Below are 230,686 nucleotides of genomic sequence, written 5' to 3'. Positions count from 1 at the left end.
TCACCTGGGAACATTACGCTACCAATCGAACAAGCTAATCGTTTACTAAAATGGTGAAGATCAAAAGGTTGATTTATAAGAGAAATGATTTTTTCAGCGAGAGACTCTGTCACTCGGTTATGTTCCGGTTCTGGTAAAACAATGCCGAACTCATCGCCACCTAGATGCCCTAATATAGCTTGTGAAGGGAGCAACCTCTGTAGTCTCGAAGATACCTCTTTGATAACTTTATCACCAATGTGGTGACCCAAAGAATCATTGATGTTTTTGAAATTATCGATATCAAGGTAGAGCATAACCAGTGGAATATCGTTATCAATAAAATGTTCGAGACGTCTTGTAAAGCCGTAGCGATTGTAGAGTTTAGTCAGCGAATCATAATGAGAGTCGTGTCGGTCGTCTGTTGAACCTGAATGATTAGCTTCTCCATCTTCAACAACAATTATTATCGATTCACTACCTAAGATTGTAGTTTCTGCTGCACTCAAGCGAACTTTTCGTTCCACACCACATCGTGCACTAGTCAAACACACAATGGGTTCGTTAAGTAATTGTGTTGTGAAGGTATCACTAAATACGGTCTTAGCGTTTTCATCTAAGAATAAGCGGCTTATTTGTTCGCCCAATAAATCATCAACTTCCGAAAAACCTAACAAACGTAAGGCGATAGAGTTAGTCGAGATAATTGTGTTGCCTTCAACCAGAATTAAGCCGTCTGGTAATAAGTCAGATAACGTAGAGAATTTAAGCTCTGACTCAGCTAAAGAGCGTGCAAGGATTTGCTTTTCTGAGGTATCACTGGCATGGAACGAAATAAAATCAACGTTACCTTCGATAACAATCGGTGAAACACTAAAGTGCAGGCTAGTATCGTGATCTTCGTCATTTAATGTAATTTCGGTTTCTATGCTTTCGCCGTCAAACGCACGGTCATAAAAAGGTTTAAGTGTTTGGTAAAATCGATCACCTAACACCTTAGTGTCATCCAACCCCTCAAGTTCTGTTTTTGATAGGCCTGCAATCTCACAATAGCGTTCATTGACGCTAACGTAGTGATGCTCCTTATCCAAAATAGCAAAGAGAAATGGACTGGCATCAGTGAGTTTTGAAAACCAGTGCTGTAACTGCTTTGTTGGCATTAATTTTCTACCGCTCTATATTAAGCAATTGAATGAATATGATTCATTATGTTTAAGATTATTATTTACTATAACCGTGAAACACCTGATATAAAAGGGAACTGGACATCAGGTGTGATTTTTATGATACATAACAGGAATTCTCATTCGATATCCACTATTATGGCAAGAATGATTATTTAAAGTATCGGAATTCTGTAGTGTTAAACAAGCTTCGAACTCAATTAGTGCAAAACGCAGCGCAAATTTTGAGATCTCCAGTCCAAGTTTTCCCTAAACATTTACAAAACAAAATCTTAATCGAAGGGTTAAAACAAGTTTTTCATGAAGCCTTGGAAGACGGTGATTTTGAATTTCTCGAAGATAAATGGTTGAAAGTGACTATTTTGGATTTGAACCTGCAATGGTTTATTAGCTATCGAAATGATGAATTAGTTATAGCAAAGGAATCGGTCACTGAAGATGTGAGCTTTGCTGGTCAACTTAATGATTTGGTGTTAATTGTTGGTCGTAAAGAAGATCCTGATACCCTGTTTTTTCAAAGGCGTTTAAGAATTGAAGGCGATACAGAACTCGGCTTAGAGGTCAAGAATTTAATGGATAGCGTTGATCTTGATGCGCTGCCAAAACCCCTTCAAATATTTATTAATGAGTTAGCAGACTTTGTATACAAAGGGTTGCACAGCGAAAAAAATCAAGATGGAATGGCCAATGCTTATTAGAACCGAAGCTCCAGCAGACATATTACCTATTAACACTTTGCTTAAATCTGCGTTTGAAACAAACGCAGAAGCTGAACTTGTTATGAGTTTAAGAGAAAATAGCCGATTTACGCTCTCACTGGTAGCGTGTACCGATGATGGAGAATTGATTGGATATGCTCTTTTTACTCCAGTATCGTTGAATGGCGAACAACTGGGGTGGCAAGGTTTAGCACCCGTAGCCGTGAAACGAGAGTTTCGTCATCAAGGTATCGCGGGCAACATGATTAAAGAAGGGTTAGATTCTCTTTATGAATTTGGCTATTTAGGTTGTGTCGTTCTGGGGAATCCAGAATTTTATAGTCGATTTGGTTTTGTCGACGCGACCCTATTTGATATGCGCTCGACATGGGAAGTGCCTGAAGGCGTATTTCGTGTTAAAGAGTTAGCTGAGAATGAATTCTTCGGTAAACAGGGCTTGATAGAATATAGTCCTGAATTCTCATTACTCTAATATGATTAATAACAATACTAGTATGCAATATCTTGAAGAAATGGATATTCAGAATTGGGTATTACTTCACCCTTCAAGGCTTTCTGGTTGCCCAATTGAGAACGTTGATATACCTGAGTCTTGCCGATTATTGTTGGTGTCACCCGAGAAACCGGAAGGTGATATTGTCGTCATGCTTGAAAAGGTGCTGAAAAGCATGAAATTAGAATTATCGCAAGCGATGCACATTTTCCCTGAACAGTTTAATTATCTAGGTTCCCACCATTTAAAATGGGTCTGGTTTGCTGGCTGTGATAAAACAGGGATACCCAATTTAAATACGCTAGTCTCTCCCGTGTTAACGAAGATAGATGGCAACAATCAAGAGCGACGAAACTTGTGGCAGAACATCTGTTCTTATGACAAATAAATTAGAGCCTTTAGCAGAAGGTTTTCTGCAAGATGTGTGGCGGATTGAACAAGACGCACATAGCCACCCTTGGGCACAGTCTATGATAAGCGATGTGACTAGCCGAGGGGCTTGTCATCATGTACTTCTGTGTGACGAGGAAGTCGTGGGTTACTTTTATGCCCAGAATATCGTCGGCGAAGTGACATTGCTCAATATTGCTATCGATCCGCAAAGGCAAGGGCAAGGACTGGGTAAAGTGCTTCTCGAATACTTTTTAACGATGTGTGAAGACGCAAAGGCTGAAAGTGTTTGGCTAGAGGTTCGAGAAAGTAATCAGAAGGCTCGTTCTTTGTATGAGGCTTTAGGGTTTAATGAAGTTGATAGACGCTATAATTATTATCCTAGTAAAAAAGGGAAAGAGGATGCTGTTATCATGAGTTATCTGTTTTTTTAAAGCCAAGTAATTAACGGTTTCAACCGGACCTCCACTGTAAGCCTGAATTTATGTCATTGATTTTGTCCATCCCTCTAGCATATGACAAAATTTCGTCCGCTATATGCACACTTTTATTGTCTAAAGGGGCAAGATCGGACAAAATAGGCGCCAATTTCGATTAACTACTCAAAGTTAGCTTTTTACATTTTGTTTTAAGCGGTTTTGTATTGCAATTTAGAAGACCCGTATCCATGTCAAATAGCCCTTTTATAGGTGAAGTGTCTAAACGTAGAACCTTCGCGATCATCTCTCACCCAGATGCAGGTAAAACAACCATCACCGAAAAAGTGTTACTTTTCGGGCGCGCTATTCAATCTGCTGGTACTGTGAAAGGTCGAGGCTCAAACCAGCACGCTAAGTCAGACTGGATGGAGATGGAAAAAGAACGTGGTATTTCAGTGACAACTTCTGTAATGCAATTTCCATTTAATGGTAGCTTAGTTAACCTGCTTGATACCCCAGGGCACGAAGACTTCTCTGAAGATACTTATCGGACGCTAACGGCTGTCGATTCTTGTTTAATGGTTATAGATTCAGCAAAGGGTGTTGAAGCCCGCACACGTAAGCTGATGGAAGTTACGCGTTTGCGTGACACTCCTATTGTTACCTTTATGAATAAACTCGACCGAGAAATTCGTGACCCTATGGAGCTTCTAGATGAAGTCGAAAGCGAATTAAAGATAGCGTGTGCTCCAATTTCTTGGCCGATAGGCTGTGGTAAAGAGTTTAAAGGTGTTTACCACATCCATAGGGACGAGACGTATCTCTATTCAACGGGACAAGGCCATACTATTCAAGAAGAAAAGATTATTAAAGGGTTAGGTAATCCTGAACTTGAAGCAGCTATTGGCGATGAACTTGCAGAACAGCTTAGAGATGAACTGGAATTGGTTATTGGTGCGTCGCATGAATTTGATCAAGAGTTGTTTCTTGCTGGAGAATTGACACCGGTGTTCTTTGGTACGGCTCTTGGTAATTTTGGCGTAGACCATATGCTAGAAGGGTTAACCAGTTGGGCTCCTCAGCCATTATCTCGCCAAGCCAATGAACGTGAAGTAAAAGCAACAGAAGAGAAGTTTTCCGGGTTCATATTTAAAATTCAAGCTAATATGGATCCAAAGCACCGAGACCGCATTGCGTTTATGCGTATAGTTTCCGGAACATACTCTCAGGGTATGAAGATGAATCATGTACGTCTAGGCAAACAGATAAATATCTCTGATGCTGTTACGTTTATGGCGGGTGATCGTTCTCGTGCAGAGCAGGCTTATGCGGGTGATATTATTGGCCTACATAATCATGGAACCATTCAAATTGGCGATACCTTTACTCAAGGAGAAGCGCTTAAGTTCTCCGGTATCCCTAACTTTGCACCAGAATTATTTCGCCGTATTCGCTTAAGAGATCCGTTAAAGCAGAAGCAACTGCTCAAAGGATTGGTCCAACTTTCTGAAGAGGGTGCAGTACAGGTGTTCCGTCCTCTACAAAATAACGATCTTATCGTCGGTGCGGTAGGTGTGCTTCAGTTCGATGTCGTCGTCGCACGTTTGAAATCAGAGTACAACGTAGAAGCGATTTACGAGAGTGTGAATGTGGCAACGGCTCGTTGGATTGAATGTGATGACGAGAAAACACTGGATGAGTTTAGACGTAAAGGGCAAGCGAACTTGGCGCTTGATGGTGGTAATAATCTCTCTTATATTGCGCCAACTATGGTAAATCTAAATCTAGCTCAAGAGCGTTTCCCTGATATTCAATTCAGAGCAACACGCGAGCACTAATAGCATTGTTTAAATAATGTATAAAAAAACGGAGCCAAATGGCTCCGTTTTTTTATCGCTGTAAAGCGGTTATTCACGCTCTTTGGTGTATGGAACACCAACCGCTTTTGGTCCAATGGCTTTGCCAATGAAACCCGCAAGCAGGAATACGGTGAGAATATACGGAATGGCTTCTATTGCTTGAACCGGAATTGGGAAATCACCAATGGTTACCCCTTGCAAACGAATAGCCAGCGCATCAAGGAAGCCAAACAACAGACAAGCCGCCATTGCGGTAATAGGTTTCCACTTGCCAAAGATCAATGCGGCAAGCGCCATATAGCCCTTGCCTGCACTCATGTTTGGAATAAACTGTGCTGTCTGCCCAACAGAAAGGTACACACCACCAATCCCAACTAAAGTTCCGCAAAGGACCATCGCAAGATAGCGCATTTTAACCACAGAGATACCAGCTGTATCAACAGCACTGGGTGATTCGCCTACAGCACGTAGTCTTAGACCAAAACGGGTTTTATACATGATAAACCACGTTAAGGGCACAATAAGAATAACAAGGTACTCTAGTGCTGAGTGGCCGCTTAATAGCTCTGAATAGAGAAGGCCAATTATAGGGGTGTCCGCTAATGAATCGGCGCCAGGTAAGTGGATTGGTGCAAAGCGTGCATCTCCGGATAACGCTGGAGTTTGACCACCTTGATGGAACCAGTGGCGCCCTAACGTAACCGTAAGGCCAGCAGCAAGAATATTTATTGCCATACCGCTCACAACCTGATCACCCCTATGGGTTATTGAAGCAAAACCGTGTAATAGGGCAAGCAATATTGAGACAGAAATACCAGCAAATAAACCAAGCCATGCAGACCCAGTTACATGGGCTGCCGCCGCACCTGCAAACGCAGAAGCTAGCAACTTACCTTCTAAAGCGATATTAACAATACCGGAACGTTCACTTATCATACCCGCAAGTGCTGCTAATATGAGTGGAGTAGCAACTCGTATGGTTGCATCAAGCATCAATATAATCGTTTCAAACATGATTAAGCTACCCCAACTTTAGATTTAGCGAACACTCTAAGATAAGTACGCTCTAGGGATGGTCGGAACATATGTTCTAATGCGCCCGAGAAAAGAATAACCAATCCTTGCAATACCACAACGATATTTCGGTCTACACCGTATTCGAAGCTCAATTCTGCTCCGCCTTGATAGAGAAAGCCAAATAACAAGCTAGCTAATAATACCCCTACAGGGTGATTACGTCCCATTAAGGCAACAGCAATACCGGTAAAACCAAATCCTTCGACAAAGTTCAGTTTTATCTGATGCAGCTCTCCTTGAAGAACATTGAGACCAAAAAAGCCCGCTAACATACCAGATATCAACATGGTGATAATCACGACTCGTACGTAATTTATGCCAGCGTATCCAGATGCAGATGGGTTTGCACCAACCGCTCTTAGTTCATAGCCCCAACGTGTATGCCAGATAAACAACCAGACAAAAACACAGCAAAGTAGAGCAAATACAAAACTCAAGTTTAGTGGACTAGGCGCAATGTCGAAGCCAAACACCGCAACCATTTCGTGCATTTTTGGTAGCCAACTGCTAACGGCAAAAACCCTACTTTCTGTGGCCATGGTGTTTTCAGGTTTTAAAACATCGACTAAAAGGTAAGCCATCAATGAGGCGGCAATAAAGTTAAACATAATCGTGGTAATCACGATATGTGAACCTCTTTTCGCCTGTAGGTAAGCCGGAATGAAAGCCCAAGCGGCACCAAACAGCCCACCGACGATAATCGCGACAGGGAAGGTGATATACCAAGGTGCATATTCGCCTAAGGTAAGGCAAACTAAGCCAACACCTAAGCCACCAATATAGGCTTGTCCTTCTCCACCGATATTGAAAAGGCTGGCATTAAATGCCACTGAAACTGCAAGTCCAGTGAAAATAAAACCAGTGGCGTAATATAGGGTATAACCAAAACCTTCAGCGTAGCCAAATGCACCGGTCCACATAACTTTGGCGGCGTCGATAGGGCTAATGTCTATATAAATAAACAATAATGCTGAAACTAAAAATGCCACCATTACATTTATGGCAGGCAGTAACGCAACGGTTACCCAAGCAGGGATTTTAGCCTGACTCATAATGCTTCTCCTTGGGATTCGTTGTTGTTTTTAAGATGTTCAGGCATGATGTTCGCCATCATTAATCCTAGTGTTTTTTCATCGGCTTGGTCTGCTTGTACTTCACCAACAATGTTGCCGTCAAACACCACGATAATACGATCGGCAAGACTTAATATTTCATCTAGTTCGACGGAAACGAGCAATACAGCTTTTCCCGCGTCGCGGCTCATTATTATCTGTTGGTGGATATATTCGATGGCGCCGATATCAACACCACGAGTGGGTTGACCAACAAGTAGAACGTTAGGGTTCTCTTCCATCTCTCTCGCAATAACGAGTTTCTGTTGATTACCTCCAGAGAAATTTGCTGTCTTGAGTGTGACATCATTTGGACGAACATCCCACTTGTCCATGCTCGACTGACAAAGCGTTTTAATCGATTCTTTATCTTGGAGTAAACCTTTGTTGTATTTTGGTAGATTGTGATAACCAAGAATGTAAGCTTCTTGCGCTTCAAATCTGTTAATTAAACCTTGTTTATGCCTATCTTCCGGAATATGACCAACTCCCATGGCACGGACCTGTTGAGGGTCGCTAGGTTTTTCAGACGTTAGGATATTGCCATTGAGTTCAATGCTACCTGATGCGGGCTTTAGGATGCCAGAAAGCAGACCGAGGATTTCAGATTGACCGTTGCCAGACACACCTGCAATACCGACAATCTCACCCTCACGAACGGAAAAGCTAATCTCTTTAATTCTTTGCACTTTGCTGTTATCAAAGTAACTGAGTTTATTGACTTTGATTCTAGCCTTTTTTGGTTGTGCTGGTTGTTTTTCTACTTTAAGTCGAACTTTACGTCCAACCATGAGTTCAGCAAGTTGATCTTGATTGGTATCTGCAGTTACAACATGGTCAACCATCGTACCCTGACGCATTACAGATATGTTATCTGTGATGGCGAGGACCTCACGCAATTTATGCGTAATAATCATAACGGTGGTGCCTTGTGCACGAAGCTTGTCAAGGATAGTGAAAAGGTGGTCGGCTTCTTGTGGTGTTAGTACACCTGTAGGCTCATCAAGTATAAGTATTTTGGCATCACGATATAATGCTTTTAGAATTTCCACGCGTTGTTGTAAACCTACCGGTAAATCTCCCACAATCGCGTCAAGAGGAACATCTAAGCCATAATCTTTTTCAATTTGAACGAGCTTTTTACGAGCAGATTTCAAGCTCTCTTCTAACTTCCAGCCATTCTCAGCGCCTAAAATAATGTTTTCCAAAACGGTGAAAGTCTCCACCAACATGAAATGTTGATGAACCATACCAATGCCGGAACTAATGGCTTCTTGAGAATTGGATGGTTTGTAGTTTTTATTATTAACGAGCATAGAGCCGGTATCGGCATGGTAAAAACCGTAAATGATGCTCATTAACGTGGATTTACCCGCACCATTTTCACCAATAATGCCGTGAATGGTGCCCGCGGGAACTTTAAGATCAATATCACGGTTGGCGTGTACTGCGCCAAAACGCTTATTTATCTGATTTAGTTCAATGGCAAAGTTTTGAACTTGAGTCACGTGAAATTCCTGAACTGCAAAATAAAAATGAGTACGCCGTTGCCTAAAGTTTTTGAACTAAAAGCAACGGCGTAAAGATCATCTAACAACTGATAACTTTATGATTAGTAGTTACAAGTATTGTCTGACATGTAGTCATGTACAGCGATCTTTCCGGAGATGATGTCTGCTTCGATACCTTCTACATATGCTTTCATTTCTGGCGTAATTAGGGCTTCGTTGTTTGAATCTAGAGCCCAAGCAACACCACCTTCCTTAAGACCAAGAACTTTAATTCCTGGTTTCCATTTTCCATCCATGTCTGCAATCCAAGCATCTTTGGCTGCAATACCAACACGTTTAACCATAGACGTTAGCATGGTGCCTGGTTGAAGATGGTTTTGGTTAGCATCAACACCGATAGCGAATTTACCCGCATCTTTTGCTGCTTGATAAACACCAAGGCCAGTACCACCAGCGGCCGCGTAAATTACGTCAGCGCCTTTAGAGAACTGTGATTTAGCAAGTTCAGAACCTTTTGCTGGGTCAGCGAAAGCAGAAGGAGTTGAACCAGTCATGTTTTGAAGCACTGTTGCTTCAGAGTTAGCGTATTTTGCACCTTGCTCATAACCACAGGCAAACTTACGAATTAGTGGAATGTCCATACCACCAATAAAGCCAACGGTTGCTGTTTTAGATTGCTTTGCAGCTAAAGCACCAACAAGGAAAGAACCTTCATGCTCTTTAAACACAATAGATTGAACGTTTGGCTTATCAACGACCATATCAATGATGGTGAATTTGATTTCAGGGAACTCAGTAGCGACTTTCTCTACTGCTGATGCCATGTTGAATCCAACCGCTACGATTGGGCTAAAACCGCGACTTGCTAGACGTCGAAGACCTTGTTCACGTTGAGCTTCGTTTTGTGGCTCAAATTCGCGAACTTTAATGCCTTTTTCAGTTTCTAATACTTTCACACCATTTTGATAAACAGCTTCGTTAAAAGACTTGTCAAATTTGCCTGCTGTATCGTAAATAACGGCTGGTTTTGGTGCTGCGAACACGCTAAAAGAAGATACTGCTAGTGCTAATGCAGATAGCTTAAGAGTAGTTTTTTTCACTGTAAGAATCCCTATGTTTTTATCCCAAACTCAAACGAACAAATGAGTGCCATTTATATTTATATGCAACTGCGTTGATGGTCTTGTGCAATTATGTACACATAAACAGTTATCGCCCGTAAGTTTATCGTTTGCTTGGCAAAAAAAAAAGCGTTTCGCTCACAGGTAAACTAGGTAATAGAACATCGTAGTACGATAATTCTTGGTCTGGATCACGTTTTCGTGGGGTAGGGTGTCTTGGTTGCATCCCAGCTCTGCATTCTAGCTCTCACAAATTAGGCGATTTCTAGAAGAAAAGGTAAGAATAAAGGCGAAAGGGATATAGGGTTATTGAAAGAGTGTGTTGATTTTTAGGAGATATGATTATGATCAGGAATTTTAAAAAGGCCATTAAGCGCTATGATGAATGGTGTAAATCGCTTGGTTTAACACCAGAACAAAAACGTTGTTGTGTACCAATAAAAAAAGAAGATATTTTTGAATCAAAAGAGAGGAAAAATGAGTGAGAATCATATAAAGCTTTTCGATACACACTGCCATTTGGATAGAGAGGATTTCTCAGAAAATATAGAAGAAGAGATCGCTCTAGCAAGGCAATTTGGGGTTGTTAAGTTTCTTATTCCCGGTTGTGGTGCTTTTAATTGGAAAAGAGTAGAGAAGCTTTGCAATACTAATAGGGGGGTGTTTTTCTCTCTGGGGTTGCATCCTTATTTTATCGACCAGCATTTAAATGAACATGTTGAATTATTGGATACATTATTATCAAGCAGAAGTAGTCGATGTGTTGCTGTAGGAGAATGTGGGCTAGATTTTTTTCACTCTCGTAAGTCTGAGGAGGTTCAAAAGCAGTTTTTTACAGAACAGATTAAGTTAGCCAATAAATACCATCTTCCATTGATTCTCCATTCTAGAAAGGCACATCAAGATATAATCAAGTTACTGAAACAAAATAAAGCTCGCCATGGTGGAGTGATTCATGCATTTACTGGGAGTTATCAGCAGGCAATGGATTATATTAACCTAGGGTTTCATATTGGTGTTGGCGGGTCGATTACATACCCTAGAGCCAAAAGGACACGTGACGCCATTTCTCAGTTACCTCTTCGTTCGTTGGTGTTAGAAACAGATTCACCTGACATGCCGGTTTTGGGCCGCCAAGGTAAAAAAAATCACCCCAAAAATTTAAAAATCATACTAAATGAACTGAACGTGCTCCGAAGTGAATCCGAGCAAACGATTGCAGATCAGGTGTTTGAAAATAGCAAGTCGATGTATGCAATTTGTGAACGAGAATGTAGTTAAATGTTTCATTGCTGAACGTTTTCTGATGTAAATGCGATTGCGTTCACACTTTGGTATGAATTACAGGTGAGTGCAGTACAAAAGTGTGACTTTGCCATTACTTTATATCTTGGGGTCTGTTTATAATCGCCTCGCTTTTTAGCACCAATTTTATCACACGCCATTTAACTAAATAAGGAAGCCATAAACCATGAGCCTGTTTATGAGCCTAATCGGCATGGTAGTACTCATTGCAATCGCAGTACTTCTATCCGACAACCGCAAAGCAATAAATGTAAGAACTGTGGGTGGAGCATTCGCTATCCAATTTATTCTAGGTGCATTCGTACTATACGTGCCTTGGGGTAAAGATTTACTCGGTGGTTTCTCTAGCGGTGTCGCTAGCGTGATCGATTTCGGCAAAAGCGGTACTAGTTTCCTTTTCGGTAACCTAGTGAGCTTTTCAGTAGATGGTCTTGGTTTTATTTTCGCATTCCAAGTGCTGCCTACACTAATCTTCTTCTCTTCACTAATATCTGTGCTTTACTACATCGGCGCAATGCAGTGGGTAATCAAAATTCTTGGTGGTGCATTAGAAAAAGCTTTGGGTACGTCTCAAGCTGAATCTATGTCCGCAGCAGCTAACATTTTCGTAGGTCAAACTGAAGCGCCTTTAGTGGTTCGTCCGTTTGTTCCTAAAATGACTCAATCTGAGCTGTTTGCAGTAATGTGTGGTGGTTTAGCGTCAGTAGCGGGTGGTGTACTTGCTGGGTATGCTTCAATGGGTGTTCCTCTAGAATACCTTGTAGCAGCCTCTTTCATGGCCGCCCCTGGTGGTTTACTGTTTGCTAAGATAATCAAACCTGAAACAGAAGAATTTGCTAGTGATGTTGCAGATGCTCTTGACGGTGGCGACGATAAACCTGCTAACGTTATTGATGCGGCAGCTGGCGGTGCGTCTGCTGGTTTGCAACTTGCACTTAACGTAGGTGCAATGCTTATCGCATTCATCGGTCTAATTGCATTAGTCAACGGTATCCTTGGTGGCATCGGTGGTTGGTTCGGTATGGAATCATTAAGCCTAGAACTTCTTCTTGGTTGGATCTTTGCTCCTCTTGCATTCCTTATCGGTGTGCCTTGGGAAGAAGCGACACTGGCGGGTTCTTTCATCGGTCAGAAAACTATCGTTAACGAATTCGTTGCTTACTTGAACTTTGTACCGTACGTGGGTGAAAATGCTCAAGTAGTCGCGGCAACAGGTCTAGTGATGACTGAGAAAACGACGGCAATCATCTCGTTCGCACTATGTGGTTTTGCAAACTTGTCATCTATCGCCATTCTACTAGGTGGTTTGGGTGGTATTGCACCAGGTCGTCGCCATGATATCGCACGTATGGGTATTAAAGCGGTTGTTGCTGGTACATTGTCTAACCTAATGGCTGCAACTATTGCTGGTTTCTGTATCTCTCTTGCTGCATTCTAAGTTTGCCGCAATATAGAGAACAAAACAGATAATGCTGAATCGAAACCGTAGCAAGAAATTGCTGCGGTTTTTTGTTGTCTTAAGCTAAACAAAATTGGAAAACAGTTACGCTACAGCGTTTATTTGAATTTTTTTGAGATACAAAACGTTTGCGTTAAGTGATACCCCTATCACATTCTGTTGTAATGGCTATAATATATACATCTGGAAAACGTATTAGTTTGTGGTCTAGAGATAGATAGTAAAACTAGAACGCAAGTGAGTAAGTTATATTTTTCCAGTCGGTAATACACGACGTATTACCTTAGATAAACACCGCAATCACAGATTGTTGTGCCATTAGACAAATTGGTACTGTGCGGTGACAGGGATAGCAATTAGTAGGTGGATTCGACGGAATCTTTACTAAGTCTTCAAGGAACCAAGTCCGTTCATTTCGTAACCTGAAAGCGATTCATACACGACCATCTATACTAGATTGGACTGAGTATGCTTTTCGGTAAACAAATTGAATATTTTGATCGGAGATAGAAATGAGCGAATTAAAAGCTGCAGCTCTACGTGCACTAAAACTTATGGATTTAACGACGCTAAATGATGACGACACTGATGAAAAAGTGATTGCGCTTTGTCATGATGCGAAAACAGCGGTAGGTAATACGGCTGCAATATGTATATACCCTCGTTTTATACCAATTGCTAAGAAAACACTTCGTGAACAAGGTACGCCTGACGTTCGCATTGCAACGGTTACAAACTTTCCTCATGGCAATGACGACATTGCTATCGCAGTAGCAGAGACAAAAGCGGCTATCGCTTATGGCGCTGATGAAGTTGACGTTGTATTCCCTTACCGTACGCTTATTGCTGGGGATGAGAAAACAGGCTTTGAATTGGTAAAACAATGTAAAGAAGCGTGTGGTGATACTTTACTAAAAGTAATCATAGAAACGGGTGAACTTAAAACAGAAGCACTCATTAAACGCGCGTCAGAGCTTTCTATTGACGCTGGTGCAAATTTCATTAAAACATCGACAGGTAAAGTGCCAGTTAATGCGACACCAGAAGCAGCAGAAATAATGTTGAAAGTTATTCGTGATATGGGTGTAGCTGAAAAGGTTGGCTTCAAGCCCGCTGGTGGTGTACGAACAGCTGAAGATGCAGCGGCCTTCCTTGCAATGGCAGACGATATTCTTGGTGCTGAATGGGCGGATAATATGCATTATCGATTTGGTGCATCAAGCTTATTAACCAGCTTACTCAATACATTAGAAGTAACGAAAGAAGTTGCGGATCCAAGCGCTTACTAAATAGAAGAAAACGCCCCTAGGGATGGATAGGTTCTCGCAAACTATCGCGTCTTTAGGGGAATGACTCCTTTTTTTAATTTTAAAGCAGGGCAATTCTAATGTATTTACCACAAGAAATTATCCGTAAAAAGCGCGATGGCGAAGTATTAACCAATGAAGAAATTGATTTTTTCATTCAAGGCGTCGCTAAAAACACAGTATCTGAAGGTCAAATAGCCGCTTTTGCAATGGCTATATTTTTTAATGAAATGACGATGCCTGAACGTATTGCCTTAACGTGTGCAATGCGAGATTCTGGCATGGTCATCGATTGGGACCATATGAATTTTGGTGGCCCAATAGTAGACAAACATTCTACTGGTGGTGTCGGTGACGTAACCTCTCTAATGCTTGGCCCTATGGTGGCAGCATGTGGCGGTTTTGTCCCCATGATATCGGGTCGAGGCCTTGGTCACACTGGTGGTACTTTAGATAAGCTTGAATCTATACCTGGTTACAATATAACGCCAACCAATGAAGTATTTGGCCAAGTGACGAAAGAAGCTGGTGTTGCCATTATTGGTCAAACAGGTGACTTAGCACCAGCGGACAAACGTGTGTATGCAACTCGTGATATCACTGCGACCGTTGACAATATCTCTCTAATTACGGCTTCTATTCTTTCTAAGAAGCTAGCCGCAGGATTAGAATCTCTAGTGATGGATGTGAAAGTAGGTTCGGGCGCATTTATGCCGACCTATGAAGCATCTGAAGAGTTAGCAAGGTCAATTGTTGCCGTTGCTAATGGCGCTGGAACGAAGACAACAGCAATTTTAACCGATATGAACCAAGTACTGGCGTCTTCCGCAGGAAATGCCGTTGAAGTTCGCGAAGCAGTGCAGTTCTTAACGGGCGAGTATAGAAATCCACGCCTATTTGAAGTGACAATGGCATCATGTGTTGAAATGTTAGTATTAGCTAAATTGGCAACCGATGAAGATGATGCGCGCAATAAGCTACAAGCCGTATTAGATAACGGTAGCGCAGCACATTGCTTTGGTAAAATGGTGGCGGGCCTAGGTGGTCCAATCGATTTTGTTGAAAACTACGATAACTATCTTGATAAAGCTGAAATTATCAAACCTGTTTATGCAAAAGAGAGTGGTGTTGTATCCGCTATGGATACTCGAGCAATCGGTATGGCCGTTGTTGGTATGGGTGGAGGCCGTCGTGTTGCAACCGACACGATCGACTATGCTGTAGGTTTTGATAGCTTTATTCGTTTAGGTGAAACGGCTAATGAGGACAAACCTTTGGCCATCATTCATGCACGCAATGAAGTACAGTGGCAAGAAGCAGCAACGGCGTTACAGAACGCCATTGTTGTAGGTAATGACCCATATATTTCAACCCCAAATGTGTACCGCCAAATACGCGCGGAAGATGTGTGATTTTGCCCATTATACAGGTGACCACATTGACTATTTCTTCTGACGGAGAGCAAAAATGAAAAGATCAATTATTTTAGTTTTAGATTCCTTTGGTATTGGCGCGACAGCTGATGCGGACAAATTTGGCGATGTTGGCTCAGATACTCTTGGACACATTGCAGAACACTGTGCAAAAGGATTGGCTGACAACGAAAACCGTAAAGGGCCACTTACGTTACCAAATCTTTCTAAGATGGGGCTTGGCCTAGCATCTCAAGAGTCAACAGGCCATTTTCCTGAGGGCTTAGATGAAAATGCTGAGATTATCGGCGCATATGGCCATGCTGCTGAGATGTCTTCAGGTAAAGACACGCCATCTGGTCACTGGGAAATCGCTGGTGTTCCGGTGTTATTTGATTGGGGTTATTTCTCTGATAAAACCAACAGCTTTCCAGATGTGCTTTTAGATAAAATTGTAAAACGTGCAAATTTACCCGGTTACCTAGGAAACTGTCATTCATCCGGTACGGTTGTTCTTGATGAACTAGGTGAAGAGCATATGGCTTCAGGTAAGCCGATTTTTTATACCTCTGCAGATTCAGTATTCCAGATCGCGTGTCATGAAGAGACATATGGCCTAGATAACTTGTTAGATCTTTGCCACATCGTTCGCGAAGAGCTTGAAGATTACAATATTGGCCGCGTAATTGCTCGTCCATTTATTGGTGCGAAAGCGGGCGAATTTGCACGTACGGGAAACCGTCGTGACTTATCTTTAGAGCCACCAGCCACGACTGTACTGCAAAAGCTTGTAGAAGAGAAAGGTGGAGAAGTGGTATCGATAGGCAAGATAGCCGATATTTATGCGGGCTGCGGCATCACGAAGAAAGTGAAGAAAACGGGTCTAGAAGAGCTATTTGATGCATCTCTAGAGCAAGTTAAAGAAGCCGGTGATAATACTCTTGTATTCACCAACTTTGTTGATTTCGACTCGTCTTACGGCCATCGTCGTGATGTAGCCGGTTACGCTGCCGCGTTAGAATATTTTGATAAGAGACTGCCAGAGATGATCGAGATTCTTGAGGAAGATGACGTCTTGATTCTGACTGCTGATCATGGTTGTGATCCAACCTGGCCGGGAAGTGACCATACTCGTGAACATATCCCTGTTCTTGTATATGGTAAAAAGATTCCAGCAGGTTCATTAGGTCGCCGTGAGACGTTTGCGGACATTGGCCAGAGCCTAGCAGAGTACTTCGGTACCTCTGATATGGATTACGGAAAAAGCTTTTTGTGATAGAGCGTTGCTGGGTTGCCTCAGGTCACTCAGTAACAGTTTATGATTGTTAGTTCCTGCACAATACGTGCTTCTCTTAAGGCAAAGAACCTTAGAGATAGGAGCTATTTAAAACCTACAAAGGAATAAATTAATGGCAACTCCACATATTAACGCTGAAATGGGTGCTTTTGCTGATGTCGTTTTAATGCCAGGTGATCCACTGCGTGCCAAATACATTGCGGAAACATTTTTGGATGACGTTGTCCAAGTGTGTGATGTTCGTAATATGTTTGGTTACACTGGTACATATAAAGGACGTAAGATCTCAGTTATGGGCCATGGAATGGGGATCCCATCATGTTCTATCTATGTTACTGAGCTAATCAAAGATTTTGGTGTTAAGAAAATCATTCGTGTAGGCAGTTGTGGCGCGGTAAGCGAAGACATCAAGGTTCGCGATGTTGTTATTGGTATGGGGGCAAGTACGGACTCTAAAGTTAACCGTATTCGTTTCAAAGGCCATGACTTTGCAGCTATTGCAGACTATAAAATGGTCAAAGCAGCTGAAGAAGCGGCAAAAGCTCGTGGTATCGACGTGAAAGTGGGTAACTTATTCTCAGCTGAACTTTTTTATACACCGGATCCGAGCATGTTCGACGTAATGGACAAGTACGGTATCGTCGGCGTTGAAATGGAAGCCGCAGGTATCTATGGCGTTGCAGCGGAATATGGTGCCAAAGCATTAGCGATTTGTACCGTATCGGATCATATTAAGACCGGTGAGCAAACCACGTCTGAAGAGCGTGCTACCACGTTTAATGAGATGATGCTAATAGCACTAGATTCAGTATTGCTGGGTGATAAAGACTAAAGTATCGATAGTCTTCAAACTCAAAAGCTCTGATTTTAAGTCAGAGCTTTTTTTATGCAATCGTAGTAACAAAAATGGCTTAACGGTTTTGGAGTAGAGAGTCTGTTACATGTAAGAACTGGCGTTTCCCCAACCGATTAGTCTCGTTCCTTTACTAATAGGTTTTCCTGCTTATTTTTCGGTTTTCTAATCAAGATTAATGTAATTAACATTCCACTTAAAAAACTAATTATTATCATGACATACATATAGCGATCACTATTACGATAATGATGATCTGAAATAGCCGTGACCATCCCTTTCTCGAACGTTATACGAACGTATCCAATCAGATTCTTATCGTGAAAAATAGGTTCTACAAGTTGTAGACGACCGATGCTTGCTGTCTCTAATGGCGTATCTAACCCTAATATCTCTCTGGTTGATTTTGCATCTTCACTTGCAGCAAGTTTTATACCTTCTGAATCGTAGATAGTGGCATCAAAAACGAGTCGTTCTCTGGCTAATTGATTCGTTAGCTTCAGAAGCCGCTCTTGGTCACTGTTTGTGATCATATCACTGGCAGAAAGAGAAGCTTGGGAGACAAGTACCTTCGTTAGCGTTTCTAGCTGGCGAGACTGAATCTGCTCGTTGCCTTTACTTATCACAACACTGTTTTGTGCGATGTAGCCAAATATTAAAAGTAGAAAAATAATGGCGATACTTTTTAGAAATAGACCTATAGAGAAAAGTGAACGTTTCATTTTTGACCATTATTCTTTGTTTTTCAATGTAATCACATATTGGCGCTTGCCTTTTGAAATTGCAATAGGTTAACGTTTAGCTTAAGTGAATTTAGTGGGCATGGACGCAATGAAAACTTTACCGATAAAAAAACAGACAGAACTTATTCAACGGTTACCTGAAACCCGACTTTCAAACCAATTGGATAGAAAAAATGCAAGCTGGATAGTATTTTCGACTTATCTTTCACCTCAACTCTTTGAGGATATTGATTTTCATACGCAGACCTATAATTCTGTGTTGGATGTGTGGAGCGTTGGACACTACGAAGTGGCTTTGATGTCGGGTGAACTAACAAATGAACATGAGAAAGTACTCAAAGCCTTGAAGGTTGACTACGCCTCTCTATCTGATGTGCCAGACCTAACTCAACCAGGTCTTATTGTTTTTGATATGGATTCAACTGCGATACAAATAGAGTGTATCGACGAGATCGCAAAATTGGCTGGTGTTGGTGAACAGGTATCAGAAGTAACAGAAAGAGCCATGCAAGGTGAGTTAGATTTTGAGCAAAGCCTGAGGCAGCGAGTATTGGCATTAAAAGGTGCTGACGAAGATATCTTAGGTCAAGTGAGAACAACGCTGCCATTTATGCCAGATTTGAGAGAACTCATAAGTAGTCTACAGGGATTTGGATGGAAGACGGCCATTGCTTCTGGTGGTTTTACTTACTTTTCAGATTACTTGAAGCAAGAGTTAAAGCTTGATCATGCACAGTCGAATACGCTTGAAATTATTGATGGGAAGCTTACCGGTGCGGTTATTGGAGGAGTGGTGTCCGCGCAGACTAAGGCTGATATTCTTCAACAACTTGCCGAAGAATATGGCGTTACTCAACAGAATACTGTGGCGGTAGGAGATGGCGCAAATGATTTAGTAATGATGGAGGTAGCCGGTTTAGGTATTGCCTACCATGCCAAACCCAAAGTTGAGCAACAAGCTCAAACGTCGGTAAGATACGCGGGGCTAGGTGGGGTAATGTGTATACTATCGGGTCTGTTAGCTAAGCATCGGAAGATCAGTTTTTGATGTGCTAGCGCGTGAATAAAATTACCCTAGATCGTCGTATTTAGGGTGATTTAGTGACGCTTAAGTTAGCTCTAATCGGATTAATATTTCTTCCGTTATGTCTATGATTTCACCAAAGCCAACTATTGAGCTGAATTCTTTGTCGAGCGCTCTTGCATGATGCATGCTTGAAGAAGCAAGTTCATTTAATTTTTTTATTAAAATCTTAGTTGATGTATTTGCGACGGGTACACCATTAATCCGTAATACGTAAAACTCACCCAGTTGTTTTGATTTCTTAATAAATCGCAACCTTTCTTGAAGTGTCGGAAATTCATCATAAAGCTTGGTGTAGATAGCTTCTATCTCGTCGTCCTTCTTGATTACGGCAATATAAACGTCATGGTATACCGGTTTTGCTCCGGGAACAGGACGAATAGGGTCTTTTAGTAGTCTTGCACTTCTGTTCTTAAATATAGGCTCTAAAGAGAAATCTTTTTGATGCCCTAGTTTTTCTAATATTTTTAAGTGCGGTTCTAATGGATAATTAACGCCAATCGCGATGGGTTGCAACACGCTATCTTTTTTAGATATATAAAATGGTGTACTGGCTAATCTGGGTAATACTATGTCATACATAGTATGCAGAAGATCGATTTCAGGCCGTTCTTCGTCAGTGAGTGGTAGCTTATTCTTGTTGTGGGTAATGAGTTTTTTTAGGAAATTCATTGCTCGGTTTGTGAGGCTGTTCTCCTCCAGAGACAAATGAATATTCAACCCATTTGGGCTAATGCGCACAACGGTATAGGGGATGTGTGTTAATGGTGCTGATTGATCATACTGCTGCAGTTCATTCAGACTAACCTTTATCGTGGTTCCAATCCTACACTGCAAAGGTTGAGATAAAGAAACAAACAGGCCGCGAGATGAAAAATTAATGGTTTCTCCCGCAATAGGCACGTTTCTGTCGATAGCAATTTCAATAGGGGAGCGAAATTTATAACGTTGCTCCTTTCGGCGAGATACATCGTCGTAATAGACACCTTTCGGGCTGCCAACGATTTTTCTAGAATGTCTAAATTTATTCAATATGCTTGAATTCAAAGGAGGCTTTTCAGTTAGCTGATAGTCCCTTACAGATTCCACGTTTGATATCTCTTGCAACAGGCCGAAATGGGTTATGTTATCTTCTCCTGCCTTAGCATATACACCGGCTATGCTACTTTTCTCTTCAGGGCTAAGTTCGTGCATATGAATGCGATAAACTTTCCAGCTATTTCTACGTGCGCCTGTATGCCAAAAAAGTTGTCGCTCAGCTCTGGTCGCTTCTGGAAGCATCAGTGAATAGTGCAACTCTTTATCTTGGTGTTCATGGACAAACGTATAGATAACGTTACTTGAATGTTTGGCACCGAATTTAGTCAGTTCATTCATTCGTGAAGCATCAAATAGAGAACCTAGTGTTTGTTGATATCGTTCGTCATGCCAGTAATCCCAGACCTCTTTATTGAAATCATTGAGAAGAGCGTATTTTAACTCTGTGCCTGAGAAAAAGAGAGGTAGGTTACGTGTGTACTTGATGTAGGTGTGTTCATAACCATGGGCTCTTGACTGCAATATTTTATCTTGATTATCATGATTGACTTTTTTAATGCTGCTGTTTAACATGACGTTGATGGCTCGACCAATGATATTGGTATCGGTGAGTCTAATTGCACGTAACCATCGGATGCTATCGTTCTCATAGCACTCTTCTATACCGATGACGCGATAATCAAGTGATGTGCCTAATTCATTAATTTTGCTCTGTTTCTCTAACTGAAAAAAATGCATTTCAACCATTTCGCCAAGGTTATAGTCGAACGCACTTGGCACTTTGAGCTTTACACCTGAATTGGATAAATCAACGCTGGAGGCATGAATCTTTTGACCATTTTTCAATGTAATATCTACTTGTGTAGACATTTTTAGCCGTTTTTCTTGTCTGTTCAGAACCAAACCTAGTGTGATAGGTTCGACTTCAAACGGGCTTTCTGGGTTGGTCAAACCCGAACTAGAATTAGATGTTGTATTTTGGTGCATAACACGAAAATTATTTCTCGTGTTGACCATTGCTTCGTATACCCCTTCGGTATAGCTACCAAATCGTTTTATTTTTTTATGATATGAGTTGATCGCAACGTCATCTAACCAATGTGTTCGGCCATCTAATTTGTATTCTCTACACTCACCCTGAACCCTCCCTCTCAAGTCTATAGACCTAGTGCATGGGTTCATCAGTCGATTTAATTCCATTTTTGCAATCACTTTTGCTGACGCAGGTTCACCATACGTTAGCTGCTCTAACACTATATTGAAGTCAGGAGAGCCATAAACAGGAATTAATCTTTCTACTAAAGAGAGTATTTCAGATTGTTGCATTTTTTCTGGTAGAGTGAGCTCAGTTAGGTTTATTGAGTATATATCGGCTTATTAACGATTTACTTTAATATTTCGTTTCGATTCAAATGTGCGTAATATTTCGATTAATTGATTTAGATAACATTTATTGAGGATCCATGGCAAAAGTTAAACGAGCTTACGTTTGTAACGATTGTGGGGCTGATTATCCTAGATGGCAAGGGCAATGTAATGCATGTGGGGCTTGGAACACTATTACTGAGATACGTCTCGCGGCGTCTCCCCAAGTGGCAAGAAATGAAAGGTTGGTGGGCTATGCTGGCGCTGTAGAGTCTACCGTTCAAGTGTTGTCCGAGATTGACCTACAAGAAGTGCCTCGTTTTACTAGTGGATTCAAAGAATTAGATCGGGTTTTAGGCGGCGGAATAGTGCCAGGAGCGGCTATTTTGATCGGAGGTAATCCGGGTGCTGGTAAATCTACTTTGCTTTTGCAAACTATGTGTATGCTTTCCTCTCAGATGCCTGCGCTTTATGTGACAGGAGAAGAATCTCTCCAACAAGTTGCCATGCGAGCGTCTAGGTTAGGGCTACCGAAAGAGCATCTAAAAATGCTCTCTGAGACAAATGTAGATAAAATTGTCCAGATTGCGGAGAAAGAGCAGCCTCGCATTATGGTGATAGACTCGATTCAAGTTATGCATGTTTCAGATGTCCAATCTTCACCCGGCAGTGTTGCTCAGGTACGAGAGTCTGCAACGACGCTTACTCGATATGCAAAACAAAATAATGTGGCTGTGTTTATGGTTGGTCATGTTACCAAAGATGGGACTCTCGCGGGGCCGAAGGTGCTGGAGCATATAATAGATTGCTCAGTACTATTTGATGGTGGTTCAGATAGTCGCTTCCGAACACTGAGGAGCAACAAAAACCGATTCGGTGCTATCAATGAACTCGGTGTCTTTGCAATGACCGAACAGGGGCTCAGAGAAGTCAGCAATCCTTCGGCTATCTTTCTTTCTCGTGGAGAAGAAGAGACATCCGGTAGTTCTGTGATGGTGGTTTGGGAAGGGACGCGTCCGCTTCTCGTTGAGATACAGGCGCTAGTTGATTATTCACAGCAAGCCAATCCACGAAGAGTGGCCGTTGGTTTAGATCAAAACCGTTTATCGTTATTGCTTGCGGTGCTCCATAAACATGGTGGCTTGCAGATGGCAGATCAAGATGTGTTTGTTAATGTTGTCGGTGGCGTAAAGGTGACAGAAACAGGTGCAGATCTAGCGCTAATAATGTCGCTACTGTCCAGTTTTCGAGACAGGCCGTTACCTAAGGATGTCGTCGTCTTCGGTGAAGTGGGGCTCGCGGGTGAAATACGCCCAGTGCCTAGCGGCCAAGAGAGATTGATGGAAGCTTTTAAGCACGGATTCAAAAAGGCGATTATCCCATCGGCCAATATGCCTAAAGGGGGAATAGCCGGAATGGAAATACATGGCGTTAGAAAGTTATCGGAGGCAATTGATGCTTTTGATGAGGTCTAATCGGTTAATGAGATCTCTTTAAAAGTAGTCTATGAATGTCTTAATAATAAATTCTCTACTTGATGACAAATAATGTCTAACTACAATTAAATCTACGTGGTAAGATAAGCCACTTTTTTATAGAATCAACGCACGTTAGGGTATCAGTCTCGAGAGATTGTGGTATACTCTGCGCGCATTTTTATACCTTATTAACAGAGTAAGACAATGACTGATTTATCAAAATACAGAAATATTGGTATTTTCGCGCACGTTGATGCGGGTAAAACTACTACAACTGAACGTATCCTTAAACTGACTGGTCAAATTCATAAGACTGGTGAAGTTCATGATGGCGAATCTACAACTGATTTCATGGATCAGGAAGCTGAGCGTGGTATTACCATTCAGTCAGCAGCAGTGAGCTGTTTCTGGAAAGATCACCGTTTAAATGTTATCGATACTCCTGGACACGTTGACTTTACAGTAGAAGTTTACCGTTCACTTAAAGTACTCGACGGCGGTGTTGGTGTATTCTGTGGTTCTGGTGGTGTTGAACCACAATCAGAAACTAACTGGCGTTATGCTAACGAATCTGAAGTATCTCGTTTGATCTTCGTGAACAAACTGGACCGTATGGGTGCAGATTTCTTTAGCGTTGTTGATCAAGTTAAGAAAGTTCTAGGCGCGACGCCACTTGTTATGGTTCTACCTATCGGCCGCGAAGATGATTTCGTTGGTGTTGTAGACCTATTAACTCGTAAAGCCTACGTTTGGGATGACACTGGTCTTCCTGAAAACTACGAAATTCTGGACGTTCCAGCTGATATGGTTGATGACGTTGAAACGTACCGTGAAGAGCTAATCGAAACTGCTGTAGAGCAAGACGATGATCTAATGGAAGCGTACATGGAAGGTGAAGAGCCTTCTGTTGAAGACCTTAAGCGTTGTATCCGTAAAGGTACTCGTGATCTAGCATTCTTCCCAACATTCTGTGGTTCAGCATTTAAGAACAAGGGCGTTCAAATCGTTCTTGACGCTGTTGTTGACTACCTGCCTGCTCCAACTGAAGTTGATCCTCAACCTCTTATGGATGACGAAGGCGAAGAAAATGGCGAGTACGCTATCGTTTCTCCAGACGAAACATTTAAAGCACTTGCATTTAAAATAATGGATGACCGCTTTGGTGCCCTAACTTTCGTTCGTATTTACTCAGGTAAATTGAACAAGGGTGACACCATTATGAACTCATTCACTGGTAAAACAGAGCGTGTTGGCCGTATGGTTGAGATGCAAGCCGATGACCGTAATGAACTTACTAGCGCTCAAGCTGGTGATATCATAGCTATCGTTGGTATGAAGAATGTGCAGACTGGTCACACTCTTTGTGATCCTAAGCATCAAGTAACGCTTGAACCAATGGTTTTCCCAACGCCAGTAATCTCGATTGCTGTATCACCGAAAGATAAAGGTGGTTCTGAGAAGATGGGTATCGCAATTGGTAAAATGGTTGCGGAAGATCCTTCATTCCAAGTTGAAACAGATGAAGAGACTGGCGAAACTATCCTTAAAGGTATGGGTGAACTTCACCTAGACATTAAGGTAGACATTCTTAAGCGTACTTACGGTGTTGACCTAACAGTTGGTGCTCCTCAAGTTGCTTACCGTGAAACTATTACTCAAGCAATTGAAGATAGCTACACGCATAAGAAGCAGTCTGGTGGTTCTGGTCAGTTTGGTAAAATCGACTACCGTATCAAACCAGGTGAACCAGGTTCAGGTTTCTCGTTTAAATCAGTTGTTGTTGGTGGTAACGTACCTAAAGAATTCTGGCCTGCAATCGAGAAAGGCTTTGGCGGCATGATGGAAAACGGTGTTCTTGCTGGTTTCCCAACGCTAGACGTTGAAGTTGAGCTATTCGATGGTGGTTTCCACGCAGTCGATTCATCTGCAATCGCATTTGAAATCGCAGCGAAAGGTGCATTCCGTCAGTCTATGCCTAAAGCTGGTGCGCAACTTCTTGAGCCAATCATGAACGTTGACGTATTTACGCCAGACGATCACGTTGGTGATGTTATCGGTGACCTTAACCGTCGTCGTGGCATGATCAAAGATCAGCAAGCTGGTCTTACTGGTGCTCGTATTAAAGCAGACGTTCCTCTTTCAGAAATGTTTGGCTATATCGGTCACCTACGTACAATGACTTCTGGTCGTGGTCAATTCTCAATGGAATTTGCTAACTACTCTCCGTGTCCGAACAGCGTTGCTGAAGCAGTAATTGCTAAAGTTAAAGAAGACAAAGAAAGAGAAAGAAAAGAGAAGAAATAACTTCTTTATTCTGAGTTAAAAAAACCCGAAAGTGTATGCTTTCGGGTTTTTTATTGGATGAAATTTGTTAATGCCACAATTAGTGGTGGGTTATTTTATTGCATATTAAGCCATAGGCTTTCAACTTTCGTTCTCGCCCATTCCGTTTTACGCAAAAATTTTAAGCTCGATTTGATGCTTGGATCTTTCTTAAAGCAATTGATGTTGACCATATTGCTTAATTCCTCCCAGCCATAATGTTCGACGAGATCCGTGAGTAGTTTTTCAAGTTTAACCCCATGAAGTGGGTTATTGAGTTGAGTCATAATGTGCCTACAGATAGTTTTGCCGTTATTATACGTTATATCTACTGATGATAGATAATCTGTAAAAAAATAAGGTTAGCCAATATGAATGCAGAACATCAATCTTACTTAGAACAATATTTTCAGACACTGCCACAGGATCAATGTACAGGCAGTATCCCAGTCATTGCTGAGTATTTTTGTGGTGATGAATGGAATGCAAATGAGTGTGCTCGTCTTGTGTTGGAAGGCGTTAAAACAGCAACCTGTAGCTTGAAGGCTGCTTACAAGCTCGAAGGTGAAGCGCTTCCTCAAGTTGGTCAGTTGATGATCGTGCTGAATTGGGATCAAGTTCCTGTCTGTATCATAGAAACAACGTCTATAAAGCAAATACCATTCAATCAAGTTTCAGAAAACTTTGCATTCGCCGAAGGTGAAGGGGATAGAAGCTATCGGGGATGGCATTTCACTCATACCAATTTTTTTAAGTCGGTGTGTAATGAGTTAAGCATTAAATGGTCAGAAGATATGGAGCTTGTTTGCGAACGATTTAAAGTGGTCTATCGCAGCGGTAAGTAAGCGAAATTAAGCTTCTGAAGACCTATACCGAAAGGTAGTTGGTCTTCATATTATGGACTTAGGCTAGAGAAGTCGGTTTTATATATGCTATAAAGTTAAAACGCGGATTACTCTTCCCAAATAACCACTTTATCTTTTGGCCAGTTAGCGCCAACGTCGTGATATTTTTTCTCTAGAATATGCCGCTTAATCTTTAAGGTTGGAGTCAAAATATCATTTTCGATACTCCACGGTTCTTTTACCATCAAAACCCCCTTAATTTTTTCATGAGATTCTAAATCCTGGTTCATGCGTTTAATAACGCGTTCTGCTCGCCTCTGATAGCGCTCTTTGTCAAAGTTAGGGAACTGATGAGGGACAGCTAAAAGAATGGGTGCAGGCATACCTAGACCTATTAAACACATCATTTCTACCCGGCTGTATTCATAGAGTTTTTTCTCAATAGGTACAGGCGCGACAAATTTGCCTTTTGCCGTCTTAAATGTATCTTTTTTACGCCCTTGTATGGAGAGATAACCTTCGTCATCTAACGACCCAATATCACCGGTATGCAGCCAACCATCATCATCGAAGGAAGCTTTGGTTGCTTGTTCATTCTTATAATATCCAGAGAACATACCTTTACTACGGACCATGATTTCTTCGTCGGCGGCTATCTTAAGTTCTATACCTGGGCCGCCATTACCTACTGTCCCTATTTTTTCAGATCTGAAAGGGTAGTTGAGTGTGCTGTAAGCAAACGACTCCGTCATCCCCCACGCTTCGGTGATATTTATGCCCACACTGTGATACCAATTGAGAAGTGCCGGTGATACGGGTGCAGAACCACAACCTAAGACTCGGCTTTGATCAAGTCCTAATCCTTCAATAATTTTCTTTTTAACGATTGAATTCACAAATGGTATTTTTAGCAGAAAGTTGAGCTTCTTTTGAGGCATTTTGTCTTGGATACGTTGTTGAAAGAGAGCCCATAGACGAGGTACAGAAATAAACAATGTGGGCCTCTGCATTTTGACGTCGTCAATAAATGTGTCCAACGATTCAGGAAAGGCAACCTGAACACCACCAACGATAGACGAACCAAAGATATATACACGTTCTGTAATATGCGCCAACGGCAAATAAGAGAATGCACGATCATCTTTTTGAACACCAAGGATCTCAACTAGGCGCTCAGCTGACCAACTAAAGGCGCCATAAGTGAGCATTGCACCCTTCGGTGTTCCAGATGTACCTGAGGTATAAACCAATGACATTAGTTTGTCGTCGAAGTGCTGAGGACGTTCGTCCGTTGGCCGTGAAGCTTCTATCATGGCATTAAATTCGAGGTCACATTTTGGTGCCGTGTCGTAAGGCAAAGATATCGTTAAAAGCTCAGGATGAGCATTTATTACGGATTCAACAGCAGCGGCGTTATCTAGCTTGCCAATGATGGCTGCTTTACTTTCGCTGTGATTAATACAGTAATCAATGGTGTCTGCACCTGCGGTAGGGAAAATAGGGACACTAACAAAGTCACCCATCATCAATGCTAGGTCGGTGATAAACCATTCCGCGCAGTTTTTAGATATCAACGCAATCTTATCGCCGGGCTGTAGTCCTTTATCTCTCAGGGCGGTAACTAATTTTAGGGCCATCTGTGCAACCTGAGAATAGGTATAGGTAACGAACTGACGGTCAATAATCTGTTTAAGATAAACCTCTTGGGGTCGAGAGTCCGCCCATTTAAGCAGCAGCTCATTGGGTGGTGGCAATGAACAAGATTGCGAGGCCACTTCTTGGTTAAGTTCTACTTCTGCATGTATTGGTCGACTCATGATTACCCGTTCCATTGTTAGTATTTTATTACTTTATTGTAACATACTAGCAACATATTGGTAGTTTTTAAACGAGCGTTTGAATATCACTATGGTCGTATATGCGACCATAGTGGAGAAGAAATATATAAGCTCTATTTGAATGCTTCTTGTTAATAATGACCACGTCCAATTTTATGAGGTTAATTCCATTTCTGATAATTATATCAAATAGAAAAAATAACCGATTTTTTCTATAAGTAGAAAATTGACAGACCAATCCTATGAGCTACATTTTAAATACAAGGAATTATTAGTGATCTTAGTTCAATAATGTAGGGGAATAATTGTCTCGATTTTGAGAAATAGAACATTTTCTTTAATTGTGATGTAGTTCTCAAATAGTGTGGTTAGGTGTCCCGTATATGAGACAGCCATAACATAAATCTCGTGATGGGCAAATATAGTAAAAGGCTGTTGGTTTAAATTATTTATAAGGACATTTGTCATTGTAAGTAATTGTAATTTAAGCTTATTGTTGTTATTTGTGAATTCCTCATAGTTTGGTTTTCTATTTTTTAGAGTAAAGGTTCTTTTAGGTTCGATGAGTTATTGTTCTCAATAAAAACTTTAGAATTTCATAGGGTTTAAATGACAACATCATCATTTGGGCTATAGTTAGAAATAGCTTTGCAGCATTTTACGGTTGAGGTGTGGTTTTTCTGCTAGCTCAACTTAAGTATGGCAAATAGGCTAAATTCCTTATTAACTAATAAGGTAACGAGCAGTATGTTTGAATTTTTTAGGGTGTCATTTTTAAACGGTATGATATTCTAAATCTCGTTCTTAAAGTGTTCTCTACCTGGTTTGGGTAGGTGCTTTATAAACAATGAATATTAATAATACAGATGCTTACTTTGGTTGTTGGTGATTAAAGTTGAGTAATAATCAATTAGATACAATGTGGAGTCTATTATGTTTCTTTCAACTTATGTTAAAACAAAACTTTTTCTAGAAGAATTCAAAAATGATGAACGCGGTGTAACAGCGATTGAATACTCGATCGTTGCAGTTGCGGTTGCGACTGTTGTTGCAGTTGCTTTTGGTACAGATGAAAAAGGTGCTCTTGGCTCTGTAATTACAACCTTACTTGCTAAAGTCAAAACTATAATCAGTTAAAGGGTATTGTTGTGACAGTTATTAGCATTATTATTTTTGTTACAACTACGACTCTTATTTATGTAATACAAAGCGATTTTCGTAAGAAAAAAATTCCTAATACAGCGTCAGTTTTGTTGCTGATAAATTCGACGCTGTATTGTGGATTTAATGGATATTGGATGCAGTGGTTGATTGTTGTGCCCGTTTTTCTTTTTGGCCTTCTACTGTGGCGATTGAGTATCTGGGGAGCAGGGGACGCAAAGTTGCTTGCTGGAGTTTCACCAATGATATCCCTTGATCATTTTGTAGCAACTCTGTTGCTGATCGCTTTTCTTGGTGGAGCACTTTCAGTTGTTATTTTTGTAAGCTCTCGGCTTAAGAAAAACAGAGTGTATATACATATCCCATATGGCATTCCAATCTCTATCGGATGTTGGTTAGGGATAATTGCCTCAATCCCTTAGGGGTATATAGATGAATTTTAGAATATTAATACCTGTTGCACTTATCGCTATTGGCGCAGGGCTATACGGTTTATCGGGCAATCTGATCAACCAAGATGCAGAACAGACTGTGGTCGATGTGGTTGAAGAAGTCAAAATGATCACTGTCTGGAAGGCAAAGGAAGATATAAAACAGGGTCAAATGGTAACACGTGCACAGTTTTATGTAGCCAAAGTTACCGAACCTGAAGCGAATGACAACGGCATTACAGAGGATGTCGAAATAGAATTTGTTCGTGGTGAGGTCTCGTCTAAAGATATAAGCTCCGGTGAACTGGTTACTGAATTAGATCTTGTTCAACCAGATCAAGATGGGTACATAGACCTCATCATTGGCGACAATATGGTGCCCTACGGCGTAAAGGTTAATTCTGACACTATCATTGGTGGTGTTATTACTCATGGCAGCTTAATCGATGTTGTTGCGCTTTCTTCACTCAATCAGAACCTAGCGTCTAGCGATAAAGTTCAGCCAATTCAAACCGTTTTCTTCTCCCCTATTCTTATCGCGGTCAAAGTCTTAAAAGTAGAGCAAAATGTGCTAGAAGACGACACCGAGGTCAGCTTGGTGTTGGAACTGACGCGAAAGCAACTTGCCAAGTTGGTGATTGCAAAAAAAATAGCACAATTAGAATTTCATAAATCAGTTGGTGCCGAACAGGCCGAATTACTCCAAGCCAATTCCGGTGATATCTTACCCACCTATCGAGCGATCAAAGAGTTTCGCGCGGGTGATGTAAATATAAAATAATAAAGGTTAAGTGGTATGGATACTCGTAGTTTATATCAGTGGTTAGTAATTATAGCGTGTCTGTTTAGCGTCTCTGCATTTGGCGCGCGTATAGTAAATTTGTCCGAAGGTGATGCGGAAACAATAACGGTAACGGAAGAAATTGGCTCTGTATTCATCTCTAACCCAGACATCGCTGACTATCAGGTTATAGACAAGAATAAAGTCGTGTTTTTTGGCAAAAAAATTGGCAATGCTTCTTTGATTATTTTCGATGAAGAAGGGCAAACACTGGCATCGAGAAAGCTAGTCGTGAATAAGAGCATGGTTCATATCCAGCAACAGATACAACTCCGGTATCCCGACGTAGATGTCAACATCTACAATCTGGGCGATCAAGCGGTTCTCAGTGGCTTAGTGTCAAGTGATCAAGAGAAAGAAGACATCTATCATTTGGTAGGCGAACTACTGGCCAAAGACGCTGAGATCACGATTGTCGAATGGGATTTAGGTGATACCCAATACGAAATGGATTTTATGCGCAAGTATCGTTTCCCTGGCTTGGTTAACAACATCGAGGTGGCAACAACAAAGCAAGTGAACGTTAAGCTATCTATTGCCGAAGTATCTCACTCATTTATGGAACAGTTTGGTATTCAACTAGGCAGTAGCGGACAGACTGCTGGCGTTTTTGTTGATTATCTAACCAACTTTAGTGCTGATGATATTATTTCGGTCATCACTGCGATAGGCGATGATAGTGTCGGTCAGATACTTGCAGAACCTAATCTGTCGGTTATTTCCGGTGAGACTGCAAGTTTTTTGGCTGGCGGTGAGTTGCCCGTTGTTACTTATGTCGATGGTGCAACAAACGTGGAATACAAAGAGTATGGTGTGCGTCTTGAACTGATGGCGAAGGTACTTAGAGATGACAAAATTAAGCTCTCACTAATGCCGGAAGTGAGTGCGTTAGATGATGTGTTTTATAGCGATGATACCTACAACGTACCAGCGCTCAGAACTCGCCGAGCAAGAACGACTGTCGAGCTAGGGGATGGTCAAAGCTTTGTGCTTGCTGGATTATTGAGTTCGGAAGATACTGAATCACTGAGACGAATCCCTTATATTGGCGATATCCCTATTCTGGGCGCGCTATTTAGGCATACTGAGACAACCCGAACTAAGACAGAACTACTCATTATTGCTACTGTTAATCTGGTACAGCCTATTCGTGCCAATCAAATACAGTTACCGACGATGGAAAAAACCTCCAATTTGCACCGCTTTTTTGGTATCGAAGGGTCATATAAAAAAGCAGATGAAAAATGGGCCAATGAGGTGCTTGCTTCTGGAGGGTTCAAACAATGAGAAAAGTGAATTTATTGAAGGCTGTAATTATAACGCTTTGCGCAATAAGTTTAAACGCATGCGTGGATGTCATCTCTGAAAGGAGAGGCGCGGAGCTACAGGTCGTACCTATTACTTACACGTTGAATCTGAGCGTTAAGAAAAATAAAGAGAAAGCCGCTTGGCGTGAGCTCGACCAATATGTAGAAAATAATTGGGATAGGATTGCGACTCAACAACTGATTTTCACATGGTATACCTCTACTGGAAATAAGTTAGCCGAAGACTACCAGAAACACCTGCTTTCAAAAGGCCTAAATAGGAATCAGATAACGATATCTAAGGGTGTTATCCAAGAGGAGCTCGCAAAAGATCTGACATTTGAAACCGTCGTTAATAAGGTGTTCTCAAGTATTTGTAGTTACGAAAAAGTGGGTACATTTGGCAAAACAGAAAGTGGCTGTTATGCGGAGAGTGCAAGATGGAAATCTATGGTCAATCCTGAAAAAATGCTAGCTGAAACTAATAATAAATAGGATGTGCAGGGATGTTTGATTTAGTTGATATTCTTAAAAAAGATAGTGCACATGGAGATGATGGGCCAAAAGATGAAATCACATCGGTACTATTCTATCAAACCGAAAAATGTCAGTCTCTGGTTAAAGAGGCTTATCGTTTCGAAGGGCTAGTAACTCCGGCTATCGTTCAAAATAACGATGAGAATATTAAAGAGCATGTCAGAAACGAGAGTATCGAGATTGTAATCGTTGAGCTCAACGAAAGTAACAATGTAAGCCAAGATGCGGAAAGAATCAGTCACTTATTGCCGAATGATGCATCTGTGATAGTGATTGGCAGTGAAGATGCAATTTCTACGATAAGAAACCTGAAAGGAATGGGCTTCTACTATCTATTTTGGCCGATTACCAAACATGAGCTTATTGAGTTCGTGGTCAGTGTTCACGAGAATAGAAATAGAAATAAAGGACTTGGCAAGAAGCGCAAAGCAAAACAGATCAGTGTCATCGGTTCAAAAGGCGGTGTCGGGACTACATTGATATGCTCAGAAATAGCGCATCTCTTGTCTGAGGACAAGAAGTCGTCGTGTGTTCTGGTAGACAACGACTATCAAGGTGGCAACATCGATATAATGCTCGGTATGGAGAAGTTTGAAAAACGTCAAATCAGACCTGGCGCGTTTGCGACCACATTAGATAATACCTCCGCTCAAGGTATGTTAATCAAACATAATAAACTACTATCGGTACTTTCACTGACATCAGACTCGCTCGCCAATGCAGAGATAAAAGAATACACAAAAACGGTCGTGGAACATATTGCTGCGGACTGTAACTTTATTATCGATGACCTCTCTTCCATTGCCAGACAAAATTTCAACAAAGAGGAAGTGGTTGAGTTGTCTGATAGTGTCATTCTTGTTTTGGAACCGACGGTTTCTTCGTTACGAGATGCGGCAAGAATCAAGCAACAACTAGAAGGCCAAAATCAAGAGAGCAATATGCGAATGTTTGTCGTACTAAACTATTGCTTACCTACCTCTTCAGGCACGATCACTCTAAAAGAAGTCGAAAAATACCTGCGAAGAGAAGTCGATGTGATCATACCTTTTGTAAAACAGCTAGATGCATTTGTTTTGGAACGCAAAAGAATTTCTAAGATCGGTGGGAAGGCAGAGAAAGGATTGCGTAGGTTGGTATCACTCATCGTGGGTGAAGATGAAAAAAAAGGTTTTTCACTATTTTCTCGTAGGAAGTAACGGATGAGTGAAACAAAAGAAATTTACGTAAATATTAGAAGGCAGATTTATGATGCTTTAGACCCAGAGGCTATAAATCGACTGTCGGATAGTCAACTAGCACAACAGCTCTCTAAAGCCGTCGATATGCTTGTTGAAAAAGACACGCTCCAAGTTCCCGTTGTATTACGCAATGAATTTGTTCAAAGCTTGGTTGATGAATTGCATGGTCTAGGGCCATTACAGCCATTAATGGAAGACGATTCCATTACAGATATTATGATCAATGGGCACGAGCACGTGTTTATTGAGCGGGGTGGACTCGTTGAAAAAGTGCCTGTTAACTTTGTCGATGAAGCCCAAGTGTTAGAGATTGCGAAGCGTATTGCTGGAAGGGTTGGCCGACGTGTCGATGACTCGTCTCCCTTATGTGATGCCAGACTTGCAGACGGAAGTCGCGTGAATATTGTTATTCCTCCCATTGCTTTAGATGGAACCTCTATCTCTATCCGTAAGTTTAAAAAGCAAGCGATCGATTTTTCTCAACTGGTTGGTTTTGGTGCGATGAGTCCTGAAATGGCTCAAATTTTGATGATAGCGGCGAGGTGCCGGCTTAATATTTTGATCTCTGGTGGTACCGGTTCTGGTAAAACCACTATGCTTAATGCCTTATCTCAGTTTATCTCTGAGAAAGAACGTATTGTCACGATAGAAGATGCCGCAGAACTGAGACTACAGCAGCCTCACGTCGTCCGATTGGAAACCCGTACCGCTGGTATTGAAAATACCGGTGTGATCCACCAAAGAGATCTGGTGATAAATGCATTGCGTATGAGACCCGACAGGATCATCGTCGGCGAGTGTCGTGGTAGTGAAGCATTCGAAATGCTACAGGCGATGAATACCGGGCATGATGGTTCAATGTCGACTTTGCACGCCAATACACCAAGAGATGCCATCGCGCGTGTTGAATCCATGGTAATGATGGCAACAGCCAACCTACCATTAGAAGCTATCCGGAGAACCATTGTAAGTGCAGTTGATATTATTATCCAGATAAGCCGACTTCATGACGGTAGTCGAAAAGTGATGAGCATTACTGAGGTTGTCGGGCTTGAAGGTTCTAGTGTGGTACTGGAAGAAATATTTCAGTTTAGACCCGAGCACGGGGATGCTAACGCTGAGAAAGTGCAGGGAAATTTTGTAACCGCGGGTTTAATGAAACGCTCAATATTAGTGGAAAAGGCACGCTTCTTTGGACTAGATGAACAGCTAGATACTCTGTTCCAGAATAAACGAGGACGGTCATGATATATCTATTTTTGGTTATTTTGGGTGTTGTCCTCATCGTTTTCTCTCTTGCTACAGATAGAAAAAAAAATAACTATTTAGAAGAATACAATAAAACGATCCACGTTTATTCTCTAAGTGGAGATGATGATGCGGTCGATTTTAATACCCTATCGGACAGAACTCTTTGGCAGAGGGTTCAGGATAGAGTAAGTAATCTTAAGAAGCAAATAGGTGCACTCGCATCCATTAAAATAATCTTATTCGTGGCTGTATTACTCTTTGCAGGTAATGAGATTAATCAACGTTTTTTACGCGGTAACCTTATTCTAATAGAGGTTATTACCGTCATTATTGGTTTGCTATTTGCCTATTCATGGCTACAGAAACGAGAGCGAACACAGTTTGAAGAAGCTTTTCCAGATGCATTGAATATATTGGCAAGTGCCGTCTCCTCTGGTGAAAGTATTATGCATGCCATTATGTATGTTGGCAAAAATCTAGACGGAGATGTAGGTGCCGAGTTTAAGGTCATGGGTGATCGCTTACAGATGGGGGAAGCTCCGGACGAAGTGTTCAGGAAATCATGTAAACGCTTTCCATATCCTTCCTTCTATTTTTTTGTAATAACACTTAGAGCAAATATGCATCGTGGAGGGCAGCTGAAAGATGTTATCACGCGACTAAATAGACTCATGTTTGATGCCAGAGCCATCGATAAGAAAAAATCCGCCCTTACCTCAGAAGCTCGAATTTCAGCTAAAATTGTCGCATCGATACCATTTCTGTTCTTGTTACTTATGCAGTATGTCAGTCCGTTGAACTACGAATTCGTTATGTTTAGTGAGGAAGGAAGGCCGATTTTATACTACGTCCTAATTAGTGAAGCGATTGGTATGACAATTATTGCCGCTTTGCTCAAAGGAGTAAGATGATATGGAGCTACTAGAGAACAAACAATTCTATCTAGTCCTGTCGATCTGGTTTCTGGCGGTCGGCATTGCCACTATCGCTTATGTGCTATACGAGCAAGTAAAGAGAAGCAATCAACTTAGTAAAATTGGCCTATCTGAAAAAGAACATAAAACAGAAAAAAGAAAAAAAGGGTTAGAGTCATTAGGTAAAAAAATATCTAATCTCGTTGCCGCCTCTGACACTGAAATAGAGAATAAATTTATAGCTGCGGGGGTCTATAATACGAGACTTGCTTACTTATTTGTCCCTATTAAATACCTGTTACTAGTGGTTGGTGTAGCATTGGCAATTACTCTGGGGCTACATTTTCAACTTGAACCGTCCCGGTATCTAGTATGGTCGCTTATATGGGGAGTAGTTGCCATTATAGTTCCTGATGGATATTTAGCGATTCGAACAAACAACATAAAAAGAAAGCTCTCCAGTCAGCTCCCTTATCTTCTGGATATGATGGGTGTCTGTGTTCAAACGGGCATGACAATAGAGTCTTCAATGACTTACCTTGCTAAAGAAATGGTTGGCTTCGATATAGATATGGCGCATATGCTGAAACGAACCAATGAGAGGGCTCAGATAGTCGGCCTGGAGAAGGCAATAGAGGAGCTTTACATTCGAATACCTACGGCGGAGTTTCGTAGTTTTGTGATGACGTTAAGCCAAAGCCTCCGATACGGTTCATCTATCTATGAAGTTTTAACACGATTGGCTACGGATATTCGTGAGATACAGATGCTGGGCCTCGAAGAAAAAATAGGCAAATTGTCTGCAAAAATGTCCGTGCCATTGATACTTTTTATCATGTTTCCTATTGTAATTTTAACGGCTGCACCTGGCGTGATGAGGATGATGTAATTGAAGAGTTTATTTCTTAAACCACTGCTCTTTGTATTTCTTCTTAACGGATGTGCCGTAAATGGCGACCTGTCCAAGGAAGAGATGGCGGAACAGGCAACGTTTGAATCTAGAGAGCAGATGCTCATTAGCGCTCGAAATCAGGAACGATTGGTCGAGTTTTATAAAGAGGCACTGGCTAAAGAAGAGAGCAGTGAGAATAAGATAAAACTGATAAACGCTTATATTCAAAGTGGTAATACGGAATTGGCCGCGTTTCATTTAGGGACAATAAAGGTCAATGATTCCAATGTCGCGGAAGTGGTTTTTTTAAGAGCAAAGGTCTATTTAGAAGAAGGCTTGATTGATAAGGCTTATAGCAACTGCCAAACCGCGTTATCACAAAGAGATAAGTACCCAGAAGCTGAAAACCTGATGGGTTTGATATTGGCGGAAAAAGGTGAGTTTGAAAAAGCGCGAGACTATTTTCTTTTAGCCAGAGGCCACTATCATGACGACCTAACTATCAGTAATAATCTGGCAGTACTTGATCTCATACAGGAAGAATATGATGCAGTGGTAAAACGTTTGCAGCCAATCTATGCAGCAGGAAATGCAGACATAAAAATCAAATCGAATCTCGTTTTTGCACTCACAAAAAAAGGGCAGTATAAGCAAGTAGAAACTATACTAAAAGAGCAGGGCTATAAAGAGCAGCAGATACAAACTATTTTCATCACATTGAGAGAAGCGAATAGTCAACTTGCTCGTGTGACAACCTCAGAAAGCCTTGCGACTGATCTTGATCCGGCAGCGAAAAAACGGATTAAGGTGGTGAAGGGGGAAGCATATGATTCGGAGAATTAGAAGAAAACAAAATGGTGTTGTTGCAATAGAGTTTGCTATAGGGTTCGGTGCTTTTTTGTTGATGATGGCCGCATGGATGGAGATCAGCTATATGGGTTATATATCTGCTATGGGTGATTTGGCGGTATCTGAAGCGGCTAGAGCATCTAAAAAAGAAACGGAAGATTATATAGACACCTTTAAAGCTACTTTGACAAAAAGTGATAGTGTTTGGAGCAAGTTTGTTGATACATCTAAAATTCGAGCGAGTGTTCAATACGCAAAGAGTTTGGATGACCTATATGACATAGAAGACACGTGCTTGCCTGCCTCTAATGGTGGTATTACAACGTGCGGCTCTGAAACAGATAGTGCCGTTGCCATCTATTACGTTGATTATGAATTCGACGGTATTTTTACTGTGTTTTTTGATCAAAAAACGATATTTAGCCGTGAGATTATTGTGATACAAGAATATGAAAGAACTGCATTCCAAATTTAGAGCCAAGCAGAAGGGCACCTTTGCCATAGAACTTGCTATGGTTTCTCTGGTCTTTGTCATGATGTTGATGTTTGCTGGTGACGTAGTAACAAAAATATCAATGAAAGGTAAGCTTGACCGACTCTCGTTTTCAGCAGCAAGTGTGGCTAAAGAGCGTACTCAGCTGTACAGCGAAGATTACACGATGTCTAATCAACAGATTAACGATATCTATAAGATTATGGCTAAATCCCTTAAGCGAACATATACCAATTATAAAGAAGCAGATTTCGGCATGTTGTATGAGGAGCAAACATATTCTGAGTCGGGGGCTAAGAATGCCCTTGTAACTTGGAATACAATAGGTGGAATTACGTGCAGTGTGCCTGAGAGTTTGTCCCAAATTGAAAATAAACTTGCCGTCACTACTTCTTGGGGACGTAAGAGTACTATGTATCGGGTAACTTTATGCTATGAAACAGAGAATTGGCTCATTGGTTTCGCATTGGGAAGTGGATTTACTCGAGTAAACTCTAGCTCAGTGATATTAGGTAGGTAATATTATGCGTCCTATACAAAAACAAAAAGGTGCCGCTGCTCTAATGTTCATACTGGTATTGGTCCCAATGTTGGGATTCTTTACCATAGGAACGGATGGCGCTTTAATGATGCAGAATGATGCGCGCCTTAACGATGCGTTGGAGGCCGCGAGCCTAGCCGTCTCCGCCGCCAATGATCCGAACGATGATGATGATGATGGTGTCGATGATGGAAAGTTCGGAATAGGCAGTAGTTTTAACCAAACTTTAGCCAAAGCCTATATTTCGGAGTACATGAATAAGGATCTGAAAAGTATTTCATCGGTGAAAATTGCCAAATTGACCTGTGAGGATATTCCAGAATGTGTCGCTGGGATAGAAAAAGGCGAACCTAGATTTTTTGAATACCAAGTTACTGCAACAACCAATCACGATGTGGTCTTTGGTACCGAGTATAGCAATGTAGATAGCTATAAAATTACATCTAATGGGAAATCACGTAAATATCAAAATCATGCTGTTGATATCGTTTTTGTATCCGATTTTTCAGGTTCTATGCGTAGTTCTTGGAATGGTGGTTCAAGGAAAAAATATTTGGATCTGGTAGATGTTATTGATGAAGTAACCGTTGAGCTTGCAAAATTCAATGGTCTGGTCAACATGGACGATAATACTGTCGGTTATGTTGGGTTCAATCGTTATACTCGAAGGTTTGTGTCATCTACAAAACTTTCAAGAAGTAAATATATATGGTTTGGTAACAGAGAACGCTGGATAACTCGTGGAACCACTGTTATTGAGTTGTGTGTATACAATCAACTTTATGGAAGTAACTGGACTAAGGCTGTCAATAACATATTTGTTGAAAAATCATGTCGTTCTACAAGGAAACGTTTGGTTTTGGGGAAAGAATATAACAGTGATGGCGATGATGCCTATTTTTATGATGTTGAATTGACCTCTGATTTTTCAGCATTTAATAACACGATTTCTTCGTTTTCTCCAGATTCTGGCACCTCATCATATCAAGGCTTGATACGAGGTGCTCAGATCGTGGCAAAAGGCGATAATCCTCGTAGATTGATCATAGTGTTGTCAGATGGTGATGATAATAGTTCATCGACAACCTCAAGCTTAGTTAACGCAGGAATGTGCAGTACTATCCGGGACACGCTCGATGCGAAAGTAACGTCCAGCGGAGATGATGTGACATCTAAAATCGCCGTCATTGGTTTTGATTATAATGTAAGTGGTAATACTGCGCTTCAGACGTGTGCTGGGACGGACAATGTATTTAAAGCGCAAAATACGAATGATATTTTAAACAAAATATTAGAGTTAATTAGTGAAGAAATCGGACATCTAAAATAATTAGGGTTAACTGGATAAATAAATGGAAATGCATATGAGCAAAAATAATAAAAATACCACCCTAGCTTTTCTTGTTATGGTATCGAGCGCATTAATTACAAGTACTGTCTACGCGAATGAGCAAGTGAATAATGAGATAAAGTATTTTTGTTCTAAATTAGATATAAATACAGAACAAACAGTCTCTATTGGTAAAATCCGCCAAGTTAACTTAAATAGGGGATCATTTTCTCTCGTTGAATCCCAAAGTGATTTTCAAGTGACTTTAGAAATGATTTCTAGTGAATTAACCAACATGGGTGTTGATCCAGAATGCGCCGAATACCTAATGACACACAGCCGCTTGCAGGGTTACGAGCAGGGCAACGTGATGGCACGTGTCTATTTTGACTTTGATAAGTTTAACCTTACTGATGAGTCGAAATACATACTTGGTGCCGTGGCGAATGTGGTCAAGCAAAACCCATCTGAACTTATTTTAGAAGGACATACCGATAATACGGGCTCGAAGGACTATAATTTTGCCTTAGGTTTGAAACGTTCAGAAGCGACTCAAAATTATCTGCTTAGTCGTGGAGCTGAAGGTGATAACTTTGTTATTGCTTCGAAAGGTGAGGGCGAACCTATCGCTGATAATAAAACGTCAGATGGTCGTAAGAAGAATAGACGTGTCGATATTGTCGATGAGTCGCCGGTAAACTAAGAATTTGTGAAAATAGGAAAAACGCAGCCTAAGTGCTGCGTTTTTTTATCGCTGGTTTTAGTGTGTACTTTGGTAAAAAAGACGAACCAAAAGGGTTCGCCTAATCAATGCATAAAGAAAATACCATAGAGTGACTTCTAGTTACTCGTGATACAAATTTCGTCAGCGTCAAATAAGTGCACATCAGATGCTGCACAGCTTAATGCAATCTGTTGGAAACTTTTCACTTCTTGATCGCCAGGCAGATGAACCTTGAATCCGTCCATACCAGAAGATTGACCAAACATATAAGTACTGTTGCCTAAACGTTCTACCACTTCACTTTGGAAGGTCAACTTAATATCTGCCTCTTCGTTAATGAGTAGGTGCTCTGGGCGAATACCAAAGATGATGGCATCACCAACGGTCAGCGGCTTCTTGGTGAAAGGCACAACAAACTCAGTATCATCATTTGCTTTTAGCGTTATGTTTTCCGCTGTTACTTCGGTTACTGTTGTTGGTACGAAGTTCATTCTAGGGGAGCCGATGAATCCCGCAACAAAGAGGTTACCTGGGCGGTGATACAGGTCTAGTGGTGAACCTACTTGCTCGATACGACCATCCCTTAACACAACAATCTTGTCTGCTAGTGTCATTGCTTCTATCTGGTCATGTGTCACATAGACCATGGTATTTTCGAGTTCTTGGTGAAGTTTTGCTATCTGTAGACGCATCTCTACACGCAACTCAGCATCAAGGTTAGACAGGGGTTCATCGAATAGGAAGACTTTAGGATCTCGTACTATTGCTCGACCAATCGCAACACGTTGACGTTGGCCTCCAGACAGCTCTTTAGGTTTACGCTTACGTAGGTGATCGAGTTGAAGCGTTTTCGCCGCAATATTAACTTGCTTCTCGATCTGTTCCTTCGGCACACCATTCATCTTCAAACCGAAACCCATGTTGTCTTCAACGGTCATATGAGGATAAAGAGCGTATGATTGGAACACCATTGCTACGCCACGATCTGCAGGATCCACATCGTTAACGAGAATATTATCGATGCTAATTTCACCCTCAGTTATTTCTTCCAAACCAGCGATAAGGCGTAGTAGCGTTGACTTGCCACAACCTGATGGCCCAACAAATACAACAAACTCGCCACTTTCTATTTCTAAATCAATACCGTGGATAGTTTGTACGTCACCAAAACGTTTAATGACTTTTTTTAGCGTAATGTTTGCCATTACTGACTCCTTTGTTACTGCTTGGCTGAGTGTCTATTTGCATGAATTCTGCAATTCGTACTTTAATTAGTATAAAACATACCCGTTCTGACAGGATTTGTTAGTAATGAAATTTGAATTGTTGATCTCAGTCATATTTATTACATGAATTTAAGTTAATTTTGTGGAAACGTTTACAAAAAGACATCTTGGTTGTGCAAATTTTTGGCCTAAGTTCTATGATTAACTGGTAAGCGGTCGTGAATAATAGCTATTAACCCTATTTGAAGATTTTTAATTAGGCCTTCGAACATAGTCATTACGCGACATAATTAGTGGGAGTGTCGGACAAATGGAGCCTTCAGTGAAAACGATCTACCCAGAGAACCGAATGCCTTCGGTAAGTAAGAAAAGGCGCATCAGTTCAAAATTGTCACCATGGCTGTTTCTCGCACCAGGTTTGATAGTTTTCTTGATATATGTGGTTTACCCGATCCTTAGCAGTATTTGGTTAAGTTTCTACGAATGGGATGGACTTGGTGAAAAGGTTTGGGTTGGTTTCGCTAACTACCAAGAGCTTTTTAATTCTGAAGCATTTTATACTGCGCTAAAGAATAACGTATTGTGGTTAGTCTTCTTTATGTTGGCCCCACCAATCGGTTTAGCTATAGCACTGTTTTTGAATCAGCAAGTGAGAGGTATCCGTGTTGTTAAATCACTTTTCTTCTTCCCATTTGTAATCTCACAGGTTGTTGTGGGTCTGGTTTTCTCTTGGTTCTATGATCCAAACTTCGGTTTGTTGAATATTGCTTTTGGTTGGTTTGGTATGGAGCCAATCTCCATTCTAGCGGATGAAGACTTAGTCACCTACGGTATTATTGCTGCTGGGTTATGGCCTCAAATCTCTTATTGCATGATTCTTTACCTCACTGGTTTAAATAATTTAGATCCAGAGCAATTAGAAGCTGCACGCCTTGATGGCGCGAAAAGATTTAAGATGCTTTGGTACGTCGTTATTCCACAACTGAGGCCAGCGACCTTTATCGCTATTGTTGTAACGGTTATTGGTGCACTTCGCTCGTTTGACCTTGTTGCAGTAATGACGACAGGTGGTCCATGGGGCAGCTCTACGGTTCTGGCTTACTTAATGTATGAGGAATCTATCTTTAACTACCGCATGGGTTACGGTGCATCCGTTGCTGTAATGCTGTTCTTAATCATGGATATTTATATCGCTTACTTCTTGTGGCGTATGTTGAGGAGTGAAAAATAATGTTTCCAAAACCGATTGAAAAGTCTGGGCGCTTTGTCAATATAAGCTATCGAATAGCACTGCCTATCTCTTTAATGCTGTGGCTACTACCGCTAGCAGCGGTAATGATGACATCAATTCGTTCACTTGAAGATATAAACACAGGTAACTATTGGGGAATGCCAACAGATATCCAGTTTATCGCAAACTATTCTCAGGTTTTTACTCAAACTCCTATGGGGCAATATCTAATTAATAGCTTATTAATTACATTGCCTGCTGTTGCAGGGGCAGTAGCGCTATCGACGCTCGCTGGATTCGCATTGGCCAAATATAAATTTAAAGCAAGCATTTGGATATTTGCTCTATTTATCGCGGGTAACTTTGTACCATTTCAGATCCTTATGATTCCTGTGCGTGATATCACTATTGCGTTCGGGATCTATGATACTCACTGGGCGTTGATATTCTTCCATATCGCCTTCCAGTCGGGTTTCTGTACTCTGTTTATGCGTAATTTCATCGTTGGTATCCCGGATGCCTTGATTGAAGCGGCGCGCGTTGAAGGTGTGAGTGAGTGGAAGATTTTCTGGCACATTGTATTGCCACTCGTTCGACCGGCTTTGGCTGCGCTTGCTGTACTTGTATTTACCTTTATTTGGAATGACTTTTTCTGGGCATTGGTACTCGTACAAAGTGATGAAGTTCGTCCTGTAACCGCAGGCCTTAGTGCCTTGAAAGGGCAGTGGACAGCATCATGGCAATTCGTGTCTGCCGGAGCGGTTGTCGCGGCAATACCTCCAGTTATATTATTCTTTACTATGCAACGCCATTTTATCGCCGGATTAACTTTAGGTGCTACTAAAGGGTAACGAATAACAGCGACTTAGTAAGCAAAATGACTAAGCCGCTGTTTTGGTTAAAGCACTTAATAGAGATTGAGTTTAATGAACCACTGTTCTAGAAAACATAATCGACATTAACCCCTTAACAAAATTGAGAAATAAACTAAAACTATAATTAGTCATCGGACCAACCTAAGCTACGGCTTAATTAAAAAGGACCTCAATAATGAAATACGTGAAACATATTGCTACCTCTGCAATGCTGACGGCCTCATTATCAGCAACAGCTTTTGCAGGCGAACTCGTCATTAACTCTGATCAAGCCGACCCTGCACCTAAAGCGGCGTGGGCAGAAATCATCAAGCTTTTTGAAGCTGAAAACCCTGACATCACAGTCAAATACAATCTATACGATAAAGAAGCGTATAAAACGACCATTCGTAACTGGTTGGTAACGTCACCACCAGATGTCGTTTATTGGTACGCGGGTAACCGTATGAAAACTTTTGTTGACCGTGGCTTGATCGAAGATGTCAGTGATATCTGGCAAGAGCAAGGCATGATGCAGGATTTCAAATCGGCTGCACCAGCAATGACAGTAAATGGTAAGCAATACGGTGTTCCTTACACATACTACCAATGGGGTGTTTACTACCGTAAAGATCTTTTTGAAAAGTTCGGTATCTCTGAGCCAAAAACCTATGACGAGTTAAAAGCAGCAGCGGCGACACTGAAGAAAAACGACATCGCCCCTTTTGCTATCGGTACAAAGTATCTATGGACTGCAGCGGGTTGGTTTGATTATCTCAACTTGCGTACTAATGGCCTAGACTTCCACATTCAGTTGATGGACGGAAAAGTAGCGTATACGGATGAGCGAGTTAAGAAAACATTTGAAAATTGGAAAGAGCTTGTAGAGCCAGGTTATTACCTAAAAAACCATGCATCTTACTCTTGGCAGGAAGCACAACCATTCCTTTATAATGGTCAAGCGGCAATGTACCTCATTGGTAACTTTATTGCGCCTAACTTCCCAGCTGACGTGAAAGACAAAATGGGCTTCTTCCAATTCCCAGTGATCGATCCTGCTGTTCCAATGGCAGAAGACGCACCGATGGATACTATCCATATTCCATCGAAAGCGAAGAACAAAGTAGACGCACGTAAATTCCTTAAGTTTGTGTCTCAACCTGAAATCCAAAAGCTTGTTAACGACACCATGCTTCAGATCCCTACCAACAGTAAAGCAACGACGGTTGATAACGAGTTCTTGAATATTGGTGTGAAGATGCTTGCTGAAGCTGAAGGTACCGCACAATTTTATGACCGCGATACAAGTCCAGCGATGGCTAAAGAAGGCATGAAAGGCTTCCAAGAGTTCATGGTTAAACCTGAGCGTCTAGATGCAATTCTTAAGCGTCTTGAAAAAGTACGTCAAAGAGAATTTAAATAGTCTCTTGCTAGAATAATGTAATGGAAGAACAAGCCGCAGCTAGCATAGCTGCGGTTTTTCTCTTCGTTCTATATTCATTGGACTAGTCAATTAAAGCGGGTATCTAGCTTAAGTTGCTTATTCCAATTGATATAACTATTAGGCGATTGAATATGAACACTATTCATCTATTTAGTGCGAACACTAGCGTTGTTATCCTCTCGACACCGGCGCCTCAAATCCTATATTGGGGACAGAGACTCAACCACCTTGACGAAACCCTTTCCCTGTTAACTGAACGCGCTGTCTCTCAGGCGCGTCTTGATATCGATATTCCCATTACATTGTGCCCAGAAAGCGGTCGTGGCCTTTTTAGTTCGGCAGGATTAGAAGGGTTTAGAACCAGTACGGATGGTAGAAACCTAGATTGGGCTCCCGTATTCGAAACAACAGAGGTTGAGTCGAACAATAGCAGCGCACGTTTTGTTTGTGTTGATGATATTGCTAAGTTAGAACTGTCCGTTGTTTTACAACTGGATAAATCCGGTGTGTTACGTAAATCCTTATCAATTAAAAATCTAGCTCCAGACCCTTACCATTTGAACCGCTTGGTTAATACCTTGCCGCTACCGCATAGAGCAAATGAAGTCATGAGTTTTCATGGTCGATGGAGTCGAGAGTTTCAAACACAACGAGTGTCAATCGATCATGGCGCTTTTAGTCAAGATAATCGGCGTGGTCGAACTTCCCATGAATATTTTCCAGGGATGATGGTCGGAAACAAAGGTTTCTCAGAACAAACGGGCGAGGTGTGGGGTTTCCACTTGGCTTGGAGTGGTAATAACCACCTGAGGTGTGAGACGAAGAGCGATGGTCGGCGTTTTGCGCAATTGGGTGAATTGCTTATCGCTGGCGAGGTATCTCTTGGCAAAGATGAACGTTATAGCACTCCTGAATTGTATGCCTGTTATAGCGATATGGGGCTAAACGGCATTCGCAGTCAATTTCATGATGTTGTGCGAAGTAAAATATTAGCGTTCCCTAATAAGACGCTAAGACCTGTTCACCTTAATACGTGGGAAGGGATCTATTTCGAACACGATCCTGACTACATTAAGCAGATGGCAACAGAAGCAGCGAAAATCGGTGTTGAACGTTTTATTATTGATGATGGTTGGTTCATTGGTCGTGATGGTGAAAGAGCCGCGCTTGGGGACTGGTTTTTAGACAAGAAAAAATACCCAAATGGATTGGAACCCGTTATCGAGCACGTGAATCAACTTGGTATGGAGTTTGGCCTTTGGGTTGAACCAGAAATGGTGAATCCAGATTCTAATTTATTCCGTAAACACCCAGATTGGATGTTAGGTATTGATGGTTATGATCAACCAAGTGGTCGATATCAATACTTGCTAGACCTGCAAAATAACGATTGTTTTACCTACCTATTTAACTGTTTAGACGCACTGTTGACGGACTACAACATCGGTTATTTCAAGTGGGATATGAATAGAGAATTGGTTCAGCCTGCCCATGAAGGTGTTCCCGCGGCCAGCGGACAAACGAAAGCTTTTTATCGTCTAATCGATGAACTAAGTAAAAGGCACCCGACAGTTGAGATTGAATCTTGTTCATCTGGAGGTGGTCGAATTGATTTTGAGGTATTGAAAAGAACGCATCGATTCTGGACCTCGGACTGTAATGATGCGCTGGAAAGACAAACCATTCAAAAAGGGATGAGTTACTTTTTCCCACCAGAAGTGATGGGTGCACATATTGGTCCTTATGAAAGCCATACTACACGACGTCGACATGATATTAATCTGCGTGGCATAACAGCACTCGGCGGCCATATGGGCGTCGAATTAGACCCTGTTAAAGAAAGCGAAGAAGAAAAGTCGCTTTTTGCGCATTATATTGAGTTGCATAAACGTTTTCGCTCATTGTTGCACTCAGGCGAGGTCTTCTATCTAGATTCTGTTGATACGACTCGTAATGTATATGGTGTGAAAAATACCGATGAAATGTTGCTAACGGTTTGTCAGCTTACTATGCCAGATTACGCAAACGCAGAACCAATTCGCTTTGCTTATCTAGAGACAGAAAAACAGTATTTAGTCGAGGTAGTTGATTTTCCACAAGCGAGTAAAAAGCTTAATAAGGTAATGCCATCATGGATGGATAAACCTTTAGTGTTGAGCGGCGAATTACTCAATAAGATTGGTTTAACGATGCCAATTCAAGATCCAGAAACAGCAATGCTTATTAGTATCAAGGCTGTATAGAGGAGCAGAATTATGGTTACATTTGAAGCGCTAATTGCTCGCCGTGATTGGGAGAACCCCCAGTCTTTTCAGGCCAATCAGTTAGAGGCACATAGCCCACTTAACCACTTTATTAGTGTGGAAGATGCGCTCGTGAAACAAAACCAATCCAAAGTCAGTTTGAATGGTGATTGGAGGTTCAAGTTATTTGCCAAACCAGAATTAGTAGCGGCCAATTTTATTGACGAAAACTATGACGATGCGTCGTGGAATCGAATAAAAGTACCGAGCAATTGGCAATTGCAAGGTGACGAGTTAAACACAATGGAAGGCTCAAAAGATGGGAGGCGAGACAATCCCATCTACCTTAATATTAAATATCCATTTGAAGTAAACCCGCCATTTGTTCCTCAGGATAATCCGACAGGCTGTTATCGTACTCAATTCGAAGTGAGCGCGGCGGATTTGGAGATGCAGACCAGAATCATCTTTGATGGTGTGAATTCAGCCTTTCATTTGTGGTGTAACGGTGTTTGGATTGGTTACTCTCAGGACAGCCGCTTGCCAGCAGAGTTTGATCTTTCTGACTATCTTAAAGGCGGTTTGAATACGTTATCGGTCATGGTCATTCGATGGAGTGATGGTAGTTATTTGGAAGATCAGGACATGTGGTGGTTAAGCGGCATTTTCCGTGATGTGACGCTCTTGTCTAAACCTAAAACCCATATAGCCGATGTATTTGTCACGCCGAAACTTGATGCTTGTTTTAGAGATGGTTTGATAGAGACAGAGATTAGCTTAGCAAATCCAAGTAAAAATCAGGTACGAATACAGCTGTTTGATGGGTCGAAAGCGGTATCAGAACAAGTCGTTGGTACGATACAAAATCGTATCGTCGACGAGAAAGGTGGATGGGATGACAAAGTCTTCTTATCTGTTGGTGTTAAAGAACCAAGACATTGGACTGCCGAGACACCGAACCTGTATCGATTTGTTGTTACATTACTAGACGTACACGGCAATATTGTTGATGTAGAAGCCTATGACATTGGCTTTAGAAATATCGAAATTAAAGATGGTCAGTTGTTGGTTAACGGTAAAGCACTGCTTATAAAAGGAGTGAACCGACACGAGCACGAACAAGACAACGGTCATGCTATCGGCGAAGAAAGTATGATTGCCGATATCAAACTGCTTAAGCAATCTAACTTTAATGCGGTTCGTACAGCGCACTATCCAAATCACCCTCGGTGGTATGAGTTGTGTGATGAGTACGGGCTGTATTTAGTGGACGAAGCCAACATTGAAACCCACGGTATGTTTCCGATGGAACGTTTGTCGGCGAATCCACTCTGGAGCGCAGCCTATATGATGCGCTTTACTAAACTTATTGAGCGTGACAAAAACCATCCGAGCATTATTATTTGGTCATTAGGGAATGAGTCTGGCCATGGTGGTAGTCATAATGCTATGTATGCTTGGGCCAAAGATAGAGACCCATCTCGTCCAGTACAATATGAAGGTGGTGGTGCCGATACCACTGCGACTGATATTATCTGTCCAATGTATGCACGTGTTGATCAAGATCAGCCATTTCCAGTGGTACCAAAATGGGCCATTAAGAAATGGATTGGTTTGCCGGGTGAGAATAGGCCTTTGATTCTGTGTGAGTATGCACACGCAATGGGTAACAGTATCGGCAGCTTCAATAAATATTGGGAAGCGTTCCGTCAATACCCTCGTCTTCAAGGTGGCTTTATTTGGGATTGGGTTGATCAAGGGATCACGAAAATAGACGAAGACGGTAATGAATACTGGGGCTATGGCGGGGATTTTGAAGATAAAAGCAATGATCGTCAATTCTGTATCAATGGTCTAATCTTCCCAGATAGAACACCACACCCGACGCTTTTTGAAGTGAAGTATTGCCAGCAACCTTATCAAATTGAATGGCTATCGAGTGAAGAGAAAGGGCTGTCTATTATATGGAAACTTAACGTGACCAATGAGCAGCTTTTCCAATCAAGTAGTGATGATGCCTTTATGTGGACGCTTTTAGAAGACGGAATGCCTGTCTCTTTAGATGCGTCTACACTAGATATTCCAGCGGATTCAAGCCAAGAGTGGCAAATCAAATGCGACTACACATTAAAATCAGGGTGCGATTACTACCTTAATATCGATGTAAAACTAAGCTCTGATAAGCCTTGGGCCGACTCGGGTCATGTTATTGCAACAGAGCAGTTTAAAGTTGCTAACAAGAATAGTTTAACTATTGCTGAAGCTCCTAATTGTACAACTGAATTATTGTTAACTGATGAACCTACCTCTTGGAAAGCTCAAGTGGCAACAAGTGAGTACGTTTGGAACAAGCAAACAGGCGAACTTGATGGCTGGTCAAAAGGTGGCATTTCATTTTTAGCTGGTTCGGTTAGAGACAACTTCTACCGTGCGCCGTTAGACAATGATATTGGCACAAGTGAAGCTGATTTTGTCGACCCTAATGCACCCGTTACGCGTTGGGGAGAAGTGGGCGTAGGATGTTGGGAGAAAACCTGTTTATCTGCTCACCTAGAAAAAATAGGGTCTACCGTACAGGTAACGAGTCGATTTGCTTATCGATTCCAAGATCAGCTAATGGCGATAACGAAATGGGTATTTACGCTGAACCCATCGGATGAGTTGACGCTGGATATTGAAGTCGATGTTAGCGAGCATCTGCCGCCGTTACCACGAATTGGTATTGAAATTGCGCTGAATCCAGCGATTGTAGACCCTGATGTGACTTGGTATGGCTATGGTCCGTTTGAGAACTACCCAGATCGCCTTTCTGCAGCGCGTGTAGGTTACTATAAAGCACCAATTGATAAGATGTTTACTCCTTATGTTTTCCCTTCTGAAAGTGGTTTACGGTGTAATACAAGCCACATTGAATTGGGTAAACTTAAAGTCACGGGTAAGTTTAATTTTACTGTGAATCAGTATGACCAGTTTAAGATCGCCGCTGCAAAGCATCCGAATGAACTAGAAAAGGAAGACGCGGTATATCTTCGTATCGATCATAAGCATATGGGGGTGGGCGGTGATGATTCATGGAGCCCTAGCGTCCATAAAGAATTCTTGATTGAAAATAAGCATTTTCGATACCAAGTTACTTTTTTTTAGATGTTGAATGGTCTTATTAGAACCCTCCATAATGGAGTAATGCTGTTCACTTAAGACATCAAACTCCGTCATCCTAACGAAAACTTACCTGTTTTCACGAAAATCGACGTCATCCCCATGAAAATGGGGATCTAACATCACCAAGATTCCCGTTTTCACGGAATGCTGTTCGGTTAAGATTATTTAAACCTGTCGTCCTGACGAAAATTGACCTATTTTACGAAAACCAACGTCATCCCCATGGAAATGGGGATCTAATACCACCAAGATTCCCGTTTGCACGGGAATGACGATGACTACTTTGTCTTAAATTACTCCCTAGTGGAGCGCTTTTTATTGTCTAATGTATTGGTAAGGGTTGTGGAATTGAATAGTACTGTTTATAAAACAAAAAAATCCCGAGCAATTGCTCGGGATTTTAATTTAAAGGAGAAAGGATTAAATTAGTGCTTCCATTTGACCTTTAATGATTTCAGAGTGCGTACCAAATACCGCTTGGAAGTTATCACCTCGAGTGAATACACCTGCAGCACCTAGTGCTTTCAGCTTATCAGTGTCAACAAGTTCAGCATTGTTAACAGTAACACGTAGACGAGTGATACAAGCTTCTAAGTCTTTAATGTTTTCTTTTCCGCCGAATGCTACGGTGATGTCTTTTGCTAAGTCATCGTTACTTGTATTCGCTTTAACTTTCGCTTCACTTTCATCTTCACGACCTGGTGTTTGCAGGTTAAACGCTTTGATTAGGAATACGAAGACAGTAAAGTAGATTGCCGCGTATACAAGCCCTACAAGTGGTAGCATCCAACCGTTTGTTGAGTGACCAAACAATAACGTGAAGTCAAACAAGCCATGGCTAAACGTTGTACCGTGTTTGATGCCAAGTAAAATCATTACAACAAATGCAGAACCAGCTAACAGTGCGTGAACAACATACAGTAATGGTGCAACGAATAAGAAAGCAAATTCGATTGGTTCAGTAATACCTGTTAGGAATGAAGTCAATGCAGCAGAACCAAGGATTGAAGCAACAACCTTTTGCTTATCGCTTTTAGCCGTTACATACATGGCTAGACATGCTGCAGGTAGACCAAACATTTTAAACATGTAGCCACCAGCTAGGTTACCAGCTGTTGGGTCACCTGCTAGGTAACGAGGGATCTCACCACGAACGACTTCGCCAGCAGCTGTTGTGAACTCACCAACTTCGTAGAAGAAAGGTGCATTCCAGATGTGGTGCAGACCGAAAGGAATAAGAGAACGCTCAACGATACCGTAAATACCGAATGCAACTTCAGGAGACTGGTATGCAGCCCACTCTGAGAATGTCGCAATGCCAGCACCGATTGGTTGCCAAACAACCGCAAGGATTGCTGCAACAATACAAGCTGCTAGAGAGGTTACGATTGGTACAAAACGTTTACCACCGAAGAAACCAAGGTAAGTAGGGAGTTTGATAGTGTGGTAACGGTTAAACAGCTCAGCTGCCACCAGACCCATAATAACACCACCAAATACACCAGTATCGGTGCCATCTGCAACAACACCAAGTACGCGAGTCATTGTTAGGTAACCTAATGTTGCTGCAAGTGCTGCAACACCATCATTTTTTGTAAAGCCTAAAGCAACACCAATAGCGAATAGAAGCGCCATGTTTGCAAACACACCCAGACCAGCCTCGGTCATGACTTGTGCTACGATATCAGGTAAGAATTTTGCTACTTCTGAGTTACCACCAATACCGAGTAAAATACCAGCTGCTGGCATACAGGCAACAGGAAGCATTAAGCTGCGACCCATCTTTTGCATTGTACTAAAAAAGTCCATTAGAACCCCCGTTCAATTTTATAATAGAATATTAATTTCATGACTAGATATGAGTAAAATTAATATAGTTATTTATTCAAATGTATTAATAAAAGGGAGCGAATATATATCGCATAAATTTAAATTAATTAATCACATTTGAATAAGAAATATGTTTTCTGTTTACGGGGAGTATATTAATTGGTCGCGACTATTATTAAAGAGGTTACTGTCACGCCCAACGTAACAAAACGTAACAGAGTGCAAGGGTTAGTAATGCCGAGGTAAAAATGTGCTAAATTCAAGTTACAAACATGAAAATGGCACTTTCCTATAGAGAGTGTTTAGTTATTGCTTTAAAAATTTATTACGATTATATAGAGATACGTTGTGATAACCCTACAGCACACAATAATAGAAGGATGAGATTTATGTATGCAAACAAACGAATACTTGTTGTTGATGATGATGAGGAAATTCGTGACCTTCTTGAAGAATATTTAACAAGAGCTGGATACAGCGTCATTTTGGCATCCGAAGGAGAAGAGATGAAGCGCCGATTGCTTGAAATCGAGCCGGACCTAATCTTGTTAGATGTCATGATGCCAGGTGATGATGGCTTCACATTGTGTCAATACGTTCGTAAATCTTCTAATGTCCCTATTATTATGCTGACAGCGGTCTCTGATGAAACGGATCAAATCGTCGGGTTAGAAATTGGTGCTGATGATTACGTCGCAAAACCGTTCAGCCCACGCCAACTTACGGCGAGAATCAAGGCGATGTTACGTCGGACTCAAACGATGGAAGTGGCAACTGAAAAGCATAAACCAAAATCTATCCAATTCGCTCGTTGGAAACTCCATGTTCAGTCTCACACGCTAACAAACCTTGAAACCAATGATGAGTTTGAATTATCAGGTAAGGACTTTACTCTATTGATGTTATTTCTGGAGAATCCCAATCAGATATTAGATAGGGACACTATCTCTCAAGTCATCAAAGGTCGAAACGCCTTACCGACGGAGAGAGGACTTGATGTTCAATTATCTCGCCTGCGCCAACAACTTGGGGATAGTGGCAAAAAACCAAAGTTAATTAAAACGATGCGCGGCGACGGGTATATACTTTCTGCCGATGTGATATATGAAGATTAACCTGTCTAAGCGTAGTCGGAATATAAGTAAACTCGTTGGTGTATACGAAATTATACTCGAAAAGTGTGCACCCATTGTGCCTCGTTCACTAGTTTCTCGAACCTTATGGTTAACCTTATTGTCGGTAATACTTGCCCAACTTATTGCAACGACTATCTGGTATACCCAATCAAAAGATAGAGAGATAGAAGGGCTGACATCGACCGCGACCAGCATGGCAAATAACTTTGCTTCAACCGCAAATTTTTTCCAGTCGTTGCCTTTAGAATATCGGCATATGGTATTGAACCAGCTAAGAAATATAGGTGGAACTCGATTTTTCGTTTCGTTCAATGAAGAAGAAATAATCATTGATCCTGCACGTCGGGGTGAAATGAAAAACGTCACCGTCAACGTGGTGAAAGACGTACTGGCAAAGAAACTAGAAAAACTCAGTGATGTGAATGATGTGAAAGTGGAGTTCTCTAGGCCAGAAAATCTGCATGTATTAACCAATGATACACTACTTGGTGATCTGCCTAAATCTTGGGCTCATTACACACTCATACTGGAACCGCTTAACCCGCCTATTTTAGTAGTGCAGATACGATTGGCTGAAAATGAATGGCTTTATATCGCCGCCTTGCTTCCTGCTCCATATGCTTTACTTGAAGATGAAGTCATCTCCAATCAACAGATGTTTTTCATCTTCTTTATTACGGCGTTGCTGATGACGTTTACCTACACTATGGTTCGTAGACAGGTTAAGCCTTTGAAGAACCTCGCCAAAGCGGCGAACGCTTTAAGCACCGATATAAACCAACCCCCTTTAATTGAAGAGGGGGCAAGTGAGTTAGTGACGGCGACACGAGCATTTAACCGTATGCAGGAAAGCCTTAAAAAACACATTGATGATAGAGAGCGACTATTTACCGCTATTTCCCATGATCTAAAGACACCGATTACTCGACTGAGAATTCGTTCCGAACTTATTGAAGACGATCAGAGAGGATTAAAATTTAACAGAGACTTGGATGAATTAGAGCTTATGGTGAAAGGGGCTCTACAGACGGTAAAAGATACTGATATACATGAGAACTTAGTGCAAGTTGACGTCGTCGACATGCTAGAAAGTATTGCTGAGCAGTATAATACTCACGAGCAGCGTGTTGTCTTTACCTCATTAAATATAGAACCACTAGTATGCAAACCACTGGCTTTAAAAAGATGTCTTTCCAACCTTATCGGCAATGGTGTGAAGTACGGAGATAAGGTGACTGTTTCCGTGAGCGATGAAACGGACTTACTACGAATCATTATTATTGATAAAGGTCCAGGGATTCCTGAATCAAGAATGGAAGACGTATTTAAACCCTACTTCCGTTTAGCAAAAGACAGTGAAGGACATGGATTAGGCCTTGGGATATCCAGAAGCATTATTAATTCACTTGGTGGCCAATTGGTCATGTGTAACCGAGAGGAAGGCGGTTTACAAGTACAGGTAGACTTACAAAGAGCAACATTAAGATGACAAAAATTCTAGATTTATTCAACGTACGACAGATCGTCAAAAAAATGGTGTTCTCATTTTTGTCGCTTATTTTCGCGATGTTATCCGCCTCATTAACCAATGCGAGTGAGATCGAGGTTTTGCATTGGTGGACGTCAGGAGGTGAAGCACGCTCGGCTGAATTGCTAAAACAGGGTGTTGAAGAGAGAGGTCACGTTTGGAAAGATTTCTCCGTTGCTGGAGGTGGTGGGCAGAGTGCGATGATGGTATTAAAAGCACGAGCGGTATCCGGAAATCCACCTACATCGGCGCAGATAAAGGGATTTGATATCCAAGAGTGGACAAAATTAGGCTTTCTTACCAGCTTAGATGAAGTGGCTAAAGAAGATCAGTGGGACTCTCTATTACCTAAATTGGTTTCTGACACCATGAAATACAAAGGGCGGTATGTGGCCGCACCGGTGAATATTCATAGGGTGAACTGGTTATGGATAAATCCAAAAGTGATGGAAAAAGTCGGCGTTCCTATCCCACGTACACTTGATGAATTTTTTGTTGTGGCTGATGCTATAAAAGCCGCAGGATATATTCCTTTAGCCCACGGTCGACAGCCTTGGCAGGACGCAACAGTATTCGAATCAATTGCTATTGCTATCTTAGGACCTGACGATTATTACAAGGCATTTGTAGAGTTGGACTTAGGTGTATTGTCGAGTAAAAAAATGGAGCAAGTATTTACGGCATTTAAAAAGATGCGCACCTATATCGATGATAAAGCGTTAGGTCGAGATTGGAATGCCGCCACACAGATGCTGATGAATGGTGAGGCTGCAATGCAGCTTATGGGGGATTGGGTAAAAGGAGAGTTGACGGTAGCCGGAAAGGTCGCTGGTAAGGATTACCTTTGCATTCCTGCGCCGGGAACCGAAGGGATTTTTAGTTACAATATAGATAGCTTTGTGTTCTTTAAATCGCATGACCCGTCTCGAGGGCAAGGGCAAAAAGAGCTAGCAAAAACGATCATGTCCAAATCCTTTCAAGAAGCGTTTAACTTCAGTAAGGGGTCGTTACCGGCAAGAACGGATGTGTCTATGCAAAGGTTTGATGATTGCTCATTTAAATCCAAGACGGCCTTTACTATGGCGGAAGGGAGCAAAAATTTATTGCCAAGCTTTTCAGCGGATATGTCCACAACCAGCTACATTCGAGATGCCATGATAGATGTGATCAGTGAGTTTTTTAACGATGAATCAGCCGACCCCAAAAAGGCACCAGAAAGGTTAGCACGAGCAGTGAAAGCCGCTATGTAATTTGTATAGCGTTATTAAGTCCTCGATCTACCGCTATTTGGCCAATAGTTTGAAAATCTGAATTGCGATAAGATTATTTAAGTCTAAGTATGTTGCTTGGACTTTTACATTTTTTGTGGAAACGTTTACACACTTTGATTTTGATCACAGCAAGGGAGGCAGATTGCCTCTACACTGCATACATATTCTATATATAGGCTCATTTTTAAAAGAGCACTTATTAGAGTTTAATTTTATTCGCGAAATAGTGAAGATAGAGAGGCTAATGTGAAAGTTTTAGTTACTGGTGGCATGGGTTACATAGGAAGTCATACGTGTGTTCAAATGTTGGAAGCAGGCATTGAGCCAATTATTCTTGATAATCTTTGTAATAGTAAAACAACAGTCCTTAACCGAATTGAAGCTCTTACCAATGTACGCCCTATGTTTTATGAAGGTGACATTCGCGATGAAGCATTTTTAAATAAAGTTTTTTCTGAACACAAGTTTGATTCTGTCATTCATTTTGCAGGATTGAAAGCCGTTGGTGAGTCCGTAGCAAAACCGCTTGAATATTATGACAATAATGTAAATGGTTCACTTGTATTGGCTAGAGCCATGCGAACTGCCGGTGTGAAAAGCATTGTGTTCAGTTCTTCTGCAACCGTATATGGCGACCCTGAAGTGGTGCCAATTACAGAGGATTCTCCTGTTGGGGCGACAACAAATCCTTATGGTAGTAGCAAATACATGGTAGAGGGAGTGCTAACTGACTTCTTCAACTCGCAACCTGATTGGAGTATTACGTTACTTCGCTATTTTAATCCAGTTGGTGCACATCCGTCGGGAACCATGGGGGAAGACCCTCAAGGGATTCCTAACAATTTGATGCCTTTCATCGCTCAAGTTGCTGTTGGCCGTCGTGAAAAATTGTCTGTTTTTGGTGCTGACTATGCCACACCGGATGGTACGGGTGTCCGTGATTATATCCATGTGATGGATTTAGCCGATGGTCATATCGCAGCGCTTAATTCAGTGGGTAAGAAATCAGGTTTGCACATATACAACCTAGGTACAGGCAAAGGTTCTAGTGTGCTGGAAATGGTAGCCGCGTTTGCTCAAGCGAGTGAAAAATCCGTACCTTACGAACTGTGTCCTCGCCGTCCCGGTGATATCGCTGAATGCTGGGCGAGTACCGCTAAGGCAGAAAAAGACCTTGGTTGGAAGGCGACTCGTACTGTAACGGAGATGACTGCTGATACGTGGAATTGGCAATCGAAGAACCCACAAGGTTACTAATAAAATCTAAAACTAGGTGCTCTAACGAGTGCCTAGCTGCCAACAAATTATCGAGAACGTGTATGTCTGAAATAAAATTCAATCCAATTGATCACCCTCATCGCCGTTACAATCCTCTCACTGGCCAGTGGATTTTGGTTTCTCCACATCGAGCAAAGCGCCCTTGGAGTGGTCAAGATGAAAAGCCCGATACAGCGGAACTCGCTCATTACGATGAAGATTGTTTTCTTTGTGCAGGCAATACTCGTATCTCTGGCGATAAGAATCCAAATTATGAAGGTACGTACGTATTCAGCAATGATTTCGCCGCATTAATGATAGATTCACCCGATGCACCTGAATCCGAAAATCCGTTGTTTAAAACACAAGGTGTACGTGGTCTTAGCCGAGTGATCTGCTTTTCACCTGATCACAGTAAAACACTGCCAGAACTTCCAGTGAACGAAATTCGTGGCGTAATTGATACGTGGAACGAACAAATTGAAGCGTTAGGTAAAGAGTATCTTTGGGTTCAAGCTTTCGAAAACAAGGGCGAAGCAATGGGGTGTTCTCAGCCGCATCCACATGGTCAAATATGGGCAAACAGCTTTCTACCTAATGAAATTGAACGTAAAGAGAAGAATCTTAAAGCGTATTACGAAGATCAAGGAACCAATCTTCTGGTTGATTATGTTCAAGCAGAAATGAAAGACGGTGAACGAACCGTTGTTGAAACAGAACACTGGATTGCCGTTGTTCCTTATTGGGCAGCATGGCCATTTGAGACAATGTTGCTTCCCAAAACACACATTCGTCGTATGAGTGAATTGAGCGACGAACAACGTGATGACCTGGCATTGGCAATTAAAAAACTTACTAGCCGATATGACAACCTATTTGAGTGTTCATTCCCCTACTCAATGGGGTGGCATTACGCCCCTTTCTTTGAAGAGGGAACGGATATAGAACATTGGCAACTTCATGCACTGTTTTATCCTCCTTTGTTGCGTAGCGCATCAGTGCGTAAATTTATGGTTGGCTATGAAATGCTGGCGGAGTCTCAACGTGACCTTACCGCAGAGCAAGCAGCTCAAAGACTGCGAGATTTAAGTGACGTGCATTTTAAAGAGCAGAAGTAATCGATCTGTTCTATTAAAACGAAAGATCAAAAACGAACGGTAAAGAATTATGGTTCTCAACTTTCTGCGAAAGTTGGTGCGTTGAGAGTCAACCCAAAATGAAAAGAGAAAATACTATGACGACATTATCTAACAGTGTGAAAGCTTCATTTAGCCGAGTGCTAGGTTATGAAGCCACACACCTCATTCAGGCACCAGGGCGAGTAAACCTTATTGGTGAGCACACAGATTATAATGATGGTTTTGTGCTTCCTTGCGCAATTAATTATCAAACGGTTGTCGCCGCAGCAACGCGAGATGACAACATTATTCGTGTCGTTTCTGTTGATTATGATAATGAAATCGATGAGTTTGATCTCACTGAAGAGATCCTATTTCAAGAAAACCGTATGTGGGCAAACTACATTCGTGGTGTAGTAAAGTGCTTGAGAGGGCGTGGATATGAGTTCAAAGGTGCCGATATTTCTGTCAGCGGTAACGTCCCTCAAGGCGCTGGATTGAGTTCTTCTGCTGCACTAGAAGTTGTTATTGGTCAAACATTTAAAGAATTATACAAATTAGATATTAGCCAAGCTGAGGTCGCACTAAACGGTCAGCAAGCAGAGAATGAGTTTGTAGGCTGTAATTGCGGCATTATGGACCAACTTATTTCAGCCGAAGGTAAAGAGCACCATGCACTGCTCATCGATTGTCGTTCACTTGAAACGCAAGCCGTTTCGATGCCAACGGACATGTCTGTGGTTATTATTAATTCAAACAAGAAACGTGGTTTAGTCGATAGTGAATACAATACTCGTCGTGAACAGTGTGAAGAGGCAGCCCGCGTATTCAATGTGAAAGCATTGCGAGATGTCACTATCGAACAATTTGAAGCTCGTGAGACAGAGTTAACCCCAGTAGTGGCTGATCGGGCTAGACATGTTATCACTGAAAACGATCGCACTGTAGAAGCCGCTAAGGCTCTTAAATTGGGTGACATGAAGCGTATGGGAGAGCTAATGGCCCAATCTCACGCTTCTATGCGAGACGACTTCGAAATTACTGTTAAAGAGATTGATACTCTGGTAGATATGGTTAAAGAGGTTATCGGCGATAAAGGTGGTGTTCGTATGACTGGCGGAGGTTTCGGTGGTTGTATCGTAGCACTTATACCACCCGCTCTTGTTGATAACGTTAAAGAAACAATACAAGAAAAATATGAAGCAGCAACGGGTCTCAAAGCGTCTATCTATGTGTGCCAAGCAAAAGATGGCGCAGGACTAGTTTAGCCGCAATACTAAGAATAAAGGTAATCAATAGTCATGGCTGACACACTAATTGAAACAATGACGAAAGAGGCTGCCTTTGATGGGCACCCAGCGTCGTTAATCAAAATTGAAAACAAATCTGGAATGACCATTACCTTGATGGACATTGGCGCAACATGGCTTAGTTGCGTTTTGCCTATTGGTAATAAAGGTCGAGAGGTGCTTTTAGGTACCTCAAATATGGAAGACTTTAAAAAAATGTCTTCTTATATGGGCGTAACCGCGGGCCGATTTGCCAATCGTATCGCGCTAGGTCAGTTTGAGATCGACAATAAAAAATATCAAGTTCTGACTAATCAAGCTGGAAACGCCCTTCATGGCGGTCCAAATGGGTTCAATGCAAGGCGTTGGAACGTGGCTTCTCAGGGATCCAATTATGTTCAGTTTAACTTAGTATCACCAGACGGAGACCAAGGTTTTCCAGGTAATCTGGATGTCTTTGTTACCTATCAGTTGACCGATGACAATCAGGTTGTCATCAGCTTTAAAGCGTCAACAGATAAAGCGACGCCTATCAATCTTACTAACCATGCTTATTTTAATCTGCAAGGTGAGTCTTCAGGTAAGGATTGTAAATCATACGCTTTGCAAATAAACGCAGATCGCTATTTGCCAACCAATGATGTTGGTATTCCGCTTGGTGCATTAGCGCCAGTCATCGGTACGGGTTTTGATTTCAGAGCAGCGAAAACGATAGAGCAAGATTTGTTAGCAGACGAGCAACAACAACCTGCTAACGGATATGATCACTCTTTCTTTTTAAATCCAGAGTGTCGTACTGGTGCGTGTGCAGCAACCGTCACTACAGTCGATAAGAAAGTAGAGATGAGAGTATATACGAACAAGCCCGCTATTCAGCTATACACAGGGAACTGGCTTGCCGGAGAGAAAGGACGTACAGGTAAAGCGTATCCTGCCTACGCTGGTGTCGCATTAGAAACTCAGTTTTTACCTGACTCACCAAATCACCCTGAGTGGGAGCAAGAGAGTTCGATCTTACGTCCCGGAGATGAATACAGTTATCAAACTCGATATGGATTTGAGTTTGGGGCACAATTAAAACGCAGTAATTAATTTAGAATCCCACGAAAGTGGGATTCTTTTTTGTCATTAGTCGTAAAATTGGGTCTGTGCGGGTAAGTGTTTATGATTTCGACAGTGTAAATCGACATTACTCTTTTGGTTGAGGGAGCATTTCTATTTCGCGAAATTCTCTTGCTGTGACATATTCTGAATTCTGTTTGTCTATTTTGTGTATGTGTTTTTCGGTTAACTCAGCGGCTTTACTAACAAAACCACGACAACCACATTCGGATTTCTTAATGTCGCTACATAGTGTAGAGCCAACAACACCTAAGAATTCTTGTGACAGCTGGTTAGAATGTTCACCTTCGCCAAGTAAAATGATGGCTGAGTAAAGTGCGCCACATGTCCCTTCTCTAGCTCGCCCACCCCCAGCCACAACAGCTGAACGAATAACCTGTTCAGACATACCTGATTCTGGTTGAAAGGCTTTCAAGACGGCCTGTGCGCAATTGTAACCTTCTTCTCCGTGAAAATAATCTGATGCCCGTTTGCTTTTCATCGTTATCCCTCCGCTAGGCCAATTAACCGGAACTAAATTTTTACCACTGACTCTCTACGGACGATCGTAGGGGAGAAGCGATTCGCTTCCGGTTCGATATTCTCTTTTTTTGCAAGAGAGAGAGAAAGTCGAGCCGCTTTTTCCGCCATTAACTTAATAGGATAGCGTATCGTTGTAAGTTTTGGGTGAATATAGCGAGCGATTAACCCATCATCGAAGCCTACAATAGACATCTCTTGTGGCACTTTCATTCCGTTTTCTTCAAATATCGAGATAGCACCTGCAGCCATGTAGTCGTTGTAAGCGACAACGGCCGTAAAATGGACTGATTTAGTTAACAAGTTTGTTGCTGCATACTCGCCACCTTCACTATTAGGCTCACCGTATTCAATGTGGCTTTTGGTTGCCACCAAACCATTATCTTTCATCGCGGCTAGATAGCCTTCGACTCGTTCCTCGACATCTTCGATTGCATGTGATGAGGTGATACAGGCAATTTTAGTATGACCATGACGAATTAAAAACTCAGTGGCTAAATAGGACCCTTTACGGTTATCTAAAGAGATACATCTATCAGCTAGTTCGGGAATATGTCGATTGATAATGACCATTCCGGGAACTTCATTAGCAAAGTCGATCAGTTCTTTATCGGTTAAACTTTTAGCATGGATGATTAAAGATTCGCAACGGCTATTGATCAAAAGCTCAATAGATTCTCTTTCAAGTTTTGGGTCGTGGTAACCGTTACAAATAAGGATATGTTTACCATGATCCTGAGCAACGTTATCAATGGCTTTTACTGCCGTGCCAAAAAAAGGATCGGATACGTCAGAAACGAGTACACCAACCGTGTTTGTAGTCTGATTGACAAGCGCTCTTGCGTTAGCATTGGGTCGATAGCCTAACTTGCTCATTGCTGCTTTTACGCACTCTACAGAGGCTGCACTCGCTTTAGGAGATTTGTTTATTACCCTTGATACTGTCGCAACAGAAACACCTGATTCTCTTGCTACATCTTTGATTGTTGACATACGTCACCTCGATTGCATCCGTTTATAATTAAACAATGATAGTGGAACTAACGCAATGCGGAGTGTCGCATAATCAAAAAGTAGTAGGTAACATGTTGTTTTTTAGGTTAATGTTTTCGTGTAAACGTTACACTTCTATGATTCTATATGATTGATGTAGAAGACAAAATAGTGAAATACCGCCCAAATAGGCGGTATTTTTTAGTGAATGCATTCAGCAAAAGCTATAGCAATATAAAAATGTAATTGCTCACAAAGCTACTTCGCTTAATATTACTTCGTTATATTCCACGTTCTAGCCACGTTTTCAGCTAGATTTGCCAGATTGACTTTTGCTTCTATGAAGGCAGTGGCTAAGTCAAAAGGCCTTGGGATGGCGACAAATACAGCATCAATACCGTAGTCGTACACCGCTTGATAGTCTTTGCCGACACAGCCCGCTATTGCGATCACGGGGATATTGGTTTTTTTCGCTTCTTGTGCAACTCCCATCGGGGTTTTTCCGTGTATGGTTTGCCAGTCAATGCGACCTTCGCCAGTAATGACTAAATCTGCACCCAGTACCTGCTTTCCTAGTTCAACGGTTTCCATCACAATATCAATCCCTGGTTTTAGTTTTGCAAAGGTAAAACCTAGCAAGGCGCCCCCCATCCCACCAGCAGCACCTGCGCCAGCGACATCGATGATGCTTTTGCCTAGTTGTTGCTGAACTTTTTCACCAAAGTTGCGCATTCCCGCATCGAGAAGCACCATATCTTGCTCCGTTGCCCCTTTTTGTGGACCAAATGTTGCCGTAGCACCGTGTTCTCCACAAAGAGGGTTGTCTACATCACACGCAACTAACACCTCGCAATTTATAAAGCGAGGATCTAACTCCGAGTTATCGATAGTGGCAATTGAACCTAACCCAGCACCGTTAGGCTCAATACGCTGACCTTTGCTGTCAAAGAACTTAACACCGAGCGCATCCAACATACCGATACCACCATCATTAGTTGCGCTGCCGCCTAAACCAATAATAAGTTTCGTTGCACCGTTATCTAATGCGTGAAGAATTACCTCACCGGTACCATAACTAGAGGTGAGCTTCGGGTCACGCAAGGCGCTTTCAACATGGTGTAGGCCGCTAGCGGCTGCCATTTCAATAGCAGCGGTCTTACCGTCGCCCAAAATGCCATAGAAAGCGTCTACTTTTTTCTGTAATGGCCCCGTGGCAGTAAGCTCAACTATTTTTCCTTGAGTCGCATCCACCAGAGACTGTACGGTTCCTTCGCCACCGTCGGCAACAGGCACATGTATGATTTCAGCTTCTTTCCAGACGCGACGTAGGCCATTCTCAATAGCTTGACAAACTTCTTTTGCAGTTAGGCTTTCTTTGAATGAATCTGGTGCGATAACGATTTTCATTTTATTTCCTAGATGATGGTTTAGAGCAGCACTAAGCTAAGGATATAAACGAGCGTCATAGCGGTTATACCTTGTACTAACGTTGCCATTGTTTGTGCTCTATAAGCTAACCCGACACTCATGCGACTAAACTGAGATACGACCCAGAAGAAGCTATCATTAGCATGAGAAACGGTCATTGCTCCAGCACCAATTGCCATTACCGTCAATACTCGTCCCATTTCAGAGTCTAAGCCAAGTTGAGACAACATTGGTGCAACTAGTGCTGAAGTTGTTACAAGCGCTACGGTAGAGGAACCTTGAGCCGATTTGAGCGCTGCTGCGACTATAAATGGCATGAATATACCGACACCTAATGCAGAAAGCGTTGCACCTAAGTACTCACCTAACGGCGTTGCTTTAAGAACTGCGCCAAAAGCGCCACCTGCACCTGTAATTAACAGTATCGGTGCTGCTGCGGTAATACCTTGGCTAATACGTTCACTAAATTCAGCAATTTTGTTTTCCGTTTTTAGTAAGCGTACAGATAAGAACAGACCAATAACTAATGCAGTAAGTGGTTGCCCGAAAAATGCGAATGTTTCAAATACAAATCCGTTGCCTAAAGGGCTGCTCGGAAATTTTGCAATTGAACCAAAACAGATAAGTAAAATCGGAACAAAAATTGGAGCGAAGGCTTGATTAGCGGTTGGTAGTTCACCATAGGAAGCTTTTAGTGCTTTCCAGTCCTGCTGTTCTTCATACTGTTCATCAACAAGATCGGGTTCTACATCCTTAAAACGGTTTGCCCAAAGCATTCCTGCGATTGCAGCTGTAGCAGCGACAAAAATACCAATACCGATGACTAGGCCAAGGTTCGATTCTAAGCCGAGATTACCTGCTGCTGCGATAGGTCCGGGTGTTGGCGGGACGAAAGTATGCGTAGCATATAAACCAGTGGCAAGAGCAACACTCATCGCTACGCTTGAGGTTTTAAGGCGTTTTGATAACGACTCTTTTAGTGAGTTCAATATAACAAAACCTGAATCACAAAATACAGGCACAGAGACAATGTACCCGATGATGCTCATCGTAAGCGTAGGATAACGTTCGCCAAGTACCTTTATTACTGAGTCTGCCATGGTAATCGCAGCGCCACTTTTTTCTAAAATAATACCAATGATAGTACCTAATACGATGACTAAACCGATATATCCTAGTATTCCTCCAAAACCACCTGCGATCGTTTTAGCGATGCTATTAGCGGGAAGGCCATAAGCAAAAGCAGCAAGGAAAGCGGCGACGATTAAGGCCAAAAAGGGGTGTAGTTTAAATTTGGTGGTGGCTAAAACAATAAATGTGATGACACCGAGTAGGATAAGAATTAGACCCATGTTTAACTCCGTTTATTTAGTAATTATTATTTATTGATGCCAGAAATGATTTCTGGTTAGAGAGTATTATCAACAGTTAGGGTAGGAAATACTTTAGGCGATAAACCAAAATAAGAGAGAGTTTTAGGTAGCTTATTGTGCATCCGAACAATTATGTCTGGTTTTTAGAGATCTGGTTCGCAATGTATAACTCGACGAGACCTGAAAACTTATGCGGGGAAATAGTCGTGATTTTTTCTATTTTGTCTAAGCGGTAGCGTAGAGTATTTCTGTGGATGAACAGAGATTCAGCGCACTCTTTTAGGTTGCCTTGGTGTTCAAAAAGAGCATGCAACGTTTTGGTCAATTGACCAGACTTATCTTCTTTTAGTAATCGGTAATAGGGTTCGCATAATTGCTTACCTTGCCAAGAATCACTTAATGGCGAGAGCAGTACGGGCAACCGTGCATCTTCAAATAGATATTTATTATTGTTAGGCAGGTGCAATTGTCCATACGCCATTACTTGTAAGGCGCTTTTGAATGAAGTGAACAAGTTTTCGGGGCCAGGAAAATATTTACCTAAGGCGATGTTTATGTTGAAGATACCATTTTGTTCTAATCGTTCAATAAGTTGATCAATTCTGTGGCTTTCCTTTTTACTGAATACCTGCCCACTACCATCAACATAAGGTTTAAGAACCACAACTTCATTGAGTGATAATACCGCAACGAGGTTGTCTCGCTCTGGGTATTCAAGTAATTCAACAACTTGACGAATAGTGCTTTGACTGACGGAGGTGTTAGATCGATTAAAGCAAATGACAGCGGCGACTCTAGGCTTAGATAAATCAATATCAAGTCGAGATGCCCAGTTTTGAAGTTCAACGATCGACAGTTTATTGTTTATCCACGCGGTTATAAACTCTTCTTTATGTCTTCTGTCCCATTGCAGTTGTTCAATTAACCTTGCTTGTTCGACAATCATTTCTGCCGTCATTTTTACCAATGCAGCGTAGTTACGAATGGTGTCAGGATCACCGGTTATGCCAACCACGCCGATGATTTCTCCTTCCGCTACCAACAGTAGGTTAATACCTGGTTTCACACCTTTTAAGCTGGAGGCATCTGAGAGACTCACTTCCACGGTATCGCCATGCTTAATTGCGAGCAACGCACCATCATGCAGTTTGCCTAAACGTTTGGTATCACCGCTTGCGATAATCGTCCCGGCATGGTTCATCACATTGATATTATTACCAATAATATCCATGGTTCGATTTACAATCTGTTGCGCTAGCTGGTGGTCGAGAAACATGACGATGAGACACTTAAAAATCTAATGATGATGGCAATGATAGTAGCGCGTAAAACAGAAAAGAAAAAGGGCTGGTAGTTCAGCCCTTTAAGTCATTTAGTATTCCAAATAATCATGGATGATTAGTTATTGCTGTGTAGTTCGCTGTTTAGTTCAACGGCTGATTTGTTTGTGAGGCACTCAATCTGGCCCGTTACAGAGTTGCGGCGGAACAATAGATCAGACTTACCTGCTAGTTCTCTGGCTTTCACTACTTCGACTTCTTGACCTTGTGAGTCAAGCATAAGAACCTTAGAGCCAGCCGTAACGTAAAGGCCAGATTCTACTGTGCAACGGGAGCCTAGAGGGAAACCAAGGCCAGAGTTAGCACCTAGTAAGCTACTTTCGCCAATAGAAACGACCACTGAACCACCGCCAGAAAGAGTCCCCATAATAGACGCACCACCACCAATGTCAGAACCATTACCGACCAAAACACCCGCCGAAATACGACCCTCAACCATGCTTACGCCACTGGTACCCGCATTAAAGTTAATGAAACCTTCATGCATAACCGTTGTGCCTTCGCCAACGTGAGCACCAAGGCGTACTCGTGAAGTATCCGCGATTCGGATACCTGCAGGAACAACGTAATCCACCATTTTAGGGAATTTGTCTACGCAATCGACACTGATAACCTCGCCTGCTAGGCGAGCGTCTATTTGACGTTCAGTTAACTCAGGTAGATCGATAGGGCCTTTGTTCGTCCACGCAATGTTATGCAGAAGACCAAAGATACCGTCCAATATTGTGCCATGAGGTTTTACAAGACGGTTAGAGATAAGTTGAAGCTTTAAGAAACCTTCCGCGACCGATTGCGGTTTCTCATCTGACGCTAGGATAACGAGAACAAGCGGCTGCTCTGAGTTTACGGCTTTCTCTGCAAATGAGGCGTTTTCTACATCAGCGTTTGCTGCAAATGCTGTTGCAATCTCACCGCTTAGTTGATTAGAAATTTCGATGGATTGGTTGCCACCCTGATAACCACTCACCTGACCCAAAGCAGAAACCAGAGCGTCGCTTGGATTTAAGATAGGGTTAGGGAAGAATGCTTCAATTATTTTACCGTCACGGTTTTTTGTCGCGGTACCAAATGCGAGAGAAAAGTTAGCCATTTGTGCGTATCTCCAAAAATGTATTGTCTGATTGTAATGAATGAGAAAGAGTTCACTTAAATAGAAACCAATTTTTCTCGTGATGCGTTAAGCAGAATAGAATTATCGTTCACTATGGGGTCATCATAATGAGAGCGAACAATAGATGAAAGGGGAAAACAGGAGAAAGTCTGTAAATTGATACGCCTTGTCTTTTTGGCGATATATTTCTTTAAAAAGAAAACTAGAGAACAAAAAAAAGCGCAGTTTAATTACTACGCTTAGATGCTTTTACGCCGCGTCTTCTTGCGGGTCTTCAACAGCTTCTACTTTTTTTGGCTTTTTAGGGACGGGTTTGCGTTTCGCACCTAAAGCATAAAGCAGTTCTTCTTTGTTTTGAGCCAAAAATAGTGATAGCTCTTCTTGCTTCGATTCATCTTCAAGAAGCTTACTCTTACCAATAAGCTCAAAGAGCTCATCAGCCGTATCTAACATTTTGTCGTAAGCGTCAGCTTCAGCCTTAGAGGTAAAAGTCATCTTTTCTTCTCCGTTGCGCTCCACCACGTACTTGACGATTACAGCCATGGTTATTCCTCAAACATCGTTAAAATATCTACTGTGTGTTTATACAGTTTATTGTTAGGTAAGTCCACTGTGATCTCTGTTTATGAGAAGTGAAAATAACAAAATAATTGGATGACACTAAACCTAATGATGTGGGATTTCGAGTTTTTTCTCAAGTATTCTAACGCCTTGAGAGACAATTAATATTAAGACAAGATATTCGATGACTAAGACGCTGTATATTTCTAGGGGTAAATATTCGTTGACGACAAGTTCGTTCGCTTTTCTTGTCAGGTCATTTAGACCGATGACGCTCACTAATGATGACATCTTCAAAATATACACAAACTGATTACCCAATGGCGGTAGCATTTGTCGGATAGCTTGAGGAAGGATCACTAATCGCATTTTTTGCCAATAAGTAAGCCCTAAAGATTCTGCTGATTCATGCTGACCTAACGATACGGATTGAATACCGCCACGAAATACTTCCGCAAGGAATGCACTTTCTGCGATAGAGAGTGCGATAACTCCAGCCCAAAAGTGATTGAGGCTAACATCTAATAGTGTCGGCATTCCGTAATAGACCCAAAGCAGTAGCACCAATACGGGTATGGAACGAATAATCTCGACGTAGACTCTGTTAATAATACGGAGTAAACGAGAATCTGATAGCGAAAGAAAAGCAATGAGCAGCCCTATAATCATTGCTAAGCCCATGCTGATCAAGGATATATTGATCGTCTCGTAAAATCCTGACACTAAAAATCCAAGGTTAGCCGCCCCTTGTTCGGTATTTGGGTTGAGTACATACCAACCCCATTCATAATCACTGCATCCAGTGAGTAAAGATAGGGACAAAATAAGAATTAGATATGGCTTATGAAAAAACGGCATGGTCACTTTTCTAGAAATTCTTCTCGTAAGTGCTATGTTAACAAGTACTGCACGGTTATGGACAAATTAAATAGGAATAACAATGAATAAATGGATCTTACTAATTCTCACCACAATGCTAAGTATTGGCAACGCATCGGCAGAGACAAGCCGTCTGAAAGAAATTTTGAATTCTGGAGTGCTTAAAGTAGGAACGACAGGCGACTGGAACCCTATGACAGTCAAAGATCCAGCAACGAATAGCTACAAAGGATTTGATATTGATATCACCACAGAACTGGCGAAGGATCTGGGCGTAAAAGTGGAATATGTCGCGGCAGATTGGAAAACGCTGGTTAATGGTATCACTGCAAACAAATATGATATTACGGGCAGTGCGTCATTAAACATGTCTCGGGCGAAAGTCGCGGGGTATAGTCAGCCCTATTTTTATTTGGCTTTTGTTCCCGTTGTTCAAAAGAAATCGTTAGACAAATTTAATGACTGGAGTGATATAAATAAAGCGGGTGTTAAGGTAGCCGCGACCCTAGGCACCGTTCAGGAAAAAATGGTTAAAGATTTTTTTCCGAATGCAGAACATATTGTCATTGAAGCACCAGCTCGCGACTTTCAAGAATTACTTGCTCGCCGTGCAGACGTATCAGTAACGTCAAACGTTGAAGCAGCAACATTGGTAAAACGCTTTAAGCAATTGGCTATTGTTCCTGTCAAAGATGCGCGAAAACCGACCCCTATTTCGATGCTTTTACCTCAAGATGACCAGGTGTGGATTAACTATATTAATCACTGGGTAGAGCTTAAGAAAACCCAAGGCTTCTTCGATGAGACAGCCAAAAAGTGGGGGTTGAAAAGTTTGTAGTTTTATAAATAAAAAATCCCCGGCTTAAACCGGGGAGTTTTATTAGATACTATAAAAATAGTAAACCTGTGACTTCATTCTAATGATGATTCCACGAATAATATCTAGAAAAGAAAGGAAGGTAATTGGCTTTTCAGCACTTACCCATGCCAATCCTACCGAACCAACTGGAATATCATAACCTTCTGGTTCTTCAATCTTTAGCCTTACAAAGTGATGCTTATTTTGTAGGTTTTTCCCCGTTGTTGCGCGAACCGAGTCGTCAAAACCGGTTAGTGAGCCTTGTGATTCTCCGGTCGCTTCTACAATGCCTTCCACTTCAGCTGAAAATACTTTCCCCGGGTAGACGGCTGATGCAAACTCTGCAGTTTGCCCTGCTTTTACATTGCGAATAGCTTGGTGGTTCACTCGCATAAGCACATATTTTTCATCGGTATACATTTGTAAACGAGGCATGGTTGAGACGCGTTGCCCTTCACGTAGAATAAAGTTTGTTACAAAGCCGTCTGTTGGCGCTTTCACAATCGTACTATCTAGATCCCATTGAGCCTTGGCCACCGCTTGTTTTGCTGAAGAGATATCATTCTGGCGACTTGTCACGTTGAGCTCAGCTTTGTCAATGTTGAGTTTTGCCTTCTCGACATCAAGTCTTATAGAAACGAGTTGTGACTTCTGAGTTGAAACCTTCTGTTTTGATAGCTCTAAAGCGGTCGCCTGTTTATCGATGTCACTTTCTGTAATCGTGTGATTCACCGCTTTGTTTTGTTCCACATATCGCTTAAGTGTTTTCTCTTGAAGTTTCTGGTCGGCCTGCGCTGCTGCAATCTGAGACAGCGCCGTTTCAATTTCTTGTAGGCTCGCAGTGTGATTTGCTTCGGCAATGACGACCTCTTGTAGCGCGGTATTCAATGCTGACTCTGTGGTGGTTTGTTGAACCTCTGCTTGATTCAGTGCAATGATAAAAGAGGTGTCATCGATCTCATAAATTAGCTGATCTTTTTCAATCTTCTGATTAGGACTAATGTGAATCTTGGTGGTCTTGCCCTTTACATTAAGCGAATCAGGACGTAGTTGAATATGGGGTGCCTGCACCACAGAACCGCCGGATAGGTCCATTGGAGCGTAATTAATAAGCCCGACCCAGACAAACATTAACCACATCACACCGCCAAGATAGGAGAATACTTTTGAATAGCTATTCCACGGCATACCCACCAATCTGAGTAGGTAAATAAAGAGTGCCCAAATGGCTAAACCTTCAATCATGATTCAATTTCCTCTTTATCTGTGTGAGCGGGAGAGTGTTTCCATGTGTCTCTTAAATTTATGACTGCTTTTTCGATATCAACAAAAGCGATGATTACGGCAATAACCCATACCCAATGCCAGATAAATCCAATCCAAGTGAGTGCGGTAATCAGTCCAATTTGTTGGTGGTTTCGGCTATGAGCTTTATTAATCGGCATCTCGTGGAAGCGCCAAAAACCATATATAGCCGCAGCCACGCTAGCGATTAGCACTATCCCTGCAACAACATGTAGTGCGGTATCGGCTCCCGTACCCACAAAGGGGACACTTAATAAACTCATCTCGATTCCTCATTAAAAACTGATGGTTCCATAATGAATGACATCAGAGTCATTAGTTTGGAAAATAACAAATTTGTTTAATATTGAGCTATTATTGATTAGATCTGTTATTCGTGTTTTGGGGTGATACAAGTGCAAAATCGTTATTTTTCGCGGGTTATGATGCAATTAGGTTTGTACCGCAAAGCAATTGAAACCTATGGGCAATCTGTCAATGAGTTGAATCTACCAGATAAAGTATTTGCTGAACCAATGAATCTAATTCCAGTTGCAGAAGTGAGTCTATGGTATTTGGAACTAGAAAAATTAACCAATGACCCTGATTTTGTTATAAAAATGATTAAGAATGAAAAGATCGACAAAATGGGGCCGATCAGCCATTGGATCTTTTCTGGCAGCGATTTGGCTACGACTATTCGTAGAATAAATACGGGAATAAGCTGTTTGCAATCAGGTGCCTTTTTGGCGGGGGAAAAGGTGGGTCCGCTGTTAAAGTGGGTTTATGAAAACCCTTCGATAGACGCAAAGGCAAAAACCCATGACAGTGTGCGGATTGCCGTCTTTATGACAAAGGTTCTGCGCCGTTATTTAGGCACAGGTTTTAATCCTATACGAGTTATGCTTCCGGGATCCGGTCGAAACCTCGGTATATATCAAGACTTCTTTCAATGTGATATTGGTTGGAATCATAGCAAGGCGGAGATTTGGTTTAATGATAATGAGAGGTTTACGCGTTCTCACGTTAATGTATCGGCTAAGGTGCCCTTAGCGATGAGTTTTGCAGACTTGGATGATCTTCTGAACATGCCTGATCCTGCCGATGAGATAAAGGTTATTTACGAGACAATTAATTACTCCCGTCATTTAGGGGTACCTAGTGTCGATAATGTGTCTAGATTAATGGGCTTGTCGAAGCAGCAGTTCAGTCGACGATTGCATTCTTTAGGTATTAATTTCACCACAATATCCAGTTATGTGCTGAGTAATCTAGCGGTTAATTTATTTATTCGAGGGTATTCGATCGAGCAGGTCTCAGCGAGCCTCGGCTATACTCATGTTGCGAGTTTTAGCCGTATGTTTAAAAATAACAGAGGCCTTACCCCCATTCAATTTTTAGATAGGCAGCATTAGTTAGACCTCACCACGCTTTTAGGCTTAAAAATGGCAACGATTCTTGATTAAAACAGGGGTAAGCATATAACCTTTGATAAGAAGTCGGTGGAAGGAGAACGCATGAAGCTAAAGAAGTGTCATGGGAACAAAAATCAAAATATTGTAAGTCATTGTCTACTTGATGACCTTGCGGATGCTATCTACCTTATCGAACCTGAAACCTCCAATGTACTGTACGTAAATCAAACGGGTTGTGATTCTCATGGAATGACTCGTGATGAAGTGCTTTATCAATCCGTAATGAGCTTGCAAGAAGATGTCATTAATCAACCACAATGGACAGAAATCGCGGAAGTTATATCTCAGTCTGAAGACCCCTATTTATTTCTTGGTCGTCATAAACGCAAGGATGGCAGTGTCTTTCCAGTTGAAGTAAGAACGAGCAATATTCACCGTGATGGTAAACATCTTTTTCTTTCTATCGCACGCGATATCACTACTCGAGTAATGATAGATGAAGAACTAAAAGGCCATCAGCACAGTTTATGGTATGCATTGAATGACGCGACTGATGGGATTTGGGAATGGAATATTCAAACCGATGAGATATACGTTAGCCCAAAGTTAAAACAGATGAGAGGGTATGGCCCTCAAGAGCCTATTTCTGATGTGAACTTCTGGAAGGAAGGGATACACCCCGATGACCTTGAGCAGGTATTTGCTTTATTGAATGAACACCTTAAAGGTAACTTGGATAAGTTTGAAGCTAGGTACCGTCTGAAAACTCGAGCTGGACACTATATTTGGGTGCAGGATAAAGGGAAAGTGAGTGAGTATGGACAGAACGGTGAACCATTGGTCGCTGTGGGTATGGTGCAGAACATAACGGAACAGGTAAAATTGCAACAACGTCTGGAAAATCAAGCCTCTACAGATGAATTGACAGGTGCTTTTAATCGTCGAGTCTGCAGAGAAAATATTGAAAATAGAATTATTGAATCAAAGAAGAAGTGCAGCGAATTCTCTATTGCTCTGTTAGATATTGATCACTTTAAATTGATTAATGATGAGTTTGGACACTCAGCTGGCGATATGGTGTTGAAAGCATTGGTAGAAAGGATAGACCGATTTTTGGGTAAAAAAGGTATTCTATACCGTTGGGGAGGGGAAGAATTTCTAATATTTTTCCCATCGCTAGATAGCCTTGAAGCACTAAATAAGCTTGAATTCTTGAGAGAAGAAATAGCGAAATCTACAGGTGTTCTACCACTTAGTGTGGATAATGAGCTAACGGTCAGTGTCGGTATCGCCAGTTATCCCCACCATGGGACTACGTTAGGGAAATTAGTACAAAGTGCCGACATAGCAATGTATACGGCAAAGGCAAAAGGACGGAATCGAATAGAAATATCAACGAAGGATGGATCTCGCTAGTCTATTTTTATTCCCTGATAGTGTAGGCAAAACGCTATAAACTTCTGAACCAAAGGGCTTTGGTATTTATCGTTGTGTACGATAAGCCAATAGTCTCGCTTTGTGGTTAAAGGAAAGTCTAAACAGACGACTCGACCATCTTTAATGGCTGATTGAATGGAAAGCTGAGAAAGACATGCTAAACCAAGATTTGCTGATGCTGCATTGATTATCGCTTCGGTAGTATTGAGTTCAAAAGATTCCTTCCAATGCGTTAAATTTGTGGCTAAATGTTTGATGAAATACTCTCGGGTACCAGACCCCGGCTCTCGAAGTAACCAGGCCTGTTTCTCCAGTTCTTGCAGTGTAATGCCTCGATGCTTTGCCAAAGGGTGTGTGGGGGATGCAACCACCACCATATTGTCAAAAAACCACGGGGTAGCCTTAATGTTGCTTTGCTTTAACTCGCCTTCAATTAATCCGATGTCCAATTCGAAATCGATAAGTTTCTGACCGACCTGTTCCGTATTGGCAATGACGAGTGTTTGATTAAAGTGATTGTACTTTTCTCTGAAACGACTGAGTAACAAAGGAACCACTTGATTCCCAACGGTGTTACTTGCGCCAATGTGTAAGTGACCGATTAGCGTATTATTCGAGACAAAAAGCTGCTCTATATCGTTGGCTCGACTGATAAGTTCGTCAGCTAAAGGTAGCAATAACTGACCTTGTTGATTGAGAACCAAACGGTTATTCACTCGATCAAACAGAGTATGGCCTAGCTGTCTTTCTAACTCGCCTAAAGAGAGACTTACCGCAGCTTTCGATAAACAAAGCGACCCTGAGGCAGCAGAGAGAGTCTTATGCTGGGTTATCGCAATAAACACATTGAGTTGCTTTAGAGATATGTTCATAATTTCTTAAATAGAAAGGGTAAAAGGTTAAGAATTTTTAAACTATAATATGCGTGTGGATAATTCGCTATCTATTAATCTATCTTATTGATTGCCAATGACAAGGCTTTGACTTGAAGTGTTATCTTGAGGTTACTTGGCAATGGTAGTTATGCTAATCTGATTCAAGCGTTATCTAACTGCCTTAATGGATAGAGGACCTTCCTTGTTTACCGTTTATCACTCTAATCAAATCGATGTGCTTAAGTCTCTCCTTGCGGAGCTAATACGAGCGAACCCGTTGGACACCCCGTTCGATACGGAGCAGATCTTGGTGCAGAGCCCTGGGATGTCTCAGTGGCTCAAGATCGAATTAGCAAAAGAGCTTGGCGTCGCAGCAAATATTGAATTCCCATTGCCTGCAACGTTTATCTGGAACATGTTTGTTCAGGTGTTAGATGACGTTCCGGTTAAGAGTGCGTTTAATAAAGAGTCGATGACTTGGAAGTTGATGCATATATTACCCAAGTTGTTGGACAGCCCTGATTTCATTCAGTTGAGAAGTTATTTGGTTAACGATGATGATCAGTCCAAACTCTACCAGTTAGCGGAAAAAATCGCCGATATCTTTGACGGCTATTTGGTTTACCGACCCGAATGGATAGCGATGTGGGAACAAGATAAAGAGGTGCTGGAACTGAATGGTGAACAGCCATGGCAGAAAATTTTGTGGCAAGCACTGTATGATCATACCGTCGTCTTGGATCAATCTCCCTACCACAGAGCCAACCTTTATGAGCATTTCATAGAGACACTAGAGCAGTATACGGGCCGCTTGGCGTCTATGCCCAAGCGCTTATTTGTCTTTGGTATCTCTTCTATTCCACCACGTTATATGGATGCATTGGCCGCATTGGGCCAACATATGGATGTACACCTGATGTTTACTAACCCCAGTCGTTACTATTGGGGAGAGGTAAGAGATCGTAAATATCTAGCAAGGTTAGCGATGAAAAATCGTCAACATATCGAGTGGAAAGACAGTCCCGAATCGCCAAATTCTTATGAGCTTTCAGGAGAGTCAGCACAACTGAAGCAACCGATTGATGACGATGAACTCGATACGCTTCACACCGAGGTTATCGGAAACGGTTTACTGGCATCATTGGGTAAACTGGGTCGAGACAATATGTTTCTGCTGTCTCAACTTTCGTCCAATGAAATAGAAGCCTTTGTTGAGGTTAATCGAGATAATCTACTGCATCAAATTCAGGCGGATATCTTAAACCTTGAAGAGAGACAAGATGATCAAAACCTCTATTCTAGTCACCATAAAAACCAGATAAATAACACGGATAACTCTGTATCACTGCATGCTTGTCATAGTCCAATGCGAGAAGTGGAAGTGCTGCACGATCGATTGCTTGAGATGTTTGAAGAAAATCCGGAACTGAAACCACGAGATATTATCGTTATGGTGGCGGATATTAATGCTTATAGTGCGGCAATTCAGGCTGTTTTTGGTAATGCACCGGGCAAACGCTACATCCCATTTTCAATTTCTGATAGGAGTGCCTCTCAAGAGAGCCCAATCCTGAATGCTTTTATCCGTTTGTTAACACTACCAGATAGCCGGTGCAGTGCGTCTGAGGTTCTTGAATTACTCGAGACACCAGAAATTCTTTGTCGATTCTCTTTAAGTGATAATGAATTTGAGAAAGGTAAACGTTGGGTAGAGGAAACCGGTATTCGATGGGGGCTTGATAGTACGACTGGATCCGAGTTTAACCTCCCAGATACCAAGCAAAATACCTGGTTGTTTGGCATTCAACGTATGCTACTGGGCTACGCGATGCATGAAAGCATCAATGTTTATGAAACCTCAACTCAATCTATTGCGCCATATAATGAAGTACAAGGAATGGACGCGGAAATAGCCGGAAAATTCGCCCATTTTATTGATCGTATTACCTCCTACCGTTGTGAACTCGCTCAGGCTCAATCAATAGGGGATTGGCAAGCACTGCTTTACCGTCTAATCGATGATTTTTTCTTAGTAGAATTAGAAGGCGAGGTAGCACTAAAATCTATTCGTGATGCGTTGCAACAACTGGCGACACAACTCTCCGACGCCAACTATTTGCAATCCCTTTCACCCACTATTTTGGTGGATTATTTACAATCCAAACTCTCGGCTTCACGTGTCAGCCAGCGCTTCCTTGCTGGGCAAGTTAATTTTTGCACGTTGATGCCTATGCGTTCCATTCCATTCGAAGTCGTTTGCCTTCTAGGTATGAATGATGGTGTTTATCCTCGTGCAATGCCACAGGACGGGTTAGATTTGATGAATAAACGGGCGAAGGCGGGTGACCGATCTCGGCGTGATGATGATAGGTATCTGTTTTTGGAAGCATTGTTGTCGGCACAAAGTAAGCTCTATATAAGCTATGTTGGACGTTCAATTCAGGATAATAGTGAGCGTTCTCCTTCAATCCTTGTTTCTGAACTTCTAGATTATTGCGGACAAAACTTCTGTTTAGTTGGAGAAGAAAAGACAAACAGCGATGACTCTGCCCACTCGTTAATAAGTAACTTAACGGTACATTACCCTATGGTTCCTTTTAATGAGAAAGCATTTGGTATTGAATATCAAAGCTATGCTAGCGAATGGCTTGCTTCGGCCAAAAGAGACGGGCATAAGGCGGAACCATTCATACAACCTTTACCCGACTACCGTGATATTGCCGAACAACCAGAGCACCTTCCATTGGCTGAGTTGCAACGTTTTTGGCGGTTACCTGTTCAGTACTTTTTTAATCGTCGACTCAAGGTGTTCTTTGAAGAGTTTGGCCGAGCCACAGAAGATGACGAACCTTTTCTGCTTAATAACCTGCAGAGCTTCAACTTGAGAGATGAACTCTTACATTCATTGCTTAAAGCAAAACTAGACAATCAAGATGAAAATACGGTTTATCAGAACTTTGTTCAACAACAGCGGGCGAAAGGTGGCCTGCCAGTTGGTGCATTTGGTGAATTGGAACTGAGTGTTAATCGAGAAAAGACAGACAAATTGGTGGATGAATTATTGTTCCTTTGCCAAGCACCACTCGGTGATATAGAAGTCGATCTGCAGATAGAACTGGATGACTGGAAGGAACCTATCAACCTTAACGGTTGGATATCGGGTAACTATCAATCCGGGTTAGTTCGTTATCGGAGCGGTAGAATTCGTAGTCAGGATCTACTTCTAGCTTGGATAGATCACCTCTGTTTGGCAGTAGTAGGAGAGCATAAAAAAACACACCTAATTGGTTTTAATGACAAATCGGGGCTAGAACATAAAGTCATTCTTCCTGTCGACAAACAGCAAGCTAAATTATGGCTAGTTGAACTGGTGCAATACTATTTTAATGGCCTAAATCAACCGTTAGCGTATTTTCCTAAAACAGCGTTAATCGGTATGGAAAGGCTGGTTTTAGGGAAAGAAGACGGTGATGTCAAAATGGCGAACACGTTTAACGATGGTTATCAGTTTAGTGGTGAAGGCAGCAACCGATATATTAATCGAGTATGGCCAGAATGGAGTGAATCACTGTACCAACAGGTTTCTGTACTTGCCAGTGATGTGTTATTAAGTGTACTGAAACAGACACAAGATAGTGAAAATGTAGATGTATAAAAATCATGAAAGGGAAAAGAATGTAGGGTGGCCGTCCGCAAATCATTATTATTTGTAGGGCGTTTACAGTACGGCCACAATGGCCAGAGGGACCATAAATTCTTTGAACAGATATTAACCGTAAACCATACGCTTAACCGTGATTGTGATCGCGCTAATTGTAACTGATAACCGAGAAATCGAACTATGCCGCAAACCTTAAACACGATGAGCTTCCCATTACATGGAGCAAGGTTAATTGAAGCCTCTGCAGGTACAGGTAAAACCTTTACCATCTCCGGTTTGTACCTGCGATTGCTTTTAGGGCATGGTGATCAGGAGAGCCGTCATACTTCGCCATTAACCGTGGACCAAATATTAGTGGTTACTTTTACGGAAGCGGCGACGGCAGAGTTGAGAGAACGCATTCGAAGTAAGATTCATGACGCAAGAATTGCATTCCTAAGAGGCGAGAGTAACGATCCGGTCATAAAGTTATTGCTCGAGCAACTCACTGATACTAAACAGGTGATATCGGTATTACTCAATGCCGAGCGTCAAATGGACGAAGCGGCAATTTTCACTATTCATGGATTTTGTCAACGAATGTTAACGCAAAATGCATTTGAATCTGGCAGTCGTTTCAACAATGAATTCATCACGGATGAAAGTAAACTAAAAGCCCAAGTGGTTGCTGATTATTGGCGCCGAAATTTTTATTCTCTTTCGCTGAATCTCGCTAATGAAGTGCGCACCATTTGGCGCGAACCAGAGTTACTTCTTAAGGATATTTCTACCCAATTAACTGGCGTTCCTGTCACTCTTACTGTGGAAGCGATGGAAGATACGTTGGAAGCGCTTCACCTTAAAAACCTTGCTCTGATAGAGTCGCTTAAAGCGTTCTGGAAAGAAAGTGTTGAAGATATTCCTCAAATAATAACTGACTCTGATGTAAGTAAGCGCTCATTCACTAAAAAGAATTTGCCTGCCTGGATTAACGAGATTTCTCAATGGGCAGAAAACCCAACAGAAGGGTATCAGTACCCAGATAAGCTAGAGAAATTCACTCAGGAATTTTTGATAGAAAAAACACCGGATAATAAAGTCATTCCAGATCATCCTCTTTTTGCTCACGTGAGTCGGTTTATTGCGAACAAACCCAGTATTAAAGAACCGCTTTTGGCGCACGCAATTCAGGTGTGTAGAGGCAACTTGCAACAGATAAAGCAAGAGAGGCACTGGCTCTCATTTGATGATCTCTTAACCAACCTTTCTGCTGCCATTGACTCGGATGAACAAGGAAGTCTTATAGCAAGGATACGTTCTCTTTTTCCCGTCGCGATGATTGATGAATTCCAAGATACCGACCCATTGCAGTACAGTATTTTCAGCCGTATCTACCTTTCTAATCCAGAATCTGGCTTACTAATGATAGGGGACCCCAAACAAGCGATTTATGGCTTTCGGGGTGCAGATATTTTTACCTATATTCGAGCAAGAAATGAGGTGGTGGATCACTACACGTTGGATATCAATTGGCGCTCTAGTGCGGATATGGTTAATGCGACTAATGGGGTCTTTACCCAAGCTGCTTCGCCCTTTGTGTATGATAATGACATCCCTTTCCACCGTGTTAACCCAAGCCCAGATGCAGAAAATCGTAGCTGGTGGTTAGATGGGGTTAAACAGAAAGCACTGACCTATTGGTTACAAGAAACAGACGAACCAATGGCAAAAACCGACTACACAAACAGCATGGCCGTGGGAACCGCAGAAAAAATTAGTCAGATATTGCAAAGCAGTGATGAGGCCTATTTTGTGGACTCAAAAGGGCAGAGAAAGCCAATACAAGCCGGTAATATTGCGGTTTTGGTAAGAACGGGAGGAGAAGGTCAACTCGTTCGACAAGAGTTAGCGAAAAAAGGAGTGGCGAGTGTCTATCTCTCTAATAGAGATAGCGTATTTAAGAGTGCGATGGCGAGCGCCATACTGCGTTTACTACAAGCAGTGCTTTACCCAGAGGATGAGCGAATTTTACGAGCGGCATTGGCTTCTGATGTACTCATGAAAAGCAGCCGAGCACTTGATAATCTAAATGAAAATGAGATCGAGTTAGAAGCGAAAATTAACGCATTCAAAGCATTTCGAGTCGTTTGGCAGCAACGAGGTGTTATGCCGATGCTTCGAGCGATAATGTCGGCAGAAGGGATTGGTGAAAATCTATTAGCGCAGGAGTTTGGAGAGCGATTAATTACCGATTTTCTGCATCTAGCGGAGTTATTGCAGCAAGCAAGTTTAACGTTAGATAGTGATCATGCTTTGGTTCGTTGGTTTGCTGAGTCAATTCAAGACACTCAGCAGGGTGGTTCAGCGGGTGATGAACAGATTCAAAGGTTAGAGTCGGAAAGAAATCTAGTACAGATTGTTACTATCCATAAATCGAAAGGGTTGGAATATGATTTGGTCTTTTTGCCGTTTGCTTCAGCGTATAGAGAATCGAAAAACGGTCAATATTACGATGAAGAGCTCGAAACCACCTTCCTAGATATTACACTGCAGTCCACGTCAGTTGCCTTATCAGATAAAGAACGTTTAGCGGAAGATTTACGTCTTTTATATGTGGCGATTACTCGCGCCGTTTATGGCTGTTTTGTTGGTATTGCCCCGTTGAGGAAAGGTCGTTCTAGAAAAGATCCAACTGGTGCACACTTAAGTGCCGTTGGGTACCTTCTTCAGAATGGAGAGGAGAGTTCCACTGCTGAGTTTGAAAGTACCGCTCACGGCCAAGTAGCAAAGCATCAAGATCTCATGGCTATCAGCCACATTCCAGAAATGATGGACAATAAAACACAGGTAAATTTAGCAGAACAGATAGAGCTTTTTGATCATAGCGACCTAAAAGAACACAATGATCTAAATGCTCGTGTTATGTATAGAGATATCGACAAAAGTTGGCGAGTCACTAGTTACTCTGGGCTCGTTAAACAAGGGCACAGCAAAATCGATACTAGTGCCCAATTTGAGATCGAGACTCAATCGACGGGTCTCGATATTGATTCAGCGGAAGATAAAGATGAGTTGCCGTTAGATGAGCCCGAAGCCACGATTTTTAGCTTTCCGCGAGGCGCCAGACCTGGGACATTCTTACACACCATTTTTGAAGAAATTGATTTTACATTACCTGCGACCAGTGATGAGACCAGTAAGATAGTATCTGAACTGTTGCAAGTAGAGCAGTATGAAGAGAAATGGTTACCTATCTTACAAGGCATGATAGACACAGTATTGTCGGCCCGGTTAGACGGTATGGCGCTACAACTTTGCGATAAAGACAGCTCAGAAAAGCTCGTTGAAATGGAATTTTTATTGCCAATTCAACACCTTTCTTCAGTGTTGTTTAATGACTTAAGTAAACAATATGATCAACTATCCCAGAAAACGGACGAGTTAGGGTTTAGTGATGTGCAGGGGATGTTGAAAGGGTTTATCGATCTCGTGTTTGTTCACGAAGGTAAATACTATATTTTAGATTGGAAGTCTAATCATCTTGGGGATGAAACCGCGTCTTATCAAGAAGAAGCACTGCAACAAGCGATGATCGATCATCGATATGATTTCCAGTATCAAATCTATGCACTCGCCCTGCACCGATTTTTGCGTAATCGAATTGCCGATTACCAGTATGAGAAACACTTTGGTGGGGTTTACTACCTATTTCTGAGAGGCGTTGATGACAGCGGAAATGGTATTTTCTATAGCAAACCAGACGCTGAGTTTCTAGACCGGTTTGACAGCTTGATCGATGGTAAGCAAGTAGAGGTTGAAAATGCTAAGTAATCTGGAGTTATTAAGCGCAAAAAACAGTATTAGACAGCTGGATGTTCAGTTTGCACGGTTTATCCATTCGATAGAGACGCAATACGCTGATGAAGTGGCTTTTATATCCGGTATTGTTAGCCATGAACTGTCTAAAGGCCATATATGTATCAAGATAAGTGAACTAGATTTTATAGAGATGTTAGGGCTTTATGGTCACGCTTCAGAGTCATTCATGTCAAATGTCGACGAGGTAGACTGGCAAGCAGTTTTAACCGATGCGTCTTGTGTCGGTGATGATATTAACAATAAAAATCAACCGCTTATATTTGATGGTCAGAGACTCTACTTACAGCGATATTGGTACTATGAACAGTTTATTGCGACCAAGCTAAATGCCTTGGCAGAGCCAATATCATTTTCAGATCAGGAGAGCGATACCCTATCTAAAAAACTCATTGAACTTTTCCCGGATGCCGAATTGCAGTCCAATGAAATTAACTGGCAAAAAGTGGCGGTTGCGGTCGCTTTAAGCCGTCGGCTTTCCGTTATTTCTGGGGGACCGGGAACGGGAAAAACGACAACAGTGGTGAAATTACTTTCGGCTCTGATTGAACACGGTATTCAAAAAGACAATATCCCGAAGATAAAATTAGTGGCTCCAACGGGTAAAGCGGCCGCACGCTTAACTGAATCGATAAGTGGTGCCATTAAAACGTTAGCAATTAATAGTGAAACCAAATTACTGATACCGAACAACGCGAGTACCATTCATCGGTTATTAGGTGCGATACCGAATCGAGCTGAGTTTAGACACAATAAGAGCAATCCATTGCATCTCGATCTTCTGGTTGTGGATGAAGCATCCATGGTCGACCTTCCATTGATGGCGAAGCTTCTCGAAGCATTGCCAGAGCATGCACGACTCGTATTACTAGGTGACAAAGACCAACTTGCTTCTGTAGAGGCCGGTGCGGTACTCGGGGACATCTGTTCGTTTCTAGATTACGGCTATAGCGATGTACAAGCTAAGTTACTCTCGCGATTAACGGGTATCGAGGAAAGCGAACTGTCACCACATAAACAAAGAACAGAATCTGTTCGTATTTCAGATAGCTTATGTATGCTCAAAAAAAGCTATCGGTTTGATGAAAGTTCGGGTATTGGTGTCTTGGCCAAAGCGATAAATACGGCGGATGTTCCAAAGGTAAAGGCGACATTACAGCACGGATATCAAGACATAAAATATGATCCGTTAACGACAGAAAGCTATCAGGAAATGATCGCTTTTCTCGTAGAGGAATATACCGACTATCTTAATTGTGTTCAAAACGCGGCGGGAATTGAATCTGATTTAATAGAATCATACGCCCTCGAGGCGCTTTCTCTGTTCTCAAACTGTCGACTGCTCTGCGCTATTCGAGAAGGGGATTTTGGGCTATCGGGATTAAATCAACACATAGAGAAAGCATTGAATAGCGCTCGAATTATCCAAAGTCGTCATGATCTTTGGTATATGGGACGTCCTGTGATGATCACTCGGAATGACCATGCCCTGGGGTTGTTCAACGGTGATATAGGTATCACAATGCTGGTTTCTGAAAAAGATGAATCCGGAGAATTGCATCGCTATTTAAAGGTTTACTTTGAGCTGCCCGATGGGCGCGTAAAAGCCGTGTTACCGAGTAGGATACCAGAACACGATACCGCTTATGCGATGACAATTCATAAATCACAAGGCAGTGAGTTCCCTACGACCGTGATGATCTTACCCAGAACGTATTCACCAATATTAACAAAAGAGCTTATCTATACTGGTGTAACGCGGGCAAAAAATAGGTTATTTATTGTTGCAGATAATGCGGTGTTATTAAAAGGGATAAGGAGAAAAACGCAAAGGTTAAGCGGGTTGCAGCAAAGACTTAAATTCTTTGAGTTTAGGTAAAAATAAAGACTAAGTATGAACTTAGCCTTTATTTTTTAGAGAGATGTAAAACTTCTTGTCTAAACTCTCTCAGAAACGGTTTCCGAAAAGGAGACATGTTGAATGCTGTGTCGTCTCTGACAATGCATAATCATTGTCTTAACACTATCGTTCGCAGGGAAAACGCAGTGTACATTTAGTCCGTTCAGAAAATTATTTTCGGCCATGTCTAAAAAACTCTGAACCGAATTACAAATGATAGTTTTCATAAAAAGTGCTCATCAGAATGATCCTTCAATTTTCAAATATTTATATTAGTCTAGAAAACTGAATCCTTGAGCCAACTGGACCCGCGCATATTAACAGTCAAACAATCAAATGCAAGCGGTTATCGATGGTCTGTTTTGAGCTTATTAATAAACTATTGATTTGTAAATACATTCAATAGACGTCCAAAATTAATATTTTTGATTTTCTTTGGAAGTTATAAAGATTCTGCTTACCCATTGGAAGTTCCGATACTTCCACCTCTTGAAAACCTTGCTCTCTAAACCAATGAAGACTGTGCGTAGTGAGTACGAATATTTTTTCTATACCAACATTACGTGAGTATTGTTTCATCTGGTTCAGTAGATCGAGTCCGCGGTTGCCATCTCTATAATCTGGATGTATTGCAACACAAGCCATTTCGGCCATTTCCTCTTCTAGATATGGATAAAGAGCGGCACAACCAATGACCAATCCATCTTTTTCAATCAATGTAAATTGATGTATCTCTTGTTCCAACTGCTCTCTAGAGCGACGGACAAGGATACCCTGTTCTTCTAATGGCCTGATTAGCCCAAGAATACCACCGATATCGTCGATATTCGCTCTTCTCACCTGTTCTGCACTGGCCATAACAACCTGTGTACCGATACCATCGAGCGAGAAAAGCTCCTGAATAAGTGCTCCGTCTACGTTGTAGCTAATTAAGTGGCTTCTTCTAACGCCAGCTCGGCATGCCGAAATTGAGCCCCTAAGAAAACGAAGTGTTCCCGAGCTATTGTCGGTCGTAAGATCGCTATCTGATTCTAAAGTATGCAGAATACTTTCAGCGTGGTTTGGAAAGAGCTCTGCAATGACGTCGCCATTATTATCGACAATGCCTTGTTCAGAACAAAAACCGATAAGTTTATCCGCTCTGAGTCGTATCGCAACCTGAGTAGCGACCTCTTCCGAAAGTAAATTGAAACACTCTCCAGTGACGGAACTCGCGACGGGACCAACTAATACAATCGACCCTTGATCCAGCACTTGATTGATCGCTTCAGTATCGACACGACGAACCTTACCACTATGGCTATAGTCAACCCCATCATCGATGCCGAGTGGTTGGGCGATGACGAAATTTCCGCTCACGACATTGAGTTGTGTACCGGCCATTGGTGTATTATTTAGGCTCATCGACAATCTAGCGGTGATCGTAAGTTGTAATTGCCCCGAGGCCTGCATAACTAAGTTTAGCGTGGAAGAATCAGTAACCCGAACTCCTTTGTGGTAAGGGGTCACCCCTTTTTGCGACTCAAGTATTCTGTTTATTTGAGGCCTTGCTCCATGGACGAGAACAATCTTCACGCCAAGGCTATGAAGTAGAGCAATATCGCTGATAATATTAGTGAAATTGGGTGCATCAACAGCCTCTCCACCGAGCATGATGACCATTGTTTTGCCTCTGTGGGCATTCACATAAGGAGTTGATTGTCTAAATCCTTTAACTAATGCGGTGTTGCGAATCTTCATAGTGGAATACTGTTGAATTATTATATGATTATAATGAATTAAAATTCATGACTGGGCAAATGTTTTTTCTGACTAAAGTGAAATTGGGTTTATCTGTTCTCCCTTTAGCAGCTCTTATAGTTTAGTATTTGGTATCGGATAGAGTATGAAACGAAAAGTATGGCAAATTCAGCAAGCAGTAAATTGATCAAAAAACAGATCAGGGTGAAACGAGCCGTTATTATCGTTGTTTCGCTTTTATTGATTTTTATCATTGGGTTATCAAGTGTTTTAGTTGCGCATTATCTTGATGATACGCGTTCAAAAACACTAATTTATGGAGTATGGGAAGAACAGAATGTACCTTCATTTGCCCAAGATAGGTTCGAAGTTCGTGAGGAAGCGATTTATATTGAAGAACGCATTGTGGATACGCATTTTACCTTTGATGGTTCAACGCTTGTTTATGAGTTTGAAGGCAAGAAATTTGAATATATTGTGCTAGACGACAATGTCACCGAACTTCAAAGAATCGCCCCTCTTCATTACGAGTCCGTTTTTCACGTGCGTGGGAAATACAAACCAAACGAAGAAGAGTCTAGCTATGACTAGATTTTCTTACAATATGGATATTATCAGTGTTATCAAGCTATAAAATATTAAAAAATAAGAGGATATTCGTCCCTCTTACTTGTCTTTCAGTTTTGGTTGGCTGCAGTCAGTCCACGAGTTTGGCACAGCAATATAACGGTGATAGTTTTGATACGGACCTGAATCAGGTTGCCACTATTGATTCGAATAAACCGAGAGATTTTTCCAAGTTTTCGATGCAGGCTGAACAAGTTATCGATAACTCACCATCTATGGCGAAACGCTATCAAGCACTTTATGAGCAATTGAATACATGGGTAGTACAAAGTGGTGAACCGACTGAACTCGCCAGTTTTGGGATTCAAACTGCGCAGTTAGGTGGTGGTGACAAAAAAGGAAATGTGTTGTTTACAGGCTATTTCTCTCCCGTAATGGAGCTCCGACATCAAATCGATGAGACCTATAAATACCCTGTTTATGGCCTACCTGATTGTAGTGAAGATTGTCCGACACGAACTCAGATTTATAACGGTGCGCTAGAAGGCCTCGGATTAGAGTTGGGGTATGCCGCCAATATGATTGATCCATTCATAATGGAGGTGCAAGGCAGTGGTTTTGTTCATTATGAAGACGATGGGAGCCTGCAGTACTTCGGCTATGCTGGGAAAAATAATAAAGAATATGTGAGTATTGGCCGTCTTTTGATTGAATCGGGTGATGTTGCTAGAGAAGATATGTCTTTGAAAGCGATAAAGGATTGGGTGTTGAGTAATGATGAGCAAGCCGTTCAACAATTGCTTGAACAGAATCCATCCTTTGTTTTCTTTTCACCACGCAATGATTCTTCGGTAAGAGGGTCAGCAGGCATTCCATTATTACCAATGGCATCGGTTGCGGGTGATAGAACGTTATTTCCTATGGGGACGCCTATTTTAGCTGAGGTTCCTCTATTGAATGCAGATGGGACTTGGAGTGGGGCGCATGCGTTGCGGCTACTTATTGTTTTGGATACCGGTGGAGCCGTTAAACAAAATCACCTCGACCTTTACCATGGTATGGGACCAAGAGCAGGAACCGATGCTGGTCAATACAAACACTTTGGTCGGGTATGGAAATTAGGGCTAGCAGAGACCTCTACATCGTCACCTTGGATCTCATCAAGTGATTTGGAGTTAAGCTTCCCGAAAGAATAGTGAAACAGTCAGGTTTATTCAGTAAACTTCGATCTAGACATTTCTAATAAGAGTGCGTATAAAACGCACTCTTTCTTTTTCAATCTCGCTCTGGAATACAAATTATGCGCGACCTCAATACGCCTGCTTCTGACCGTTATGACCAACGATTTGGTGGCACTCGCCGTTTATACGGAAACCAAGAAGTGGATATTTTGAGGGCAGCACATGTCTGTGTCGTTGGAATTGGTGGCGTGGGTTCTTGGGCGGTAGAAGCTCTCGCAAGAACAGGGGTCGGTGAATTGACTCTGATCGATATGGACGATGTTTGTGTAACAAACATTAATCGACAGATCCATGCAGTATCTACTACTGTCGGTCAAAGCAAAATAGAAGTTATGGGACAACGTGTTGAGTTGATTAATCCTGACTGTAAAGTGAATCTTATCGATGACTTTATTACCGTTGATAATGTGTCACAGCATATCTCAAAAGACTATGATTATGTTCTTGATGCTATTGATAGTGTAAAACCAAAAACAGCTCTGCTTGCCTATTGTAAGAGTAATAAGATCAAGGTTATTACGACAGGTGGCGCTGGTGGACAAACCGATCCAACTCAAATCCAAGTAGCGGATCTCGCCAGAACGATTCAAGATCCATTGGCTAAAAAGATAAAAGAAAACTTACGTAGATTTTACAATTACAGCAAAAATCCACAGCGAAAGTTTGGTATCGACTGCGTATTTTCAACTGAGCAGCTAAAATACCCTCAAGTTGATGGCACGGTCTGCTCTACTAAATCAACGGCGGAAGGACCAAAACGAATGGACTGCGCGACTGGGTTCGGTGCCGCTACCGTGGTTACGGCAACGTTTGGATTTGTTGCGGTGTCAAAGATTGTAGAAAAATTGTTAGCGAAACACATGAAGTAGCGTTATTTTTAATAAAAAATCTGAGTAGAGAACGGTATGAACTTCCCTTTGTCTCCATTTACAAATGATATAACACCATGTGAAATTATTGCCACCATGCAAGGCTGTAAAGGTTGGGAAGAAAAATATCGTCAGGTTATCCTATGGGGTAAGATATTGCCCAAAATGCCGGATGAGTTGAAATCTGAGAAAATTATGGTTGCGGGATGCGAAAGTCTTGTTTGGCTGCTCGGAGAACAACGAGATGAGAAATGGTTTTTCTGTGCGGATTCTGACGCGCGTATCGTTCGTGGTTTGATTGCCTTAGTGATGGCTGCATTTGATGGCAGCACGACAGAAGATGTTTTGGCATTTGATGTTGAAGGGTACTTCCAAGATCTGGGTCTTATTCAACACTTGAGCCCCTCAAGAGGCAATGGCCTAAAAGCGATCGTGGATAGTATACAAGAACAGGTTAATCAGTCACTAATGCCGAACATTTAAGTAAAACTAGTCATCGTCATTCCCGTGAGAATGTAATGCTGTTCGGTTAGTGCTAAATACTTCGTCATTCCCGTGAAAACGGGAATCTTGGTGATTTTAGATCCCCCATTTTCATGGGGATGGCGTTGGTTTTCATGGGGATGACGTTGGTTTTCGTGGAAATAGATCAATTTTCGTCGGGATGATAGGTTTAAATAACCTTAACCGAACAGAATTACTAATCACTCACTGTTTCTTTAAAGTATATCAACGGCTTTTCTCACCGCTTTAATCAGTTTATCTACATCCTCTAACGTGTTGTAGATACCAAATGAAATACGCACCGTTCCTTTTACATCGAGCGCGTCCATCAATGGATGAGCACAATGATGACCTGCACGAACGGCTATGCCTTGTTGGTCGAGTAACGTTGCGATGTCTTGGTGGTGAACACCTTCCATAATGAAGCTAATGAGCGAGCTTTGTGGTTGAAAACCGATCACGCGAATATCTTCTATTTTACATAACGCGTTGTATGTCTTTTCTTGAAGTTGATGAATATGATGTTCTACCTCGATTCGTGAAAAACCGTTTAACCAACGTATCGCGGCAGCTAGCGCAATAGCGCCTGCAATGTTTGGTGTTCCAGCCTCAAATTTCCCCGGTAATGCAGAGTAAGTCGTACCCGAAAATGAAACCCTATCGACCATCTTTCCGCCACCATGCCAAGGCGGCATCATGGTGAGTAATTCTAGTTTTCCGTATAGTACGCCGATGCCGGTTGGTGCGTAAAGTTTGTGACCTGAGAACAGATAAAAATCGGCGTCTAACTGAGCGACATCCACGTCTTCATGAACTATGCCCTGAGCACCATCAATAACAGCAATAGCGCCTACATCATGGGTCAATGAGATAATTTCTTCGATTGGATTTCGAGTAGCAGTGACGTTACTTATATGTGCAACAGTGACTATTTTTGTTCTTGAAGAAAGCAACTGATTAAAGGCTTCCATGTCGAGTGTGCAATCTTTTTGAATCGGAACCTTTACGACTATTGCCCCGGTCTGTTGTGCTACGATTTGCCATGGAACAATATTGGCGTGATGCTCCATTTCGCTGACCAGGATCTCGTCGCCTGGTCTAAGAGTGGTTCTCGCATAGGTTTGAGCAATGAGGTTTATTGCTTCTGTTGCCCCGCGAGTCCAGATTATCTCTTTCTCCGAGTCGGCCTGAATAAATGTTTGAACCGTTTTTCGTGCCGCTTCAAATTCCGATGTCGCGTTTGCCGTTAAACGGTGACTGCCTCTATGTACATTCGCATTTTGCTTTTGGTAATAGTGTCTAATCGCATCAATGACAATCGTAGGTTTTTGTGTTGTTGCCGCGCTATCTAAGTAAATAAGTGAGTCTTGGCTTGCTAATGCGGGGAATTGTTCACGAACCTGACAAGCATCAAACATTATTGCTTACCCAATATATTGTAATGAAGGTTTGGCAAGGTCACCATAGGTTCAGCGATGGACCAAGCGTGAGCTTTACCTGATAGCTGAATAATGATTTCCATTGCAAATTCCAGCGCAGAACCTGGCCCTTGGCTGGTTATAAGCTTATCTGTAATGTCGATTGTTACGCGTTTATCCCGCCACTTTTCCTTCGGAATATGATCTTGAAATGAAGGATGGCAAGTCATGATCGCCTCTGGGTATATCTGGTGGCTTTGCAAGACAAGTGCGGGGGCAGCACAGATTGCCGCCATCCATCGTCCGTCGTACTTTTGCTGCTTGACCATTTCGACGAGCAAAGTGCTGTCTCTAAATATCTCACTGCCATCTACGCCGCCGGGAAGCGCAATTAAGTCAAATTCCTCATCGGCGACATCGACGAGTTTACAATCGGCCGTTAACGTCACGCCACGAGAAGCTTTCATTGAAAGTGAACCTTCAAAATCTGCGCTAGCAACAGTAACTTGGTATCCAGCACGGTTCATTATGTCAATAATAGTGATGGCTTCCATCTCTTCTGTTCCAGGAGCGATAGGAACTAAAATTTTGTGAGTCATATTAACTCCATGACTGTTCGATGGTTCTAATTCTACTATACAAATCTTGATTGGTGGGGACATTAATCCCATGACGCTGCGCAACCTTACATAGATAACCTGTAATGTAGCCAATCTCTGTTGCTCTTTTGTATTGAATGTCTTGTTGCATCGAGGAGTGATTTTTTGCGGTCGCTGAGATAACTTGATGCACGGTATTGAGCAGGGCTTCTGAGCATACTTCTATATTTTCAGCCTTCATCACCGTGCTTACTTCACCGACCAATTGCACTACATTGGTAGAGAATTTTTCTTGTAATAGATCGCCATTAAGACACTGATGTGTAGCGGTCAATGGATTAATTACGCAGCTAATAGCAAGCTTATGCCATAACGCGGTATTGATTGAATCGCTCCAATGAGCACTAGGTAGGGCGTGGTCAAAAACATCGGATAAGAACTGACACTGGTGTCCTAAATGGTTGTAACCACCAAGGGTTGTACTCCCTAACCCCGTATGATGAACATTATGTTTGTCAGGTTTAAAAGCACCGTGTGTTGTTGTTGCAAGTACGACGGGGTGCTTATCAATTGTTGTTGGTAATTCTTCTATCACCCCCATGCCATTATGCATAAATACAATAATCGTTTCCTGCGTCAAATGGCTAAGTAAGGGAGAGATAGATCCCTTTACCTGCCACGCTTTCACAGTGACAAGAATGACGTCTGCACTTTTGAGTTGTAATACACTGTTGGTGATGAATCGATTTGGATTTTTATCATCCAATGTAATAGAGACATCAGATTTTTCTGGCTTATGAGACCATATTGAAACGCTGTGACCAGCGTTGGCTAGATGACATGCCCAAAGTGAACCTATCGCTCCTGCGCCTAGTATAGTGATATTCAAAGCGTTTTAATCCAAAAGAAGAGTTATCTAAGGATAGCGATTGTATGAAGTTATTCCAAATAAAAAAGGCGCTGAATGCGCCTTTTTATATATAAAATCTGAGATTAGAAGTTATATTGTAAACGATAAATAATTAGATCTTGATAATCTTTACGAGCTAGCTTGTTTACAGTGTAACGATAAAGAACACCAGTAGACCAGTTTTCATGGAAGTTCCATAAAGCGTTTACCGCGCCATTTAGGCCCCAGCTTTCAGAACCAACGCCTGAAGCGAAATCTGTACTTTGTGCGTCTGAATAGTCGTCGTTGCGAGCAAATTCGAATTCGCCCCAAGTAGAAAATGTAAAGTTTTGACCGCCAATATCAGTGTTATAATAGCCAACCCAACCTGCCATACCACCATTGCTGCCAGAGTTTGTTGAACCGCCAAAATTAGCATCAGTAAGGTTTAATTGGTGAACACCGATAAATGATGTCACTCCCCACCCATCACCATTTAAGCCTGTGTACCCTAGACCTAATACACGGTTCTGCTCATGGAAACCAGCATCAGTATCAGTATTGTATACTTGACCGTATAAGCTAATGCCAGAATCAGTCAGGTTATAGTGGATAGTACCTTTTGTTGATGCACCGCGATCGTTGCCTGAACGATCCACACCTTCGTAATCGTAGAAACCGTAGATTTGACCCCAGTCAAACCCAGCTCCACCTTCAATACCGATAACAGCTTGATTGCGGTCACCAATATCATTTCCAAAGTTATCATCGTCGTTACCAATACCTTGGTCCCAAACTTGGTAGTCAGCGTACATGCTACCAAAACCGTATAGGTACTCTGCTTGCGCAGGTACGGCTGCTGTTGCAGCTAATAGACCAAGAGCAATAAGTGATTTGCGCATAGGGGAACTCTCTTTAGTTAATTGTTGTATAAGCCGCATCCGTGGCCGCTCATTTCCGTAGTGGTGCGAATCATAGCGATATATTTCACAATTAAAAGTGAGCCAATGTGGAAACTACAACTTTATTCGTGATCAATGTCTGATAAATGATCTAAATTAGGGAGCTTTTATCTGAATATATTTTGTTGCATTATTTTTGCATAAAAATGAGATTGTTATCACGATATTGGTGGTATCGAAAGTTATTCGATTGCCTTCACTCTATCAACAATAATGGTTAGTTAGTTTTTCTTAGGCATTGCATATGCTGGCCTGATGGGTATTTGGCATTCGTATTTGATGTAAATATTAATATTTTTTATTGTCCTTATATTTATCATTGTTGCAATAAATAAGTTAGATTTTTTGATGTTAAGCGTAATTATTTTGAGATTAATAGCTTTAAGTTGTTAATAAAAGACGATTTTTACTTTATATGAATTTTATTCGTACCTATTGTGAGTACACTCATATTACAGAGCCGTCGATCTTTTAGATTGGTATGAAAAAGCAGATTCCAATAAAAAAGGGCAACTGATAATCAGTTGCCCTCAAATACTAAGTGAATAGTTTACTCTTTACGGTATCTTGCTTTTTCCAGTAATTCATTAAAATAATGTCGTAATGAGTAAAGCATTATCAGGCTAGGGATGACCATAAGAGCCGTAATAATAAAGAAGAGTGACCAATCATTAAGGTAGTCCGCAAGCTCTCCACTGAATGAGGCTAATGTTGTCCTACCTAAGTTACCCAGTGACGCTAAAAGTGCGTATTGAGTTGCTGAGAAGGCTTGTCCAGTCAACATGGTTAAGAAGGAGACAAACGCAACAGTAGAGAAAGCCGTTGTAAAGTTGTCTACAATAATTGTAGCCAAGAAAAGGTGTTCGTTTGGACCTACGCTGGCCATCCAAGCAAACATTAAGTTGCTTGAAGCCATGGCGATACCACCAATCATTAATCCGCGAACAATGCCAAATTTAACATTGAACATACTGCCGACCAGTGTAAAGAATATGGTGACCCACCAGCCGATGAGTTTGGAGTATTGTCCAATCTGCTCATTACTAAAGCCAACCTCTTTGTAAAAGGTTATCGACATTCTTCCCAAGAATGCTTCGCCAATTTTAAAGAGAAAAACAAACAAGAGGAGCGTCAATGCCACTTGCACTCCGTTTCGTTTGAAGAAATCTAGGAATGGTTCTACGACGGTCACACTGATCCACGCTGCGACACGGGATTTGACGATTTTGTTGTGTCGTTCAAGAGCAATATTCTGAAGCTCTTCACGTTTCGTTTTAGGTTCGCCAACGAGCAGAGTGAAGACCATTAGGATGGCAATAACGAAAGCCATGCCGTAATACACGCCATTCCATCCAATGCTATCAGCGTTGATGAAGGCGAGATATCCAGGTAATGAGTATCCCGTCCACCAACCGATGACTGCCATTGCGGAAGCCTGCGGCAGCTTACTCTCTTCAGATTTAGGGAACGTGTCAATACGAAATGCATCGATTGCAATATCTTGAGTAGCGGAAGCCGTAGCGATACCTAGAGCGAGCATAGAGGTTAGCATTAAGTCATCGGCAGGGTTTACACCAGCAATAAAGAGTGTGCAGACTAAAATGATGCACTGGCAGAAAAAGACCCAGCTTTTTCGCTGCCCTAAGAGTGAATGTAATACGGGGAGTTTGACTCTGTCTACAATCGGAGCCCACAAGAAGTTAATAGCGTACACAGCAAATACAGAGCCAAAATAGCCGATAGCGGCGCGAGTCAAGCCAGCATCTTTGAGCCAGCCGGACATGTTGGAACCAATCAACACCCACGGAAAACCACTAGAGCAACCTAGCATCATCACCCATAAGAGCCGTTTATCGAGATAGCTTTTAAGTGTTTCAGTCCAAGTCATTTGATTTGTCATCCAACATTCCTTGTTAATGGATAGAATGGAAAAGGGGACATAAAAAAGAGTCGACAATGGTCGACTCTTTTTAGATGAGTTACTTTTGTATAGTTACTTTCGTAATGACGATAGCTTTAACAGGGACATCATGATAGCTACCGATAGACGCGGTTTGTTGCGTTGCCATTTTTTCGATGGTATCAAAACCTTTCGTTACCTTGCCAAATACGGCATAACCAGCACCTTTCTCTGAAGCATCTAGAAAATCGTTGTCAGCATAGTTGATAAAGAATTGGCGAGTAGCAGAGTCAGGATCCGACGTTCTAGCCATAGCAATCGTTGTTTTCTTGTTTTTTAGGCCGTTATTCGCTTCATTCTTAATTGGAGCATAGGTTTTTATTTGTTTCATATCCGTATCAAAACCCCCGCCTTGCGCCATAAATCCGCGAATAATACGGTGGAATACCGTGCCTTCATAACTGCCATCTTCGACATACTTTAGGAAGTTTTCAGTTGTAATAGGTGCGTTTTTCGAGTCAAGTTCGATGGTAAAGTTACCGACAGACGTTTCCACGTTAACATTTGGAGCCGCCATTACAGAGGCACTAAAAAGACAGAGTAGAGAGATAAACAGATTACGCATTAAAAGCGCTCCTTCATATAGTTATTAAGTTCAGTATCATTTGCTATTTCGGCTAACACCAAGCTCGTGACATCATTTACAATCTGTTCAATTTGAGAATCAGAGGCGCTAAAAGTTCCCGTTTTGCTTGCAGAACCATTAAATATTTTTTCTAACTTTCCAGCCGGTGTTTCTGCAGTTATTTGCAGCGTGATTTTGGCATCCATTTCATTGGACATAATGCTGTGTTGTACATTTACTAACAGTTGCTGAATTTCAAGTGTAACGCTGTTTTCACTGTTAACTGACGTTCGGAAACCTTGAGATTGAAGTTGGTCTTGAAGGGCCGATTCTAATGTGATTCTGATGTTCTGTTTTGCGTGAACAGGTTGGATGTTATTGCGGCCACTATCGATAAGCGCAACATATTGAGCTGAACGCACATCTTTGCTATCTAGCGAAAACATCAGATTATCAACGGTTTTATTTTGGCTTGTTGTCGTTTGCGGAATAAAATTAACTTGAGGCTCCTTCGGGGAAGAGGAACAAGCAGCCAATAATAATATGGATGCTGCAACTAACAGTTTTTTCATGAATAATGTCCTTTTAATGTCTACGCAATAAAAATTGAATTTTACAATCATAAGTAATTACTTAGTCGCTTGTAAAATAACAAATTTATTATTGCCTGCTATTTGTTTGACTTGTGACCGAGTAAACAGTCTCACTAGTTTATCATCGTAGCCTAGGTGGCGGTTACCAATAACTATTAGTTTTCCATTGCTACCTAGAACTTGCTTTGCATCACAGAACATCTGCCAAGCAATGTGATCAGTTATTGCGTTGTTTTGATGGAATGGCGGATTACAGACAACCAAATCGGCGCTTTCTGAGCGAAACCCATCCAGACAATTATTAGCAATAAATTGAAACCGATCCGATTGCTCAATTATGCTCTTTACATTGAGTTTTGCCGATGCCAAAGCCATATAACTTTCATCCACGCAGGTTATTTTGGCCTGTGGATTTAGTTGAGCGGCTTTAACCGACAGCACGCCATTACCGCAACCAAGGTCAATAATATGCTTCAATGTTGGGTCACTTGGTAGATGCTTAAGCATCAATCGAGCACCGAGATCTAGGTTTTCACCAGAATAGGTGTTTGGGTAGTTCTTAAGTGAAAATGTTTCATCGTCAACGGGCCACTCAGTAATTGACTCGACGAGTTGAATTTGTTGGCTGTTTGGCTGACTAAATACCAACCTATGTTTTTTCTTTGCAAGTGATGTTGTCGTTATACCAAGATACTTCTCAAACAACTTAAGCGTTGAGGAATGAATATCTTTGGCTCTATTCACGGCAATAACGGGGCAATTTTTCGTTAACTGAGTCCTAAGTTGGTACAACTGCCAGGTAAGTAAGCGGTTGTTTTTCGGTATTTGTAACAAAACTAAGTCAATGTTTTTTGGAATGTTATTTAGAGCCTCAATGCATTGAATAGGCGGGTTTTTATTGACGTCAATATTTCGTAAAGCACCTTGATGAGCAATATAAGAGTCGCTCATCATCGTGACATTGTGTTTTTCTGAAAACCAGCACGAAAGCGCACCAAAATTATCATTTAAGATGAGGACGTTGAGACCATCGGTTAAATTTAACCCTTCAACATGATTGATTAAGTATTCATCCCCCGCATCCCAAGCTTGTAATGGCTCGTTTGATCGTTTGGGAAAACGGAAAAGAGACAGATCTCTTTGCAATATAGAAAGGTGAGTATTCGCTTCGCTCATAGTGTTGCAGGCTGTCTGACTGAATGAAAAGGATGAAGATTATCGCAGATGGTTGAGTAAGTTGCTATTGTTAGCGTTCGCCATTAAGGTTATTCGTTTTTTTGTGATGTTAATGCCATGATATAACCCCTATTAGGTATTAATGTCTATCCTGGAGACAAGTATCATATTCGCCCTTGCAGGGCGGTTAATCCAATAAAAATTAGAGACCAGATTATGCGTCAAGAAATTATCGAAAAAAAATTGCATAACGCCTTTTCCCCCAAACATCTGCAAGTCGTCAATGAAAGTTATATGCATAATGTTCCCGCTGGGTCCGAAAGTCATTTTAAAGTCATTGTGGTTAGTGATGAGTTTGATGGGCTACGTCTGATAGCAAGGCATCGTAAGATAAACCAACTTCTTGCCGAAGAGTTGCAAGATGGTTTACATGCGTTATCTATTCACACCTATACAGAATCTGAATGGCTGATAGAAAGTGGATTGATTCCAAAAACGCCAGACTGTTTAGGCGGAAATAAAAAATAATTTAATGCTAAGACTAAGACAGTGCACGTTATTAAGATAGACGACCTAAGGTTTAGACAGACAGATTAGAGCTTTAATCAAGTGCAGAGCGCTTACTCATGTCAAATGTTAAGAGAATGGATCAGAATCAAACATTGACTCCATGATCTGTTGCTGAAATTTTTAACAATCGTGCTTAAGTTCAAACTTATTGATATTTGATCGATTTCTGGACCGTAAGGTGAAAAAAAATCACAGTCATTGGTGCCTTAGCCCATGGCGTCATGTCTCGAAAAAATGCTAAACTGTCGAGCCTAATAACCCTCTCTGTAAGTATTGTGAAGGGTTAATTAATAGAATGTTGCAATCTCGACCCATGTGAGCGGTCGGGAAATGACACAAACATGTCGTGTGTAGATGTCACGCAAAACAGAATCTTTTTCCCGATAAAATAGTGCAAGTGCGTATGATTACAATAAAAAAGGGTCTAGACCTTCCGATTTCGGGAGCTCCTGCCCAGGTGATTAATGATGGTAAATCCATCAAAAAAGTCGCCTTGCTAGGCGAAGAGTACGTTGGTATGCGTCCTACGATGTATACTCGCGTTGGAGATGAAGTAAAGAAAGGCCAAGTTCTTTTTGAAGATAAAAAGAATCTAGGTGTTCTATTTACCTCTCCTGCAAGTGGTAAAGTTATCGAAGTAAACCGTGGCGCAAAACGTGTGCTTCAATCTGTTGTGATTGAAGTTGCAGGTGATGAGCAAATTACATTTGATAGCTTTGATTCCAAAGCATTGGCAACCCTTGACCGTGAAATAGTTAAGAAGCAGCTAATTGACTCTGGAATGTGGACTGCATTGCGTACTCGTCCGTTCAGCAAGGTCCCTGCTGTTGATTCAAACACCAAGGCAATTTTCGTTACAGCAATGGATTCCAATCCACTGGCTGCCGATCCTGAAGTGATTATCAAAGAGCAATCCGAAGCATTTGTTGCAGGTCTTGATCTGTTAGCAAATTTATCTGATGGTAAGGTGTTTGTTTGTAAGAAAGGCACTAGCCTTCCTCGCAGTGAGCAGTCTAACGTTGAAGAGCATGTGTTTGATGGGCCTCACCCTGCGGGCTTAGTCGGTACACATATGCATTATCTGTATCCTGTAAATGCAGAAAATGTGGCTTGGAGTATCAATTATCAAGATGTTATCGCTTTCGGTAAGCTGTTCCTAACTGGTGAAATCTACACTGACCGCGTGGTCTCTTTAGGTGGCCCTGTTGTGACTAACCCTCGTCTTGTACGCACGCATATGGGTGCATGTATAGACGATATTGTTGACAACGAGTTAATGCCTGGAGAAGTGCGTGTTATTTCTGGTTCTGTTTTAACTGGTGTTCAAGCCGCTGGCCCTCATGCCTATCTTGGTCGCTATCACACACAGATCTCAGTATTACGTGAAGGCCGTGATAAAGAATTTTTTGGTTGGGCAATGCCTGGCAAAAATAAATTCTCGGTAACCCGATCTTTCTTAAGTCATCTATTCACTGGACAGTTATTTAATATGACAACGTCTCTGAATGGTGGTGAACGTGCAATGGTCCCGATTGGTAATTACGAAAAAGTGATGCCTCTTGATATGGAACCAACTTTGCTACTTCGTGATCTATGTGCTGGAGACACAGACAGTGCACAACGTCTAGGTTGTCTAGAGTTAGATGAAGAAGATTTGGCATTGTGCACCTATGTATGTCCTGGCAAATATGAGTTTGGCGAAATGCTTCGCGATTGCCTAGATACAATAGTGAAGGAAGGGTAATCCATGCTTAAAAAGATAATTGAGGATATCGAACCGTATTTTGAAGCGGGCGGTAAATACGAAAAGTGGTATCCGCTTTACGAAGCGACAGCAACACTTTTCTATACTCCAGGTACGGTAACCCAACGTAGTTCTCACGTTCGTGATAGCGTTGATTTGAAACGTATCATGATCATGGTGTGGTTTGCTGTATTCCCCGCTATGTTCTGGGGAATGTACAACTCTGGTCATCAAGCGATTGTTGCCCTAAACCATATGTACGAAGGTGCTCAACTTGCAGAAGTAATATCTGGAAACTGGCACTACTGGGTGACAGAAGCCATCGCCGGCAGCCTTGGGGCTGATGCGGGGTGGGGTACTAAGATGCTTCTTGGTGCGTCATACTTCTTACCCATTTATGGCATCGTTTTCGCCGTAGGTGGTTTTTGGGAAGTACTTTTCTGTATCGTTCGTAAACATGAAGTAAATGAAGGTTTTTTCGTAACTTCTATTTTGTTTGCTCTGATTGTTCCACCGACGCTTCCACTTTGGCAAGCTGCACTAGGTATTACTTTTGGTGTTGTTGTTGCTAAAGAGATCTTTGGTGGTACGGGTCGTAACTTCCTTAACCCTGCACTGGCTGGTCGTGCTTTCCTATTTTTCGCTTACCCTGCTCAAATTTCGGGTGATGCGGTTTGGACTGCTGCGGATGGCTTTTCTGGTGCAACGGCGCTAAGCCAATGGGCTCATGGTGGTTCTGGTGCACTTATACACAATGTAACTGGCGAACCTATCTCTTGGATGAACGCATTCTTAGGGAATATTCCAGGTTCTATCGGTGAGGTCTCAACGCTAGCATTAATGCTAGGCGCTGCATTAATTGTGTATATGGGTATTGCCTCATGGCGTATCATTGCGGGTGTAATGATCGGCATGATAGCGACTTCATTCCTATTTAACGTAATTGGCTCTGATACAAACGCAATGTTTGCAATGCCTTGGCACTGGCACCTAGTACTTGGTGGCTTTGCATTTGGTATGTTCTTCATGGCGACAGACCCAGTTTCAGCTTCGTTTACCGACAAAGGTAAATGGGCTTACGGCATTCTTATCGGTTTGATGTGTGTGCTTGTTCGAGTAGTCAACCCAGCCTACCCAGAAGGTATGATGCTGGCGATTCTATTTGCTAACTTGTTTGCACCACTTTTCGATTATTTTGTCATCGAGAAAAACGTTAAGCGGAGGCAAGCACGCTATGGCAAGTAAAAACGATAGCATTAAGAAAACGCTGTTTGTTGTCATCGCAATAAGTTTGGTGTGCTCAGTAGTCGTTTCTTCTGCTGCGGTATTCTTACGCGATAAACAACAAGCAAATGCTGTTCTTGATAAACAGAAAAACATCGTAGCGGTGGCTGGACTTGAAAATAAAGAAGGTTCAATTACAGAGCTATTTACTCAGTATATTGAGCCACGCTTAGTTGATTTTGATTCTGGTAACTTTGTCGAAGGTGATGCGTACGCATATGACCAACGTCAAGCGGCTAAGAACTCGAAGCAGTCAGTGAAATTAACGGGTGAGCAAGACGAGGCGAAGATCATTCGTCGAGCCAACACTGGCCTTGTTTATCTTGTTAAAGATGGAAACGACGTATCTAAAGTCATTTTACCCATTCACGGCAACGGCCTTTGGTCAATGATGTATGCATTCATTGCTGTTGAGACAGACGGTAACACAGTTTCTGGTCTCACTTACTATGAGCAAGGTGAAACGCCTGGACTTGGTGGTGAAATTGAAAATCCACGCTGGCGTAGCCAGTTCGTTGGTAAGAAACTGTTTGATGCGAACCACAAGCCAGCCATAAAGATTGTTAAAGGTGGCGCTCCAGCAGGCAGTGAACACGGTGTTGATGGTCTTTCAGGTGCAACATTGACGGCGAATGGCGTACAAAATACGTTTGATTTCTGGTTGGGTGATATGGGCTTTGGTCCTTTCCTAACTAAAGTACGTGATGGAGGTCTGAACTAATGTCTATTGATGTTAAAGAGATGAAATCAAATCTTTTCGCTCCGGTCATAGATAATAATCCGATTGCCCTTCAGGTTTTGGGTGTGTGTTCTGCACTAGCAGTAACCACCAAACTTGAAACAGCATTTGTTATGACAATAGCGGTAATTTTTGTTACGGCATTCTCGAACTTTTTCGTTTCTCTTATCCGTCACCACATTCCAAACAGTGTACGAATCATTGTGCAGATGGCGATTATCGCATCATTGGTAATCGTGGTAGACCAATTCTTGAAAGCATATTTATACGATATATCTAAACAGCTTTCGGTATTTGTTGGTCTGATCATTACGAACTGTATTGTAATGGGACGCGCTGAAGCTTATGCGATGAAATCAGAACCGATTCCTTCTTTTTTAGATGGTATTGGTAACGGTTTGGGTTATGGTTTTGTACTTATCACTGTCGGTTTCTTCCGTGAACTATTTGGTTCAGGAAAACTGTTCGGAATGGAGGTTCTTCCTCTGGTTTCTGAAGGTGGTTGGTATCAGCCAAACGGCATGATGCTACTAGCACCATCGGCATTCTTCTTGATTGGCTTTATGATTTGGATTATCCGAATTATTAAACCAGAACAAATAGAAGCGAAGGAGTAAGGTCGTAATGGAACATTATATTAGTTTGCTTGTTCGTTCGATCTTTATCGAGAACTTAGCACTTTCGTTCTTCTTAGGTATGTGTACCTTCTTGGCGGTATCTAAGAAAGTTAAAACATCTTTTGGTTTAGGTGTAGCAGTTATCGTTGTTCTTACCATTGCGGTACCGGCGAACAACTTGTTGTACAACCTCGTTCTAAAAGATAGCGCGCTGGTTTCGGGTGTGGATTTAAGTTTCCTTAACTTCATTACCTTTATCGGTGTTATTGCTGCGTTAGTACAGATTTTAGAGATGGTGTTAGACCGTTTCTTCCCTCCGTTGTACAACGCTCTGGGTATCTTCCTTCCACTTATCACAGTGAACTGTGCAATATTTGGTGGTGTGTCATTCATGGTTCAACGTGATTACAACTTTGCAGAATCGGTCGTGTACGGCTTCGGTGCTGGTGTTGGTTGGATGTTGGCTATTGTGGCATTAGCGGGTATTCGTGAGAAAATGAAATATTCAGACGTGCCTCCAGGTCTTCGTGGACTGGGTATCACTTTTATCACTACTGGATTGATGGCGTTAGGCTTTATGTCTTTCTCTGGTGTTCAACTGTAAGTCGGGTAAACGACACAATAAATAAGGAATAGTAAATGCAAAGCATTATTCTTGGTGTAGTGATGTTTACCGTGATCGTACTGGCACTCGTTTTAATCATTTTAATGGCTAAATCGAAGCTCGTACCATCAGGTGACGTTACAATTACTGTCAATGGCGATCCTGAAAAAAGTTTCATTACTTCTCCAGGTGATAAGCTTCTCAGCGCTATGGCGGGTAGTGGTATATTTGTATCTTCCGCTTGTGGCGGTGGTGGTTCATGCGGCCAGTGTCGTGTGAAGGTGAAATCTGGTGGTGGCGATATTCTGCCTACAGAACTTGACCACATCACTAAAGGCGAAGCGCGTGAAGGTGAGCGTTTAGCTTGTCAGGTTGCGATTAAAGCTGACATGGATATCGAACTACCTGAAGAGATCTTTGGCGTTAAGAAGTGGGAATGTGAAGTTCTTTCTAATGACAACGAAGCGACCTTTATTAAAGAACTTGTACTTAGGATCCCTGAGGGTGAAGAAGTACCGTTCCGTGCTGGTGGGTACATTCAGATTGAAGCTGAAGCTCACCACATAAAATACTCGGATTTCGATGTTCCTGATGAATATCGTGGAGACTGGGACAAGTTCAATTTGTTCCGCTATGAGTCTATCGTAAAAGAGCATTCGATCCGTGCATACTCTATGGCTTCATACCCAGAAGAGGAAGGCTTGATTAAGCTTAACGTACGTATTGCTACTCCGCCGCCGAATAATCCAAATGTACCACCGGGCATTATGTCTTCGTATATTTGGTCTTTGAAAGCAGGTGATACCTGTACTATTTCAGGTCCATTTGGTGAGTTCTTCGCTAAAGAAACGGACAATGAAATGGTCTTTATCGGTGGTGGTGCTGGTATGGCTCCAATGCGTTCTCATATCTTTGATCAGCTGTTACGCCTGCAATCTAAGCGTAAGATGACTTACTGGTATGGTGCGCGTTCTAAGCGCGAAATGTTCTATATTGAAGATTTCGATAAGCTAGCCGCTGACAATGAGAACTTTGAGTGGCACGTAGCCCTTTCTGATCCATTGGAAGAAGATAATTGGGATGGATACACTGGCTTTATTCACAACGTGATTTATGAAAACTACTTGAAAGATCATGACGCACCAGAAGATTGTGAATATTATATGTGTGGTCCACCAATGATGAACGCAGCCGTTATCGGAATGCTGAAAGACCTCGGCGTAGAAGATGAAAATATCTTACTCGATGACTTCGGTGGTTAAGTTTTAATAACTTAGCGAGAAATTGATGGCTGACTCTGATGAGTCGGCCATTTGTTTTTCTGTGGTGATAGATACAAAATGCAGAGTAAATAGGAAAAATACGATTCCACAATCTGCATGCGGCCTCTATTTTTATTTAGAAATATGCCAATTTCTATTTTCGTATTTGCGCTATCAAAATCGATTCTATTTCATCTGAACAGTACTACAGTGAAGTAGGTATTTAAAATAAACAGTAGAATAGGAAAGCGTAATGACGCTTAGTTTTTCAAAAAAGGTTAGTCAGATGAAAGTTTTTCTATTGTTCATCTGTTCTATATCTCTATTAGTTGGTTGTAGTGAGACTCGAGAGCAAATTCATCTTACTGGTCCAACAATGGGCACGACTTACAATATCAAGTTTATCCATGGTGATGGTATTCCATCGCCAGAAAAATTACAGTCTGAAGTAGATAGGCTGCTCGAGCAGGTAAACGACCAGATGTCGACCTATCGTAAAACTTCGGAGTTGAGCCAATTTAATCAGTATAAAGGGTCCGACCCTTTTGTTGTTTCACCGGATACAGCACAAGTAACAAAAGAGGCAATCAGGCTGAATCGCCTTACCTTAGGTGCATTAGATGTTACGGTTGGTCCTCTCGTTAACCTTTGGGGTTTTGGCCCAGAAGCGAGGCCCGAAGTGGTGCCGACAAATGAAGAGTTGGCCGCGCGTAGGGCAAATGTGGGTATTGATCATTTAACATTAGAAGGGAACAGCCTTTCGAAAGATATCCCAGACCTTTATGTCGATTTATCAACGATCGCGAAAGGCTGGGGGGTCGATGTTGTTGCCAACTATATCGAGCAACAGGGTGTTCAAAACTACATGGTGGAAATCGGTGGTGAGATGCGCCTTAAAGGTAAAAATCGTGAGAATGTGGCTTGGAGAATTGCGATAGAAAAACCGGATGTCGATGAAAGATCCGTGCAAGAGATTATCTCTCCTGGAGACATGGCGGTTGCAACATCGGGTGACTATCGGAATTATTTTGAGCGTGATGGTATACGTTACTCTCATATTATCAACCCAGAAACGGGTAAACCAATTGACCACAAAGTCGTTTCTGTCACCGCTCTACATGCTTCAAGCATGACGGCTGATGGCCTAGCAACTGGGCTGATGGTGTTGGGTGAAGAAGTAGGAATTGACGTCGCGAATAAGAATGGTCTCGCGGTATTTATGGTAGTAAAGACAGAAGATGGCTATAAAGAAGTTTACTCTGATGCTTTTGCTCAATATTTGAAGAAATAAAGAAAGAACAATAAGGTGATTCTGTGGGAACTTTTCTAGTAACGTTTGGTGTTTTCTTAGCCGTTATAGCTTCTATGGCCGTCGGTTACATATTCCAAAAGAAAGCGGTAGCAGGAAGCTGTGGTGGTTTAGATTCTGTAGGAATAGACAAAGTGTGTAACTGCCCGGAGCCTTGCGATGCACGTAAGCGTCGTGAAGCCAAAGAGGCTGCGCGTGCAGCTAAAATGGCGGAATGGGAACAAAACAGACTGCTTTAATGGTTGAATACCTCAAGAATCACCGCTTGAGGTATTGTTTCTAATCAACATCCTCAGAGATAACACGGTTTCTGCCGGTTTCTTTTGCGGTGTATAATCTTTCATCTGCGATACGAATCATGGTATCAATGTCTCTTTTCGCCCTTGTCACTCCAATGCTCATGGTGAGCTTAATTTCCTCTCCATTGTAAGGTATCGCTGTTTTTTCTATACGTTGTCGCATGCTGTCTAGGCGTTGAACGAAAGCATCGTAATCGCCGTAACTAATGATACAAAACTCTTCGCCGCCAAATCGTGCGACTAGATCCTCTTTAAAATAAATTGCGATAATGTGACTGATAGTAACCAGTGCTTGATCTCCCCCTTCATGCCCGTAGTTGTCGTTAACCCTTTTGAAAAAATCAATATCTAGCATCGCGACATTTCGCTGCGCTTTATTGTTATCAGCATTTGAGAATAGGTAGCGTCTGTTCCAAAGACCCGTCAACGCATCTTGATTCGCCATTTTGAACATATCGTCACTAATATCTTTCATGTTTAATAGGTTTTGTATTCGACAATAAAACTCTTCCTGATTAAACGGCTTTTTTAGATAATCATTGGCACCCGCTTTCAAAAATTGTGCCGTGACAGTTTTTGACTCGGCAGTGGAAATACCAAGTATTGCGAGTTGGCTGCGATCATAAGTCAGTCGAATCTCTCTTGTCATAGAAATACCATCTTTTTCCGGCATGGTATTGTCAGTGATGATCAATGTTATCTCTGGATCAGCCTTGAGTATTTCGAGTGCTTCTAAGCCGTCCTCTGCCTGTACAGAACGGATATAATGATGGTCAAGTAACTGAACTAGATGCCTTCGCACAGTTAATGAATCGTCAACAACCAATGCTTTGTGGCATTTATTCCTGTTTAGTCGAGTCAATAAAGGGAGTAGGTAGGATATAGACGCGAAACTATCCTTCAATATATAGTCGATAACCCCTTTTGCGAGCATGGCGTCACGCAATTGCTCATCGAATTTCCCTGTGACAACAATGACCTTCATATCATAGGAGAGCGCGAGATCGATTACCTCACCATCTGGACCATCGGGTAAACAGAAATCTAGTACAGCACACAAAAAATCAGTGTCATTTTCTAATATAGCTTTCGCTTCTTCTAGCGATTCGGTTGACACCACTTCCATGTTGATTTGGCTTATCTGATTATTTAGATAGTTTCTAAAACTTCGACTATCTTCAACCACGAGAATTCGGTTATTCAATGAGTGTTCCAACCTTTGGATTTTAATCGGCTTAACGGCTTAGCCTAAATATAGAATAAATAGTCCGTGCTAAGTACATATTTTGGCAAAATATGTCGATGGGTTGGATAAATCACAACTCGAGGGATCAACAACCCTCAATATTAATATGCATTATCTCGAGTTTCAGCGAGTTTATAAGTTATACTGTTTTTTTATACAGCCAATTATATCCTGACGACGATGCTAGAAACGCCCGATAAACTAAGAAAGATCATTCATGTTGATATGGACTGCTTTTATGCAGCTGTAGAGATGAGAGATTTTCCCGAATATAAAGATGTTGCATTAGCGGTTGGTGGAAATGAAAAGCAACGTGGTGTTATTAGTACGTGTAATTACGAGGCAAGGAAGTTTGGCGTGCGTTCGGCTATGCCCACCGGGCAGGCTTTAAAACTGTGCCCTCATCTGCAATTGGTGCCTGGTAGAATGAAGGTCTATAGCGACGTATCTAAGCAGATAAGACGTATTCTTGAAAGATACACATTAAAAATCGAACCTCTTTCGTTGGATGAAGCCTATTTGGATGTGACCGATTGTAAGATGCTTCATGGCTCAGCGACATTAATCGCAGAGGCGATACGTAAAGACATCCGGGATGAGTTAAAGCTCACCGCATCCGCAGGCATTGCACCTATCAAGTTTTTAGCCAAAGTAGCATCCGATATGAATAAACCTAACGGTCAATTTGTTATAACTCCAGAGGAGGTACAAAATGTGGTCGATAAGCTGCCACTAGAGAAGATTCCCGGTGTCGGAAAGGTGAGTTTAGAAAAACTACAACAAGCCGGCTTTTATATATGTGAAGATATAAAAAATAGTGATTACCGAGATTTGTTGCTTAAATTTGGTCGATTAGGGGCTTCACTATGGAAAAAAAGCCACGGTATCGATACGCGACAAGTTGAAACGGAACGGGAAAGAAAATCGGTAGGAGTGGAACGAACCTTCTCTAAGAATATCTCAAGTTACGATCAGTGTTGGCAACTCATTGAAGAAAAACTCTATCCTGAGTTAGAGGCACGTTTACTTAAAGCCACACCAAATGGCGAAATATTAAAACAAGGGATAAAAATGAAATTTGCTGACTTTCAGCAAACCACCATAGAGCACGTCCATAATCAGCTCGAATTGGCATATTTTAAAGAACTACTGCATGATATTCTGCAACGCCAAAATGGTAGAGAGATTCGGCTTCTTGGATTGAATGTGATGCTAAAGCCAGAAGAGCAAACGAAACAACTGAGTTTGGAACTATAGTGGATAAAAACTTACTAATTAATACCATTGTTGAACAGTTAGAAAAAATACACCAAATCGCTTTGAGTGCGACTCAGACGGCGATAGACGCCGCAACGGATGAAGAGACAGTACCTGAGAATAAATACGACACATTGGCTTTGGAGGCCGCTTATCTTGCGCATGGGCAGGCTCGCAGAGTGCAAGAGTGTGAATCGGATATTCAGCAGTATAAACGTTTGCCCGTCAGAGTGTTTAATCAGGATGAAAAGGTGAATATCGGTGCATTGATTGAACTAGTGAATGCAGAGGATAATCATTCTCTTTTTTTCATGGGACCGTGTGCTGGTGGTGTGACGGTTCATTGTCAGAGTAAAAACGTGGCGCTCATTACCGCTAGAGCCCCTTTAGGCAACGCCATGTTAGGCAAACAGATAGGTGATGAGATTAACTTGGATATAGCAGGAAAACAGGTTTGGTATGAGATTATTCATATAATCTAACCCAATATTGACGAACTAAGATGATGACTTGCTATGATTTAGTTGATATGACGAGAATTCGAGGATGTGATGAATAAATTTACAATAGGGTTGATGCTCTGCTTTAGTGTCAGTGCCCATGCGGCGAATCAGTGTAGCGTTGATATCAAAAATGAGGTTCATCTTGATGGCCAACAAGTAGAGGTAATCCAGAAAGATACCTCTAGAGTACTCATTGATGAGAACAATAACGTCTTCATTAATGGCGAAAAACTCGATTTGAGTCAGGCGCAACAAGACGCTGTCGAAAGCTATCGTGAACATATGAATAAATACGTTCCGAAGATGTTAGATATCGCTCGAGACGGTTTGGTGTTAGCGCAAAGTGCCTTAGATGAGATAGCCATTAGCTTTAATAATTCAGAAGCATTCAATAATGTTAAAGAAGCACTGGAAGAATTTTTTAACGGGGTGGAGCAGCGCTACAAGAATGAAGAGCAATTTGTGCTTCAAGAGGCGGCTTTTAGCGATGCTGTCTCGACGTGGAAAGAAGATCTCGCCGCGGCAAGAGAAACCTTTAACGCCGAATTTTTTTCCAGTGCATTTACCGCAATTTCAGATCAAATGAAGGCAGAAGGTGGGCTAAACCTGACTGAATTGAAGGACAAATTGATTGAACTACAAGCGAGCTTAAATACTAAGTTAAAAGCGGATTCAAAAGGATTAGAAAAAGACGCGAAACAGTACTGCGGTGACTTGGAAAAAGTAGCGGAAGAAGAGAAAATGCTGCATGAGAAAATCCCAGAACTTAAAGATTATCAGGTATTTTTGATTTAATGTGCGTGAAGTAATGTAGCCTAGAATGAACGGTCTAGAACCCGCCATCACCTTAATAAAAGTGAGGGTCTAATCTCACCGTCATTCCCGTTTTCACGAAAACCGACGTCATCCCCATGAAAATGGGGATCTAAAATCACCAAGATTCCCGTTTTCACGGGAATGACGAAGTATTTAGCGCTAACCGAATAACATTACGTTGATACGAGAATAGCAATGGACTTATGGGTGCCGAGAGAACAAGCCTCTTATCTAGAGGCAACTGGAACCACCTGCTTTGCAGGTGGTTATTATCTAAATTGTTTCGCTTCGGTCAAAAACTCGAAGCCTGCTGTGGCAAGTTTCGCTACCAGAGCACGACGGTCAATCTCAAAGAACTTTACTAACTCGCCTAAGTCACCGTTAAAGTCGTCCCTAAGTTTTAGGTTAACGATGCTCATCAGCATAATGGTATCCATGCTTTCGAATTTGGATAGATCCATCTCTAGTCCTCAAAATCAGAAATAAGCAAGTTAGCGGCAGCAAATGCGGCTCTATCTCTTACATCTTTAATCAGTGTTTCATCGGCTGCGATATCATTTAGGGTTTTAACTGCACAAGTAATTGCTTGTGGTATATAGCCTTGGTCGCCACTTCCAATTTGAGCATAAAGTTCGCGAACGAGATTACAGCAATCATATATTTTCATTTCATTATCCAGATTTTCATATCAATATGTTGATACTAATTACATCTACTCTGTTTTACAAAAAAGTAGAGAAATAGAGAGATAAAAAAGGGCTGCAAAAATGCAACCCTTGTTCCTAACGGTTTGAGCGTAACTTAACTCAGTTGAGCTTTAATATGCTCAACAACCGAATCCATAGCAATAGCGACTTTTTCACCGTTGCGACGATTTTTATATTCGAAGTTACCTTCGTCCATACTACGATCGCCAATAACGATAGTGTGCGGAATACCAATCAGTTCCATATCTTTAAACATGACACCTGGGCGCTCTTTACGGTCATCGAACAATACTTCGATACCTTGAGAGGTAAGATCCGCATAGAGTTTCTCAGCCGCTTCTTTAACACGACCAGACTTGTGCATATTCATCGGAACAATAACGACGTGGAAAGGGGCAATAGCCTCTGGCCAGATGATGCCGAATTTATCGTGGTTTTGCTCAATGGCCGCCGCGACGACACGGGTACAGCCGATGCCATAACAACCCATTTCCATTATCTGGTTTCTTCCATCTGGACCAAGAACACCAGCGTTCATCGATTTTGAGTAGTTGTTACCAAGTTGGAAGATATGGCCAACTTCGATACCGCGTTTGAACTGTAGAGAACCTTTACCACAAGGGCTAGGATCACCCATTACAACGTTGCGTAGGTCTTCAACCTTTCCTAGTTCAACGTCACGACCCCAGTTAATACCAAAATAGTGTTTGTCATCAACATTTGCACCAGCACCAAAATCGCTCATTACCGAAACTGCACGGTCAACAATGACGGGCAGTGTAAGACCTACCGGGCCAAGTGAACCGGGGCCTGCACCAATCAATGTACGTATCTCCGCTTCTTCAGCGAACTCGAGAGGCGAAGCAACTTCAATTAAGTTTTCTGCTTTGACTTCGTTTAGGTCATGATCGCCACGTATAAGCAGAGCAACCAAGTCGGCATCGATTTCTTCAGATGCTTTGACAAACAAAGTTTTCACTGTTTTTTCAATCGGAAGATCAAACTGTTCGACGAGCTCGGCAATTGTTTTTGCGTTTGGTGTATCAACTAACTCAAGCTCTTTCGTTGCTTCTGCTAGAGTTTCTGTCGGTGCTAACGCCTCAGCTTTCTCGATGTTTGCTGCGTAATCGGAACCGTCAGAGAAGGCAATCAGATCTTCACCGCTTTCTGCAAGCACATGGAATTCGTGAGAACCACTGCCACCAATAGAGCCGGTATCGGCTAAAACTGGGCGGAAATCTAAACCCATACGGTTGAATACATTGCAGTATGCTTGATACATTTCCTGGTACGTTTCTTCTAGACTCTCTTTGTCTAGGTGGAACGAGTATGCATCTTTCATAATGAACTCACGCGAGCGCATTACACCAAAGCGAGGGCGAACTTCATCACGAAATTTTGTTTGAATCTGAAAAAGGTTCAAAGGAAGTTGTTTGTATGACTTCACTTCATTTCGAACCATGTCCGTGATCACTTCTTCGTGCGTTGGGCCCAGCACAAACGATCGGTCATGTCGGTCTGCAATTCTTAGCAGCTCAGGTCCAAACTTGTCCCAACGGCCTGTTTCTTGCCATAGCTCAGAAGGTTGAACCACGGGCATTATCATTTCTACAGAACCGGCATTATTCATTTCTTCTCGAACAATATTTTCGACTTTACGCAGTACACGTAAACCGGTAGGTAGCCAAGTATAAAGACCTGAAGCAAGTCTGCGGATCATACCTGCACGTAGCATTAGTTGGTGGCTAATGATCTCTGCGTCGTTTGGCGTCTCTTTCAGGGTTGAAAGAAGATATTTACTGGTACGCATTTATGGTATCCGTTCATCATGGTTAATAAAAATTAGCTGAATATGATATCAGCCATTTGCTTTAGTCAAAAGCGTTCAATGGCAGTGACGATAACTAATTCGTCGTTTACCTTAAATTTAACGTTTAGATCGAACAGGTTTGCTGCATATTCTTTACTGTCAATCTGGTTCTTTTTATAGGCGGGTCGAGGGTCTTGCCTTAACACCTCATTAATTACCGCTCTAACCTGTTCTTTATTTGCATGAAAGCCAATCTGTTGATCGGCGAGCGCAGAAAATACAACCTTGAGTAACTTTGGTTCCGTTTGAGCGAATCCACCATTGGCGTCAAATATCGAATCTGAATACGGTATATAGGGCTTGATATCAATAATTGGGGTTCCATCAACTAGATCGACGCTACCTAGCTCAATCCAGATTTGCCCTTCCTCCTGTTTGACTCCCTTTAATTCGACAGCAGACATACCTATGCCGTTAGGTCGAAAAGGAGAGCGAGAGGAGAATACTCCGACACGTTCGTTACCCCCTAAACGAGGTGGTCTCACCGTTGGTGTCCAACCGGCGTGAAGGTTCTGGTCAAACATAAATAGCAGCCATAGGTGACTAAACTGTTCGATTCCTCGAACGGCTTCAGGTGAATTAGATTGGCCGCTTAATTGAATTCTTGCGGTAGCGCTAGGTGCCAATCTAGGCTGTCTAGGGACGGCAAACTTTTCTTTATAGGGCGTATGAATGATACCAATTGGCTCTAAAGTGTAATCCATCTGTCTACTAGGTTAGTGGTTAGTACAGATAAAATAGCATAAAAATCGGCCAGAATTTATTTTTAGAGAACCGAGTTCACGAGTCATCGATCAACGATGATGACATTCACGTCAGCAGCTTTGATTATTGCTTCATTAATTCCAACAGGTGTTGGCTGGCTAATTGTGGGTCATCTGCGTGACAAATAGCGGAAACTATCGCAATGCCATCCACGCCGGTTCTTGATACTCGATGGATATTTGATTGATTAATCCCACCAATAGCGACAACCGGTAACGGGCTCATTTTTACAGTGTGTTCTAGCCCTTCTAGCCCCCACTGCTTTACGATGTTGGTTTTAGTTGGTGTCGAAAAAATGGCACTGAGACCAATATAGTCAATAGGCAGATGTGTAGATGCCTCGAGCTGTTCTTCATTTTCTACCGATAAGCCAATAATCATGTTATCACCCACCAATCGACGAGCGATGACCACGGACATATCGCTTTGACCCAAATGGATTCCGTCAGCCTCAACCGCTAGCGCGACATCAACCCTATCATTGATAATCAAAGGGACATCAGTACCTTTTAGGATCGTTTTTACTGCCATGGCTCTTTCAATAAATGCTTGGACATCGCCATGTTTTTCACGTATTTGAACCGCTGTTACCCCTCCTTGGACCGCTTTTTGTACTACTTTTTTTAAGGTGTTAATATCTTGCTGATCATCCGTAACCAAATAAAGTCGATATAGAGTGGATTTATTATTCGCTGTTTGGTTCACCTGTCGTTTCCCTTTTATACCAAGCCAATTAAGATCGTGAACAATATGGAGATCGTTCCGCAGATGCTCGAGTATCTCCATATTCCTGACCCATTAATGCTCTAGATTTACGGCCTTCGCGAGCCTGATTTCGCCAATGGACGAACTAGCTCACCTTCAAACGATTAAGCAACATGTCATCATCCAGTTGATAAAGCGTATCTAGAAGATGTAATTGCAAAGACCCTGGACCTGCTGATTTCTCTGCCGCGACTTCTCCCGCAACGCCCAGTATTGCTGTTGCGGCTAAACCGCTCGTGTCGCCTACGGCGGCAAATGCACCAATAAGAGCGGTATGGGTACAGCCCATTCCGGTGACATAGGGCATCATCGTGTCACCATTATTCAGTTGCACAACCTCCGTTTCAGTTACCACATAATCGGTTGCACCGGATATAACCACACTGCATTTATACTCTTTAGTCAAAAATTGGGCGCTATCTACTGCAGCATCACTAGAATCCAGAGCGTCAACGCCTTTGCTTTGAGCTTGTTCACCTGCTAACGCAATGATCTCCGATGCATTACCTCGCACAATAAGCTTGTCTGCCGCCTGAACAATACGCCGTGCCGTCTGTGTTCTTAGCTGACTTGCTCCGCACCCTACGGGATCAAGGATCACTATTTTATTATTAATATTGGCCTGCTCAACGGCATATTCCATACGCGGAGTCCACACACTATCAAGGGTGCCGATGTTAATAACCAATGCACCTGAAAAGCTCATCATTTCCGCCATTTCTTGCTGGCTGTGTGCCATAATAGGGGACGCGCCTATGGCGAGAAGAGCATTGGCGGTATTGTTCATTACGACGTAGTTGGTAATATTAACGACCAATGGTTTCTGATCCCGAACAGACTTTAATTGTTTGATTATATGTTGTTTTTTCTGGTTCATAGTTGTCATGTCTGTGTCCTTTATTTAAATCGCAGCGTCTAATCCTTGCTGCCAAAATGCAATTTCCATTCGCGTTGCTGTTCTAAATACGTCACACAACTGCTGGCCCCGTTCACTTTCAAGCGTTATTTCAACAAGTAAGTCATCCAATTGACCTGCACTGGTGTTCGCACCGGTTTGAAACTCATCACCGCCATAAAGCGCTATCCAGTTCAGATATGGGTTGTTGTTCGTTTCAGTATCGGCACTGTGCAAAAGGTTTTTCCCGATGTCGGCATAGCCTAAAGAGCAGGGTGCTAAGGCCACATAAAGGTCGATTAGATTCCCTGACATTCCAGTGTCCAAAACGTAACGTGTGTACGCGACCGTGCCGAACGCTTCTGGTTCTGCTTCCATATCTGCTTCACTAAGTCCCCACTTTTGGCAGTAGGTGACGTGATGTGAGATCTCGCTGTCCAGTAGTGCTTGCACACTTGGCAGTGCCATGCGCATTTCCGCTAATGTTTGAGCTTTGTAGATTGCCATCGCATAGGCTCTCGCATAATGCTTTAGGAATAGAAAATCTTGTTTAAGATAATGTAAGTAAGCGTGTTCATTAAGCTTGCCAGTCGCGAGTTGTTTAACGAATGAATGGCCGGTATAGGCTTGCCATTCATCTATGCATGCGTTGATAAGATCTTGATGCTTCATCCTGTTTCCTTAGTATTACAACGTTGGTACAAAATCAGATGCTTTAGGTTTTAAGCGAATGATTTTGTTTTTATATAGAAACTGAGTGAACTGGTCGTAACGTTCCAGATCAATGGCTGCGGGCCTAAGGTCAAATCGTGTCAGCGTATCGCGCCAAGCTCGTTTGTTTAGCTCGTTATTTAATGTGTCTGGTGAGTAAGCGGCAAACTCTATCCATGCGTCTTGCGGGTGGTTAATAATGTATATAGTGGCTTTCTCTATCGCTTTATTAAATCGACGGATAGCATCGGCATCATAATGGTTCGCGTTGGCTACAACGATAAGTTCATCGTAGGCAGGGACACCATGTTCTTCAGGATAAAAAGCCTTCGCTTTATAGCCTTCAATCGCAAGCTGATTTGACTCAAAATTGCGTAAACCTCCCCAAATCGCATCAACTTTCCCCGATGCTAAAGAAGAAGAAAGCGCCCAACCAACGTTGATTATTTCTACATCATCGAAGGTAATACCCGCTGATTCGAGCATGGTACCTACAGTTGCTTCTTCATTGCCCGCAATAGCGATGCCTATTTTTTTACCTTTTAAATCAGCTAGAGAATGTATCTTGCCATTGTCTAAAACCATCAGGGTATTGAGTGGCGTCGCGATGAGAGTAGATGCGCGAATGAGAGGAAGGTTTTCAGCGACATCAATGGTTAAGCTGGTTTGATAGGAGATAGCCAAATCGATTTTATTTGCAGCGACAAGCTTAGCCGGCATACTTGGGTCTGCGGGCTCTTGAATCACAACGTTAAGCCCTTGGTCATTGAAGTAACCTTTTTCTTGCGCTATGACGATAGGACCATGGTTAGGATTTACGAACCAGTCCAGCATTAACGTAACACTCTTTTGCTCTGCGCTCGCATTGAGAGAAAGACCAGAGAGTAAAAGAGCCAACCATCCTTTTTTTGCGATAGAACCTGTTCGGGTTTGGGAATGCATTATTTTTCCTTAAATATTGATGGGTTTAGGTTAGAGCTGCCAATGGATAGCTCGTTTGAGTAATCTGTCTGTGATGAAATATAGGGTGATAGAAAATAGGGCTAAAATAAACAATGCGGCAAACATCTCATCGATCATCATTCGTGCGTTGGCTTGCAGCATTAAATACCCCAGTCCAGCACTGGAACCTACCCATTCACCAACTACCGCGCCGATCGGGGCAACGACGACGGCAACTCGAATGCCCGAAGCAAGGGCCGGTAATGCGGCTGGGAGGCGGATGTGTCTTAACGTTTGCCATTTAGATGCTGACATGGTTTTAGCGAGGTCAATATAACCGCTAGGGGTAGAGCGCAGTCCGTCGTAACAACATGTCGTCACGGGGAAGAAAATAATGAGTGCCGCCATGACCACTTTAGATGCGATCCCATAACCGAGCCACAGCATTAATATTGGAGCAATAGCAAATACTGGAATGGCTTGACTGGCAATTAAGAGAGGCAACAGCCAGCGTTTCAAAGGCTCGAATAAAAGCATCTGTAATGCAAAAAACAACCCCATAGTGAGGCCTAAAATTAAGCCAAGTACTATCTCTTGAGTGGTTATCCATGTATGGAAGAGCAACACGTCGAATCTTAGTATAAGTTTCATCATGACGGCGTGAGGCGACGGCAAGATAAAAGGAGGGAATGCAAACACCACAACAATCAACTGCCATAATCCAAACAATAGACAGGCGGTCAGCAGGCCCTGAAGCAAAGGGTGTATAGCCTTCTTTTTTTTTGCGATATGCGCTTTAGTGGTGGCGTCCAATACGTTAATTTCCAACATAATCTCGCTCCAATTGCTCTATTAGTTTCTGTTGTAACTCTGCTATTTCCCCGTTCAAGGATCGAGGTGCATGACCATAGGGAACAGGAAAAGAACGCGTTTGAGATGGACTTCCTAACATGAGATAGATGTGGTCAGCTAATCGCAGCGCTTCTTGAGGATCGTGTGTAATTAACACCACAGTTTTGTCCTGTAGAAGTGTGGCTGAGAGATTTTGAAGCTGGTAACGAGTCACCGCATCCAATGCTGAGAACGGCTCGTCCATCAATACCAAAGGCTTATCCTGCATTAACGTTCGGGCAAGAGCGACTCGTTGACGCATTCCTCCTGAAAGTTGATTAGGGAACTGATGGCGTTGATTCGACAGTCCAACCTGATCGATAAGTTGAACGGCCTTTTGTTTGTCTTTTTCTGACAAGATGAGGTTGCCAAATTTGAAGCTTAAACAGACGTTATCCATGACATTGAGCCATGGCATGAGTAAATCTTGTTGTGCCATATAGGCGACATTTTGGTGTGGCTCACCGCTAAGGCTGCTTTTCATCTCACCTTGCCAGTCAAGGTCATCATTTAACAGGCCAGCCAGAAAGCGAAGCAAGGTGGTTTTTCCACAGCCACTTCTACCCAAAATAGAGGTCCATCGCTGTTTTGATATCTGCATGTTCAGGTCAGAAAGGATGAGTTGTTGGCTATCTTTGTAGCCTAACGAGGCATTTTTTAGTTCAATGAGTACAGGGTTAGTCATACGCAACGTCACCGCTAGATTGTGTGTTTTCATCTTGTATTGGAAACGAATAAAGGTTTTGAACCAATTGGTGTCCCGGATAAAAGTGATGAACAGGGCCGTGACCGTGGCCAATATCTAACGTGTCAGCGTGCGAAATTGCTTGAGTAATGTAGTGTTTACCGAGTTGAACTGCTTCTTTGAGTGTATAGCCCTGTGCAAGATAACTGGCTATCGCTGATGAAAGCGTACAGCCTGTTCCGTGAGTATTTTGCGTTTTAATTCTGGTTGTCGATAGGCGTTCGACATGCCCTTTAGTGATAAATAGATCGGTACTGTTATCGGAAGAGTCCAGATGCCCACCTTTAAGTAAGATAGCTCGCGTATCTAATTGTCTAAGCTTTACAATGAGTGCATTCATTTCCGCTTCAGTTTTAGGTGCCGATTCGCCGGTTAAGGCGGCCGCTTCCGGAAGATTAGGTGTGATCATCGTGGCTAAGGGTAATAGAACGGATTTTAAGGTGCTGATGGCTGAGCTTTCGAGCAGTAAGTCGCCACTAGTCGCGACCATTACAGGATCGATGACAAGGTGTTTAGGCTTATATTGGCGAAGTTTTCTGGCGACGGCTTTTATAATGTTAACGTCGCTCAACATACCGATTTTTACGGCTTGGATACTGAGGTCGGAAAAAACAGCGTCCATCTGTTGTTCTACAAATTCAGGTGAGATGGGGAAGATGCCAGTGACACCTTGGGTATTTTGTGCGGTAAGGGCTGTAATGACGGAGCAAGCATAACTGCCTGTCGCCGAAATGGCTTTGATATCCGCCTGAATACCTGCACCGCCGCCGCTATCTGAACCGGCAATGGTAAGTACAATTGGTGTTGTGTTCTTTACGGTCATCTCTGGTTCCTAAACGTAATCGTAAAGGAATAACAGCAGCCAGATGGAGGAGGTAGGCTACGGGATGTAGACAACCTTATATAGGCATGGCTATCAGTTCCCTACGTCAGTGTTAACTGCATCAGGTTCAACGGGTCCCATCGAAATGGTCTCAGCTTTGGGTTGTGGCCCATCGCTCCCCGACTAATATCTAAAATATGTTTGCCGAAAGAGTGTAGCAAATTCATTGGGCAACGAAAAGCGCTACGCAATGACTCTCGTCAATGTTTGCAACTGAACAGGTCGATACTATGGTTGCTGGAACGATAAGCCCACGATTGCATAGAGAACTCTAGAATGGATGCTAACGGTCAAATTTCGCCAGAATTGGTTGCGCAGATCTATGATACTGCATTGGATCCGACCCAGTGGCCTGTTTTGTTGGAACAGATAGCATCAACGCTTCCACCATTGGAAGTAGAACGTGTGGTGAGCGCAACTGCGCAGGTAAATCAACGGTTATCAATGCGGGAGGTCGAAAGGTATAGAGGCCTTTCTCAGGTTTCCACTATCGTTGAACACCTAGAGCGAAGTGCCGCCATCAGTAATCGAATGAAAGATAATGATGAGCACCAACATCTGCAATTGAGCCTATTCGACTTCTTACCTTTACCTGCCTTTGTTGTTACTGCTAATGGGGCGTTGGTGCAACAGAACCAACTGGCACTCGACTTTCTAAAGACCACAGATTTAGTGAAAATAGAGGGTGGTCATGTTGTATTCTCGCTCAACTCCCAACAACAGCGGTTCAATAAACTATTGTCTGAACTGACTGATCTAAAAAGGGAGGAGCGCGAAACCACAATGCGTCTTCGCGACAGTTTTCAAACCAATCCAGTGAGTATCAGTATGTCTCGGATTGATGACCAATATCAGCTTGGCAGCAATATACTGGTTCTTTTTGCAAATCAAAATGTGGATGTAAAACCCAATCTAACCGGGTTCTGTCAACGCTACAACTTAACGAAAGCCGAGCAGAGACTGGTCGAAAAACTGGCGCATAATAAAACATTGAATGAGATTAGCGATAGTCACGGTGTTTCGATTAATACCATTCGGACTCAACTAAAATCTGTCTTTCAAAAAACAGATTGCCACCGGCAAAGTGAGTTAATGAAGCTGATTCTGATGAATCCTACAGCGGAAAGTAGAGATGCTGTCAGTTCGTTAAAATCCAAGCTTATTTTTGAAACCGCACGCTATCATCAAATCTGTAAAGTCAGTGATGAGAGGCAGTTAGGATTCAGTGATATAGGCAGAAAAAGCGGTATTCCGGTTATCTTGCTTCCACCGAGTACGGGTTCACGACTGCAACAACATCCAAACAATCGGACTCTTTTTGACCATAATATTCGTTTAATTACCATTGATCGCCCAGGATTTGGCTTATCAACGGCCGATCCAAGCCGAACTTTGGCGAGTATCGCGCGCGACATAGATACGTTGGCGGACTTTCTCAATTTGGACCGATTTTCTCTTATGGGATTTTGTGGAGGAGGGCCCTATGCCTTAGCGGCTGCATCCCTATTAAAAGAACGGATAGTGCATACGACGATTGTCAGTACTGTCACCCCTTACCAACCAATCAATCTCTTCCATGGCGTAAAATCCAGTAATAAGTTTTTAGCGCAAATCGCGATGAGAGCCCCGTCGGTACTGCATCCACTTCTAAAAATTATTACCAATAATTTGATGAAGGATCACGAGTTGTATTTTGATCAGGTTTATCAACATTTGTGTAAGAGTGATGCGGCGGCATTGTCAGAAACAGAAGTCACCGATAATTTTTTATTGGCGTTTAGAGAAGCGATGCGACAAGGGCCGAATGCCTTTTGCGAAGATCTGGTCATTCTTAGTCGTCTATGGAACATTAATTTTGAAACTATCGTTTCACCAGTGACGATATGGCATGGCAGTTTGGACCAGCATGTTCCCGTTCAATTGGCACGAAAATTTCACCGTAGCTTTAGTAATTCAACATTTCATGAATTTGAAAACCTTGGTCATTTACTCGTCTATCATCGCTGGAGTGACATTTTAAAATCTGTGGCAGAGGAACATGCTTAGATACTTTTGGACGTTAACCGACCTATCTGGTTGAAAGTAGATCAACAATTAAACAGAATAGTTATCGCTATGTTGTAGTATTGTTAAGTAAGTATTAGTGTTGATGCCGTCAGTTGATGAGCAGGTTTGCTAGTCAGTCTGCACCAGTTCAAGCGTAGATTGGAGGTCAGGGAGTCATTATGAAATGGAGTCAAATTAGTTTTCGCCGTCGAATGCTCATTATCATGATACTGTCCGGTTTATTGCAGCTATTGGTCTTATCCTTAGCTGGGTTCAGCTATATTAAACACTCACAAGAACAGGAAACGGGTCTTAAAGCCCAAGGTATTGCCAACTTTCTTGCTCAATCTACCGCCGTTATTCAAATGTTAGAACAAGGCTCTTCCGCCAATCTTCAGCCGCGATTTTTAGAGATGACCAATGCTATTGGTGCCGCTTTTATAGTGGTTGGGAATAAAGAAGGTATTCGCCTTATTCACCCAGTGAAAACCCGTATTGGGCAGCCAATGAAGGGGGGCGACAATGATCTCGCACTCATCTATGGCCAGTCTTATGTGTCCTTTGCGGAAGGGTCTTTAGGTAAATCCGTTCGTGGGAAAACGGCGGTCTTTGATGCAGATGGGCATATCATTGGTGTCGTGTCTGTAGGGTATTTATTAGCGGGGTTGGAAGACCGCATTGAATCTTATTTGACGTTTCTTCTTGGCATGGTCGTACTTGTTATGATGGTAAATGCCGTTATTTCTAACTATATTTCCAGACGATTCCAAAAAGCTATTCTTGGTTTTGAACCAGAAGAAATCGGACGTTTATACGGTGAACTTGATGTCACGATGAGCACGATTAAAGAAGGCGTCATCAGTATCGATTCGCAGGGAATTTTAAGGTCGATTAACACCAGCGCTTGCGACATTCTCGGCTTAGATAAAACGAAGGTGATAAATCGACCTTTTTCCACAGTACTTCCGGACTCGGATCTGTATCGCCTAATAGAGAGAGAGCAGCCCGAGCACGATATTGAACTGTATTTTAATCATCAACGTATCATCGCCAATCGCAACCCTATCCTTGTTGAAGGGAAAGTGGTTGGGGCGGTATCGAGCTTCAGGCGTAGAGATGAAATCAGCGAACTAACAAAACAACTTTCTCAATCTAAGGCGTATGCTGAAATGCTGCGTTCTCAAACACATGAGAACAGAAATAAGCTCAATACCATTAGTGGGTTGATACAAATGGGGGAGTTAAATGCGGTACAGCAACTGATTGGGAAAGAGACAGAGCACTACCAAGCGCTCATCGAATTTTTACGTGAAATGATCCAAGATCCTTTGGTGGCGGGTATGTTGTTAGGCAAAACTGAGCGAGCAAGAGAGCTTGGTCTGTATCTTATTGTGGATAGAGAGTCTTGGCTGGCTTCGTTAAATGGCCATGTAGATGCAGATGATCTGGTCACTATCTTAGGTAATCTTATTGATAATGCATTTGAAGCCAGTTTGGCCGCCATTACTCAGTTACCAATAGAGCGATCGTCGCGGAGTAATATCGAGGTGGTACTGAGTGATTTTGGTCATGACATCATCATTGACGTTATTGATAATGGGTGCGGTTTTCCTGACGATTTAGAAACAGGCTCGTTGTTGCAACGAGGGGTATCGAGCAAAGCGCTGAATGGCAGAGGGGTCGGATTGTTCTTAGTTAAGCAACTCACCGACCGATACGGTGGCCATATAGAGTTAGTGAAAAACAAAACGGCAGGCGTAAGAGTAACCGTCTATATTCCCAAGGAAGGAAAGCAATGAGCACACCAATACGAGTCATGATAATCGAAGACGACATCAATATTGCCGAGCTGCACCAACGGTATCTCGATACTATAGAGGGTTTCGTTGTGGTCGCCATTGCCACTTCAGTCGTAGAAGCGGAGATGCAACTTGACATATTAAAGCCGGAGTTAATCCTACTGGATGTCTATCTACCAGACGGAACCGGTATCGAGATATTAACGCGTTTACGTCATCTCAATCAGGCGTGTGAGGTAATATTGATTACCGCTGCTAGAGAGGTCGAATCATTGCAACAGGCCATGCGCTATGGGGTGATTGATTACCTACTCAAGCCGATTCTCTTTTCCCGACTGGAGTCCGCGCTAGAGAAATACAAAAATAGAGCGGAAAAACTACACCAAACGGAAGGGCTTAACCAGTCGTTGGTGGATGAAATGATGCGTAATCACCCTTCAGAACCGAACCGAGAATTAGGTTTGCCTAAAGGGATAGATTCAGTGACACTTGAAAAAATACGAGGTCTATTTCTTTCGAATAAGGTATTTACCGCGGATGAGGCAGGGGAGGCGATTGGCTCTAGCCGTACGACCGCACGACGGTATCTGGAATACTTGATAAGTACGGGTGAATTAGACGCCGATGTTAATTATGGTACCGTTGGTCGCCCTGAACGATGTTATCGAAAAAGGATTCGTTGACCGATATGGTCTTTGATCACTGATGCTGACGATCATGTGAGAGTATAAAAATACGCCGTTGTAGGCGCATTTTTATTAATACGTGATGGTTCTATGATTCCCTTTTTTTCAGGCGATAAAAGAGAGACGTCATGAGGGATAAAATAACTGGACCCATGACAACAATCACCGCAATAATCGTGAACGCTAAGGTAATCGGGCGCTCCCACAGAAAACTTAACTCCCCATCACTTATCATCAACGTTCTTCTTAGGTTCTCTTCCATCATTCCTCCGAGAATAAAACCTAGCAACAAAGGCGCTAAAGGAAAGTTGGCGAGCCTCAATGCAATCGCTGCCATCGCAATAATCAACATGATGAAGACATCCATCGTATTAAACGAGACGAGATACACACCAGTGATTGAGAAAAAAAGAATCATAGGCAATAGAACGGTTCGCGGTACCGCGAGAAGTTTAGAAATATAGGGAATCAGCGGCAGATTCAAAATGATCAAGACAATATTTCCGATGTACATCGAAATGATGACAGACCAGAATATTTCAGGATGCTCTACAAATAAGCGAGGTCCAGGCTGAATTCCGTAAGCAATTAACGCCCCAAGCATAATCGCCGTGGTGCCGGATCCAGGAATACCAAGGGTTAGCAATGGTACAAACGACCCACTAGATGCGGCATTGTTGGCGGATTCGGGTGCAACAAGGCCTCGTAGGCTGCCTTTACCAAATTCATTTTGTTTTTCTTTTGGTGCTAGGTTTCGTTCTAGACCATAAGCTAGAAAGGCTGCAATGGTGGCACCCGCGCCGGGAAGTACACCAACGAAAAACCCAAGAATAGAAGAACGAATAGCAACAGGCGCAACATCTTTGAACTCTTCCTTGGTCACTTTCATGCTACCAATGTCGACCATTTTTTCCTGTTCTTTAGGGTGATTCTCTTTTTCTGGCTTTAGTATCCCCATCAAGGTTTCGCCAAGGGCAAAGGTGGCCATCGCCAGCAATAAAAAGCTGAACCCATCCATTAGATCAGTTAAACCAAAGGTAAAGCGCTCAACGCCGACGCCTTTATCAATACCAACGGTAGAAAGCATTAATCCAAGAATAGTCATCATCCATGCCTTAATTACCTGTCCTTTTCCGGCAAATGCGGCTACGGCAGAGAGGCCCACTAGCATTAAAGCAAAATAGTCTGGTGACTGAAAGCTTAACGAGACCTTAGCTAACGCTGGGGCGGCGACCAGTAGCATGATGGCTGAAAGAGTACCACCAGTAAATGAAGAGTATGCCGCTAATGCCAACGCCTTTCCAGCCTGACCTTTTTGTGCCATCGGGTAGCCATCAAAAGCAGTAACAACGGTAGAGGAACAACCAGGGGCATTGATAAGAATTGATGAGGTTGAGCCTCCGAAAACCGCGCCGTAGTAGACACCAGCCATAAGGATCAATCCAGAAGAGGGTTCAAGCCCATAGGTGATTGGGATCATGAGTGCGATGGCTGAAATTGGCCCTAGGCCAGGCAACATACCAATGAAAGTACCAACAAAACAACCGACAAATACCATGAAGATATTCATTGGTAATATAGCGGTGGATAGGCCCTGTAAAATTCCGTCTAACATAATAACCTCCTACCAGATTGTAAAAATAATGCCCGGTTCTAGATAGATATCTAATCCTTGGGTCAACATTAAATAAAAAAGGATGACAAAAGGAAAAGAGGCACCAAACAATATTTTTTTATTACGTTCTCCTAGCAAGTAGAATCCGATCATTAAAAAAAAGCCCGTCGCTAATACAAATCCAAGATAGGTTAACCCCACACCATACAGCGCCATGAGCAGTAAAAACGACCCTAATAACCGCCAATGAAATTGCGTAATGTCGGTTTTCTCTTTGTCGGATGAAGTCGAAACTAGCAACAACAGCGACAAAACAATACCAACCACAGTCAAAATAGTCGGCAGAGTTCGAGCCGTGAAAGGTTCGTATTCGTCACCGGGAAAAAAGGGAATGAGCGATGATTGATATCCATAACATAGACAGACAATCAAAAAAATTATCGCGCTTATTCGATCTCCAGATAGTACGCTTGATCCGTTAAACCGTATCGAGTTGTTATTGGCCATAACGCTCCAAAATTATCCATTAAAACAGAAGGAAATGATAAATAATCAGGCCATAGGAGACTATGGCCTTGTCTGATTTACTTGTTTAGAAAGCCAAGTTCAGTCATAAGTGCGCCGGTTTGTTTTTCTTGTTCTTCGAGAAACTTGAAAAAATCATCAGAGGCTTTGTAGTTATCAATCCAGCCATTACGATCTCTTACTATGGTCCACTCATCGGTGGTATACATCTTCGATAGTACGGCATTCCATTCCTGCACTTTTTCTTTGCTTATTCCCGGTGCTGCGAAAAATCCACGCCAGTTGGCAAAAACAGTGTTGTTGCCGTATTCCATTAGCGTTGGAATGTTTGGTGCGGCTTCTAAGCGTTTCGGTGCTGTGACCGCTAACACGGTTACTTGACCTGATTTAGACATTTCAAGGACTTCACCCAGCCCAGTAGAAAGTAATTCAGTTTCACCAGAAAGGAGTGCGGCCATTGCTTTGCCACCTGCGTCATAAGCAATGTAACGAACGGATTTCGGGTCAAACCCTTCACCTTTAAACGCTGCGGCTACGACGAGATGATCCATACTGCCGCGTGCTGAGCCTCCGGCTATTTTTACACTTCGAGGGTCCGCCTTAAAATCGGCAACCACATCTTCCCATGTGGCATATTTTGAATCTGAGCTTGTCACAATGGCACCATAGTCTGCGATGGTAGCGGCAACTGGGGTTAAATCACGAAAAGATTGTGGAAAAATACCGGTTAAAGAACGAACCACAATAGGGGTTGAGTTCACCATTAAGGTATCTTGTTGTCGGTCTGCAGTTTCAATTAGATGCGCAATAGCTTTACCGCCGCCGCCCCCAGACATATTTTGAAAGGAAGCACTGTCGATGATATCCGATTTTATTAATACATCTCCGGTACCACGAGCGGTCATATCCCAGCCTCCACCAGCTCCACCGGGAATGAGAAAATGTATTTTTTCCATATCGGCAGAATAAGCACTCAATGAGAAGGTTGTAGCGGCAATCGCCAGGGTTATCGTTGTTTTATAAGACTGATACATGGTCACGCTCCTTATGTGTTTTTAGAGATAGCATCGTGTCTATCCCATCAGATTACTCAAATGTTAATCATTTGTTAAAGGGGTGGCAATATAGGTAAAATAATGAAGATAAAGTCCATTAAGTAGATATTGTTCATACTGTTCATGAAGAAAAACAGAGAACGTTGTGCTCTACGCTTTTGTCGATTGGCAATGTAGCGGGTCTGAAGTTAAAGCGAAGTATGTTGAAAAATTAGCCATAAAAAATGCCGGATAAATCCGGCATTTCTGCGTGACACCTTTACGTTGTTCGGGTTATTACCAGCCCTTAACGACACCACCTTTAAAGATCTCAGATGCGGCTTTATAGACCTCATCTGTTTGGTAGGCTTTTACGAAATTTTGTACTTTTTCTGACTCGACATTGTCAGTACGTGCCACAATCAGGTTTACGTATGGAGACTTTTTGTCTTCTACGAATATGCCATCTTTCTCTGGTGTTAGATTGATGCTGCTCGCATAGGTCGTGTTAATGATTGATAGTGCAACATCGTCAAGAGAACGAGGAAGTTGTGCTGCGTCTAGCTCTACGATGGTGATGTTTTTAGGGTTCTCTACGATATCGCGAATGGTGCCAGAAAGGCCAGTATCGGCGCGTAGTTTAAGCAACCCTTGTTGCTCAAGAAGTAGTAATGAACGACCTAAGTTAGTTGGGTCGTTAGGGACTGCGATACGTGAGCCATCAGCAATTTGGTCAACGGATGTAACCTGCTTAGAGTAACCCGCAATAGGGTAAACAAACGAGTTACCTGCGATAGCAAGCTTGTAGCCACGGTCAGCAATCTGTTGATCAAGATAGGGCTTGTGCTGGAAGGCATTGATATCTACAGAACCATCATCAAGTGCTGCGTTAGGCGTGACGTAGTCAGTGAACGTGACAAGTTCAACATCTAAGTTGTACTTCTCTTTTGCTACTTTTGCCGCTACTTCAGCCACTTGAGCTTCTGCTCCTGCCATTACACCGATTTTTATTTTGTTGCTATCCACTTCTTTGTCACCGCAGCCTGCCAATATTAGAGTTGATGCCGCTGTCGCTGTTATGAGCAAATTTTTAAGACTAAATTTCATGTTACCTCTCCTTAGTTTGTTGTGATTATTATTATCTGTGGTCAACACGACGGACGAATGTATCGCCTATCGATTGAATTATTTGAACCAGTACTATCAACATCACCACGGTGACCGCCATGATGACAACATCATATCGATGAAAGCCGTATCGAATGGCGACGTCACCTAGACCTCCACCACCAACGGTACCTGCCATGGCTGAGTAGCTTACTAGTGTGACTAAAGTGATAGTGACGGCATTGATTATGGTAGGCAGAGCCTCAGGAAGCAGTACCTTGGTAATGATTTGGAAAGGCGTTGCTCCCATAGATTGTGCCGCCTCTACAAGGCCACCCGGGACTTCAAGCAATGCGCCTTCAATTAGACGGGCAACAAAGGGGATGGCACCGATGGTAAGAGGGACGATTGCGGCTGTTGTACCGATAAACGTACCAACTAAAAGTTTTGTTACTGGGATGATAGCGACCATTAGGACCAGAAATGGTACTGAGCGGCCAATGTTCACAACGGCACCTAAGCCACCATTCAATTTGGTGTTTTCTGCAAGGCCACCTTTTTTGGTGATGTGTAAGATAACACCTAGCGGAATACCTACTGCAAATCCGACCAAACCAGAAACGGCAACCATATAAAGCGTTTCACCTGTGGCGCCCAATAATAGGCCACTATTAAAGCTTAACCATTGAGTAATAGAATCAAAGGACATAACCAAGCACCTCTACTTTAACTTTGTGTTCTTCTAAAAATTTGATCGCTGCATTGTCATCTTCTTCTGAGCCAAACAACTCTGCGACCATCATTCCGAACTTAACACCGCCTGCGTAATCTAGGTCGGAACTTAAGATGCTCACATCGATATTAAACTGACGAGAGATCTGGCTCATAACGGGGGCATCTACTGTCTCTCCAGTAAATTCAAGCCTGACGAGCGGATGCGTTCCGTCAATACGATCTGGTTGTAGCCTAGATTGGTAGTCCTCTGGAATAGAGAGGTCTAACGTAGAGCGAATAAAACTGTGCGCGAGTTCTGTTTTCGGGTGAGCAAAAATTTCACCAACCGTGCCTTTTTCGACAAGTTCACCGTCTCCTATGATGGCGACTTGATGACATATGCCTTTAACAACATCCATTTCGTGAGTAATGAGTAGAATAGTTATGTTCAGTTTACGGTTGATCTCTTTCAGCAATTCAAGGATTGATTGTGTAGTTGCCGGGTCTAATGCACTGGTGGCTTCGTCACATAGCAAGACTTTAGGGTCAGACGCTAACGCTCTTGCAATGGCGACACGTTGTTTTTGACCACCACTTAGGTTGGCCGGATAAGTGTCTCGTTTATCCTCTAGCCCCACCAAAGATAATAACTCGGAAACTTTGGTGTCTATTTTCTCCTTGTTTATGCCTGCAAGCTCTAGAGGCAAGGCAATATTATTAAAAACAGTGCGAGAAGAAAGCAAGTTAAAGTGTTGAAATATCATACCAATATTGCGACGAGCTTCGCTTAACTCTGATTTAGATAACTGAGTCAAATCGACTCCGTCGACGACAACGTTACCCTGTGTAGGGGCTTCTAACATGTTTACACAACGGATAAGTGTGCTTTTTCCTGCACCGGAGGAACCTATAACACCAAATATGTGGCCTTGTGGAACGGTTAGGTTTATCTCTTTTAAGGCGTGAATTTCTTTTTCGCCTTGATAGAACACCTTGTTAACGTTGCTGATTTTAATCATGTAATAAAACCTAATCAGGATAATTAGAATAAAGTATTGGTTAACTTTCTAAACTGTAGATTATGCTAGGGCTATCACGTTTTTATGTCAATAGATATTTTTACGTCTAGACGTCTGTAGCTCCATTTGGAGCGTGTTATTTGGATGTTACGGCGTTCTAAACGCGATAAAACGACATTAAACAAACCTTGTTGTTTGAGGATAAATGGTGATTAGCGTTGTAAAGCGTGCAATAATTTCGATCTAAATATCTAATGAGGATAACGCTTTGGCTAAACCTGCTGTGTTTTTAGACCGAGATGGTGTGATTAATGTCGATCATGGGTACGTTCATGATGAACATGATTTTGAATTCATCGACGGCGTCTTTGAAGCGACAAATAAATTACAACAGATGGGGTATCTTTTGGTTTTGGTCACGAACCAATCCGGTGTTGCCCGCGGGTTGTTTAGCGAAGATAGGTTTCTCTCATTAACTGAGTGGATGGATTGGAACTTTGTCGATAACGGTGTTGAGTTCGATGGGATCTATTACTGCATGCACCACCCAGAGCATGGTATTGGTGAATATAAACAAGACTGTGATTGCCGTAAACCCAAGCCTGGCATGTTTCTTTCTGCGCGTGATTTCTTAAAGATTGACATGAAGAATTCGGTTATGGTCGGTGATAAAGCGGAGGACATGATGGCCGCGGAAGCGGCTGGTGTTGGCACTAAAATATTAGTCAGGACCGGCAAGCCAGTGACAGACAAGGGAGCATCTATTGCCTCGACGGTACTTAACAGTATTAAAGACGTACCAGCATACCTTGAACAGATATAAAGGTTTTAGTGTGAATATAAAGTGGCTTTTTATGTCAATAATTATGGTGTTGGTTGGATGCAGTTCGACCATAGAACCGTTCTATGTTTGCAATAACGGAACGCAGTTTACGGTGTCAACTATAGACGAAAATACAGCAGAAATAGTCATGGCGCATAAACGTATCGCACTAAAACAAATTCCAGCGGCTTCGGGAAGCAAATATCAAAACACGGACCGTGAATTGTTGCTTTGGCTAAAGGGAACCCGAGCCATGTTGACACTTAGTTCGGATACGGTTGTAAATTGCGATCAGGTAATGAATTGATGCCAACAAAAAAATTGACTATTCATGATATTGCAAAACTTTCTGGTGTTGGTAAGTCAACGGTTTCTCGTGTATTAACCAATGACCCTAAAGTGAAGCCGGATACCCGTGAACGGGTAGAGAAAATAATTGCAGAGTCTGGTTATGTACCGTCGAAATCAGCGCAGTCTATGCGCGGAGGTAGCCAGAAGGTTGTTGGTGTTATTATCTCTCGTCTAGATTCTCCTTCCGAAAATAGCGCCGTCAGTAGTATCCTCGATACACTTTATAGTGCCGGATACGATGTGGTTATCATGGAGAGTCAGTTTGATAAAGATAAAACCAACGACCATCTAAACGTACTCAAAAAGCGAAATGTTGATGGTGTTATCCTTTTTGGTTTTACTGGCTGTGATATTTCTCGTCTGGTTGAATGGAAAAGCAAAATCGTCGTCATTGCCATGGATGTGGAAGGTATCTCGTCGGTCGATTACGATAACGCGGGTGTGATTATAAAAGCACTGGAGCATATAAAGAACCATTCTTTATCGGAAGTGGCTTATATCGGTGTCGATATAAGCGATAAATCAACCGGTGAGACTCGTCTAAATGCCTATTTAGATTGGTGTAAAAAGAACGGCACTACGCCTTGTTATAGCACCGGTCAATTGAGTCACGAAAGTGCTTATCAACAGGTCGATTCAATTTTAAATGAAAAAACTCAAGCGATTGCTTGCGCCAGTGACTCCTTAGCTCTAGGTGTGATTAAAAGATTACAAGAGCTTTCACGAGATGAAGTGATGGTGACTGGTGTGGGTGGCAATCAACTACTTTCCTTTCTTTTTCCTAACACGTTCAGCGTTGACCCTGGCTATGAAGAAGCGGGCTGTTATGCCGCTAACATGCTGATATCCCAGCTTTTAGGGGATAAAACGGAAAAACATATCACTCAAATCCCAATTAATTAGATTGAATATCTAACGTCTTGTTTATATTGATATAAATAAGATCAGATGTGACCTTGCTCAATTAATGGGACTGTTCCCATTTTATATTTACACATAATCGTGCATTATACTTTCCGTTAGTGGGAATGTTCCCATTAATTGTTTGTTTTGTTTTTCAACCTCAATGTCTGTGATGATAAGCGTTAATTTTTTGGGGTTTGGTATAGACTTTAATAAGTTATAAAAGGGTGAGAATAATGAGTAATATTGCAAGAGAAGATATTGCACGTCTTATAGAGTTAGTAGGCGGTGGAGATAATATTGCCAGTGTCAGTCACTGTCTAACGCGTTTACGTTTTGTATTGCAAGATACTGAAATCGCAGATGTTAAAGGTCTAGAAACCTTAAAAATAGTCAAAGGCTGTTTTACCAATGCCGGTCAATTTCAAGTCGTTATCGGAACGGAAGTTGATGAGGTATATAAAATACTAATTGAAATGACGGGCCAGTCGTCCTCGTCAAAAGATGAAGCAAAAGTGGCTGCTCGTCAAAATATGAATATCTTAGAGAGAGGCATCTCCCATTTAGCCGAAATTTTCGTGCCTCTGCTACCCGCTATTATCACTGGTGGTTTGATCTTAGGTTTCAGGAATGTCATTGGCGACATCAAGATGTTTGATGGCCAAACCCTTACGCAGATTAGTCAGTTTTGGGCGACGGTACATTCGTTCCTATGGTTGATCGGTGAAGCGATATTTTTCTTCCTCCCTGTTGGGGTTTGTTGGTCCACGGTTAAGAAGCTAGGTGGGACACCGATACTTGGTATTACACTTGGTGTTACCTTAGTGTCGCCGCAACTGATGAATGCTTACATGATAGGTAAAGCGGCGCCAGAAGTATGGGACTTTGGGTTGTTTGTTATCGAAAAAGTAGGCTATCAAGCTCAGGTTATCCCAGCGATGCTTGCGGGTGTGGCACTGGCTTTCATTGAAACGAACCTTAAGCGAATTGTCCCATCGTATTTGTATCTTGTTGTCGTACCGTTTGTGTCGATTATTCTTTCGGTAGTACTTGCACATGCCCTAATTGGCCCTTTTGGCCGCGTTATCGGTAATGGTGTCGCGTTTGCTGCGAAAGTCGCAATGACGGGCGATTTCGCAATACTTGGTGCTATGGTATTCGGCTTCTTGTATGCGCCACTTGTTATTACGGGTGTTCACCATACGACTAACGCCGTTGACCTGCAATTGATGCAAGAGCTTGGTGGAACACCGATTTGGCCACTTATCGCACTTTCTAACATCGCACAAGCTTCTGCGGTCGTCGGTATCATCATTATCAGCCGTAAAAATGGCGAACGTGATATATCTGTGCCTGCGGCAATCTCTGCCTATTTGGGCGTAACAGAACCGGCAATGTACGGCATCAATCTAAAGTATAAATTCCCAATGCTGAGTGCGATGGTTGGGTCGGCGGTTGCAGCGGCAATTTGTGGTAGTGCTGGTGTCATGGCTAACGGGATAGGTGTTGGTGGCTTACCCGGTATCCTTTCTATTCAACCTCAATACTGGACGATATACGCAATTGCCATGTTGGTTGCTATCTTACTACCTATAACATTGACTCTATTTTTCTACAAAAGAGCACAGTTAAAAGGCGAATTAGAAGTCGCAAGTGCATAAGCCCTTTTGGGGTGGTCAGATTGGCCACTCCATTTTTGTAAAGATAAATTAGAGAGATGATTATGAATACGGCAGAGTGGTGGCGTACCGCAGCAATTTATCAAATCTATCCTAAAAGCTTTTGTGATAGTGGATCAAAAGGTACTGGGGATATTAAAGGTATAACGAGTAAACTTGATTACCTTAAACTTTTGGGCGTTGATGCTATTTGGTTGACGCCAGTTTATCAGTCTCCAATGATAGATAATGGCTATGATATTTCAGACTATTACGCTATCAACCCAGAATTTGGAACCATGGCTGATTTTGATGAATTGCTTGCTATAGCACATCAAAAAGGTATTCGCATAATCATGGATATTGTCGTAAATCATACGTCAACAGAGCATAAGTGGTTTCAAGCTGCACTTGGTAATATAGAGAGTGAGTATCGAGATTACTATATCTGGAAAGACCCGATAGAAGGACAACCGCCAACTAATTGGCAATCCAAGTTTGGAGGCAATGCGTGGGAGTTAGACCAGAAAACAGATCAATATTATCTGCACCTATTTGCTAAAGAACAAGCGGATTTGAATTGGGAGAACCCCAAAGTTCGTCAAGAAGTTAAAGATGTAATCAGTTTTTGGGCAGAAAAGGGCATTGATGGATTCCGTTTAGATGTCATTAACCTGATATCTAAACAACAAGATTTTCCTAATGATTATGCTGGTGATGGGCGTCGATTTTATACCGATGGACCCAAGGTTCACGAGTACCTTCAAGAGATCAGCCGCGATGTTTTTCAGAAATACGGCAGTGTAACCGTGGGAGAAATGTCATCGACCAATCTGGAACACTGCCAACAGTACTCTTCCTTAGATAAGAAAGAATTGTCTATGGTGTTTAACTTCCATCATTTGAAAGTTGACTATAACAATGGTGATAAATGGACTAAAAAACCATTTGATTTTATAGAATTAAAACAGATATTTAGTCATTGGCAGAGCGGGTTGAACGGGAAAGGTTGGGGGGCGTTGTTTTGGTGTAACCATGATCAGCCTCGTATTGTAAGCCGTTTAGGTAATGATACAGAGTACCTAATTGAATCTGCGAAAATGCTTGCTACCTCGATACATATGATGCAAGGGACACCGTATATTTATCAAGGTGAAGAAATCGGGATGACGAATCCGAAGTACACTTCGATTGAACAATACCGTGATGTAGAAAGTACCAACATCTATGACATTATGGTTAACGAACGAGGTATCGATAAGGATGATATGTTGGATATTCTGTCTCACAAGTCGAGAGATAATTCCAGAGCACCGATGCAATGGAATAACAAGGTGTTTGCCGGATTCTCTAAAGCAAATCCGTGGTTAGGTGTTGCTTCAAATTACATTGACGTCAATGCTGACTTGGCGGTCAATTCACCTGATTCGGTGTTTCACTTTTATAAGAAGCTACTAACGCTGCGTAAAGACATTCAGGTAATTACTGATGGTGATTATTTAGATTTGATGCCTGATGACAAACAGGTTTTCTGCTATGCCCGTAGCAACAAAGAACAGACACTTATCTGCGTAAATAACTACTACGCTGAACCAACAGAATGCACATTACCTGAACATATTGACCTGGTTAATGCACAGTATTTGATAGGTAATTATAGTGATGGTATCTGCCTCGCTGTTGAAGGAAAGATGTCATTACGACCCTATGAAACACGAGTTGTTTTAATCGCGGCAAAATAGCCTCGAAAGACCAATAGACCCTAGAGCTCCTCGGTTTTTAAATTGAATGCAGTCGGTCAACAATTGAAACGAATAGTTGGCTGGCTGTTTTCATTATATCATCTGGGAAATCATAATCTGGGTTGTGTAATTCAGGATGAGATTCACCACTGCCAATGCAGAACAGCGCACCATTCCATCGGAGTAAAAACTCGGCAAAGTCTTCGGACCAACACATGGGTTCATCAAGCTTTACTACTGACATACCTAGGCGCTTAGCTTGTTGGAAAATTAGTTGGCTATGTTCGGTAGAATTGATGGCCGCTTTGAATGGTTCATCCCACTCTATTTTTACATTAATCCCTGTTTCTTTTTGTAGTTTGTCTAGCATCGATAGCAGATCAGTTTTCATGCTTGAGAAGGTCTGGTTGCACTCACTGCGCATGGTTGCCATTACTTTTGCATACCCAGGAGATATACCGAACGCTTCTTCTCCAAGCCTTGCATGTACTATTGTGACTAAACTGAATGCCTCTGGATATTGTTGTGAAATACTTTGCAAATACTGCACGGTTTCGACCATTGCTTGGCATGGGTTGAAGCCATTTTCGGGCCTTGCAGCGTGAGAGGTCTTGCCTTCAAACTCGATTAATACGCCAGTAGAAGCACAGGCGAATGTCCCTTCTTTTACCAAGATCTGATTAAGTGGGTAACCGGGCAGGTTATGATAAGCGAAGACATGATCAACCTTTAATGATAATAACGGTTCATCATTAAGCATGGAGAGAGCCCCTGTTCCTGTTTCTTCTGCTGGTTGAAATAACAGAATCACTTTGCCTGTTTTAGGTCGGTGTTGTGAAAGATGTTCGGCGACCAACAAAAGCGAACTTGTATGGCCATCATGTCCACAGGCATGCATTACGCCCAAGTATTCGGACACATGGTCATGTTGTGCTATTTCACAGATAGGTAAGGCATCGAAATCTGCTCGCAGCAAGGTCGTGTCACCTGCATTGCCACTATCAACAGTACAGACTATGCCGTATCCACCTATTTGACCGACGGGTGATAACCCGAAGTCTTTCAATTGTGCGAATATAATGGTGGATGTCTGTTTTTCTTGCTCTGATAGTTCCGGTTGACGGTGCAGTTTTTTTCTAAATTCAACGGGGTCGAAATGACGAGTATTTAACGTGGCATCCATGCTGTTAATCCAAATAAGTCGCTAGTATTCCATTACTTTACTTAGAAAAACTAACAGCACAATGTTTATCTTTATTCGTAACCTTACTCTCAGCTATAGGTTACCGTATAGCGAGATGGCTTATGATTCATTCCTAATACAATATTAAGTACAACCACACCGAGTACTGAAATGGCTAATATCGTTGGGGTTATAAAGAAGAAAGACGAGAATAAAATAGTGGTGTCAATGGCGAGCTGTGTCTTGCCAACAGAAATGCCAGTTTTATCTTGCACAAGCAGACAAAAAATATTGAAACCACCCAAGCTTGAACGGTGCCTAAATAAAATTAACATACCTAGCCCCATCAATAACCCGCCGGCAATGGCACAATATATGTCGTTTAATGATTCGATGTTGATCACTCTATCTAAGTGGTCGACAAACAGTGAAACAAGCCCACATGAGACAATACTATTAAGAGCGAACTGAGCGCCAAACCGTTGCCAACCTAAGATAAAGAAAGGAATATTTGTCAAAAAATAGAAGGTACCAAAGCTAAATGGTATTAACTGACTTAATAGTAACGAAAGGCCAGCTGTTCCTCCAGTAATGAGGTTTGCAGATTGAAGAAAAAATATGCCCTGAGCCGTTAAAAACGTACCAGTAAGTATCGCTATCCAGTCTTCTCTTATTGAGTGTTTTTGCATCATTTTTCTTTTTTTGCGGTATTTAATGGTGAGAATAGTAGATAAAAATTTGTATTTTCGGTAGCTTGGAGGCTAAATTTGAAGGTACAGTGTGTAAGTTACACTTTACACACTGTAAAGGAAGAAGTTGACAGTTTAGTGTTGACAGACTTCTGTCATTTATTGATATGAACTTAATTCAAATGGAAGATGAAAAAATCACATGATTATTTTGCTTAAGTTGCTTTCTGATATAGATCAAATTATGTAGAATATCGCCACTTAGTACACCATCGTAAACGTTTGCGTTGGTTGGATGTGTGGTTTTTTAGAATTTCAGATTATCTGAGTCAGGAGATACAGATGCTAAAGCGTGACATGAACATTGCTGATTATGATGCAGAACTATATGCTGCAATACAGGAAGAGACTCTTCGTCAGGAAGAGCATATCGAGCTAATTGCTTCAGAAAACTACACCAGTCCACGAGTCATGGAAGCTCAAGGATCTCAGTTAACCAATAAATATGCCGAAGGTTATCCGGGCAAGCGTTATTATGGTGGTTGCGAGTATGTAGATAAGGCTGAATCGCTTGCAATTGATCGTGCATGCCAGTTATTTGAATGTGAGTACGCTAACGTGCAACCTCACTCTGGCTCACAAGCAAACAGTGCCGTTTATATGGCTTTACTGAAGCCTGGGGATACCGTGTTAGGTATGAGCTTGGCACACGGTGGTCACCTGACTCATGGGTCACCAGTAAACTTCTCCGGCAAGCACTATAACATTATCCCTTACGGTATCGATGAAGCTGGTCAAATCAACTATGACGAGATGGAGCAGTTGGCTGTTCAACATAAACCTAAAATGATTATCGGTGGTTTCTCTGCTTATTCTCAGGTTGTTGATTGGGCACGTATGCGTGAAATTGCTGATAAAGTTGACGCGTATCTGTTTGTTGATATGGCGCACGTTGCGGGTCTAATTGCCGCTGGTGTATACCCAACTCCATTACCGCATGCTCATGTTGTTTCGACAACAACGCATAAAACACTTGCAGGTCCTCGTGGTGGTTTGATTTTATCGAACGCTGGTGAAGACATGTATAAGAAACTGAATTCAGCGGTATTCCCAGGAGGCCAAGGCGGCCCTCTAATGCATGTTATTGCCGGGAAAGCGGTTGCGTTCAAAGAGGCGATGGAGCCAGAATTCAAAGAGTATCAAGCGCGTGTTATTGCGAATGCAAAAGCGATGGTGTCTGAGTTTATTGCACGTGGTTACAATATTGTATCGGGTTCAACAGAAAACCACTTATTCCTTGTCGATTTAATTGATAAAAATATTACAGGTAAAGAAGCGGATGCAGCGTTAGGTGCAGCCAACATTACCGTAAACAAAAACTCAGTGCCTAATGACCCTCGCAGTCCATTTGTTACCTCTGGTATTCGTGTCGGTTCTCCTGCAATTACACGCCGTGGGTTTACGCAAGAAGATGCTAAGGTTTTAGCGGGTTGGATGTGTGACGTTTTGGATAACATTAACGACGAAACGGTTATTGAAGCAACGAAACGAAAAGTGCTAGATATCTGTAAGCGGTTACCTGTATACGCTTAAGTAAAATAAAATAGGGTTTAAATAACCCTATTTTTAGGCACAAATAAAAAACGCGAGCTTAAATGAGGCTCGCGTTTTTATTTGTGTTGAATTTATGGTTATTCTTTGTTGATACTTATCGTCGAACCAGATTTACATTGGAACGAGTAGTAACGGCGACTTTCGTTAAACTTAGAAAGGCCCTCACCCGTACAATAATCGATATTGATGTCACGCATGATTTCTAAAGTAGCTTCACTGTTCATAGTGAACTTCGAGTCATCTTCACAGATGATCCTTACTCGACCATCATCGCTAACAGAGTAGGTTCTTACTTCGGTATTACACAACTCAAACGACGCATCTAAATAGTTATCTTGTTGAGTGTTTTGCGTAGAACAACCCACAAGGATAAGTGATAAAAAACTTAATAAACCTAACTTCTGCATACCTAAATTCCTTTTAAAACACTACTAATTACTTATTGTTACCGAACTTATATACAATTTACGTTGCGAATACAAAAAGATCACCAATTTAAGTCGTCTTTCTGAATGTTTGTCTCAGTTATTTTACTTCTTCGCCTTTGGCTTGCATATCTGCATGGTACGAGGAGCGAACAAAGGGACCACAAGCCGCATGAGTAAATCCAAGCTCTAATGCTATCTCTTTGAGTTCATCGAACTCAGCTGGCGGCACATAACGTTCTACGGGTAAGTGATGGCGGCTTGGAGATAAGTATTGACCAATGGTTAGCATGGTTACACCATAGGCTCGAAGGTCCTTCAGAACGTCAACGATTTCTTCTTTTGTTTCGCCTAAGCCCATCATCAACCCCGACTTAGTTGGTACGTCAGGATGCAGCTCCTTAAATTTCTGTAGTAACGTTAATGACCACTTATAATTTGCACCTGGGCGAGCTTTTCTATATAGACGAGGTGCAGTCTCAAGGTTATGGTTGAAAACATCCGGTGGGTTATCTTTTAGCACTTCAAGCGCGACGTCCATGCGACCACGAAAATCAGGCACGAGCGTTTCTATTTTTATACCAGGGCTTTTCGCACGAATTTCGCGGGTACAATCCGCAAAGTGCTGAGCGCCGCCGTCTCGTAAATCATCGCGATCCACGGAAGTCACCACAACATATTTTAGCTTCATGTCGCTAATTGTTTGTGCAAGATGCTGAGGTTCATTGTTGTCTGGTGTTATTGGTCTGCCATGAGCAACATCGCAAAACGGACAGCGTCGAGTACAGATGGCACCCAAGATCATAAAGGTAGCAGTACCGTGGTTAAAACACTCTGCTAGGTTAGGACAAGACGCTTCTTCACAAACAGAATGAAGTTTGTTTTTACGCATAGCAGACTTGATCTCTTGAATGCGTTGGCTGTCAGAAGGTAGCTTTATTTTCATCCATTTTGGCTTGCGTAATACTTCATGTTTTTCAACGGGCACTGTTTTAGTTGGTATCAATGCCATTTTATCAGCGTCTCTATATTTAACGCCTTTTTCCATTTGAATTGGTTTGCTCATGATTTATTGTTTTCTTTTATTAGGTCGACATGCTCGTAGTTAAGCAAGGAAAGTAGCTCTTCAACTAACGTTGCGCCAACGAGTTCAACATTGCTAGGGCCGCCAAGTTCACTTATTTGTACCATTTCCATGCCTTGATATCCACAAGGGTTTATACGCAAAAAGGGTGAAAGATCCATATCGATATTTAACGCTAGGCCATGAAAGGAGCAGCCTTTTCGGATTCTTAGTCCGAGAGAGCATACTTTTTTACCATCGGAATAGACACCGGGCGCGTCAGGACGTGCCGATGATTCTATATCAAATTTAGCCAAGGTATTAATAACGAGGTTTTCTATATTGGTAACCAGCTCCCGAACACCAATATTTTTTCTACGTAGGTTAATAAGAAAATAGGCAACTAACTGACCGGGCCCGTGATAGGTAACTTGACCACCACGGTCACTTTGAACAACAGGGATATCACCTGTATTAAGTAGGTGTTCTTCTTTACCTGCTTGGCCTTGTGTGAATACAGGGTTGTGCTCAACTAACCAGACTTCATCGACAGTTTCGTCATTGCGATTATCAGTGAATTCATGCATTGCTTTCCAAATTGGTTCGTAGTCGTTAAGACCAAGATTTCGAACAATTAGATTATCTTCAATGTTAGACAAGCGGATAGCCTTGTAATGACAGTTAATAAAGTAAACACATTATAAACTTCTTTTTGTACTTCGACTATTAGATTTTCTGTATGAATTGGAATCAAAAACAGCGGCAAAGGCCGCTGTTTTTATGATGAACTGACTTTGTTTGTTTATAAAACCATTCGAACGATATCAATTTCACCGAGTTCTTTATAAAGTGAATCCACCTGCTCGATAGATGTTGCTGTAATCGTTACAGAAACAGAATTGTATGTCCCTTTTCCGCTCGGTTTTATCGTAGGGCTATAATCACCAGGTGCGTATTTTTGAATCACTTGTAAAACCAGTTCTGGTAGCTCAGGTTTAGCATAACCCATAACCTTGTAGGTGAACTGGCAAGGAAACTCTAACAGGTCTTTAAGCGTTGGTTGTTCTTGCATGAATTACTCCAGAGGTTTTATTTAGCAGCGCATATTACGCTCAAAAAAGATCAATCTCAAGAAAAACAAAGGCCACATTTAAGTGACCTTTTAATACAATTTGTTCATCGCTAGTCTTTAGAACCAGCTCTTAAAAAGAAGGATAAAGTAGTCAACTAGACGACTAAAGACGCCGCCTTTATCGACATCTTCTAGTGCAAGTAGTGGGTATTCAGCGATATCTTCACCATCGACCTGATAGTAAAGCTTTCCAACTTCATCACCTTGGCTAATTGGCGCGGTGAGTTCTTTTTCTAGCACGAAACTCGCTTTTAGGTTCTTAGCTTGGCCTCGAGGTAGAGTAACAAAAGTATCTCTCGCAACACCTAAGGCAACGTTTTCTTGTGAACCCATCCAAATACGCTCACTAACGAAGGTTTCGCCCGCTTTATGTGGAGCAACGGTTTCAAAGAAACGGAATCCGTAATTGAGCAGTTTTTTACTTTCTGCTTTACGCGCATTTTCGCTCTTCGTTCCCATTACTACGGCAACAAGGCGCATTTTACCTTCTGTTGCTGAGCTGACTAGGCTGTATCCAGCTTTGCTTGTGTGGCCTGTTTTAATGCCATCCACATTCATGCTTTTATCCCACAATAAGCCGTTACGGTTGTACTGTGTTATGCCATTAAAGGTAAATTGTTTTTCGCTATAAATCGCATACTCTTCTGGTACATCACGAATTAGCGCGCGACCAAGAAGTGCCATGTCGTAAGGTGTTGAATAGAGTTCGTTATGATCCAAGCCGTGAACATTGGCAAAGTGAGTACGAGACATGCCGATTGAATTGGCCCACGCATTCATGAGGTCAACGAACGCGTCTTCAGAACCTGCCACGTGTTCAGCCATCGCAACACAGGCATCGTTACCAGATTGAACAATGATACCTCGATTTAGATCCTCAACCTTAACGGTGGTGCCTACTTCGATAAACATTTTCGATGAATCAGGATAATTTTTAGCCCACGCATTTTTACTGATGACAACCTCGTCTTGCAACGATATGTTGCCGCGAGCTAATTCTTGGCCAATAACATAACTGGTCATCATCTTAGTTAAACTTGCAGGAGAAAGCTGGGTGTCTTTTTCCTTTTCAGCAATAACCTTTCCAGAGTTGAAATCAATAAGCACATAGCCTTTAGCCGCTATCTGAGGCGCATCGGGAACGACAATAGGCGCTGAATATGAAAATGGAGCAGATAGTGCAGCTGTCGCGAGAAGCAATGATTTAAAAGTAAGTTTCGATTTATTCATCTGTAATATCAATTTTATTGGTTATAAAACTATTTAAGCCGAAAGCCTTAATATTACAGCTTCGACAGCAATTCTGGATGCACTATGACAAAAATTCCGTCAATTCGCTAGTACTGCATGATATACGTTAATTTTTGTTTTTTCTAATAAAGGCCTGCGGGTATCCATTTGTTCTCAATATCTCTAACGCATCTACGGAATCTGAATAGTCTGTAAATGGGCCAACGAGAACTCGATAGATCTCGTTATTTGGCTCGACATAGGTCTTCATTGAAAGAGTTTGACCAATATTCTTAGCTAAAGTTCGACTTCTTTCTTCATGATTTGATGAGGCCGTTTGAATACTATAACCAGCGGTTACTTTTGGTATCTTGGACGAAGGTGTCTGAGGTTTTGTCGATATGTACTCTATATCAACATTTGCGGTTCCCGTATTCACGACATTTAACTTGTAAGCCGCGGCATAGCTAAGGTCGATAATCCGCCCATCGTGAAATGGCCCGCGATCATTGACACGGACAATGGTGCTTTTACCATTGTCTTTGTTGGTTACCTTAACGTAGCTTGGTATAGGTAAGGTCTTATGTGCTGCAGACATGGAGTACATGTCATAGACTTCACCATTTGAAGTGAGGTGCCCATGGAACTTTTTACCGTACCAAGAGGCTTGTCCGCTCTGCTTAAAACCATCGGGATTCTTAATGATTTTGTATGAACCACCGCGTAGTTTGTAATCTCGATTTCCGCCTCGACTAAAAGGTTCATAGACAGGGTGGGCATCTTCAATATGGTCGAGCTGTATTGGTTTTTCTGGGCCCACATCATTGGATATCGAGTAACGGCCGCCGGAGCTAGAGCAGGCAGCCAATAAAAGAATTAAAAGTGTACTGAGTATTGTCTGTTTTATTGTCATTATGTCGCTTTTGATAACATGCTTCTATGGGTATGGATAGACATCAAAATACCAAAGCCAGCCATTAGCGTAACCATGGATGTGCCACCATAACTGATAAGCGGTAATGGAACACCTACAACAGGTAGTATGCCACTGACCATTCCTACATTTACAAATATGTATACGAAGAAGCTTAACATGACACTTCCTGCCATCATTCTGCCAAAAGCGGATTGAGATTGGCTGGCAAGATATAAACCTCGACCAATAATGAACAGGTAAAGAGCAAATAAGCTAAGAATGCCTAGCATACCCCACTCTTCAGCGATGACTGCAAAGATAAAGTCAGTATGTCGCTCAGGTAAAAATTCTAATTGAGATTGGGTTCCTTGTAACCAGCCTTTTCCGGCTATACCACCTGACCCAATTGCGATTTTGCTCTGGATAATATGATACCCAGCACCCAATGGGTCAGACTCTGGATTAAAAAGAGTACGTACTCTCACTTTTTGGTACTCGCGCATCAGAAAAAACCAAAGAATGGGGGCAAATGCACCGACGGCAAGCGTCGCTGAAAAGATATAACGCCAACTGATCCCTGCTAGAAAAATAACGAATATACCTGATGCTGCGATAAGAATAGAGGTGCCTAGATCAGGCTGTTTTGCGATCAATATGGTCGGTACACAGACCATAACTAATGAAATTATTAGCGTCTTGAATGAGGGAGGGAGAGACTGTTTACCAATAAATCTGGCTATCATTAATGGGACGGCAAGCTTGAGCAGTTCTGAAGGTTGGAAGCGTATAAACCCTATGTTTAGCCAGCGCTGAGCCCCCTTTGATGACTCACCAAAAAAGAGTACACCCAATAGCAATGTTACCCCAACAATGAACAAAAAAGGCGCAAAAGCTTCGTAAGTACGTGGGGATATTTGAGCCAGTAAAATCATTACGCCTAGCGCCAAAATCATTCGCATTGCTTGGCGCTCCATCATCGCTAAGTTTTGACCACTTGCGCTGTACATGACCATGAGGCCAAATATCATTACGGCGATTAAGCCTAGTAGTAAAGGAAGATCAACATGAAACCTTTCAAAGAAAACACGGCTTTTCCCAGTAGATGGATCTAGTTTCATTACTTTTCCTCTCCATCTTCTTTATTTAATATGACTTTATCAAATATCTTGCGCACGATAGGTGCTCCGTTAGTCGAGCCCCCTCCAGCATTTTCTAACACAATTGTCGCGACAACTTGCGGGTCCTCTAGAGGGGCGAATCCAGTAAAGAGAGCATGGTCTCTCAGGTACTCATCAAGTTCTTCCGCGTTGTATTCTTCGTCTTCTTTTAATCCAAAGACTTGTGCAGTACCCGATTTACCCCCGCTTTGATAACCTAGTTTTTGAAACGCTCTGCGTGCGGTGCCTTTTTTGCCATGGTTGACCAGATTCATCCCCTTTATTGCAATATCCCAATACTTGTCAGGGACGCCCAATATTGGAGGATATGCATCGATGGGTTCGGGTGTGATGGTTTCTGTATCGGTCGTATTATCTATTGTCGCCTTTAGTAAATGAGGAGGTATGACTACGCCTTTATGAATCAACACTGAGGTTGCCTTTGCAATCTGCATTGGCGTTGCAGTCCAGTAACCTTGTCCGATACCAACCGGAATAGTATCACCTTGGTACCAAGGTGTTCTGTGGCGAGCCATCTTCCATTCACGGCTTGGCATATTCGCTTTGCTTTCTTCATGGATATCGATACCGGTATAGTCGCCAAAACCGAATTTCATCATCCAAGATGACAGTCTATCTATGCCTAAGTCGTATGCTATTTGATAAAAAAAGGTGTCGACAGATTCTTCAATAGACTGAGTAATATTAATTCGGCCGTGCCCCCAGCGTAACCAATCTCTAAATGGTTTAGTCTTTGAATTTGGTATTTTCCAAAAGCCCGGATCGTTTCGAGTGGTATAGGGCGTCACGATACCTTCTTGCAGTGCAGCAACAGCGATGAAAGGTTTCACGGTTGAAGCTGGAGGATATATGCCTAAAGTCGCTCGGTTAACCAAGGGGCGATTTTTATTATTAAGTAGCTTATTGTAGGCTTTACTTGAAATGCCGTGGACGAATGCATTAGGGTCATAGCTTGGTGTCGATACCATCGCTAGGATTCCGTTGTCTTTTGGATCGAGTACTACTGCTGAACCACGTCGGTTATCTAACAGTTTATAGACGTATAGTTGAACATCTATATTCAGGTTAAGAACCAAATCTTTTCCCGGGATAGGTGGGATATATTTCAAGGTTCGAATCACTCGCCCGCGACTATTGACCTCAACTTCTTGATAGCCTGCGGTGCCATGCAATACTTCTTCGTAGTAGCGCTCTATACCGAGTTTGCCGATGTCACGAGTCGCTTGGTAATTACTCTCTTTTCCTTCCCTCGCAAGTTTCAGTACATCACGATCATTGATTCTAGATACGTAGCCTAAAACATGGGTGAGTGCAGACCCATATGGGTAGAATCGTTTTAACGTCGCAGTAACTTTGATGCCCGGGAACCGATACTGATTGACAGAGAAAATAGCCACTTGGTGTTCGTTTAACTGGGTAAGTAACGGAACAGATTTGAAGCGACGTACACGTCTTCGTTCTTTGTGAAACGCTTGGATTCTCTCTGGTGGGATATCGAGTATTTTTTGCAGTTCAATCAGCGTTTCTTCGATGTTCTCGATCTTCTCAGGGATGAGTTCCAGATTAAAAACAGGTCTATTCTCGGCTAATATTTTGCCGTTCCGGTCATAAACTAACCCTCTATTTGGTGCGATAGGAACTATTTTTATGCGGTTATCGTTTGAACGAGTTTTATAATCTTGATATTGATTGACTTGAATATGGTACAAATTACCAATCAGTACCGCTATCATCGCTACAATACCAAAAAACGAAATGACAGCTCTACTTTTGAATAGTCGAGATTCTATTTGATGGTCGCGAATTTGAGTGCGTCTACGTCTCATGTCACTCTATTCTCGATGATAAGGATGGTTTGTAGTGATGCTCCAAGCCCGGTATAAGCTTTCAGCCATGATAACCCTGACTAAGGGGTGCGGCAGTGTTAGAGGAGAAAGAGACCAGCTCTGTTCGGCTGCAGCCTTGCAGGCAGGAGACAACCCCTCGGGGCCACCAATTAAGATTGAGACATCTCTCGCGTCTAATTTCCAATTTTCTAGTTGTTGTGCTAATTGCTCTGTATCCCACCGTTTTCCGGGAATGTCTAAGGTGACAACTCGATTTCCTTTTGGTACAGCCGCAAGCATGGCTTCACCTTCCTTTTGCAGAATTCTTGTGATGTCCGCATTCTTGCCTCTTTTACCTGCGGTGATTTCTGTCAACTCTAAAGGCATATCATGGGGAAAACGGCGTTTATACTCGTTGAATCCTTCTTCTACCCATTTAGGCATTTTAGTTCCAACAGCAATCAGCTGAATCTTCAACGTTAGCTCCAGAGTTTTTCTAGTTGATATAGTTCACGATGTTCTTTCTGCATAACATGTACCATGACATCGCCCATATCTAATACTACCCACTCACCTTCTTTTTCACCGTCGATACCCAACGATGATAAACCAATACTACTTGCTTCTGATGCCATGTTGTTCGCAATAGAGGATACATGGAGTTTAGAACTGCCTGTGCAGACTATCATATAATCAGTGACGCTAGATTTTCCAACGACATCGATGGTAACAATATCTTCTGCTTTCATGTCGTCTGCTTTATTGGCGAGAAATGTTTTTAGGTCGTCGCTTAACAAATTAATACCTCATTAAAATTAAAAGTGCTCACAAGAGATTATAACATTCTTTATCTTTGAATTGGCAGGTCTGGAAATACGGCTGGGACGGAAGAACAGAACTCCAATGAAAGTTGTGCAATGATTGGCCAAACTGAATCGTTATATTGGGTTTTCGTCGTTATTTCTGCTTGATTCAGCCCTTTGAATATTCGGCGTATTTGAATCAATTCTAATCGTTGTAGTGTTGCGCTATACAAAGGGCGTTTGCTTTGCCAAATGCGGCGTTTATCAAAAACAGAGCTGATAGAAGTATGTAATGATTCATTTTTCAGTTCTGTTATCAGACTTACTTCACGTTGGAAGGTTCTCAATAAAATGACAGGTTCGATACCCTCTAACTGCAATTGACGAAGAATACGTTGTGCTCGGTTGGGTTTTCCGGCTAGCAACGCATCCATCCAGTGAAATGGTGTAAAGTGATTATGTCTGCTCAGTGACTCTTCAATTCTAACTAGGTTAAGCTCACCATCAGGATAAAGCAGAGTCAGTTTTTCAAGGCTTTGAACGAGCGCGAGTAGATTGCCTTCATGCCATTGTGCAAGCATTTGAAGCGCTTGGGTATCGGGTTTAAGTTTGAGTTTTTGACATCGATTTTGGATGAACTGAGGCAATCTTTGAACATCAGGAGAAAGACAATTTACCCAGACACCTTGTTGGTTTAATGTCTTAAACCACTTTGCATTTTCTTGCGCTTTTGTCAATTTACTGCCGACAATAAGCAGCAAAATATCAGGATGAAGGCTTTCGACTAATTGAATGAGCTCTTTAGAAGCAGCTGCATTGATGCCCGCTTCCGGAACCTCTAATTCGATGATTTGTCGGCTTGAAAATAAGCTCAAGGCATGGCAACAGTCAACAACATCATTCCAATTAATCTGAGCATCCACGGTAAAGTTATGCTTTTCATCAAACCCCGCCATTTTTGCCGTGGCAATAATGGCGTCGCGACTTTCTTGTATGAGCAGAGGCTCGTTCCCAAAAACGAGATAGCAGTTATGTAATTGTCTGCCTAGTTGATCAAGTAGCTTGTCCGCAAAGATTCGCATTTTGTCAATTACTCGCTTTTAATTTCAATCTGTGAGGAGGTGACTTCTTTGTCGTTTGCAATAGTTTCAGTTGGGCTAGAAAGGTTGGTATCGACGTTTTCTTCAGTATCGAATACCATTTCACCTTCAATGATTTGCTGTTTTACTCGCGCCATTTGTCGCATAATTAGAGAGGCGGCTTGTAGACGCATTTCATCCTCAATCATGTCTTTTTCCACAGATTTTGCTAACGCAGTACTTGGATTATCCAAATAATTTCGGGTGACAGTAGTAGAGTAAGTCTTTGTGCCAAGTTCTGGAATTGTGATCCGATAAGAGGTGTTATAAGTGAGTGCTTTTTCAGCTGCACGGCTGTTTTGGTATAAGGATAACGTGCTTTCACTGACGCTTTCACTGACCAGATGTAAATTTGGAATGCTCTCGGAAGGAGGCACCACTTGAATGTTATTTAACCTAAGTTTGGCATCTACATTTCTAGTTAATTGACTATATTTATCGAAGCTGGTGAAGGAAAGCTTTGATATTTCGTCAGGTATTAAATAGTCCCCACGTAGGTGAAAACCACAGGCAGATAACACCACTGAAAATAGTACAACAACCATAACTTTGATTGAAATTTTGAAGGAAATTGGTTTCACAAAAATACTCTCTGCTTTTTATATTTATCTAATAAGAATCTAGTGTTCTAATTCCGATTAGATAAATATAAACAGGATGAATGCACATCCTGTTTATTGACCGCTAAACCTTAATTAAGTTCTCGAACGAATTAGTTCGCAACAATATTAAGTAGTTTACCCGGTACATAGATAACCTTACGAATGGTTTTACCATCAGTGAATTTAGTTACATTCACGTCATTTAATCCAAGGCTTTCAACGTATTCTTTGGTTGCGTCAGCAGCAACGGTAAGTTTTGCTCTAAGTTTACCATTGACCTGTACAACAATAAGTTTTTCGTCTTCTACCATCGCTTTATCATCAGCTGTTGGCCAGATGGCCGTGTCTATTGCTGATTCACCCAATATTTCCCATAGCTCATAAGAGATATGCGGTGTAATAGGGTACAACATACAAACAACCGCTTTTAAGGCCTCATCAAGAATGGCTCTGTCTTGCTGCGTGTCTTGAGGTGCTTTTGTTAATTTGTTCATCAATTCCATGATGGCGGCAATCGCGGTATTGTATGTTTGACGACGTTCAATATCATCCGTTACTTTGGCAATGGTTTTATGTACATCACGACGTAACGCCTTTTGATCGCCACTCAATGCAGAGCTATCTAACGCTTCGGTAGCCCCTTTTGATGTGTGTTCGTTAACCAGTTTCCAAACACGTTTAAGGAAACGGTTTGCACCTTCAACACCAGACTCTTGCCATTCTAAGGTCATATCGGCAGGAGAGGCGAACATCATAAATAAACGCACTGTATCTGCGCCATATTTATCCACCATCTCTTGGGGATCGATACCGTTGTTCTTGGACTTAGACATTTTCGTCATGCCAGTATGAACAACCTCGTTACCATCCATATCTACTGCCTGAACAATACGACCTTTCTCATCACGCTCAATAGTAACGTCTGTTGGAGAAACCCAGACTTTTGTTCCTTTATCCGTGGTGTAGTGATAAGCATCTGCAAGCACCATACCTTGGCAAAGTAGTTTCTTAAACGGTTCGTCGCTCTTAACCATTCCTGCATCACGAAGCAGTTTATGGAAGAAGCGAGAATAGAGCAGGTGCATACATGCGTGTTCAATGCCGCCGACATATTGGTCAACGGGTAACCAGTAATTAGCCGCATCGGAATCAAGCATTTCATCCGCGTGTGGTGAACAGTAGCGCGCGTAATACCATGATGACTCCATAAAGGTGTCGAATGTGTCCGTTTCACGTAGAGCTGGTTCACCATTAAAGGTCGTTTCTGCCCACGCTTTGTCTGCTTTAATCGGGCTAGTTACGCCATCCATCACCACATCTTCTGGTAGGATAACTGGTAGTTGATCCGCTGGCACAGGATGAACTATACCATCTTGTGTCGTGACCATTGGGATGGGTGCACCCCAATAGCGTTGACGGGATACACCCCAATCACGAAGGCGGAAATTGACGGTTTTCTTGCCTTTATTCTCAGATTCTAGCTTTGCTGCAATCGTGTCAAAAGCGTCTTTAAATGCGAGACCATCGAATTCGCCAGAATTGAATAGCACGCCTTTTTCGGTGTAGGCCATTTCAGAAACATCGAGCACACTACCATCTTCTGGTTTGATCACTGGTGCAATGTCTAGGCCATATTTGGTTGCAAATTCGTAGTCACGTTGGTCGTGCGCTGGTACGGCCATTACTGCACCAGTACCATAATCCATCAGTACAAAGTTGGCGACATAGATGGGTACTTCTCGGCCATTAAGGGGATGGACAGCCTTGAGGCCAGTGTCCATTCCTTTTTTCTCCATCGTTGCGAGTTCAGCTTCGGCGACTTTGTTGTTTTTACATTCATCGATGAACTGGGCAAGTGGAGCATTGTTTTGACCTGCGAGTGTCGCCAGAGGGTGACCAGCGGCGACGGCGACATAAGTTACACCCATTAAGGTGTCTGGGCGAGTTGTATAGACCTCTAAGTCGGCCTGGTTGCTAACTTCAAATGTGAGCTCTACACCTTCAGAACGACCAATCCAGTTACGCTGCATGGTCTTAACTTTTTCAGGCCAACCGTCTAAGTTGTCTAATTCGTCAAGAAGCTCCTGAGCGTATGACGTGATTTTAATAAACCACTGCGGGATCTCTTTTTGTTCTACTGGGGTGTCACAGCGCCAACAACATCCGTCTTCTACCTGCTCATTAGCAAGAACGGTTTGGTCGTTAGGGCACCAGTTAACGGAAGAGGTTTTTTTATAAACTAAGTCTTTGTTGTATAGCTGAGTGAAAAATTCTTGTTCCCAGCGGTAGTACTCAGGCGTGCAGGTAGCGAACTCGCGCTTCCAATCGTAGCCAAAACCGAGCAATTTAAGCTGGTTTTTCATGTATTCGATGTTTTCATATGTCCAAGGCGCGGGTGCCGTTTTATTTTTTACTGCGGCATTTTCTGCAGGCAAACCAAACGCATCCCAGCCAATAGGCTGCATAACGTTTTTACCTTGTAGACGCTGGAAACGAGAGACTACATCACCGATAGTGTAGTTACGCACGTGACCCATGTGGAGTCGGCCACTTGGATAAGGGAACATGGAGAGACAGTAAAATTTTTCTTTACTTGGGTCTTCGGTTACGACGAATGTTTTATTGTCATCCCAGTGCTTTTGAACTTTTTGTTCAATCTCTTGCGGGTTATATTGCTCTTGCATCTATGAAATCCGGTTATCTTGGAATATGTGAGATCGGTTCGATCAGATTTGTATTGATCGGCATAGAATACCTAAAGCAAGCACGTACAACAAGCTACAATAAAGATAAGATTGTACGAACTCGACGGAATATAACGGAGGTACTCCATGCCAAAGCGCAAACTAGGTTATGAAGAGAAGTTCGAAGAGGTAGTTGAAGCACTGAAGCAGAGCCCAGAGGAACTTAAAAAGGCACTAGAAACCTCTGGAGAGGTAGCTCACGCAGCGAGTGATATGACTAAGGACGAAATCGCTCTTGTTTCGGCCTATGTTAAATCAGATTTGAAAGAGTTTGCAGATAATTATCAAGAAAGCAAAGAAAGCCCATTCTCCATCATGGTTGCCGATTCAATATGGCAAGCTCTACTCGATATTACCGATCGTACTAAAGTAGAGTGGGTGGAGTTATTTGAAGATTTGGAGCATCAAGGCGTCTACCAAGTTGGTGATGTGATTGGCCTGGGTCATTTGATTTGTGAGAAGTGTGGCCAAAAAACGCGATATATTCACCCTACAACCGTCCATTCATGCAGTAAGTGCGGTGGACAGGCGTTTACTCGAGTTTCTTTGAAACCGTAGTACTGATTCAATTAAGTATCATTGTGTAAAAATAAAACGTAAAGAAGAGGTCCTCAATGGTGAGGCTCTCTTCTTTGAAATCAATATCGGCTTTGAAAGAAGTCTCATTATTGATTTTATTTTCGGGTCAATGCGAATTTAGATAACGAGATTACTAAGGACATGATTAAAAACATGACCATAGGCCATGAACCTAAGGTGAGGAAGGGGGTGCTTCCTTTGCTTGATGTCACTTCTGCTCTTAACACCGCCGTTTCAAATTGCGGGATCTGTGCGATGATTTTTCCCTTGTAATCGGTAATGGCCGTTACGCCATTGTTGGTTGCACGAATAACAGGCTTACCGGTTTCTAATGCCCTCATCTGAGCGATCTCCATGTGTTGAAGGGGCCCTATTGAATCCCCAAACCACGCATCGTTAGACAAGGTCAAAATGAAGTTTGTGTTTTGATTGATGTTTTTTCTAACCTGTTCTCCAAAAATGATTTCGTAACAGAGTGCAGTGGCAAAATATCGGCCTTTGCCCACGATGTTGTTTTGTACTAAATCACCACGGTTAAATGAAGACATGGGCAGATTGAATAATGGCGCTATAGGGCGGAGTATGTCTGCGAATGGTACAAACTCTCCAAATGGAAGCAAGTGGTGTTTATTGTATCTAGGTTGGGTATCGTAATTGTATTCACCTGACGGTGTGTCACCTAAGGTTACTACGCTGTTATGATAATTTCCGGACGAATTTTGTGTTACGACACCGGTAATGAGGGCGGTTTCATTCATTCGGGCCGCTTTATCAACATTAAGTAGAAAACTGGGTAGTTCCTTTTCCAAAGCAGGTATAGCCGCTTCAGGCCAAATGACAATATCAGCGTCCCAATTGACTCGGCTTAGGTCCAAAAATTTCATTAAGGTTGGCCAACGTTCACTCGGTAACCATTTTTTTTCTTGAGAAACATTACCTTGAATTAGAGCAAATGAAGTACGAGTAGATTCATCTGGAACGACCCAATCAACTAGTTTAAGGCCGTAGGCGCTTAAAAATATAATTAAAGGAAGGACGAGACCGATCGGTTTACGCTTTACTAGCACCCAAACTATACCGCTAGAGCTCAACATTATCGCTAATGTTATGAGTTGGACACCACCGATTGGCGCTAAGCCGGAAAGAGGCGATTCAAGCTGACTGTAGCCCAGTAAAAGCCATGGGAATCCAGTCATTACCCAACCTCGGGCCAAATCAGTTAATAGCCACAAAGATGGAATTGCTAGTAAGTAACGTGTTTTATTGTTTTCAAGGAAGAATCGATTTGTAAGCCCTGCGAATAATGCCGGATAAATTGATAGGTACGAAACCAATAGAATCATTAAAAAAAGACTGGCGAGTTTAGGCATGCCACCAAAGGTGTCAATACTGATATGTACCCAGCTAATACCGACCGAAAACTGACCAATACCAAACATAAAGCCAGAAAATGCAGCCGCTTTCCACGTCTTGTTGTGAATGAGTAGAATAAAAATAATAGGGCTGATAAATGCCATCGGCCATATTTGATAGGGGGCAAATGCAAGAGTGGTGGAAGCGCCAACAAAAGCGGCCAAGATAGGCCGCAATAGGCGATGATATTTTTTTGTCATCATCTAATCTTATAAGTGAGTAATTTTACTCTTCAGTATTGGAAGAGGCATCCTCTTCCGGAATGGTGACTTGTAATTGTATTACCCTTCGATTATCCGCCGCGGCAACTTTAAAGTTATAATGACCAATCTCTACCGTTTCACCACGGGATGGTAAGTGCCCGAAACTCGTCATTACCATACCGCCGATGGTATCTATTTCATCATCACTGAACTTGGTACCGAATCTGTCATTAAAATCGTCAATTGTAGTCAATGCTTTAACCGAAAACGTATGTTTACTGAGTTGACGGATATCTTCTTCTTCTTCGTCGTCAAACTCGTCTTCTATCTCACCTACGATCTCTTCCAAAATATCTTCGATTGTGACTAACCCTGATACTCCACCAAATTCATCTACGACTATTGCCATGTGATAACGTTCCTCTCGGAACTCTTTTAATAATCGATCAACGCGCTTGCTTTCCGGCACAACGACGGCCTGACGTATCACTTTATTGATGTCAAACTCTTCACTTCCAGAGCCTAAATATTTAAGTAAGTCCTTCGCTAATAGAATGCCTTCGACATGGTCTTTGTCTTCGCTGATCACAGGATAACGAGAATGCGTTGCTTCTGTAATTAGGGTGACTAGCTCATCAAGATTATGTTCTTTTTCAGCAGTGACCATTTGAGAGCGCGGTATCATAATATCTCGTACACGCATCTCTGCAATTTCCATCACACCCTCTAACATATCTCGAGTGTCATGGTCGATAAGGTCATTAATTTCTGAATCTCGTATTACATCTACAAGTTCCTGGCGATCTTTTGGTTCACCCTGAAATATCTGTCCTAGGCGTTCAAAGAAGGACTTTCTACTCGGACCTTCTGATTTCCCATTATTCCCTTCGGAATTGGGAGAGTTTTCGTCGTTCATGGTTTCTCATATGTTAACGCTATCAGATGTGTGATAGCTCACTTCTCATCGATATAAGGGTCATCGAATCCCATATTTTGCATGATTTCCGTTTCGAGAGATTCCATCTCTTCCGCTTCATCATCATCGATATGATCATAACCTAGCAGATGAAGTGCACCATGTACAACCATATGCGCCCAATGTGCAGAAAGCGGTTTATTCTGTTCTTGTGCTTCTTTTTCTACGACCTGTTTACAGATAATGAGATCGCCTAGTAGGTCAATTTCAATTTCTGGCGGTGCCTCGAAAGGAAATGAGAGTACATTGGTGGGTTTATCCATTCCTCTGTACTCGCTATTCAACTGCTGACTTTCTTTTTCGTCAACTAGGCGGATAGTGACTTCTGCTTGTGGCTGAAAAAGACGAATGGTTTCGGATAGCCATGTATGAAAGTCATTCTCACTTGGCAGATCAATATTGTTAGTTACCGCGATCTGTAGATCCAATTCAATTGTCATTATGTGCCCTTGGCTTATTAGTTTGTCTTTTGAGCTTCTAAAAGACGTGCATCGCGCTCTTCATTTCTGCGCTTTTCAATCTCATTTCGTTCTTTTTGATCTTTGGTTTCCCATTTTTCATATGCGTTAACTATCCGAGCGACTACTGGATGTCTAACGACATCATCTGCAATGAAAAAATTGAAGCTTATTTCATCGACCTCGGAGAGAACTTCTACAGCATGACGCAAACCGGATTTAGCTCCACGGGGTAAGTCAATCTGTGTCACGTCTCCGGTAATCACTGCACGGGAGTTAAAACCAATACGAGTCAAGAACATCTTCATCTGTTCTACGGTGGTATTCTGGCTTTCATCAAGAATGATAAATGCATCGTTAAGGGTTCTTCCACGCATATATGCTAGTGGAGCAACCTCTATCACGTTTCGCTCGATAAGTTTTTCAACACGTTCAAAGCCAAGCATTTCAAATAGTGCGTCATAAAGAGGGCGCAGGTATGGGTCGACTTTTTGGCTTAAATCGCCAGGTAAAAATCCAAGTTTTTCACCCGCTTCTACCGCTGGGCGAGTTAATAGAATGCGACGGACTTCTTGTCTTTCCAGTGCATCAACTGCTGCTGCAACGGCTAAGTAGGTTTTGCCGGTACCAGCAGGGCCAATGCCGTAGGTTATATCGTGCGTGACGATATTAACTAGGTATTGAGCTTGGTTGGGTGTTCGGGGCTTAATGACGCCTTTTTTTGTTTTAATAAAGACTTCTTTGCCATGTTCAATAGTGGCTTCAGCCGTTTGTTCAAGGACACCAGATTCTTTAATTGCTAGATGGATCTGCTCTGGTTCTATATCTGGTATGTTGCCTCTTATTGGCGCTGTATTAACATAAACTGTTCTAATGATGTCGAGTGTTGCTGCGGCGATATGTGATTTACCAACAATTGAGAATGCGTTACCACGATGGTTTATTTCGACGCCAAGTCTACGTTCTAGGTGTTTGATATTGTCATCGAATGGGCCACAAAGGCTGGACAGACGGTGATTGTCGGAAGGTTCTAGATCTATCTCTAGCGTCAATATTTTATTGCTCAATTTTGCCTCTCATTGTTGCCTTTTACTTCGCCAGCAGGAGAGCTAGCTAGGAGCCCGATGTCGATCGGGCTCTGGCTTACTTTTAAGATAGCTTAAGGTGTAAATGTTGCAACACCTAACTCGTCTTCTTTACGTGATTTTAACATCATATCAGTCGGCGTGGTTGCTATACGTAAATTCATATCTTGTTCTGTACGTACTAGATCACCACGAAGTGAGTTAGAGAATACATCGGTAATATTTACATCAACAAACTGGCCGATAAGATCAGCGGAACCTTCAAAATTGACTACACGATTATTTTCAGTACGTGCACGTAATTCCATCAAGTTTTTCTTCGACGGTCCTTCAACGAGAACACGTTGTTCCGTGTTCAGCATTTGGCGAGAATAACGCATCGCTTGGCTATTTATCTGTTGTTGCAATTCGAACAGACGGTCTTTTTTCTCTTGTTCTGGTAAATCACAAGGGTAATCAGCGGCAGGTGTGCCAGGGCGAGGGGAGAATACAAAGCTGAAGCTCATATCAAAATCGACATCTTTGATAAGTTTCATTGTGTCCTTAAAATCGATATCGCTTTCTCCCGGAAAACCAACGATAAAATCCGAGCTGATTTGGATGCCCGGACGTGCTTTACGTAGTTTTCGAATGATGGATTTATATTCAATAGCCGTGTGAGGCCGCTTCATCATGGTAAGAATACGATCGGAGCCGCTTTGAACGGGGAGGTGTAAAAAACTGACCAATTCAGGGGTATCTTCGTAAACGGCAATGATATCGTCGGTAAATTCTAGCGGGTGGCTGGTAGTAAAACGCAGACGGTCGATACCGTCGATTGAAGCAACAAGGCGCAGTAAATCTGCAAAAGAACAGATATCACCGTCATGAGTTGGACCTCGGAACGCATTGACGTTTTGACCGAGTAAGTTGACTTCTCTTACGCCTTGTTCTGCTAGTTGTGCAACTTCATAGAGAACGTCATCCATTGGACGGCTTACTTCCTCTCCACGCGTATAAGGCACAACACAGTATGTGCAGTACTTAGAGCAGCCTTCCATAATAGAAACAAATGCCGTTGCACCATCAGCGCGCGGTTCTGGCAGGTTATCGAATTTTTCGATTTCAGGGAAAGAGATATCCATGACTGGGACATGGTCACTTTGTGATGCTTTGATCATCGCAGGAAGACGATGCAGAGTTTGCGGGCCAAAAATCACGTCTACAAACGGCGCACGTTCGCGAATATGCTTGCCTTCTTGAGTGGCAACGCAACCCCCAACACCTATCACAACTCCCTCTTTTTTATCTTTGAGAGTTTTCCAACGGCCAAGCTGATGAAATACTTTCTCTTGCGCTTTTTCGCGAATAGAGCAGGTATTTAGAAGTAAGACATCTGCCTCTTCTGGAATGTCGGTTAGCTCATAACCGTTGGCGGCATTAAGCAGATCGGCCATTTTAGACGAATCATATTCGTTCATCTGGCAACCCCAAGTTTTAATTAGCAGTTTCTTACTCATTTCACATTCGCTCGTTTTCAGTGTTCAATTTAGTGAGCATAGTGCTCATATTTTTCGTGCCAAAAGGTGGCAAGCCGAGTATTGTACTGCTTTAAAAACCGCCTGACCAGAGGTTGAATAAATGATTTTAAAATCGATTGAAAGACCTTATCAATGCTATGGTTACTTGGCTGCGTTGTCGTTTACTGGTTTCAGTGGATAAGATACAAAAGTCACTGAGTTTAGAATGTATAGAAGAGAAGAAGTAGCTGAAATGGAACGATACGATTTAGTTATTATTGGCGGTGGAATGGTAGGTGCTGCCGTTGCCTTAGGTGCGGTGAAGCAAGGTAAAAAAATCGCACTCGTTGAAGGTGTTGAACCGCAACCATTTGAAACGTCTCAAGCTATGGATATTCGTGTGTCGGCGATTTCCAAAGCATCAGTGGCGTTGCTTGAATCACTCGATACTTGGGGTCAAGTAACAGCAATGCGAGTTTGCCCCTATCGTCGTTTGGAAACATGGGAACATCCTGAGTGTCGGACTAAGTTTAATGCTGATTCGTTAGGGTTAGACGTATTAGGTTATATTGTTGAAAATAGATTGGTTCAACTGGCTTTATGGACACAAGCTAAGCAATATTCCAACTTGGAATCTTTTTGTCCAGATAGCTTACACTCCATTGAATTTGGTGAGGATAGCAATGTCGTCACTCTTTCTTCCGGTCAACAATTAAAAGCGAGTTTAGTGATCGGTGCGGATGGCGCAAATTCGAAGGTTCGAAGTCTTGCTGGTATCGGTATTACTGCATGGGATTATCGTCAGGATTGTATGCTTGTTAATGTCGAGACGGAGAAGCACCAACAAGATATTACTTGGCAATGGTTTACTCCTAATGGGCCCCGCTCATTTTTACCACTCAAAGGTAATCAAGCCTCTTTAGTTTGGTACGATTCGCCGAAAAGAATTAAGCAACTCATCTCAATGAAACATGACGCTCTGCGTAAAGAAATTGAAACTCACTTTCCGACTGAGCTTGGTAATATTAAGGTGTTGCAGGCAGGGGCATTTCCATTAGTTCGCCGGCATGCGCAAAGTTACTTTAAAAACCGTTGTGTTCTTGTGGGGGATTCTGCTCATACAATCAACCCTCTAGCCGGGCAGGGGGTTAATCTTGGTTTTAAAGACGTGTCCGTGCTGCTGGATATCATAAATAAGCAAGATTGGTATTCAAAAGACACGTTAAAACAATATGAACTAAGACGACGACCAGATAACTTGTTGATGCAATCAGGCATGGATTTTTTCTATAAAGTGTTCAGCAACGATGCTGTACCGCTAAAGTTCGCTCGAAATACAGTGCTGAAAGTGGCGAATAATTTAGGGCCAATAAAAGAAAGGGTACTTAAGTACGCATTGGGACTTTAGATATAAAAAAAGCACTCAATGAGTGCTTTTTTTATAATGGTGCGGAAGGAGAGACTTGAACTCTCACACCTTACGGCGCCAGAACCTAAATCTGGTGCGTCTACCAATTCCGCCACTTCCGCAAAACATTGTTGTAGATAAATTTGAGATGGTGCGGAAGGAGAGACTTGAACTCTCACACCTTGCGGCGCCAGAACCTAAATCTGGTGCGTCTACCAATTCCGCCACTTCCGCATCTCAAACTGTCTACAGACCTATCGGCTAATTGGTAAAAGCAAATAAGCTTGAATAAATGGTGGCTACGACGGGATTCGAACCTGTGACCCCATCATTATGAGTGATGTGCTCTAACCAACTGAGCTACGTAGCCATCACATTAGGTTTTCAGCCTAATGCCTAAGGAAATTAAGAACGTCTAATTTCCAGTAACATAGTCGAGTTGCTAGTTAGGTTATACTCGCATTACTCAAACCACTTACCAATATGGTTGGGTTACCTGCTAGATTTTAAACTAAAGGGAACCAGTGAATACTGGTATCAAAAGTCTCTAGTGGTCAGTACAACCATTCATAAATATGGCTGGGTTACCTGCTAGATTTTAAACTAAAGGGAACCAGTGAATGCTGGTATCAAAAGTCTCTAGTGGTCAATACAACCATTCATAAATATGGCTGGGTTACCTGGATTCGAACCAGGGAATGCTGGCATCAAAAGCCAGTGCCTTACCGCTTGGCGATAACCCAACAAATATGGTGCGGAAGGAGAGACTTGAACTCTCACACCTTGCGGCGCCAGAACCTAAATCTGGTGCGTCTACCAATTCCGCCACTTCCGCATGTTCCGTACTCTTATCAGATGAATTGGATCCAATAAGAAATTGTATAGCTTGAGCTTTAAACTACGATTACTCAAACCACTTACAAATATGGCTGGGCTACCTGCTAGATTTTGAACTAAAGGGAACCAGTGAATGCTGATATCAAAAGTTTAAAAATTGCGGTTACTCAAACCACTTACAAATATGGCTGGGTTACCTGCTAGATTTTGAACTAAAGGGAACCAGTGAATGCTGATATCAAAAGTTTAAAAATTGCGGTTACTCAAACCACTTACAAATATGGCTGGGCTACCTGGATTCGAACCAGGGAATGCTGGCATCAAAAGCCAGTGCCTTACCGCTTGGCGATAGCCCAACAAATATGGTGCGGAAGGAGAGACTTGAACTCTCACACCTTGCGGCGCCAGAACCTAAATCTGGTGCGTCTACCAATTCCGCCACTTCCGCATGTTCCGTACTCTTATCAGATGAATTGGATCCAATAAGAAATTGTATAGCTTGAGCTTTAAACTACGATTACTCAAACCACTTACAAATATGGCTGAGTTACCTGCTAGATTTTGAACTAAAGGGAACCAGTGAATGCTGATATCAAAAGTTTAAAAATTGCGGTTACTCAAACCACTTACAAATATGGCTGGGCTACCTGGATTCGAACCAGGGAATGCTGGCATCAAAAGCCAGTGCCTTACCGCTTGGCGATAGCCCAACAAATATGGTGCGGAAGGAGAGACTTGAACTCTCACACCTTGCGGCGCCAGAACCTAAATCTGGTGCGTCTACCAATTCCGCCACTTCCGCGTAAATCTGTTGTAGAAAATATGAGATGGTGCGGAAGGAGAGACTTGAACTCTCACACCTTGCGGCGCCAGAACCTAAATCTGGTGCGTCTACCAATTCCGCCACTTCCGCGTCTCAAATTTTCTACAGACTTCTTTGCTAACTGGTAAAAGCAAACAAGTTTTAATTATGGTGGCTACGACGGGATTTGAACCTGTGACCCCATCATTATGAGTGATGTGCTCTAACCAGCTGAGCTACGTAGCCATCTAAATCAAGCGAAACAATATAATATAAAGTTCGCCCTTTTAACAGTACAAAAAGTACTTTTTTATTTATGGTCGGGTTACCTGCTAGATTATAACGAGAGGGAACCAGGGTTGCTGGTATCAAACGTTGTAACTGCATTACTCGAACCACTTGCCAATTATGGTCGAGTTACCTGCTAGACTTTAACGAGAGGGAACCAGGGATGCTGGTAATCAAACGTTGTAGCTGCATTACTCGAACCACTTACCAATTATGGTCGGGTTACCGGCTAGATTTAGAACAAGAGAGAACCAGTGAATGCTGGCATCTAAAGTTTTAAAACTAAAGTTACTCGAACCATCTTCAATATGGCTGGGTTACCTGGATTCGAACCAGGGAATGCTGGCATCAAAAGCCAGTGCCTTACCGCTTGGCGATAACCCAACAAATATGGTGCGGAAGGAGAGACTTGAACTCTCACACCTTGCGGCGCCAGAACCTAAATCTGGTGCGTCTACCAATTCCGCCACTTCCGCAAATCTTTTTATAATTTCTAGATAGTAGAATTAGTCTATCTAGAAAAGCAAATATGGTGGCTACGACGGGATTTGAACCTGTGACCCCATCATTATGAGTGATGTGCTCTAACCAGCTGAGCTACGTAGCCAAATTCTCATTCTCTAACCGTACGGCCAGCGACAAGAACGGAGCGCATTATGCGGATCTGTAGGAAAACCGTCAACCTATTTTTTTGCATAAATCCCACTAAAAAGACTGTTCGCGTCTTTTTTAAACAAAGATGGCTTTTTTTGCTTAAAAACTAATTACATTTCTCCATTAAATTGGATTATTAACAATAAAAAATGAAGCGATGATTTTAACAGATATGAAAAAGCCACTTAATAAAAGTGGCTTTATTTAGAACTGATTCAGTGTTTTGGTTACACGTTAAAACGGAAGTGAACAACATCCCCATCTTTAACGATGTAATCTTTACCTTCTAAGCGCCATTTCCCTGCTTCTTTTGCACCACTTTCGCCGCTGAATTGGATGAAATCATCGTAGCCAACGACTTCTGCACGGATGAAGCCTTTCTCAAAATCAGTATGGATCTTACCTGCTGACTGTGGTGCAGTGGCACCAATTGGGATTGTCCATGCGCGAACTTCTTTTACACCAGCGGTAAAGTATGTCTGTAGCGTAAGTAGATCATAGCCTGAACGAATCACACGGTTCAAACCAGGCTCTTCTATGCCCATGTCTTCAAGAAACTCAGCGCGATCTTCATCGTCTAGTTCAGAAAGTTCAGACTCGATGGCGGCGCATACAGGAACGACTACATTGTTTTCGTTTTCTGCAAATTTGCGTACTTGATCAAGGAATGGGTTATTTTCAAAGCCATCTTCACTCACGTTAGCGATGTACATCGTCGGCTTTAACGTTAAGAAGTTTAAGTAATCTACCGCTTTCAACTCTTCTTTCGCTAGCTGAACCGTTCTCGCCATGCCACCTTCTGTTAAAATAGGCAGAAGTTTTTCTAGTACAATCACTTCGAATTTAGCGTCTTTGTCGCCGCCCTTGGCTCGTTTTGCCTGGCGATGAATTGCTCGCTCACAAGTATCTAAGTCTGCAAGAGCAAGCTCTAAATTGATGATTTCAATATCGTCTAAAGGCGATATTTTACCTGCAACGTGAACGATGTTTTCATCTTCAAAGCAACGAACCACGTGACCAATTGCATCTGTTTCACGGATATTAGCAAGGAATTTATTCCCTAGACCTTCACCTTTAGATGCTCCAGCAACGAGGCCTGCTATGTCCACAAACTCCATAGTCGTCGGTAGGATTTTTTGAGGGTTAACAATCTTTGCTAGTGCATCTAGACGTAAATCAGGCACAGGTACTATGCCAGTGTTAGGCTCGATAGTACAAAATGGAAAGTTTGCTGCTTCGATACCAGCTTTAGTTAGTGCGTTAAACAGAGTCGATTTACCTACGTTTGGTAGACCAACGATGCCACATTTGAAACCCATGATATAAACCTTATTCTGCTTTGAACGTGTGTAAGCGATTTTGTGCTTTGGCTATGCCGTCTTTGAGTAAGATATCTAAGCTGCGGACAGATTCATCTACGACAGCATCAATACATTCTTGCTCTTTTGCTGGGGCTCTACCCAATACATAGCCAGATACCCTATCTTTATGCCCCGGATGGCCAATGCCAATCCGTAAGCGGTAAAATTCTTTGTTATTACCTAGTCTGCTAATTGAGTCTTTTAAACCGTTATGGCCACCGTGGCCGCCCCCTTTTTTAAACTTACCTACCCCGGGAGGGAGATCAAGTTCATCATGAGCGATCATGATTTCTTCAGGCTTGATTTGGTAGAACTTGGCAACAGAAGCAACAGCCTTTCCTGACAAATTCATAAACGTGGTCGGAATGAGAAGACGTAAATCGTCACCATTTACCATGATACGTCCAGTATAACCAAAGAACTTTGATTCATTCTTTAATGCTATATTGTGGACTCGTGCCAATTCTTCAACAACCCATGCTCCGGCGTTATGTCGGGTCTTCGCATATTCAGGACCTGGGTTTGCCAGACCTACGAGCAGTTTAATCTCTTGACTCACGGTTAGGATCTCTCTTGGATTTTCAAAAAGCGCCGTATAGTAGCATAAAAGTACTTCAAGGTGCGAGGCACTAAATATGGGTTTCCACAACACAAAAAAACACCCCTTCTAAAGAGGTGTTTTTAATAAGATTAACGGTTATTTATAGCGACAAACTAAAACCGTGCTGACAAACCGTCTTAAGCTAAATCGTCTTAACTAAACATAGCTGAAATAGATTCTTCGTTGCTGATACGACGAATCGCTTCAGCAAGCATGCTAGATAGAGTCAACTGCGTTACTTTACCTGTTGCTGCCATTTCCTTAGAAAGGGTAATGGAATCGGTAATGATAACTTGGTCGATCACTGAGTTTTTGATGTTCTTGGCTGCATTGCCCGAGAACACGGCGTGTGTTGCGTATGCGAATACACGCTTAGCTCCACGCTGTTTAAGTGCTTCTGCTGCCTTACAAAGTGTGCCACCAGTATCGATCATGTCATCGACGATAACACAGTCACGGCCTTCTACTTCACCAATCAGGTTCATTACTTCCGATACATTGGCGCGTGGACGACGTTTGTCTACGATAGCAATATCAATATTTCCTAACGCCTTCGCAGTTGCACGTGCACGAACAACGCCACCAAGATCTGGTGAAACGACCACAGGGTCTTCTAGACCACGGGCTGCCATATCTTCTAGAAGAACTGGCGTACCGAAGATGTTATCTACAGGGACATCGAAGAAACCTTGAATCTGCTCAGCATGAAGGTCGATAGTTAATACTCGATCAACACCCACGTTAGACAGAAAGTCAGCAACGACTTTTGCAGTGATAGGCACACGAGCAGAACGAACGCGTCTGTCTTGTCGAGCATATCCGAAGTAAGGGATAACAGCAGTAATACGGCCTGCGGAAGCACGGCGCATTGCATCAATCATTACTACTAATTCCATTAGGTTATCATTAGTAGGAGCACAGGTTGATTGGATGATGAATACGTCACTACCACGAACATTCTCGTTTATTTGAACCGCTATTTCTCCATCAGAGAAACGGTCAACAGTAGCGTCACCAAGAGAAATATAGAGACGATCAGCAATACGTTGGGCTAGTTCAGGTGTAGCGTTACCAGCAAATAGCTTCATATCAGGCACAGTGGAAACCTCGGGGTTGCGTCCAGTTTTTAAATTAGGTTGGGTGTTCACGAGTTACTCATTCTTTAATCTATTCAGCTAAAGATTTTTTGTAACTGGTGAGTGTTTTATGCAATAGGGAACGGTTTTTCCCTTGTGCAATAAAACTTAAAACAGCGTCAGGAAGTTTAGCACGAATTCTCTCTGCATCGAGTTTGTTGTTAAACTCAGAAAACAGACATGACCCTGTACCCGTCAATCTTGACGGCGCATATTGTAACAGCCATGAAAGTTGCTTATCAACCTCTGGATAAAGTAATCGGACAATTTTTTCGCAATCGTTTACTTGTGATCCAGTTAACAGCTCAGCTATAGCTCGCTTTGGGGTATTTCTGGTCAAGTCAGGATGAGAAAAAATTTCTGCTGTTGATATGCTCACATCAGGCTTAACCACCAGATACCACTTCTCTTCTGGGGTTACTTTTTCTAATCGTTCTCCCACTCCTTCTGCAAATGCCGAAAAGCCTTTCACAAAAATTGGGACATCAGCACCTAGTTGTAAACCAATATCAGCCAACTCATCAGAGGTTAAATTAAGCTGCCAGAGAAAATTTAATGCGACAAGTACGGTCGCAGCATTAGAAGAACCGCCGCCAATACCACCACCCATGGGTAACCTTTTTTCCAAATGGATATCAGCACCGTAGGAAACCTGAGTCTTTTCTTTAAGCGCTATAGCGGCTTTCCATATCAAATTGCTCTCGACAGGTACGCCTTTAAGTTCAGGGGTAAGCGTAATCTTGTCAGAGGAATTGGCTTGGATAGTTAGGGTGTCGCAATAATCTAAAAACTGGAATAGTGTTTGAAGCTCGTGGTACCCATCTTCTCTTCTATTGTTGATATAAAGAAAGAGATTAAGCTTTGCAGGGGAGGGCCAAGAAGTCGACTGAGTTATCATGAATTTATTACCCATTTAGAAACAGCGATTTTAATTTTGGTGTCTGTGGATTTTAGTGTCATTTGATTTGGTAGCGGCAGGCCATCGTAATCTTGATAGCGGGTGTAATCTAATGTCCAGTTACGGTTTCTGCTTCTTTTTTGTAAAGATTTTAATGTGTTAGTTTCATTAAATTGGTAGTCGTCTGCCTGAATTGGGAGACCTTTTATCCAATGTTTCAATTGAGATACCGGAAATTCTAAACCAGTTAACTCTGCGAATAACAAGTTGGCGTCTTTATTTTCGTAGATTTGGTCATCACTGGTGATCACCTTGGAACCGTCCGGTGTCATAATGAGCGTTAATACAGTAGAGCCGAGAAAGTTGATCAAACGTAATTCGCTGTCTTTTTCAGTATGTTTCCAATAAAAATTCAAACTAACGGTATCTTTTGGGCCTCGATAACCCAGTTTGCCCGTAGCCTGAAATGAACGAATGTTTGAGAGCTGTGTACTGTGTTTTTCCCATTCTACATTAATGGCCGATTCTTTAGGGAGGGTGCTACAAGCAGAAACGAAAAAAATCAGGGACAAATAGATACAGTATTTTTGAATTATTTTCATATTGGTCAATAATCACGCAAATCAAGTAAGTCTTTAGGGGTAACTATATCATCTAAATCACGAACTCATAAAAACATCTCTCTATCACCCTTTCATTAAGTAAGCCCATCAAGTAAAATTCCCCCCTTAATTCGTATATTAAAATCGAGATCTTTTATTCCATGTCCTTGCTTGTTATTGGTATCAATCACAATACAGCGTCGGTTGAATTGCGAGAAAAGGTTGCTTTTTCCCCTGAGAAGTTGACAGAGGCGCATAAGCAACTTGGAGCAGATTCAAATATAAAAAGTGGTGTTATTGTCTCCACTTGTAATCGAACAGAGATCTATTTTGATGTAAAACAAGCAAGTAAGAATCAAGTAATTGACTGGATGACAGAGTTTCATCAGATTCAACCTGAAGAACTTAAGTCAAGCTTATATATACATGAAGAACAAGCGGCGATTAAGCACTTGATGCGTGTTTCGTGTGGACTCGACTCGCTTGTATTGGGTGAACCTCAAATCTTGGGGCAAGTTAAGCAAGCCTACTCAAGTGCTAGAGAGCTTAAGTCTGTCGACGGCACAATGGAAAAATTGTTCCAAAAAACATTTTCAGTAGCAAAAAAAGTTCGCACAGAAACTGAAATCGGCGGGAGCGCTGTTTCGGTTGCTTATGCAGCCTGCACACTTGCGAAGCACATATTTGAATCACTTTCAGAATCGACAGTCTTATTAGTGGGTGCCGGCGAGACAATAGAACTTGTCGCCAAACACCTTTCCGATAATGGATGCAAACATATCATTGTTGCTAATCGTACCCGTGAACGCGCACTAGGCTTAGCAAAACAGTTTGATGCTCAGGTGATAAGCCTCGAAGAAATACCGGAACACCTATATAGAGCCGATATCGTTATAAGCTCTACAGCCAGTCCTTTACCTATTATCGGTAAAGGTATGGTGGAAACGGCGTTGAAAAAACGTAAGCGTCAACCCATTCTAATCGTAGATATAGCCGTACCGAGAGATGTAGAACAGCAAGTTGGCGACTTAGACGATATTTATCTTTATACTGTCGACGATTTACAGTCTATTGTTCAGCAGAATATGGAGCAGCGCAAAGTTGAAGCGATTCAAGCTGAGGCGATTGTTTCCGAAGAGAGCGCTGCATTTATGACTTGGTTACGATCATTACACGCTGTTGATAGTATCCGAGAATTTCGAACGTCAGCCAATGCGATTAGAGAAGAACTTATCGCGAAAAGCCTACAGGCACTCGAGGCTGGTGGTGACCCCGAAAAGGTGTTGCTAGAACTAAGCAATAAACTGACCAACAGATTGATCCACGCTCCTACTCGCGCCCTGCAAAGTGCAGCGGAGCAAGGTGACCCAGATAAACTCTCTGTAATTAGACAGAGTATAGGTCTAGACGACCTACAACAAAATTAAAGAAGATTATGAAACAATCCATTTTGACTAAGCTTGAAACTCTAGTAGAGCGTTACGAAGAGGTTCAGCATTTACTTGGTGATCCTGACGTTATTGGTGACCAAAACAGATTCCGTGCACTGTCTAGAGAGTATTCTCAATTAGAAGAAGTGACGATGTGCTTCCAAGCGTACCAGCAAGCTCAAGACGATCTCGACGCTGCTGAGGAAATGGCGACGGAAGACGATGCAGAAATGCGCGAAATGGCGCAAGAAGAGATAAAGGAATCTAAAGCCACTATCGAAAAACTGGCGGATGATCTACAGATTCTACTGATACCAAAAGATCCAAACGATGAGCGTAACTGTTTCTTAGAGATTCGAGCAGGCGCCGGTGGAGATGAAGCGGGTATATTCGCCGGTCACCTTTTCCGTATGTATAGCCGTTTTGCTGAGAAGAAAGGTTGGCGAATCGAGGTAATGAGCTCGAATGAATCTGAACAAGGTGGTTACAAAGAGATGATCGCTAAAGTGATTGGCGACGGTGCTTATGGCGTACTAAAATTTGAATCAGGTGGCCACCGAGTGCAACGTGTTCCTGCGACGGAATCGCAAGGGCGTGTACATACCTCTGCTTGTACCTTGGCTGTCATGGCAGAAATACCAGAAGCGGATCTACCAGAAATTAAATCGTCTGACTTGAAAATAGACACATTCAGATCGTCTGGTGCTGGTGGTCAGCACGTGAACACCACCGATTCTGCTATACGAATTACCCACTTACCGACGGGTACTGTAGTGGAATGTCAGGATGAACGTTCTCAGCATAAAAACAAGGCGAAAGCGATGTCGGTTCTTGCTGCAAGAATTATTAAGGCTGAAGAAGCTAGACGCGCTGAAGTCGTTTCGGATACTCGACGTAATCTATTGGGTTCTGGCGACAGAAGTGACCGTGTTCGAACTTACAACTATCCGCAGGGCCGAGTATCAGACCATCGAATCAACCTTACATTGTACCGTTTGTCAGAAGTGATGGAAGGCGATCTTCAAAGCCTTATTGATCCAGTGATATTAGAATATCAAGCAGATCAACTTGCCGCGCTTGCAGACCTGAATTAATCCAGAATCGCATTATATATGGATATGACACCGACTGTTGAGGCGACGTTGAGGGCGACAACCACTTTGCTGGGTGAAAGCGGAAGCGCGTCGCCATCTTTGGATGCTGCAGTGTTGCTTTGCCATGTACTAGGAAAACCACGCAGTTACCTTTTAACGTGGCCTGAAAAAGTACTGACAAACGAACAACAAAGCCAGTTCAGAGCGTTGATAAAAAGACGAATTGAAGGCGAACCTATTGCTTACATAACCGGTGAACGTGAATTTTGGTCATTGTCGTTGATGGTTTCTCCTTCAACATTGATCCCTAGACCTGATACGGAACGTCTTGTTGAGATTGCACTGGAAAAAGTGCCCACAGAACCTTGTCAGCTATTGGATTTGGGATCGGGGACCGGCGCTATCGCTCTTGCGATGGCATCTGAGTGTCCACAGCATGCCGTTACTGGCATAGACATTCGTACCGAAGCTAAAGAATTGGCGGAGAAAAATGCAACAAACCTCGGTATAAATAATGTTACGTTTTTGCAAGGCAGCTGGTTTGAACCGCTAGAAACAAATCGTAACTACATTGGAACTAAATTTGATCTGATTGTTTCCAATCCACCATATATTGATAAAGATGATCCTCACCTTACCTCTGGTGATGTTAGGTTCGAACCAAAAAGTGCTCTTGTCGCCGAAGAGAAAGGCTTGTTAGATATACGTATGATTGCAACACAGGCTGTTCGTCACCTAAAGCCGAAAGGCTGGTTGCTGTTTGAACACGGTTTTGAACAAGGTGAAGCCGTGCGAGAATTATTGTTAACTTTGGGCTATAGCGACGTGTCAACCGAGCAAGATTACGCTGGGAACGACAGAGTTACCTATGGCCGATGTGAGTCAACTCCATTAGAATAAAGAGAAATTACAGTGTATTTTGCTTTAAAAAACATCCACATGCTGTCTATCGTACTTAGTGCGATTTTATTATCCATTCGCTACGCATTGATGATGGCGAACTCCCCGATGATTGAAAAGAAGTTTCTAAAAATATCACCACATGTTATCGATACGATATTAATCCTCTCCGGTATAGGGCTAATTTTCAGCCTCGGGTTTATACCTTTTACACCAGGCAATGAATGGTTTACGGAAAAAGTGACCTGTATATTGGCCTATTTCGCATTAGGTTTCTTTACTCTTAAAGTCGCTAAAAATCGACTACTTAGAACCTTCGCATTCTTTGGCGCGTTAGGCTGGTTAGTAATGGCGGGTAAGATCGCAATAACTAAAGTACCAGCATTAATAGGGTAAACCATGTTTAAATTGTTCGATGAAGATTTAGATGGGATGGCGATCGTAGAAGGAGCATTAGCGCTCAATCATTCGATTAACTCCGATACAGACGTTGCGTGGGCTGAGGCAGAACTTGCGAAACTATTGAGTGAGATAGAGCTGGCGTTAGTTAATGAGACAGACGAAAAACAGAAGTTTGACTCTTTCATACGCTACTTCTACTGCGACCTAGGGTTTAAAGGCGACAGTGAAGCCTACTTCAGCTCAGAGAATGTATTTATGGATACAGTACTGAGGCGCAGAATGGGTATCCCTGTGAGTCTGGGCGCTCTGTTTCTTTATTTTGCAGGCAAGTTAGGCTTTCCTGTTGAAGGTGTGACGTTTCCAACCCAATTTTTGGTTAAGCTGCTATGGTCTGATGAAAAGCCAATGTACATCAATCCATATAATGGTGAGTATGTAGACAAGAAGATACTCACCGCTTGGCTTATTGGACAAGAAGGGCCGTTAGCTAAATTGAAAGCAGAACACCTAAAGACAGCGGATCATCCCACGATTATTGGTCGTTGGTTAGCCGTAACCAAAAGCGCACTTTTAAGAGAAGAGCGCTATACTTTGGCACTTAGGTGTACCGATTTGGCATTAAGCTTTGTTCCCGATGACCCCTATGAGATTCGCGATAGAGGCTTTATTTATCAACAGCTTGATTGTCATCAAATTGCAAAAACTGATTATCAATTTTTTATTGATCAGTGCCCAGAAGATCCAGCGGCTGAGCTACTCAAAAGCCAGTTAAGGGCACTGGACACAAATATCGTTACTATTCACTAGTTAATTTGTTGAATTAGCTAAAGCCATTGATTAAAAGTAGAGAGAAAAAAATGGAACAAAAAATCGTTCATGTTGGTGATATTCCAGTTGCAAACGACAAACCGTTTACCTTATTTGCGGGGATGAATGTTCTTGAATCTCGCGATCTCGCTATGAAAATCTGCGAACATTATGTCACCGTTACTGAGAAACTTGGTATTCCATACGTATTTAAGGCGTCATTTGATAAAGCGAATCGCAGCTCTGTCCATTCTTATCGTGGTCCCGGCCTAGAAGAAGGAATGAAGATATTCCAAGAAATCAAAGATACCTTTGGTGTGAAAATCATTACCGATATCCATACGGAAGCACAAGCTCAAATTGTTGCCGATGTCGTTGATGTGATTCAGCTACCTGCATTCTTAGCTCGTCAGACCGATCTTGTTGAAGCGATGGCGAAGACGGGTGCGGTTATCAATGTCAAGAAACCTCAATTTATGAGCCCTGATCAAGTGGGGAATATTGTGGATAAGTTTGCAGAATGTGGGAATGATAAAATCATTCTATGTGAGCGAGGTTCTTGCATGGGCTATGATAATCTAGTGGTTGATATGCTTGGTTTTGGTGTCATGAAAAAAGTGTCTAACGGCAGTCCTATTATTTTTGACGTGACTCACTCATTGCAGATGCGAGATCCGTCTGGTGCAGCATCTGGTGGACGTCGTAACCAAACAGTCGAGTTAGCTAAGGCAGGATTAGCAACGGGTATTGCTGGTCTGTTTATTGAGGCTCATCCTGACCCTGATAAGGCAAGATGTGACGGTCCGTCGGCTCTTCCATTGGATAAATTGGAGCCTTTCTTAGCTCAGATGAAGTCACTTGATGACATGATTAAGAGCTTTGAACATATCGATATTAAGTAACTCATCGACGCACTATAAAATTAAACCGCCTTTTGGGGCGGTTTTTTTGTGGAAAAATCAATTGAAGTACAAACCTGAAAGAATTCAACTTTGCTAAGCCTGAACCTAGATCAATATCATAGGTAACCGATTGCCTGTGATGGCTTTTGGTTTTATGTGTATTAAATCACTTTCATTAAAATAAAACTGTAATATAAAGGTGACCTATATTTCATATATATGAAATCATAATAGATGATCTCTTCGAATAATCTAAACTTCTTCAAGTTGTCACTTGAAAAACCATGATTTGAGAACTTCACGGCAGTGAAAAATCCAAAATAATAGAAAGGTACTAAAGATGAAGGAACGCTTGATACTTAAAACTGTGCTAGGTGCAGCAATATTAGCAACATTGGCTGGTTGCGCGACGGGACCTGCATGGGAAGAAGACCAAACTTATAAGCTAACGGTTTTGCATACCAATGATCACCATGGCCGTTTCTGGTCAAATAAATATGGTGAGTACGGTATGGCAGCGCGTAAAACGCTAATCGATGAATTACGTGCTGAAGTGGCTGCTGAAGGTGGCAGTGTGCTACTGCTTTCTGGCGGTGATATTAACACCGGTGTTCCTGAATCAGATCTGCAAGACGCTGAACCTGATTTTAAAGGGATGAACAAGCTTGGTTATGACGCAATGGCGTTAGGTAACCATGAATTTGATAACGCGCTTTCAGTGCTAGATCAGCAAATCGCATGGGGTGGTTTCCCTATGTTGTCTGCAAACATCTATGACAAAACAACAGGCGAACGTAAATATCAAGCCTATGAAATGTTTGAAAAGCAAGGCATCAAAATTGCTGTCATCGGTTTAACTACTGAAGATACGATGAAGATTGGTAATCCAGAATTTATTGCTGGATTAGAATTTCGTGACCCGAAAGAAGAAGCGAAGAAGCTGATCGCTGAAATTAATGAAAGCGAAAAACCAGATCTGATTTTTGCTGTGACGCATATGGGTCACTATGAAAATGGTAATCGTGGTGTGAATGCACCAGGTGATGTTGCGCTTGCTCGTTATTTAGACGAAGGCTCGCTAGATATGATCGTTGGTGGTCACTCTCAAGAACCTGTCTGTATGGAAGGTCCTAACGTGATGAATGGCTCCTTCAAGCCGGGTGCTGAGTGCCAACCAGATAATCAAAATGGTACCTGGATAGTTCAGGCTCATGAATGGGGTAAATATGTAGGTCGTGCTGACTACGAATTCCGTAATGGTGAACTGGAAATGGTGAGCTATGACCTTATTCCTGTAAACCTTAAGAAAAAAATCAAGGTTGATGGCAAGAAAACGCGCGTATTCATTCAAGATGAAATCGCTCAAGACGCGGAAATGGTCGCATTCTTGAAACCATACCAAGAGCAAGGTCAGGAACAGTTGAACATTAAGGTTGCTGAATCTAATGCGAACCTAGTTGGTGAGCGAAATATCGTTCGTTTCCAACAAACTAACCTTGGTCGCTTGATTGCTACTGCACATATGGAACGCGCTAAAGCAGATTTCGGTGTGATGAACTCTGGTGGTGTACGTGCTTCAATTGAAGCTGGCGACATTACGTATAAAGATGTGTTGACCGTTCAACCATTCGCAAACGTAATTACATACAACGACATGAAGGGTAGTGAAGTACTAGACTACTTGAACGTTGTCGCGACGAAACCGGTTGATTCTGGTGCTTATGCTCAGTTCGCTGGTATTTCAATGACAGTAGAAAACGGTAAAGTGAGTGATGTTAAGATTGGCGGTATGCCACTTGATATGAACAAGACATATCGTTTCACCGTGCCAAGCTTTAATGCTGCTGGTGGTGATGGCTATCCTAAGTTGACAGGTCACGCCGGCCACGTTAATACTGGCTTTGTTGATGCAGAAGTATTGAAAGCATACCTAGAGTCAAACACACCGATAGATGTAAGCAAATTCGAGCCAAAAGGCGAGATGGTTTACAAATAAGGGATTAACTTGACGATCCTCTAAGGAACGTTGAAGATAAAGGCGATGCTAATGCATCGCCTTTTTTATTTATTACGAGTGAATTATACCAAGCTAAGTTAGTGTGTGATCAACATGAATGTCATTCAGTCGAACGTTCAAGACACCGACACCCTTGTGCGCATAGTAGTGGGCCTTCCTGCCCATTGATGTTGGCTCCATGATCACCATATTGCTGATCAGTTGATTTTCCAGATTGGTATTACTTGAAACAAAATCGTTGAGTAAAGTATGACACCAGCTATCGACCTTCTAAAGAAGAAAAAAATACCACATACGGTTCATCAATATAAGCATGACCCCAAGCATGTAAGCTACGGCTTAGAGGCGGCCGAGGTGCTTGGGGTAGACCCTAATAAGGTATTTAAGACCTTGATGTTCTGTATCAACGGCGAGCAGAGAAACCTTGCTGTAGCTATCATTCCGGTGGAGAGTAAGCTTAATCTTAAACAGGCAGCTAAAGCGATGAAAGCCAAAAAGGCGGAGATGGCTGACCCCACTATCGCTCAGAAAATATCTGGATACGTTGTCGGTGGTATCAGCCCATTAGGCCAGAAGAAAAGATTACCGACTTGTTTAGATATTACTGCTCAAGGGCAGGAGGCTATTTATGTGTCTGCTGGGAAGCGGGGACTTGATTTGGAGGTGTCGCCAGATCACCTGTTGCAACTAACGAACGGATTGTTTGCCGAGTTAACGGCATAAAAAATAGAGAGACCATCACCTAATTGATTGAGCAGATGATGGTCGTTAATATTATTTATCTGTGGGTCTATTTTTTTAGAGAAAGCGTACCTTCGACTCGTTTTGTTGGCTTGCTATCCCGTCTGCTGTCGGCGTTAGAGTACGAATCGGAATTTCTTTTTCTTGGAGAATGACGAAATTCATCGGCATTGTTACCTGAAAAAGTTCTTGGTTTTTGATTTCTTCTTGCGCGAGAAGGTTGATTCTCTTCTCGACTATCAAATAGTTTTGCGTCCGTCGCTCGTCTGATTCGCCCTCCATCCGCATTCACTTTCGATGCTTCTTCAGTATTACTTGAATCACCACTCATTCTTAGTATTTCAGCAACTTCAGCGTCTGTTAAATAACGCCATTTTCCGTTTGGAATACCGTCGATAGTGATATTCATAATACGCACGCGACGAAGCTTAAATACTTCATAACCTAATGCCTCACACATACGGCGAATTTGACGGTTTAACCCTTGGGTCAGTACGATGCGAAACGAGTACTTGGTTTCTTCGGTAACTTCACAAGGGAGAGTGACCGTGTCAAGAATGGCCACTCCTGAAGACATTTTCTCAAGAAAAGCTTTGTTAATGGGTTTGTCTACGCGAACCACATATTCTTTCTCGTGGTTATTGCCAGCACGCAATATTTTGTTGACGATGTCGCCATCATTTGTCAAAAATATCAGTCCATCGGAAGGTTTATCTAAACGACCAATTGGGAATATTCGCTGCTTTAAACCAATGAAATCGACGATATTACCAGGGATATCCCTTTCTGTCGTACAGGTGATACCTGTTGGTTTATTCAACGCGATATAGATGGCTTTTTGCTTTCGATTTAGTGGCTTGTCATCGACGAGTACGACGTCATCCGCTAGTACTTTGGTCCCCATTTCTGGGACGATACCGTTAATGGTGACTCGGCCACTATCAATGAGCCTATCCGCTTCTCTACGGGAGCAAAAACCCGTCTCACTGATAAATTTATTTAAGCGTTTGCCTTGCGGATCTTGAGATATATTTTGCGACATGGTTTTCTCTGTTTCACAACGATGAAAAAAGCAACGATAAAATCGTTGCTGGGTATTGGCTTATTTTAGCATCAATTTGTATTTAACCTAGACGTTTTTGATGCCTTTCGCGATTTTCGAGTTTTTTATCGATGCTTTTCTTCAACATAACATATACCGCACCTGTACCGCCGTGTGTTCTTTGTGTGCTATGTACCGCCAATACATCCGATATCTGCGCTAACCAACTAGCGGTATAGCTTTTCATCATCGCGGGAGGATTTGAACGCTCTCCTTTCCCATGGACAATAATCACACTCCGGATATCCATACGTAAACATTGGCGAAGGAACTTAACGATTTCTTCTCGGGCCTGTGTGAGGGTTCTCTTGTGAAGGTCCAAACGTGCCTGAATAGGATACTTGCCGAGTCTTAACTTTCGATAGACCCCGTCTTGTACACCACTGCGTTTAAACTCGATAATATCATCTGGTTTTAGCATTGGGGCGTGATCAAGAGAAAGGTATTCAGGTTCATCCTCTGTTAGGTTCATCGCGGCTTCACGACGAGCTAATTGAGCATCAGAAACATGATGGTCTTTTTTGAGTTCGGCGATGTCTTGTGTCAACGGTTTTACATCGTCCATCATTTTTTGAAATAGGTCTAGGTCGTCTTCCTGAGACATAACTGCATCTCACATTGGTCAATATTCATCAAATGAGTATACCAGTTGGAAATGCAAGGTCATCAACTATTGATCATCAAGAAAAGTAGATCGCCAGAGCCATGGTTCATATCGGTAAATTACAGGCAAAGAAAACCGGAGAAAATATAATATTTACTCCGGAGCAATAGTTTGACTTGCTAAGTGATCTAGTGAGGAGATTTGTCGCTTACTATCTTGTAAATGAAATAACCACCGAAAAATAGCATGATGCCGAATGTGACGAATATGACTATCATTGAAGATAAGCCTATCGCATTCCCAAAAAGGAGATCGAGCCAGAAATCCATGTTTTCTCCTAACAAAATAGTAATGACGAAACTAAATTAGAGGTTGTTTAGCTATTAATCACTGATCTGGATCAATTGTGGCCATTTAGTTAAGAAAATGATCTTGTTGTTGTGTTTTTAGTCACATTTTAGCTGGGCTTGATGCTAAAGTAAGCAGTTGAACAGATGCTGAGAAAAAGTAGTAGAAATGGCTTGCGTCTAAGTAAATAATGAGTAATATACGCTTCCGTTCCCGGTTAAAAGAAATCGGAACGATATTCGGTGAATAGCGCAGCTTGGTAGCGCATCTGGTTTGGGACCAGAGGGTCGGGGGTTCGAATCCCTCTTCACCGACCATCTTTAAAAGCCTCGTCTGATGACGGGGCTTTTTGCATTTTAGAAAAGAGTAAATATAAGAGTGAGTGGAAGTATAAGGTCGGGGGCGTTTACGCCTTAATTCAGCTACCTCAAACCTCGTCATCCCCATGAAAATGGGGATCTAATATAACAAAGATTCCCGTTTCCATGGGAATGACGAAGTATTTAGTACTAACTGAACAGCATTACACAAAGTGGGGATCTGATAGCACAAATATTGCCTGTATTCACGGCATTGTGTCCCCTGACATCAACGGTTGCATCCTATCGTTTCATGACAGAAAAAATAAGAACAAGTGGAGGTGACGGGAATAAAATTTTGACATATAATCAATGCCCTAATCGGATGCTAGCGCAGTTTGGTAGCGCACTACTCTGGGGGAGTAGGGGTCAGCGGTTCGAATCCGCTGCATCCGACCATATCACTCACTCTCTTGTTATTATTCCACAATGTGAAATGTTAACGAGAGAGCTATGCATTATTTGGTTTACAGGCAATCAATAGGGTTTTCTTTGGAAAGCTGAGTAATGCTAAATCCTTTCTCTGATAAAAGCGTGAGAAGATTCTCTTTTCCTACAAGGTGCAAAGCGCCGACAACGACTAAAAACTTCCCTTCAGCAATAAATGAATGCGAGTCGAGTTTACTGGCCCAATCGTGGTTTCGTTGATAGATAAACTGATCACCGAGTTCATCCCCAATGGCACTTTGGATAGTGAGCTCGGCAAGCTGTTGTTTATTGCCTGCATGCCAACTTTCGACTAAACATTCGCTTACCTTTACATTTTCTTGCCAGTTTTCGATGGTATCCGTTAATAATAATTGGCTTACTTTTGGATCGTTAGTAAATAGCCCCAGTTGAAACTCTATGGACTCTAATGCCAATATTGTCTTGTCAAGATTGGTGGCTTGCTCCGTAATGTAGGTATCTATACCGAGTTGCTGGCTAAAGCCCATTTTTGAAAATTGAGATATTTGTAGTGTTATAGCAGTCTGCCACGCTGGGCTTGTTAAAAAAGCTTTTGGGGTGAAGCCCAACTGACGATTAATCTCTTCTAGTTGAGCTTTCTGCTTCTCGTTGAGCACTTCGTCTGTCGACTGAGTGTCAATATTCAATGTCGGCGTATTATCCGTTAGCTTTATCTCCGTAATGACGGCGTCGCTCGTTTGCAAAAATGCGGTGATCGCGGCTGGCAAGGGGTACATCTTCGAGTTTCCCATATGGATTGACCCGAGTATCATTAGTTCTTTGTCACCTTTGGTTGCTTTAAAATACAGCGGTTCTGCTGCGACAGAATAGCTCAATAGCAAAGAAAGAAGCGTCAGCGATGTCTTGATTACAGTGTTCATTAAGTCTCTCGAATTATTTAAGGCCTATTTTACTTTAAAAAATCTTAATCGGTTGGCGTTGCTGACCACCGTTATCGAAGATAACGCCATTGCCGCTCCTGCAAATACAGGGCTAAGTAGGAATCCAAACATAGGATACAGAACTCCGGCTGCAACTGGAATGCCAATGGAGTTATAGATAAAGGCCCCAAACAAATTTTGCTTCATATTTCTTACCGTTGCTTTTGATAATTCAATGGCACTATTGACGGCAATAGGAGAAGAGTTGAGCAAGGTCATCTGAGCACTTTCTATTGCGACATCAGAGCCACTGCCCATTGCGATGCCAATATCGGCTTGTGCTAATGCAGGTGCGTCATTTATACCGTCACCGACCATCGCCACTATCCTTCCTGACGATTGTAGGTTTTGTATATGGTGCGCTTTTTCGTCTGGGAGAACGCCGGCAATGACCTGTTTTATACCGATCTCTTTTGCAATTTTCTCCGCAACGATTTGATTGTCACCACTTAGTAATACGACATTTATTTTATTTGCTTGTAGTAATGCGATGGCTTCAAGTGCATCCTTTTTAATGGGATCTGAAATAGCGATTATTCCCGCGAATTGATGATCAATACTTACCGCTACTACGGTCCACGCTTTAGCTAAATAGCTCGAAATGCGGTTGTCTTCAATCTTAATACCTTGAGAGCGGATAAAATTAACTGAGCCTACAGAAACCGCCGTCCCCGAGACTTTACCGGATAAGCCTTTTCCTCTTTGGTTTTGTACATCCGTTGCCGCATTCAAGGGGATGTTTTTCTCCTTAGCGAATTGACATATAGCCCCTGCTAGCGGATGTTCAGAATGACTTTCGAGTGCATAAATGGATTGTAAAAATGTCTCTTCATCCATGTCGTTGAGGACCTGAAATTCTTGAATAGATGGTTTACCAAGCGTTAATGTCCCGGTTTTATCAAAAACGACGGTGTCGATTTTACTGGCATTTTGCAAGACATCGGCGTCTTTGATTAATATGCCAAGTTCTGCCGCTTTGCCTACCCCTACGGTAATAGAAAGTGGGGTGGCGAGTCCGAGTGCGCAAGGACAAGCTATAATCAGGACTGTGGTCGATACAATCATCATATAACTGGCTTTAGGGTCTGGGCCAACCCACCACCAAATGAGCGCAGAAAAAATCGCAATACCAACCACGACGGGGACAAATATCGCCGATATTGAATCGGCAAGCTTTGCGATAGCTGGCTTGCTGCTTTGGGCTTGACGGACCAGCTGAATGATTCTTGCCAGCATGGTTTGACTGCCAACCCCTGTGGCGAGAATAAACAGACTACCATCGCTGTTTATCGTACCCGCTGACACGTTATCACCGATAACCTTTAGCTTTGGAATCGGTTCTCCCGTTAACATCGCTTCGTCAACGTAAGACTCACCTTCTACCACGTCTCCATCGACAGGGATTTTTTCTCCGGGTTTTATCAGTAGTAACATCCCCTGCGTGATGGAACCGATCGGCATTACAATATCTTCGTCTCCTTGACGAACTGTAGCGGTTTTCACCTGAAGACCAATTAAAGACTGTAACGATTCGGTCGTACGTAGTTTGGCTTTCGCCTCTATATAGTGCCCAAGTGAGATTAATCCAATAATCATTGCACTGGCTTCAAAATAGACGTGTCTTGAAGCCGCTGGGAACCAACTAGGAGAGACAACAACCAGTATTGAATAGAACCATGCCGCGCCAGTCCCAAGTGCAACGAGCGTGTCCATGGTCGCGCGCTTGTGGATCAATGATTGCCACGCATTGGTATAAAAACTTCGACCAGCGGTTGCTAATAGTAAGAGACAGATAGCACCGATCATCCCCCAGACCAATTGATCTGAGGTATTCCGTATCATCATGTTGCCCCCCAAAAGCCCCCATAGCATTAATGGCGCTCCCATAGCTAGAGCGATAGTGGCGCTCTTTTTGTGTCTTGTTTGAGCCTTAATATGTGCAGCTTGAAGTTCTTCTTGCTGACTTGCTTCGTCTTCAATAATGGATGCGCTGTATCCTGCATCTTTGATCGACTTCAATAACAAATCGCGGATGTTACCGTTGATATCTGTGGATATAACCGCACTTTGTTCAGCTAGGTTAATTTGTGCTTTTTGCACCCCGTCAACGGAGAGACAGGCTTTCTCTACCGAGGCCACACAACTTGCGCAGGTCATGCCTTGTAAAATAAGGTTAAGTGTATTTGACTGCGGAGCGGTCAGTGTTTTTTGAATGAAGGCTTTGGTTTCGGTTTTTGGTACTGCTAAAGCCGCCATTTCAGGGATGTTTGTGGTTTCTGGTTCTGATTCTTGTTTTGGGTCTACATGGTCATCGGTTTCAGATGTTGCATTAAATCCAAGGCCTTCTACTATTTCTATCACGGAATTCTGGTCTAGCGTGGTGACGAGTGACAGCGAAGTTTTGGACACCTCAAATCGGGCAATCTGTGTATTTGTCGATAAGCTATCACGTACCTTTCCGACACACTTTCCGCAACGTAAACCCGAGAGATTAAGTGTTATATGGTTTCCTGCTTGATACTTGTTACTTTCGATATCAGCGATGATCTCCAGCAACGAGCGCGAGGTATTAACCGACACGGATGTCTTATCGATAGATAATAACTCGGTGTCGGAAAGGAGAGCTAGGCTCTTGGTTAACTTGCTTACGCATTTGCCACAACTTAAGCCACTAAGTGATATATCAAACTGAGTCATAATTCGTTCCAATTCTATGCTGTTATTGTAAAGATAAACCTTAACCCTAAGGTAAGGTCAACACTTTAGTTGCCAAACTGTCATGTAGACAAAAGGAGTTATTGAGAAAAAGAGCAACACGGTGTTAAAATACCGCTACTTTTATCTTTACCCGTCATACTTGAAGTTGCATCGTTGTTGACGGCGCTCGCTTACCCCTACCGCATAGTAATCTATGTTCATGGGGCTTTGCTTACTTGTCGCCTAGCTGCACCACCAACTATTTTGGGTATTTATCTATGCAGCATTTCAGCTGCACCTTTAATTTTCTAAGGTATTTATTAATGACGGTTAAAACTCGTTTTGCTCCTAGCCCTACAGGCTACCTTCACGTTGGCGGTGCACGAACAGCACTATACTCTTGGCTTTACGCTAAAAGCCAAGGTGGTGAATTCGTTTTACGTATTGAAGATACCGATATCGAACGTTCAACTCAAGAAGCGGTTGATGCGATTCTTGAAGGTATGCAGTGGATGGGTTTGGAATGGAATGAGGGCCCTTATTATCAAACCAAACGTTTCGACCGTTACAATGAGATGGTTGATAAACTTCTCGGTGAAGATAAAGCTTATAAATGTTATGCCTCTAAAGCGCTACTTGACGAGATTCGTGCAGAGCAAGAAGCAAACAAAGAGATGGCGCGTTACGATGCCAATCATCCAAAGATTGTTGCGGTTAATGCTGCTGCAAATGAAGGTGACCCTTGTGTGATTCGATTCCGCAATCCGAAAGCAGGCAGCGTAGTATTTGATGACCAAATTCGTGGCCGAATTGAGATCAGCAACGAGCAGTTAGATGATTTGATTATTCGTCGTACTGATGGATCTCCAACGTATAATTTTTGTGTCGTCGTTGATGACTGGGACATGGGCATTACTCATGTTGTTCGTGGTGAAGACCACATTAACAACACGCCTCGTCAAATCAATATCTACCAAGCGTTGGGTGCGCCTATTCCAACGTTTGCGCACTGTGCAATGATTCTAGGCGATGACGGCGCTAAACTATCTAAGCGTCACGGTGCCGTGAGCGTTATGCAGTATCGTGATGAAGGCTATCTACCCAATGCGTTGAACAATTATCTCGTTCGTTTAGGCTGGTCTCATGGAGACCAAGAGATTTTCTCCCAAGAAGAGATGATCGAAATGTTTAGCCTAGATGCTATTAGCAAGTCGGCCTCAGCCTTCAATACTGACAAGTTGAACTGGCTAAATAACCACTATATCAAGTCTTCAGAACCAGCCTACGTGGCAAAGCATTTACAATGGCATTTAGATACTCAAGGCATCAATATAGAGAATGGCCCTGCTATCGAAGACGTGATCACTTTAGTCGGCGAACGCTGTAATACATTGGTTGAACTTGCAAGCCAATCTCGCTATTTCTATGAAGATTTCCAAGCGTTTGATGCCGCAGCGGCGAAAAAACACCTGCGCGGAGTTGCTAAAGGGCCTTTAGAGTTGGCACTAAGCAAAATAGGCGCGCTCGAGGCGTGGTCAACAGAGAACCTTCATGGTGTCATTGAGCAGGTTTGCGCTGAGTTAGAAATTGGTATGGGTAAAATTGGTATGCCACTTCGCGTCGCAGTGACCGGTGGTGGTCAGTCGCCTTCTGTTGATGTTGTCATGCAACTTGTTGGCAAAGATCGTGTGACGACTCGTATCAATATGGCGTTAGAGTTCATCGCCCAACGTGAAGCGAATGCACAATAAGTTTTATTGTCGTTAAAAGTAAAAAAACCTCACATTAATGTGAGGTTTTTTTTGTATGAAATTCAAGAACTACTTTAAATCAATGCTGTTCAGTCTACCCATAAACAACAGTAGATCGATATTCTCTTTATGTGCTTCTAATAGCGCGCGCTTGGCTTTTGAATAGGCCGCGAGTTTTCCGTGCTTATCAATAGAGCAAACCGTGCTGCGGTAATTAAATTTACCGTCACCCAAGTATTCTCGCCACTTAGCAATGTAATATCCTTGGCTGGTTTCCGGGTCTTTGGATTTATAGATAATCTTGGGTTCTAAATCATGGGGAAGGCGAGTCATCAGATAGGCGTCTTTTAGCAGTCGGTGCCAAAATTTACCCCACATTTCTTTTCCGAGTTCGTTTCTTTTCTGAAGGGCTTTTTCTAGTGCTTTCTTTTCACCAATCCGAATGAACCCCACTGAACGATGTAAGATAGTATCGTCTGGTGTATGGATATGTATTTTGTAAGCGGTCTTACCTTTAGAAATAAAACGGTGACCGGTATTGGATGTTAGATTACTTTTACTCATCATCTATTAGGCATTTAATGATACATCTGTTATTTATAAATAGTATGTCATAAATAGCAAAATATGAAGAAGCATAAAGCAAAAATGCCTTACAGATAACAAGGCATTTTATGATATTTATAAAAATCAATCAGTTGTGTTTTTTAAAAATGAGCGAAGTGTTAATGCCACCAAAGGCAAAGTTGTTGCTCATTAGGTAATGACACTCTATTTCTCGACCATTCCCTGTTATATAGTCAAGCTTTCCACATCGTTCGTCTAATTTGTCCAAATTGAGTGTTGGGCTAAACCAACCAGAATTCATCATTTCAATGCTCAACCAAGCTTCGATCGCTCCGCATGCGCCGAGTGTATGGCCGAAATAACTCTTTAGCGAACTGATCGGTGCACTGTTGTTAAAGATATTTGCCGTCGCATTGCTCTCCGCAATGTCGCCACGATCTGTGGCAGTCCCATGTGCCGAGATATAATCAATTTTATCGGCGTCTAGGTTGGCATCGATTAAGGCCATCTCCATGCAAAATTGCATCGTTTCCATTTGGGGTTGAGTAACATGCGTTGCATCGCAGTTGCTTGCAAACCCTATTAACTCAGCATAGATCTTTGCACCGCGGGCCATGGCGTGTTCGTATTCTTCTAGGACGAGAGTACCTGCACCTTCTCCGATGACTAAACCGTCTCGATCTGTATCGTAGGGTCTTGGTGTTGTTTTTGGAGCTTCGTTTTTCAAGCTCGTCGCGAATAGCGTATCAAACACGGCAGATTCTGTTGGGCATAACTCCTCACCACCTCCCGCGACCATCACGGTTTGATAGCCGTGTTTAATGGCTTCGAAGGCATAACCAATCGCCTGGCTACCTGAAGTGCAAGCACTACTGGTTGGGATAACTCGCCCTTTAAGACCAAAGAAAAGTCCAACGTTCACCGCTGTGGTATGTGGCATCATCTGGACATAGGTTGTCGCGGTAATAGCTTTGGTTGTTTTTTCATTTAGCATTACACCGAAAGCACCTACCGCATCCGTACTACCAGTTGACGAGCCGTACGCTACGCCCGTTTGCCCATTGGTTAGTACGTCATTGCCAATTAATCCACTTTGAATAAGTGCATTCTCGCTCGCGAGTGTTGCAAGCTTAGACACACGTCCCATAGAGCGAATTTTTTTTCGGGTGTAATGCTTTGGTAATTCAAAATCCTCAATGGGTGCCGCAAGTTTAGTATTGAGGCCATCATATTGTTCGAAGTCTGGCATGTATTTGGTGGCGTTTTCACATGCTTTAAGTTTTGACTCCACTGTCTTCCAATCATTTCCCAAAGCGGTTACACCGGCCATTCCGGTGACAACAACACGACGACTCATATTAAGCCTCCATTTATAGAAATTACCTGTCTAGTGACATAGGCGGCGACATCGGACATTAGGTAACTGACTAAGCCAGCGACTTCTTCAGGTTCCCCCATTCTACGCAGAGGCACTTGAGGTAGGGCGTGCTCTTTTACGTTTTCGTCGATCATACCCGTGTCAATCAAGCCTGGTGCGACGCAGTTCACGGTGATTTTTCTTTTTGCTAATTCTAATGCAAGAGATTTCGTTGCCCCGATGACTCCCGCTTTGGCCGCACTGTAGTTGGTTTGACCACGATTGCCCATAATGCCGGATACGGAAGCCATCGTGACAATCCGACCACCTTTTCGCTTTTGTACCATGGGCATAACACAGGGGTGCAAAACATTATAAAAGCTGTCTAAATTGGTATGGATTACGCCGTCCCATTCTTCTTCTGTCATGGCAGGGAAAGCGGTGTCGCGGGTAATGCCAGCATTGTTTACGATGCCGTAATAAGCCCCAAATTGATTGATATCGGCTTCCAATCTTGATTTGCACTCTTGACGATGACTGATGTCAAACTGTATCAATCTGCCTTGACCACCCTCATTCTCAATCCTAGAGAGCGTTGCTTGACCACCTTCTTTATCCCCCATGTAATGGACGATAACCATAAAGCCGTCTTTTGCAAGCTGAACCGCAATAGCTCTGCCTAACCCTTTGCTGGCGCCCGTAACAAGTACTTGTCTGCTCATTTGCGATCCTTCGTTTTCATTTCTTGTAATTTTTCTTTGCTTGGTACATAAACATTAAGTTGGCACTGTGCAATTTCATCGCCTTTATGCTCTATTCTACCGCTGAATACCGCCATTCCATTATTTTCCATTATCTGATGCGCATAGATATCCAGAACTGAGCCTTCTAAAAACTGTTCAACGGACACATGGTATCGTCGACTACCGAGCAGAAAACCGATGGGTGAGGCTTGACCCTTTAAACCTGCATGGTAGCCTGACCACGCAGAAATTGATTGCGCCATAAACTCAATGCCAACGTAGGCCGGAATCGCATTGGATTCTTGATTAAAAAAGAGATTTGTCGCTTTCACCGTGACTCTGCAGTGAATGCTCTCTGTTTCTATGGCAATGGCCTCATCGATGAATATCATCGGTGACGCGTGTGGTATTAGTGTTTCTATCGAAGGATAGTTACTCATTAGCATATCCAAAAATAAGGCTTATGTTGTTTCCACCAAAGGCAAATGAATTGCTTAAAATGGCTTTAGCTGGTGGCAAGTATTGATCTCTTTTGACTAACTGAATAGGCAGGTTATCGAATCCACCATCATTTTTTTGACTTGGAAGAGGTAGTGCATAAGTCAATATATGCCAGCTTATTGCGGCCTCTACGGCACTTGCCGCACCAAGGGTGTGTCCTGTTAATGGCTTGGTAGAACTTACTGGGACACGGTTAAATAAGCAAGCAATCGCTTTGCTTTCCATTGCGTCATTTAGCTGTGTTGCGGTGCCATGCGCGTTGACATACCCAATCTCACTCGCGTCCATTTGAGCATCGACGAGTGCTTTTGTCATCGCTTCGACTGCTCCTTTCCCGTCTGGGTGTGGAGCAGAAATATGATGAGCATCAGAGCTATCTCCCGCACCTAACAAGGCAATGTTTGATTCAGTCGGCTCAGTTGAAAGCAACATGAATGCAGCCGCCTCACCAATATTAATGCCATCTCTGTTTTTATCAAAGGGTTTGCAAAGCGTCGACGATAGGGCGTCTAGACAACGAAAACCGTTGAGGGTGAGTCTACACAAAGAGTCGACACCACCGACAATAACCGCATCGACCAGATTCGCTTTGAGCATTCTTTTTGCCGATAAGAAGACGCGACCGCTTGAAGAGCAGGCTGTTGATATTGAATAACAAGGACCCTCAAGGTCAAAGTACTCGGCCACAAATTCCGCAGGATTACCTAATTCTTGTTTGTTGTAGTGATAACTGGTCGGAAAAGACCCAGAGTCGAATAGGGTGTCTAACGCTTTTTCTCCATCTGAGATACCAGAGGTGCTGGTGCCAATAATTACGGCCACTCGATTGCGGCCATATTGTCCAACAGCTTGCTTTATTTCGCCTTCTATCTGTTGCAAGGAAGAAAGTGCTAGGCGATTATTACGGCTATCGAAATGGCTGAGATGGTCTGGTAATGCTGGCAGCGCATTACTTACTTGCCCCACCACCGTTGAATGACCATCGTTGAGTAAATCATTAACAATGACCATGTCTGGAGACAGTTGTTCGCGCAACCTTTTATGGATATCGTGATGGTTTTCGCCCAATGCAGAATTGAATCCACAGGCTTGGATAAAAATGGGGTATTGATTACGTGTATTCATTTTTTGTTATTAAAGCCAGGCTACATCGATGTCTGTGACAAGGATAATGTTTGAATAGTGATTCGGTAATTGGAGATGGTGTTTCTCATATGTATGTCTCCAGCCAACTTATTTTCGTTAGTATACTGAATAATAACAACTTCTTTCCCTTGCTCATTAAATAATGTGCGCAAGTGAGCGGATTCAGTTAGCTTCCAACCGATATCATCGAGTTTAGTTTGCCATACCTCTTGTGGCCCCAGAGTAATCATTAGATAAAACAATACTTGCTTAGGGTCGGGAAGGGATGTTCCTAAGCCCGTTAGCACTTCAGATTCGATATTGTCTTCGGTATATTCAAGGCTAAGAATACGCGTCCCCCAGGATGAAAACCCAGCCAATCTAACTGAACGTTCATTCACCTCTAATAATACAGGTAACTGGTGCGTTGCATCATTCCATTCTGCCGTAATAAGTTGGTTTACTGTGATGTCCAGTTGGAGGTCTTTAGGCCGCGGTAATTGAACGGATGTATTTGGTGCAATATCGACGAACGTATTTGGTTGAGTCTGCAGTGATGTGCAACCGAATAGACTCAATAATAAATAAGTCATTAGAGTCAGTTTACTAATTTTTAAAGCTGTCATACCTAAATGTGTCATTGTTTACCTTCAATGTCTGAATTCATAGCGATAGGAGCAAGTAGCCATGCAACGAAAATCCCTGTTAGTACCGTTATACCAAAGCTGTGGATGGCATGAGTATTACTCATTGCGAGAAGGCCAAATGACAGAATGGTTGTCATTGCTGATAACGTAATCGCTAAGAGGGTGCCTTTATGTTGCCTAGGTTGTGCAAAAAAGAGCGTATAATCGATACCTATGCCCAAAATGAGTGCCAACGCCAGAAGGTTAAATAGGTTTAGCTCTGTTCCATTTAGGCTGGTGATCGCCAGCGCACAAATGGAGGCAATAATAGGAGGCGCAACCATTTTACTTGCTTGCTTAAAGCTATATCGCCAACCTAGAATAAACCAAATTACCACTAAAGCCGCAATCAGTAACTCGGTTATTTTTTCTCGATATTCACCAAATAAAGTGGATATTTCATCTGTTTTATCTAGGTATCTTATGTCGTCATTGCTCTCGGTCCAATTCTTTACCGTGGTTACCTTGGTCATGTTCTTGAGCAGCACAATAGAATAGCTTTTACCTGCGATATCGCCTAGCCAGAGGAAGCGCGTGGGTTGCGAACTATCAGACTGTAGATAATCGTGGACAGTAATCGGCACAAAAGTGTCTTTTAATACTGGAGTCTGTTTGAGTTGCATGGCTTTTTGTAATTCACTAGCCTGAGATTGGTAGAGTTTTTTCACCAAACTAAAATTCAATCTTTGTTGCTTAATACTAGGCAGGTACTGCGTTATATTTTGATAACCAGATAGGAGGCCGAGGGCTATCCAGTTGTCTAGCTCTAGGCTCAAAGTATGCAGATTATCTAACAAAGCTTGTTCATCGGCCGCCGACACTAGTAACATTTGTTGGCTAGAATCAACACCAGAAAGTTGTTCAATTTTCTGTTCTATGAGTTTGAGCTCTACTGGTGTTGCCTGTAACTGTCTAACATCGTCGTTATAGTGCGTTTGAGAAAGGAAAAAACAACCGACTATCAACAATAAACTCGGAAAAACAACCCTAAATGATGTTGAACTCCAAAGCGATAACCATTTGAACGATAGCGTTTCTATGGGAAACGTTCGTGATTTAGATGGTTGTCTGGCCAATATAGGGTACCAAGTGACGACTGAAATATAAGCGGCGGTTAGGCCAATTGCTGAAAATAGTGCCAGTTGTTGTAAGCCTGGAAATGGTGCAACAAGCAGACCTAAGTAACCGACCAAGCTGGTAATTAGCCCGAGTGTTATCGCACCAAATATCTGTTTAAGCGCGAGATATGAGTCCCATGCTTTTCCCGCGACTAATCGCTCAGTTAAGTAGTGAAATGAGTAGTCAATGGAAACCCCAATTAAGCTTGTTCCGAAAACTAAACTAAACAGATGGATTTTACCAAAAATAATCAGGCATCCCGTAAATGCGGCAATAAACCCACAACTGATAGAGAGTAGGGATAAGGCTAGTGGTAATGGGCTTCGATAGACCAACAGCAATAAAGTAATTACGCCGACTAATGAACCGAGCCCAATGGTGCTTATTTCAGATTTTGCGCTTTGAGTACCATATGTCGCATAGAAGATCACGCCTGTGTGCATCACCTTAACCGCGTATTGCTGAGTCAGTGTCTGCTCCATGAACCCAAGCTTAGAAAGCTTGTCTTGAATCGCTAGATTATAAGGTGAGCCATTGAGTTCCGCGGCAATCAATATGTAGTGTTTGTCTTCAACACTCTTGCTCAAGTATCCATGGTCAAGTTGAAAGTCCCCAGACAGGGTTGAGAGCGAGGTTAAATAATCACGAAAAAGTAAGAAGGGGTCGTTAGCCAACTCTTGTCCAGTGACACCAGAAAAAGGATTGTAGATGGACTGCAATACATATTGCGTTTGAAGACCTGTAGATGAGGAGAGTCTTGTTTTTTGCGTATCCGTAAGCAATTGGAATCGTTTTGGGTAATAGAAATTGGCCCAAGCTTGTTGATCTGATTCAGATATTTCACCGGTAATGTCTGAAAATAAGCCGAGTGTGGTAATTGATTGCTCAAACTGTTGCGCGGCGTCAGTCAGTTGTTTTTTATCTGAGCCTTCTAACAGGAATACGACTTTGTTACTCATCGCGCTGGCTATTTTGTCAAAGGCTTGTTGCGCAATCGGGTCTTGCTGGTTTTTTGGCAATAAGGCAAGAATATTAGTCTCTATTGGAAGTGGTTTACCTCCCAACGTTTTTTGCACAAGCACTCCGATGCAACCCATCATGACGATCAGCCAGATGAGCGCAAGGCTTCGAGTAAAACCCGAATGCGCAACGAAGAAGGGGGTAAGACCCGCTTTAAAAGCGGAAAAGGGCGCTTTCATCGGGCGTCAGGGCGTTGGGTTGTTCGGTTTGGTTGCTAAATAGAATGGTGGTTTTATCTCCGCGAATCTCGGTCAGTTCTATCTGGTTGATGTAAAGAGTGCCGGCAATCGTTATGTCACTGAACACGGCGTTAAGCGGCGCTTGATTAGGCGTTAGCGTTAAGGTCCAAGCCTCTGCGTTGTCATTAAATGATGTCGTGAATTGTTGGTTAAGTTGTTGTGCATTACCATCAAACAGTGAAAGGAATATATGGCTGAAATAAAACGCCATGGGGTTTTCCTTCTCTGTCATTACCTGAGCGGGTTGATTGGCAAATTGCTGGCTTAGTTTCTCGTCCGTAAGAATAATATTTACTGGGAAAGGAGACGTTTGTTGCCACAACAATCCACTCTTTTTATGGATAATGAAATTGCCAGAAGAGGTGAGAGGCTGACTAAACATCTCCATCGTTCTGTGTTGCTCGAAATCGCCACGTACAAGGCTTTGAGCGGACAATAATGTTTGTACCTCTTGTAAGCTTTTTGCTTGTAATAATGGCGAAAAGATTAACAATAAATAGAGTGCAATAGTGCGTTGTTTAATCATTGAATTCTCCGTTTATATGCCACTGCGCCACTCTATCAGTGAATATTTTAGGGGAAACGAAGCACATTTCTTTTGTTTCCATCTCCACGGCAACTTGCGTTGTATGCGCTTTTGTCATTCGCTCTCCCGTGTTGTTGTCAAAGATGATGTAATCAACCCTTAATCGATTTTCCCATTCGGTTAGTTTTGCGACAACTCGAATCTCATGGTCAAAAGGAATGGATTTGACGTACTTAACCCGTGTATCGATGATTGGCCACATATAACCTGATGCGTTCATTTCCAGATAGCTGTAGCTGATTTTTGCCATTAAGGCATGTCTAGCCTGTTCGAAAAACCGAAAGTAGTTGCCATGATAGACAACACCCATTGGGTCGGCATCTTGAAAAAGAGGCTTGATAATGACTTCAGACTCTAGTGCATAGGTAGTGTCGGAGGCGTTATTATTGCCTGGCATATCGGTATGGTCTTGATGATGAACCGTCATAGATACCCTTAATACAGTGGCCAGTGTTGTTGTTGAATAAACATCATAAATTTACGCAAATCGCCTTCTAGTGGTCTGTCTTCATCGACAAATTCAAACTCATCAAGTACATCGGATTGCATCTGTTTTAGAGTATCACTCATATGTTGCTCGTCTAACTCGCTTTGTCTTTTACGCAGTTCAATTGCTTGAGTCGCCGCAAGCAGTGATGCAGAAGCAACCTGTTCGGTTAACTCTAATACCCTTAAGCAATCACGAGCGGCGATAGTGCCCATGCTTACTTTATCTTGGTTATGGCATTCGGTAGATCGAGAAAAAACACTGGCAGGCATGGTCTGTTTTAATGCCTCAGCTGTCCACGCCGATATGGCGATTTGTACCGCTTTGAAGCCGTGATTGATTGGTTTTCTTTCACCTTGAGCACCAGTAAGGTTGAAAGGTAAACCGTTGTTGAATTTGTAATCCATAAGCTGTGCCATTTGACGGTCGAGTAAATCGGCTAGATTGGCGATCGCCGTCTTAAGTGTATCCATTGCCATGGCGATATGGCCGCCATAAAAATGGCCACCATGTAAAACGCGCTCATTATCACCGTCGATTATGGGATTGTCATTCGCACTGTTGAGTTCGTTTTCAATCATTTGGCGTAGCCACGGTAAGCTATCTTGTAGTGCACCGATAACATGAGGTGCGCAGCGCAGTGAATAACGGTCTTGCAATCGGTCACTGTTACGTGGTGGGCGTTCTGCTCGTAAGTCACTTCGTAACCAGCTTGCAATCTGTTGCTGGCCTGGGTGTGGTTTAACGGCGAATAATGCTTCGTCAAAGTGAAATTCGTTGCCTTGCATACCAACTGAAACCATGGCGGTTATTCTCGTTGTGAGCTGTACTAAATATTCGGCTCTTTTATAAGCAATGCATGCTAGGGCGGTCATGACTGAGGTACCATTCATCAAGGCCAGTCCTTCTTTAGGTCTGAGTTTGATCGGGTCAATATGCAGCTCATTAAACACTTCAGATGTAGGGCGAATGTCCCCCTTGTAAATCACCTCGCGTTCGCCAATAAGGGCGGCAGCCAAATAAGAAAGGGGTGTGAGGTCGCCACTCGCGCCAACAGACCCTTCTTGAGGTATCCGTGGTGAAATATCTTCGTTTATTAGGGTGACTATCTGGTTCAGTAGATCGAGTGATACCCCTGAATACCCTTGAGACAACGAACAAAGACGAGTGGCTAATACGGCACGAGTCTGTTGTGGGGAAAAGATATCCCCCATCCCGCAACCGTGGAAACGGGTTAGATGTAGGGGCAGTTCGTCGACTAGGTCAGGTGGAATTGCGACGGTACAAGAATCCCCGTATCCTGTTGTAACGCCATAAATGACCCCTTCTTCTTTTAATAATCGCTCAAGAAAAGCAACACCTCTGTCTATTTTTCCTGTAAACGCATCAGAATCATTGAGTTGAGCGTTTGCACCTTTAGAAATGGCAACAACGTCTTCTATGGTGAGACGGTCCGAACCGAACTGAACACTGTTTTGAGCTGTATTAATCATTATTGTTGTCGCTTAAATTCCAGAAATTAAAAAAATTGTACCACTGCAATGGTGCACTAATCGTGTGGTGCTCTAACCGATGGGCATAGTCTTGAACAACCTCTTGTAACGCTTCTTCTCGCTTGCCTCTTGGCAAAACTATTTTGTCTCTAAAGGCTTCAAAATAGACATTAAAATGCGGTTTCCCAGCACTTTCATCTCGCAAACCGAACAGTAAAAATACTGGTGCTTTTAATACGGATGCTAACATGAAAGGCCCTTGTGGAAAGGGGGCGGGCTTGCCTAAAAAGTCGGCCCAAATAACGCGTTTCTCTTTAGAAACCGAGGTTCTATCCCCTACGATGACTATCCATTCACCCTGTTCTATTTTCTGTTGTAGTTTAATTGCCGTATCAGGCCCCATCTCTGTTACTTCAATTAGGTTCAAATTTGAATTTGGATTCACGGCGTTCATAACGGTATTAAATTTCTCGGCGTGTTCTGTAAACACTAAAGCATTGATTTTCAGATGTTTGTGCTTTCTGCTCATTGCACGACAAAGCTCTATGTTGCCCAGATGCGAACCTAACAGAATGATACCTTGATTTTGTTTAACCACATCGTCTAACACCTCCGCACCTGAAACCGTCAAATCTTGATAACGGATGTCGCCTTTCCAGGCCGCAAATTTGTCTAATATTGTTTGTCCAAAAGAAAGCAGGTGTTGGTATGACGTGAGTTTTTTCGGTGTGGTAATCCCATTCTTCTGATGGTAGGCCTTAACCTGTGTAATGTATTGCTCGGATGCTTTTCTAGCGTTACTGCCAGTCAAATAGTAATAGCCCATTACGGCGCGCAAAATAAGGGTAAATATGGGTCGACCTAAGAATGAATAGATGGCAAGCAGTAATTTGATACCGATTAACGTTCCACGTTCGGATTTAGTCGACCAGTGAGATTGACCTTTGCGCTTACGAGATAACAGCGTGGGGATTCGAGGCAACATGCCGAAAAACAGTTTGGTATGCATTGTACTTATTTTGATGTTATCCCACAGCGCATCAAAATGAGAGATACCATCTACTGGGTAGATAACACGAGTGTCGACAAAGTTGAATTCGATTCCGTCCCAATACATGCGTACCATGATCTCTGTATCGAAATCCATGCGCTTGCCAATCGAGTTTTTATTTAGTACCTGTACGGTTTCTTTTACTGGATAAGCACGAAATCCACACATGCTGTCCTTTATCTCAAAGGAGAGGGTTTCTATCCATACCCACATGTGAGTAATGTATCGACCATAGAGCCTCGATTTAGGAACCGATTCATCATATATCGGTTGTCCCGAAATAACATTTTTTGGGTTTTTCTGCGATAGAGCGATAAGAGAAGGTAGCGTCTGAAGGTCATGCTGACCATCGGCATCAATTTGAATTGCATGTGAGTAACCCAGCGTATTAGCGGCATGTAATCCCGTTATCACGGCTCCACCCTTACCTTGATTTTCTGATAGGGCTATAAGGGTAACGTCTTTTGCAAGAGCTTGTTCTTGTAAGGCGGTTCTCGTAGCTAGCTCACTGCCGTCATCGATTAGTATAATCGGTATATCGTATTGGCGGAGTGTCTCAACGATATTCGCCACGGTCGAACCGTGGTTGTAGCAAGGAATGAGAAAGCAAGCACTATACATGTTATTCCTTATTACCAAGCTTTATCTTGCCCGTTGAATGCGTGGTTGCTTGGTCAGATGTATAAGCAAACTGAAGTTTGTTTTTGTCCTCATCCCAGTCTAGCTGCAAGGTGACAATCGCATCCGGTAGGATAGGATATTGAAACTTAATCACTTCCATACCAACGAACGGCCGAGAGACATTGAGGAATTGTTTGGCATAAAAGAGCACCCAATCTATTTGCGTCACACCGGGCAACAGAGCGAAGTCAGGGAAGTGGCCTTCAAAATCCTGAATATCACTATCCACCTTGATGACCAACGTCGCGCGACAGGGTTCGATTTTCTGCGATAGAATGTATGGTTTTCTTTTTTTCATTATTTCTACGATTATAGAGTGAGTACTTAACCCATGTTCGAGTTATGGTGAAATAGAGACTCAATCTCTTTCACCAGGCGTTTTCCCTGACTGTTTAAGGGGATGTCGTCAAGAATACGATAACGACGTGGGATAGCAATAGGTTCAAGCCATTGCCTAAGTGATTTCCTAATGTTTATCCAAAATTGCCCTTTGCCAATAGAAACAAGTTGCGCGTTTCCATGTTCGCTTAAAGTGATAACCGCGACTAAATCTAGCCTCACAGAGGTTTCAATGGTAATGACGGCGGCTTCCTCTATCCACTCTAACCCTTGAAGTCGAGCCTCCACTTCGACTAAAGAGACACGTTTCTCTTCTATTTTGATTATACGATCGGTTCTGCCTTTTAATAAAAAGGAACCATCTGCAAATAATTCACACTGGTCACTGGTTTGATACCAGTTATCCGGATCGATATGACCGGACTGCAGAGCAATGCAACCTTCGACGTTGAGCCTTGCTTTTACATCGGGAAATAGCTGCCAAGGTGTGATGTCGGTAAATTGTTGTCGGTAACCTATACCACCCGTTTCGGTGCTGCCGAAGACTTCGTAGGGTAGTGAACCCAACTGCTCTTCGCTTTGAATCGAGGCTTTAGGTGAGAGCGGACCTCCGGAAGAAAAGACCGTTTTGTAATCTGATTCGGAAGACTCTACATTTAAGCGTTTCAATAGCGCTGGACTACTCACTAATATGGATTGTTTGTCTGCGTGACTAATGACCTGTTCTGGATAGTCTAGGTTTTCTCTAGCAAATGGGCGTTGAGCACAGATTGGCCAAAGGAGTCTGAACAAAAGTCCATAGATATGCTGATGGGATACGGTGCTTTGTACTCGAGAGTATCCTATTTCTTCGCCCCATATCTGTTCTAATTGAGCAATTTCATGATTGAAATGGGATAAGGTCTTTGCAACTGCTTTTGGTTTTCCGCTCGATCCAGAAGTGAAAAGAGTGACTTTGACGTTACCTAGGTTTAGATCTGAAGCCAATTTAGATTGTGGGACGGATACGGTCAATTCAGAAGCAATGTTGAAAACCTCAACGCCGTCAAGTGCCATTAAATTAGGTATAAAAATGGCACTGTCATGAATTAGAGCATCAAATTCAGATGAGAGTTCGCGGATCGCTTCTGGTTGATGATTTCCGGGTAAGACCAACTCTTTACTTGCGTAACTCAGCGCGAAAAAAGCGACCGAAAACCAATAACTGTCGTGAATGCATATTGCCCATCGAGTTTGAGATTTGCCAGAAAGCCACAGAGAATAAAGGTGTACATCGTTGGCGAAATGGGACCACGTTTTGTTGCCAGCAGAACCAAAAGCAAATAGAGATTCAGCCCTATTTGCTTGTGTTAGTACAGATGCCAGTGAGCACAGTGGTAATCGTGTGAAGTTATTGTTCATGAGTGCCTGTTTGATTGGCTTTTACTTTTGTTGTACCTGCTTGCGTATAATAAATTCTATAGCAAACAGAAGCCCCATGGCTATATAGCTGATAAAACCATTATACAAAGTCCAATAGGAGAGCGGCATAAAGCACGTAGATAAAGCAATAGAACCATTGATGAAAAAGAACACACACCATACTTTGGTTACGTTTCTGGTGTACAACACGGCCTTGGGGTCAAGTTGAGGCTCTTGCAGTCGAGCAAACCGCTCTATTAGGCTCTGTTCTTGTGACAAGCTTAACCAAAAGACGACAAGTAGGCAGGTACTAACGACAACAGGATAATAAGTGAGCCAACCTTGTTGATTCAGCAAAGCGCCCAACGAGAGGAGGACAATTCCGATTCCTCCCGTCACCCATGCTAGATACTTTAGTTCTTTAAGTTTTGATTTAGAACCCGCTAGAATTCGAATCAAAAACAGAAGAATCAAAACGACAGCAATCGCTTCAATCCCAAGTTTGTCGATCCCAAAATAGACAACAAATGGATAGGTTAGAAGCAAAATTGCTGACAGTATTGTCAGCAATTTCATTATTCAGTCTTAAGCAAGTCGTAAACAGAGTCGACGACATCTTGCACTGTTCGAACCGCTTTAAATTCATCAGGCTTAATTTTTTTGCCTGTAACATTTTGAAGATGCACAACGAGGTCAACGGCGTCGATACTATCTAAATCAAGCTCTTGGTATAACTTGGCTTCGAGATTGATGTCCGCTTTATCAATTTCAAACAGTTCTACTAGTGCATCTGTTACCTGATTGAAAACATCTTCTTTGGTTATGTTTGTCATAATAGTTTCGTCAATTTAGCTTGTCTGAGAAGAGATGTAAGAAGCAAGGTTAGCAACAGAAGAAAAGTGTTGACGAGTATTATTGTCGTCGGCATCGATGATAATGTTAAACTTTTTCTTAATAGCTAAACCAAGCTCTAGTGCATCAATAGAGTCTAAACCTAATCCATCACCAAATAGTGGGGCATCGGTTTCGATATCATCAACGCTAATGTCTTCTAGATTTAATGCGTCGATAATCAGTTGCTTAATTTCTATATGTACGTTTTCCACTGTAACCTGCTTATTGTTAATGAAAGGATTCAATCCTTTTTATTTTCAAATAACACTTCTTCAAAATGTTGGTTTAAATTTCGAGCGGCTGATGCGTTTGAATTAGTCTGTCGAAGAAATGATTCTATGGCTATTTTACCTTCCACTTCAACATGAAAAAAGGGTTTAGTTGTCGGAACTTGGTACCATTTTGCTTCTTTTGTCAAAAAACTGGGATTTACTGTGATATTTATTATCCTAACGTCCACTTTTGACCGTACCGCAATTTGTGCAGCGCCTCTTTGCAGTTTAGTGGATAAACCTTGTTTTGTTCTGGTGCCTTCGGGAAATATCAACAGAACATTACCACTAGAGAATCTTTCATCGCACTGTGTAAATAGTGCTTCTGGTTCCTTATTTGGTATGTATCCTGCGGCTTGGACTATTCGTTTAATAAAAGGGTTTTCCCATATTGCGGCTTTTACTAAACAGTCACACTGCTTAAGTTGAGAAGCAATCAATACATAGTCAATAAGGCTTGGGTGATTGGCAATAATTAAACAGCCTTTGTCTTGTTCGAGCTTCTCGGCACCGGTAATGCTGTAATCAATTGCACCGGTAAACTTCATGATCTTACAAAATAGATCAAAGGTCATCTGTATCAGACGCTGAACCCGATATTCACTCTGGGTCTTGTTGTTGGATAACAGCTGAATAAAAGGGATTAAAACAAAACTGAGAATCAATCCACCAACACCAAAAAGTGTAAAGCAAAATCCAGTACTGAATACTCGCCAGCATTGATCGGATTTTATCCATAGTTGGCGCAATAAATTAAGCACCTCTATTCCAACTCCATTGAGTTCGGGACGAAGATATGCACCAAGCGTGGTCATTACTTAATAAATGTCGCAAACATTTGATTGATTGTGGAAGAGATGCGACGGCCCTTTCGTTCGTTTCTGGTATGGATGGGCTCTCGAATTTAGTCATGCTGTCACTGCTGCGATGAGTGTTGCGTTGCCAAGTAATGCAGAAATCATCGCCTACGGAAAGGACCATCCCAAACGCGTAGGTTACGAAATGTTCATGCTCAAATTCCTGGTATTCAGCCGGCAGAGGCGCATCAAAATCAACCAGTAGTACCTTTTTTTCCGTTAGTTCGGAGGTTTCTGTTTTTTCAGACAGATAGATAAACGATTCGATCAATGCCTGATGAAATGTATCTTGGCCTGCGGCAAGTGACGTGACAGGGATAGCCTGTTTCGCCGCAATTGTGGTCAATCCTGCTGCTGTGTTATGAACGGACTGAGAAAACGCCATTGGTGATGCATCGTCTCCGGCTAATATGGACTTTATGAGTTCAACGGTTCTTGGTAATTCACCATGACGACTAGAAAATACGATATACCCAATATTGTGCCGCGCTATTAATTCCAACGCTACCTGAACAGACATTTTACTTAAAGGGCTCATCCGTCTTCGCATCATCCCAGGAATATGATGGACAGGTGTTTTAGCGGTTGACTCAAATTCAGGATCGCTTAACCATGTATCCCAGTCATCAGTCGAGGCGATGTTTTCTGAAAGGATGTGATATTCGTCTACTTTGAATGTAATGATATTTTTATTATTAGTCATATACTGTTGATTTGTGTAGGTACTATATTAATACTATGCCTGAAATATTTAGAATGAACTTAATTTTACAGGAGTAGTAGCAATGAAATTCTTTAAGGTATTTGTATCTTTACTATTTGTTTTGATTCTTGCCGGTTGTGGCCGTGTTCAACCTATATTGGATGTTGAGAATACCCCAGTTGCTTATGATCTTCAAAAGAAACAAGTGAAGATGGCGATTATAGAGTCGGCGACGAATCGTGGTTGGGTAGTGAAGAATGCAGGAAACAATGAGGTTGAGCTTGAATTAGATTCTCGCGGTCATAAAGCCAGTGTGCGTGTGCCATATTCTGAAAAGTTTTACTCAATACTGTATGTTAGTTCAGAGAACTTAAAAGCAGATGCTAATGGGAATATTCATCGCAATTACAATCGTTGGATAAACAATTTAAATGTTGATATTCAAAAGAATTTATCGTTTCTTTCTATTTCTAAGTAACGCTATTGTGTCTATGTAACGATATTGTCTGTAACAGCAAAAATAATTAATTAGGTTTATTTGTGTCAAATTTCATTAAAGATCCATTTAACGCTCTAGAAGCGAAAACGGAAGCTCAAAAACTCTCTTTTGCCCCTATTGTATTCCATACGGCGAGAACATTGAGGGATTTAGGCATACTCAAGGTGCTTGATGATGCGGGTGACGAGGGGTTAGATGCAGGGGCTTTGGCAGTGCGTTCAAATGTCTCGGAATATGGTGTTAAGGTCTTATTAGATATGGCGATTAGCGCCAATATCGTTCTTTGGAATAAACCTAATTATGTCTTGGCCAATCTTGGTCATTTTATTCTTCATGACGGTATGACCAATGCAAATCTAGATTTCACGGCCGATGTTTGCTACGCAGCAATGATGCATTTGACTGAAGCGATTGAAGAGGGAACACCTGCTGGTTTGAAAGAGCTCGGTGATTGGGAAACCATCTATCAAGGGTTATCTTCATTACCTGAAAAAGCGAAACAGAGCTGGTTTGCTTTCGATCACTTCTATTCTGATCGGTCGTTTCCAGTACTGTTAGAAACTGTTTTTGCTAATAAACCGAAGCAGTTGGTTGATATTGGTGGTAATACAGGCAAATGGGCCATGCAGTGCTGTAAGCATGATTCGGATGTAAAGGTGACTATTGTTGATCTACCCCAACAGCTAGAATTGGCAATGAAAAATGTGACGGAAAATGGTTTTCAGAAACGAGTTTCCGCTTATCCAGCCAACATGTTAGATAAAAACCAAACGCTGCCAGCGGGAGCCGATGTTTGGTGGATGAGTCAGTTCTTAGACTGTTTTTCACCGATAGAAATTCTAAATATTCTAAGAAAAGTTCGTAGCACGATGGAACAAGACGCCACTGTTTATGTATTGGAATTGTTCTGGGATGCTCAGAAATATGATGCCGCTGAATATAGCTTGAATGCAACGTCACTTTACTTTACCTGTTTAGCGAATGGCAACAGCCGTTTTTATCGCAGTGAGGACTTCTTAGAAATTGTTCATGAAGCAGGTTTTGTTGTGAAACAACGCACAGATAATATTGGTCTTGGTCATACGCTGCTAACACTTTCCGCAGCCTAATTAAGAATGAATTACACCAATTACATACCTCGACAACATCGACAGACAGTAGAAGAGTCATTTCTGAAATGAAAATTGAAAAGAAACAAATCGCTATTATCGGAGCCGGGCCTTCTGGCTCGATTGCCGCCTCATTGCTTCGGCAAAAAGGCTTTGATGTTGTTGTTATCGAAAGGGATGTTTTTCCTCGATTTTCTATAGGAGAAAGCCTGCTCCCTGCTTGTATGGAGATGATAGAACTTGCAGGGATGAGTGATGCTGTCGCGGCCGCAGGGTTCCAGTTCAAGGATGGCGCCGCATTTCGATGTGGTGAACAATACCAAGAGTTTAATTTTGAGGATAAGTTTACTTCAGGCCCCGGAACCACCTTTCAGGTTCAAAGAGCAAGCTTTGACAAAGTTTTAGCCGATGAAGCGCAGAAACAAGGTGTAGCTATTCGATTTCAGCACGAGGTGCAAGCCATAGAAGTGCGAAATAATGACTCTATCTTGTCAGTGAAGGATAACGTTGGCAATATTTACCAACTACAAGCAGAGTTTGTACTGGATGCGAGCGGGTTCGGACGTGTTTTACCTAAATTATTAGCACTTGAAAAGCCTTCTTTTTTACCGCCTAGAAAAGCAATTTTCACTCATGTTGTTGATAATATAGAGAGCATGTCGGGCAAGCCCTATTATGATAGAAACAAGATTCTTATAACGGTTCACCCGCTTAATCGAGATGTCTGGTTTTGGCTCATTCCTTTTTCGAACGGGCAGTGCTCTCTTGGCGTAGTGGGAGAGCCAGAAATATTCGGTGAGGGTGATGAACTTTCGATCCTAAAAAGAATGGTTCACCAAGCGCCTGAATTGGATGAGCTATTGTCGAAAGCCGAGTTTATTACTGATGTTAATTCCATTATGGGTTACTCGGCGAATGTCAGTACGTTAGCAACAAATCGATTTGCATTGTTGGGTAATGCAGGAGAGTTTTTAGACCCCGTTTTCTCTTCGGGTGTCACTATTGCGATGTATTCAGCAAAACTGGCGGCGGATTGTGTTGAAAAACAGCTCCTTGGTGATGTTGTTGATTGGGATACTGACTATTCCGAGAGGCTAAAAATTGGCGTCGATGCATTTAAAACCTATGTAGATGGTTGGTATACTGGCAAGTTACAAAAGGTTATTTTTTATGAAAATGCAAACCCTAGAATTAAACAGATGATCTGTGCCATTTTAGCCGGATATGCCTGGGACGAAAGCAACCCCTATGTCAAAGAGTCAGAAAAAAAATTGGCCACTCTAGCGGAAATCTGCGGTGGCTGACCTTATTATGAATACAAAAAAAAGCAGCGTTAGCTGCTTTTTTGCGTTCAACTCGTACCTTAAGTTTATTTAATTTGGTATTAGTTAAATAGTTCCGCGTTATACTCAGGATTCATTAAGTTCTTAGCGGAAAAAATAGCATTTACGTGTTCTTCAGATAACAGGCCTCTTTCAAGGACAACTTGTTTAACACTTTTTCCTGTCTCTGCACATATTTTGCCCACAATATCACCTTCATGATGACCAATGAGAGGATTTAAATAGGTCACAATCCCAATTGAGTTAAATACATAATCTTCGCAAACTGTCTTATTTACAGTAATTCCATCGATACACTTGTCTGCTAAATTAATACATGCATTACTTAATAAGCTGATAGATTCAAAAATAGCCTGACCAATGACGGGTTCCATTACATTTAATTGTAACTGCCCAGCTTCTGCTGCAAACGTAACCGTTGTATCGTTACCAATGACTTTAAAACAGACCTGATTGACAACCTCTGGAATGACCGGGTTTACTTTTGCAGGCATAATAGAAGAACCAGCCTGCATTTCAGGAAGGTTTATTTCATTAAGGCCTGAACGTGGTCCTGAAGATAATAGACGGAGGTCGTTACAAACTTTTGATAATTTCACGGCTAAACGCTTAAATGCGCCGTGCACTGTAACATAGGCACCACAGTCAGATGTTGCTTCGATTAGATCTTCAGATGGTACGCAGGCAAGTCCCGTCGCTTGTGCAAGATATTTAACAGCTAGCTCTTGATACCCTTGTGCAGCATTTAGACCAGTACCGATAGCGGTTGCGCCTAGGTTAACTTCTAGAAGGAGATTTGCCGCATATTTTAGGTTTTTAATCTCTTCTTTAAGAAGGATGCTATAAGCGCCAAACTCTTGACCTACCGTCATTGGTACCGCATCTTGAAGCTGAGTTCGACCCATTTTTAATGTGTCTCTGTGCTCTTCACTCTTGGCATCAAAAGACACTTTAAGATGTTCAACAGAGGTAATTAGTTTCATAATGCTGTTGTATACCGCAACTCGGAATCCGGTAGGATAAGCACAATTTGTAGACTGACTCTTGTTCACATGATCATTAGGATTGATAACGTTGTAATCGCCTTTTTCATGACCTTTGAGTTCTAGTGCAACGTTAGCAACAACTTCATTTGCATTCATATTTACAGAGGTGCCAGCACCACCCTGATATACATCAGAGACGAACTGGTCCATGCATTTTCCGGTATCTAGAATTAAGTCACATGCTTTAACAATATATTCGCCTACATCCGATGGGATGGTGCCAAGCTCAATATTTGCTTGAGCTGCTGCCTTCTTAGTATAGATCATACCTCTGACAAGTTCTGGTGCGTCAGATATCGTCATTGACGAAATAGAGAAATTGTTTTTTGCACGAAGTGAGTGTATTCCATAATACGCTGCTGCTGGAACTTCCAATGTTCCCAATAGGTCTTCTTCGATGCGAAATTTATTTGAATCGTTAACCATGACGGCTACCTTTAATAAGAGTTAAGTAATGCAAGAATAATGAATGTTATTTTGTTTCAAGTACAATGCCAAAAAGTAATTTTAGATGCAGTTTTGGCATAGCTATAATTATGGGACTTGAGTAACAGATATATTTGAAAATGCTTCTCAGAAGTCGTCACTTTAAAAAAAAGAAAGAAAAAATAAAAAATAAAAAAGAAAAAGAAGGGAGCTAGGCTCCCTTTTTATTGCTATAGAAAACTAGATTAAGATGCCACCAAATGCGAAGCCTAGCGCAACAGCTGTCGTAATCGTTACAACACCAGGAATGAAGAACGGGTGGTTGAATACATAGTTACCGATACGCGTTGAACCAGTATCATCCATTTCTACCGCCGCCAACAATGTTGGGTAGGTTGGTAGTACAAATAAAGCACTTACCGCGGCAAAAGAGGCGACAGCTGTTAATGGTGCAACACCGATTGCTAATGCAGCTGGCATTAATGCGGTTGTTGTTGCGCCCTGAGAATAAAGAAGCATAGAAGCAAAGAACAGAGTAATGGCTAGCATCCACGGATATTGCTCAAGGATTTGTGCAGAGAATTCTTTGATTTCGCTAATGTGACTAGAAACGAAAGTATCACCCAACCAAGCAACACCGAGTACACAAACACATGCGCTCATACCAGATTTAAACGTTGCGGCGTTTGCGATTTTTGACGCGTCGATCTTAGTTAGCATGACGATGCCCGTTGCCGCCGTTAACATAATCGCCATGATTGCGTCGTTACGTCCGATGGTTGGGTTCTCGATTAGACCAACAGTACCACTTATCATTGTTGCGTAAGAAACCACAGCAACAATGGCGATAAGGAAAATGTACACAGACGTTTTTGCTGTCGGTAAAATAGTGCGCTGTGTTGCGCCTTGTATTTTAATAAGTCCTTTAGCTAAACGATCTTGATAAACTGGATCGTCCTTTAGTTCGCCACCCATTAGGTTTGCAACAAAAGCACCAACCATACAAGCGGTGAAAGTTGTAGGTATACAAACGGCAAGTAGAGTTAAGTAATCCACACCTAAAGGCTCTAGGATGCCAGAGAAGAACACAACAGCGGCTGAAATTGGCGAGGCCGTGATTGCTATCTGAGAAGCAACCACTGCAATAGACAGTGGTCTAGAAGGACGGATACCTTGTTCTTTTGCCACTTCTGCAATAACTGGAAGAGTAGAAAAAGCCGTATGACCTGTACCAGCAAGTAACGTCATGAAATAGGTTACGATAGGTGCGTAAAAGGTAATGCGTTTCGGGTTTTTACGAAGAAACTGCTCTGCAAGATCAACCAACCAATCCATACCACCAGCCACTTGCATCGCAGCAATGGCAGTAATAACGGACATAATAATAAGAATAACGTCAACAGGAATGTTACCCGCATCGACACCCATAAACATGGTTAATGCGATAACGCCAGCACCACCTGCTAAACCGATGCCTATTCCGCCTATTCTTGCGCCCAAGAATATAAAGAGCAGTACGACTAGTAATTCGACAACTATCATATTTTTTTCCTTGATGTAAAAGTTAAATTTAAAATGTGTAAAAAAAGGGGTGTACCTAAACACGGCTCGCTGTTGATTATCACAAATAGGTTACTATGTTATTTTTTTGTAAAATAAATAGTTATATTTTATTTAGGCATAGCCGTGCCGTAGCAATAATTTAAATTACTTAATAATGATTTTTTATTTCTTGAATACTTTATTCGTATTTAAATGGAAAAGTATTAACAATCTAACAATTGATTTATAGAGTACTAATAGAAAGTCATTTTGAGAAATGTTTCATTTGACAGTCGTATAATAAAATAGCATCACCTAAACCTTTATAAATGTGATGCATTTCTCTTTATCAGACTGATGCATAGTGTAAGTACTCTACTGTTAGATTTGATCCAGAACAATAAAGCGACACCACTATGCCGATTTTGTATCGAAACCGTGCAATTCTTTTATGGGGCTTATTTTTATAAGTTGGTTCCATATCGCTTCACATGATGGGTGAAGCTTTGAAACGTACCTGTAAACGTAGAGGTCGAGAGGGACGGGTTGCTTTTCGCTGAGAATAACAAGTTTTCCTGAGGCCAATTCGTCGCGAATAGTGTAATCCGGAAGCCAACTGATTCCCTTGCCCTGTATGACAAACTCTTTATTCAAGTCGCTCATCGATGAGGTGGATATGGTGTTATTTGTAAGGGAACTGTGTGCTCTTTTCAATGCTCGACCCATATAGCTTTCGGGCGTGTAATCTAGACTCGGTATATTTGAATCTCGGTTTAAGTCGAATAAAGGCTTACCTTGGTCATCAACGCCGGAGACACAATATAAATAGCTACGGCCCAAATAAATAGAGCGGTAGGGGGCCACTTGTAATCTATCATCGTAGAAGGAAAAGAGAAAATCGCTTTTCCCATCAATGAGTTGCTCGATTGAAGTGTCAACCTCATTGGCAACGATAGACAGATTAGTATTAAGCTTTGGATTAAATATTCCTTCGTGTATCTGAGGAAGTATACCGATGGCAATAGAATGGGCTGCGCTCAATCTCACGGTGTGTCGCCCTTGTACTGAGCTGCCGGTTAAGCGATCGATCTCTTCGTCTAATTGATACAGAATTGACTCAGCGGTTGTTTTGAATTGCTTACCTGATGTTGTCAGTTCGATAGGCGTTTTGGTTCTATCAATGAGAAGCAGGTTTAGCTCGGATTCCAATGATTTGATACGGCGGCTAAAGGCAGGTTGAGTAATGTTTCGTGCAGATGCGGCGTGAGAAAAACTGCCCAATTCGGCAAGCATAATAAAATCACGCAGCCACTTCGTTTCAATATTATTCATTTGTAGCTCCTAAAACTGGTATAGAAGAACCTTGCCTAAGCATATCCTTGCTAACAAAAGATTCAGTGTGCGAATGAATGACATATATGAAAACATTAATTGTTGGCCGTAGCAAGGGTTAGCTATACGCATACGGCATGAGAATCAAGTTTTAATGTTGCCATGTACTAATATAGTAGTATTTTATGCTTGGTCAATGCCTTTCTGGGCGCACCATATCACTTTTTCTCATCTCGTCTATAAGTTAGATCACAGTATTGCAATTTTTTTCATGCATTTTAAACATAAAGCTTATTGATATTGGCATTTTACAAGGTAAACACACATGTTTATTGTGGACGAATAAATATGACTCATTTAAATTTAGACATGATATTTATAAGGTTTATAGTCAAGATTAATTTTCCCTGCGATTCTAATATTTTATATTCTCCGTGAATATAAAATATTAGAATCGCAGGGAAAATAATGCATTTTCGCTTGGTTATTATTAGTGACAATAGATATTGAACTATTACCACAGTTAATATGCGGTTCAATATCTATTTTTATTTCTAATATTTTCAATTACCCCTGGAGGATAACTGTGCAAATAATTACCACAGATATCGCAGTGATCGGCGCCGGTGGCGCTGGTCTTCGAACTGCAATCGCAGCGGCTGAAGCAAATCCTGAGCTAGAAGTAGCCCTGATTTCTAAAGTCTACCCAATGCGTTCACATACTGTCGCCGCTGAAGGTGGCTCTGCCGCCGTCATCAAAGATGAAGATTCACTTGATAACCACTTCAACGATACGGTTGGTGGTGGTGACTGGTTATGTGAACAGAATGTCGTTGAATATTTTGTTGAAAACGCAACAAAAGAAATGATCCAAATGGAGCAATGGGGTTGTCCATGGAGCCGGAAAGAAAACGGTGAAGTGAACGTCCGTCGCTTTGGCGGAATGAAAGTAGAACGCACATGGTTTGCCGCCGATAAAACGGGCTTCCATATGTTGCATACGCTTTTCCAAACCTCTATCAAGTACAATCAAATCAAACGCTTTGATGAGTACTTCGTGGTTGACCTACTGGTTGAAAACGACGAGATTCAGGGTCTGGTTGCGATTCACATGTCCGAAGGCGAGCTTGTTACGATTAAAGCGAAGTCTGTTGTACTGGCGACAGGTGGCGCGGGACGGGTTTATAACACCAACACCAACGGCGGCATTGTTACCGGCGACGGTATGGCATTAGCGTATCGCCACGGTGTTCCTTTGCGTGATATGGAATTTGTTCAATATCACCCAACCGGCCTTCCTGGTACAGGTATCTTGATGACCGAAGGTTGTCGTGGCGAAGGCGGCATCATCGTCAACAAAAATGGCTACCGTTATCTGCAAGATTACGGCATGGGACCGGAAACCCCGGTTGGAGAGCCGAAAAACAAATATATGGAATTGGGTCCTCGAGACAAAGTTTCTCAAGCGTTTTGGCACGAGCAGCAAAAAGGCAACACCATCGACCATCCCCTTGGCGATGTGGTGCATCTAGACCTGAGACACTTAGGTGAAGAATACCTTCAAGAGCGTCTGCCGTTTATTTGTGAGCTGTCGAAGGCGTATGTTAACGTCGATCCGGCAAAAGAGCCGATCCCAATTCGTCCAACGGTTCACTACACCATGGGTGGGATTGAAACCGATCCGAGTTGCGAAACGAAAATCAAAGGTCTCTTCGCCGTGGGTGAATGTGCCTCTTCTGGTCTACATGGTGCAAACCGCTTAGGCTCAAACTCGCTGGCGGAGTTCGTGGTATTTGGTCGCGTGGCGGGCGAAAGTGCGGTGAAACGCGCGGAAACGTTTACCGGCTGGAACGACGACGCGATTGAAAAACAAGTGAAAGCGGTCGAAGCACGTATCCAAGGCTTGATGGACCAAGAAGGCGATGAAAGCTGGTCGACCATTCGAACAGAAATGGGCCACTCTATGGAAGCGGGCTGTGGTATTTACCGCCGCGAAGACCTCATTCAAGAGACCATGAATAAGCTGACCGAGCTGAAAGAGCGTTATAAGAAAATCAGCATTAAAGACCGAGGAAAGGTGTTCAACACCGATCTTCTTTATGCCATTGAGATTGGTTATGGCCTTGAAGTGGCAGAAGCAATGGCTCACTCGGCTATTCTTCGTCGTGAATCTCGCGGGGCGCATCAACGTTTAGATGAAGGCTGTACCGAACGTGATGATGTGAACTACTTGAAACACTCACTGGCGCTCTTCAACGAAGGACGCGCACCAACGATTGAATACAGTGATGTTACTATCACGAAATCTCAACCTAAAGCTCGCCTGTATGGGGCAGCAGCAGAAGAAGCGGCGGCGAAAGAAGCCGCAGACGCACAAGCCGCAGAGGAGCAGAAGTAATGACGGGTACTAGAATTCAAAAAGTCGATATTCTGCGTTACGATCCAGAAAAAGACGCCGAGCCTTATAAACAAACCTTCGAAGTTCCTTTCGATGACACAATGTCCGTGCTTGACGCACTGGGTTACATCAAAGATAACCTAGATAAAGACCTGTCCTATCGCTGGTCTTGTCGTATGGCTATCTGTGGCTCATGTGGCATGATGGTGAACAACTATCCTAAGCTGGCCTGCAAAACGTTCTTACGTGATTACCCTGATGGCCTTTTGATTGAGCCGTTAGCCAACTTCCCTATCGAGAAAGACTTAATCGTCGACATGACGCCGTTCATCGAACGTCTTGAAGCACTTAAGCCTTATATTATCGGTAATGACCGCACACCGGAAGATGGTCCAAACAACCAAACACCACAGCAAATGGCAAAATATAAGCAGTTTGCTGCTTGTATCAACTGTGGCCTTTGTTACGCCGCCTGTCCTCAGTTTGGTCTGAATCCAGAGTTCCTTGGCCCTGCGGCCATCGCACTTGCTCATCGCTACAACCTAGATAGCCGTGACAATGGTAAAGAAGAGCGCATGGAACTGCTTAACGGTGACAATGGCGTGTGGGGCTGTACGTTTGTCGGCTTCTGCTCTGATGTCTGTCCGAAGAGTGTTGATCCTGCCGCGGCGGTAAACCAAGGTAAAGTTGAGTCTTCTAAAGACTTTGTGATTGCTATGCTTAAACCTCAGGAGAACTAAGGATGAGTAACCGTAAACCTTACGTTCGCGAAATGAAAGCAACATGGTGGCAGAAGAGCAATTTCTACCGCATGTACATGATCCGTGAAGCGACTGTATTACCCATTATATTTTTCACACTGTGCCTAACTTTCGGGCTAGGCAGCTTAGTTAAGGGCCCCGAATCATGGGACGCTTGGCTAACCTTTATGGCAAACCCTGTTGTCGTGGCGATCAATATCGTCTCGTTAGCCGGGAGCCTGTACCACGCACACACATTCTTTACGATGTTCCCACAAGTCATGCCGATTCGATTGAAAGGCAAACTCGTGGACACGAAGATCATTGTGCTTGGCCAGTGGGCTGCCGTTGCTGCTATCTCATTAATCGTACTCATCATCGTATAAGGAGCTCATTGTGGTTAATAAACATCCAAAACGTTCAGACGAGCCCGTATGGTGGGGTCTATTTGGTGCCGGCGGTACCTGGTTTGCCATGATCACCCCCATTACCGTATTGGTGATAGGTATCCTTGCGCCCCTCGGTATTATTGATGCAGAGGCGATGAGCTATGAGCGCGTTGCCGATTTTGCAACCAGCTTTATTGGCGCTCTCTTTATCATCGGAACGCTGGCCCTTCCAATGTGGCATGCCATGCACCGTGTTCACCACGGTATGCATGACCTGAAACTGCACACTGGTGTGATTGGTAAAGTTGTTTGCTATTCGATTGCAAGCTCTATTACCGTACTGTCTATTGTACTCGTCTTCATGATCTAACCGTGCCTTCATGCCTTAACTGACAATCTGTAATGTGTTAGTTAAGGCTGGCAAACGGCGTCACCCTCAACACACTATTCCTAGTGTGAAAAGCCAAAAACGAGTAGCAACCTTAGCCGAGAATAGCAACGAGTAACGCGGTGTTAGGCAGCGACTATTTTGTTATTTGACCATAGATATAAGCAAGCTCTTCCTGCAAAAATCACGTAATACTCACTGACTATCTTTAACGTTGGGCACTAGGGTTTCTATTGGTATAGAGACCCTGATTTAAATGTGTACGGAAGTACACATTGATGAGTTTTCAAAGATTCATCGTTTAGATATGTTTTGTTCTTACCAATATAACCCTCAAAACTTGCTGTAGGTTACGGTTTGTGTCTAAGCTAAATTAGCGGCAATTCGGACATTCTCAACGTGTGAGATAAAATATGCTCTAACCGATAAGCATGAATAGAGGGAGAGACTGTTGTGCACAAAGATAACAAAAATCGCTTACGAAGTACCATTTTGGGGACATTAGTTGCTGATGCGGCTTCCGTTGGCTTTCATTGGCTATATGATCAAGAGCGAATCCGCGAGATCGCACCAGATTCCCCTGAATTCCATCCTCCGACAATGAGTGACTATGATAACGTGCCTGGTTTTTATGCTCATGGAAGTAAACGAGTTGGTGACCTTTCACAGTATGGTGAACAAGCTCTGGTACTGATGCGTTCGCTTGTCGCGAATGGAGGGCGTTACGACAAAACACAATATGAGAATGCTTTTCGCGAGCATTTTGGATATGGTGGAAAATACGTTGGTTACATCGACCATCCAACACGTGACACGCTAGACAATATTACCAGAGCAGAAAATGCCGCACTCAAGCGCGCCAAAGCGATCCCATTTGAGGGGGACGACAACACGCAGCACATGATGATCACCAAAGTCCTTGCCAACATCAAGCAGGCCAAAGGTGAAGAACTTCGACAAAAAGTAGAGGAAGCGGTCAGGCAGACGAATGATGACGACAGTATGGTTGCTTACGCAATGAACATTGTCTCCGAACTGGAAAAGCTATCTGGTCACCATGGTGCTGATGATGAACAACTGCCTGCTATCTCCAAATTACCTGCGTTAGTCTCTGTGTATGCTGAGAATGGTATGTTGCATGACGTTGTAGAATCCGCTGTACGTGTTACTAATGACAACGATCTAGCGGTATTATTTGGTCATGTTACGGCCTCTATTATTGAGGCGGCAATCCACAATGGCGATCCATTAACTGCGATTGCCAACGGCCGCAAAAACGCGGATCCCATTGTGATTGAGCTTATCGATGAAGTCTTATCTGTTAAGAATGAAACCACTACAGCGGTCACTTCACAGTTTGGTATGAGTTGCCATCTAGCTTATGGTTTCCCTAGTGTTATTCATAATCTGATTTCCTCGGGGTCGTACCGCGAAGCGATTCAAAAAAACATTTACGCTGGAGGAGATTCTTGTGGTCGTGCTGTTTTCTTGGGCGCGGTTCTTGGTGCTACTAATGGTATCGGTGGAGAAACGGGCATTCCGCTGGAATGGATTGAAAACCTTACACAGAGACAAGAGGTAAATGAACTTCTAGACGCGTTGTTCGACTCATAATTAATCTAAAGGGGAGGCATGTTTCTTTGATTTTCAGGTAGGCAAAAGGAATCTATTCATGCCTAATGAAGTAATTAAATTGGTTGTGATTGTAGCTCGAAATTGGCCCATTGTGTGGCAACGAGACTTGTGATGGAGAGGTCTCATTTTAACTTCTCCCACTTTTCTTGATATTAGGTTCGTAGCAAGTGATATACGAAAACGCCCAGTTATGAGCAAAAGTTGAGTATTTATCATCGCTCTTTGGTATCTAAGCCCAGTCACCTTTAAAAAGAAAAATATCGCTTAATTGAGTGCCCAGTCTGACTGGAACAGAGCGTTGCAATTCAATTTAGTTAAGTTAACAGTAAAAAAACACAAGACGATACTAGTCTTGTGTTTATATCATTTTAACTAACCAAAACCCGCTTACTCAATACAATTATTAGGCAATAAATAGATTAGCCAGCAAGAAACCTATTGGGACTGCTACGATAACACCCGACAACCCTGGGATGATAAATGGGTGATTAAAGAACTTTGACCCATTCCAACGGCTACTTTCAAATGACCCTGTATCGTCTGTAGAAATCGCAAATGCCGAGGTTGGATAGATGTTAGTGATATACATCGCACTCATCGCAACAAAGCTACCAACAATATATTCGGGTGGAATCCCCATGCTTCCTGCAATAGGAACCAGAAGCGCAGTTGCGGCACCATGGCTAAACAGCATTGCACTGGTGATCCAGAAAATAAACGCGAGTAATAATGGATAAGCCTCTAGCAGAATCCCTGCTTGTGCTTTGATTTCAGGGATATGGGCACCAATAATGGTGCCACTAAACCATGCAATACCAAGGATGACTATCAGCGACTCAGCGCCATCGGAAAAGACACTCGCCTTCTTAATCGTTTTCAGATCAACATGACAGACAAATGTGGTTAACAAGGCTGTCGAAAACATAGTTATAACGATAAGGTCACGCGAACCCAGTCCGTGCCCAAGTACTTTTTTGAACATCAACATGACGACAATAAATACAACTGATGCAAGAAAGAGAAGTACTGAACGCTTCGCAGCAGGATCTTCTTCTAAGATACGATCCGCAAATTCTGCTTTGTTAATAACGCCTTGTTCTAAACGCTGCTTGTAGATAGGATCGTCCAGAAGATCGCAACCTTGCCTTACCGCAACAAAAGTAGCCACTGAGGCGGCGACAAATCCTGTAGGTATAATAACCGCTAATAGGTTGCCAAATTCAACCCCCATTTGCTCGACTACGACCCACAAAGCAGCAGTTGCAGCAGAGATTGGAGATGCCGTGATCGCAATATGACAAGCAACAACCGAAGCGGTTAGAGGCTGACTCGGCCTTACATTGGTAGATTTTGCTACTTGTTGGATAACATTCAAAATAGAAAGTGTGGTGTACTGAGTGCCTGATAGAACAGTCAAAACGAACGTACACAAGGGCGCTAAGATACCAATGTACTTAGGGTTATTCCTAAGAAGACGCTCAGCCACGCGAACCATATAATCAAGCCCACCAGCACGCTGCATTACAGCTAGAGCAAGAATAACGGACATGATGATTAGTAATACTGAAATTGGCATTTTCCCAGGGGTCAATCCAAATCCAAATACAGCTATCACCATCCCAACGCCACCAGCCAAACCAACACCGATACCACCTAATCTTGCTGCGACTATTACGACGGCTACAAGTAGCAAAAGGTGTACATAAATCATAGTTCAATCCCCTTGAAAAAATGGCTGACTTCTTCTAATAGAAGTTCAGGAATATCTTCGGGAATATAATGCCCCGATGGTAATGCTTTACCAGAAACATCTGTAGCTACTTTTTGCCATTCAGCTAAAGGGTTAAACACCTTCCCTACGGTACCGTTCTCTCCCCAAAAGACCTTTAATGGACATCGGATTTTATTGCCAGCATCAATATCTTCTTGATCATGAACCAAGTCAATCGTTGCCGCAGCACGATAATCTTCACATATTCCTCTTCCCGCACCATCCAATTTCAGGCAGCGAAGATACTCTGCAATCGCTTCTTCTGTAAATGGTGTCATCCCTGCGCTACGTGCGCCAATAACACTTTTTAAATAAAGTTCAGGGTCAGACTCAATGAGTGATTCAGGTAATGGAGCGGGACGAATGAGGAAGAACCAGTGCCAGTAGGCTCTAGCAAAATCTTGGTTGGTTTGTTGGTACATAGACAGTGTTGGTGCAATATCAAGCAACATCATTTTATCTACACGTTCGCTATGATCTAAAGCTAAACGATGCGCGACTCTAGCCCCTCGGTCATGAGCCAATATGGAGAACTGATTAAAGCCAAGTTCTTGCATCAATTCAACTAAATCAAGTCCCATGACACGCTTTGAATAGGTTAGGTGTTGTTCGTCACTTAATGGCTTATCACTATCGCCATAACCTCGTATATCCGCAGCAACTACGGTAAAATTCTTAACCAGTTGTTCAGCTACCTTGTGCCAAATAACATGTGTTTGAGGATGGCCGTGAACTAATAATAGTGCAGGCCCTTGTCCACCAATTCTATAATGTATGTCAACTCCGTTGACATACAATTTAGCCGCTTTAAATCCCGTAAACATAAACTTGTACTCCTAATATAATAGGGTTTAATTTGAAATTAGCTGGTAGGGACAAATTATTTAGAAGTGGTAAAGGTTATAGTATTTTTTAGTCCCCGCAATAACCTCAATTTAACCCTGCTATCATAAAGGATAAATAGATAGACTATGATGTCATTAAACACGAATCGTAAACAATTTCCTTTACCAGAGGATTTATATGTCTTTTTAACAGTGATTCGTAAAGAAAGTTTTGTTGCAGCTTCTGAAGAATTGGGCCAATCACCAGCGTATGTTAGCAAGCGTATCCAAATCTTGGAAAAGACCTTAGGTACAAAGTTATTTCATAGGACAACCAGAAAAATCGCTTTAACAGAGGATGGTCACCACGCTCAGAAATGGGCTAATCGAATTATCGGTGATATGGATGATTTTGTAGATGATCTGTCTGAGGTAAGTAAAACCGCTCGTGGTACCTTGTATATCTGCAGTAGCTTCGGTTTTGGAAGAAACCATGTGGCAAAAGCACTATCAAAACTTTCTGTTCGCTTTCCTGAATTAGAGATACGATTAGAGGTATTTGATCGTGCTGTAGATATTGTAGAAGAAGGCTTTGATATTGAAATTAGAGTAGGAGATGACCTACCTCAACAACATATTTGTAAACCACTCCTACAAAATCAGCGTGTTTTATGTGCTAGCCCTGACTACTTAGACATGCACTCCCCCCTTACCACACTTGATGACTTGTCACAGCATGACTGCCTTGTGATAAAAGAACGTAATACACCATTTGGTATTTGGCAGTTGTCGAGTCAAAATGGTAGCTCGTTAGTAAAAATAAATGGTCAGCTATCGTCCAATAACGGTGAAATCGTCATGCAATGGGCACTTAACGGCCGTGGCATAATGTTACGTTCGATGTGGGATGTTGAAAAATTACTTGAAAGTGGTGAGTTAATCAGAGTATTGCCAGACTATTTTCAGAGTGCCAATGTTTGGGCCGTATACTCAACGAGGTTATCTCATTCAGCCAAACTGAGAGTGTGTGTTGAAATGCTGCAAGAGTACTTTAATGGCACATATCGCTGAGGATTATTTACGATTCGTGACTTAATTCAACACATTTAGCATATTGAAACACGGATAAAAGATATTAAGCTGTTCACATTATCCCCATATCTAGAAATGTGAGTATGCTATGACATCTGCTAAAACCCTTTATGAGAAGTTTATTGAATCTCATACTGTCTGCACCCTTGATGATATAGGGCACGTTCTACTCTACATCGACAAACAAGTATTAAATGAATACACCAGCCCTCAGGCATTTAGTGGACTTCGTAAAGCAAATAGACCCGTCTGGCGACCCAACACCCATTTAGCGGTTGTCGACCATGTTAACCCTACTGAACCTAATCGTATCGCGGCTATGCCAGATCAAGGCGGGCAAGATCAAGTCAATTATCTAAGAGAAAACTGCGAAGACTTTGCTATTGAACTGTTTGATATTCTTGACCCTAGGCAAGGGGTAGAACACGTTGTTGCACCAGAGCAAGGACTGATCTTACCAGGAATGGTGATAGGTTCCGGAGATAGCCACACCACAACTTACGGCGCACTGGGCGCTTTTGGCTTTGGTATTGGCACCTCTGAAATAGAGCATCTTCTTGCTACTCAGACACTAATATACAAAAAGTTAAAAACTATGCGTGTCACCATCACAGGTTCACTTAAACCATATCTCACCTCGAAAGATATTGTGATGGCCGTTGTTGAGAGAATCGGCGCATCAGGTGCGACTGGCTACGCCATAGAGTTTACAGGTAATGCCATATGGGAATTAAGCATTGAAGCAAGAATGACTATATGTAATATGGCGGTAGAGGCCGGTGCCCGCGGCGCGTTTATGGCGCCTGATAAAAAAGTGTTCGCTTACCTTAAAGACAAACAAAGAGCTCCTCAAGGCTTACTTTGGGAGCTCGCAATAGAGAGTTGGGCAGCTTTGAAATCTGACAATGATGCCATTTTTGATGCCGAAGTAGAACTAGACATCAGTTCACTTGAGCCCATGGTTAGTTGGGGAACCAGCCCAGATCAAGCTATCGCAATTTCTCAACTAATCCCGACTAAAAGCCGCTTCTCTGATGTCAGCGCAAACCAGCGTTCACTTGACTACATGGGATTATCATCCGTTAAATCTCTCAAAGGTCTTAATATTACCCACGCGTTTATAGGATCGTGTACAAACGCACGTATTGAGGATCTACGTGAAGTGGCGGATTTAGTTAAAGGAAAAACCGTCGCACCCCATGTAAGAGCAATGATAGTTCCCGGTTCCACCCCGGTTCGAACCCAAGCAGAAGAAGAAGGCATTGCCGATATATTGGTAGCTGCTGGCTTTGAATGGAGACAGTCTGGTTGCTCCATGTGTCTTGCAATGAATGATGACATATTGAAGCCCGGAGACCGATGTGCCTCCAGTACAAATCGAAACTTTGAAGGAAGACAAGGTGCAGGTGCTCGCACCCACCTAATGAGCCCTGTCATGGTTGCGGCCGCGGCTATCGCGGGTCATATTGTCGATATAAGAGAGAACGAGAGGAGAAGCCAATGAAACCATTTGATATCAAAACCGGCATTGCGGCGCCTTATTTAGCGAATAATGTAGATACCGATGTCATCATGCCAAAGCAGTTTCTAAAACGCATAGACAGGGATGGCTTGGCCGAAGGTGTCCTATTCGATCAACGCTTTTTGTATGATGGTTCACCGAATCCTGACTTCATCCTAAACAAGCCCGAATGGGTAAATTCTTCCTTTCTGGTGGTTGGCGATAATTTTGGCTGTGGCTCTAGTCGAGAATACGCTGTATGGGGATTACAACAGCTTGGTATCAAGGCCATCATAGGCACAACTTTTGCTGGGATATTTTATGATAACTGTCAACGTAATGGTGTTTTGCTGATCTCCATTAGCAATGCTGAACGCGACCTGATTGGAAAAACAGTATCCGATGCCAACATTAATACCGTTACCATTAATCTTCCCCAACAAACGATACTGCTTGATAACGGAAGTTGCATCGATTTTGAGATTGACCCTCTCAAGAAAGAGACCTTGATTAAAGGGTTGGATATTATTGGTAGTACGCTCGATAAAAGCACATTAATTCACGCATTCGAAAAACAACACCTATCAACTAATCCATGGCTTGCAGACTAAAAATCGGTTTATCGTTTCATCTTAGGTACAGGTAATCTTTAGTGCTATTGCAAGTTTCATCAATGTGGCACTAAAGATTAAAGAGGACTATTGCATGGGTACTGTCAAGTTAACCAATGTTATGGCAGTACCAACTAGATGAGTATATATGAAAGAGATCTATCCCCCTCTGTTTCGAGCCATATCCAACAAGTTTGTATTCATCGTAAGCCTCTAAATTGTTTTTCTCCAAAAGTGAGCTACAAAACAAATGGGGTATGCAAAAATATAATGTGTATGTCCTCCAATAGGCCATCACTAAACTGCGAAGTAAGTATGTATTTTCTGATCTAAATCTCTTTACAATGTTCAAAGCGGCGATAAAATGCGCGTTATTGAATAATCGAAAGTGGTTACATTTTCACAACTAAACTAAGGAGGAAATTATGTCATTGTGGTGTTCGATCAACCCACGCTTATTTGGCATGAAGGCTCGCTCAAGAGTTATTGATATCGCGTTGCGATAATCTCGACTTGAGCGAATAATCACCTTCGGCGAATAACGTCAACCGAGTACTTTCCCTCAAGCTCGAAGAATTATTGTCAACCCTGACAGTGAGGCTTTATGCCCCAAATTCTTGAGAAAAAATATGAGTACTTTTTTAACAGCACAATCCCTAACCCTTTCCTACACGTCCACAGCTCTGTTCAAAGAGCTAACTTTTGCCATAAATCGCGGTAATAAAATTGGCCTTATTGGTCATAACGGCTGTGGAAAAAGTTCACTGATCAAACTGCTTAGTGAGCAATATGAACCAAGTGAAGGGCATATCGCTAAGGCAAAACAATGCCTGATAAGTTATGTTGAACAGCAAATTCCAAACGAATTGCAATCCAAAACAGTGCTTGATGCACTGGTTGAAACACTTGCCGAAGATGACCACTGGCGTGCGGAGCTTCTTTTAGCCGAATTATCTTTTTCTGAATCCGATTGGCAAATGCCAGTATCGAATTGTAGTGGTGGTCAGCAAATGCGACTTCTACTTGCCAGAGCTATCATTACTGAACCTGATTTATTATTGCTCGATGAACCAAGCAACCATTTAGATCTCCCTTCACTCCTGTGGTTAGAACAGTTTCTGTCACAATGGAAGGGATCTTTCGTGTTGGTTTCTCACGATCAAACCCTGCTAGACGCCGTGACCAATATAACGTGGGTTCTACGCGATCAGTCGCTTCATCATTTTGACCTGCCTTGTTCGCAAGCAAGAAAAGCGCTGAAAGACAAAGATGATCAAGACAAAGCTCGTTACCTTAATGAACAAAAAGAAATCAACCGTATAGAAAAAAGCGCTAAGCGACTAGCCGTCTGGGGGAAGGTTTACGACAACGAAGATTTGGCTCGTAAAGCCAAAACTATGTATGCCAGAAAAGAGCGCTTAGAAGAGGAACAAACCGAACTTAGTGAAGGCTCGCCTTGGCGCATGCAGCTTCAAGGTGACGCTTTACCAGCGAACCGTTTAATGGAAGTCGCCCCTTGTACAATCAAGCCACCGCAAAGTAATTTAACGCTTTTTGATATGGCAGAAATACGCATTAAAAGTGGGGACAGAATTGCTGTTTTGGGTAGCAACGGTTGTGGTAAATCCACGTTACTAAACCTTTTGCATCAGCTCTACCTGCTAAAAGAAGGCCAGACAGAAATAACTCTAGAAAGCACTGAGTGGCCTGTGACCTTCCATGACCGCTGTCGTTTAGGCTATTACGACCAGTCGTTAGAGCAACTTGATGATTTAGACACGCTGAGTGACGCACTATGCAGGTTTGCTTTAATCAGTAATGAGCAAAGTAAACGAGCCTTAATCAGTGCGGGCTTCGAATATGCTAGACACGGTCAGAATGTCGCATCGCTCAGTGGGGGAGAAAGAGCTAGATTACTGTTTATCGGACTCACTCTAGCAAGGTATCACTTATTATTTCTTGATGAACCTACCAACCATTTAGACATGGATGGGAAAGAGGAGCTTATTGAAACACTCAATCAGTTTAAAGGGGCAACGGTGCTGGTAAGCCACGATCGCAGCTTAATTGAACAAAGCTGTAATCGATTCTGGCTTATTCATAATGGAATTCTCACGGAATACCTGTCTGTGGAAGAGGTATACCTGAGAATGACAGAGCAACCAGAAGACCCAATGGACAACAGTGTTTCGATAACGACAGAAGAATCCTTTTCTTCAAATGAGGTTTTATCTGGAGAAGACCAGCTACTGGCGTATTTGATAAAGCTAGAGTCACTGCTTGATGAAGATTTGCAACGAAGACCCAAACACCAAAAGCCAAGCTTGCAACAGCATTGGCGAGAGGAAATTGATAAGATTAGCCGCCAAATTTAAGTAAACTCAACGACCCCCTTCATATGGACATAAAAGAATGATTCAACGGTTGGGGGTCAGTTCAGATAGCCAAAGTCGACAATGTTGCAATAGTTTACCTTATACCATCGCATCTTTTTGTAATGTAAACTTCTGATTAAAAACGTATATAGAGAATAAATTTCGTTCTACAACGGCTTATAATATGAACAATTTAGCTAGTTACATATCTGTCATACATGGCGAAGCCAACGATTTTACATTGGTTAGCTACGATAATGTAGACAAATCATACGAAGATGAGGGCGTAGTCGTACAATGTGGTGAATCGCGATACTGCTTCTCAAACGGTGTGATTCTTAAATATTGTGTAGAGTCTGAAAGCTCTGAAGTAAACGATCTAGTTTGCCCTGAATGTTGGATATCGTATGAAGTGATTGAAGAGACAATACACACATCGATTAAGCCTAAAAAAAGACATTTACAAATCGATGCCAAGAGCAGTTTTGGCTTAAAATGAACAAGTTAATATAAAATTATTGTGTTAAATTTGATGCGTTACCGCTATAAAAAAGGTGGGGAGCAAAGTGGACTTAGAATTACGAAAAATCACTCATGATACCTTCTATCAGATCTGTCAGTTAGAAGTCGCACCTGATCAGGTGAATCATGTTGATAGCAATGCCATTTCTTTAGCGGAAGCTAATTTCATGGAATCTCCTTGGTATCGAGGTATTTATGTGGATGGGTTACCAGTGGGCTTTATTCTCGTTGATGTCAATATCCAGTCTGGTAAGTGTTCACTCTGGAGGTTGATGCTTGATAAATGCCATCAATCTAAAGGCTACGGTATTAATGCATTGCGCGAGTTGACGTCTGAGTTGCAATCTGAATTTGGTATCGCTAGCCTTTATACAAGTGTTGTTCCTGCTAAAAATGGCCCGATTGAATTTTATCACAAGTGCGGATTCGAACGGACAGGCTTATACGTTGAAGGGCGGGAGGTGGAATTGCACCTGTCCATTCAACCCATACATAATCAACAAATTGAGAATAACGAGCGATGAATCACGTACATTTTAAAGGCAGATTTGACGTTCAACCCGAACTGATTGGCTTAGCCAGCAAATTCGGGTCAACGGAGATTAGCTAGGATATAAACCGTCATTCTATTGAAAAGGTAATGTAATCAAAGCGTATTGAAGCACACTATATTTTTGCCCACGAAACAACACTTTCTGTCCCCTACACGCCGTATAATAATACTCATGTCTCATCTGTTATACCAAATACTCCAATTTTTGTATCTATTATAGTTTTCTAATTATTTTTATAATCGCTCCACTTGAATGATGAACCGAAGATGATGTGGCCTCTTGGGTATGGTATCGATTTTATATTAACCGCCAGATATTTTATAAAACAAAACTTAATAGGAAATGACAATGAGCGACTTAAAAAAAGTAGCACTGCGCGCACTTAAATTAATGGATTTGACTACTCTGAACGACGATGACACGGATGAAAATATAATCGAATTGTGTAAGAAGGCTAAGACAAGGGTAGGGAATACGGCCGCCATCTGTATTTACCCTCGTTTTATTCCTGCAGCTAAAAAACAATTACTTTTACAAGGTACACCAAACATTCGCGTTGTCACCGTGACAAACTTTCCTCATGGGAACGAGGATACTGACATTGCGGTTGCGGAAACTAAAGCGGCAATAATGTACGGTGCTGATGATGTCGATGTCGTGTTTCCATACCGTGCGCTGATAGACGGAAACGAGAAAGTAGGCTTTGAACTTGTTAGGCAATGTAAAGCCATCTGCGGTGACGTTCTTCTCAAAGTTATCATTGAATCTGGTGAGCTGAAAACCAGCGCATTGATCAGAAAAGCGTCTGAGATTTCAATCAAGGCAGGGGCAGACATCATAAAAACATCAACCGGTAAAGTGCCTGTTAATGCCACCCCGGAAGCGGCTGAGATTATGTTATCGGTTATCAAAGAGATGGGTGTTGAAAAAACGGTTGGCTTCAAGGCATCTGGTGGTGTGCAAACCACAGAAGAAGCAAAACTATACTTAGATATGGTTGATGGTATTTTTGGTGCCGATTGGGCTGACGATAATATGCACTATCGTTTTGGTGCCTCTAGCTTACTTGTTAACCTACTTCATACGTTAGAGGAGGGTGAGAAAGGTGTTGAAGGGGCGGGTTACTAGGTGTATCTCTTATTGCCTTTATCTTTTATCGGTAGCGGAAAGTAAATAAAGCCACCTTAGGTGGCTTTATTATTGCTCTTTACAACACACTACTCAGCGCGCTGAAGAATCGGTCTATTTCATCTTTCGTATTGTAGTGCATCAACCCTACCCGGAGTATTCCACCTTTTTGAGTCACACCGAGCGCATCGGTTAACCTGTCTGCGTAGAGGTGACCGCTCCAGGTGTATATTTCATGCTCACCCAAATGCGTCGCAACATCGCTTGGGTCGATATCGCCAAAACGAAGAGCAAATGTGGCGGTACGATTATTTACTGTCGGGTTACCAAAAAGCTCGATAATAGGAAATTCTTTTAAACGGGCCAAAAAGTAAGTGGTGAGTGACGCCTCATATTGGTGAATATTATGGTAGGCCGACTCCAGCTTCGATCTTAGATTATCGCCTTCGCCTAAAGAAGAGAGATAGTCGATAGCCTTAGAGAATGCAGAAAGTGCCTCAAAGTTTAGCGTTCCAGTCTCCCAACAATTCGGAGCGTAGGCAGGCGCTGGTTCAACCTTGTATGGTTGGTATTTTTCGAGTAGTGCTTTACGACCATATAAAATGCCCAAATGCGGGCCATAAAATTTATACGCTGAACCAACAACAAAGTCGGCATCTAACTGGCTTACGTTAAGTAATTGATGTGGTAAAAGGTGGACAGCATCGATAAATGCGACGCTACCATTTGCTTTAGTCAGTTCAATGACCTTTTTAATATCGACAATTGTGCCCGATAAATTGCTCGCGGCAGTAACCGCGACAAGACGAGTTCTGTCATTAAGCAGAGACTGAAATATGTCTAAGTCTAGGTTACAACTGGCATCTTTGATGGGCACATAGTGCACTTTTACGCCTTTGTCTTTAGCGGCCATCGCCCATGAAGAGCGATTTGCACCGTGGTCAGCGTCACTGAGAATAATCTCATCGCCGGGTTGCCAATCTTGACTCACCGCTCGACTAAAATGGAAAGTCAAACTCGTCATATTCGCGCCAAACACGATTTCATCTTCTGATGCAGTACCAAACAGAGCCGCTGCTTTTTTTCTGCAATTATCCACCAGACTTACGGTGCTTTCGCTGACAAAAAATTGGCCACCGAGATTCGAATTACCACGGCTCAAATAATCGCCAAAGCCTTCGATCACGGACTGTGGTAACTGTGTTCCACCGGGTCCATCGAAAAACACAGGTGAACGGCCATTATTTCGTACCCCTAACGCGGGGAATTGGTTACGCAAACCTATTACATTGGTTTGATTAAGCGGTAAATACAAAGACATCACGCACTCCTTTTTCACCCGATTCACTTGAGAGGGTCTCGGAAATATGGTGGAAAAACCTTGAGTCATTCAGGATAACAAACTGGTTCTCTTCCAGCACGGTATTTAAATGTGGGTGCTGCTCGACTGGAGAAACAAAGATCTGTGTAAAGCCGCCAGCGATATTCTTCCGTTGTACACAGAAAATACCAACAAAGCGATAACCATCTTGGTGGATTCCTTCAGGTGCAGGGGCGCTCGTTGCGTCAGATTTGCACGTGACTCGAATTTGGTGAACATGGACCACCGAATTATCTTTATCCGTCCCTGTTCGCTGCATGAACGACTTAAGTATGTGCTGGAAACACGGTGTTTGCACCATCTCGTTATCCATTTCGGCGAAGTCTCGTTCTACATCACCAACAATTCGGTTAAACTCTGACGACTGGGTAAATGTACTGTGAGGTAACCTCACTAGTCCTGTGCTTCCTGCTTGAAACTGTGCATAGGAGCGATAACGGTGATCACTGTCAACATACTTATCAGCAGGTAAATCGTCAAAGTAAGACGAAAGTTGAGGGGCAACATTTTCCGGAGTTTGAAAAACTTCTATAAGAAATTTATTTTCCATTTCCATGACTTGTCCTTGTGTAGCTTATGCTTCATTCGGTTAACAAAAATTTAACAACGAGCTTATTATCTCGCGTATTAATATTTTATCAATACATAAACCCAAGTACGCTCGTATATTCTAGAATTAAAACCTGCCCAATAAAAATTTGAAACTAACAACCAGAAAAAACAGCCAGATCAGGATCTAACACTGCAATGATTTATTAATGCGATATCATTGTGAGGTTTTTATATAAAAACCAATCAATAAAACCATAAAAAAAAGTAAGCCTATCGAAATCGAATTAACTCGAAATTCTACGATGGATGCTATTCCAAAATTTTATGCGTAATGCGTTGTGCTACAGGCGAAATAATAAATGAAATAATACCAGCAGCAGGCCACGCTAACAGAAATGCATTTCCCCACATGTTTAAAAATTCGGGCGTATACCCTAGGTTGATATACGTCACCCACAATGTCATCAATGAAGAAAGAAAAAATGACATTATTACAGTGAACAAAACACGTTGTTTCATACTAGATACCTTGATGGTGTTGATGATGGTTGGCAAGTACTATATTTTATAGTCATATATGAAATCTAGGCGTTAGTTTGGGCTCATGAAACCCAAATATGGAATTGAGTATGTTTGATGATATTTCGTTGTTTATAGCAGTTGTGGAAGCTGGCAGTTTAAAGTCAGCAAGTGAAATTCTAAAAATTCCGTCTTCTACCGTGAGCAGACGCATAAAAGCATTGGAAGTTGAGTTTGGCTGTAAGTTATTGAATCGAAGTAGCCACCACTTTGAAATGACGAGAGAAGGCCGTAAACTTTTTGACAACGCATACTTCCATGTGAACTCGGTTGGCTCGATTGTTAATGAAATCCAAGATGACATATCAGGAAATAAAGGCCTCATCAAGGTTATTGCACCAACAAACTTGGTTGCCAGTTGTTTACAAAGAAATATGTCTTGTTATTTGCATCAAAATCCAGAAATAGATCTGGAACTGGAGTTGAGTAATACGCTTACTGAGTTCTATTCGACCAACGCTGATTTTGCGATTAGAGTCGGTAAACAAAAAGACTCTGACCTTACCCAACTCAAGTTAGGTCGAATTGAGACAATACTGGTTGCGAGCCCTCTATATATAGAATCTCAAAGTAAACTAGAAGACCCTCAAGATCTTGAAAGAGCCGACATAATTATTAGCAATCCATTGGCATCGTCGTTGGCGTTAATTGAGTGTTCAAACACAGATAATCGAGTAACCTTCAAGCCCAAAAAAAGAAAGATATTGGTCAATGATTTACAGGTTGCAAAGCAGTTTTCAGCCAATGGGTTAGGTGTCACATTGTTACCATCGACGGAAATAAAAGAGGAACTTAAAAATCAACAACTGGTGCGAGTTCTACCAAGTTGGCAAGGCATAGATAGAGATGTGTATGCCGTTTGGTATCGAAGACAGCTATTGAGTTCCAGAGCGTCGAAGTTCATTGATTACTTAAAAGCGAATGTTGAATTTTAAGTTGGGTGTTTGTAATTTGCGCTAAATCTCAGTTTAATCGTATTTTCTATCAATAAGTTGAATTTAATAACCTATTATAGTGTAACTATATGAATATTTTAAATATTCCCCCAAAGCTCTTATTAAGCTTCCTTTCAGGTTGTTAGATTTTGCTCATGACAAGTGACCAATAAGTCATGAGCAAAAGTGCCTTATAGTGGGGTTCATTGTGAATGTTAGTTTTGCAAGGATGGACAATTTGTGATTATTGCTGTTTAGAGGATACCCGCCATACTTCACTGAACGCCAAAAAAATATGGTATAAGGTGCTTGCTGGTGCATTTTGGGATACTGGTGATCCGTCGCGATTTACCTGGTCGATCCATAAGCCATTTTCTGCAGGGGTAATGTAGTACTTAAAAATTGCGTCAACGGCTTTCACCACCGCTTCTTCATTTATGTGCGATGAATTATCTTCATAGAGTGCAACTCTAGCTTTTAGAAGCTCGGTTTGGCACCATAGACGAGAGGTGTCTCTGAATTCTCCTCCATTGTCTATGATTTCGTCCATCACAAGACCCGTTTCAGAATGACCATATGTTTGAGCAAATTCCAATAAACGATTAATCTGTAATTCTACATTTATACCAGTAAGCTTCTCATAGTGTGCTAGAAGCCATACCCATTCATATTGGTGGCCGGGATCAATCTGTTTTGAGTTTGAATGATTTGGTTCTAAATCTGAATCGAAAAATTCTCTTAAGAATCTGCCATTAAAAAATTTGGTGACAAATAACTCATAGATATTGCCCGCTCTCTTAATCCAAAGTTCATCTCCAGTTACTTCGAATAGTGTCATCAGTGCTTCGAATAAGTGCATATGCGGGTTTTGACATCGTAAACTACGATCATCTAAGCTCGAATAGAAACCACCATTTTTTCTATCGGTAAGTTCACTTTCGAACCATTGGTAGCACTCTTCAGCTTTGATTATACTCGTATTGTCATTCGTTAATTTATAATGCCAAGCGAATCCAAGCATAGCAAATGCATGTTCATAGGCGTTTTTAGCCTCACCATTGATCGTTAAGTTCTTGGTTGTAGAAAAAACAAATTCCCCAGTATGACATCTGAATTTATCAAACCCTTTTAAAACTGTATTTTTCACAAGGGTATTACCGTCGAACCAGCCGAGCTTAGTTGCATGAGCAAAGACATACACCTGACGTGGCTGGACCCGAAATCGAATAATATCTGTGTCATACACAGTATCTGCAGTCATTAAACCTTCTTCAAATATCCCTTCCTCTTCCCGATACCCAATTGTAGACCACAAAGGAAGGACACTATTACTTAGCCATTCTTGACATCGGTTAGCGGCTATATCGATATCACGCATTTGCCTCTACCTTTATTTCATTGTTCTCCTTACATACCCGAACGTTGAACCCTTTCTCTTTGAGAGTGCCATAGTTATGACCAGCAATTGCTGGCCAAACGGCTAGGGCAGATAAACGTTCATTACCAGTATTGACTAAACGATGGGCGATGAACCCAGCGATATGATGGATACTTCCCGGAGACACTTTTTCTAGTGTTACTTCGCCATTTTGATCTTGAAGCACTAACAAACCTTCTCCAGCCGAACCAAAATAATATTCAGCTTGTTCAATACGATCGTGGAAATGACCTCTAGTCATGTGAAATTCGCGACCAACAGTTCCCGGTTCAATATGTGATACACCAAAATTGAGTTCTCCTTCAGCTGATTCTGCTGGGAGCATTTCTACGCTGTAGATTACGGTTTCTGGGTCAAGTTCTGCGTAAGCTTCTGCATCAGAAAATACGCCATCGAGCGAGGATAGTTTGGTTTGTTTGGTAACGAGATCGGCTGCTTCAATTTTACCAGTCAGATAGTTAACGTTTGGTGGATTAATGATATTCACGACATTTCCTCAAATATGAGTTAAAAAAGAGGGAGAATTTCTCCCTCTAAAAAAAATTAAAACAAACCGATAGCAACACCGATGGCTGAGAACACGACCATACCAAGCATTGACTGGACAGGGCTAACGTTCTTCTTCGCCATCGCCCACCAAGAACCAAGCACAACGATGAGTGGCATGAGCTTAGGAAATATTCCATCAATCATGTTTTGTACCACAATGTTCACACCATCTTCCGTTACAAACTCAAGGCCAGTGTTAAGGTTTACGTAACTAGCCGCAACACCGCCCATCACGAAAATACCAAGTAAAGATAATGCTTCTCGGATCTTGGTTGATTCATGGCTAACCAAAACTTCAACAGAGCCAGCCCCCATTTTGTACCCCTTCATAAATAAGCTATAAGAGCCAAAAATTATGATTAGGTTGTATGAAACGATATAAAATAGAGGTCCTAAAATGTTACCACCAGCGGCCAAAGCCATACCTATGCTCAATAGGATTGGTATCAACATTCCTGGAATCATTGAGTCTCCAATACCCGCTATAGGTCCCATTAGTCCAACTTTTAGCGCATTGATGGTTTCTCCATCAATAGGTTCGCCATTCGCCTTTTTCTCTTCTAAACCAACCGCCATGCCATTGATGATGGCGCCTAACTGAGGCTCAGTATTATAAAAAGAAGAGTGACGTTTCATTGCCTCTGTGCGGTCTTCTTTATTAGGGTAAAGCTTCTTGAGTGCTGGCATCATACCAAGGCAGAAACCGAATGATTCTAGTCGTTCAAAGCTAAGAGATGAGAGGTTGTACATCATCCAAGATCTCCAGCATTTGCGAAGGTCTTTTTTGGTTAAGCTAATCGACTGCGAAGAGTCTTCTTTTAAGTTCGTGCTTGTCGCAATTAATGTATCTGCCATTAGAATTCATCCTCTTCATCATCAAATTTTGCGGGTGCAGCATCAGCTGCCGTTTGTGGGGTGGCTTTGTAGGTATAATGGACAAGAGCAAACAGGGAACCTACGATAACTAGACCGATCATATTAAGCTTCAGAAATACGATACCGACAAATCCGACTAGGAAGTAAATCAGCATTCTTGTTTCTTTAATGATCTGTTTGAGAAGAATTGCAATACCAACAGCAGGTAAGATACCGCCAAGAACACTCATTGTGTCGAGCATCATTTCAGGTAAGCTCGCCATGAATCCTTCGATGTATTGATTACCGAAATACACAGCGATAAAACTAGGAATGAATCGTAATAAGAAATTCGTAATTTGTGGGCTGATAGCGGTATGGAAGTAAACACCTTTGTCATCGCCACGTTCCACTGCCAGTTCGGCTTGGTGGTTCCAGTATGAGTTTAAAAGCATCATAAAATTAAACACTATGGTGCCAGCGATGCCTATAGTCGCTGCGATAGCAACGGCTACTTCAATGCCTTGACCAGACATGACACCCAGCGCGACCGCGGGGAATGCAACGAAGTTGAGATCGGCGGGCATAGCGCCACCAGGGGTTACCATAGCAATATAGACAGCTTGTACAGCAACACCAACCATAATACCCGTTTGTAAATCACCAAGAACCAAACCTACTAGCATACCGGATACAAGCGGTCTTGTTATGGTGTACCAGCCACCGGTCAAGCCGAGTAACCATGGAGTGGTTAGTGCACCGAGATAACACATTATCCCGATTAATATAGCTTCAATTAACATATACGTATCCTATTTTATGTTGTGTCAAATAATTGAGTTTCACGTTTGTTTGCTTAGATCTTTGACTGGGCATCTTTCCATGAATATGAAGACGCATCCGGTACTAATTGAAATTCGATGTTGTGACCAATTTCACTTAGATAGTTAAACGCACTAATTTCTTCTTTATTGACGCACTGGTTACTGCCAATGGTCACGGTGTCATTTCGATTGCTCATTGGGCCCACGTTGATAAGCCCATTGCCGTTACTCAAATCAATCCCTTTCTCGCAAATATTTTTAAGTGTTACAGGGGATTTAGCGATAATGAAGTACTTCTTTTCGCTCCCGATTATTTTCGGCAGTTTTGATATGGCGGTTTCTGTGTCGAATAACCAAACCTTCACATCCGTTACGGCTCCCTTCATTACCTTGGATAAGAGAGGATCAGATGCAACGCCATCGTCAATAGCTACAATGCCATCACATGGCCTTTCTTTAGCCCAACGTGTGATTAGTTGACCGTGAATTACTCGGTCATCAATTCGTACAAATGAAATAGTCATAGTTTGTTCCTCTTAAAAGTCGTCATCTTGTTCAGTCGCGACTGGTTTTGCTATTACAATGGTACTTAGCGCTTCTGTACGTAATTTCTCTATTACCAACTTAACGTCGGTTTCTTCTGCAAAATCTGCTGTCATAAGTAGTGTGGGGAAATTGACACCGGTGATGACTTCAACAGGAATGGCGAAATTTTCGTTAAACGCGTAAGTACAAGCTACGTTGTATGGTGTCCCGCACTCCAAATCGCATAAAACAACAACACCTTGTACGCCACTGTGTAAGATCGTTTGTATTTCATCGTCAAAATCTTGCTTGAATTTCTCAATACCGTCTTCTTCTGTGAGTGATACTGATGAGGTGTTTGGAA

Annotated in this window: 211 protein-coding genes, 16 tRNA genes, 1 pseudogene and 1 riboswitch (2 of these 229 running past the window's edge); of the genes and pseudogenes, 102 read left to right on the top strand and 126 right to left on the bottom strand. The window is 42.2% G+C overall.

Annotation, left to right across the window (positions count from 1 at the left end; all coding sequences use genetic code 11):
* On the bottom strand, positions 1-1,139 hold the 5' portion of the coding sequence (locus tag IUZ65_RS13390) for an EAL domain-containing protein (RefSeq protein WP_195704193.1). It extends 898 nt beyond the left edge of the window; the window shows 1,139 of its 2,037 coding nt (coding positions 1-1,139); its start codon is at positions 1,137-1,139; its stop codon lies off the left edge, out of view.
* Between the two features lie 200 nt (positions 1,140-1,339).
* On the opposite strand from IUZ65_RS13390, the gene ubiT reads away from it, so the two are divergent.
* From ubiT to prfC, 5 genes are all read left to right on the top strand, one after another.
* Positions 1,340-1,861 (top strand): ubiquinone anaerobic biosynthesis accessory factor UbiT, encoded by a 522-nt coding sequence (gene ubiT, locus IUZ65_RS13385; RefSeq protein WP_195704192.1) that lies wholly within the window; start codon positions 1,340-1,342, stop codon positions 1,859-1,861.
* Positions 1,851-2,354 (top strand): GNAT family N-acetyltransferase, encoded by a 504-nt coding sequence (locus IUZ65_RS13380; protein ID WP_195704191.1) that lies wholly within the window; start codon positions 1,851-1,853, stop codon positions 2,352-2,354. The genes ubiT and IUZ65_RS13380 overlap by 11 nt, the downstream gene beginning before the upstream one ends.
* Positions 2,355-2,376: 22 nt before the next feature.
* Positions 2,377-2,763 carry a DNA polymerase III subunit psi gene (locus tag IUZ65_RS13375; RefSeq protein ID WP_195704190.1) on the top strand — a complete coding sequence of 129 codons (387 nt, stop codon included), beginning with the start codon at positions 2,377-2,379 and terminating at the stop codon, positions 2,761-2,763.
* Positions 2,753-3,199, top strand: a complete 447-nt coding sequence (rimI, locus tag IUZ65_RS13370) for a ribosomal protein S18-alanine N-acetyltransferase (protein WP_195704189.1) — start codon at positions 2,753-2,755, stop codon at positions 3,197-3,199. The genes IUZ65_RS13375 and rimI overlap by 11 nt, the downstream gene beginning before the upstream one ends.
* A 233-nt stretch (positions 3,200-3,432) precedes the next feature.
* Positions 3,433-5,022 (top strand): peptide chain release factor 3, encoded by a 1,590-nt coding sequence (prfC, locus tag IUZ65_RS13365; RefSeq protein ID WP_195704188.1) that lies wholly within the window; start codon positions 3,433-3,435, stop codon positions 5,020-5,022.
* Positions 5,023-5,091: 69 nt separating this feature from the next.
* Here prfC and IUZ65_RS13360 read toward each other — a convergent pair whose 3' ends face one another.
* The 4 genes from IUZ65_RS13360 to IUZ65_RS13345 all read right to left on the bottom strand — a co-directional run bounded on the left by IUZ65_RS13360 (position 5,092) and on the right by IUZ65_RS13345 (position 9,843).
* Positions 5,092-6,057 (bottom strand): ABC transporter permease, encoded by a 966-nt coding sequence (locus IUZ65_RS13360; protein WP_195704187.1) that lies wholly within the window; start codon positions 6,055-6,057, stop codon positions 5,092-5,094.
* Positions 6,058-6,059: 2 nt separating this feature from the next.
* Positions 6,060-7,172, bottom strand: coding sequence for an ABC transporter permease (locus IUZ65_RS13355; RefSeq protein WP_195704186.1), 1,113 nt, complete (start codon positions 7,170-7,172; stop codon positions 6,060-6,062).
* Entirely contained in the window at positions 7,169-8,740 is a 1,572-nt protein-coding gene (locus IUZ65_RS13350) for an ABC transporter ATP-binding protein (protein ID WP_195704185.1), read from the bottom strand. Before IUZ65_RS13350 ends, IUZ65_RS13355 begins: the two co-directional genes overlap by 4 nt.
* 104 nt (positions 8,741-8,844) lie before the next feature.
* Entirely contained in the window at positions 8,845-9,843 is a 999-nt protein-coding gene (locus IUZ65_RS13345; protein ID WP_195704184.1) for a BMP family lipoprotein, read from the bottom strand.
* A gap of 365 nt (positions 9,844-10,208) precedes the next feature.
* On the opposite strand from IUZ65_RS13345, the gene IUZ65_RS13340 reads away from it, so the two are divergent.
* The 7 genes from IUZ65_RS13340 to deoD all read left to right on the top strand — a co-directional run bounded on the left by IUZ65_RS13340 (position 10,209) and on the right by deoD (position 17,476).
* Positions 10,209-10,349 (top strand): DUF5363 family protein, encoded by a 141-nt coding sequence (locus IUZ65_RS13340; RefSeq protein ID WP_229638060.1) that lies wholly within the window; start codon positions 10,209-10,211, stop codon positions 10,347-10,349.
* Positions 10,342-11,145: a TatD family hydrolase gene (locus tag IUZ65_RS13335; RefSeq protein WP_229638059.1), complete on the top strand. Its 804-nt coding sequence runs from the start codon at positions 10,342-10,344 to the stop codon at positions 11,143-11,145. Before IUZ65_RS13340 ends, IUZ65_RS13335 begins: the two co-directional genes overlap by 8 nt.
* A 190-nt stretch (positions 11,146-11,335) precedes the next feature.
* Positions 11,336-12,607, top strand: a complete 1,272-nt coding sequence (locus IUZ65_RS13330; RefSeq protein WP_195704183.1) for a NupC/NupG family nucleoside CNT transporter — start codon at positions 11,336-11,338, stop codon at positions 12,605-12,607.
* 533 nt (positions 12,608-13,140) lie between these two features.
* Positions 13,141-13,917 (top strand): deoxyribose-phosphate aldolase, encoded by a 777-nt coding sequence (deoC, locus tag IUZ65_RS13325; RefSeq protein ID WP_195704182.1) that lies wholly within the window; start codon positions 13,141-13,143, stop codon positions 13,915-13,917.
* Positions 13,918-14,015: 98 nt separating this feature from the next.
* Positions 14,016-15,347 (top strand): thymidine phosphorylase, encoded by a 1,332-nt coding sequence (gene deoA, locus IUZ65_RS13320; protein ID WP_195704181.1) that lies wholly within the window; start codon positions 14,016-14,018, stop codon positions 15,345-15,347.
* Between the two features lie 55 nt (positions 15,348-15,402).
* Positions 15,403-16,623 (top strand): phosphopentomutase, encoded by a 1,221-nt coding sequence (gene deoB / locus IUZ65_RS13315; RefSeq protein WP_195704180.1) that lies wholly within the window; start codon positions 15,403-15,405, stop codon positions 16,621-16,623.
* A 133-nt stretch (positions 16,624-16,756) separates the two neighbouring features.
* A complete protein-coding gene (deoD, locus tag IUZ65_RS13310) occupies positions 16,757-17,476 on the top strand; it encodes a purine-nucleoside phosphorylase (RefSeq protein ID WP_195704179.1) in 720 nt (239 codons plus the stop codon).
* A 137-nt stretch (positions 17,477-17,613) separates the two neighbouring features.
* On the opposite strand, the gene IUZ65_RS13305 is transcribed toward deoD, so the two are convergent.
* Positions 17,614-18,219, bottom strand: coding sequence for a YtjB family periplasmic protein (locus IUZ65_RS13305; protein WP_195704178.1), 606 nt, complete (start codon positions 18,217-18,219; stop codon positions 17,614-17,616).
* A 100-nt stretch (positions 18,220-18,319) separates the two neighbouring features.
* On the opposite strand from IUZ65_RS13305, the gene serB reads away from it, so the two are divergent.
* Complete coding sequence (gene serB / locus IUZ65_RS13300; protein ID WP_195704177.1) at positions 18,320-19,288, top strand: phosphoserine phosphatase; 969 nt, start codon at positions 18,320-18,322, stop codon at positions 19,286-19,288.
* Between the two features lie 60 nt (positions 19,289-19,348).
* On the opposite strand, the gene IUZ65_RS13295 is transcribed toward serB, so the two are convergent.
* On the bottom strand, positions 19,349-21,688 hold the full coding sequence (locus IUZ65_RS13295; protein WP_195704176.1) for a PilZ domain-containing protein: 2,340 nt from the start codon (positions 21,686-21,688) through the stop codon (positions 19,349-19,351).
* A gap of 137 nt (positions 21,689-21,825) precedes the next feature.
* Between IUZ65_RS13295 and radA the strand changes: the two genes are divergently transcribed.
* Positions 21,826-23,202: a DNA repair protein RadA gene (gene radA, locus IUZ65_RS13290; protein ID WP_195704175.1), complete on the top strand. Its 1,377-nt coding sequence runs from the start codon at positions 21,826-21,828 to the stop codon at positions 23,200-23,202.
* Positions 23,203-23,409: 207 nt separating this feature from the next.
* Positions 23,410-25,509: an elongation factor G gene (gene fusA, locus IUZ65_RS13285; protein ID WP_195704174.1), complete on the top strand. Its 2,100-nt coding sequence runs from the start codon at positions 23,410-23,412 to the stop codon at positions 25,507-25,509.
* A gap of 95 nt (positions 25,510-25,604) precedes the next feature.
* On the opposite strand, the gene IUZ65_RS13280 is transcribed toward fusA, so the two are convergent.
* Positions 25,605-25,814, bottom strand: a complete 210-nt coding sequence (locus tag IUZ65_RS13280; protein ID WP_195704173.1) for a VF530 family DNA-binding protein — start codon at positions 25,812-25,814, stop codon at positions 25,605-25,607.
* Between the two features lie 84 nt (positions 25,815-25,898).
* Here IUZ65_RS13280 and IUZ65_RS13275 point away from each other — a divergent pair, with 84 nt between their 5' ends.
* Positions 25,899-26,372 carry an ASCH domain-containing protein gene (locus IUZ65_RS13275; RefSeq protein WP_195704172.1) on the top strand — a complete coding sequence of 158 codons (474 nt, stop codon included), beginning with the start codon at positions 25,899-25,901 and terminating at the stop codon, positions 26,370-26,372.
* Between the two features lie 107 nt (positions 26,373-26,479).
* On the opposite strand, the gene IUZ65_RS13270 is transcribed toward IUZ65_RS13275, so the two are convergent.
* The gene (locus tag IUZ65_RS13270; RefSeq protein ID WP_443083713.1) at positions 26,480-28,189 is read right to left on the bottom strand and encodes an AMP-binding protein; all 1,710 of its coding nucleotides are present in this window, start codon (positions 28,187-28,189) and stop codon (positions 26,480-26,482) included.
* A gap of 954 nt (positions 28,190-29,143) precedes the next feature.
* Between IUZ65_RS13270 and IUZ65_RS13265 the strand changes: the two genes are divergently transcribed.
* Genes IUZ65_RS13265 through IUZ65_RS13200 form a run of 14 tightly spaced genes read left to right on the top strand, consistent with a single transcriptional unit; the run spans position 29,144 to position 40,701 of the window.
* Positions 29,144-29,347, top strand: coding sequence for a Flp family type IVb pilin (locus tag IUZ65_RS13265; protein WP_195704170.1), 204 nt, complete (start codon positions 29,144-29,146; stop codon positions 29,345-29,347).
* Between the two features lie 11 nt (positions 29,348-29,358).
* Positions 29,359-29,793, top strand: a complete 435-nt coding sequence (locus tag IUZ65_RS13260; protein WP_195704169.1) for an A24 family peptidase — start codon at positions 29,359-29,361, stop codon at positions 29,791-29,793.
* Between the two features lie 10 nt (positions 29,794-29,803).
* Positions 29,804-30,583 (top strand): Flp pilus assembly protein CpaB, encoded by a 780-nt coding sequence (gene cpaB, locus IUZ65_RS13255; protein ID WP_195704168.1) that lies wholly within the window; start codon positions 29,804-29,806, stop codon positions 30,581-30,583.
* A gap of 15 nt (positions 30,584-30,598) precedes the next feature.
* Positions 30,599-31,930: a type II and III secretion system protein family protein gene (locus IUZ65_RS13250; protein ID WP_195704167.1), complete on the top strand. Its 1,332-nt coding sequence runs from the start codon at positions 30,599-30,601 to the stop codon at positions 31,928-31,930.
* Positions 31,927-32,445: a hypothetical protein gene (locus IUZ65_RS13245; RefSeq protein WP_195704166.1), complete on the top strand. Its 519-nt coding sequence runs from the start codon at positions 31,927-31,929 to the stop codon at positions 32,443-32,445. Before IUZ65_RS13250 ends, IUZ65_RS13245 begins: the two co-directional genes overlap by 4 nt.
* An 11-nt stretch (positions 32,446-32,456) precedes the next feature.
* Positions 32,457-33,686 carry an AAA family ATPase gene (locus IUZ65_RS13240; RefSeq protein ID WP_195704165.1) on the top strand — a complete coding sequence of 410 codons (1,230 nt, stop codon included), beginning with the start codon at positions 32,457-32,459 and terminating at the stop codon, positions 33,684-33,686.
* A gap of 3 nt (positions 33,687-33,689) precedes the next feature.
* Positions 33,690-34,976, top strand: coding sequence for a CpaF family protein (locus IUZ65_RS13235; RefSeq protein WP_195704164.1), 1,287 nt, complete (start codon positions 33,690-33,692; stop codon positions 34,974-34,976).
* On the top strand, positions 34,973-35,890 hold the full coding sequence (locus IUZ65_RS13230) for a type II secretion system F family protein (RefSeq protein WP_195704163.1): 918 nt from the start codon (positions 34,973-34,975) through the stop codon (positions 35,888-35,890). Before IUZ65_RS13235 ends, IUZ65_RS13230 begins: the two co-directional genes overlap by 4 nt.
* Position 35,891: 1 nt before the next feature.
* Positions 35,892-36,782, top strand: a complete 891-nt coding sequence (locus IUZ65_RS13225) for a type II secretion system F family protein (RefSeq protein ID WP_195704162.1) — start codon at positions 35,892-35,894, stop codon at positions 36,780-36,782.
* The gene (locus IUZ65_RS13220) at positions 36,783-37,628 is read left to right on the top strand and encodes a hypothetical protein (RefSeq protein ID WP_195704161.1); all 846 of its coding nucleotides are present in this window, start codon (positions 36,783-36,785) and stop codon (positions 37,626-37,628) included.
* Positions 37,612-38,109, top strand: coding sequence for a TadE/TadG family type IV pilus assembly protein (locus IUZ65_RS13215; protein ID WP_229638058.1), 498 nt, complete (start codon positions 37,612-37,614; stop codon positions 38,107-38,109). The genes IUZ65_RS13220 and IUZ65_RS13215 overlap by 17 nt, the downstream gene beginning before the upstream one ends.
* Positions 38,084-38,647, top strand: a complete 564-nt coding sequence (gene tadF, locus IUZ65_RS13210; protein WP_195704160.1) for a tight adherence pilus pseudopilin TadF — start codon at positions 38,084-38,086, stop codon at positions 38,645-38,647. The genes IUZ65_RS13215 and tadF overlap by 26 nt, the downstream gene beginning before the upstream one ends.
* Positions 38,648-38,651: 4 nt before the next feature.
* Entirely contained in the window at positions 38,652-39,998 is a 1,347-nt protein-coding gene (locus tag IUZ65_RS13205; RefSeq protein WP_195704159.1) for a TadE/TadG family type IV pilus assembly protein, read from the top strand.
* Between the two features lie 34 nt (positions 39,999-40,032).
* On the top strand, positions 40,033-40,701 hold the full coding sequence (locus IUZ65_RS13200; protein WP_195704158.1) for an OmpA family protein: 669 nt from the start codon (positions 40,033-40,035) through the stop codon (positions 40,699-40,701).
* A gap of 137 nt (positions 40,702-40,838) precedes the next feature.
* Here the strand turns inward: IUZ65_RS13200 and IUZ65_RS13195 are convergent, their stop codons facing one another.
* Positions 40,839-41,927 (bottom strand): ABC transporter ATP-binding protein, encoded by a 1,089-nt coding sequence (locus IUZ65_RS13195; RefSeq protein ID WP_195704157.1) that lies wholly within the window; start codon positions 41,925-41,927, stop codon positions 40,839-40,841.
* Positions 41,928-42,258: 331 nt separating this feature from the next.
* On the opposite strand from IUZ65_RS13195, the gene IUZ65_RS13190 reads away from it, so the two are divergent.
* The 5 genes from IUZ65_RS13190 to IUZ65_RS13170 all read left to right on the top strand — a co-directional run bounded on the left by IUZ65_RS13190 (position 42,259) and on the right by IUZ65_RS13170 (position 50,864).
* On the top strand, positions 42,259-43,179 hold the full coding sequence (locus IUZ65_RS13190; protein WP_195704156.1) for a carbohydrate ABC transporter permease: 921 nt from the start codon (positions 42,259-42,261) through the stop codon (positions 43,177-43,179).
* Positions 43,179-44,030, top strand: a complete 852-nt coding sequence (locus IUZ65_RS13185; RefSeq protein ID WP_195704155.1) for a carbohydrate ABC transporter permease — start codon at positions 43,179-43,181, stop codon at positions 44,028-44,030. Before IUZ65_RS13190 ends, IUZ65_RS13185 begins: the two co-directional genes overlap by 1 nt.
* Positions 44,031-44,229: 199 nt before the next feature.
* Positions 44,230-45,456 carry an ABC transporter substrate-binding protein gene (locus IUZ65_RS13180; protein WP_195704154.1) on the top strand — a complete coding sequence of 409 codons (1,227 nt, stop codon included), beginning with the start codon at positions 44,230-44,232 and terminating at the stop codon, positions 45,454-45,456.
* Between the two features lie 152 nt (positions 45,457-45,608).
* Positions 45,609-47,720 (top strand): alpha-galactosidase, encoded by a 2,112-nt coding sequence (locus tag IUZ65_RS13175; RefSeq protein WP_195704153.1) that lies wholly within the window; start codon positions 45,609-45,611, stop codon positions 47,718-47,720.
* A 12-nt stretch (positions 47,721-47,732) separates the two neighbouring features.
* Positions 47,733-50,864 (top strand): beta-galactosidase, encoded by a 3,132-nt coding sequence (locus tag IUZ65_RS13170; RefSeq protein WP_195704152.1) that lies wholly within the window; start codon positions 47,733-47,735, stop codon positions 50,862-50,864.
* Positions 50,865-51,302: 438 nt separating this feature from the next.
* On the opposite strand, the gene ptsG is transcribed toward IUZ65_RS13170, so the two are convergent.
* A complete protein-coding gene (gene ptsG, locus IUZ65_RS13165) occupies positions 51,303-52,691 on the bottom strand; it encodes a PTS glucose transporter subunit IIBC (protein WP_195704151.1) in 1,389 nt (462 codons plus the stop codon).
* 410 nt (positions 52,692-53,101) lie between these two features.
* On the opposite strand from ptsG, the gene IUZ65_RS13160 reads away from it, so the two are divergent.
* The 7 genes from IUZ65_RS13160 to galM all read left to right on the top strand — a co-directional run bounded on the left by IUZ65_RS13160 (position 53,102) and on the right by galM (position 61,403).
* Positions 53,102-53,827, top strand: a complete 726-nt coding sequence (locus IUZ65_RS13160; RefSeq protein WP_195704150.1) for a response regulator — start codon at positions 53,102-53,104, stop codon at positions 53,825-53,827.
* Between the two features lie 73 nt (positions 53,828-53,900).
* Positions 53,901-55,337: an ATP-binding protein gene (locus IUZ65_RS13155; RefSeq protein WP_231363614.1), complete on the top strand. Its 1,437-nt coding sequence runs from the start codon at positions 53,901-53,903 to the stop codon at positions 55,335-55,337.
* Positions 55,338-55,381: 44 nt separating this feature from the next.
* Complete coding sequence (locus tag IUZ65_RS13150) at positions 55,382-56,626, top strand: ABC transporter substrate-binding protein (RefSeq protein WP_195705115.1); 1,245 nt, start codon at positions 55,382-55,384, stop codon at positions 56,624-56,626.
* Positions 56,627-56,893: 267 nt separating this feature from the next.
* Entirely contained in the window at positions 56,894-57,904 is a 1,011-nt protein-coding gene (gene galE, locus IUZ65_RS13145) for a UDP-glucose 4-epimerase GalE (protein ID WP_195704148.1), read from the top strand.
* Positions 57,905-57,966: 62 nt separating this feature from the next.
* Positions 57,967-59,022 carry a UDP-glucose--hexose-1-phosphate uridylyltransferase gene (locus tag IUZ65_RS13140; protein WP_195704147.1) on the top strand — a complete coding sequence of 352 codons (1,056 nt, stop codon included), beginning with the start codon at positions 57,967-57,969 and terminating at the stop codon, positions 59,020-59,022.
* Positions 59,023-59,138: 116 nt separating this feature from the next.
* Entirely contained in the window at positions 59,139-60,290 is a 1,152-nt protein-coding gene (gene galK, locus IUZ65_RS13135) for a galactokinase (RefSeq protein WP_195704146.1), read from the top strand.
* 27 nt (positions 60,291-60,317) lie between these two features.
* The gene (galM, locus tag IUZ65_RS13130; protein WP_443083744.1) at positions 60,318-61,403 is read left to right on the top strand and encodes a galactose-1-epimerase; all 1,086 of its coding nucleotides are present in this window, start codon (positions 60,318-60,320) and stop codon (positions 61,401-61,403) included.
* A 97-nt stretch (positions 61,404-61,500) separates the two neighbouring features.
* Here the strand turns inward: galM and IUZ65_RS13125 are convergent, their stop codons facing one another.
* From IUZ65_RS13125 to IUZ65_RS13090, 8 genes are all read right to left on the bottom strand, one after another.
* Complete coding sequence (locus IUZ65_RS13125; RefSeq protein WP_195704144.1) at positions 61,501-61,914, bottom strand: C-GCAxxG-C-C family protein; 414 nt, start codon at positions 61,912-61,914, stop codon at positions 61,501-61,503.
* 32 nt (positions 61,915-61,946) lie between these two features.
* A complete protein-coding gene (locus IUZ65_RS13120; RefSeq protein ID WP_195704143.1) occupies positions 61,947-62,945 on the bottom strand; it encodes a substrate-binding domain-containing protein in 999 nt (332 codons plus the stop codon).
* Between the two features lie 273 nt (positions 62,946-63,218).
* Positions 63,219-64,352 carry a glycerate kinase gene (locus tag IUZ65_RS13115; RefSeq protein WP_195704142.1) on the bottom strand — a complete coding sequence of 378 codons (1,134 nt, stop codon included), beginning with the start codon at positions 64,350-64,352 and terminating at the stop codon, positions 63,219-63,221.
* 20 nt (positions 64,353-64,372) lie between these two features.
* A complete protein-coding gene (locus IUZ65_RS13110) occupies positions 64,373-65,725 on the bottom strand; it encodes a GntP family permease (RefSeq protein WP_195704141.1) in 1,353 nt (450 codons plus the stop codon).
* Positions 65,726-65,876: 151 nt separating this feature from the next.
* Entirely contained in the window at positions 65,877-67,022 is a 1,146-nt protein-coding gene (locus IUZ65_RS13105; protein WP_195704140.1) for a sugar diacid recognition domain-containing protein, read from the bottom strand.
* A 122-nt stretch (positions 67,023-67,144) separates the two neighbouring features.
* Positions 67,145-68,176: a 2,3,4,5-tetrahydropyridine-2,6-dicarboxylate N-succinyltransferase gene (dapD, locus tag IUZ65_RS13100; RefSeq protein ID WP_195704139.1), complete on the bottom strand. Its 1,032-nt coding sequence runs from the start codon at positions 68,174-68,176 to the stop codon at positions 67,145-67,147.
* A 270-nt stretch (positions 68,177-68,446) separates the two neighbouring features.
* Positions 68,447-68,740, bottom strand: coding sequence for a YebG family protein (locus tag IUZ65_RS13095; protein ID WP_195704138.1), 294 nt, complete (start codon positions 68,738-68,740; stop codon positions 68,447-68,449).
* Between the two features lie 123 nt (positions 68,741-68,863).
* The gene (locus tag IUZ65_RS13090; protein WP_195704137.1) at positions 68,864-69,616 is read right to left on the bottom strand and encodes an amino acid ABC transporter permease; all 753 of its coding nucleotides are present in this window, start codon (positions 69,614-69,616) and stop codon (positions 68,864-68,866) included.
* Positions 69,617-69,731: 115 nt separating this feature from the next.
* Between IUZ65_RS13090 and IUZ65_RS13085 the strand changes: the two genes are divergently transcribed.
* On the top strand, positions 69,732-70,475 hold the full coding sequence (locus tag IUZ65_RS13085; RefSeq protein ID WP_229638176.1) for a transporter substrate-binding domain-containing protein: 744 nt from the start codon (positions 69,732-69,734) through the stop codon (positions 70,473-70,475).
* 42 nt (positions 70,476-70,517) lie between these two features.
* Here IUZ65_RS13085 and IUZ65_RS13080 read toward each other — a convergent pair whose 3' ends face one another.
* Together IUZ65_RS13080 and IUZ65_RS13075 are read right to left on the bottom strand one after the other, a co-directional pair.
* On the bottom strand, positions 70,518-71,741 hold the full coding sequence (locus IUZ65_RS13080) for an HlyD family secretion protein (RefSeq protein WP_195704135.1): 1,224 nt from the start codon (positions 71,739-71,741) through the stop codon (positions 70,518-70,520).
* Positions 71,738-72,064: an MFS transporter gene (locus IUZ65_RS13075; protein WP_195704134.1), complete on the bottom strand. Its 327-nt coding sequence runs from the start codon at positions 72,062-72,064 to the stop codon at positions 71,738-71,740. Before IUZ65_RS13075 ends, IUZ65_RS13080 begins: the two co-directional genes overlap by 4 nt.
* Positions 72,065-72,196: 132 nt before the next feature.
* Here IUZ65_RS13075 and IUZ65_RS13070 point away from each other — a divergent pair, with 132 nt between their 5' ends.
* Positions 72,197-73,195 carry an AraC family transcriptional regulator gene (locus tag IUZ65_RS13070; RefSeq protein ID WP_231363588.1) on the top strand — a complete coding sequence of 333 codons (999 nt, stop codon included), beginning with the start codon at positions 72,197-72,199 and terminating at the stop codon, positions 73,193-73,195.
* A 102-nt stretch (positions 73,196-73,297) separates the two neighbouring features.
* Positions 73,298-74,611, top strand: a complete 1,314-nt coding sequence (locus IUZ65_RS13065) for a sensor domain-containing diguanylate cyclase (protein ID WP_195704133.1) — start codon at positions 73,298-73,300, stop codon at positions 74,609-74,611.
* Here IUZ65_RS13065 and IUZ65_RS13060 read toward each other — a convergent pair.
* Positions 74,608-75,504, bottom strand: coding sequence for a LysR substrate-binding domain-containing protein (locus tag IUZ65_RS13060; RefSeq protein WP_195704132.1), 897 nt, complete (start codon positions 75,502-75,504; stop codon positions 74,608-74,610). The two genes, IUZ65_RS13065 and IUZ65_RS13060, sit on opposite strands and share 4 nt — an antisense overlap.
* A 205-nt stretch (positions 75,505-75,709) precedes the next feature.
* Between IUZ65_RS13060 and recC the strand changes: the two genes are divergently transcribed.
* The 3 genes from recC (at position 75,710) to recD (ending at position 84,902) form a co-directional block, all read left to right on the top strand.
* Positions 75,710-79,162, top strand: a complete 3,453-nt coding sequence (gene recC / locus IUZ65_RS13055; RefSeq protein ID WP_195704131.1) for an exodeoxyribonuclease V subunit gamma — start codon at positions 75,710-75,712, stop codon at positions 79,160-79,162.
* Between the two features lie 186 nt (positions 79,163-79,348).
* Entirely contained in the window at positions 79,349-82,978 is a 3,630-nt protein-coding gene (recB, locus tag IUZ65_RS13050) for an exodeoxyribonuclease V subunit beta (protein WP_229638057.1), read from the top strand.
* Complete coding sequence (gene recD / locus IUZ65_RS13045) at positions 82,968-84,902, top strand: exodeoxyribonuclease V subunit alpha (RefSeq protein WP_195704130.1); 1,935 nt, start codon at positions 82,968-82,970, stop codon at positions 84,900-84,902. The genes recB and recD overlap by 11 nt, the downstream gene beginning before the upstream one ends.
* A 59-nt stretch (positions 84,903-84,961) precedes the next feature.
* Here the strand turns inward: recD and IUZ65_RS13040 are convergent, their stop codons facing one another.
* Together IUZ65_RS13040 and argA are read right to left on the bottom strand one after the other, a co-directional pair.
* Positions 84,962-85,150, bottom strand: coding sequence for a hypothetical protein (locus IUZ65_RS13040; RefSeq protein WP_229638056.1), 189 nt, complete (start codon positions 85,148-85,150; stop codon positions 84,962-84,964).
* Positions 85,151-85,322: 172 nt separating this feature from the next.
* Complete coding sequence (argA, locus tag IUZ65_RS13035; RefSeq protein ID WP_195704129.1) at positions 85,323-86,663, bottom strand: amino-acid N-acetyltransferase; 1,341 nt, start codon at positions 86,661-86,663, stop codon at positions 85,323-85,325.
* Between the two features lie 159 nt (positions 86,664-86,822).
* Between argA and IUZ65_RS13030 the strand changes: the two genes are divergently transcribed.
* The 4 genes from IUZ65_RS13030 to IUZ65_RS13015 all read left to right on the top strand — a co-directional run bounded on the left by IUZ65_RS13030 (position 86,823) and on the right by IUZ65_RS13015 (position 89,823).
* Positions 86,823-87,254, top strand: a complete 432-nt coding sequence (locus IUZ65_RS13030) for a DUF2850 domain-containing protein (protein ID WP_195704128.1) — start codon at positions 86,823-86,825, stop codon at positions 87,252-87,254.
* Positions 87,255-87,298: 44 nt separating this feature from the next.
* The gene (gene mltA, locus IUZ65_RS13025; protein ID WP_195705112.1) at positions 87,299-88,426 is read left to right on the top strand and encodes a murein transglycosylase A; all 1,128 of its coding nucleotides are present in this window, start codon (positions 87,299-87,301) and stop codon (positions 88,424-88,426) included.
* A gap of 104 nt (positions 88,427-88,530) precedes the next feature.
* Entirely contained in the window at positions 88,531-89,340 is an 810-nt protein-coding gene (gene tcdA, locus IUZ65_RS13020) for a tRNA cyclic N6-threonylcarbamoyladenosine(37) synthase TcdA (RefSeq protein WP_195704127.1), read from the top strand.
* A 36-nt stretch (positions 89,341-89,376) separates the two neighbouring features.
* Positions 89,377-89,823, top strand: coding sequence for a SufE family protein (locus IUZ65_RS13015; protein ID WP_195704126.1), 447 nt, complete (start codon positions 89,377-89,379; stop codon positions 89,821-89,823).
* 236 nt (positions 89,824-90,059) lie between these two features.
* On the opposite strand, the gene csdA is transcribed toward IUZ65_RS13015, so the two are convergent.
* The 8 genes from csdA to IUZ65_RS12975 all read right to left on the bottom strand — a co-directional run bounded on the left by csdA (position 90,060) and on the right by IUZ65_RS12975 (position 98,006).
* A complete protein-coding gene (gene csdA / locus IUZ65_RS13010; protein ID WP_195704125.1) occupies positions 90,060-91,262 on the bottom strand; it encodes a cysteine desulfurase CsdA in 1,203 nt (400 codons plus the stop codon).
* Entirely contained in the window at positions 91,262-91,861 is a 600-nt protein-coding gene (locus IUZ65_RS13005; RefSeq protein ID WP_195704124.1) for a DJ-1 family glyoxalase III, read from the bottom strand. Before IUZ65_RS13005 ends, csdA begins: the two co-directional genes overlap by 1 nt.
* Position 91,862: 1 nt before the next feature.
* Complete coding sequence (panE, locus tag IUZ65_RS13000; RefSeq protein ID WP_195704123.1) at positions 91,863-92,750, bottom strand: 2-dehydropantoate 2-reductase; 888 nt, start codon at positions 92,748-92,750, stop codon at positions 91,863-91,865.
* Positions 92,751-92,854: 104 nt separating this feature from the next.
* Positions 92,855-93,652 (bottom strand): outer membrane protein OmpK, encoded by a 798-nt coding sequence (locus IUZ65_RS12995; RefSeq protein ID WP_195704122.1) that lies wholly within the window; start codon positions 93,650-93,652, stop codon positions 92,855-92,857.
* Positions 93,653-94,262: 610 nt separating this feature from the next.
* The gene (locus tag IUZ65_RS12990) at positions 94,263-95,612 is read right to left on the bottom strand and encodes an AmpG family muropeptide MFS transporter (RefSeq protein WP_195704121.1); all 1,350 of its coding nucleotides are present in this window, start codon (positions 95,610-95,612) and stop codon (positions 94,263-94,265) included.
* A gap of 79 nt (positions 95,613-95,691) precedes the next feature.
* Positions 95,692-96,237, bottom strand: coding sequence for a peptidylprolyl isomerase (locus IUZ65_RS12985; protein ID WP_195704120.1), 546 nt, complete (start codon positions 96,235-96,237; stop codon positions 95,692-95,694).
* Entirely contained in the window at positions 96,237-96,809 is a 573-nt protein-coding gene (locus IUZ65_RS12980; protein ID WP_195704119.1) for a YajG family lipoprotein, read from the bottom strand. Before IUZ65_RS12980 ends, IUZ65_RS12985 begins: the two co-directional genes overlap by 1 nt.
* A gap of 57 nt (positions 96,810-96,866) precedes the next feature.
* Positions 96,867-98,006, bottom strand: coding sequence for a methyltransferase (locus IUZ65_RS12975; RefSeq protein ID WP_195704118.1), 1,140 nt, complete (start codon positions 98,004-98,006; stop codon positions 96,867-96,869).
* Between the two features lie 216 nt (positions 98,007-98,222).
* On the opposite strand from IUZ65_RS12975, the gene IUZ65_RS12970 reads away from it, so the two are divergent.
* The 9 genes from IUZ65_RS12970 (at position 98,223) to nqrM (ending at position 106,374) form a co-directional block, all read left to right on the top strand.
* Positions 98,223-98,534 (top strand): BolA family protein, encoded by a 312-nt coding sequence (locus tag IUZ65_RS12970; RefSeq protein WP_195704117.1) that lies wholly within the window; start codon positions 98,223-98,225, stop codon positions 98,532-98,534.
* A 445-nt stretch (positions 98,535-98,979) separates the two neighbouring features.
* Positions 98,980-100,320, top strand: coding sequence for a Na(+)-translocating NADH-quinone reductase subunit A (locus IUZ65_RS12965; protein WP_195704116.1), 1,341 nt, complete (start codon positions 98,980-98,982; stop codon positions 100,318-100,320).
* 3 nt (positions 100,321-100,323) lie between these two features.
* Positions 100,324-101,565 (top strand): NADH:ubiquinone reductase (Na(+)-transporting) subunit B, encoded by a 1,242-nt coding sequence (locus IUZ65_RS12960; RefSeq protein WP_195704115.1) that lies wholly within the window; start codon positions 100,324-100,326, stop codon positions 101,563-101,565.
* The gene (locus IUZ65_RS12955) at positions 101,555-102,325 is read left to right on the top strand and encodes a Na(+)-translocating NADH-quinone reductase subunit C (protein WP_195704114.1); all 771 of its coding nucleotides are present in this window, start codon (positions 101,555-101,557) and stop codon (positions 102,323-102,325) included. The genes IUZ65_RS12960 and IUZ65_RS12955 overlap by 11 nt, the downstream gene beginning before the upstream one ends.
* A gap of 20 nt (positions 102,326-102,345) precedes the next feature.
* Entirely contained in the window at positions 102,346-102,960 is a 615-nt protein-coding gene (locus IUZ65_RS12950) for an NADH:ubiquinone reductase (Na(+)-transporting) subunit D (RefSeq protein ID WP_390238336.1), read from the top strand.
* A gap of 7 nt (positions 102,961-102,967) precedes the next feature.
* Positions 102,968-103,564 (top strand): NADH:ubiquinone reductase (Na(+)-transporting) subunit E, encoded by a 597-nt coding sequence (gene nqrE / locus IUZ65_RS12945; RefSeq protein ID WP_195704112.1) that lies wholly within the window; start codon positions 102,968-102,970, stop codon positions 103,562-103,564.
* Between the two features lie 35 nt (positions 103,565-103,599).
* Positions 103,600-104,826 (top strand): NADH:ubiquinone reductase (Na(+)-transporting) subunit F, encoded by a 1,227-nt coding sequence (nqrF, locus tag IUZ65_RS12940; RefSeq protein WP_195704111.1) that lies wholly within the window; start codon positions 103,600-103,602, stop codon positions 104,824-104,826.
* 286 nt (positions 104,827-105,112) lie between these two features.
* A complete protein-coding gene (locus IUZ65_RS12935) occupies positions 105,113-106,117 on the top strand; it encodes an FAD:protein FMN transferase (RefSeq protein ID WP_195704110.1) in 1,005 nt (334 codons plus the stop codon).
* A gap of 23 nt (positions 106,118-106,140) precedes the next feature.
* The gene (gene nqrM, locus IUZ65_RS12930; RefSeq protein WP_195704109.1) at positions 106,141-106,374 is read left to right on the top strand and encodes a (Na+)-NQR maturation NqrM; all 234 of its coding nucleotides are present in this window, start codon (positions 106,141-106,143) and stop codon (positions 106,372-106,374) included.
* A gap of 40 nt (positions 106,375-106,414) precedes the next feature.
* On the opposite strand, the gene IUZ65_RS12925 is transcribed toward nqrM, so the two are convergent.
* Entirely contained in the window at positions 106,415-107,638 is a 1,224-nt protein-coding gene (locus IUZ65_RS12925; RefSeq protein ID WP_195704108.1) for a diguanylate cyclase, read from the bottom strand.
* Positions 107,639-107,860: 222 nt separating this feature from the next.
* Between IUZ65_RS12925 and dinB the strand changes: the two genes are divergently transcribed.
* The 3 genes from dinB to IUZ65_RS12910 all read left to right on the top strand — a co-directional run bounded on the left by dinB (position 107,861) and on the right by IUZ65_RS12910 (position 110,235).
* Positions 107,861-108,937: a DNA polymerase IV gene (gene dinB / locus IUZ65_RS12920; protein WP_195704107.1), complete on the top strand. Its 1,077-nt coding sequence runs from the start codon at positions 107,861-107,863 to the stop codon at positions 108,935-108,937.
* Entirely contained in the window at positions 108,937-109,419 is a 483-nt protein-coding gene (locus tag IUZ65_RS12915; RefSeq protein WP_195704106.1) for a GreA/GreB family elongation factor, read from the top strand. The genes dinB and IUZ65_RS12915 overlap by 1 nt, the downstream gene beginning before the upstream one ends.
* Before the next feature lie 69 nt (positions 109,420-109,488).
* Entirely contained in the window at positions 109,489-110,235 is a 747-nt protein-coding gene (locus tag IUZ65_RS12910) for a DUF2884 family protein (RefSeq protein WP_195704105.1), read from the top strand.
* Positions 110,236-110,525: 290 nt separating this feature from the next.
* Here IUZ65_RS12910 and IUZ65_RS12905 read toward each other — a convergent pair whose 3' ends face one another.
* From IUZ65_RS12905 to thiD, 11 genes and pseudogenes are all read right to left on the bottom strand, one after another.
* The gene (locus tag IUZ65_RS12905; protein WP_195704104.1) at positions 110,526-110,717 is read right to left on the bottom strand and encodes a DUF4250 domain-containing protein; all 192 of its coding nucleotides are present in this window, start codon (positions 110,715-110,717) and stop codon (positions 110,526-110,528) included.
* Positions 110,718-110,719: 2 nt separating this feature from the next.
* Positions 110,720-110,923 (bottom strand): YaeP family protein, encoded by a 204-nt coding sequence (locus IUZ65_RS12900; RefSeq protein WP_195704103.1) that lies wholly within the window; start codon positions 110,921-110,923, stop codon positions 110,720-110,722.
* Positions 110,924-111,057: 134 nt separating this feature from the next.
* A complete protein-coding gene (gene proS, locus IUZ65_RS12895) occupies positions 111,058-112,773 on the bottom strand; it encodes a proline--tRNA ligase (protein WP_195704102.1) in 1,716 nt (571 codons plus the stop codon).
* Between the two features lie 65 nt (positions 112,774-112,838).
* Positions 112,839-113,537, bottom strand: coding sequence for a tRNA (N6-threonylcarbamoyladenosine(37)-N6)-methyltransferase TrmO (gene tsaA, locus IUZ65_RS12890; protein WP_195704101.1), 699 nt, complete (start codon positions 113,535-113,537; stop codon positions 112,839-112,841).
* 124 nt (positions 113,538-113,661) lie between these two features.
* Positions 113,662-114,384 carry a thiamine phosphate synthase gene (gene thiE / locus IUZ65_RS12885; RefSeq protein ID WP_195704100.1) on the bottom strand — a complete coding sequence of 241 codons (723 nt, stop codon included), beginning with the start codon at positions 114,382-114,384 and terminating at the stop codon, positions 113,662-113,664.
* Positions 114,385-114,448: 64 nt separating this feature from the next.
* A complete protein-coding gene (gene thiM / locus IUZ65_RS12880) occupies positions 114,449-115,249 on the bottom strand; it encodes a hydroxyethylthiazole kinase (RefSeq protein ID WP_195704099.1) in 801 nt (266 codons plus the stop codon).
* A gap of 15 nt (positions 115,250-115,264) precedes the next feature.
* On the bottom strand, positions 115,265-115,930 hold the full coding sequence (gene tenA / locus IUZ65_RS12875) for a thiaminase II (RefSeq protein WP_195704098.1): 666 nt from the start codon (positions 115,928-115,930) through the stop codon (positions 115,265-115,267).
* Between the two features lie 15 nt (positions 115,931-115,945).
* Positions 115,946-116,911, bottom strand: coding sequence for an ABC transporter substrate-binding protein (locus IUZ65_RS12870; RefSeq protein ID WP_195704097.1), 966 nt, complete (start codon positions 116,909-116,911; stop codon positions 115,946-115,948).
* A 30-nt stretch (positions 116,912-116,941) separates the two neighbouring features.
* Positions 116,942-117,637, bottom strand: a pseudogene (locus IUZ65_RS12865) (ABC transporter permease); the annotation flags it as partial.
* Between the two features lie 91 nt (positions 117,638-117,728).
* A complete protein-coding gene (locus IUZ65_RS12860) occupies positions 117,729-118,487 on the bottom strand; it encodes an ABC transporter ATP-binding protein (protein ID WP_195704095.1) in 759 nt (252 codons plus the stop codon).
* Entirely contained in the window at positions 118,480-119,370 is an 891-nt protein-coding gene (thiD, locus tag IUZ65_RS12855; RefSeq protein WP_195704094.1) for a bifunctional hydroxymethylpyrimidine kinase/phosphomethylpyrimidine kinase, read from the bottom strand. Before thiD ends, IUZ65_RS12860 begins: the two co-directional genes overlap by 8 nt.
* Positions 119,371-119,451: 81 nt before the next feature.
* Positions 119,452-119,562: riboswitch (TPP riboswitch) on the bottom strand.
* Between the two features lie 144 nt (positions 119,563-119,706).
* On the opposite strand from thiD, the gene IUZ65_RS12850 reads away from it, so the two are divergent.
* The 3 genes from IUZ65_RS12850 to IUZ65_RS12840 all read left to right on the top strand — a co-directional run bounded on the left by IUZ65_RS12850 (position 119,707) and on the right by IUZ65_RS12840 (position 123,958).
* On the top strand, positions 119,707-121,476 hold the full coding sequence (locus tag IUZ65_RS12850) for an alpha/beta fold hydrolase (RefSeq protein ID WP_195704093.1): 1,770 nt from the start codon (positions 119,707-119,709) through the stop codon (positions 121,474-121,476).
* 179 nt (positions 121,477-121,655) lie between these two features.
* The gene (locus IUZ65_RS12845; RefSeq protein ID WP_195704092.1) at positions 121,656-123,275 is read left to right on the top strand and encodes an ATP-binding protein; all 1,620 of its coding nucleotides are present in this window, start codon (positions 121,656-121,658) and stop codon (positions 123,273-123,275) included.
* Entirely contained in the window at positions 123,272-123,958 is a 687-nt protein-coding gene (locus IUZ65_RS12840; RefSeq protein WP_195704091.1) for a response regulator, read from the top strand. Before IUZ65_RS12845 ends, IUZ65_RS12840 begins: the two co-directional genes overlap by 4 nt.
* A gap of 91 nt (positions 123,959-124,049) precedes the next feature.
* On the opposite strand, the gene IUZ65_RS12835 is transcribed toward IUZ65_RS12840, so the two are convergent.
* The 6 genes from IUZ65_RS12835 to metN form a co-directional block, all read right to left on the bottom strand.
* Positions 124,050-125,576, bottom strand: a complete 1,527-nt coding sequence (locus IUZ65_RS12835; RefSeq protein WP_195704090.1) for a tripartite tricarboxylate transporter permease — start codon at positions 125,574-125,576, stop codon at positions 124,050-124,052.
* Between the two features lie 9 nt (positions 125,577-125,585).
* Positions 125,586-126,083 carry a tripartite tricarboxylate transporter TctB family protein gene (locus IUZ65_RS12830; protein WP_195704089.1) on the bottom strand — a complete coding sequence of 166 codons (498 nt, stop codon included), beginning with the start codon at positions 126,081-126,083 and terminating at the stop codon, positions 125,586-125,588.
* A gap of 77 nt (positions 126,084-126,160) precedes the next feature.
* Positions 126,161-127,135 carry a tripartite tricarboxylate transporter substrate binding protein gene (locus tag IUZ65_RS12825; protein ID WP_195704088.1) on the bottom strand — a complete coding sequence of 325 codons (975 nt, stop codon included), beginning with the start codon at positions 127,133-127,135 and terminating at the stop codon, positions 126,161-126,163.
* 297 nt (positions 127,136-127,432) lie between these two features.
* Positions 127,433-128,242: a MetQ/NlpA family lipoprotein gene (locus tag IUZ65_RS12820; RefSeq protein ID WP_195704087.1), complete on the bottom strand. Its 810-nt coding sequence runs from the start codon at positions 128,240-128,242 to the stop codon at positions 127,433-127,435.
* A gap of 31 nt (positions 128,243-128,273) precedes the next feature.
* Positions 128,274-128,951: a methionine ABC transporter permease gene (locus IUZ65_RS12815; protein ID WP_195704086.1), complete on the bottom strand. Its 678-nt coding sequence runs from the start codon at positions 128,949-128,951 to the stop codon at positions 128,274-128,276.
* Positions 128,941-129,975, bottom strand: coding sequence for a methionine ABC transporter ATP-binding protein MetN (metN, locus tag IUZ65_RS12810; RefSeq protein WP_195704085.1), 1,035 nt, complete (start codon positions 129,973-129,975; stop codon positions 128,941-128,943). The genes IUZ65_RS12815 and metN overlap by 11 nt, the downstream gene beginning before the upstream one ends.
* A 268-nt stretch (positions 129,976-130,243) precedes the next feature.
* Between metN and gmhB the strand changes: the two genes are divergently transcribed.
* From gmhB to treC, 5 genes are all read left to right on the top strand, one after another.
* The gene (gmhB, locus tag IUZ65_RS12805; protein WP_195704084.1) at positions 130,244-130,798 is read left to right on the top strand and encodes a D-glycero-beta-D-manno-heptose 1,7-bisphosphate 7-phosphatase; all 555 of its coding nucleotides are present in this window, start codon (positions 130,244-130,246) and stop codon (positions 130,796-130,798) included.
* 31 nt (positions 130,799-130,829) lie between these two features.
* Positions 130,830-131,105: an MliC family protein gene (locus tag IUZ65_RS12800; RefSeq protein WP_195704083.1), complete on the top strand. Its 276-nt coding sequence runs from the start codon at positions 130,830-130,832 to the stop codon at positions 131,103-131,105.
* A complete protein-coding gene (gene treR / locus IUZ65_RS12795) occupies positions 131,105-132,052 on the top strand; it encodes a trehalose operon repressor TreR (protein WP_195704082.1) in 948 nt (315 codons plus the stop codon). The genes IUZ65_RS12800 and treR overlap by 1 nt, the downstream gene beginning before the upstream one ends.
* A 236-nt stretch (positions 132,053-132,288) precedes the next feature.
* A complete protein-coding gene (gene treB / locus IUZ65_RS12790) occupies positions 132,289-133,713 on the top strand; it encodes a PTS trehalose transporter subunit IIBC (RefSeq protein WP_195704081.1) in 1,425 nt (474 codons plus the stop codon).
* A 56-nt stretch (positions 133,714-133,769) separates the two neighbouring features.
* Complete coding sequence (gene treC, locus IUZ65_RS12785; protein ID WP_195704080.1) at positions 133,770-135,452, top strand: alpha,alpha-phosphotrehalase; 1,683 nt, start codon at positions 133,770-133,772, stop codon at positions 135,450-135,452.
* A gap of 37 nt (positions 135,453-135,489) precedes the next feature.
* On the opposite strand, the gene IUZ65_RS12780 is transcribed toward treC, so the two are convergent.
* Positions 135,490-136,635 carry an amidohydrolase gene (locus tag IUZ65_RS12780; protein ID WP_195704079.1) on the bottom strand — a complete coding sequence of 382 codons (1,146 nt, stop codon included), beginning with the start codon at positions 136,633-136,635 and terminating at the stop codon, positions 135,490-135,492.
* Between the two features lie 89 nt (positions 136,636-136,724).
* Positions 136,725-137,324, bottom strand: coding sequence for a YitT family protein (locus IUZ65_RS12775; RefSeq protein WP_195704078.1), 600 nt, complete (start codon positions 137,322-137,324; stop codon positions 136,725-136,727).
* 342 nt (positions 137,325-137,666) lie between these two features.
* Here IUZ65_RS12775 and glyA point away from each other — a divergent pair, with 342 nt between their 5' ends.
* Positions 137,667-138,917 carry a serine hydroxymethyltransferase gene (glyA, locus tag IUZ65_RS12770; protein WP_195704077.1) on the top strand — a complete coding sequence of 417 codons (1,251 nt, stop codon included), beginning with the start codon at positions 137,667-137,669 and terminating at the stop codon, positions 138,915-138,917.
* A 98-nt stretch (positions 138,918-139,015) separates the two neighbouring features.
* Here glyA and IUZ65_RS12765 read toward each other — a convergent pair whose 3' ends face one another.
* The 13 genes from IUZ65_RS12765 to leuS all read right to left on the bottom strand — a co-directional run bounded on the left by IUZ65_RS12765 (position 139,016) and on the right by leuS (position 151,936).
* Entirely contained in the window at positions 139,016-139,345 is a 330-nt protein-coding gene (locus IUZ65_RS12765; RefSeq protein ID WP_195704076.1) for a hypothetical protein, read from the bottom strand.
* Positions 139,346-139,463: 118 nt separating this feature from the next.
* Positions 139,464-140,429, bottom strand: a complete 966-nt coding sequence (lipA, locus tag IUZ65_RS12760) for a lipoyl synthase (RefSeq protein WP_195704075.1) — start codon at positions 140,427-140,429, stop codon at positions 139,464-139,466.
* Positions 140,426-141,076, bottom strand: coding sequence for a lipoyl(octanoyl) transferase LipB (lipB, locus tag IUZ65_RS12755; RefSeq protein WP_195705111.1), 651 nt, complete (start codon positions 141,074-141,076; stop codon positions 140,426-140,428). Before lipB ends, lipA begins: the two co-directional genes overlap by 4 nt.
* 152 nt (positions 141,077-141,228) lie before the next feature.
* Positions 141,229-141,498 carry a DUF493 family protein YbeD gene (gene ybeD / locus IUZ65_RS12750; RefSeq protein WP_195704074.1) on the bottom strand — a complete coding sequence of 90 codons (270 nt, stop codon included), beginning with the start codon at positions 141,496-141,498 and terminating at the stop codon, positions 141,229-141,231.
* A 117-nt stretch (positions 141,499-141,615) separates the two neighbouring features.
* Positions 141,616-142,788, bottom strand: a complete 1,173-nt coding sequence (locus IUZ65_RS12745) for a serine hydrolase (protein ID WP_195704073.1) — start codon at positions 142,786-142,788, stop codon at positions 141,616-141,618.
* A gap of 127 nt (positions 142,789-142,915) precedes the next feature.
* Positions 142,916-143,701, bottom strand: a complete 786-nt coding sequence (locus tag IUZ65_RS12740) for a septal ring lytic transglycosylase RlpA family protein (protein ID WP_195704072.1) — start codon at positions 143,699-143,701, stop codon at positions 142,916-142,918.
* Entirely contained in the window at positions 143,701-144,822 is a 1,122-nt protein-coding gene (gene rodA, locus IUZ65_RS12735; RefSeq protein ID WP_195704071.1) for a rod shape-determining protein RodA, read from the bottom strand. The genes IUZ65_RS12740 and rodA overlap by 1 nt, the downstream gene beginning before the upstream one ends.
* Positions 144,822-146,708: a penicillin-binding protein 2 gene (gene mrdA / locus IUZ65_RS12730; protein ID WP_195704070.1), complete on the bottom strand. Its 1,887-nt coding sequence runs from the start codon at positions 146,706-146,708 to the stop codon at positions 144,822-144,824. Before mrdA ends, rodA begins: the two co-directional genes overlap by 1 nt.
* Before the next feature lie 6 nt (positions 146,709-146,714).
* Positions 146,715-147,185, bottom strand: a complete 471-nt coding sequence (rlmH, locus tag IUZ65_RS12725; protein WP_195704069.1) for a 23S rRNA (pseudouridine(1915)-N(3))-methyltransferase RlmH — start codon at positions 147,183-147,185, stop codon at positions 146,715-146,717.
* Positions 147,186-147,187: 2 nt separating this feature from the next.
* Positions 147,188-147,505 (bottom strand): ribosome silencing factor, encoded by a 318-nt coding sequence (rsfS, locus tag IUZ65_RS12720; RefSeq protein WP_195704068.1) that lies wholly within the window; start codon positions 147,503-147,505, stop codon positions 147,188-147,190.
* A gap of 50 nt (positions 147,506-147,555) precedes the next feature.
* Positions 147,556-148,593, bottom strand: a complete 1,038-nt coding sequence (gene holA, locus IUZ65_RS12715; RefSeq protein WP_195704067.1) for a DNA polymerase III subunit delta — start codon at positions 148,591-148,593, stop codon at positions 147,556-147,558.
* Positions 148,594-148,601: 8 nt separating this feature from the next.
* Positions 148,602-149,195 carry an LPS assembly lipoprotein LptE gene (locus IUZ65_RS12710; RefSeq protein ID WP_229638173.1) on the bottom strand — a complete coding sequence of 198 codons (594 nt, stop codon included), beginning with the start codon at positions 149,193-149,195 and terminating at the stop codon, positions 148,602-148,604.
* A 167-nt stretch (positions 149,196-149,362) separates the two neighbouring features.
* Positions 149,363-151,936: a leucine--tRNA ligase gene (leuS, locus tag IUZ65_RS12705; protein ID WP_195704065.1), complete on the bottom strand. Its 2,574-nt coding sequence runs from the start codon at positions 151,934-151,936 to the stop codon at positions 149,363-149,365.
* A gap of 147 nt (positions 151,937-152,083) precedes the next feature.
* Between leuS and IUZ65_RS12700 the strand changes: the two genes are divergently transcribed.
* The gene (locus tag IUZ65_RS12700; protein WP_195704064.1) at positions 152,084-152,554 is read left to right on the top strand and encodes a zinc ribbon-containing protein; all 471 of its coding nucleotides are present in this window, start codon (positions 152,084-152,086) and stop codon (positions 152,552-152,554) included.
* A gap of 116 nt (positions 152,555-152,670) precedes the next feature.
* On the opposite strand, the gene lnt is transcribed toward IUZ65_RS12700, so the two are convergent.
* The 5 genes from lnt to miaB form a co-directional block, all read right to left on the bottom strand.
* Positions 152,671-154,188 carry an apolipoprotein N-acyltransferase gene (gene lnt, locus IUZ65_RS12695; RefSeq protein ID WP_195705110.1) on the bottom strand — a complete coding sequence of 506 codons (1,518 nt, stop codon included), beginning with the start codon at positions 154,186-154,188 and terminating at the stop codon, positions 152,671-152,673.
* Between the two features lie 25 nt (positions 154,189-154,213).
* Positions 154,214-155,107, bottom strand: coding sequence for a CNNM family magnesium/cobalt transport protein CorC (gene corC / locus IUZ65_RS12690; protein WP_195704063.1), 894 nt, complete (start codon positions 155,105-155,107; stop codon positions 154,214-154,216).
* Positions 155,108-155,145: 38 nt separating this feature from the next.
* A complete protein-coding gene (gene ybeY / locus IUZ65_RS12685; protein WP_195704062.1) occupies positions 155,146-155,607 on the bottom strand; it encodes an rRNA maturation RNase YbeY in 462 nt (153 codons plus the stop codon).
* A gap of 17 nt (positions 155,608-155,624) precedes the next feature.
* Positions 155,625-156,692, bottom strand: a complete 1,068-nt coding sequence (locus IUZ65_RS12680) for a PhoH family protein (protein WP_195704061.1) — start codon at positions 156,690-156,692, stop codon at positions 155,625-155,627.
* A 92-nt stretch (positions 156,693-156,784) separates the two neighbouring features.
* Positions 156,785-158,209 (bottom strand): tRNA (N6-isopentenyl adenosine(37)-C2)-methylthiotransferase MiaB, encoded by a 1,425-nt coding sequence (gene miaB / locus IUZ65_RS12675; RefSeq protein ID WP_195704060.1) that lies wholly within the window; start codon positions 158,207-158,209, stop codon positions 156,785-156,787.
* 253 nt (positions 158,210-158,462) lie between these two features.
* Here miaB and IUZ65_RS12670 point away from each other — a divergent pair, with 253 nt between their 5' ends.
* Complete coding sequence (locus IUZ65_RS12670) at positions 158,463-159,617, top strand: 2-octaprenyl-3-methyl-6-methoxy-1,4-benzoquinol hydroxylase (RefSeq protein ID WP_195705109.1); 1,155 nt, start codon at positions 158,463-158,465, stop codon at positions 159,615-159,617.
* Positions 159,618-159,654: 37 nt separating this feature from the next.
* Here the strand turns inward: IUZ65_RS12670 and IUZ65_RS12665 are convergent.
* The 19 genes from IUZ65_RS12665 to lolB all read right to left on the bottom strand — a co-directional run bounded on the left by IUZ65_RS12665 (position 159,655) and on the right by lolB (position 166,796).
* Positions 159,655-159,739 (bottom strand) — tRNA-Leu (locus IUZ65_RS12665).
* Positions 159,740-159,766: 27 nt separating this feature from the next.
* A tRNA-Leu gene (locus IUZ65_RS12660) sits at positions 159,767-159,851 on the bottom strand.
* 59 nt (positions 159,852-159,910) lie between these two features.
* A tRNA-Met gene (locus IUZ65_RS12655) sits at positions 159,911-159,987 on the bottom strand.
* 298 nt (positions 159,988-160,285) lie between these two features.
* Positions 160,286-160,360, bottom strand: a tRNA-Gln gene (locus tag IUZ65_RS12650).
* 7 nt (positions 160,361-160,367) lie between these two features.
* Positions 160,368-160,452 (bottom strand) — tRNA-Leu (locus tag IUZ65_RS12645).
* A gap of 283 nt (positions 160,453-160,735) precedes the next feature.
* Positions 160,736-160,810: transfer RNA gene (locus IUZ65_RS12640), tRNA-Gln, on the bottom strand.
* A gap of 7 nt (positions 160,811-160,817) precedes the next feature.
* Positions 160,818-160,902 (bottom strand) — tRNA-Leu (locus IUZ65_RS12635).
* 187 nt (positions 160,903-161,089) lie between these two features.
* Positions 161,090-161,164, bottom strand: a tRNA-Gln gene (locus IUZ65_RS12630).
* 7 nt (positions 161,165-161,171) lie between these two features.
* Positions 161,172-161,256 (bottom strand) — tRNA-Leu (locus IUZ65_RS12625).
* A gap of 26 nt (positions 161,257-161,282) precedes the next feature.
* Positions 161,283-161,367 (bottom strand) — tRNA-Leu (locus IUZ65_RS12620).
* 58 nt (positions 161,368-161,425) lie between these two features.
* Positions 161,426-161,502: transfer RNA gene (locus IUZ65_RS12615), tRNA-Met, on the bottom strand.
* Positions 161,503-161,853: 351 nt separating this feature from the next.
* Positions 161,854-161,928: transfer RNA gene (locus IUZ65_RS12610), tRNA-Gln, on the bottom strand.
* Positions 161,929-161,935: 7 nt separating this feature from the next.
* Positions 161,936-162,020 (bottom strand) — tRNA-Leu (locus IUZ65_RS12605).
* Positions 162,021-162,074: 54 nt separating this feature from the next.
* Positions 162,075-162,151: transfer RNA gene (locus IUZ65_RS12600), tRNA-Met, on the bottom strand.
* A 274-nt stretch (positions 162,152-162,425) separates the two neighbouring features.
* Positions 162,426-163,517 carry a redox-regulated ATPase YchF gene (gene ychF, locus IUZ65_RS12595; protein WP_195704059.1) on the bottom strand — a complete coding sequence of 364 codons (1,092 nt, stop codon included), beginning with the start codon at positions 163,515-163,517 and terminating at the stop codon, positions 162,426-162,428.
* 10 nt (positions 163,518-163,527) lie between these two features.
* Positions 163,528-164,118 carry an aminoacyl-tRNA hydrolase gene (gene pth, locus IUZ65_RS12590; RefSeq protein ID WP_195705108.1) on the bottom strand — a complete coding sequence of 197 codons (591 nt, stop codon included), beginning with the start codon at positions 164,116-164,118 and terminating at the stop codon, positions 163,528-163,530.
* A 194-nt stretch (positions 164,119-164,312) separates the two neighbouring features.
* Complete coding sequence (locus IUZ65_RS12585; protein WP_195705107.1) at positions 164,313-165,257, bottom strand: ribose-phosphate pyrophosphokinase; 945 nt, start codon at positions 165,255-165,257, stop codon at positions 164,313-164,315.
* 70 nt (positions 165,258-165,327) lie between these two features.
* The gene (ispE, locus tag IUZ65_RS12580; RefSeq protein ID WP_195704058.1) at positions 165,328-166,194 is read right to left on the bottom strand and encodes a 4-(cytidine 5'-diphospho)-2-C-methyl-D-erythritol kinase; all 867 of its coding nucleotides are present in this window, start codon (positions 166,192-166,194) and stop codon (positions 165,328-165,330) included.
* Positions 166,191-166,796 (bottom strand): lipoprotein insertase outer membrane protein LolB, encoded by a 606-nt coding sequence (lolB, locus tag IUZ65_RS12575; protein WP_195704057.1) that lies wholly within the window; start codon positions 166,794-166,796, stop codon positions 166,191-166,193. Before lolB ends, ispE begins: the two co-directional genes overlap by 4 nt.
* 161 nt (positions 166,797-166,957) lie before the next feature.
* On the opposite strand from lolB, the gene hemA reads away from it, so the two are divergent.
* From hemA to ybaK, 8 genes are all read left to right on the top strand, one after another.
* Positions 166,958-168,223: a glutamyl-tRNA reductase gene (gene hemA / locus IUZ65_RS12570; RefSeq protein WP_195704056.1), complete on the top strand. Its 1,266-nt coding sequence runs from the start codon at positions 166,958-166,960 to the stop codon at positions 168,221-168,223.
* A gap of 8 nt (positions 168,224-168,231) precedes the next feature.
* Positions 168,232-169,320: a peptide chain release factor 1 gene (prfA, locus tag IUZ65_RS12565; protein ID WP_195704055.1), complete on the top strand. Its 1,089-nt coding sequence runs from the start codon at positions 168,232-168,234 to the stop codon at positions 169,318-169,320.
* A gap of 18 nt (positions 169,321-169,338) precedes the next feature.
* The gene (gene prmC / locus IUZ65_RS12560) at positions 169,339-170,220 is read left to right on the top strand and encodes a peptide chain release factor N(5)-glutamine methyltransferase (protein WP_443083712.1); all 882 of its coding nucleotides are present in this window, start codon (positions 169,339-169,341) and stop codon (positions 170,218-170,220) included.
* A 12-nt stretch (positions 170,221-170,232) separates the two neighbouring features.
* Positions 170,233-170,616, top strand: a complete 384-nt coding sequence (locus IUZ65_RS12555; RefSeq protein ID WP_195704054.1) for a SirB2 family protein — start codon at positions 170,233-170,235, stop codon at positions 170,614-170,616.
* A gap of 3 nt (positions 170,617-170,619) precedes the next feature.
* Positions 170,620-171,429 carry a SirB1 family protein gene (locus IUZ65_RS12550; protein ID WP_195704053.1) on the top strand — a complete coding sequence of 270 codons (810 nt, stop codon included), beginning with the start codon at positions 170,620-170,622 and terminating at the stop codon, positions 171,427-171,429.
* A 50-nt stretch (positions 171,430-171,479) separates the two neighbouring features.
* Complete coding sequence (gene kdsA, locus IUZ65_RS12545; RefSeq protein ID WP_195704052.1) at positions 171,480-172,331, top strand: 3-deoxy-8-phosphooctulonate synthase; 852 nt, start codon at positions 171,480-171,482, stop codon at positions 172,329-172,331.
* Positions 172,332-172,671: 340 nt separating this feature from the next.
* Positions 172,672-174,327, top strand: a complete 1,656-nt coding sequence (gene ushA, locus IUZ65_RS12540; RefSeq protein ID WP_195704051.1) for a bifunctional UDP-sugar hydrolase/5'-nucleotidase UshA — start codon at positions 172,672-172,674, stop codon at positions 174,325-174,327.
* A gap of 270 nt (positions 174,328-174,597) precedes the next feature.
* A complete protein-coding gene (ybaK, locus tag IUZ65_RS12535) occupies positions 174,598-175,071 on the top strand; it encodes a Cys-tRNA(Pro) deacylase (protein ID WP_195704050.1) in 474 nt (157 codons plus the stop codon).
* 67 nt (positions 175,072-175,138) lie between these two features.
* On the opposite strand, the gene rluF is transcribed toward ybaK, so the two are convergent.
* From rluF to IUZ65_RS12520, 3 genes are all read right to left on the bottom strand, one after another.
* A complete protein-coding gene (rluF, locus tag IUZ65_RS12530) occupies positions 175,139-176,119 on the bottom strand; it encodes a 23S rRNA pseudouridine(2604) synthase RluF (protein WP_195705105.1) in 981 nt (326 codons plus the stop codon).
* Positions 176,120-176,213: 94 nt separating this feature from the next.
* Positions 176,214-176,795, bottom strand: coding sequence for a DNA endonuclease SmrA (gene smrA / locus IUZ65_RS12525; protein ID WP_195704049.1), 582 nt, complete (start codon positions 176,793-176,795; stop codon positions 176,214-176,216).
* 188 nt (positions 176,796-176,983) lie between these two features.
* Entirely contained in the window at positions 176,984-177,124 is a 141-nt protein-coding gene (locus IUZ65_RS12520; protein WP_195704048.1) for a DUF3149 domain-containing protein, read from the bottom strand.
* Positions 177,125-177,383: 259 nt separating this feature from the next.
* On the opposite strand from IUZ65_RS12520, the gene IUZ65_RS12515 reads away from it, so the two are divergent.
* Both IUZ65_RS12515 and IUZ65_RS12510 read left to right on the top strand, forming a co-directional pair.
* A tRNA-Pro gene (locus IUZ65_RS12515) sits at positions 177,384-177,460 on the top strand.
* Between the two features lie 364 nt (positions 177,461-177,824).
* Positions 177,825-177,901: transfer RNA gene (locus tag IUZ65_RS12510), tRNA-Pro, on the top strand.
* A gap of 68 nt (positions 177,902-177,969) precedes the next feature.
* Here IUZ65_RS12510 and IUZ65_RS12505 read toward each other — a convergent pair.
* Both IUZ65_RS12505 and IUZ65_RS12500 read right to left on the bottom strand, forming a co-directional pair.
* Positions 177,970-178,830 carry a TraB/GumN family protein gene (locus IUZ65_RS12505; RefSeq protein ID WP_195704047.1) on the bottom strand — a complete coding sequence of 287 codons (861 nt, stop codon included), beginning with the start codon at positions 178,828-178,830 and terminating at the stop codon, positions 177,970-177,972.
* A 24-nt stretch (positions 178,831-178,854) separates the two neighbouring features.
* Positions 178,855-181,587 carry a copper-translocating P-type ATPase gene (locus IUZ65_RS12500; RefSeq protein ID WP_229638051.1) on the bottom strand — a complete coding sequence of 911 codons (2,733 nt, stop codon included), beginning with the start codon at positions 181,585-181,587 and terminating at the stop codon, positions 178,855-178,857.
* 323 nt (positions 181,588-181,910) lie between these two features.
* Between IUZ65_RS12500 and gltX the strand changes: the two genes are divergently transcribed.
* Entirely contained in the window at positions 181,911-183,338 is a 1,428-nt protein-coding gene (gene gltX / locus IUZ65_RS12495) for a glutamate--tRNA ligase (protein WP_195704046.1), read from the top strand.
* A gap of 69 nt (positions 183,339-183,407) precedes the next feature.
* Here the strand turns inward: gltX and IUZ65_RS12490 are convergent, their stop codons facing one another.
* The 18 genes from IUZ65_RS12490 to IUZ65_RS12405 form a co-directional block, all read right to left on the bottom strand.
* Entirely contained in the window at positions 183,408-183,902 is a 495-nt protein-coding gene (locus IUZ65_RS12490) for a Fe3+-citrate ABC transporter substrate-binding protein (RefSeq protein WP_195705103.1), read from the bottom strand.
* 130 nt (positions 183,903-184,032) lie between these two features.
* Entirely contained in the window at positions 184,033-185,262 is a 1,230-nt protein-coding gene (locus tag IUZ65_RS12485) for a beta-ketoacyl-ACP synthase (RefSeq protein WP_195704045.1), read from the bottom strand.
* Positions 185,259-185,984, bottom strand: coding sequence for a 3-oxoacyl-ACP reductase FabG (fabG, locus tag IUZ65_RS12480; protein WP_195704044.1), 726 nt, complete (start codon positions 185,982-185,984; stop codon positions 185,259-185,261). Before fabG ends, IUZ65_RS12485 begins: the two co-directional genes overlap by 4 nt.
* Complete coding sequence (locus IUZ65_RS12475; protein WP_195704043.1) at positions 185,981-186,445, bottom strand: hotdog family protein; 465 nt, start codon at positions 186,443-186,445, stop codon at positions 185,981-185,983. The genes fabG and IUZ65_RS12475 overlap by 4 nt, the downstream gene beginning before the upstream one ends.
* On the bottom strand, positions 186,438-187,631 hold the full coding sequence (locus tag IUZ65_RS12470; RefSeq protein ID WP_195704042.1) for a beta-ketoacyl-[acyl-carrier-protein] synthase family protein: 1,194 nt from the start codon (positions 187,629-187,631) through the stop codon (positions 186,438-186,440). The genes IUZ65_RS12475 and IUZ65_RS12470 overlap by 8 nt, the downstream gene beginning before the upstream one ends.
* A gap of 20 nt (positions 187,632-187,651) precedes the next feature.
* Complete coding sequence (locus IUZ65_RS12465) at positions 187,652-188,272, bottom strand: DUF3261 domain-containing protein (protein ID WP_195704041.1); 621 nt, start codon at positions 188,270-188,272, stop codon at positions 187,652-187,654.
* Entirely contained in the window at positions 188,269-190,536 is a 2,268-nt protein-coding gene (locus IUZ65_RS12460; protein ID WP_443083743.1) for an MMPL family transporter, read from the bottom strand. The genes IUZ65_RS12465 and IUZ65_RS12460 overlap by 4 nt, the downstream gene beginning before the upstream one ends.
* A 73-nt stretch (positions 190,537-190,609) precedes the next feature.
* Complete coding sequence (locus tag IUZ65_RS12455) at positions 190,610-191,221, bottom strand: outer membrane lipoprotein carrier protein LolA (protein ID WP_195704039.1); 612 nt, start codon at positions 191,219-191,221, stop codon at positions 190,610-190,612.
* Positions 191,214-191,678, bottom strand: a complete 465-nt coding sequence (locus tag IUZ65_RS12450) for an acyl-CoA thioesterase (protein WP_195705102.1) — start codon at positions 191,676-191,678, stop codon at positions 191,214-191,216. Before IUZ65_RS12450 ends, IUZ65_RS12455 begins: the two co-directional genes overlap by 8 nt.
* Positions 191,679-191,716: 38 nt before the next feature.
* Positions 191,717-193,261 carry an HAL/PAL/TAL family ammonia-lyase gene (locus IUZ65_RS12445; protein WP_195704038.1) on the bottom strand — a complete coding sequence of 515 codons (1,545 nt, stop codon included), beginning with the start codon at positions 193,259-193,261 and terminating at the stop codon, positions 191,717-191,719.
* The gene (locus IUZ65_RS12440) at positions 193,254-194,933 is read right to left on the bottom strand and encodes a glycosyltransferase family 2 protein (RefSeq protein ID WP_195704037.1); all 1,680 of its coding nucleotides are present in this window, start codon (positions 194,931-194,933) and stop codon (positions 193,254-193,256) included. Before IUZ65_RS12440 ends, IUZ65_RS12445 begins: the two co-directional genes overlap by 8 nt.
* A 1-nt stretch (position 194,934) precedes the next feature.
* Positions 194,935-195,291, bottom strand: coding sequence for an ApeI family dehydratase (locus IUZ65_RS12435; RefSeq protein ID WP_195704036.1), 357 nt, complete (start codon positions 195,289-195,291; stop codon positions 194,935-194,937).
* A gap of 26 nt (positions 195,292-195,317) precedes the next feature.
* Positions 195,318-196,733, bottom strand: a complete 1,416-nt coding sequence (locus IUZ65_RS12430) for an AMP-binding protein (RefSeq protein WP_195704035.1) — start codon at positions 196,731-196,733, stop codon at positions 195,318-195,320.
* 21 nt (positions 196,734-196,754) lie between these two features.
* Positions 196,755-197,309, bottom strand: a complete 555-nt coding sequence (locus tag IUZ65_RS12425) for a hypothetical protein (RefSeq protein ID WP_229638050.1) — start codon at positions 197,307-197,309, stop codon at positions 196,755-196,757.
* Positions 197,309-197,566 (bottom strand): acyl carrier protein, encoded by a 258-nt coding sequence (locus tag IUZ65_RS12420; RefSeq protein WP_195704034.1) that lies wholly within the window; start codon positions 197,564-197,566, stop codon positions 197,309-197,311. Before IUZ65_RS12420 ends, IUZ65_RS12425 begins: the two co-directional genes overlap by 1 nt.
* Positions 197,567-197,581: 15 nt before the next feature.
* Complete coding sequence (locus IUZ65_RS12415; protein WP_195704033.1) at positions 197,582-197,839, bottom strand: phosphopantetheine-binding protein; 258 nt, start codon at positions 197,837-197,839, stop codon at positions 197,582-197,584.
* Positions 197,840-197,868: 29 nt separating this feature from the next.
* On the bottom strand, positions 197,869-198,660 hold the full coding sequence (locus IUZ65_RS12410) for a lysophospholipid acyltransferase family protein (RefSeq protein ID WP_231363587.1): 792 nt from the start codon (positions 198,658-198,660) through the stop codon (positions 197,869-197,871).
* Positions 198,653-199,459, bottom strand: a complete 807-nt coding sequence (locus IUZ65_RS12405; protein ID WP_195704031.1) for a beta-ketoacyl synthase chain length factor — start codon at positions 199,457-199,459, stop codon at positions 198,653-198,655. Before IUZ65_RS12405 ends, IUZ65_RS12410 begins: the two co-directional genes overlap by 8 nt.
* Positions 199,460-199,541: 82 nt before the next feature.
* On the opposite strand from IUZ65_RS12405, the gene IUZ65_RS12400 reads away from it, so the two are divergent.
* The 3 genes from IUZ65_RS12400 to IUZ65_RS12390 all read left to right on the top strand — a co-directional run bounded on the left by IUZ65_RS12400 (position 199,542) and on the right by IUZ65_RS12390 (position 202,371).
* A complete protein-coding gene (locus IUZ65_RS12400) occupies positions 199,542-199,937 on the top strand; it encodes a hypothetical protein (protein WP_195704030.1) in 396 nt (131 codons plus the stop codon).
* A 62-nt stretch (positions 199,938-199,999) separates the two neighbouring features.
* The gene (locus IUZ65_RS12395) at positions 200,000-201,067 is read left to right on the top strand and encodes a methyltransferase (protein ID WP_195704029.1); all 1,068 of its coding nucleotides are present in this window, start codon (positions 200,000-200,002) and stop codon (positions 201,065-201,067) included.
* Between the two features lie 68 nt (positions 201,068-201,135).
* Positions 201,136-202,371: an NAD(P)/FAD-dependent oxidoreductase gene (locus IUZ65_RS12390; RefSeq protein ID WP_195704028.1), complete on the top strand. Its 1,236-nt coding sequence runs from the start codon at positions 201,136-201,138 to the stop codon at positions 202,369-202,371.
* A gap of 80 nt (positions 202,372-202,451) precedes the next feature.
* Here the strand turns inward: IUZ65_RS12390 and aspA are convergent, their stop codons facing one another.
* From aspA to IUZ65_RS12375, 3 genes are all read right to left on the bottom strand, one after another.
* On the bottom strand, positions 202,452-203,882 hold the full coding sequence (aspA, locus tag IUZ65_RS12385) for an aspartate ammonia-lyase (RefSeq protein WP_195704027.1): 1,431 nt from the start codon (positions 203,880-203,882) through the stop codon (positions 202,452-202,454).
* Positions 203,883-204,122: 240 nt separating this feature from the next.
* Positions 204,123-205,424, bottom strand: coding sequence for an anaerobic C4-dicarboxylate transporter (locus IUZ65_RS12380; RefSeq protein WP_195704026.1), 1,302 nt, complete (start codon positions 205,422-205,424; stop codon positions 204,123-204,125).
* A gap of 414 nt (positions 205,425-205,838) precedes the next feature.
* Positions 205,839-206,756 (bottom strand): LysR family transcriptional regulator, encoded by a 918-nt coding sequence (locus tag IUZ65_RS12375; protein ID WP_195704025.1) that lies wholly within the window; start codon positions 206,754-206,756, stop codon positions 205,839-205,841.
* Between the two features lie 586 nt (positions 206,757-207,342).
* Here IUZ65_RS12375 and frdA point away from each other — a divergent pair.
* The 5 genes from frdA to IUZ65_RS12350 all read left to right on the top strand — a co-directional run bounded on the left by frdA (position 207,343) and on the right by IUZ65_RS12350 (position 212,285).
* Entirely contained in the window at positions 207,343-209,154 is a 1,812-nt protein-coding gene (gene frdA / locus IUZ65_RS12370) for a fumarate reductase (quinol) flavoprotein subunit (RefSeq protein WP_195704024.1), read from the top strand.
* Positions 209,154-209,894 (top strand): succinate dehydrogenase/fumarate reductase iron-sulfur subunit, encoded by a 741-nt coding sequence (locus IUZ65_RS12365; RefSeq protein WP_195704023.1) that lies wholly within the window; start codon positions 209,154-209,156, stop codon positions 209,892-209,894. The genes frdA and IUZ65_RS12365 overlap by 1 nt, the downstream gene beginning before the upstream one ends.
* Before the next feature lie 2 nt (positions 209,895-209,896).
* Entirely contained in the window at positions 209,897-210,280 is a 384-nt protein-coding gene (gene frdC / locus IUZ65_RS12360; RefSeq protein WP_195704022.1) for a fumarate reductase subunit FrdC, read from the top strand.
* Positions 210,281-210,290: 10 nt separating this feature from the next.
* Positions 210,291-210,653 carry a fumarate reductase subunit FrdD gene (gene frdD, locus IUZ65_RS12355; RefSeq protein ID WP_195704021.1) on the top strand — a complete coding sequence of 121 codons (363 nt, stop codon included), beginning with the start codon at positions 210,291-210,293 and terminating at the stop codon, positions 210,651-210,653.
* A 471-nt stretch (positions 210,654-211,124) separates the two neighbouring features.
* Positions 211,125-212,285 (top strand): ADP-ribosylglycohydrolase family protein, encoded by a 1,161-nt coding sequence (locus IUZ65_RS12350; RefSeq protein ID WP_195704020.1) that lies wholly within the window; start codon positions 211,125-211,127, stop codon positions 212,283-212,285.
* Positions 212,286-212,709: 424 nt separating this feature from the next.
* On the opposite strand, the gene IUZ65_RS12345 is transcribed toward IUZ65_RS12350, so the two are convergent.
* Both IUZ65_RS12345 and IUZ65_RS12340 read right to left on the bottom strand, forming a co-directional pair.
* On the bottom strand, positions 212,710-214,017 hold the full coding sequence (locus IUZ65_RS12345) for an anaerobic C4-dicarboxylate transporter family protein (protein WP_195704019.1): 1,308 nt from the start codon (positions 214,015-214,017) through the stop codon (positions 212,710-212,712).
* On the bottom strand, positions 214,014-214,901 hold the full coding sequence (locus tag IUZ65_RS12340) for an alpha/beta fold hydrolase (protein ID WP_195704018.1): 888 nt from the start codon (positions 214,899-214,901) through the stop codon (positions 214,014-214,016). Before IUZ65_RS12340 ends, IUZ65_RS12345 begins: the two co-directional genes overlap by 4 nt.
* 147 nt (positions 214,902-215,048) lie before the next feature.
* On the opposite strand from IUZ65_RS12340, the gene IUZ65_RS12335 reads away from it, so the two are divergent.
* The 7 genes from IUZ65_RS12335 to deoC (IUZ65_RS12305) all read left to right on the top strand — a co-directional run bounded on the left by IUZ65_RS12335 (position 215,049) and on the right by deoC (IUZ65_RS12305) (position 222,684).
* Positions 215,049-215,972 (top strand): LysR substrate-binding domain-containing protein, encoded by a 924-nt coding sequence (locus IUZ65_RS12335; protein WP_195704017.1) that lies wholly within the window; start codon positions 215,049-215,051, stop codon positions 215,970-215,972.
* A gap of 109 nt (positions 215,973-216,081) precedes the next feature.
* Positions 216,082-217,497, top strand: a complete 1,416-nt coding sequence (leuC, locus tag IUZ65_RS12330; RefSeq protein ID WP_195704016.1) for a 3-isopropylmalate dehydratase large subunit — start codon at positions 216,082-216,084, stop codon at positions 217,495-217,497.
* Positions 217,494-218,105 (top strand): 3-isopropylmalate dehydratase small subunit, encoded by a 612-nt coding sequence (leuD, locus tag IUZ65_RS12325; protein ID WP_195704015.1) that lies wholly within the window; start codon positions 217,494-217,496, stop codon positions 218,103-218,105. Before leuC ends, leuD begins: the two co-directional genes overlap by 4 nt.
* Positions 218,106-218,734: 629 nt before the next feature.
* Positions 218,735-220,480: an ABC-F family ATP-binding cassette domain-containing protein gene (locus IUZ65_RS12320; protein WP_195704014.1), complete on the top strand. Its 1,746-nt coding sequence runs from the start codon at positions 218,735-218,737 to the stop codon at positions 220,478-220,480.
* A 184-nt stretch (positions 220,481-220,664) separates the two neighbouring features.
* Positions 220,665-220,979, top strand: coding sequence for a hypothetical protein (locus IUZ65_RS12315; RefSeq protein WP_229638049.1), 315 nt, complete (start codon positions 220,665-220,667; stop codon positions 220,977-220,979).
* Positions 220,980-221,046: 67 nt separating this feature from the next.
* A complete protein-coding gene (locus IUZ65_RS12310) occupies positions 221,047-221,526 on the top strand; it encodes a GNAT family N-acetyltransferase (RefSeq protein ID WP_195704013.1) in 480 nt (159 codons plus the stop codon).
* Positions 221,527-221,904: 378 nt separating this feature from the next.
* Positions 221,905-222,684 carry a deoxyribose-phosphate aldolase gene (gene deoC, locus IUZ65_RS12305; RefSeq protein ID WP_195704012.1) on the top strand — a complete coding sequence of 260 codons (780 nt, stop codon included), beginning with the start codon at positions 221,905-221,907 and terminating at the stop codon, positions 222,682-222,684.
* Between the two features lie 79 nt (positions 222,685-222,763).
* Here the strand turns inward: deoC (IUZ65_RS12305) and IUZ65_RS12300 are convergent, their stop codons facing one another.
* The 3 genes from IUZ65_RS12300 to IUZ65_RS12290 all read right to left on the bottom strand — a co-directional run bounded on the left by IUZ65_RS12300 (position 222,764) and on the right by IUZ65_RS12290 (position 225,136).
* The gene (locus IUZ65_RS12300) at positions 222,764-224,005 is read right to left on the bottom strand and encodes a cysteine desulfurase-like protein (RefSeq protein WP_195704011.1); all 1,242 of its coding nucleotides are present in this window, start codon (positions 224,003-224,005) and stop codon (positions 222,764-222,766) included.
* Positions 223,983-224,621: a 2OG-Fe dioxygenase family protein gene (locus IUZ65_RS12295; protein ID WP_195704010.1), complete on the bottom strand. Its 639-nt coding sequence runs from the start codon at positions 224,619-224,621 to the stop codon at positions 223,983-223,985. The genes IUZ65_RS12300 and IUZ65_RS12295 overlap by 23 nt, the downstream gene beginning before the upstream one ends.
* 305 nt (positions 224,622-224,926) lie before the next feature.
* A complete protein-coding gene (locus IUZ65_RS12290; RefSeq protein WP_195704009.1) occupies positions 224,927-225,136 on the bottom strand; it encodes a DUF2798 domain-containing protein in 210 nt (69 codons plus the stop codon).
* A 110-nt stretch (positions 225,137-225,246) separates the two neighbouring features.
* Between IUZ65_RS12290 and IUZ65_RS12285 the strand changes: the two genes are divergently transcribed.
* Positions 225,247-226,131, top strand: coding sequence for a LysR family transcriptional regulator (locus IUZ65_RS12285; RefSeq protein WP_195704008.1), 885 nt, complete (start codon positions 225,247-225,249; stop codon positions 226,129-226,131).
* A gap of 244 nt (positions 226,132-226,375) precedes the next feature.
* Here the strand turns inward: IUZ65_RS12285 and IUZ65_RS12280 are convergent, their stop codons facing one another.
* The 6 genes in view from IUZ65_RS12280 to IUZ65_RS12255 are tightly spaced (at most 56 nt apart) and all read right to left on the bottom strand, a layout consistent with a single transcriptional unit that may run on beyond the window.
* A complete protein-coding gene (locus IUZ65_RS12280; RefSeq protein WP_195704007.1) occupies positions 226,376-227,509 on the bottom strand; it encodes an AGE family epimerase/isomerase in 1,134 nt (377 codons plus the stop codon).
* Positions 227,502-228,056 (bottom strand): glucose-6-phosphate isomerase family protein, encoded by a 555-nt coding sequence (locus tag IUZ65_RS12275; protein WP_195704006.1) that lies wholly within the window; start codon positions 228,054-228,056, stop codon positions 227,502-227,504. Before IUZ65_RS12275 ends, IUZ65_RS12280 begins: the two co-directional genes overlap by 8 nt.
* A 56-nt stretch (positions 228,057-228,112) precedes the next feature.
* Positions 228,113-228,973 carry a PTS system mannose/fructose/sorbose family transporter subunit IID gene (locus IUZ65_RS12270; protein ID WP_195704005.1) on the bottom strand — a complete coding sequence of 287 codons (861 nt, stop codon included), beginning with the start codon at positions 228,971-228,973 and terminating at the stop codon, positions 228,113-228,115.
* The gene (locus tag IUZ65_RS12265; RefSeq protein WP_195704004.1) at positions 228,973-229,776 is read right to left on the bottom strand and encodes a PTS mannose/fructose/sorbose/N-acetylgalactosamine transporter subunit IIC; all 804 of its coding nucleotides are present in this window, start codon (positions 229,774-229,776) and stop codon (positions 228,973-228,975) included. The genes IUZ65_RS12270 and IUZ65_RS12265 overlap by 1 nt, the downstream gene beginning before the upstream one ends.
* 53 nt (positions 229,777-229,829) lie before the next feature.
* On the bottom strand, positions 229,830-230,321 hold the full coding sequence (locus IUZ65_RS12260) for a PTS system mannose/fructose/N-acetylgalactosamine-transporter subunit IIB (protein ID WP_195704003.1): 492 nt from the start codon (positions 230,319-230,321) through the stop codon (positions 229,830-229,832).
* A gap of 12 nt (positions 230,322-230,333) precedes the next feature.
* Positions 230,334-230,686, bottom strand: partial view of a PTS sugar transporter subunit IIA gene (locus IUZ65_RS12255; protein ID WP_195704002.1) — the 3' portion only. It continues 79 nt past the right edge of the window; the window shows 353 of its 432 coding nt (coding positions 80-432); the start codon falls outside the window, past its right edge; its stop codon occupies positions 230,334-230,336.

It is taken from the genome of Vibrio sp. VB16 (assembly GCF_015594925.2).
GTDB lineage: Bacteria > Pseudomonadota > Gammaproteobacteria > Enterobacterales > Vibrionaceae > Vibrio.
This window is presented reverse-complemented; position numbering and strand designations above follow the sequence as displayed.

Excerpts from the sequence above, each read along its gene's own strand:
- IUZ65_RS12425 (WP_229638050.1), bottom strand. The coding sequence starts at position 197,309 with ATGAAATTGCTGACAATACTGTCAGCAATTTTGCTTCTAACCTATCCA.
- IUZ65_RS12420 (WP_195704034.1), bottom strand. The coding sequence starts at position 197,566 with ATGACAAACATAACCAAAGAAGATGTTTTCAATCAGGTAACAGATGCA.
- deoC (WP_195704012.1), top strand. The coding sequence starts at position 221,905 with ATGAGCGACTTAAAAAAAGTAGCACTGCGCGCACTTAAATTAATGGAT.
- IUZ65_RS13060 (WP_195704132.1), bottom strand. The coding sequence starts at position 75,504 with ATGAACATATCTCTAAAGCAACTCAATGTGTTTATTGCGATAACCCAG.
- ybaK (WP_195704050.1), top strand. The coding sequence starts at position 174,598 with ATGACACCAGCTATCGACCTTCTAAAGAAGAAAAAAATACCACATACG.
- IUZ65_RS12390 (WP_195704028.1), top strand. The coding sequence starts at position 201,136 with ATGAAAATTGAAAAGAAACAAATCGCTATTATCGGAGCCGGGCCTTCT.
- IUZ65_RS12440 (WP_195704037.1), bottom strand. The coding sequence starts at position 194,933 with ATGTATAGTGCTTGCTTTCTCATTCCTTGCTACAACCACGGTTCGACC.
- IUZ65_RS12270 (WP_195704005.1), bottom strand. The coding sequence starts at position 228,973 with ATGGCAGATACATTAATTGCGACAAGCACGAACTTAAAAGAAGACTCT.
- IUZ65_RS13360 (WP_195704187.1), bottom strand. The coding sequence starts at position 6,057 with ATGTTTGAAACGATTATATTGATGCTTGATGCAACCATACGAGTTGCT.
- IUZ65_RS12400 (WP_195704030.1), top strand. The coding sequence starts at position 199,542 with ATGAAATTCTTTAAGGTATTTGTATCTTTACTATTTGTTTTGATTCTT.
- IUZ65_RS12995 (WP_195704122.1), bottom strand. The coding sequence starts at position 93,652 with ATGCGCAAATCACTTATTGCTCTTGGTCTATTAGCTGCAACAGCAGCC.
- IUZ65_RS12475 (WP_195704043.1), bottom strand. The coding sequence starts at position 186,445 with ATGAGTAACTATCCTTCGATAGAAACACTAATACCACACGCGTCACCG.
- IUZ65_RS12965 (WP_195704116.1), top strand. The coding sequence starts at position 98,980 with ATGATTACAATAAAAAAGGGTCTAGACCTTCCGATTTCGGGAGCTCCT.
- hemA (WP_195704056.1), top strand. The coding sequence starts at position 166,958 with ATGTCCTTGCTTGTTATTGGTATCAATCACAATACAGCGTCGGTTGAA.
- IUZ65_RS12430 (WP_195704035.1), bottom strand. The coding sequence starts at position 196,733 with ATGAACAATAACTTCACACGATTACCACTGTGCTCACTGGCATCTGTA.
- IUZ65_RS12500 (WP_229638051.1), bottom strand. The coding sequence starts at position 181,587 with ATGACTCAGTTTGATATATCACTTAGTGGCTTAAGTTGTGGCAAATGC.
- fusA (WP_195704174.1), top strand. The coding sequence starts at position 23,410 with ATGACTGATTTATCAAAATACAGAAATATTGGTATTTTCGCGCACGTT.
- IUZ65_RS12375 (WP_195704025.1), bottom strand. The coding sequence starts at position 206,756 with ATGAATAATATTGAAACGAAGTGGCTGCGTGATTTTATTATGCTTGCC.
- miaB (WP_195704060.1), bottom strand. The coding sequence starts at position 158,209 with ATGAGTAAGAAACTGCTAATTAAAACTTGGGGTTGCCAGATGAACGAA.
- IUZ65_RS12670 (WP_195705109.1), top strand. The coding sequence starts at position 158,463 with ATGGAACGATACGATTTAGTTATTATTGGCGGTGGAATGGTAGGTGCT.
- IUZ65_RS12935 (WP_195704110.1), top strand. The coding sequence starts at position 105,113 with ATGAAAGTTTTTCTATTGTTCATCTGTTCTATATCTCTATTAGTTGGT.
- IUZ65_RS13335 (WP_229638059.1), top strand. The coding sequence starts at position 10,342 with ATGAGTGAGAATCATATAAAGCTTTTCGATACACACTGCCATTTGGAT.
- IUZ65_RS12955 (WP_195704114.1), top strand. The coding sequence starts at position 101,555 with ATGGCAAGTAAAAACGATAGCATTAAGAAAACGCTGTTTGTTGTCATC.
- treR (WP_195704082.1), top strand. The coding sequence starts at position 131,105 with ATGCCAACAAAAAAATTGACTATTCATGATATTGCAAAACTTTCTGGT.
- IUZ65_RS12505 (WP_195704047.1), bottom strand. The coding sequence starts at position 178,830 with ATGAACACTGTAATCAAGACATCGCTGACGCTTCTTTCTTTGCTATTG.
- IUZ65_RS13090 (WP_195704137.1), bottom strand. The coding sequence starts at position 69,616 with ATGCCGTTTTTTCATAAGCCATATCTAATTCTTATTTTGTCCCTATCT.
- IUZ65_RS12780 (WP_195704079.1), bottom strand. The coding sequence starts at position 136,635 with ATGGATGCCACGTTAAATACTCGTCATTTCGACCCCGTTGAATTTAGA.
- glyA (WP_195704077.1), top strand. The coding sequence starts at position 137,667 with ATGCTAAAGCGTGACATGAACATTGCTGATTATGATGCAGAACTATAT.
- galK (WP_195704146.1), top strand. The coding sequence starts at position 59,139 with ATGACGACATTATCTAACAGTGTGAAAGCTTCATTTAGCCGAGTGCTA.
- IUZ65_RS12260 (WP_195704003.1), bottom strand. The coding sequence starts at position 230,321 with ATGACTATTTCATTTGTACGAATTGATGACCGAGTAATTCACGGTCAA.
- IUZ65_RS13245 (WP_195704166.1), top strand. The coding sequence starts at position 31,927 with ATGAGAAAAGTGAATTTATTGAAGGCTGTAATTATAACGCTTTGCGCA.
- treB (WP_195704081.1), top strand. The coding sequence starts at position 132,289 with ATGAGTAATATTGCAAGAGAAGATATTGCACGTCTTATAGAGTTAGTA.
- IUZ65_RS12380 (WP_195704026.1), bottom strand. The coding sequence starts at position 205,424 with ATGATAGTTGTCGAATTACTAGTCGTACTGCTCTTTATATTCTTGGGC.
- IUZ65_RS12345 (WP_195704019.1), bottom strand. The coding sequence starts at position 214,017 with ATGATTTATGTACACCTTTTGCTACTTGTAGCCGTCGTAATAGTCGCA.
- IUZ65_RS12800 (WP_195704083.1), top strand. The coding sequence starts at position 130,830 with ATGTCAATAATTATGGTGTTGGTTGGATGCAGTTCGACCATAGAACCG.
- IUZ65_RS13125 (WP_195704144.1), bottom strand. The coding sequence starts at position 61,914 with ATGAAAAGCAAACGGGCATCAGATTATTTTCACGGAGAAGAAGGTTAC.
- IUZ65_RS13015 (WP_195704126.1), top strand. The coding sequence starts at position 89,377 with ATGAACTTCCCTTTGTCTCCATTTACAAATGATATAACACCATGTGAA.
- IUZ65_RS13095 (WP_195704138.1), bottom strand. The coding sequence starts at position 68,740 with ATGGCTGTAATCGTCAAGTACGTGGTGGAGCGCAACGGAGAAGAAAAG.
- ispE (WP_195704058.1), bottom strand. The coding sequence starts at position 166,194 with ATGATAACTCAGTCGACTTCTTGGCCCTCCCCTGCAAAGCTTAATCTC.
- IUZ65_RS13305 (WP_195704178.1), bottom strand. The coding sequence starts at position 18,219 with ATGAAACGTTCACTTTTCTCTATAGGTCTATTTCTAAAAAGTATCGCC.
- csdA (WP_195704125.1), bottom strand. The coding sequence starts at position 91,262 with ATGTTTGATGCTTGTCAGGTTCGTGAACAATTCCCCGCATTAGCAAGC.
- IUZ65_RS13250 (WP_195704167.1), top strand. The coding sequence starts at position 30,599 with ATGGATACTCGTAGTTTATATCAGTGGTTAGTAATTATAGCGTGTCTG.
- ushA (WP_195704051.1), top strand. The coding sequence starts at position 172,672 with ATGAAGGAACGCTTGATACTTAAAACTGTGCTAGGTGCAGCAATATTA.
- IUZ65_RS12840 (WP_195704091.1), top strand. The coding sequence starts at position 123,272 with ATGAGCACACCAATACGAGTCATGATAATCGAAGACGACATCAATATT.
- IUZ65_RS13150 (WP_195705115.1), top strand. The coding sequence starts at position 55,382 with ATGGTGTTCTCATTTTTGTCGCTTATTTTCGCGATGTTATCCGCCTCA.
- IUZ65_RS12765 (WP_195704076.1), bottom strand. The coding sequence starts at position 139,345 with ATGCAGAAGTTAGGTTTATTAAGTTTTTTATCACTTATCCTTGTGGGT.
- fabG (WP_195704044.1), bottom strand. The coding sequence starts at position 185,984 with ATGAGCAGACAAGTACTTGTTACGGGCGCCAGCAAAGGGTTAGGCAGA.
- IUZ65_RS12835 (WP_195704090.1), bottom strand. The coding sequence starts at position 125,576 with ATGTTAGACGGAATTTTACAGGGCCTATCCACCGCTATATTACCAATG.
- cpaB (WP_195704168.1), top strand. The coding sequence starts at position 29,804 with ATGAATTTTAGAATATTAATACCTGTTGCACTTATCGCTATTGGCGCA.
- lnt (WP_195705110.1), bottom strand. The coding sequence starts at position 154,188 with ATGACAAAAAAATATCATCGCCTATTGCGGCCTATCTTGGCCGCTTTT.
- IUZ65_RS13240 (WP_195704165.1), top strand. The coding sequence starts at position 32,457 with ATGTTTGATTTAGTTGATATTCTTAAAAAAGATAGTGCACATGGAGAT.
- smrA (WP_195704049.1), bottom strand. The coding sequence starts at position 176,795 with ATGTCTCAGGAAGACGACCTAGACCTATTTCAAAAAATGATGGACGAT.
- IUZ65_RS12470 (WP_195704042.1), bottom strand. The coding sequence starts at position 187,631 with ATGAATACACGTAATCAATACCCCATTTTTATCCAAGCCTGTGGATTC.
- IUZ65_RS12465 (WP_195704041.1), bottom strand. The coding sequence starts at position 188,272 with ATGACACATTTAGGTATGACAGCTTTAAAAATTAGTAAACTGACTCTA.
- IUZ65_RS13215 (WP_229638058.1), top strand. The coding sequence starts at position 37,612 with ATGATTCGGAGAATTAGAAGAAAACAAAATGGTGTTGTTGCAATAGAG.
- thiD (WP_195704094.1), bottom strand. The coding sequence starts at position 119,370 with ATGACCGTAAAGAACACAACACCAATTGTACTTACCATTGCCGGTTCA.
- IUZ65_RS12850 (WP_195704093.1), top strand. The coding sequence starts at position 119,707 with ATGGATGCTAACGGTCAAATTTCGCCAGAATTGGTTGCGCAGATCTAT.
- IUZ65_RS12485 (WP_195704045.1), bottom strand. The coding sequence starts at position 185,262 with ATGAGTCGTCGTGTTGTTGTCACCGGAATGGCCGGTGTAACCGCTTTG.
- IUZ65_RS12815 (WP_195704086.1), bottom strand. The coding sequence starts at position 128,951 with ATGTCCTTTGATTCTATTACTCAATGGTTAAGCTTTAATAGTGGCCTA.
- IUZ65_RS12340 (WP_195704018.1), bottom strand. The coding sequence starts at position 214,901 with ATGTTTACGGGATTTAAAGCGGCTAAATTGTATGTCAACGGAGTTGAC.
- prfC (WP_195704188.1), top strand. The coding sequence starts at position 3,433 with ATGTCAAATAGCCCTTTTATAGGTGAAGTGTCTAAACGTAGAACCTTC.
- IUZ65_RS13005 (WP_195704124.1), bottom strand. The coding sequence starts at position 91,861 with ATGACTCACAAAATTTTAGTTCCTATCGCTCCTGGAACAGAAGAGATG.
- IUZ65_RS12820 (WP_195704087.1), bottom strand. The coding sequence starts at position 128,242 with ATGAAATTTAGTCTTAAAAATTTGCTCATAACAGCGACAGCGGCATCA.
- IUZ65_RS12490 (WP_195705103.1), bottom strand. The coding sequence starts at position 183,902 with ATGAGTAAAAGTAATCTAACATCCAATACCGGTCACCGTTTTATTTCT.
- IUZ65_RS12830 (WP_195704089.1), bottom strand. The coding sequence starts at position 126,083 with ATGGCCAATAACAACTCGATACGGTTTAACGGATCAAGCGTACTATCT.
- IUZ65_RS13170 (WP_195704152.1), top strand. The coding sequence starts at position 47,733 with ATGGTTACATTTGAAGCGCTAATTGCTCGCCGTGATTGGGAGAACCCC.
- IUZ65_RS13110 (WP_195704141.1), bottom strand. The coding sequence starts at position 65,725 with ATGGGTCTAATTCTTATCCTACTCGGTGTCATCACATTTATTGTTTTA.
- thiE (WP_195704100.1), bottom strand. The coding sequence starts at position 114,384 with ATGGAGATACTCGAGCATCTGCGGAACGATCTCCATATTGTTCACGAT.
- rimI (WP_195704189.1), top strand. The coding sequence starts at position 2,753 with ATGACAAATAAATTAGAGCCTTTAGCAGAAGGTTTTCTGCAAGATGTG.
- dinB (WP_195704107.1), top strand. The coding sequence starts at position 107,861 with ATGCTAGAAACGCCCGATAAACTAAGAAAGATCATTCATGTTGATATG.
- IUZ65_RS12315 (WP_229638049.1), top strand. The coding sequence starts at position 220,665 with ATGAACAATTTAGCTAGTTACATATCTGTCATACATGGCGAAGCCAAC.
- IUZ65_RS12710 (WP_229638173.1), bottom strand. The coding sequence starts at position 149,195 with ATGGTTGTTGTACTATTTTCAGTGGTGTTATCTGCCTGTGGTTTTCAC.
- IUZ65_RS13330 (WP_195704183.1), top strand. The coding sequence starts at position 11,336 with ATGAGCCTGTTTATGAGCCTAATCGGCATGGTAGTACTCATTGCAATC.
- metN (WP_195704085.1), bottom strand. The coding sequence starts at position 129,975 with ATGATTAAAATCAGCAACGTTAACAAGGTGTTCTATCAAGGCGAAAAA.
- ybeY (WP_195704062.1), bottom strand. The coding sequence starts at position 155,607 with ATGACAATTGAATTGGATCTACAGATCGCGGTAACTAACAATATTGAT.
- IUZ65_RS13120 (WP_195704143.1), bottom strand. The coding sequence starts at position 62,945 with ATGTCAACAATCAAAGATGTAGCAAGAGAATCAGGTGTTTCTGTTGCG.
- IUZ65_RS12335 (WP_195704017.1), top strand. The coding sequence starts at position 215,049 with ATGATGTCATTAAACACGAATCGTAAACAATTTCCTTTACCAGAGGAT.
- IUZ65_RS13180 (WP_195704154.1), top strand. The coding sequence starts at position 44,230 with ATGAAATACGTGAAACATATTGCTACCTCTGCAATGCTGACGGCCTCA.
- IUZ65_RS12280 (WP_195704007.1), bottom strand. The coding sequence starts at position 227,509 with ATGCGTGATATCGATATAGCCGCTAACCGATGTCAAGAATGGCTAAGT.
- IUZ65_RS12970 (WP_195704117.1), top strand. The coding sequence starts at position 98,223 with ATGCGTCAAGAAATTATCGAAAAAAAATTGCATAACGCCTTTTCCCCC.
- lolB (WP_195704057.1), bottom strand. The coding sequence starts at position 166,796 with ATGAAAATAATTCAAAAATACTGTATCTATTTGTCCCTGATTTTTTTC.
- IUZ65_RS12990 (WP_195704121.1), bottom strand. The coding sequence starts at position 95,612 with ATGACAAATCAAATGACTTGGACTGAAACACTTAAAAGCTATCTCGAT.
- IUZ65_RS13190 (WP_195704156.1), top strand. The coding sequence starts at position 42,259 with ATGGAGCCTTCAGTGAAAACGATCTACCCAGAGAACCGAATGCCTTCG.
- tsaA (WP_195704101.1), bottom strand. The coding sequence starts at position 113,537 with ATGGATTACACTTTAGAGCCAATTGGTATCATTCATACGCCCTATAAA.
- radA (WP_195704175.1), top strand. The coding sequence starts at position 21,826 with ATGGCAAAAGTTAAACGAGCTTACGTTTGTAACGATTGTGGGGCTGAT.
- IUZ65_RS12450 (WP_195705102.1), bottom strand. The coding sequence starts at position 191,678 with ATGCCAGGCAATAATAACGCCTCCGACACTACCTATGCACTAGAGTCT.
- IUZ65_RS12905 (WP_195704104.1), bottom strand. The coding sequence starts at position 110,717 with ATGGATCTATCCAAATTCGAAAGCATGGATACCATTATGCTGATGAGC.
- IUZ65_RS12870 (WP_195704097.1), bottom strand. The coding sequence starts at position 116,911 with ATGCATTCCCAAACCCGAACAGGTTCTATCGCAAAAAAAGGATGGTTG.
- tcdA (WP_195704127.1), top strand. The coding sequence starts at position 88,531 with ATGCGCGACCTCAATACGCCTGCTTCTGACCGTTATGACCAACGATTT.
- leuD (WP_195704015.1), top strand. The coding sequence starts at position 217,494 with ATGAAACCATTTGATATCAAAACCGGCATTGCGGCGCCTTATTTAGCG.
- IUZ65_RS13270 (WP_443083713.1), bottom strand. The coding sequence starts at position 28,189 with ATGAGTCGACCAATACATGCAGAAGTAGAACTTAACCAAGAAGTGGCC.
- IUZ65_RS12825 (WP_195704088.1), bottom strand. The coding sequence starts at position 127,135 with ATGTATCAGTCTTATAAAACAACGATAACCCTGGCGATTGCCGCTACA.
- IUZ65_RS13080 (WP_195704135.1), bottom strand. The coding sequence starts at position 71,741 with ATGATTGAAGGTTTAGCCATTTGGGCACTCTTTATTTACCTACTCAGA.
- gltX (WP_195704046.1), top strand. The coding sequence starts at position 181,911 with ATGACGGTTAAAACTCGTTTTGCTCCTAGCCCTACAGGCTACCTTCAC.
- IUZ65_RS12980 (WP_195704119.1), bottom strand. The coding sequence starts at position 96,809 with ATGAAAAAACTGTTAGTTGCAGCATCCATATTATTATTGGCTGCTTGT.
- IUZ65_RS12290 (WP_195704009.1), bottom strand. The coding sequence starts at position 225,136 with ATGAAACAACGTGTTTTGTTCACTGTAATAATGTCATTTTTTCTTTCT.
- deoC (WP_195704182.1), top strand. The coding sequence starts at position 13,141 with ATGAGCGAATTAAAAGCTGCAGCTCTACGTGCACTAAAACTTATGGAT.
- IUZ65_RS13200 (WP_195704158.1), top strand. The coding sequence starts at position 40,033 with ATGAGCAAAAATAATAAAAATACCACCCTAGCTTTTCTTGTTATGGTA.
- deoD (WP_195704179.1), top strand. The coding sequence starts at position 16,757 with ATGGCAACTCCACATATTAACGCTGAAATGGGTGCTTTTGCTGATGTC.
- IUZ65_RS12975 (WP_195704118.1), bottom strand. The coding sequence starts at position 98,006 with ATGAGCGAAGCGAATACTCACCTTTCTATATTGCAAAGAGATCTGTCT.
- IUZ65_RS12460 (WP_443083743.1), bottom strand. The coding sequence starts at position 190,536 with ATGATGGGTTGCATCGGAGTGCTTGTGCAAAAAACGTTGGGAGGTAAA.
- mrdA (WP_195704070.1), bottom strand. The coding sequence starts at position 146,708 with ATGAGACGTAGACGCACTCAAATTCGCGACCATCAAATAGAATCTCGA.
- IUZ65_RS12295 (WP_195704010.1), bottom strand. The coding sequence starts at position 224,621 with ATGGAAATGGAAAATAAATTTCTTATAGAAGTTTTTCAAACTCCGGAA.
- IUZ65_RS12700 (WP_195704064.1), top strand. The coding sequence starts at position 152,084 with ATGCCAAAGCGCAAACTAGGTTATGAAGAGAAGTTCGAAGAGGTAGTT.
- IUZ65_RS13295 (WP_195704176.1), bottom strand. The coding sequence starts at position 21,688 with ATGCAACAATCTGAAATACTCTCTTTAGTAGAAAGATTAATTCCTGTT.
- IUZ65_RS13115 (WP_195704142.1), bottom strand. The coding sequence starts at position 64,352 with ATGAAAATCGTTATCGCACCAGATTCATTCAAAGAAAGCCTAACTGCA.
- deoB (WP_195704180.1), top strand. The coding sequence starts at position 15,403 with ATGAAAAGATCAATTATTTTAGTTTTAGATTCCTTTGGTATTGGCGCG.
- IUZ65_RS13085 (WP_229638176.1), top strand. The coding sequence starts at position 69,732 with ATGCTAAGTATTGGCAACGCATCGGCAGAGACAAGCCGTCTGAAAGAA.
- kdsA (WP_195704052.1), top strand. The coding sequence starts at position 171,480 with ATGGAACAAAAAATCGTTCATGTTGGTGATATTCCAGTTGCAAACGAC.
- IUZ65_RS12300 (WP_195704011.1), bottom strand. The coding sequence starts at position 224,005 with ATGTCTTTGTATTTACCGCTTAATCAAACCAATGTAATAGGTTTGCGT.
- IUZ65_RS12950 (WP_390238336.1), top strand. The coding sequence starts at position 102,346 with ATGAAATCAAATCTTTTCGCTCCGGTCATAGATAATAATCCGATTGCC.
- IUZ65_RS13075 (WP_195704134.1), bottom strand. The coding sequence starts at position 72,064 with ATGAGTTTATTAAGTGTCCCCTTTGTGGGTACGGGAGCCGATACCGCA.
- leuS (WP_195704065.1), bottom strand. The coding sequence starts at position 151,936 with ATGCAAGAGCAATATAACCCGCAAGAGATTGAACAAAAAGTTCAAAAG.
- IUZ65_RS13375 (WP_195704190.1), top strand. The coding sequence starts at position 2,377 with ATGCAATATCTTGAAGAAATGGATATTCAGAATTGGGTATTACTTCAC.
- IUZ65_RS13265 (WP_195704170.1), top strand. The coding sequence starts at position 29,144 with ATGTTTCTTTCAACTTATGTTAAAACAAAACTTTTTCTAGAAGAATTC.
- IUZ65_RS13105 (WP_195704140.1), bottom strand. The coding sequence starts at position 67,022 with ATGTTTCTCGACCACCAGCTAGCGCAACAGATTGTAAATCGAACCATG.
- IUZ65_RS12845 (WP_195704092.1), top strand. The coding sequence starts at position 121,656 with ATGAAATGGAGTCAAATTAGTTTTCGCCGTCGAATGCTCATTATCATG.
- IUZ65_RS13030 (WP_195704128.1), top strand. The coding sequence starts at position 86,823 with ATGGCAAATTCAGCAAGCAGTAAATTGATCAAAAAACAGATCAGGGTG.
- aspA (WP_195704027.1), bottom strand. The coding sequence starts at position 203,882 with ATGGTTAACGATTCAAATAAATTTCGCATCGAAGAAGACCTATTGGGA.
- IUZ65_RS12900 (WP_195704103.1), bottom strand. The coding sequence starts at position 110,923 with ATGAAAATATATGATTGCTGTAATCTCGTTCGCGAACTTTATGCTCAA.
- IUZ65_RS12985 (WP_195704120.1), bottom strand. The coding sequence starts at position 96,237 with ATGCGTAATCTGTTTATCTCTCTACTCTGTCTTTTTAGTGCCTCTGTA.
- IUZ65_RS13140 (WP_195704147.1), top strand. The coding sequence starts at position 57,967 with ATGTCTGAAATAAAATTCAATCCAATTGATCACCCTCATCGCCGTTAC.
- treC (WP_195704080.1), top strand. The coding sequence starts at position 133,770 with ATGATTATGAATACGGCAGAGTGGTGGCGTACCGCAGCAATTTATCAA.
- holA (WP_195704067.1), bottom strand. The coding sequence starts at position 148,593 with ATGCGAATCTTTGCGGACAAGCTACTTGATCAACTAGGCAGACAATTA.
- recD (WP_195704130.1), top strand. The coding sequence starts at position 82,968 with ATGCTAAGTAATCTGGAGTTATTAAGCGCAAAAAACAGTATTAGACAG.
- ychF (WP_195704059.1), bottom strand. The coding sequence starts at position 163,517 with ATGGGTTTCAAATGTGGCATCGTTGGTCTACCAAACGTAGGTAAATCG.
- IUZ65_RS13175 (WP_195704153.1), top strand. The coding sequence starts at position 45,609 with ATGAACACTATTCATCTATTTAGTGCGAACACTAGCGTTGTTATCCTC.
- IUZ65_RS12745 (WP_195704073.1), bottom strand. The coding sequence starts at position 142,788 with ATGAATAAATCGAAACTTACTTTTAAATCATTGCTTCTCGCGACAGCT.
- recB (WP_229638057.1), top strand. The coding sequence starts at position 79,349 with ATGCCGCAAACCTTAAACACGATGAGCTTCCCATTACATGGAGCAAGG.
- lipA (WP_195704075.1), bottom strand. The coding sequence starts at position 140,429 with ATGAGCAAACCAATTCAAATGGAAAAAGGCGTTAAATATAGAGACGCT.
- IUZ65_RS12445 (WP_195704038.1), bottom strand. The coding sequence starts at position 193,261 with ATGATTAATACAGCTCAAAACAGTGTTCAGTTCGGTTCGGACCGTCTC.
- tenA (WP_195704098.1), bottom strand. The coding sequence starts at position 115,930 with ATGAAGCATCAAGATCTTATCAACGCATGCATAGATGAATGGCAAGCC.
- corC (WP_195704063.1), bottom strand. The coding sequence starts at position 155,107 with ATGAACGACGAAAACTCTCCCAATTCCGAAGGGAATAATGGGAAATCA.
- frdC (WP_195704022.1), top strand. The coding sequence starts at position 209,897 with ATGAGTAACCGTAAACCTTACGTTCGCGAAATGAAAGCAACATGGTGG.
- IUZ65_RS12550 (WP_195704053.1), top strand. The coding sequence starts at position 170,620 with ATGTTTAAATTGTTCGATGAAGATTTAGATGGGATGGCGATCGTAGAA.
- IUZ65_RS12860 (WP_195704095.1), bottom strand. The coding sequence starts at position 118,487 with ATGACTAACCCTGTACTCATTGAACTAAAAAATGCCTCGTTAGGCTAC.
- IUZ65_RS13355 (WP_195704186.1), bottom strand. The coding sequence starts at position 7,172 with ATGAGTCAGGCTAAAATCCCTGCTTGGGTAACCGTTGCGTTACTGCCT.
- IUZ65_RS13280 (WP_195704173.1), bottom strand. The coding sequence starts at position 25,814 with ATGACTCAACTCAATAACCCACTTCATGGGGTTAAACTTGAAAAACTA.
- deoA (WP_195704181.1), top strand. The coding sequence starts at position 14,016 with ATGTATTTACCACAAGAAATTATCCGTAAAAAGCGCGATGGCGAAGTA.
- IUZ65_RS12520 (WP_195704048.1), bottom strand. The coding sequence starts at position 177,124 with ATGGATTTCTGGCTCGATCTCCTTTTTGGGAATGCGATAGGCTTATCT.
- IUZ65_RS13185 (WP_195704155.1), top strand. The coding sequence starts at position 43,179 with ATGTTTCCAAAACCGATTGAAAAGTCTGGGCGCTTTGTCAATATAAGC.
- thiM (WP_195704099.1), bottom strand. The coding sequence starts at position 115,249 with ATGACAACTATGAACCAGAAAAAACAACATATAATCAAACAATTAAAG.
- prfA (WP_195704055.1), top strand. The coding sequence starts at position 168,232 with ATGAAACAATCCATTTTGACTAAGCTTGAAACTCTAGTAGAGCGTTAC.
- nqrE (WP_195704112.1), top strand. The coding sequence starts at position 102,968 with ATGGAACATTATATTAGTTTGCTTGTTCGTTCGATCTTTATCGAGAAC.
- nqrF (WP_195704111.1), top strand. The coding sequence starts at position 103,600 with ATGCAAAGCATTATTCTTGGTGTAGTGATGTTTACCGTGATCGTACTG.
- IUZ65_RS12320 (WP_195704014.1), top strand. The coding sequence starts at position 218,735 with ATGAGTACTTTTTTAACAGCACAATCCCTAACCCTTTCCTACACGTCC.
- argA (WP_195704129.1), bottom strand. The coding sequence starts at position 86,663 with ATGAAGATTCGCAACACCGCATTAGTTAAAGGATTTAGACAATCAACT.
- tadF (WP_195704160.1), top strand. The coding sequence starts at position 38,084 with ATGAAAGAACTGCATTCCAAATTTAGAGCCAAGCAGAAGGGCACCTTT.
- proS (WP_195704102.1), bottom strand. The coding sequence starts at position 112,773 with ATGCGTACCAGTAAATATCTTCTTTCAACCCTGAAAGAGACGCCAAAC.
- IUZ65_RS13275 (WP_195704172.1), top strand. The coding sequence starts at position 25,899 with ATGAATGCAGAACATCAATCTTACTTAGAACAATATTTTCAGACACTG.
- IUZ65_RS13195 (WP_195704157.1), bottom strand. The coding sequence starts at position 41,927 with ATGGCAAACATTACGCTAAAAAAAGTCATTAAACGTTTTGGTGACGTA.
- ptsG (WP_195704151.1), bottom strand. The coding sequence starts at position 52,691 with ATGGACTTTTTTAGTACAATGCAAAAGATGGGTCGCAGCTTAATGCTT.
- IUZ65_RS13040 (WP_229638056.1), bottom strand. The coding sequence starts at position 85,150 with ATGAAAACTATCATTTGTAATTCGGTTCAGAGTTTTTTAGACATGGCC.
- IUZ65_RS13380 (WP_195704191.1), top strand. The coding sequence starts at position 1,851 with ATGCTTATTAGAACCGAAGCTCCAGCAGACATATTACCTATTAACACT.
- dapD (WP_195704139.1), bottom strand. The coding sequence starts at position 68,176 with ATGGCTAACTTTTCTCTCGCATTTGGTACCGCGACAAAAAACCGTGAC.
- IUZ65_RS13160 (WP_195704150.1), top strand. The coding sequence starts at position 53,102 with ATGTATGCAAACAAACGAATACTTGTTGTTGATGATGATGAGGAAATT.
- IUZ65_RS13340 (WP_229638060.1), top strand. The coding sequence starts at position 10,209 with ATGATCAGGAATTTTAAAAAGGCCATTAAGCGCTATGATGAATGGTGT.
- leuC (WP_195704016.1), top strand. The coding sequence starts at position 216,082 with ATGACATCTGCTAAAACCCTTTATGAGAAGTTTATTGAATCTCATACT.
- IUZ65_RS13205 (WP_195704159.1), top strand. The coding sequence starts at position 38,652 with ATGCGTCCTATACAAAAACAAAAAGGTGCCGCTGCTCTAATGTTCATA.
- IUZ65_RS13225 (WP_195704162.1), top strand. The coding sequence starts at position 35,892 with ATGGAGCTACTAGAGAACAAACAATTCTATCTAGTCCTGTCGATCTGG.
- IUZ65_RS13230 (WP_195704163.1), top strand. The coding sequence starts at position 34,973 with ATGATATATCTATTTTTGGTTATTTTGGGTGTTGTCCTCATCGTTTTC.
- IUZ65_RS12740 (WP_195704072.1), bottom strand. The coding sequence starts at position 143,701 with ATGACAATAAAACAGACAATACTCAGTACACTTTTAATTCTTTTATTG.
- ybeD (WP_195704074.1), bottom strand. The coding sequence starts at position 141,498 with ATGCAAGAACAACCAACGCTTAAAGACCTGTTAGAGTTTCCTTGCCAG.
- IUZ65_RS12265 (WP_195704004.1), bottom strand. The coding sequence starts at position 229,776 with ATGTTAATTGAAGCTATATTAATCGGGATAATGTGTTATCTCGGTGCA.
- serB (WP_195704177.1), top strand. The coding sequence starts at position 18,320 with ATGGACGCAATGAAAACTTTACCGATAAAAAAACAGACAGAACTTATT.
- IUZ65_RS13235 (WP_195704164.1), top strand. The coding sequence starts at position 33,690 with ATGAGTGAAACAAAAGAAATTTACGTAAATATTAGAAGGCAGATTTAT.
- IUZ65_RS13065 (WP_195704133.1), top strand. The coding sequence starts at position 73,298 with ATGAAGCTAAAGAAGTGTCATGGGAACAAAAATCAAAATATTGTAAGT.
- IUZ65_RS12455 (WP_195704039.1), bottom strand. The coding sequence starts at position 191,221 with ATGATTAAACAACGCACTATTGCACTCTATTTATTGTTAATCTTTTCG.
- IUZ65_RS12285 (WP_195704008.1), top strand. The coding sequence starts at position 225,247 with ATGTTTGATGATATTTCGTTGTTTATAGCAGTTGTGGAAGCTGGCAGT.
- IUZ65_RS12960 (WP_195704115.1), top strand. The coding sequence starts at position 100,324 with ATGCTTAAAAAGATAATTGAGGATATCGAACCGTATTTTGAAGCGGGC.
- IUZ65_RS12435 (WP_195704036.1), bottom strand. The coding sequence starts at position 195,291 with ATGAAAAAAAGAAAACCATACATTCTATCGCAGAAAATCGAACCCTGT.
- IUZ65_RS12775 (WP_195704078.1), bottom strand. The coding sequence starts at position 137,324 with ATGCAAAAACACTCAATAAGAGAAGACTGGATAGCGATACTTACTGGT.
- IUZ65_RS12405 (WP_195704031.1), bottom strand. The coding sequence starts at position 199,459 with ATGACTAATAATAAAAATATCATTACATTCAAAGTAGACGAATATCAC.
- IUZ65_RS12910 (WP_195704105.1), top strand. The coding sequence starts at position 109,489 with ATGAATAAATTTACAATAGGGTTGATGCTCTGCTTTAGTGTCAGTGCC.
- prmC (WP_443083712.1), top strand. The coding sequence starts at position 169,339 with ATGGATATGACACCGACTGTTGAGGCGACGTTGAGGGCGACAACCACT.
- rodA (WP_195704071.1), bottom strand. The coding sequence starts at position 144,822 with ATGAAACTAGATCCATCTACTGGGAAAAGCCGTGTTTTCTTTGAAAGG.
- IUZ65_RS12365 (WP_195704023.1), top strand. The coding sequence starts at position 209,154 with ATGACGGGTACTAGAATTCAAAAAGTCGATATTCTGCGTTACGATCCA.